Annotated in this window: 210 protein-coding genes, 1 other RNA gene and 2 pseudogenes (2 of these 213 running past the window's edge); 89 read left to right on the top strand and 124 right to left on the bottom strand. The window is 66.1% G+C overall.

The window, feature by feature from the left end; genetic code table 11:
- The 8 genes in view from AC07O3_RS24895 to AC07O3_RS24860 are tightly spaced (at most 44 nt apart) and all read right to left on the bottom strand, a layout consistent with a single transcriptional unit that may run on beyond the window.
- Window positions 1–251 carry the 5' portion of an N-acyl-D-amino-acid deacylase family protein gene (locus AC07O3_RS24895; protein ID WP_495340576.1) on the bottom strand. Its footprint begins 1,207 nt before the window's first position, so only the first 251 of its 1,458 coding nucleotides appear in the window; the start codon lies at window positions 249–251; the stop codon falls past the left edge of the window.
- Between the two features lie 22 nt (window positions 252–273).
- The gene (locus AC07O3_RS24890) at window positions 274–1,263 is read right to left on the bottom strand and encodes an ABC transporter ATP-binding protein (RefSeq protein ID WP_495340575.1); all 990 of its coding nucleotides are present in this window, start codon (window positions 1,261–1,263) and stop codon (window positions 274–276) included.
- Window positions 1,260–2,291: an ABC transporter ATP-binding protein gene (locus AC07O3_RS24885; protein ID WP_495340574.1), complete on the bottom strand. Its 1,032-nt coding sequence runs from the start codon at window positions 2,289–2,291 to the stop codon at window positions 1,260–1,262. The genes AC07O3_RS24890 and AC07O3_RS24885 overlap by 4 nt, the downstream gene beginning before the upstream one ends.
- A gap of 10 nt (window positions 2,292–2,301) precedes the next feature.
- Window positions 2,302–3,204: an ABC transporter permease gene (locus tag AC07O3_RS24880; RefSeq protein ID WP_093075394.1), complete on the bottom strand. Its 903-nt coding sequence runs from the start codon at window positions 3,202–3,204 to the stop codon at window positions 2,302–2,304.
- Between the two features lie 19 nt (window positions 3,205–3,223).
- Complete coding sequence (locus tag AC07O3_RS24875; RefSeq protein ID WP_093049926.1) at window positions 3,224–4,159, bottom strand: ABC transporter permease; 936 nt, start codon at window positions 4,157–4,159, stop codon at window positions 3,224–3,226.
- Between the two features lie 27 nt (window positions 4,160–4,186).
- On the bottom strand, window positions 4,187–5,758 hold the full coding sequence (locus AC07O3_RS24870) for an ABC transporter substrate-binding protein (RefSeq protein WP_495340573.1): 1,572 nt from the start codon (window positions 5,756–5,758) through the stop codon (window positions 4,187–4,189).
- A 43-nt stretch (window positions 5,759–5,801) separates the two neighbouring features.
- Entirely contained in the window at window positions 5,802–7,253 is a 1,452-nt protein-coding gene (locus tag AC07O3_RS24865; protein WP_495340572.1) for a M81 family metallopeptidase, read from the bottom strand.
- Window positions 7,254–7,297: 44 nt separating this feature from the next.
- Window positions 7,298–8,455 carry an NAD(P)/FAD-dependent oxidoreductase gene (locus tag AC07O3_RS24860; protein ID WP_495340571.1) on the bottom strand — a complete coding sequence of 386 codons (1,158 nt, stop codon included), beginning with the start codon at window positions 8,453–8,455 and terminating at the stop codon, window positions 7,298–7,300.
- Window positions 8,456–8,658: 203 nt separating this feature from the next.
- Between AC07O3_RS24860 and AC07O3_RS24855 the strand changes: the two genes are divergently transcribed.
- Complete coding sequence (locus tag AC07O3_RS24855) at window positions 8,659–9,393, top strand: helix-turn-helix domain-containing protein (RefSeq protein WP_097199719.1); 735 nt, start codon at window positions 8,659–8,661, stop codon at window positions 9,391–9,393.
- Window positions 9,394–9,397: 4 nt separating this feature from the next.
- On the opposite strand, the gene AC07O3_RS24850 is transcribed toward AC07O3_RS24855, so the two are convergent.
- Genes AC07O3_RS24850 through AC07O3_RS24830 form a run of 5 tightly spaced genes read right to left on the bottom strand, consistent with a single transcriptional unit; the run spans window position 9,398 to window position 14,476 of the window.
- Window positions 9,398–10,588, bottom strand: a complete 1,191-nt coding sequence (locus AC07O3_RS24850; protein ID WP_307615772.1) for a DUF5624 domain-containing protein — start codon at window positions 10,586–10,588, stop codon at window positions 9,398–9,400.
- A gap of 12 nt (window positions 10,589–10,600) precedes the next feature.
- Entirely contained in the window at window positions 10,601–11,677 is a 1,077-nt protein-coding gene (locus AC07O3_RS24845) for a hypothetical protein (protein WP_495340570.1), read from the bottom strand.
- 31 nt (window positions 11,678–11,708) lie between these two features.
- On the bottom strand, window positions 11,709–12,602 hold the full coding sequence (locus AC07O3_RS24840) for an amidohydrolase family protein (protein ID WP_426391897.1): 894 nt from the start codon (window positions 12,600–12,602) through the stop codon (window positions 11,709–11,711).
- 43 nt (window positions 12,603–12,645) lie between these two features.
- Window positions 12,646–13,647, bottom strand: coding sequence for a Bug family tripartite tricarboxylate transporter substrate binding protein (locus AC07O3_RS24835; RefSeq protein WP_495340569.1), 1,002 nt, complete (start codon window positions 13,645–13,647; stop codon window positions 12,646–12,648).
- Window positions 13,631–14,476: an HpcH/HpaI aldolase family protein gene (locus AC07O3_RS24830; RefSeq protein ID WP_093171971.1), complete on the bottom strand. Its 846-nt coding sequence runs from the start codon at window positions 14,474–14,476 to the stop codon at window positions 13,631–13,633. The genes AC07O3_RS24835 and AC07O3_RS24830 overlap by 17 nt, the downstream gene beginning before the upstream one ends.
- A 111-nt stretch (window positions 14,477–14,587) precedes the next feature.
- Here AC07O3_RS24830 and AC07O3_RS24825 point away from each other — a divergent pair, with 111 nt between their 5' ends.
- On the top strand, window positions 14,588–15,496 hold the full coding sequence (locus AC07O3_RS24825) for a LysR substrate-binding domain-containing protein (protein WP_093075366.1): 909 nt from the start codon (window positions 14,588–14,590) through the stop codon (window positions 15,494–15,496).
- A gap of 10 nt (window positions 15,497–15,506) precedes the next feature.
- On the opposite strand, the gene AC07O3_RS24820 is transcribed toward AC07O3_RS24825, so the two are convergent.
- Window positions 15,507–16,745 (bottom strand): MFS transporter, encoded by a 1,239-nt coding sequence (locus AC07O3_RS24820; RefSeq protein ID WP_495340568.1) that lies wholly within the window; start codon window positions 16,743–16,745, stop codon window positions 15,507–15,509.
- Window positions 16,746–16,979: 234 nt separating this feature from the next.
- On the opposite strand from AC07O3_RS24820, the gene AC07O3_RS24815 reads away from it, so the two are divergent.
- Window positions 16,980–18,248, top strand: a complete 1,269-nt coding sequence (locus tag AC07O3_RS24815) for a glutamate carboxypeptidase (RefSeq protein WP_495340567.1) — start codon at window positions 16,980–16,982, stop codon at window positions 18,246–18,248.
- Window positions 18,249–18,275: 27 nt separating this feature from the next.
- Here AC07O3_RS24815 and AC07O3_RS24810 read toward each other — a convergent pair whose 3' ends face one another.
- The 8 genes from AC07O3_RS24810 to AC07O3_RS24775 form a co-directional block, all read right to left on the bottom strand.
- Window positions 18,276–20,276 carry a DUF3300 domain-containing protein gene (locus AC07O3_RS24810; protein WP_495340566.1) on the bottom strand — a complete coding sequence of 667 codons (2,001 nt, stop codon included), beginning with the start codon at window positions 20,274–20,276 and terminating at the stop codon, window positions 18,276–18,278.
- A 180-nt stretch (window positions 20,277–20,456) separates the two neighbouring features.
- The gene (locus AC07O3_RS24805; protein WP_093049955.1) at window positions 20,457–21,095 is read right to left on the bottom strand and encodes a DUF3299 domain-containing protein; all 639 of its coding nucleotides are present in this window, start codon (window positions 21,093–21,095) and stop codon (window positions 20,457–20,459) included.
- A 3-nt stretch (window positions 21,096–21,098) separates the two neighbouring features.
- Complete coding sequence (locus AC07O3_RS24800; RefSeq protein WP_093049958.1) at window positions 21,099–22,361, bottom strand: ABC transporter permease; 1,263 nt, start codon at window positions 22,359–22,361, stop codon at window positions 21,099–21,101.
- Window positions 22,358–23,104, bottom strand: coding sequence for an ABC transporter ATP-binding protein (locus AC07O3_RS24795; RefSeq protein WP_426391902.1), 747 nt, complete (start codon window positions 23,102–23,104; stop codon window positions 22,358–22,360). The genes AC07O3_RS24800 and AC07O3_RS24795 overlap by 4 nt, the downstream gene beginning before the upstream one ends.
- Before the next feature lie 4 nt (window positions 23,105–23,108).
- Window positions 23,109–23,708 carry a DUF2796 domain-containing protein gene (locus tag AC07O3_RS24790; protein ID WP_093049964.1) on the bottom strand — a complete coding sequence of 200 codons (600 nt, stop codon included), beginning with the start codon at window positions 23,706–23,708 and terminating at the stop codon, window positions 23,109–23,111.
- Window positions 23,705–24,613 carry a sulfurtransferase gene (locus AC07O3_RS24785; RefSeq protein ID WP_440533771.1) on the bottom strand — a complete coding sequence of 303 codons (909 nt, stop codon included), beginning with the start codon at window positions 24,611–24,613 and terminating at the stop codon, window positions 23,705–23,707. Before AC07O3_RS24785 ends, AC07O3_RS24790 begins: the two co-directional genes overlap by 4 nt.
- A gap of 39 nt (window positions 24,614–24,652) precedes the next feature.
- Entirely contained in the window at window positions 24,653–25,585 is a 933-nt protein-coding gene (locus AC07O3_RS24780; RefSeq protein WP_256216693.1) for a DMT family transporter, read from the bottom strand.
- 58 nt (window positions 25,586–25,643) lie between these two features.
- Window positions 25,644–26,786, bottom strand: a complete 1,143-nt coding sequence (locus tag AC07O3_RS24775) for an aromatic ring-hydroxylating oxygenase subunit alpha (protein WP_093075350.1) — start codon at window positions 26,784–26,786, stop codon at window positions 25,644–25,646.
- A gap of 227 nt (window positions 26,787–27,013) precedes the next feature.
- Between AC07O3_RS24775 and xseB the strand changes: the two genes are divergently transcribed.
- From xseB to AC07O3_RS24755, 4 genes are all read left to right on the top strand, one after another.
- On the top strand, window positions 27,014–27,280 hold the full coding sequence (gene xseB, locus AC07O3_RS24770) for an exodeoxyribonuclease VII small subunit (protein WP_007829283.1): 267 nt from the start codon (window positions 27,014–27,016) through the stop codon (window positions 27,278–27,280).
- Window positions 27,277–28,197, top strand: coding sequence for a polyprenyl synthetase family protein (locus AC07O3_RS24765; protein ID WP_495340565.1), 921 nt, complete (start codon window positions 27,277–27,279; stop codon window positions 28,195–28,197). The genes xseB and AC07O3_RS24765 overlap by 4 nt, the downstream gene beginning before the upstream one ends.
- 181 nt (window positions 28,198–28,378) lie before the next feature.
- Window positions 28,379–30,235: a 1-deoxy-D-xylulose-5-phosphate synthase gene (gene dxs, locus AC07O3_RS24760; protein WP_093049976.1), complete on the top strand. Its 1,857-nt coding sequence runs from the start codon at window positions 28,379–28,381 to the stop codon at window positions 30,233–30,235.
- A 111-nt stretch (window positions 30,236–30,346) separates the two neighbouring features.
- A complete protein-coding gene (locus AC07O3_RS24755) occupies window positions 30,347–31,426 on the top strand; it encodes a TRAP transporter substrate-binding protein (RefSeq protein ID WP_093049979.1) in 1,080 nt (359 codons plus the stop codon).
- Window positions 31,427–31,482: 56 nt separating this feature from the next.
- Here AC07O3_RS24755 and AC07O3_RS24750 read toward each other — a convergent pair whose 3' ends face one another.
- The 3 genes from AC07O3_RS24750 to AC07O3_RS24740 all read right to left on the bottom strand — a co-directional run bounded on the left by AC07O3_RS24750 (window position 31,483) and on the right by AC07O3_RS24740 (window position 34,117).
- Window positions 31,483–31,971: a hypothetical protein gene (locus AC07O3_RS24750; RefSeq protein ID WP_354338480.1), complete on the bottom strand. Its 489-nt coding sequence runs from the start codon at window positions 31,969–31,971 to the stop codon at window positions 31,483–31,485.
- Complete coding sequence (locus AC07O3_RS24745; RefSeq protein WP_093049984.1) at window positions 31,968–33,509, bottom strand: TRAP transporter large permease; 1,542 nt, start codon at window positions 33,507–33,509, stop codon at window positions 31,968–31,970. Before AC07O3_RS24745 ends, AC07O3_RS24750 begins: the two co-directional genes overlap by 4 nt.
- A 68-nt stretch (window positions 33,510–33,577) precedes the next feature.
- Window positions 33,578–34,117, bottom strand: coding sequence for a TRAP transporter small permease subunit (locus AC07O3_RS24740; protein WP_093075336.1), 540 nt, complete (start codon window positions 34,115–34,117; stop codon window positions 33,578–33,580).
- Window positions 34,118–34,292: 175 nt separating this feature from the next.
- On the opposite strand from AC07O3_RS24740, the gene AC07O3_RS24735 reads away from it, so the two are divergent.
- Window positions 34,293–35,594: an SUMF1/EgtB/PvdO family nonheme iron enzyme gene (locus AC07O3_RS24735; protein ID WP_495340564.1), complete on the top strand. Its 1,302-nt coding sequence runs from the start codon at window positions 34,293–34,295 to the stop codon at window positions 35,592–35,594.
- A gap of 6 nt (window positions 35,595–35,600) precedes the next feature.
- On the opposite strand, the gene AC07O3_RS24730 is transcribed toward AC07O3_RS24735, so the two are convergent.
- The gene (locus AC07O3_RS24730) at window positions 35,601–37,043 is read right to left on the bottom strand and encodes an MFS transporter (RefSeq protein ID WP_495340563.1); all 1,443 of its coding nucleotides are present in this window, start codon (window positions 37,041–37,043) and stop codon (window positions 35,601–35,603) included.
- 77 nt (window positions 37,044–37,120) lie between these two features.
- Window positions 37,121–38,476: an omega-aminotransferase AptA gene (aptA, locus tag AC07O3_RS24725; protein WP_495340562.1), complete on the bottom strand. Its 1,356-nt coding sequence runs from the start codon at window positions 38,474–38,476 to the stop codon at window positions 37,121–37,123.
- Between the two features lie 106 nt (window positions 38,477–38,582).
- On the opposite strand from aptA, the gene AC07O3_RS24720 reads away from it, so the two are divergent.
- Window positions 38,583–39,542, top strand: coding sequence for a LysR family transcriptional regulator (locus AC07O3_RS24720; RefSeq protein WP_093050000.1), 960 nt, complete (start codon window positions 38,583–38,585; stop codon window positions 39,540–39,542).
- A gap of 6 nt (window positions 39,543–39,548) precedes the next feature.
- Here AC07O3_RS24720 and AC07O3_RS24715 read toward each other — a convergent pair whose 3' ends face one another.
- Window positions 39,549–40,313 carry a FadR/GntR family transcriptional regulator gene (locus tag AC07O3_RS24715; RefSeq protein WP_495340561.1) on the bottom strand — a complete coding sequence of 255 codons (765 nt, stop codon included), beginning with the start codon at window positions 40,311–40,313 and terminating at the stop codon, window positions 39,549–39,551.
- A 206-nt stretch (window positions 40,314–40,519) separates the two neighbouring features.
- Here AC07O3_RS24715 and AC07O3_RS24710 point away from each other — a divergent pair, with 206 nt between their 5' ends.
- The 9 genes from AC07O3_RS24710 (at window position 40,520) to AC07O3_RS24670 (ending at window position 49,415) form a co-directional block, all read left to right on the top strand.
- Window positions 40,520–41,725 carry an ABC transporter substrate-binding protein gene (locus AC07O3_RS24710; protein ID WP_093050006.1) on the top strand — a complete coding sequence of 402 codons (1,206 nt, stop codon included), beginning with the start codon at window positions 40,520–40,522 and terminating at the stop codon, window positions 41,723–41,725.
- A gap of 24 nt (window positions 41,726–41,749) precedes the next feature.
- Entirely contained in the window at window positions 41,750–42,610 is an 861-nt protein-coding gene (locus AC07O3_RS24705) for a branched-chain amino acid ABC transporter permease (RefSeq protein WP_495340560.1), read from the top strand.
- 8 nt (window positions 42,611–42,618) lie between these two features.
- Window positions 42,619–43,578, top strand: coding sequence for a branched-chain amino acid ABC transporter permease (locus AC07O3_RS24700; RefSeq protein WP_093076048.1), 960 nt, complete (start codon window positions 42,619–42,621; stop codon window positions 43,576–43,578).
- Window positions 43,575–44,342, top strand: coding sequence for an ABC transporter ATP-binding protein (locus AC07O3_RS24695; protein ID WP_093050013.1), 768 nt, complete (start codon window positions 43,575–43,577; stop codon window positions 44,340–44,342). Before AC07O3_RS24700 ends, AC07O3_RS24695 begins: the two co-directional genes overlap by 4 nt.
- A complete protein-coding gene (locus tag AC07O3_RS24690; RefSeq protein WP_093050016.1) occupies window positions 44,339–45,052 on the top strand; it encodes an ABC transporter ATP-binding protein in 714 nt (237 codons plus the stop codon). The genes AC07O3_RS24695 and AC07O3_RS24690 overlap by 4 nt, the downstream gene beginning before the upstream one ends.
- A 34-nt stretch (window positions 45,053–45,086) precedes the next feature.
- A complete protein-coding gene (locus tag AC07O3_RS24685) occupies window positions 45,087–46,340 on the top strand; it encodes a Zn-dependent hydrolase (protein WP_495340559.1) in 1,254 nt (417 codons plus the stop codon).
- Window positions 46,337–47,455: an ABC transporter substrate-binding protein gene (locus AC07O3_RS24680; protein WP_440533779.1), complete on the top strand. Its 1,119-nt coding sequence runs from the start codon at window positions 46,337–46,339 to the stop codon at window positions 47,453–47,455. Before AC07O3_RS24685 ends, AC07O3_RS24680 begins: the two co-directional genes overlap by 4 nt.
- Window positions 47,452–48,945, top strand: coding sequence for a M81 family metallopeptidase (locus AC07O3_RS24675; protein WP_495340558.1), 1,494 nt, complete (start codon window positions 47,452–47,454; stop codon window positions 48,943–48,945). The genes AC07O3_RS24680 and AC07O3_RS24675 overlap by 4 nt, the downstream gene beginning before the upstream one ends.
- A gap of 92 nt (window positions 48,946–49,037) precedes the next feature.
- On the top strand, window positions 49,038–49,415 hold the full coding sequence (locus tag AC07O3_RS24670; protein ID WP_440533781.1) for a nuclear transport factor 2 family protein: 378 nt from the start codon (window positions 49,038–49,040) through the stop codon (window positions 49,413–49,415).
- A 27-nt stretch (window positions 49,416–49,442) separates the two neighbouring features.
- Here AC07O3_RS24670 and AC07O3_RS24665 read toward each other — a convergent pair whose 3' ends face one another.
- Window positions 49,443–50,588, bottom strand: a complete 1,146-nt coding sequence (locus AC07O3_RS24665; RefSeq protein ID WP_093075305.1) for a helix-turn-helix domain-containing protein — start codon at window positions 50,586–50,588, stop codon at window positions 49,443–49,445.
- Window positions 50,589–50,766: 178 nt separating this feature from the next.
- Here AC07O3_RS24665 and AC07O3_RS24660 point away from each other — a divergent pair, with 178 nt between their 5' ends.
- The 7 genes from AC07O3_RS24660 to AC07O3_RS24630 all read left to right on the top strand — a co-directional run bounded on the left by AC07O3_RS24660 (window position 50,767) and on the right by AC07O3_RS24630 (window position 58,385).
- A complete protein-coding gene (locus tag AC07O3_RS24660) occupies window positions 50,767–51,264 on the top strand; it encodes a (2Fe-2S)-binding protein (protein WP_495340557.1) in 498 nt (165 codons plus the stop codon).
- Between the two features lie 13 nt (window positions 51,265–51,277).
- Window positions 51,278–53,662, top strand: a complete 2,385-nt coding sequence (locus tag AC07O3_RS24655; RefSeq protein WP_093050036.1) for a xanthine dehydrogenase family protein molybdopterin-binding subunit — start codon at window positions 51,278–51,280, stop codon at window positions 53,660–53,662.
- A gap of 20 nt (window positions 53,663–53,682) precedes the next feature.
- Entirely contained in the window at window positions 53,683–54,474 is a 792-nt protein-coding gene (locus tag AC07O3_RS24650) for an FAD binding domain-containing protein (protein WP_093050039.1), read from the top strand.
- 67 nt (window positions 54,475–54,541) lie between these two features.
- Window positions 54,542–55,432: an AAA family ATPase gene (locus AC07O3_RS24645; RefSeq protein ID WP_093050042.1), complete on the top strand. Its 891-nt coding sequence runs from the start codon at window positions 54,542–54,544 to the stop codon at window positions 55,430–55,432.
- Complete coding sequence (locus AC07O3_RS24640) at window positions 55,429–56,649, top strand: vWA domain-containing protein (RefSeq protein ID WP_495340556.1); 1,221 nt, start codon at window positions 55,429–55,431, stop codon at window positions 56,647–56,649. Before AC07O3_RS24645 ends, AC07O3_RS24640 begins: the two co-directional genes overlap by 4 nt.
- A gap of 33 nt (window positions 56,650–56,682) precedes the next feature.
- Window positions 56,683–57,348 carry an SRPBCC family protein gene (locus AC07O3_RS24635; protein WP_307615750.1) on the top strand — a complete coding sequence of 222 codons (666 nt, stop codon included), beginning with the start codon at window positions 56,683–56,685 and terminating at the stop codon, window positions 57,346–57,348.
- 14 nt (window positions 57,349–57,362) lie between these two features.
- On the top strand, window positions 57,363–58,385 hold the full coding sequence (locus tag AC07O3_RS24630) for an XdhC family protein (RefSeq protein ID WP_440533787.1): 1,023 nt from the start codon (window positions 57,363–57,365) through the stop codon (window positions 58,383–58,385).
- A 56-nt stretch (window positions 58,386–58,441) separates the two neighbouring features.
- Here the strand turns inward: AC07O3_RS24630 and mnhG are convergent, their stop codons facing one another.
- The 21 genes from mnhG to gyrA all read right to left on the bottom strand — a co-directional run bounded on the left by mnhG (window position 58,442) and on the right by gyrA (window position 80,784).
- Entirely contained in the window at window positions 58,442–58,798 is a 357-nt protein-coding gene (gene mnhG / locus AC07O3_RS24625) for a monovalent cation/H(+) antiporter subunit G (protein ID WP_093050066.1), read from the bottom strand.
- Window positions 58,795–59,073 (bottom strand): K+/H+ antiporter subunit F, encoded by a 279-nt coding sequence (locus AC07O3_RS24620; RefSeq protein WP_093050069.1) that lies wholly within the window; start codon window positions 59,071–59,073, stop codon window positions 58,795–58,797. Before AC07O3_RS24620 ends, mnhG begins: the two co-directional genes overlap by 4 nt.
- Complete coding sequence (locus tag AC07O3_RS24615) at window positions 59,070–59,561, bottom strand: Na+/H+ antiporter subunit E (RefSeq protein WP_093075295.1); 492 nt, start codon at window positions 59,559–59,561, stop codon at window positions 59,070–59,072. Before AC07O3_RS24615 ends, AC07O3_RS24620 begins: the two co-directional genes overlap by 4 nt.
- Entirely contained in the window at window positions 59,558–61,225 is a 1,668-nt protein-coding gene (locus tag AC07O3_RS24610) for a monovalent cation/H+ antiporter subunit D (RefSeq protein ID WP_495340630.1), read from the bottom strand. The genes AC07O3_RS24615 and AC07O3_RS24610 overlap by 4 nt, the downstream gene beginning before the upstream one ends.
- A gap of 41 nt (window positions 61,226–61,266) precedes the next feature.
- On the bottom strand, window positions 61,267–61,617 hold the full coding sequence (locus AC07O3_RS24605; protein ID WP_093050075.1) for a Na+/H+ antiporter subunit C: 351 nt from the start codon (window positions 61,615–61,617) through the stop codon (window positions 61,267–61,269).
- Window positions 61,617–64,565 carry a monovalent cation/H+ antiporter subunit A gene (locus AC07O3_RS24600; protein ID WP_495340555.1) on the bottom strand — a complete coding sequence of 983 codons (2,949 nt, stop codon included), beginning with the start codon at window positions 64,563–64,565 and terminating at the stop codon, window positions 61,617–61,619. The genes AC07O3_RS24605 and AC07O3_RS24600 overlap by 1 nt, the downstream gene beginning before the upstream one ends.
- A gap of 76 nt (window positions 64,566–64,641) precedes the next feature.
- A complete protein-coding gene (crcB, locus tag AC07O3_RS24595; protein ID WP_093075291.1) occupies window positions 64,642–65,019 on the bottom strand; it encodes a fluoride efflux transporter CrcB in 378 nt (125 codons plus the stop codon).
- Between the two features lie 41 nt (window positions 65,020–65,060).
- Window positions 65,061–66,374: a TRAP transporter large permease gene (locus AC07O3_RS24590; RefSeq protein ID WP_495340554.1), complete on the bottom strand. Its 1,314-nt coding sequence runs from the start codon at window positions 66,372–66,374 to the stop codon at window positions 65,061–65,063.
- Between the two features lie 5 nt (window positions 66,375–66,379).
- The gene (locus tag AC07O3_RS24585) at window positions 66,380–66,913 is read right to left on the bottom strand and encodes a TRAP transporter small permease (RefSeq protein ID WP_093075288.1); all 534 of its coding nucleotides are present in this window, start codon (window positions 66,911–66,913) and stop codon (window positions 66,380–66,382) included.
- Window positions 66,914–66,916: 3 nt separating this feature from the next.
- Window positions 66,917–67,885 carry a TRAP transporter substrate-binding protein gene (locus tag AC07O3_RS24580; protein ID WP_097199688.1) on the bottom strand — a complete coding sequence of 323 codons (969 nt, stop codon included), beginning with the start codon at window positions 67,883–67,885 and terminating at the stop codon, window positions 66,917–66,919.
- A gap of 143 nt (window positions 67,886–68,028) precedes the next feature.
- Window positions 68,029–68,349 carry a ComEA family DNA-binding protein gene (locus AC07O3_RS24575; RefSeq protein WP_093171943.1) on the bottom strand — a complete coding sequence of 107 codons (321 nt, stop codon included), beginning with the start codon at window positions 68,347–68,349 and terminating at the stop codon, window positions 68,029–68,031.
- A gap of 137 nt (window positions 68,350–68,486) precedes the next feature.
- Window positions 68,487–69,656 carry a lipopolysaccharide assembly protein LapB gene (gene lapB / locus AC07O3_RS24570; RefSeq protein ID WP_093050096.1) on the bottom strand — a complete coding sequence of 390 codons (1,170 nt, stop codon included), beginning with the start codon at window positions 69,654–69,656 and terminating at the stop codon, window positions 68,487–68,489.
- Window positions 69,646–69,981 carry a LapA family protein gene (locus AC07O3_RS24565; protein ID WP_093050099.1) on the bottom strand — a complete coding sequence of 112 codons (336 nt, stop codon included), beginning with the start codon at window positions 69,979–69,981 and terminating at the stop codon, window positions 69,646–69,648. The genes lapB and AC07O3_RS24565 overlap by 11 nt, the downstream gene beginning before the upstream one ends.
- 46 nt (window positions 69,982–70,027) lie before the next feature.
- Window positions 70,028–70,357: an integration host factor subunit beta gene (locus AC07O3_RS24560; protein WP_495340553.1), complete on the bottom strand. Its 330-nt coding sequence runs from the start codon at window positions 70,355–70,357 to the stop codon at window positions 70,028–70,030.
- Between the two features lie 78 nt (window positions 70,358–70,435).
- Window positions 70,436–72,124 (bottom strand): 30S ribosomal protein S1, encoded by a 1,689-nt coding sequence (rpsA, locus tag AC07O3_RS24555; RefSeq protein ID WP_007829366.1) that lies wholly within the window; start codon window positions 72,122–72,124, stop codon window positions 70,436–70,438.
- A 215-nt stretch (window positions 72,125–72,339) separates the two neighbouring features.
- Window positions 72,340–74,352, bottom strand: a complete 2,013-nt coding sequence (locus AC07O3_RS24550) for a bifunctional 3-phosphoshikimate 1-carboxyvinyltransferase/cytidylate kinase (RefSeq protein ID WP_495340552.1) — start codon at window positions 74,350–74,352, stop codon at window positions 72,340–72,342.
- 1 nt (window position 74,353) lies between these two features.
- Complete coding sequence (locus AC07O3_RS24545) at window positions 74,354–75,244, bottom strand: prephenate dehydrogenase (RefSeq protein WP_093050107.1); 891 nt, start codon at window positions 75,242–75,244, stop codon at window positions 74,354–74,356.
- 20 nt (window positions 75,245–75,264) lie between these two features.
- Window positions 75,265–76,389 carry a prephenate dehydratase gene (pheA, locus tag AC07O3_RS24540; RefSeq protein ID WP_093050110.1) on the bottom strand — a complete coding sequence of 375 codons (1,125 nt, stop codon included), beginning with the start codon at window positions 76,387–76,389 and terminating at the stop codon, window positions 75,265–75,267.
- Between the two features lie 24 nt (window positions 76,390–76,413).
- Window positions 76,414–77,481 (bottom strand): 3-phosphoserine/phosphohydroxythreonine transaminase, encoded by a 1,068-nt coding sequence (gene serC / locus AC07O3_RS24535; RefSeq protein WP_495340629.1) that lies wholly within the window; start codon window positions 77,479–77,481, stop codon window positions 76,414–76,416.
- A gap of 70 nt (window positions 77,482–77,551) precedes the next feature.
- A complete protein-coding gene (locus AC07O3_RS24530) occupies window positions 77,552–78,142 on the bottom strand; it encodes a DUF2059 domain-containing protein (RefSeq protein WP_093050116.1) in 591 nt (196 codons plus the stop codon).
- A complete protein-coding gene (gene gyrA, locus AC07O3_RS24525) occupies window positions 78,139–80,784 on the bottom strand; it encodes a DNA gyrase subunit A (RefSeq protein ID WP_093050119.1) in 2,646 nt (881 codons plus the stop codon). Before gyrA ends, AC07O3_RS24530 begins: the two co-directional genes overlap by 4 nt.
- 224 nt (window positions 80,785–81,008) lie before the next feature.
- Here gyrA and ompA point away from each other — a divergent pair, with 224 nt between their 5' ends.
- The 4 genes from ompA to ssrA all read left to right on the top strand — a co-directional run bounded on the left by ompA (window position 81,009) and on the right by ssrA (window position 83,584).
- Window positions 81,009–81,659 (top strand): outer membrane protein OmpA, encoded by a 651-nt coding sequence (gene ompA, locus AC07O3_RS24520; RefSeq protein WP_056510399.1) that lies wholly within the window; start codon window positions 81,009–81,011, stop codon window positions 81,657–81,659.
- Between the two features lie 128 nt (window positions 81,660–81,787).
- Complete coding sequence (ubiG, locus tag AC07O3_RS24515; protein ID WP_495340551.1) at window positions 81,788–82,522, top strand: bifunctional 2-polyprenyl-6-hydroxyphenol methylase/3-demethylubiquinol 3-O-methyltransferase UbiG; 735 nt, start codon at window positions 81,788–81,790, stop codon at window positions 82,520–82,522.
- Entirely contained in the window at window positions 82,519–83,187 is a 669-nt protein-coding gene (locus tag AC07O3_RS24510) for an HAD family hydrolase (RefSeq protein WP_179830464.1), read from the top strand. The genes ubiG and AC07O3_RS24510 overlap by 4 nt, the downstream gene beginning before the upstream one ends.
- Before the next feature lie 12 nt (window positions 83,188–83,199).
- Window positions 83,200–83,584: a transfer-messenger RNA gene (ssrA, locus tag AC07O3_RS24505) on the top strand.
- Between the two features lie 92 nt (window positions 83,585–83,676).
- On the opposite strand, the gene AC07O3_RS24500 is transcribed toward ssrA, so the two are convergent.
- Entirely contained in the window at window positions 83,677–84,834 is a 1,158-nt protein-coding gene (locus AC07O3_RS24500; protein WP_495340628.1) for a tyrosine-type recombinase/integrase, read from the bottom strand.
- 217 nt (window positions 84,835–85,051) lie between these two features.
- Here AC07O3_RS24500 and AC07O3_RS24495 point away from each other — a divergent pair, with 217 nt between their 5' ends.
- The gene (locus AC07O3_RS24495; RefSeq protein WP_495340550.1) at window positions 85,052–85,375 is read left to right on the top strand and encodes a hypothetical protein; all 324 of its coding nucleotides are present in this window, start codon (window positions 85,052–85,054) and stop codon (window positions 85,373–85,375) included.
- A gap of 55 nt (window positions 85,376–85,430) precedes the next feature.
- Here AC07O3_RS24495 and AC07O3_RS24490 read toward each other — a convergent pair whose 3' ends face one another.
- On the bottom strand, window positions 85,431–86,201 hold the full coding sequence (locus tag AC07O3_RS24490) for a hypothetical protein (protein WP_495340549.1): 771 nt from the start codon (window positions 86,199–86,201) through the stop codon (window positions 85,431–85,433).
- A gap of 635 nt (window positions 86,202–86,836) precedes the next feature.
- Between AC07O3_RS24490 and AC07O3_RS24485 the strand changes: the two genes are divergently transcribed.
- Window positions 86,837–88,738, top strand: coding sequence for an ATP-dependent nuclease (locus tag AC07O3_RS24485; protein ID WP_495340548.1), 1,902 nt, complete (start codon window positions 86,837–86,839; stop codon window positions 88,736–88,738).
- Window positions 88,739–88,801: 63 nt separating this feature from the next.
- On the opposite strand, the gene AC07O3_RS24480 is transcribed toward AC07O3_RS24485, so the two are convergent.
- A complete protein-coding gene (locus AC07O3_RS24480; RefSeq protein ID WP_495340547.1) occupies window positions 88,802–89,884 on the bottom strand; it encodes a hypothetical protein in 1,083 nt (360 codons plus the stop codon).
- 23 nt (window positions 89,885–89,907) lie between these two features.
- Here AC07O3_RS24480 and AC07O3_RS24475 point away from each other — a divergent pair, with 23 nt between their 5' ends.
- From AC07O3_RS24475 to AC07O3_RS24465, 3 genes are all read left to right on the top strand, one after another.
- On the top strand, window positions 89,908–90,126 hold the full coding sequence (locus AC07O3_RS24475) for a hypothetical protein (RefSeq protein ID WP_495340546.1): 219 nt from the start codon (window positions 89,908–89,910) through the stop codon (window positions 90,124–90,126).
- A 155-nt stretch (window positions 90,127–90,281) separates the two neighbouring features.
- Window positions 90,282–90,833: a hypothetical protein gene (locus tag AC07O3_RS24470; protein WP_495340545.1), complete on the top strand. Its 552-nt coding sequence runs from the start codon at window positions 90,282–90,284 to the stop codon at window positions 90,831–90,833.
- Between the two features lie 392 nt (window positions 90,834–91,225).
- Complete coding sequence (locus AC07O3_RS24465) at window positions 91,226–91,795, top strand: hypothetical protein (RefSeq protein WP_495340544.1); 570 nt, start codon at window positions 91,226–91,228, stop codon at window positions 91,793–91,795.
- A 945-nt stretch (window positions 91,796–92,740) separates the two neighbouring features.
- Here the strand turns inward: AC07O3_RS24465 and AC07O3_RS24460 are convergent.
- Both AC07O3_RS24460 and AC07O3_RS24455 read right to left on the bottom strand, forming a co-directional pair.
- On the bottom strand, window positions 92,741–92,944 hold the full coding sequence (locus tag AC07O3_RS24460) for a hypothetical protein (RefSeq protein WP_093050163.1): 204 nt from the start codon (window positions 92,942–92,944) through the stop codon (window positions 92,741–92,743).
- 9 nt (window positions 92,945–92,953) lie between these two features.
- Entirely contained in the window at window positions 92,954–93,235 is a 282-nt protein-coding gene (locus tag AC07O3_RS24455; protein WP_097199680.1) for a hypothetical protein, read from the bottom strand.
- Window positions 93,236–93,555: 320 nt separating this feature from the next.
- Between AC07O3_RS24455 and AC07O3_RS24450 the strand changes: the two genes are divergently transcribed.
- The 13 genes from AC07O3_RS24450 (at window position 93,556) to AC07O3_RS24390 (ending at window position 108,444) form a co-directional block, all read left to right on the top strand.
- Complete coding sequence (locus tag AC07O3_RS24450) at window positions 93,556–95,151, top strand: class I SAM-dependent methyltransferase (protein WP_495340543.1); 1,596 nt, start codon at window positions 93,556–93,558, stop codon at window positions 95,149–95,151.
- Between the two features lie 53 nt (window positions 95,152–95,204).
- Entirely contained in the window at window positions 95,205–96,941 is a 1,737-nt protein-coding gene (ggt, locus tag AC07O3_RS24445; RefSeq protein ID WP_495340542.1) for a gamma-glutamyltransferase, read from the top strand.
- 61 nt (window positions 96,942–97,002) lie between these two features.
- Window positions 97,003–97,752, top strand: coding sequence for a pseudouridine synthase (locus tag AC07O3_RS24440; RefSeq protein ID WP_093050175.1), 750 nt, complete (start codon window positions 97,003–97,005; stop codon window positions 97,750–97,752).
- A gap of 82 nt (window positions 97,753–97,834) precedes the next feature.
- Window positions 97,835–98,845, top strand: a complete 1,011-nt coding sequence (locus tag AC07O3_RS24435; protein WP_307615682.1) for a YncE family protein — start codon at window positions 97,835–97,837, stop codon at window positions 98,843–98,845.
- On the top strand, window positions 98,829–99,641 hold the full coding sequence (locus AC07O3_RS24430; RefSeq protein WP_440533800.1) for a polysaccharide deacetylase family protein: 813 nt from the start codon (window positions 98,829–98,831) through the stop codon (window positions 99,639–99,641). The genes AC07O3_RS24435 and AC07O3_RS24430 overlap by 17 nt, the downstream gene beginning before the upstream one ends.
- A 13-nt stretch (window positions 99,642–99,654) precedes the next feature.
- Window positions 99,655–100,629, top strand: a complete 975-nt coding sequence (locus tag AC07O3_RS24425) for a sterol desaturase family protein (RefSeq protein WP_093050184.1) — start codon at window positions 99,655–99,657, stop codon at window positions 100,627–100,629.
- A 50-nt stretch (window positions 100,630–100,679) separates the two neighbouring features.
- Window positions 100,680–101,570 (top strand): EI24 domain-containing protein, encoded by an 891-nt coding sequence (locus tag AC07O3_RS24420; protein ID WP_093050187.1) that lies wholly within the window; start codon window positions 100,680–100,682, stop codon window positions 101,568–101,570.
- Window positions 101,567–102,367 carry a competence/damage-inducible protein A gene (locus tag AC07O3_RS24415; protein ID WP_176928704.1) on the top strand — a complete coding sequence of 267 codons (801 nt, stop codon included), beginning with the start codon at window positions 101,567–101,569 and terminating at the stop codon, window positions 102,365–102,367. The genes AC07O3_RS24420 and AC07O3_RS24415 overlap by 4 nt, the downstream gene beginning before the upstream one ends.
- A gap of 146 nt (window positions 102,368–102,513) precedes the next feature.
- Entirely contained in the window at window positions 102,514–103,929 is a 1,416-nt protein-coding gene (gene glnA, locus AC07O3_RS24410; protein ID WP_093050193.1) for a type I glutamate--ammonia ligase, read from the top strand.
- Window positions 103,930–104,082: 153 nt separating this feature from the next.
- Window positions 104,083–104,592, top strand: a complete 510-nt coding sequence (locus AC07O3_RS24405; RefSeq protein WP_093050195.1) for a hypothetical protein — start codon at window positions 104,083–104,085, stop codon at window positions 104,590–104,592.
- A gap of 2 nt (window positions 104,593–104,594) precedes the next feature.
- Window positions 104,595–105,674, top strand: coding sequence for a nitrogen regulation protein NR(II) (gene glnL, locus AC07O3_RS24400; RefSeq protein ID WP_093050198.1), 1,080 nt, complete (start codon window positions 104,595–104,597; stop codon window positions 105,672–105,674).
- A gap of 27 nt (window positions 105,675–105,701) precedes the next feature.
- Window positions 105,702–107,234: a nitrogen regulation protein NR(I) gene (ntrC, locus tag AC07O3_RS24395; protein WP_495340541.1), complete on the top strand. Its 1,533-nt coding sequence runs from the start codon at window positions 105,702–105,704 to the stop codon at window positions 107,232–107,234.
- Between the two features lie 190 nt (window positions 107,235–107,424).
- Window positions 107,425–108,444, top strand: coding sequence for a patatin-like phospholipase family protein (locus tag AC07O3_RS24390; RefSeq protein ID WP_495340540.1), 1,020 nt, complete (start codon window positions 107,425–107,427; stop codon window positions 108,442–108,444).
- A gap of 27 nt (window positions 108,445–108,471) precedes the next feature.
- On the opposite strand, the gene AC07O3_RS24385 is transcribed toward AC07O3_RS24390, so the two are convergent.
- The 6 genes from AC07O3_RS24385 to AC07O3_RS24360 all read right to left on the bottom strand — a co-directional run bounded on the left by AC07O3_RS24385 (window position 108,472) and on the right by AC07O3_RS24360 (window position 113,269).
- Window positions 108,472–108,981 (bottom strand): hypothetical protein, encoded by a 510-nt coding sequence (locus AC07O3_RS24385; RefSeq protein WP_093050207.1) that lies wholly within the window; start codon window positions 108,979–108,981, stop codon window positions 108,472–108,474.
- Window positions 108,982–108,985: 4 nt separating this feature from the next.
- A complete protein-coding gene (xth, locus tag AC07O3_RS24380) occupies window positions 108,986–109,771 on the bottom strand; it encodes an exodeoxyribonuclease III (protein ID WP_495340539.1) in 786 nt (261 codons plus the stop codon).
- A 210-nt stretch (window positions 109,772–109,981) separates the two neighbouring features.
- On the bottom strand, window positions 109,982–110,200 hold the full coding sequence (locus tag AC07O3_RS24375) for a hypothetical protein (RefSeq protein WP_097199674.1): 219 nt from the start codon (window positions 110,198–110,200) through the stop codon (window positions 109,982–109,984).
- Between the two features lie 147 nt (window positions 110,201–110,347).
- Complete coding sequence (locus AC07O3_RS24370) at window positions 110,348–111,034, bottom strand: RraA family protein (protein ID WP_093180060.1); 687 nt, start codon at window positions 111,032–111,034, stop codon at window positions 110,348–110,350.
- Window positions 111,035–111,056: 22 nt separating this feature from the next.
- The gene (locus AC07O3_RS24365) at window positions 111,057–112,043 is read right to left on the bottom strand and encodes a Bug family tripartite tricarboxylate transporter substrate binding protein (protein ID WP_097199673.1); all 987 of its coding nucleotides are present in this window, start codon (window positions 112,041–112,043) and stop codon (window positions 111,057–111,059) included.
- Window positions 112,040–113,269, bottom strand: coding sequence for a pyridoxal phosphate-dependent aminotransferase (locus tag AC07O3_RS24360; protein ID WP_495340538.1), 1,230 nt, complete (start codon window positions 113,267–113,269; stop codon window positions 112,040–112,042). Before AC07O3_RS24360 ends, AC07O3_RS24365 begins: the two co-directional genes overlap by 4 nt.
- A gap of 102 nt (window positions 113,270–113,371) precedes the next feature.
- On the opposite strand from AC07O3_RS24360, the gene AC07O3_RS24355 reads away from it, so the two are divergent.
- Window positions 113,372–114,376, top strand: a complete 1,005-nt coding sequence (locus AC07O3_RS24355) for a LysR family transcriptional regulator (RefSeq protein WP_495340537.1) — start codon at window positions 113,372–113,374, stop codon at window positions 114,374–114,376.
- A gap of 24 nt (window positions 114,377–114,400) precedes the next feature.
- On the opposite strand, the gene AC07O3_RS24350 is transcribed toward AC07O3_RS24355, so the two are convergent.
- From AC07O3_RS24350 to phnD, 4 genes are all read right to left on the bottom strand, one after another.
- Window positions 114,401–116,467 (bottom strand): histidine phosphatase family protein, encoded by a 2,067-nt coding sequence (locus AC07O3_RS24350; protein ID WP_495340536.1) that lies wholly within the window; start codon window positions 116,465–116,467, stop codon window positions 114,401–114,403.
- Between the two features lie 244 nt (window positions 116,468–116,711).
- Entirely contained in the window at window positions 116,712–117,551 is an 840-nt protein-coding gene (gene phnE, locus AC07O3_RS24345; RefSeq protein ID WP_218149814.1) for a phosphonate ABC transporter, permease protein PhnE, read from the bottom strand.
- Window positions 117,548–118,354, bottom strand: coding sequence for a phosphonate ABC transporter ATP-binding protein (gene phnC / locus AC07O3_RS24340; protein ID WP_495340535.1), 807 nt, complete (start codon window positions 118,352–118,354; stop codon window positions 117,548–117,550). Before phnC ends, phnE begins: the two co-directional genes overlap by 4 nt.
- Window positions 118,351–119,220: a phosphonate ABC transporter substrate-binding protein gene (phnD, locus tag AC07O3_RS24335; protein WP_495340534.1), complete on the bottom strand. Its 870-nt coding sequence runs from the start codon at window positions 119,218–119,220 to the stop codon at window positions 118,351–118,353. The genes phnC and phnD overlap by 4 nt, the downstream gene beginning before the upstream one ends.
- Before the next feature lie 116 nt (window positions 119,221–119,336).
- On the opposite strand from phnD, the gene AC07O3_RS24330 reads away from it, so the two are divergent.
- A complete protein-coding gene (locus AC07O3_RS24330) occupies window positions 119,337–120,224 on the top strand; it encodes a LysR substrate-binding domain-containing protein (protein WP_093050233.1) in 888 nt (295 codons plus the stop codon).
- Here the strand turns inward: AC07O3_RS24330 and AC07O3_RS24325 are convergent.
- The 8 genes from AC07O3_RS24325 to psrA form a co-directional block, all read right to left on the bottom strand.
- Entirely contained in the window at window positions 120,217–121,128 is a 912-nt protein-coding gene (locus tag AC07O3_RS24325; RefSeq protein ID WP_093082742.1) for a LysR substrate-binding domain-containing protein, read from the bottom strand. The genes AC07O3_RS24330 and AC07O3_RS24325 overlap by 8 nt on opposite strands.
- 83 nt (window positions 121,129–121,211) lie before the next feature.
- Complete coding sequence (locus AC07O3_RS24320; RefSeq protein WP_495340533.1) at window positions 121,212–123,362, bottom strand: phosphocholine-specific phospholipase C; 2,151 nt, start codon at window positions 123,360–123,362, stop codon at window positions 121,212–121,214.
- Window positions 123,363–123,384: 22 nt separating this feature from the next.
- Window positions 123,385–123,627: a hypothetical protein gene (locus AC07O3_RS24315; RefSeq protein WP_440533815.1), complete on the bottom strand. Its 243-nt coding sequence runs from the start codon at window positions 123,625–123,627 to the stop codon at window positions 123,385–123,387.
- A 13-nt stretch (window positions 123,628–123,640) separates the two neighbouring features.
- Window positions 123,641–125,884, bottom strand: coding sequence for a hypothetical protein (locus AC07O3_RS24310; RefSeq protein WP_495340532.1), 2,244 nt, complete (start codon window positions 125,882–125,884; stop codon window positions 123,641–123,643).
- Window positions 125,885–126,117: 233 nt separating this feature from the next.
- Window positions 126,118–127,566, bottom strand: a complete 1,449-nt coding sequence (gene phnY, locus AC07O3_RS24305) for a phosphonoacetaldehyde dehydrogenase (protein ID WP_495340531.1) — start codon at window positions 127,564–127,566, stop codon at window positions 126,118–126,120.
- Between the two features lie 27 nt (window positions 127,567–127,593).
- Window positions 127,594–128,820, bottom strand: a complete 1,227-nt coding sequence (gene phnA / locus AC07O3_RS24300) for a phosphonoacetate hydrolase (protein ID WP_097199662.1) — start codon at window positions 128,818–128,820, stop codon at window positions 127,594–127,596.
- A gap of 39 nt (window positions 128,821–128,859) precedes the next feature.
- A complete protein-coding gene (locus AC07O3_RS24295; RefSeq protein ID WP_093058196.1) occupies window positions 128,860–130,170 on the bottom strand; it encodes an MFS transporter in 1,311 nt (436 codons plus the stop codon).
- Window positions 130,171–130,285: 115 nt separating this feature from the next.
- The gene (gene psrA, locus AC07O3_RS24290) at window positions 130,286–131,377 is read right to left on the bottom strand and encodes an iron-containing alcohol dehydrogenase PsrA (RefSeq protein WP_495340530.1); all 1,092 of its coding nucleotides are present in this window, start codon (window positions 131,375–131,377) and stop codon (window positions 130,286–130,288) included.
- Window positions 131,378–131,587: 210 nt separating this feature from the next.
- Between psrA and AC07O3_RS24285 the strand changes: the two genes are divergently transcribed.
- The 5 genes from AC07O3_RS24285 (at window position 131,588) to AC07O3_RS24265 (ending at window position 137,765) form a co-directional block, all read left to right on the top strand.
- Window positions 131,588–132,466 (top strand): LysR substrate-binding domain-containing protein, encoded by an 879-nt coding sequence (locus tag AC07O3_RS24285; protein ID WP_093058198.1) that lies wholly within the window; start codon window positions 131,588–131,590, stop codon window positions 132,464–132,466.
- 105 nt (window positions 132,467–132,571) lie between these two features.
- Complete coding sequence (locus AC07O3_RS24280) at window positions 132,572–134,383, top strand: FAD-dependent oxidoreductase (protein WP_495340529.1); 1,812 nt, start codon at window positions 132,572–132,574, stop codon at window positions 134,381–134,383.
- Window positions 134,380–136,227, top strand: coding sequence for a 2-oxoacid:acceptor oxidoreductase subunit alpha (locus AC07O3_RS24275; protein WP_093177974.1), 1,848 nt, complete (start codon window positions 134,380–134,382; stop codon window positions 136,225–136,227). The genes AC07O3_RS24280 and AC07O3_RS24275 overlap by 4 nt, the downstream gene beginning before the upstream one ends.
- Window positions 136,224–137,279 (top strand): 2-oxoacid:ferredoxin oxidoreductase subunit beta, encoded by a 1,056-nt coding sequence (locus AC07O3_RS24270; RefSeq protein WP_093058201.1) that lies wholly within the window; start codon window positions 136,224–136,226, stop codon window positions 137,277–137,279. Before AC07O3_RS24275 ends, AC07O3_RS24270 begins: the two co-directional genes overlap by 4 nt.
- Before the next feature lie 48 nt (window positions 137,280–137,327).
- Window positions 137,328–137,765 carry a CBS domain-containing protein gene (locus AC07O3_RS24265; RefSeq protein ID WP_093078898.1) on the top strand — a complete coding sequence of 146 codons (438 nt, stop codon included), beginning with the start codon at window positions 137,328–137,330 and terminating at the stop codon, window positions 137,763–137,765.
- 274 nt (window positions 137,766–138,039) lie between these two features.
- Here AC07O3_RS24265 and AC07O3_RS24260 read toward each other — a convergent pair whose 3' ends face one another.
- The 25 genes from AC07O3_RS24260 to AC07O3_RS24140 form a co-directional block, all read right to left on the bottom strand.
- Window positions 138,040–139,518: a hypothetical protein gene (locus AC07O3_RS24260; RefSeq protein WP_495340528.1), complete on the bottom strand. Its 1,479-nt coding sequence runs from the start codon at window positions 139,516–139,518 to the stop codon at window positions 138,040–138,042.
- Window positions 139,519–139,549: 31 nt separating this feature from the next.
- Entirely contained in the window at window positions 139,550–140,785 is a 1,236-nt protein-coding gene (gene tssA / locus AC07O3_RS24255) for a type VI secretion system protein TssA (RefSeq protein ID WP_495340527.1), read from the bottom strand.
- Window positions 140,770–144,852 carry a type VI secretion system protein gene (locus AC07O3_RS24250; RefSeq protein WP_495340526.1) on the bottom strand — a complete coding sequence of 1,361 codons (4,083 nt, stop codon included), beginning with the start codon at window positions 144,850–144,852 and terminating at the stop codon, window positions 140,770–140,772. The genes tssA and AC07O3_RS24250 overlap by 16 nt, the downstream gene beginning before the upstream one ends.
- A 40-nt stretch (window positions 144,853–144,892) precedes the next feature.
- Window positions 144,893–145,654, bottom strand: a complete 762-nt coding sequence (locus AC07O3_RS24245; protein WP_093058205.1) for a DotU family type IV/VI secretion system protein — start codon at window positions 145,652–145,654, stop codon at window positions 144,893–144,895.
- Between the two features lie 10 nt (window positions 145,655–145,664).
- Window positions 145,665–147,005 carry a type VI secretion system baseplate subunit TssK gene (tssK, locus tag AC07O3_RS24240; RefSeq protein WP_495340525.1) on the bottom strand — a complete coding sequence of 447 codons (1,341 nt, stop codon included), beginning with the start codon at window positions 147,003–147,005 and terminating at the stop codon, window positions 145,665–145,667.
- Window positions 147,006–147,070: 65 nt separating this feature from the next.
- Entirely contained in the window at window positions 147,071–147,547 is a 477-nt protein-coding gene (locus tag AC07O3_RS24235) for a hypothetical protein (protein ID WP_093058207.1), read from the bottom strand.
- On the bottom strand, window positions 147,544–149,025 hold the full coding sequence (locus AC07O3_RS24230) for a dicarboxylate/amino acid:cation symporter (protein ID WP_354337646.1): 1,482 nt from the start codon (window positions 149,023–149,025) through the stop codon (window positions 147,544–147,546). Before AC07O3_RS24230 ends, AC07O3_RS24235 begins: the two co-directional genes overlap by 4 nt.
- Window positions 148,998–149,732: a cysteate racemase gene (gene cuyB / locus AC07O3_RS24225; protein WP_093058208.1), complete on the bottom strand. Its 735-nt coding sequence runs from the start codon at window positions 149,730–149,732 to the stop codon at window positions 148,998–149,000. Before cuyB ends, AC07O3_RS24230 begins: the two co-directional genes overlap by 28 nt.
- A gap of 13 nt (window positions 149,733–149,745) precedes the next feature.
- Window positions 149,746–151,020 (bottom strand): dicarboxylate/amino acid:cation symporter, encoded by a 1,275-nt coding sequence (locus tag AC07O3_RS24220; RefSeq protein ID WP_093058209.1) that lies wholly within the window; start codon window positions 151,018–151,020, stop codon window positions 149,746–149,748.
- A gap of 23 nt (window positions 151,021–151,043) precedes the next feature.
- Window positions 151,044–152,078: an ABC transporter substrate-binding protein gene (locus tag AC07O3_RS24215; RefSeq protein ID WP_495340524.1), complete on the bottom strand. Its 1,035-nt coding sequence runs from the start codon at window positions 152,076–152,078 to the stop codon at window positions 151,044–151,046.
- On the bottom strand, window positions 152,075–152,281 hold the full coding sequence (locus tag AC07O3_RS24210; protein ID WP_495340523.1) for a hypothetical protein: 207 nt from the start codon (window positions 152,279–152,281) through the stop codon (window positions 152,075–152,077). Before AC07O3_RS24210 ends, AC07O3_RS24215 begins: the two co-directional genes overlap by 4 nt.
- 38 nt (window positions 152,282–152,319) lie before the next feature.
- Entirely contained in the window at window positions 152,320–152,709 is a 390-nt protein-coding gene (locus AC07O3_RS24205; RefSeq protein ID WP_495340522.1) for a DUF4280 domain-containing protein, read from the bottom strand.
- Between the two features lie 3 nt (window positions 152,710–152,712).
- On the bottom strand, window positions 152,713–153,438 hold the full coding sequence (locus AC07O3_RS24200) for a toxin-antitoxin system YwqK family antitoxin (RefSeq protein WP_495340521.1): 726 nt from the start codon (window positions 153,436–153,438) through the stop codon (window positions 152,713–152,715).
- A gap of 13 nt (window positions 153,439–153,451) precedes the next feature.
- Complete coding sequence (locus AC07O3_RS24195) at window positions 153,452–155,398, bottom strand: type VI secretion system Vgr family protein (protein ID WP_495340520.1); 1,947 nt, start codon at window positions 155,396–155,398, stop codon at window positions 153,452–153,454.
- Window positions 155,399–155,401: 3 nt separating this feature from the next.
- Window positions 155,402–158,134: a type VI secretion system ATPase TssH gene (tssH, locus tag AC07O3_RS24190; RefSeq protein WP_495340519.1), complete on the bottom strand. Its 2,733-nt coding sequence runs from the start codon at window positions 158,132–158,134 to the stop codon at window positions 155,402–155,404.
- 14 nt (window positions 158,135–158,148) lie between these two features.
- Window positions 158,149–159,153, bottom strand: coding sequence for a type VI secretion system baseplate subunit TssG (gene tssG / locus AC07O3_RS24185; protein ID WP_256329589.1), 1,005 nt, complete (start codon window positions 159,151–159,153; stop codon window positions 158,149–158,151).
- Entirely contained in the window at window positions 159,150–160,931 is a 1,782-nt protein-coding gene (gene tssF / locus AC07O3_RS24180; protein WP_495340518.1) for a type VI secretion system baseplate subunit TssF, read from the bottom strand. Before tssF ends, tssG begins: the two co-directional genes overlap by 4 nt.
- 1 nt (window position 160,932) lies before the next feature.
- Complete coding sequence (tssE, locus tag AC07O3_RS24175; RefSeq protein WP_093058216.1) at window positions 160,933–161,394, bottom strand: type VI secretion system baseplate subunit TssE; 462 nt, start codon at window positions 161,392–161,394, stop codon at window positions 160,933–160,935.
- A gap of 29 nt (window positions 161,395–161,423) precedes the next feature.
- On the bottom strand, window positions 161,424–161,906 hold the full coding sequence (locus AC07O3_RS24170) for an Hcp family type VI secretion system effector (RefSeq protein ID WP_093058217.1): 483 nt from the start codon (window positions 161,904–161,906) through the stop codon (window positions 161,424–161,426).
- 62 nt (window positions 161,907–161,968) lie between these two features.
- Window positions 161,969–163,468 carry a type VI secretion system contractile sheath large subunit gene (gene tssC, locus AC07O3_RS24165; protein WP_093058321.1) on the bottom strand — a complete coding sequence of 500 codons (1,500 nt, stop codon included), beginning with the start codon at window positions 163,466–163,468 and terminating at the stop codon, window positions 161,969–161,971.
- 60 nt (window positions 163,469–163,528) lie between these two features.
- Window positions 163,529–164,122 carry a type VI secretion system contractile sheath small subunit gene (tssB, locus tag AC07O3_RS24160; protein ID WP_495340517.1) on the bottom strand — a complete coding sequence of 198 codons (594 nt, stop codon included), beginning with the start codon at window positions 164,120–164,122 and terminating at the stop codon, window positions 163,529–163,531.
- A 480-nt stretch (window positions 164,123–164,602) separates the two neighbouring features.
- Window positions 164,603–164,842: a hypothetical protein gene (locus AC07O3_RS24155; protein ID WP_007829428.1), complete on the bottom strand. Its 240-nt coding sequence runs from the start codon at window positions 164,840–164,842 to the stop codon at window positions 164,603–164,605.
- A gap of 163 nt (window positions 164,843–165,005) precedes the next feature.
- The gene (locus AC07O3_RS24150) at window positions 165,006–166,148 is read right to left on the bottom strand and encodes a phosphatidate phosphatase App1 family protein (RefSeq protein ID WP_495340516.1); all 1,143 of its coding nucleotides are present in this window, start codon (window positions 166,146–166,148) and stop codon (window positions 165,006–165,008) included.
- A complete protein-coding gene (locus AC07O3_RS24145) occupies window positions 166,145–166,672 on the bottom strand; it encodes a dihydrofolate reductase (protein WP_307617202.1) in 528 nt (175 codons plus the stop codon). The genes AC07O3_RS24150 and AC07O3_RS24145 overlap by 4 nt, the downstream gene beginning before the upstream one ends.
- Window positions 166,673–166,677: 5 nt before the next feature.
- Entirely contained in the window at window positions 166,678–167,517 is an 840-nt protein-coding gene (locus AC07O3_RS24140) for a thymidylate synthase (protein ID WP_093058222.1), read from the bottom strand.
- Window positions 167,518–167,553: 36 nt separating this feature from the next.
- On the opposite strand from AC07O3_RS24140, the gene nthA reads away from it, so the two are divergent.
- The 4 genes from nthA to AC07O3_RS24120 all read left to right on the top strand — a co-directional run bounded on the left by nthA (window position 167,554) and on the right by AC07O3_RS24120 (window position 170,607).
- Window positions 167,554–168,183 carry a nitrile hydratase subunit alpha gene (gene nthA / locus AC07O3_RS24135; protein ID WP_495340515.1) on the top strand — a complete coding sequence of 210 codons (630 nt, stop codon included), beginning with the start codon at window positions 167,554–167,556 and terminating at the stop codon, window positions 168,181–168,183.
- Window positions 168,180–168,845 (top strand): nitrile hydratase subunit beta, encoded by a 666-nt coding sequence (gene nthB, locus AC07O3_RS24130; RefSeq protein ID WP_495340514.1) that lies wholly within the window; start codon window positions 168,180–168,182, stop codon window positions 168,843–168,845. Before nthA ends, nthB begins: the two co-directional genes overlap by 4 nt.
- Window positions 168,846–168,850: 5 nt before the next feature.
- Entirely contained in the window at window positions 168,851–169,204 is a 354-nt protein-coding gene (locus AC07O3_RS24125; protein WP_495340627.1) for a nitrile hydratase accessory protein, read from the top strand.
- Window positions 169,205–169,320: 116 nt separating this feature from the next.
- On the top strand, window positions 169,321–170,607 hold the full coding sequence (locus tag AC07O3_RS24120; RefSeq protein ID WP_093058225.1) for a M20/M25/M40 family metallo-hydrolase: 1,287 nt from the start codon (window positions 169,321–169,323) through the stop codon (window positions 170,605–170,607).
- A 16-nt stretch (window positions 170,608–170,623) separates the two neighbouring features.
- Here AC07O3_RS24120 and AC07O3_RS24115 read toward each other — a convergent pair whose 3' ends face one another.
- On the bottom strand, window positions 170,624–171,328 hold the full coding sequence (locus AC07O3_RS24115) for a glutathione S-transferase N-terminal domain-containing protein (RefSeq protein ID WP_258350443.1): 705 nt from the start codon (window positions 171,326–171,328) through the stop codon (window positions 170,624–170,626).
- Between the two features lie 96 nt (window positions 171,329–171,424).
- On the bottom strand, window positions 171,425–172,264 hold the full coding sequence (locus tag AC07O3_RS24110; RefSeq protein ID WP_495340513.1) for a phosphate/phosphite/phosphonate ABC transporter substrate-binding protein: 840 nt from the start codon (window positions 172,262–172,264) through the stop codon (window positions 171,425–171,427).
- Window positions 172,265–172,520: 256 nt separating this feature from the next.
- On the opposite strand from AC07O3_RS24110, the gene AC07O3_RS24105 reads away from it, so the two are divergent.
- From AC07O3_RS24105 to AC07O3_RS24095, 3 genes are all read left to right on the top strand, one after another.
- Window positions 172,521–173,825, top strand: a complete 1,305-nt coding sequence (locus AC07O3_RS24105) for an MFS transporter (protein ID WP_495340512.1) — start codon at window positions 172,521–172,523, stop codon at window positions 173,823–173,825.
- 30 nt (window positions 173,826–173,855) lie between these two features.
- On the top strand, window positions 173,856–175,271 hold the full coding sequence (locus AC07O3_RS24100) for an FAD-binding oxidoreductase (protein WP_495340511.1): 1,416 nt from the start codon (window positions 173,856–173,858) through the stop codon (window positions 175,269–175,271).
- 76 nt (window positions 175,272–175,347) lie between these two features.
- Entirely contained in the window at window positions 175,348–176,310 is a 963-nt protein-coding gene (locus AC07O3_RS24095; protein ID WP_093058230.1) for a LysR substrate-binding domain-containing protein, read from the top strand.
- A gap of 16 nt (window positions 176,311–176,326) precedes the next feature.
- On the opposite strand, the gene AC07O3_RS24090 is transcribed toward AC07O3_RS24095, so the two are convergent.
- Window positions 176,327–176,965, bottom strand: a complete 639-nt coding sequence (locus AC07O3_RS24090) for a TetR/AcrR family transcriptional regulator (protein ID WP_218137519.1) — start codon at window positions 176,963–176,965, stop codon at window positions 176,327–176,329.
- 242 nt (window positions 176,966–177,207) lie between these two features.
- Here AC07O3_RS24090 and AC07O3_RS24085 point away from each other — a divergent pair, with 242 nt between their 5' ends.
- From AC07O3_RS24085 to AC07O3_RS24070, 4 genes are all read left to right on the top strand, one after another.
- Window positions 177,208–178,011, top strand: a complete 804-nt coding sequence (locus AC07O3_RS24085; protein ID WP_495340510.1) for an SDR family NAD(P)-dependent oxidoreductase — start codon at window positions 177,208–177,210, stop codon at window positions 178,009–178,011.
- Window positions 178,012–178,033: 22 nt separating this feature from the next.
- The gene (locus AC07O3_RS24080; RefSeq protein WP_495340509.1) at window positions 178,034–179,170 is read left to right on the top strand and encodes a DUF5938 domain-containing protein; all 1,137 of its coding nucleotides are present in this window, start codon (window positions 178,034–178,036) and stop codon (window positions 179,168–179,170) included.
- 5 nt (window positions 179,171–179,175) lie between these two features.
- Window positions 179,176–180,729 carry an AMP-binding protein gene (locus AC07O3_RS24075; protein WP_495340508.1) on the top strand — a complete coding sequence of 518 codons (1,554 nt, stop codon included), beginning with the start codon at window positions 179,176–179,178 and terminating at the stop codon, window positions 180,727–180,729.
- 71 nt (window positions 180,730–180,800) lie between these two features.
- Window positions 180,801–181,463 carry a DUF1345 domain-containing protein gene (locus AC07O3_RS24070; protein WP_093058235.1) on the top strand — a complete coding sequence of 221 codons (663 nt, stop codon included), beginning with the start codon at window positions 180,801–180,803 and terminating at the stop codon, window positions 181,461–181,463.
- A gap of 19 nt (window positions 181,464–181,482) precedes the next feature.
- On the opposite strand, the gene AC07O3_RS24065 is transcribed toward AC07O3_RS24070, so the two are convergent.
- The 3 genes from AC07O3_RS24065 to AC07O3_RS24055 are packed head-to-tail and all read right to left on the bottom strand — an operon-like array spanning window position 181,483 to window position 184,574.
- Window positions 181,483–182,424, bottom strand: a complete 942-nt coding sequence (locus AC07O3_RS24065) for a DMT family transporter (RefSeq protein ID WP_093058236.1) — start codon at window positions 182,422–182,424, stop codon at window positions 181,483–181,485.
- A gap of 38 nt (window positions 182,425–182,462) precedes the next feature.
- Window positions 182,463–182,960 (bottom strand): methylated-DNA--[protein]-cysteine S-methyltransferase, encoded by a 498-nt coding sequence (locus AC07O3_RS24060; protein ID WP_093078854.1) that lies wholly within the window; start codon window positions 182,958–182,960, stop codon window positions 182,463–182,465.
- Window positions 182,961–182,966: 6 nt separating this feature from the next.
- On the bottom strand, window positions 182,967–184,574 hold the full coding sequence (locus tag AC07O3_RS24055) for a DNA-3-methyladenine glycosylase 2 family protein (protein WP_495340507.1): 1,608 nt from the start codon (window positions 184,572–184,574) through the stop codon (window positions 182,967–182,969).
- Window positions 184,575–184,685: 111 nt separating this feature from the next.
- Between AC07O3_RS24055 and AC07O3_RS24050 the strand changes: the two genes are divergently transcribed.
- Both AC07O3_RS24050 and AC07O3_RS24045 read left to right on the top strand, forming a co-directional pair.
- The gene (locus AC07O3_RS24050; RefSeq protein WP_495340506.1) at window positions 184,686–186,068 is read left to right on the top strand and encodes a phosphomannomutase/phosphoglucomutase; all 1,383 of its coding nucleotides are present in this window, start codon (window positions 184,686–184,688) and stop codon (window positions 186,066–186,068) included.
- A gap of 9 nt (window positions 186,069–186,077) precedes the next feature.
- A complete protein-coding gene (locus AC07O3_RS24045) occupies window positions 186,078–187,460 on the top strand; it encodes a 3-deoxy-D-manno-octulosonic acid transferase (protein WP_093058240.1) in 1,383 nt (460 codons plus the stop codon).
- 489 nt (window positions 187,461–187,949) lie between these two features.
- Here AC07O3_RS24045 and AC07O3_RS24040 read toward each other — a convergent pair.
- A pseudogene (locus tag AC07O3_RS24040) lies at window positions 187,950–188,045 on the bottom strand (IS4/Tn5 family transposase DNA-binding protein); the annotation flags it as partial.
- A gap of 366 nt (window positions 188,046–188,411) precedes the next feature.
- Here AC07O3_RS24040 and AC07O3_RS24035 point away from each other — a divergent pair.
- The 5 genes and pseudogenes from AC07O3_RS24035 to AC07O3_RS24015 all read left to right on the top strand — a co-directional run.
- Window positions 188,412–188,645, top strand: coding sequence for a hypothetical protein (locus tag AC07O3_RS24035; protein ID WP_495340505.1), 234 nt, complete (start codon window positions 188,412–188,414; stop codon window positions 188,643–188,645).
- A gap of 83 nt (window positions 188,646–188,728) precedes the next feature.
- On the top strand, window positions 188,729–189,169 hold the full coding sequence (locus AC07O3_RS24030) for a GNAT family N-acetyltransferase (RefSeq protein ID WP_495340504.1): 441 nt from the start codon (window positions 188,729–188,731) through the stop codon (window positions 189,167–189,169).
- 14 nt (window positions 189,170–189,183) lie between these two features.
- Complete coding sequence (locus AC07O3_RS24025; RefSeq protein WP_495340503.1) at window positions 189,184–190,617, top strand: DUF4135 domain-containing protein; 1,434 nt, start codon at window positions 189,184–189,186, stop codon at window positions 190,615–190,617.
- Window positions 190,618–190,712: 95 nt separating this feature from the next.
- Window positions 190,713–192,287, top strand: coding sequence for an ATP-binding cassette domain-containing protein (locus tag AC07O3_RS24020; protein WP_495340502.1), 1,575 nt, complete (start codon window positions 190,713–190,715; stop codon window positions 192,285–192,287).
- Between the two features lie 18 nt (window positions 192,288–192,305).
- Window positions 192,306–192,815 (top strand): annotated as a pseudogene (locus AC07O3_RS24015) (3-deoxy-D-manno-octulosonic acid transferase); the annotation flags it as partial.
- Between the two features lie 13 nt (window positions 192,816–192,828).
- Here the strand turns inward: AC07O3_RS24015 and AC07O3_RS24010 are convergent.
- From AC07O3_RS24010 to AC07O3_RS23995, 4 genes are read right to left on the bottom strand one after another with little or no spacing between them, the layout of a single operon-like run.
- On the bottom strand, window positions 192,829–194,382 hold the full coding sequence (locus AC07O3_RS24010; RefSeq protein WP_495340501.1) for a TolC family outer membrane protein: 1,554 nt from the start codon (window positions 194,380–194,382) through the stop codon (window positions 192,829–192,831).
- A gap of 21 nt (window positions 194,383–194,403) precedes the next feature.
- Complete coding sequence (locus AC07O3_RS24005; protein WP_495340500.1) at window positions 194,404–194,748, bottom strand: rhodanese-like domain-containing protein; 345 nt, start codon at window positions 194,746–194,748, stop codon at window positions 194,404–194,406.
- Window positions 194,749–194,764: 16 nt separating this feature from the next.
- Window positions 194,765–195,442, bottom strand: coding sequence for a protein-L-isoaspartate O-methyltransferase family protein (locus AC07O3_RS24000; RefSeq protein ID WP_093058243.1), 678 nt, complete (start codon window positions 195,440–195,442; stop codon window positions 194,765–194,767).
- 21 nt (window positions 195,443–195,463) lie between these two features.
- A complete protein-coding gene (locus AC07O3_RS23995) occupies window positions 195,464–196,186 on the bottom strand; it encodes a TetR/AcrR family transcriptional regulator (RefSeq protein ID WP_495340499.1) in 723 nt (240 codons plus the stop codon).
- A 102-nt stretch (window positions 196,187–196,288) separates the two neighbouring features.
- Between AC07O3_RS23995 and msrA the strand changes: the two genes are divergently transcribed.
- The 8 genes from msrA (at window position 196,289) to AC07O3_RS23955 (ending at window position 204,812) form a co-directional block, all read left to right on the top strand.
- Complete coding sequence (msrA, locus tag AC07O3_RS23990) at window positions 196,289–196,840, top strand: peptide-methionine (S)-S-oxide reductase MsrA (protein WP_093058245.1); 552 nt, start codon at window positions 196,289–196,291, stop codon at window positions 196,838–196,840.
- Between the two features lie 107 nt (window positions 196,841–196,947).
- On the top strand, window positions 196,948–197,250 hold the full coding sequence (locus tag AC07O3_RS23985; RefSeq protein WP_495340498.1) for a hypothetical protein: 303 nt from the start codon (window positions 196,948–196,950) through the stop codon (window positions 197,248–197,250).
- A gap of 80 nt (window positions 197,251–197,330) precedes the next feature.
- A complete protein-coding gene (locus AC07O3_RS23980; protein ID WP_354337630.1) occupies window positions 197,331–199,499 on the top strand; it encodes a TonB-dependent receptor in 2,169 nt (722 codons plus the stop codon).
- 17 nt (window positions 199,500–199,516) lie between these two features.
- Window positions 199,517–199,912, top strand: coding sequence for a hypothetical protein (locus AC07O3_RS23975; RefSeq protein ID WP_495340497.1), 396 nt, complete (start codon window positions 199,517–199,519; stop codon window positions 199,910–199,912).
- Between the two features lie 81 nt (window positions 199,913–199,993).
- Window positions 199,994–202,075: a TonB-dependent receptor gene (locus tag AC07O3_RS23970; protein ID WP_426392060.1), complete on the top strand. Its 2,082-nt coding sequence runs from the start codon at window positions 199,994–199,996 to the stop codon at window positions 202,073–202,075.
- Between the two features lie 60 nt (window positions 202,076–202,135).
- Window positions 202,136–203,089: an AEC family transporter gene (locus tag AC07O3_RS23965; protein WP_093058248.1), complete on the top strand. Its 954-nt coding sequence runs from the start codon at window positions 202,136–202,138 to the stop codon at window positions 203,087–203,089.
- Between the two features lie 170 nt (window positions 203,090–203,259).
- A complete protein-coding gene (locus tag AC07O3_RS23960; RefSeq protein ID WP_495340496.1) occupies window positions 203,260–203,607 on the top strand; it encodes a hypothetical protein in 348 nt (115 codons plus the stop codon).
- Window positions 203,601–204,812 carry an OmpA family protein gene (locus tag AC07O3_RS23955; protein WP_495340495.1) on the top strand — a complete coding sequence of 404 codons (1,212 nt, stop codon included), beginning with the start codon at window positions 203,601–203,603 and terminating at the stop codon, window positions 204,810–204,812. Before AC07O3_RS23960 ends, AC07O3_RS23955 begins: the two co-directional genes overlap by 7 nt.
- Window positions 204,813–204,821: 9 nt before the next feature.
- Here AC07O3_RS23955 and pdxH read toward each other — a convergent pair whose 3' ends face one another.
- A complete protein-coding gene (pdxH, locus tag AC07O3_RS23950) occupies window positions 204,822–205,475 on the bottom strand; it encodes a pyridoxamine 5'-phosphate oxidase (RefSeq protein WP_097200856.1) in 654 nt (217 codons plus the stop codon).
- Between the two features lie 29 nt (window positions 205,476–205,504).
- Here pdxH and AC07O3_RS23945 point away from each other — a divergent pair, with 29 nt between their 5' ends.
- Window positions 205,505–206,074 (top strand): nucleotidyltransferase family protein, encoded by a 570-nt coding sequence (locus AC07O3_RS23945; protein ID WP_495340494.1) that lies wholly within the window; start codon window positions 205,505–205,507, stop codon window positions 206,072–206,074.
- A 14-nt stretch (window positions 206,075–206,088) separates the two neighbouring features.
- On the opposite strand, the gene AC07O3_RS23940 is transcribed toward AC07O3_RS23945, so the two are convergent.
- Window positions 206,089–206,628, bottom strand: coding sequence for a superoxide dismutase family protein (locus AC07O3_RS23940; protein ID WP_093058251.1), 540 nt, complete (start codon window positions 206,626–206,628; stop codon window positions 206,089–206,091).
- Window positions 206,625–207,332, bottom strand: a complete 708-nt coding sequence (locus AC07O3_RS23935) for a gamma-glutamylcyclotransferase (RefSeq protein ID WP_489017197.1) — start codon at window positions 207,330–207,332, stop codon at window positions 206,625–206,627. The genes AC07O3_RS23940 and AC07O3_RS23935 overlap by 4 nt, the downstream gene beginning before the upstream one ends.
- A 135-nt stretch (window positions 207,333–207,467) precedes the next feature.
- On the opposite strand from AC07O3_RS23935, the gene AC07O3_RS23930 reads away from it, so the two are divergent.
- The 4 genes from AC07O3_RS23930 to AC07O3_RS23915 all read left to right on the top strand — a co-directional run bounded on the left by AC07O3_RS23930 (window position 207,468) and on the right by AC07O3_RS23915 (window position 211,433).
- Window positions 207,468–208,016: an OmpA family protein gene (locus AC07O3_RS23930; RefSeq protein ID WP_093058253.1), complete on the top strand. Its 549-nt coding sequence runs from the start codon at window positions 207,468–207,470 to the stop codon at window positions 208,014–208,016.
- Window positions 208,017–208,219: 203 nt separating this feature from the next.
- Complete coding sequence (edd, locus tag AC07O3_RS23925) at window positions 208,220–210,061, top strand: phosphogluconate dehydratase (protein ID WP_093058254.1); 1,842 nt, start codon at window positions 208,220–208,222, stop codon at window positions 210,059–210,061.
- A complete protein-coding gene (gene eda / locus AC07O3_RS23920; RefSeq protein WP_093058255.1) occupies window positions 210,052–210,693 on the top strand; it encodes a bifunctional 4-hydroxy-2-oxoglutarate aldolase/2-dehydro-3-deoxy-phosphogluconate aldolase in 642 nt (213 codons plus the stop codon). Before edd ends, eda begins: the two co-directional genes overlap by 10 nt.
- An 8-nt stretch (window positions 210,694–210,701) precedes the next feature.
- Window positions 210,702–211,433 (top strand): haloacid dehalogenase type II, encoded by a 732-nt coding sequence (locus tag AC07O3_RS23915; protein WP_093078830.1) that lies wholly within the window; start codon window positions 210,702–210,704, stop codon window positions 211,431–211,433.
- Here AC07O3_RS23915 and AC07O3_RS23910 read toward each other — a convergent pair whose 3' ends face one another.
- The 7 genes from AC07O3_RS23910 to AC07O3_RS23880 form a co-directional block, all read right to left on the bottom strand.
- Window positions 211,434–211,991 carry a DUF1697 domain-containing protein gene (locus tag AC07O3_RS23910; protein WP_097199623.1) on the bottom strand — a complete coding sequence of 186 codons (558 nt, stop codon included), beginning with the start codon at window positions 211,989–211,991 and terminating at the stop codon, window positions 211,434–211,436.
- A gap of 18 nt (window positions 211,992–212,009) precedes the next feature.
- Window positions 212,010–212,423: a lactoylglutathione lyase gene (gene gloA, locus AC07O3_RS23905; RefSeq protein ID WP_081268016.1), complete on the bottom strand. Its 414-nt coding sequence runs from the start codon at window positions 212,421–212,423 to the stop codon at window positions 212,010–212,012.
- 71 nt (window positions 212,424–212,494) lie between these two features.
- Window positions 212,495–213,178, bottom strand: a complete 684-nt coding sequence (locus AC07O3_RS23900; protein ID WP_093058259.1) for a glutathione S-transferase family protein — start codon at window positions 213,176–213,178, stop codon at window positions 212,495–212,497.
- A gap of 104 nt (window positions 213,179–213,282) precedes the next feature.
- Complete coding sequence (locus AC07O3_RS23895; RefSeq protein WP_495340493.1) at window positions 213,283–213,966, bottom strand: ABC transporter ATP-binding protein; 684 nt, start codon at window positions 213,964–213,966, stop codon at window positions 213,283–213,285.
- Window positions 213,963–215,642 (bottom strand): ABC transporter permease, encoded by a 1,680-nt coding sequence (locus AC07O3_RS23890; protein WP_495340492.1) that lies wholly within the window; start codon window positions 215,640–215,642, stop codon window positions 213,963–213,965. The genes AC07O3_RS23895 and AC07O3_RS23890 overlap by 4 nt, the downstream gene beginning before the upstream one ends.
- 34 nt (window positions 215,643–215,676) lie before the next feature.
- Entirely contained in the window at window positions 215,677–216,741 is a 1,065-nt protein-coding gene (locus tag AC07O3_RS23885) for a Fe(3+) ABC transporter substrate-binding protein (protein WP_495340491.1), read from the bottom strand.
- A 232-nt stretch (window positions 216,742–216,973) separates the two neighbouring features.
- On the bottom strand, window positions 216,974–217,522 hold the full coding sequence (locus AC07O3_RS23880; RefSeq protein WP_495340490.1) for a PaaI family thioesterase: 549 nt from the start codon (window positions 217,520–217,522) through the stop codon (window positions 216,974–216,976).
- Window positions 217,523–217,597: 75 nt separating this feature from the next.
- Between AC07O3_RS23880 and AC07O3_RS23875 the strand changes: the two genes are divergently transcribed.
- The 4 genes from AC07O3_RS23875 to AC07O3_RS23860 all read left to right on the top strand — a co-directional run bounded on the left by AC07O3_RS23875 (window position 217,598) and on the right by AC07O3_RS23860 (window position 221,660).
- Window positions 217,598–218,053 carry a MarR family winged helix-turn-helix transcriptional regulator gene (locus AC07O3_RS23875; RefSeq protein WP_093058264.1) on the top strand — a complete coding sequence of 152 codons (456 nt, stop codon included), beginning with the start codon at window positions 217,598–217,600 and terminating at the stop codon, window positions 218,051–218,053.
- Between the two features lie 102 nt (window positions 218,054–218,155).
- Window positions 218,156–219,472, top strand: a complete 1,317-nt coding sequence (locus AC07O3_RS23870) for an MFS transporter (protein WP_093058265.1) — start codon at window positions 218,156–218,158, stop codon at window positions 219,470–219,472.
- Window positions 219,473–219,491: 19 nt separating this feature from the next.
- On the top strand, window positions 219,492–220,913 hold the full coding sequence (locus AC07O3_RS23865) for an MATE family efflux transporter (RefSeq protein WP_307617171.1): 1,422 nt from the start codon (window positions 219,492–219,494) through the stop codon (window positions 220,911–220,913).
- 39 nt (window positions 220,914–220,952) lie between these two features.
- Window positions 220,953–221,660, top strand: coding sequence for an SDR family oxidoreductase (locus tag AC07O3_RS23860; RefSeq protein WP_495340489.1), 708 nt, complete (start codon window positions 220,953–220,955; stop codon window positions 221,658–221,660).
- Window positions 221,661–221,693: 33 nt separating this feature from the next.
- Here the strand turns inward: AC07O3_RS23860 and AC07O3_RS23855 are convergent, their stop codons facing one another.
- From AC07O3_RS23855 to AC07O3_RS23835, 5 genes are all read right to left on the bottom strand, one after another.
- Complete coding sequence (locus AC07O3_RS23855) at window positions 221,694–222,008, bottom strand: hypothetical protein (protein ID WP_093078816.1); 315 nt, start codon at window positions 222,006–222,008, stop codon at window positions 221,694–221,696.
- Window positions 222,009–222,204: 196 nt separating this feature from the next.
- Window positions 222,205–222,957, bottom strand: coding sequence for an aldolase (locus AC07O3_RS23850; protein WP_093058269.1), 753 nt, complete (start codon window positions 222,955–222,957; stop codon window positions 222,205–222,207).
- A 28-nt stretch (window positions 222,958–222,985) separates the two neighbouring features.
- Complete coding sequence (locus AC07O3_RS23845) at window positions 222,986–223,633, bottom strand: 2-dehydro-3-deoxy-6-phosphogalactonate aldolase (protein ID WP_093177894.1); 648 nt, start codon at window positions 223,631–223,633, stop codon at window positions 222,986–222,988.
- Window positions 223,630–224,538 (bottom strand): 2-dehydro-3-deoxygalactonokinase, encoded by a 909-nt coding sequence (locus tag AC07O3_RS23840; protein WP_093078813.1) that lies wholly within the window; start codon window positions 224,536–224,538, stop codon window positions 223,630–223,632. Before AC07O3_RS23840 ends, AC07O3_RS23845 begins: the two co-directional genes overlap by 4 nt.
- A 1-nt stretch (window position 224,539) precedes the next feature.
- Window positions 224,540–226,053, bottom strand: partial view of an IlvD/Edd family dehydratase gene (locus AC07O3_RS23835; protein WP_093058272.1) — the 3' portion only. 223 nt of this gene lie beyond the right edge of the window; 1,514 of the gene's 1,737 nt are visible here — the last part of the coding sequence; the start codon falls outside the window, past its right edge — the gene reads right to left on this strand; the stop codon is at window positions 224,540–224,542.

The following is a 226,053-nucleotide window of genomic DNA, read 5'->3' as shown; positions in this document are numbered from 1 at the left end:
ACCTTGAACGGCATCTGCGCCTGCGACAGCACGGCCTGGTCGTCGTGCGTGTGCGAGTCGATGAAGCCGGGCGCGACGATGCGGCCGGTGGCGTCGAGCGTCTGTTCGGCCGTGTGGCCCGCGAGCTTGCCGATGGCGGCGATGCGGCCGTTCACGATGCCGACGTCGGCATCGAAGCGCGGCGCCTTGGTGCCGTCGATTACGGTGCCGCCGCGGATCAGCAGGTCGTAGTGGGGAGGTTTTTCGGACACGGAAAGATCCTTTCTTTCTTCTTCAGCGGAAATGGCAGGCAACCCAGTGGCTGCCGTTCGCGGACGACGGCCGCTCGGTCAGCTCGGGCGTCTTCTCCTTGCACACGGCCTGCGCCATTGGGCAACGCGTGTGGAAGCGGCAGCCCGAAGGCGGGTTGGCGGGGCTCGGCGGATCGCCCTGCAGCAGCATGCGGCGTGCGGGCGTGCGTGGGTTGGGCACGGGCACGGCCGACAGAAGAATCTCGGTGTACGGATGCAGCGGCGAAGAGAACAGCGTGTCGCGGTCGGCAATCTCCACGATGTGCCCGAGGTACATCACTGCCACGCGATGGCTGATGTGGCGCACCACAGCAAGGTCGTGCGCCACGAAGAGATACGCGATACCGAACTCGGCCTGCAGGTCCATCAGCAGGTTGACCACCTGCGCCTGCACCGACACGTCGAGCGCCGACACCGGCTCGTCGCACACGATCAGCTTCGGGTTCAGTGCCAATGCACGCGCAATGCCCAGCCGTTGTCGCTGTCCGCCCGAGAACTCGTGCGGAAACTTCTTTGCCGCCTCGGGCCGCAGCCCAACGCGCGAGAACAGCCACTGCACGCGCTCGCGCCGTTCCGCTGCCATGCCCATGCCGAAGTTTCGCAGCGGCTCGGCCACGATGTCTCCGGCTGTGAGGCGCGGGTTCAGCGAGGCATACGGGTCCTGAAAAATAATCTGCAGCTGCCGCCGGCGCATGCGCATGTCCTCGGCGGACAGCGTCAGCAGCTCCTCGCCTTCGAGCTCCACCGAGCCCGAGGTCGGCTCGACCAGCCGCATGACCGACTTGGCCGTGGTCGTCTTGCCGCAGCCCGATTCGCCGACCAGCGACAGCGTTTCGCCGCGTGCAACAGAGAACGACACGCCATCGACCGCCTGGATCGAAGGCCTGGCCGGCCGCAGCCAGCGCTTGGGCGAGATGTAGTGCTTGCGCAGGTTGCGCACCTGCAGCAGTGGCGTTGCAGCGGTCGTCGTCATGCAGCCATCTCCTCGGTACCTGCCCAGTGTTCTTCGACTGCAAAGCACGCCACCACATGGTCGCCGCCCTGCTGCACGAGCTGCGGCGTCTCGATGCGGCAGCGTTCGCGCGCATGGCTGCAGCGCGCCGCAAAGGCGCAGCCGCGCCCCAGTTCGTGTGCGGCCGGCACCAGCCCCGGAATCTCGGTGAGCCGCGTACTCGCGGTGTTCATCGCGGGCATCGAGGCCATCAGTGCACGCGTGTAGGGGTGCAGCGGGCGGTCGAACAGATCGATCACGTCAGCCTCCTCGACCTTCTTGCCGGCATACATCACGACCACGCGGTCGCAGCTTTCGGCCACCACGCCCAGGTCGTGCGTGATCATCACCACGCCCATGCCCAGCTCCTTCTGCAGGCGCCTGATGAGGTCGAGGATCTGCGCCTGGATCGTCACGTCGAGCGCCGTCGTCGGCTCGTCGGCGATCAGCACTTCGGGGTTGCAGGCCAGGGCCAGCGCGATCATCACGCGCTGGCGCATGCCGCCCGAGAGCTGGTGCGGGTACTCGTTCACGCGTCGCTCGGGCTCGGGGATCTGCACCACGCGCAGCATTTCGACCGCGCGCTTCATCGCATCGGTGCGGCTGGCCTTCTGGTGCAGCTGCACCGTCTCTGCGATCTGCCGGCCCACGGTGAGCACCGGGTTCAGCGATGTCATCGGCTCCTGGAAGATCATCGAGATGCGGTTGCCGCGAATCTGCCGCATCTCGCGTTCGCTGAGCTGCATCAGGTCGGTGCCGCGCAGCCGCACCGCGCCCATGTGGCGTCCGGGCGGTGTAGGCACCAGCCGCAGGATCGACAGCGCCGTCACGCTCTTGCCGCAGCCCGATTCGCCGACCACGCCGAGCGTGCGGCCCGCGCGCACCGTGTACGAAACCCCGTCGACCGAGCGCACCACGCCCGCCAGCGTGTGGAAGTGCGTGCGCAGGTTGTCGACTTCGAGCAGAGGCTCGCCGGGGGCGAGAGCGGTGTGGGACATGGTGATCGTCATGACATGTCCTTCACAGCTGCCGTGCCAGGCGCGGGTCCAGCGCATCGCGCAGACCGTCGCCCAGCAGGTTGATCGCCAGCACCGTCGCCGCCAGCAGCAGCCCCGGGTACAGGATGATGTGGAACGCCACCGTCACGAAGTTGCGCCCCTCGGCCATCATGTTGCCCCAGCTCGGCGTCTGCGAAGGCACGCCCACGCCGAGGAATGAGAGCGCGGCCTCGGTCAGCACGGCGGCCGCCGCCACGAAGGTCGCCTGCACCACCAACGGCGCCACGATGTTCGGCAGCACGTGGCGCACCAGGATCACCGGCAGCCGCGTGCCTACCGCGTGTGCTGCCTCCACGAACAACTGCTCGCGCAGCGTGAGCGCAAGCGATCGCACCAGCCGCACCACGCGCGGAATCTCGGGCACCGTGATGGCGATGATCACCGTCGTCAGGCTGGCGCGCGTCACCGCCATGAGCGCGATGGCCAGCAGGATGCCGGGAATGGCCATGAGCCCGTCCATCACCCGCATGATCGGCCCGTCCGCCCAGCGCACGAAGCCCGACACCAGTCCGAGCGCGATGCCGAAGAAGGTGGCCAGCACCGCGACCGCGGCGCCCACGATCATCGACACGCGCCCGCCCCACACGGCGCGGCTGAACACGTCGCGGCCCAGCGCATCGGTGCCGAACCAGTGCTCGCCGGAGGGCGGCTGCATGCGCGCGAGCGGGTCGATGTCCTGCGGATCGTGCGTGGCGATCCACGGCGCGGCAATGGAGAGAATGGCCACCGCAATCAGCAGCAGCGCACCGATGATCAGCGTCGGGTGCTTGCGCACCCAGCGCCAGCGCGGCGGCACGAAAGGGGCTTCGTCGTCGGCCGCGGCGTCGGGTGTCTGGATGGTGTTCAAGGGAAGGACCGTGGACATTGCGTGGGGTTCTTCTTCATCAGTACTGGATGCGCGGGTCGAACAGGCGGTAGCTCAGGTCGATCAGCAGGTTGATCAGCACATACACCCCCGCCGAGAGCAGCAGCACGCTCTGGATCACCGGGTAGTCGTGCCGCTGCACCGAATCGATCACGAGCCGGCCCACGCCCGGAATGGCGAACACCGTTTCGGTGACGACCACGCCGCCGATCAGCAGCGCGATGCCCGCGCCGACGGTGGTTGCGATGGGAATGGCCGCGTTGCGCAGCGCATGCCCCAGCACCGGCAGCACGCCCAGGCCCTTGGCGCGCGCGGTGCGGATGTAGTCCTCGTGCAGCACTTCGAGCACGGTGGCGCGCGTCATGCGCGTCACCAGAGCGATGTACACCAGCGCCAGGTTCACGCAGGGCAGCACCAGCGACCGCAGCCACTCGCCCGGGCCCTCGGCAAAGTGCACATAGCCCTGCACCGGAAACCACGGCAGCTGGACCGCGAAGCTGTAGACCAGCAGGTAGCCGACGAGGAACACCGGCACCGAGAAGGCCAGCACCGCGAACAGCATCACCAGCCGGTCGATCCAGCTGCCAGCTCGATGCGCCGCGAGCGTGCCCAGCGGCACCGACACCACCAGCGTGATGAGCATGGTCAGCGCGGCGATCGACACCGTCGGCTCCAGCCGCTGCCCCAGCAGCTGCGCCACCGGCATCTGCGTGAAGATCGAGGTGCCGAGGTCGCCGGTGAAGAGCTTGCCGACCCACAGCGCGAACTGCTGCCACAGCGGCAGGTTCAGGCCGAGCGCGGCGCGCAGCTTCTCGATGTCCTCGGTGGTTGCAAGGTCGCCCGCGATGAGCGCGGCCGGGTCGCCGGGCGACAGGTGGATCAGCAGGAACACCACCACGGCCACCACCGCCATGACGGGGAGCGTCGAGAGAAAGCGTCGAACGATGTAGCCCATGGCGATGCCTTGTGCTGGCGCTTCGTCTTACTTGTCGAGTACCCAGACCGTCGGCAGGCCGGCCCAGAGTTTGTCCAGCCCCTTGAGGCTGGCGCGCGCGGCGAACGCGGCCGAGTACTGGCCCGCGTTGATGTACGGCACGGCTTCGTAGGCGCGGCGCTGGAAGGCGTCGAGCAGCTCCTTGCGCTTGGCCGGCACAGTCTCTTTCAGCCATGCGGTGCGCAGCTCGTCGAGCGGCTTGTCGCAGGGCCAGCCGGGCAGCGTGTTGCCGCACGCCGCGCCCAGGTAGGCATTGGCGATGGGCGAGTTGGCGTCGAACTCGCCGGCCACGGTGACGTACATGTTCCAGCCACCCGCGTCGGCCGCGTCGCGCTTGGCACGGCGCGCGCCGATGGAGGCCCAGTCCATGCTCTGCGCATCGACGTTCAGGCCGATGCTCTTCATGGTCTGCGCGGCCATCAGCGCCTCGGCGTTGAGGTAGGGCACGTCGCTGGGCACCATCAGCACCACCTTCTCGCCCTTGTAGCCGGAGGCTGCGAGCAGCTGCTTGGCCTTGGCCACGTCGGCCTTGCGGTAGGGGTCGGCGCCGGCGGCCGTGTCGTTGGGGCTGCCGCAGATGAAGTAGGTGGCGCAGTAGGCCATGCGCATGTCCAGCGGGAAGCCCATGGCCGCCACGAAGCGTTCCTGGCTCACGGCCTGCAGCAGTGCCTGGCGCACCTTCGGGTTGTCGAAGGGCGGATGCAGCTGGTTCATCACCAGGAAGCCCTGGTAGGTGCCGAAGGCGCCGATCTTCACACTGGTGTCGGTGCGCAGCGGCGCGATGTAGTCGGGAGGCAGTTGTTCGATGAGGTCGACCTCGCCGCGCTTCAGGGCGGCCACCGCGCTGTTGGCGTCGGGCAGGTAGAGCCATTCGACGCGATCGAAACTGCTCTTCTTGCTGCCCGACAGGCCGCTCGGCGGTTCGCTGCGCGCCACGTAGTTGGGGTTGCGCACGAACACCGTCTTGTTGCCCGGCACCCACTCGTCGCGCTTGAAGATGAAGGGGCCTGAACCAAGCACCTCGGTCAGCGGCGCGGTGGCCGGCATCCTGGCCAGCCGCTCGGGCAGGATCACCGGCGGAAAGCCCGAGGGCTTGGCCAGTGCCTCGAGCACCATGCCGAAAGGCTCGTTGAGCGTGAGCGTGAAGCTGCGCGCATCGGTTGCCTTCCACTCGGCGCCGCTCGCCACCATCGCGCGGCCCAGGCTGTCGCGTGCGGCCCAGCGCTGCAGCGAGGCGATGGCGTCGGCCGAAGTCACGGCGCTGCCGTCGGAGAACTTGAGGCCCGGGCGCAGCGTGAAGCTCCACTGCTTGCCGTCTTTCGAGGTCGTGTACTTGTCGACCATCTGCGGCTGGGGCTTGCCGCTCGAATCCTGCGCGAACAGCGTGTCGTAGACCATGTAGCCGAAGTTGCGCGAGATGTACGCCGTGGTGAAGGTCGGGTCGAGGATCTTCAGGTCGGCGTGCGCCACCACCTTCAGTGTCTTGGGAGGCGGCGTCTGGGCGAACGCCGGGAGAGAAAGCACCAGGGCAGCGAGGGCGGCAAGCGTTCGTCGTTTCATCGTCGGTTCTCCGGTCGGGGGCGAAGGAAAGAAAAAGAGGAGGTCAGGCGGCGACGCCGATCGGCCACTTGGGCAAGCGGGCCTTGCGGTACGGCAGCGTGTTCAGGTCGAGCGTCACGGCGCCCGGTGCGCCCGCGTAGATGACGTGCTTCGCCACCTTGGAGTACGACGCATAGAAGTGCTGAGACGACTTCACGACGATGATCTTCTTCGCGGCGAGGTCGCAGCCCAGCTGTGTGAACAGGTCAGTGCCCATCGCCTGGTTGCGCAGCGTGATCAGCACGATCTCGATGCCGTTCGCCTCGATCAGCGCGCTGTCGCCCATCAGTGTGGGCGTGCCGGCCAGGCCCGTCATCACCAGGTCGTGCTTCAGCGCCTTCACGGTGCAGTCGAGGTCCAGCGGATCGCCAGAGAGCGGGCTGATCTTGCCGCCGATGCGCATCTGCAGCCTGGCGCCCACGCCTGCGTCGAATGCGATGCGCACCGCGATCGGGTCCCACAGCGGGCCCAGCGCCGCGTTGGTGATGCCGCGCTCGACCATGCGGCGCAGGATGAAGGTGGAGTCGCTTGCCGCGCCGCCGCCGGGGTTGTCCGCACCGTCGGACAGCACCACCGGGCCGCCGTCGAAGGCCAGCGCTTCGTCGAGCGAGGCATCGATGCTCGGGTAGTTCACCGTGAGGCCGTCGCGCATGGCGATGACCTCGTCGGCGAGCTGGCGCGCAAGAGCGTCGGCCTGGGCCTGGTTGCCGTCTGTGTAGACCAGCACCTTGGTGCCCATCTCGGGCACGTCGCCCCACGAGAAGCCGTGCGTGAGCGAGACCGACAGCACGCCGTTCTTGCCCTCGAGCGACTGCATGCGCTCGACGAAGCCGCGCGCCGGCTGGCGCGAGGTATGGACGGTGACGATCATGTCGCAGTCGACCACCGCGGCCACCGGCTTGACCTTGCCTTCGACCATGGCGGCGCAGATGTCCACCAGCTCCAGCCCGCGTTCGAGCACGTCGGTGTGCGGGTACTCCTTGAACGAGATCATCAGGTCCGAGTTCTTCACCATCGCGGGCGTGAGGTGGTTGTGCGGGTCGAGCTCCGCGCCGATCACCACGCCGGGCCCGACGATCTGCCGCACGCGCGCCAGCAGGTCACCTTCGCAGTCGTCGTAGCCGTCGGCCACCATCGCGCCATGCAGGCCGAGCAGCACCATGTCGACCGGCAGCACCGCGCGCAGGTCGGCCAGCAATTCGTCGCGCAGCGTTTCGTAGGCGTGGCGCGTGGTGGTGCCACTGGGCTGTGCGCCGGCCACCATGCCTTCGAAGAGCGTCCAGCCCTTGTCGGCGCCGCGCATGCGTGCGGCCCACAGCGGGCCCGAGAACAGCGTCATCGCTTCGGGGTGCTTGCCGGCGGGGAAGTAGCCGCGGTCCTTGAAGGAGGCGAGGCCGGTTGGCATCGGGCCGAAGGTGTTGGTTTCGGTGGCGAGGGAGGCACTGAAGACGCGCATGGTGATGTCTCGTGGGTTGGATGTGTTTGTTATTGGGGGCGTGGTCAGGCGGTGGCCGTGCGCAGCCGCTGCGGGCCCAGCATCCCGGCCGTAAGCCCGAAGGAGGCGATGCGCTCCGGCAGCGGCAGTCCGCGTGCCAGCGCGGCGCAGGCCTCGCCCATGGCGGCCGAGGTCTGGATGCCGTAGCCGCCTTGCGCCGCCACCCAGAAGAAGCCGGGCACGCCGGGCTCGAAGCCGCCCACCAGGTCGCCGTCGGCCACGAAGGAGCGCAGGCCGGCCCAGGTGCGCGTGGGGCGGCGGATGGTGAGCGTGGTCGCCTCCTCGATGCGGTGCATGGCGATGGCGATGTCCATCTCTTCGGGCTGTATGTCCTGCGGCTCGACCGGGTCGGCATTGGCCGGCGAGCCGAGCAGCATGCCGGCGTCGGGCTTGATGTACCAGCCCTCGTCTGCGCCGAACACCATGGGCCAGTGCGCGACGCTCTGGCCCTCGGGCGGCGCGAAGATGAAGGCCGAGCGCCGGCGCGGCTCGATGCCCAGCGGCGGCACACCGGCCATGCGTGCGACGGTGTCGACCCATGCGCCCGCCGCGTTGAGCACCACGGGCGCCTCGTACACGGCGCCGCCGGCCTCCACGCGCCAGCGCTCGCCCACGCGTTCGATGGCCGTAACGCCGGCATCGCACACCAGCTTGCCGCCGGCGCGCCGCATGCCGCGCAGGTAGCCCTGGTGGATGGCGTGCACGTCCATGTCGGACGCGTCGGGTTCGTACACCGCGCCCATCACCTGCTCGGGGCGCAGCGCCGGCACCATCTCGCGGGCCTGCTCGCCGCTCAGGCGCGAGGCGCCGGTGTCCATGGCGCGCAGCACCTCCCAGTGGGCTTCGAGCTCGGCCATGTGCCCGGCGCCCGCGACCATCATCGCGCCGCGCGGCGTGAGCAGCGGGTGCTCGGAGAAGCCTTCGGGCGGATGTTCGAGGAAGGCGCGGCTCGCCATGGTGAGGGCGCGCACCTGCGGCGTGCCGTAGCTTTCCATGAAGAGGGCGGCGGAGCGGCCGGTGGAGTGATAGCCCGGCTGCGACTCGCGTTCGAGAAGGATCACGCTGGCATGCGGTGCGAGCCAATGGGCCACCGAAGCCCCGGCGATGCCGCCGCCGATCACGAGGAAATCTGCCACGACGGGCGTTGGGGTGCTGGAAGTCATCGGCAAAAAGTGTAGGTAGAAATTTGCGGATACGCAAATTGATTTGGTGGCACCAAGGGGAAACCATGGTGCACCGCTTCGGTGAAATTTGCGTCAACGCAATTTGCGTATACGCAACTTCCGCGCCCGAGTCACGCGGGTTGGCATGGATGGCGCACTGCCCGGCTGGCAGAATCCACTTGCATCACAAGAGAAAGCCAAGCGTGAATCCACACACAGGGACCAGGACGGCAACGAAGCCGAAGGACGAGCCGCCCACGCTGGACCGCACCACTTTCGGTCATCGCCTGCGCAGCGCGCGCAAGCGTTTCGGCTGGACGCTGGCACAGCTGGCCGAGCGCTCGGGCGTGTCGATCACCACCATCTCGCGCGCCGAGCGCGGGCAGCTCGCGTTGGGTTATGAAAACTTCACCGCGCTGGGCCGTGCGCTCGAGATGGACATGAACGCGATGTTCGCGGGCGCAGGCGTCAAGCCCGCGCAGCTCGACGGGCCGGTGGTCACGCGCGCAGGCAAGGGCGTGGTGTACCGGGGGCTGTCGATTGCCTACGAGTTCCTCGGCACCACGGCGGCGGGCAAGCAGATGAGCCCCATCGTCGGCACAGTGCATGCGCGGCGCATCCACGGGCCGGAAGACTTCGTGCGGCACGCGGGCGAAGAGTTCGCCTATGTGCTGTCGGGCGAGATCGAGGTGCACTTCGACAACGGCGAAGTGCTGCACATGGCGCGCGGCGATTCGCTGTACTTCGACAGCCGCCTCGGCCATGCGTACATCAGCGTGAGCCGGCAGCTCGCGCGGATCGTGGGCATGACCATCGGCGAGAGCCGGCACATGCAGTCCGCGCGCGAGGGCGAGGCGCGCAAGGCGCCGGCGCCGGCCAAGCCTGCGGCACCCAAGACCGTGAAGGCCAAGGCGCCAGCAAGCAGAAAGGGCGCCTAGCCCCTCAGGAGAAATACGCGGGGTAGTCCGTGCCGTCCAGGCCCGGCACTACCGCCTTCAGCGGATCGTTGCCATTGCCCTGCAGCTGGTCCGCCGCATAGTCGGTAACGCAACCCGCCAGCAGCTGCCGCGGGTCTTCGAGGATCACGCGCATGCGGGTGTTGAGCGCATGCCAGTCCTCCGGTCCGCCGATGGCGGGCATCTCGCTGACTTCGGTGGTGTCGGGCTGCAGCACCGGCCGGCCGCCGCGCCCGGGGGCGAAGCGCGGGTAGCCCTCGTACATCATCGGCCCCAGGTCGCTCATGGCCCGCGTGGCCCACCAGAGCTTGCGCATCGGCGCCTCGTGGGCAGACACGGCCGGCAGGTCGACGGGGTAGGTGAAGGTGGGCGCCGGTGCATGCGGTGCGATGTACACGCGCTCCAGCGGCAGCGCATGGTGCGACGAGGCGAGGATCATCGAGCACACGGCGTTGGTGCTCCAGGTAACGCCCGCGGTGGGGCGGCCCTGCCTGCCCACGATCAGCACCATTGCGTTCGCCCAGTCGATGCGGTGGCGCTCGAACCATGCGATCACGCGGTGCCCGGTGTCCAGGCCGACAAGGAAGAAGGTGGCGATCATCACCTTGTTCATCGGCACGCTCGCGCCGATGGCATCGCCCGTGGCTTCGAGGTAGTGCGTGCGCAGGTCGGCGGCAGTGAGGGTCTCGGGGTGGGCGAGGGCACGCGCGATGTAGCGCTCTGTGACTTCGCAGGCGTAGTGCACCATGTTCGCGATGGCCGTCTCGCGGCCCCGATAGGCGGGCACCGCAATGTCGTCGCGCCAGAGCGCCACACTATTCGCTTCGCGCGCGGCCACGGTGGCGGCGAGCAGGCGTTCGGTTTCGCTGCGCCACAGCGTGCCTTCGGGGTCGAGCTCGCGCAGTCGCACCAGCGAGGCCAGCGCGGGGCCAAGGTGCGACACCGCCGCCAGTTCCTTGAAGCCGCGCGTCGTGAGCCGGTAGCCCTCGACCTCGGGTGGCCTGCCCCTGCCGGGAAACAGGATGAAGTCGGCCGCCGTGGCAACGATCAGCGCCGCGTCGGGCGCGGCCTCGGCGGTGGCGTGCGTCATCTTCGCGCCGATGCTGTCGGCGCTCGCGGTGTAGGTCTCGAAGAGGCGCAGGAATTCGGGGCTCTGGAAATTCGGGTTTGCCGTCATGGTGGCTCCTGTCTATGCGCCGAGCCGGTACACCTTGCTCGGCGTGCGAAAGCGGATGTCGGCGCCGAGGCTGTTGGTCACCACCAGGTAGGCGTGGCCGTTGTCCTCGAAGGCGCAGGCGTCGGTGCCGCCGGAGGTCGGAAACTCGCGCTGCGGCACCAGCTTGCCGTCGGCGAAGCGGTAGCCAACCGAGGTCAGCGAGGTAACGGGCGCCTCGCGGCTGCCGAGCAGGAAGTTGATCTGCACCAGCTCGCCACCCTGCGCATCTTCGCGCCAGACAAACTCGCGCCCGCCGGGGCCGCTCAGCGTCTGGTGCGCGACGAAGCCGGTGCCGTTCCAGCGCAGCAGCACGGTGTCGTCGTGCAAGCAGGCGAAGGCCAGCCAGGCCTCGCCCTGTGCCTCGAAGAACTGGAAGGCGCGGCCGGTCTTGCCGTCGAGCAGCTGGAAGTCTTCGAAGCGCGTGCCGTTCCACAGCATGACGCGCGAGCGCGCCACGTGGTCGGCATAGGCCAGGAAGCGCTGCCCGCCAATCTCGAAGAACGCGAAGTTGTAGCCCCAGGTCGAGTCGATGACCTGGAACTCCGCGAAGCACTCGCCGTTCCATTCGTAGATGGCCGACTTCGACGGATTCCGGGCCTCGGTGCCTTCCATCGCCACGCCTTGTGCGAGCGCCAGAAAGTGGCGTTCGCCGATGGTGAAGTGCGTCCATTGCTTGGCCGCGAAAGTGGGCACGCGCTGGAACTCGATGAATGCGCCGTCCTTCAGTTCGAAGATGACCGAGTCGACGTTGAGCTCGTACGGACCGGCTCCCGACTTCAGGCTGGCGGTGGCCAGGAAGGCGCGGCCGCCGATCCCGAAGAACTCCGCGTCTTCTCCACCTGGCACGGGCAGTCGCGTGTGCGGCACGAAGGTTTCGTCCTGCCAGCGGTACACCAGCGCATCGATATCGCTGTTGCCCACGGTGATCATCGCGGGCTGCCCCGGCACGTCGACTGCGAGCTGCGGCACGACGAGGTAGCGCGTGCCGCCGTGAATGAAGGTCTCCGCTGCGCGCGCGCCGGAGGTGTCGAGGTCCTGGATGTTTTTCATCGCGGTCGTTCTTTCGTTCGGCATGCGCACCTTACTGCGGAATCGGCGCAAAGCCGAACAGCCGCGCCGGGTTGTCCACCAGGATGCGCTGGCGCGCCGGTGCGTCGGGCGCCCACGGCGCGAGCAGGTTCAGCAGTTCGCCGGTGTCGCGCGCGCCGTCGGGAATGTGCGGCCAGTCGCTGCCCCAGATGGTGCGTTCGGGCAGGGCGTCGACGATGGCGTGCGCCAGCGGGCGCAGCTTCTCGAAGTTGCCGTCCTTGGCCACGCGGTAGGGGCCGGAGAGCTTCATCCAGCCGCGCCCGTCGGCCAGCACCCGCAGCAGGCGGTCGAAGTCCTGCCGCGTGAGGCCGTCGCTCTCGAGCATGTAGCCCATGTGGTCGATGACGAAGTCGGCATCGATGTCGCCCAGGTACGGAATGAGGTCGCGCACCACCCAGCCCGGCGTGTAGAACTGCAGGTGCCAGCCCAGAGTCTTCGTCATGCGCACGCTGCGCTGGATGTACTGCACCAGCTCGGCGGTCGGCAGGCCCGAGCGCAGGAACAGGTCGAGTCGCAGCGCGCGCACGCCGCGGCGGTGCATGTCGTGCAGCGTCTCTTCGGTGACGCTGTCGGCCACCATGGCCACGCCGCGCGCGCGTTCGCCGGCGATGTCCAGGGCGTCGAGCATGCAACGGTTGTCGGTGCCGTAGAAGCTGGGCTGCACGATCACATAGCGCGCCAGGCCCAGCGACTCGCACATGGCGTCGAGCTTGGTGAGCGGGCCGTCGGGCAGCGTGTAGTGCGGCTGGTCGACGTGCGGATAGCGGTCTTCGCTTTCGAACACGTGCACGTGCGAGTCGCAGGCGCCGGCAGGCACGGTGAAGGCGGGGCGCGCCAGCGTTTCGGGCGCGCGCATGGGCGTGGAAGTGAGGATCTGGGAACTCATGATGTCGAAGGAAAAAAGATGAAAGGAAAAAATCGATGAAGGCTCATTCGAGCGAGATACCGCCGGCGGCAATCAGCCGGCGGTTGCGCTCGAGTTCGGCGGCGACGGTGCGGCGCATCGTCTCGGCGTCGGGCGTGACCGGCGCGAAGCCCTGCGCCTCGAGTGCCTTGAGCGTCTCGGGCCGGGCCAGCACCTCGCGCAGCGCCGCAGTGGCACGCTGCCGCGCAGCCGCCGGCACGCCTGCCGGCAGCACGATGCCGACCCACGAGCGGTAGGTGTAGTTGCGCAGCGCGTCGATGCCGGTCTCCGTAAAGCTCGGCACCGCGGGCAGCGCAGCCCAGCGGGTCGATGCCGTGGCGGCGAGCGCCCGCGCGCGGCCGTTTGCCACGAAGGGCACGATGGGCGAGGTGACGTAAGCCATCATGTCGACTTCGCCTGCGATCAGCGCATTCATCGCCTGCGCCTCGCCCTTGTAGGGCACGTGCCGCGCCGTGATGCCGAGCGTGTGCAGCAACTCCTCGGTCTGCAGGTGCAGGCTGGTGCCGACGCCGAAGGAGCCGTATGTCAGCGCGCCGGGGTGTGCTTTCGCATAGGCCACGAGCCCTGGCATGTCGGTCACGGGCAGGTCGGCGCGCACCGCCAGCACGCCGTCGTTGAAGGCGACGATGCCGAGCGGATCGAAGTCCTTGAGCGGGTCATAGCCCGCCGCCTTGTCGACCACCGGATTGACCGATGCGATGGAAGGCGAGACCGCAATCAGCGTGTGGCCGTCGCGTGCGGCCCGCAGAGCCGCCTGCACGCCGATCTTGCCGGCGGCCCCGCCCTTGTTCTCGACCACCACCGGTTCCCCCAGCACGGAAGACAGGCCCTGCGCCACGATGCGGGCGACGCGGTCGATGGGGCCACCCGGCGGCGTCGGCACGACGAGGGTCGTCGCTCCTTGTGCAACCTGGGCGAGCGCAGGGCCGGGCAAGGCCAGCGTTCCGAACAGCAGCGCGAGCACGGCGCCTGTGCGGCGCAGGGCTGCTTCAGCGCACGACCGCATCGCCGTTCTCCACACCGACCGAACTCAACGCCTTCGCGACGCGCTCGTGCGCGGCGGCCAGCAGCATGTCGGTGTCGATGCCGGTCATGAGGAAAGGTGCTGCACCACGGTGTACCAGCTCGGCCGAGTAGGCCGCGTCGGCGATGCCGCCGATGGCGAGCGGCTTTCCCACGCGCAGGCAGGCGGCCAGCGCAGTCTCGTGCGCGGCGCGTACCAGCGGGTGCTTGAAGTCACCGGCCACGCCCAGCTCGGCGCTCAAGTCGTTGGTGCCGATGCCCACGATGTCGATGCCCGGCACCGCGGCGATGCGCTCGATGTTCTCGATGCCCAGCGGGCTTTCGATCAGCACCTTCAGCGCGGTGGCCCGGTTCATGGCGACGTTGAAATCCGCCGCGGCCATCTTGCGATAGCCCACGTGCGGCAGCGTGCCGATGGCCGAGCGATGGCCCAGCGGCGGAAAGCGGCAGGCGGCCACGAGGTCTTCGGCCTGTGCCACGGTCTCGATGCGCGGCGCGATGATGCCGCCCGCGCCGCCGTCGAGCAGCCGGCCGATCACGCCGTACTCGCGCTCCGGCACACGCACGAAGGGCATGAGGCCGATGTCCATTGCGGCGGCACAGATCTGCACGGCCGCGTCGATGGCGATGCTGCTGTGCTCCAGGTCCACCCAGATCGCGTGGTGGCCGCTGGCCTTGGCGATGCGTGCGATGTCGGGCGTGCGCGAGGCGCGGATGCCCAGTGCCGCCACCGGCAGGCGCTGGCGCAGGCGGCTCACGACGAGGTTGGTCGATGCGGCGTCGGCGGACGCCGTTGCGCTGTCTTGCACCATGTGGGCTCTTCCTTTGTCTCTGTGGTTGTAAAGGTGTGAAGGGATGCTAGAGAATGGGTGTCATATCCGGAAATACCGGATTCGGATTGCATTCGATACGCTGGAGATATCGTGGAACTTCGACACCTGCGCTACTTCGTTGCCGTGGCGGAAGAACTCAACTTCACCCGCGCCGCGGAACGCCTCTACATGGCACAGCCGCCCCTGAGCACGCAGATTCGCGGGCTCGAAGAAGAGCTGGGGGTGCAGCTTTTCGAGCGCGACAAGCGCCGCGTGTATCTCACGCAGGCCGGGCGGCACTTTCTCGACCGGGCGCGCACCATCCTTGCCTCGGTGCAGAGCGCGAAAGACGAAGTGCAGAGCGCCGCAGCGGGCGAGGTCGGCAAGCTCAACGTGGGCTTCACCGCTTCGTCGATGCTCACGACGGCGCTGCCATCGGGCATTCGCCAGTACCGCGCGAGCTTTCCGGCGGTCGAGCTGCAGTTGCGGGAAATGGCGTCGATGCATCAGCTCGACGCCATCAATGCCCGCGAGCTCGACCTCGGCGTGCTGCGCAAGCCCAACGTGAGCATTCCGGTGGGCGTGACCATCGAGGAGTGGTACTCGGCGCCGCTGGTCGCGGCGATGCCGCAGCAGCACGTGCTCACGCGTGGCAAGGGCATCCACATCCGCGAACTGAAGGACGTGCCGCTGATCGTCTATCCGCGCGACGCGGGCATCGGCCTGTACTGGAAGGTGCAAGAGCTGTGCGCCAAGGCGGGCTTCCGCCCGGCGGTGATGCACGAGACGCGGGAGGCCTCGACCATGGTCGGGCTGGTGGCTGCGGGCTTCGGCGTGGCCATCGTGCCGGCCGACACGCAGTGCATCCAGCTCGAAGGGGTGCTGTACAGCCGCATCCTCGACAAGGACGCGGTGTCGAGCCTGTATCTGGGCTACCGCGATGCAGACGCCAATCCGCACCTCGACAGCCTGTTGCGGCTGTTGCGCGGCACGCAGGTCGCGTCGAGCCGCAAGCGCTGACGACGATCTGTCAGCCGCCCGGCTTGCGGTACGCGATCCAGCCCAGGGCCGCCGCAGCGATGAAGGCCGGGATCGCGGCGAGCAAGAACAGCTGCCCCCACGGCAACTTCGCACCCACCAGCAGCCCACCGACCAGCGGCCCCACGATGGAGCCGATGCGGCCGACGGACATCGACAGCCCCACGCCGGTTGCGCGCACGCTCGCCGGGTAGTAGTGCACGCACAGCGCGGGGATGTTCATCTGTCCGCCGATCACCAGCAGGCCGATGGCGAACACCAGGCAGAAGGCGGCGACCTCGCTGCCGACGATGTGGAAGCCAAAGAAGGGCACGAGCGCAGCGCCCAGCGCCAGGCACAGCGCCACCGGTCCGAAAGGGCTGCGCCGCGCCACCACGAAGGACATGGCGAAGGCCCCGGCCACGCCGCCCACGTTGAGCATCACGCCGGCGAGCGCGGAGCGCTGCGGGCTCATGCCGTTCATGGCGAGCACGCTGGGCGTCCAGCTCAGCAGGAAGTAGCTGACCAGCAGGATCATGAAGGCCGCGGTGGCGATGAGCACCGTGCCCGGGCCGCGCCCTTCGGCGACGAGCTCGGCCAGTGGGCGCCTGGCATGGGCGGGGCTTGCGTCCGCTGCCGTGGTGCTCGTGTGCCCCGACTCGGATATTGCGAACACCAGCGGCAGCAGCGCCAGCGCGAGCGTGCCGCCGCCGATGAAGATGCCGCGCCAGCCCACCGACTGCATCAGCGCTGCCGTGATGGCGCCACCGGCCACGGCCCCGATGGGAAAGCCCAGGAACATGCGCGAGACCGTCGCGCTGCGTTGGTCCGGATGCGCATGCTCGGCCGCCAGCGCCGAGATGGTGGGAATCGCGCCGCCGAGGCCGATGCCCGAGAGAAAGCGCCACAGCATCAGCTGCTCCGGGCTGGCCGATGTCGCGCTCAGCAGGATGAAGCCGCCTGCCACCAGGATCGAAGCAAGCAGCAGCCGGCGCCTGCCGAAGCGGTCGGCCGCCGCACCCACGGTGAGTGCGCCCACCACAGCGCCCGCGAAGCTCACGGCGAACACCTTGCCGAAGGCGCCAGGCGGCATTCCCCATTCCCTGGAGATGAGCGGTGCGACGAAGGACAGCATCAGCGTGTCGTAGCCGTCGATCAATGCGATCAGGAAGCAGACGACGATCGAGAAGCGGCTGGCGTAGGGGAGGGCGCGTGGCGGGCGGCTGGCCCCGGCGAGTGGAAGCGATGACATGTTTTTGTCTCCTGATGGATGCAGCTGCTCTTTGGCGCTGATGCGGCCGATGCTAGGAGCCGCCATGCATATCCACAAATACATTTTCCGGAATGCATTGCGGTAGCTTTTGCGTATGGAGCCCTGCGGCGGACCAGTCGGGCAAACCCTGTCGTTGCCGTGTCTCCGATTTGCTCGCCCGGCACGAGCGCGTGGCTATGCTGTGTGCCGTCATTCACTCCCGAGAAAAACACCATGACTTTGCGTTTGTCCTCCTTCCCGCTTCGCTCCATGGCCCTGGCCTGCGGCCTCGCGCTCGGCGCTGCCGCCGGCGCGCACGCCGCGCCCGATGCGAAGTTGCTCGCCGCCGCCGAGAAGGCGCAGCCCGCGGTGATCGACAACCTCAAGGAGATGGTGCTGATCGAATCGGGCAGCCTCAACGTCGACGGCCTGCTCAAGATGGCCGACGTGGTGGAAGGGCGCCTGAAGGCCGCCGGCTTCAAGACCGAGCGCCGCAAGGCCACGGCCGGCGCGGGCGCCGACCTCGTGATCGGCACGATCAAGGGCACGGGCAAGCGCAAGATCATGCTGCAGGGCCATATGGACACGGTGTATTCACCGGGCATCCTGAGCAGCCAGCCCTACAAGGTCGACGGCAACCGTATCTACGGCCCCGGCATAGCCGACGACAAGGGCGGCCTGGCCGTGATGATGGCCTCGCTCAAGATCCTGGCCGATGCCGGCTGGCGCGACTACGACACGCTCACTGTTGTGATGAACCCCGACGAGGAAGTGGGCTCGGTCGGTTCCGGCGAGCTGATCGCCACGATGGCCGACCAGCACGACACGGTGCTGTCGTTCGAGCCGACGGTGGCGAAGTCCGTGGTCAAGGGCGAGTCGCTGCTGCTGGGCGCGGCCGGTATCGCGCAGGCCACGATGGAAGTGAAAGGCCGCGCGGCACACGCCGGCGCCGCGCCCGAACTGGGCCGCAACGCGCTGTACGAGCTGTCGTACCAGATGCTGCAGACCAAGGATCTCGCCAAAGACATCCCGGGCGTGACGCTCAACTGGACCGTGGCGCGCGCCACGGGCCCGATCAACCAGATCACCGAGAAGGCGCAGGCGCTGGGCGATATCCGCATCACGCAGCCCGGCGCCGAGAAGAAGCTCAACGAGGCGCTGCAGGCGAAGATCGCGGCCGGCAAGCTGATTCCCGACACCGAGACCACGGTGAAGGTGGAAGTGGGCCGCCCGGCCTTCATCGCGGGCGACAAGGGCCGCGCGCTGGCCGAGAAGGCGCAGGCCATCTACAAGGAAATCGATCGCGACCTCGCGCTGACGCCGATGACCGGCGGCGGCACCGACGCGGGCTATGCGGGCCGCTCGGGCAAGGCCACGGTGGTCGAGAGCTTCGGCCTCGCGGGCTTCGGCTACCACGCGCGCGACGAGTACATCGAAGTCGACTCGATCGTGCCGCGCCTCTACCTCGTCACGCGGCTGCTGACCGAGATCGGCAAGAACTGATAGACGCCGCCCGGCGGCGCAGGCGCGCTACTGCTGTTGCTGTCCGGGCTCGCCGGGCCGTCCCGGTGGGCGCCGCGCCGCGACCGCAGCCGCTGCGGCCGCGCGCTGTTGCTGCTGCTGGGCCTGCTGTTGTTGGTGCTGCTGCTGCTGTTGCTGCTGGCGCTGGATCTGCTGTTGTTGCTGCTGCGCCTGTTGCTGGGCGCGGGCCTGCTGTTGCTGCATCTGCTGCTGACGTTGCTGCTGCTGTTGTTGCATCGCCTGTTGCTGTTGAGCGCGCGCGGCTTGTTGCTGAGCCTGCTGTTGCGCTTGCTGCTGGCGGTGTAGCTGCTCCTGCTGGGCTTGCTGCTGCTGCCGGGCCTGGTTCTGGGCCTGCTGCTGTTGCGCCTGTTGGCGCTGGACCTGCTGTTGCTGTTGTTGGGCCTGCTGCTGCGCACGGGCCTGTTGCTGCGCCTGCTGTTGCTGCTGCATCTGCTGGCGGCGCGACTGCTCTTGCTGGGCCTGTTGCTGGCGCTGTTGTTGCTGGCGTTGCTGTTCCTGCACCGCCTGTTGCTGTTGGCGCTGCTGTTGCTGCGCCTGCTGTTGGGCCAGCTGTTGTTGTTGCGCTGGTTGGGCTTGCTGGCGGCGCGCAGGGTCTTGCTGCTGCTGGAGCCGGGCCTGGCGTGCCTGCTGCTGTTGCTCGCGCGCTTGCTGTTGTTGCTGTTGTGCCTGCAACTGCTGGGTCTGCTGCTGCGAACGTTGCTGGGCTTGTTGCTGCGCCTGCTGTTGATGCATCAGGGCTTGCTGCTGGCGGACTTGTTGTTGCTGCTGTTGTTGCGCAAGCACCGCCTGCTGCTGTTGCTGCTGCTGGCGTTGTTGTTGCTGTTGCTGCGCGAATAGTGCCTGCTGCTGTTGCGCAGGGCCCGGGCCGGCCGCGAAGTTGGGTGGCGGTGCCCCCGGCGGCAGCGCGCCGCGCGGTCCGCCATTGTTGTTGTAGACATTGCGCACGTTGTTGTTGACCACCGTGGTCGAGCGCGAGATGTAGGTGCTGTTGTTGTAGACCACGGCCGGCCGGGCGAAGGCTGGCTGCACGGCGGGGCCACGATCGCGGTCACGCCCGCGCGGCGCGCCCCAGTTCATGTTCCATGAGTGCCAGCCCCAGTCGTGCCGCTCCAGCGCGGCGCCCACGATCACGCCGGCTCCGAACGCGAGCGCACCGGCAGCCGCCACCTGGCCGCCGCTGTAGCCCCGCGACACCACCTCGACCGGCGGTGCATAGGCATAGCCGGGATAGATCGGCTGCGGCTCGCCGTAGATGACCTGCGGGTCATAGGCCGGCACGTACACCACGTCAGGCTGCACGGGCTCGATGGTGATGTACTGCGGCGGCGGCTCGATCACCGCGGGGCCTGCGTACATGGGCTGCATGTCCGGCGAGGGCGCGTAGTTCTGCGGTGGCGCAGCGCTGGCCACGCGCAGCTTGTCGTTGTTCTTGAGGCGGCCCGCCTTCGATGCGCGCTGGCGCATGACCTGGATCGCGTTCATCACATCGGCCGGGTCGTTGTAGTAGGCCTGCCCGAGCGCCTCGGTCCACGGGATGTTGCCGGCCATCTGGTCGATGACGGGGCGGAATGCGGTGAGCGACTTCACGCTCGGGTCCCAAGGCTGCTGGTTGGCTGCATCGGACAGCGGACCGGCCTTGAGGTTGCGGTTCTGCGCAAGCCATTCGTGCGCGGCGGTGATCTGCTCGGGGTAGGTGGCACCGGCCAGGATCTGGGCCACCAGCTTGTCGGGGTAGAGCGCGATGGGCGCGACCATCTGGTAGAGCTGCTCGGCGGCGGGCGGCGTGTAGGCAGCCTGCACCGGGGCTGCGGCAGGGGCCGGTGTCTGCGGCACCGAGGGCGCGGGAATGGTGGTTGCCGGGTCGGTGGCGGCGGCAGTGGGTGCGGCAGCCGGCGTACTGGGGGTCTTGTCGCAGCCTGCGAGGACGAGGGCGCCGATGCACAGCGAGATCGTCAGCAGTCGCGGAGCGAGGGGGAGATTTTTTGTCATCTGGAGTTCCATGAGGACGCCGGCGTCGTGCCCGGAACTCTTTCAACGGTGCGCGGCAGCAGGCGATGACAAAGCCTGCGCCGTGGATGCAACGGTCTGTGTCGGTGGTGCGCCGTCAAACCTGTCGGCGCAGAACCACACGGCAGGGAGGCCGCTGCCTCCCGCGCTGCTGCGTTGCTGCTACTTGGCGCCGCCCGTGTACTTGGTGACGCTGGCGGCGCTCACGTGGTAGCCGCTCACGCCCATCATCGAGTCGTTGCGCAGGGTCTGCAGCTTGCCGGTGACCCACACAGTGTCCATGGCGCGGAACTTGGCGCCCTTCTGCGGCACCACGTGCAGGATCTGGTTGGCGGGCGGCGGCGGCGTGTGGATGCAGGCGCCGAAGTAGGGCACCAGCAGGAACTCGGTGACTTCGCCCTTGGCCTCTTCGAGCGGCACGATGAAGCCCGGAATCTTGACTTCGGTGCCGTTCATCGCGGGGTTGGTCGGCGCGTTGTTCGACACCTCCTGCATCTTCATGAGCAGCTCGTTGGCGCGCGGGTCGCCATCGTCGAGTGCGCTCAGGTCCATGCCTTTGAACTCCTTGGCCGGGTCCCAGTCCTTGGGCACCAGTTCTTCCCAGGTGATCTGGCGAGGCTGGCCCGGTGCGGCCTTGGCGGCGGCGGGTGCCGCGGCCTTGCCACCCAATGGGTTGGTGGCGGTGGTGTCCTTGGGCGCGGGCTCGGCGGCCCAGGCGGCGGCTGTGAGGCCGGCACCGGCGATCAGCATTGAAAGCCGGATGAAAGCTTTGCTCTTGGACGTCGTGTGTGCAATGGGCATGGTTCAAATCCTCGGTGAGAGGCCGTCGGCAAGGGAGAGTCGGTAGGCGCGGATGCCAGGCAAGAGGCTTGCCAGCCATCCAGCGACCAGCAGGCTTGCCATGAGCAACCATTCGTTCAGTGTAGGTTCTGAAAGGCTCAATGTCAGCCCGAACTGTGCCTGCAGCCATGGCGAGAGCAGGGCGATGCCGAGCACCGCCATCACCACGCCGAAGGCCACGCCCAGCACGGTGACCATCGCGCCTTCGAGTGCGAGCAGCGCCAGCACGTGGCGCAGGCCCGCGCCCACGGCGCGCAGCACGGCGAGTTCGCGGCGGCGTTCGTTGAGGCCGGCCATCACCACAGACACCAGCCCTGCGAGGCTCACCAGCGCGACCAGCGCCGACATCAGCAGCAGCGCGTTCTCGCCGATGCCGATCACGCTCCACAGTTCGTCGAGCGCCACGCCGGGCAGGATGGCCATCAGCGGCTCGCCGGTGTAGGTCGAGATCCAGCGCTGCACGCCGAACACGGCTGCGCGGTTCTTCAGGCCCACCAGCGCGGCTGTCACGTTCTTGGGCGTGAGGTCGAACTTGCGCACCTGCTCGGCCGGAATGTGCACGCCCGGCATCGGCGCGCCGCCCACCCATTCGAGGTGGATGGCTTCCATGGCCGCGAGGCCGATGTGCACCGTGCGGTCGACCGGCGTGCCGGTGCGCGCGAGCACGCCGACCACGGTGAAAGGCTTGTCCGCATGCTCGGCCACGTTGAGCTCGCCGCTGCCGTGCGCGAGCGTGATCTTCTGGCCCACGTGGTAGCCGAGCTTGTCGGCCACTTCGGCGCCAACTACAGCATCGAACAGTTCGCTGAAGGGCTTGCCCTCGCGCAGCTTCAGCGTCTGCTTGTCGCCGTAGCGGAAGTGCGTGAAGTAGTCGGTGGAAGTGGCCAGCACAGCGAAGCCGCGGTGCGAATCGCCGAGCGACAGCGGCACCACCCAGTCGACGCCCGGGTGCTCCGACAGCGCCTGCACGCTCTTCCACGAGATGTTGTTGGTGGCCGCGCCGATGCGGAACACCGAGTACAGCAGCAGCTGCGTGGAGCCGGTGCGCGCGCCCACGATCAGGTCGGTGCCCGAGACGGAGGATGCGAAGTTCTCGCGCAGCTCGGTGCGGATGCGTTCGACACCCAGAAGAAGAAAGGTCGACAGCGCGATCGAGAACACCGTCAGCGCGAGCGTGAAGCGCCGGTTCCAGGCGCTGCGCCAGGCAATCGAGAAAAGTGCTTTCATGCGTCCACCGCCATTGCGCTGGTGGCGGCGCGGTTGATCTCGGGCAGCAGCACGTGTCGCACAAAGCGCTGCGCGATGCGCTGGTCATGGCTCACGAACACGAGCGCGCTGTGGTTCTCGGCGCAGGCTGTCAGCAGCACGTCGAGAAAGGCTTCGCGCCGGTCTTCGTCGAGCGCCGAAGTGGGCTCGTCGGCAATCACTACTTCGGGCTGGCCAATGAGCGCTCGTGCAGCGGCCACGCGCTGCTGCTGGCCGACCGAGAGTTGCAGCGCCTGGCGTTTCCACAGGTTGCGGTCGAGGCCCATCTGGTGAAGCAGGTGCTCGGCCTCGTCGCGCGAACTGCCGTTGCGTGCGGCATTTGCTTCGCGCCGCTGCGAGAAGCGGCAGGGCAGCAGTACGTTGTCGATCACGCTCAGGTACGGCAGCAGGTTGAACTGCTGGAAGATGTAGCCCACGTGCGCCACGCGGCTGCGGTCGCGCGCTGCGCCCGAGAGCTTGGACCAGTCGTGCCCCAGCAGCGTGACGCGGCCTTCGTTTGCCACCAGCACGCCGGCCAGCAATGACAGCAGCGTGCTCTTGCCGCAGCCGCTCGGACCATGCAGGAACACCGATTCACCTGCGGTGATACGAAAGGCCTCGATGTCGATGCACGGTGTTTTCACGCCGGGCCATGCGAAGCGCAGCGCTTCGGCGGCGAGCACGACGCGCAAGGGCGACGACTCTGCCTCGGGATGGGTACTCACAGCGTTACTTGCCCCAGCTGAGCCGGGCGGGCTGGCTTGCCTGCGCGCCGGCCGGGCGCTTGAGCTGGCGCTTGAACTGGCCTTGCGCCGTGGCAATCTGCGAGTCGATCTGGCGCAGGCCCTTGAACACGCTGAACAGGTTCAGGTCGATGAACTTCGCGGCCGCCGCGTTGGTGCAATTGAAGGAGAAGGTGGCGTCGAGGTCGGCATGGCCGACGGGCTCGCTCGGATCGGGGTTGCCCAGGCCCAGCGCGCCGGAGCGCAGGTCGACCGGGCCGAGCTTGCAGTTGGCGGCCGGATCGACGATGAAGAGCTTGTCGGCCGCGCGCAGCTGCGCAACTGCTTCCTCGACGAGCTTCTTCTCGGCGTCGGTCTTGGGTGCGCGTTCGAAGCCGACGATGTTGTCGAGCGGTGACTCCATGTCGATCACCACCGTGGGGCCGTCGACGGCCACGTCGAGCTTGAGCTGGCCGTGCACGTGGGCGTGCTGCTGCTGGGCCTGTGCGGTGAGGAACGGGGCGGCCGCGAGGAGGGCGGCGGCGATGGCGAGGCCGGTGGTGCGGCCAAGGCTTCGGGAACGTCGATTCGTCGTCGTCAATGTCATGGTTCAGCGCCTTGCCGGGTCGGCAGCCCCGGCGTGTTGCTCCATTCGCTCCAGCTGCCGGCATAGAGCGCGGTCGTCCCGAATCCCGCGATCTGCATGGCGAGCAGATTCGGCACGGCGCTCACGCCGCTGCCGCACTGGTGGACGACTGTCGCCGCGTCGCGTCCCGCGAGCAGCGCTTCGAACTCGGCACGCAATTGCGATGCCGGCTTGAATTTGCCGTCGGGGCCGAGGTTGTCGGCGAAAGGCCGGTTGAAGGCCCCGGGGATGTGACCGGCAATCGGGTCCAGAGGTTCCACCTCGCCGCGGTAACGTGCACCGGCGCGTGCGTCGATCAGGTTCTGGTCAGGCTGGCCGAGCCGGCGCACCACGGTGTCGGTGGTGACGAGCTTCGCAATCGGCTCGCCCATGACAAAGTTCGACTGGAAGCGCGCGGGCTCCTCGCTGCTCGTGACTTCGCCGCCAGCGGCCTGCCAGGCCTGCAGGCCGCCGTCGAGCACGGCCACTGCGTCGTGGCCCATCCACTTGAGCATCCACCACAGGCGGCCGCAGTAATTGGCGCCGTTGCGGTCGTACACCACGGCCTGCATGCCGTTGGCGAAGCCGATGCTCGAGAGCCAGGCCGCGAACTTCTCGCGGCTGGGCAGCGGATGGCGTCCACCCGAGGCGGGCAGGCCGTCTTCCTGCGCCACGACCACCTCGCCGTGCGCGCCGGGGGCGCCGTGCTTCGCGCTGAGGTCGGTGTCGAGGTTGGCGTACAGCGCGCCCGGAATGTGCGCGGCCGCGTATTGCTGCGCGCCGCTCTCGGGCTTCATGAGGTCGAAGGTGCAGTCGAACACCATGAGAGGCGTGTCCGTCGATTGCAGCTTGCGGAGTTGTTCGACGCTGATGAGGGTGGTGTACATGGTGTGTGTCCTTCTCTGGTCAGGTCAATGCAGAAAGAGTCAATGTTCCTCGGCCGGCGCCTTGGGCACCGCCCGTTGTCGCAACACGGTTGCAGCAATGCCGCTGGCGATGATAAGGGCCATGCCGGCCCAGCCGGTGGCATCGATGCGGTCGTTGAACAGCACCACGCTGTAGAACGCCGCGAACACGATGCCCGAATACTGCAGGTTGGCCACCACCAGTGTGCCGGCCTGGGTCTTGGCGGTGGCGTAGGCGCGGGTCATGCAGAGTTGTCCGAGGGCGGCCAGCAATCCGATGGGCAGCAGCCACAGCGCATGCTGCCAGGTCCAGGCGCCACCGCCCGAAAACCCGGTGGCCGCCGTGGCGAAGGCTCCGGCCACGGCCGAGCCGACCGCGAAATAGAACACCGTGCGCAGCTCGGGTTCGCCGATGCGCGACAGCGCCATCACCTGCATATAGGCAAACGCGGCCGTCAGGCCCGACAGCAAACCCAGCATGCCCGCGAAGCCCTCGCTGCCGTTGACGCTGGGCTTGAGCATCAGCACCACGCCCACGAAGCCGGCGAGCACGGTCAGCACCAGCGTGCCCTGCAGCGGCGGGCGCTCCACGCGGCCGTCGCGCCCGGGCACCGGCACCCAGGCCAGCAGCGAGCCGCCGACCAGGAAGGCTGCGACCCACACGCTGCTCATGTAGTTGAGGGTGACGGCCGTGGCCAGCGGCAGGTGGGCGATGGCATAGAACCAGGCGCCCAGCGACAGCACGCCGATGGTGCTGCGCCACGCGTGCATGCCGGGGTATCGGGTGGCCAGCGAGACGCCGCGATTGCGGGCCAGCAGCCAGAGGAAGACGATGCCGATCAGGCCACGGCCCAGGACCATCTCACCGCTGTTGAACCACTCCGAGGCGACTTTCACGACCACGCTCATCGTGGCGAACAAAAAGGCCCCCAGCACCATCCACAGCGCTTGCATCGTTTCGACTCTAAGGTAAGAAAAAAGAGTGCCCCGGCGAGTGCGGGGCGGGCCGGTCTCAGGCTGGTTTCTGCATCGCGGCCTTGTACCACTCGTGGAACTGCTGCATGCCGTCTTCCATCGGACTCTGGTAGGGGCCGGTCTCGTTGTCGCCGCGCAGCATCAGCGCGCGGCGTCCGGCGTCCATGCGCTCGGCGATCTCGTCGTCTTCCACGCAGGTTTCCATGTAGGCAGCCTGCTGGGCTTCGACGAACTCGCGCTCGAAGGCGACGATTTCCTCGGGGTAGAAGAACTCGACCATGTTGAGCGTCTTCGTCGGGCTCACGGGGTGCAGGGTCGACACCGTGAGCACGTGCGGATACCACTCGACCATCACGTGCGGGTAGTAGGTGAGCCAGATGGCGCCGTACTTCGGCGGCTTGCCGTCGCGGTACTTGAGCAGTTGCTCCTGCCACTTCTGGTAGACCGGGCTGCCGGCGCGGCCCAGGCGGTTGGCCACGCCTACCGTCTGCACCGAGTAGCGGGGCTTGAACTCCCAGCGCAGGTCGTCGCAGGTGACGAAGCTGCCCAGGCCCGGGTGGAACGGGCCGACGTGGTAGTCCTCGAGGTAGACCTCGATGAAGGTCTTCCAGTTGTAGTTGCACTCGTGCAGCTCGACGCGGTCGAGCGCGTAGCCGCTGAAATCCAGGTCGGCCTGCGGGCCGAGGCCGGCCATGTCGGCCGCCACGTCGGGGCCGGAGCCGTCTGCGTTCTTCTCGAAAAGAAGGCCGTTCCACTCGGTGAGCGGGTAGTTGTGCAGGTTCAGGCAGGGGTCCTGCTCGAAATGCGGGGCGCCGATCAGCGTGCCGGTGGTGCGCGAATCGCTTGCGGCGTAGGTCCAGCGGTGCAGCGGGCACACGATGTTGCCGCCGGCCTGGTTGTCGAGCTGGCCCCGGCCTTGGAGGATCAGGGCCTGGCGGTGGCGGCAGACGTTGGAAATCAGCTCTACGCCCTTGGGCGTATGGACCAGCGCCCGGCCCTGATGCTCCTGCGGCAGGGTGTGGAAGTCGCCCATTTCGGGCACGGCCAAGCGATGGCCGACATAGCGGGGCCCTCGCGCGAAAAGGTTTTGCATTTCGCGGGCATAGAGCGCCTCGTCGAAATACGCGGAAACTGGAAGTTGGCTCGCGGCCTGCTGCAGTTGAAGACTTAAATCAGACATGGAGGACCTGACCAAGCTCCCCACAGGGAGAAAAAGAGAAAAGAACGGAAGGCGCCGCCAGGAAGGGTCGGCGGCCCGAAGAATGTGTTGACGTCGTCAACGAGAGAAGTTCGCATTGTACCCGGGGGGCATTTTTGTGCCCCCGGCTTTTCACCCGGTCCGGCGGCGGTCGCCAGTTGTTTCGATCCCAGTCCTAAAATGCCCGATTTCACCCACGTTTCGCTTGCATGCCCAAGGTGCCCCCCCCTTCCTCGTCCAGCCCGGCGGCAACGCCCGATACGGGCCCGCTGCCTGCCAGTTACGAAGCCGGGCTCCAGGAACTGGAGCAACTGGTGGCGGAACTCGAATCGGGCCAGTTGCCCCTCGACCAGCTGCTAGTCAGCTACCAGCGCGGCGCGGCGCTGCTCGCCTTCTGTCGCGACAAGTTGCAGGCGGTCGAAGACCAGATCAAGGTGCTCGATTCGGGCAGCCTGAAGGTCTGGACGCCTGAATGAGCGCCGCCGCGCTGAATTCCAGCCATTGGGACGCCCGCACGCTAGCCGGCTGGAGCGACCCCCATCTGGCGAATGTCGAAGCGGCGCTGTCGCGCTGGGTCGGCGTCGACGCCCCCGTGCTGCTGGGCGACGCCATGCGCTATGCCGTGCTCGACGGCGGCAAGCGGCTGCGACCCCTGCTGGTGCTGGCCGCCAGCGAGGCCGTCGGCGGCAACCGCGCCGCCGCCCTGCGCGCGGCCTGCGCCACCGAACTGATTCACGCCTATTCGCTGGTGCACGACGACCTGCCGTGCATGGACAACGACGTCCTGCGCCGCGGCAAGCCCACCGTGCACGTGAAGTTCGGCGAGGCCGACGCCTTGCTGGCCGGCGACGCGCTGCAGGCCCTGGCCTTCGAACTGCTCACGCCCGATGGCGACGAGATTCCCGCCTCCACCCAGGCCCTGCTGTGCCGCCTGCTCGCGCGCGCCGCGGGCAGCCAGGGCATGGCCGGCGGCCAGGCCATCGACCTGGCCAGCGTCGGCATTGCGCTCGACGAAACGCAGCTGCGCGAAATGCATCGCCTGAAGACCGGCGCGCTGCTGCAGGGCAGCGTCGAGATGGGCGCCGCCTGCGGTTCGGTCGCCCCATCGGCACTGGCCGCGCTGCGCGACTACGGCGCCGCCATCGGCCTCGCGTTCCAGGTGGTCGACGACATCCTCGACGTCACGGCCGACTCGCAGACCCTGGGCAAGACCGCCGGCAAGGACGCCGCGGCCGACAAGCCAACCTACGTGTCGCTGCTCGGCCTCGACGGCGCGCGCGCCCAGGCCCGCCAGCTGCTGGCCGATGCGCTCGCCGCCTTGGAGAAGAGCGGCCTGGCCGACACCGCAGCCCTGCGCGCGCTGGCCCACATGGTGGTCGACCGCGACCGCTAGGATGAAACTTACCCCCAGTCTTCGCGCACTTCGTGTCGCTTCGCCAACCCCCTTTCAGGGGGCGACACCAGCAGCCCGGCAAAGCCGGTTCCGCGGTGTCTCCCGACTGAATCGCGGCAGTTTCATGCGTTGCGGGCCCTACGAAGCGTGATGGAACACTGAGAAAAGAAAATACCTCCCCATGGCTCCGCTGCTTCCCACACTTCACGACCCCTCGCCGATCCGCAAATACGACCGGGCGCAACTGCGCCAGCTGTCCGATGAGGTGCGCGCCAGCGTGCTCGACAACGTCTCGCGCACCGGCGGCCACCTGAGTTCCAACCTCGGCACGGTCGAACTCACGGTCGCGCTGCATCACGTGTTCAACACGCCGCACGATCGACTGGTGTGGGACGTGGGTCACCAGACCTACCCGCACAAGATCCTCACGGGTCGGCGCGAGCGCATGCCCACGCTGCGGCAGATCGGCGGCATCTCGGGCTTTCCGCAGCGCAGCGAGAGCGAGTACGACACCTTCGGCACTGCCCACTCGTCGACCAGCATCTCGGCCGCGCTCGGCATGGCCATGGCCGCCAAGCAGAAGGGCGAAGACCGCCACACCGTGGCCATCATCGGCGACGGCGCGCTCACGGCCGGCATGGCCTTCGAGGCGCTGAACAACGCGGGCGTGTGCGACTGCAAGCTGCTCGTGATCCTGAACGACAACGACATGTCGATCAGCCCGCCGGTGGGTGCGCTCAACCGCTACCTCGCGCAACTGATGAGCGGCAACTTCTACGCCGCCGCCAAGAACGTCGGCAAGAGCATGCTGCGCAACGCACCGCCGCTGTTCGAGCTGGCCAAGCGCCTGGAGCAGCATGCCAAGGGCATGGTCGTGCCGGCCACGCTGTTCGAGCAGTTCGGCTTCAACTACGTGGGCCCGATCGACGGCCACGACATCGACTCGCTGGTGCCCACGCTCGAGAACCTCAAGCACCTCGAAGGCCCGCAGTTCCTGCACGTGGTCACGAAGAAGGGGCAGGGCTACAAGCTGGCCGAGGCCGATCCGGTGGCCTATCACGGCCCCGGCAAGTTTGATCCGCAGGTGGGGCTGGTCAAGTCCGCTGCGGTGGCCAAGCAGACCTTCACGCAGGTATTTGGCCAGTGGCTGTGCGACACGGCCGCACACGACGGCCGCCTCGTGGGCATCACGCCCGCGATGCGCGAAGGCTCGGGCCTCGTTGAATTCGAGAAGCGCTTTCCCGACCGCTACTACGACGTCGGCATTGCCGAGCAGCACGCCGTGACCTTCGCGGCCGGCCTGGCATGCGAGGGGCTGAAGCCAGTGGTCGCGATCTACTCGACCTTCCTGCAGCGCGCGTACGACCAGCTGATCCACGACGTGGCGATCCAGAACCTGCCGGTGGTGTTCGCGCTCGACCGCGCGGGCCTCGTGGGCGCCGACGGCGCCACGCATGCGGGCGCGTACGACATCCCGTTCCTGCGCTGCATTCCGAACATGAGCGTGGCCTGCCCGGCCGACGAGCGCGAGTGCCGGCAACTGCTGTCGAGTGCCTACGAGCAGAACCATCCGGTGGCCGTGCGCTATCCGCGCGGTTCCGGCGCAGGCGTCACGCCGCACCTCACGCTCGAATCACTGCCCTTCGGCAAGGGCGAGATTCGCCGCGAAGGCAAGCGCATTGCCATCCTCGCGTTCGGCACGCTGCTGTACCCCGCGCTCACCGCCGCCGAGTCGCTCGACGCCACGGTGGTCAACATGCGCTGGGCCAAGCCGCTCGACGTCGAGCTGCTGCTGAAGGTCGCAGGCACGCACGATGCCATCGTCACGCTGGAAGAGGGCGCCATCATGGGCGGCGCGGGCAGTGCGGTGCTCGAAGCACTGCAGGCTGCCAACGTGCAGAAGCCGGTGCTGCAACTCGGCTTGCCCGATCGCTTCATCGAACACGGCGATCCGGCCAAGCTGCTGGCGTCGATCGGACTGGATGCCATCGGCATCGAGGCATCGATCCGCGAGCGCTTCGTTTCGAGCGCAGGGTAAACCCCTGCCGGCGGCTGTAAGCGCGTTTTTACAATCGTCCGGACTTAGACAAAAGTCCCCAACGCGGTCACAAGCCGCGTTTTGTTTTTCCAAGAACTCGGAGAGCTATCAATGGATCGTCGTTCCCTCATCAAAAACGCCGGCATCGCGGGCGTTCTGGCTGCCGGCATCGCACCCGCGGTTCACGCCCAAGCCACCGTTCGCTGGCGCCTGGCGTCGAGTTTTCCCAAGTCGCTGGACACCATCTTCGGCACCGCCGAGGTGTTCTCGAAGAGCGTCAGCGACATGACGGGCGGCAAGTTCCAGATTTCCGTGCATGCCGGCGGCGAGCTGATGCCCGCATTCGGCGTGGTCGACGGCGTGCAGAACGCCTCGGTCGAAATGGCCCACACGGCGCCGTACTACTTCTACGGCAAGGACCCGACCTTCTGCCTGGGCTGCGCAGTGCCCTTCGGCATGAACACCCGCCAGCAGAACGCCTGGATGTACGAAGGCAACGGCCTGAAGCTGATGCGCGCGTTCTACGCCAAGTACAACATCATCAACCTGCCGGGCGGCAACACGGGCGCGCAGATGGGCGGCTGGTTCCGCAAGGAAATCAAGTCGGTCGCCGACCTGAAGGGCCTGAAGTTCCGCACCAACCCGTTCGCGGGCAAGGTGCTCGAGCCTTTCGGCGTGATCCCGCAATCGATTCCCGGTGCCGACCTGTACCCGGCGCTCGAAAAGGGCACGCTGGACGGCCTCGAATGGGTCGGCCCGTACGACGACCAGAAGCTGGGCTTCAACAAGATCGCGCCGTTCTACTACTACCCCGGCTGGTGGGAAGGCGGCCCCGAGCTCGACTTCTACATCAATACCAAGGCATGGGAAGGCCTGTCGGCCGAGTACAAGGCCATCGTCGAGGCGGCTGCCGCACACGCCAACATCACGATGACGGCCAAGTACGACTCCAAGAACCCGATCGCGCTGAAGCAGCTCGTGGGTTCGGGCACCAAGCTGCGTCCGTTCTCGCAGGACGTGATGAATGCGGCCTTCAAGTCGGCCCAGCAGATCTACTCGGACCTGAACAACACCAACCCCGAGTGGAAGAAGATCTACGGCGACTGGTCGAAATTCCTGGCCGACCAGAACGCCTGGTTCCGCTACACGGAAGGCACCTTCGACCGCTTCATGCAGCAGCAGAAGCTGTAAGCAGGCGCCTCGCGCGCTGCATGCAAAAAAGCCCCGCTGGAACCAGCGGGGCTTTTTTATTTCGTCGACCCGGTCTCGGGTTCGGGAGTATCCGGCTTCGGTGGAATGGAGCGCTTCGCCACCTGTTCGCCAAAGGCCACGAGCACGCTCGCATCGGCCGAGTGGAACCATGTCATGCCGCCGTAGCGCCGTCGCACCAGCAGCCGCGGCGCGATCACGCGTTCGAGCATGCGGATGTGCACGAGCTTGAGCTGCGCCACTTCCTGCGCGCTCACGCGCTTGTTCCAGAGCCAGGTCTGGATCAGCACGTCGCCTTCGAGCCGCGTGCGGCTGTAGACGATCCAGTAGCCGACCCACACCACGCACAGCGCTGCAATGCCGAACACCACGAGGGCGCTCGTGGACCACGCGGTGCTGCGCAGCGAGGGCAGGCTCCAGATCGCGAAGGCGAAGAGATCGACCACCAGCACCACCGCCAGCGTGCGCAGCAGCGCAGGGAAGGCGGGGCTTTCGAGCGGAGGGGTGCTGCCGCCGTCGTCGCTCACGGCTTGGTGGCTTCGCCGGAAGCCGGCGGCGCCGCCGGTGTTTCTTCCGGTGTCTTCTTCTCGTTGCCGAACGGGTCTTCCATGTTCACGCCATTGCTGTCGGGCGCGGGCGGTGGCTCGGCGTCGGCAGGCATGTCGAGGTTGACCTTGTCGATGTCGACGACCTTTTCCTTCTCGAGGAACACGGTGACCGTCTGCGGGAAGAAGATCACGATGGCCACCAGCAGCAGCTGCATCAGCACCCACGGCACGGCGCCGAGGTAGATGTCGCGCGACTCCACCTTCTTGGGTAGCGCCCCGTTCTTGAAGAGGGTGTCCGCAATGCCTCGCAAGTAGAACAGCGCGAAGCCGAAGGGCGGGTGCATGAACGAGGTCTGCATGTTCACGCACAGCAGCACGCCGAACCACACCATGTCGATGCCTAGCTTGTGGGCCACGGGGCCCAGCAGCGGCAGGATGATGAACGCGATCTCGAAGAAGTCGAGGAAGAACGCGAGGAAGAACACGAAGATGTTCACCGCGATCAGGAAGCCCACCTGGCCGCCCGGCAGGCCAGAGAGCATGTGCTCGATCCACTTGGCGCCGTCGACGCCCTGGAACACCAGCGAGAACACGCGCGAGCCGATGAGGATGAACACCACCATCGCAGTGAGGCGCATGGTGCCTTCCATCGCGTCCTTCATCAGCTGCCAGTTCAGGCGGCGATGGATCAGCGCGAGGATGAGCGAGCCCACCGCGCCCATTGCGCCGGCTTCGGTCGGCGTGGCGATGGCCTTGTCCATGAAGGGCAGGCCGCCCATCGAGCCGAGCACCGCGAAGATCAGGATGGCCGAGGGGATGATGCCGCGCAGGCACTTGCCCCACAGCGCCCAGCCGTTCAGCGTGCGCGCACTGGCCGGCAGGCCCGGCACGTAGTGCGGGCGCAGCCGCCCGACCATGAAGGTGTAGATCGCGAAGATGATGACCTGCAGGATCGACGGACCCCAGGCGCCCTTGTACATCTGGCCCACGTCGGTGCCGAGCTGGTCGGCCATGACGATCAGCACCAGCGAAGGCGGCACCAGCTGCGTGATGGTGCCCGACGCGGCGAGCACGCCGGTCGAATAGCGCATGTCGTAGCCGTAGCGCATCATGATCGGCAGCGAGATCATCGCCATTGCGATCACCTGGCCGGCCACCGTGCCGGTGATGGCGCCGAGGATGAAGCCCACGATGATCACCGAGTAGCCGAGGCCCCCGCGGATGGGGCCGAAGAGCTGGCCCATCGAGTCGAGCATGTCCTCCGCCAATCCGCATTTCTCCAGTACGGCTCCCATCAACGTGAAGAACGGGATCGCGAGCAGCGTCTCGTTCGACAGGATGCCGAACACGTTCAGCGGCAGGTTGGCCATGAAGCCGGCCGGGAACCAGCCCATCTCGATGGCGAAGAAGCCGCAGATCAGGCCGAGGGCGGAGAGCGAGAACGCGACCGGGAAGCCGATCAGCATGATCACCACGAGCCCCGCGAACATGATCGGGGCGAAATTTTCCATGTGCATTTCTACTTATCCTGCGGTGCGGGAAAGGGCTAGACCAGAAGGGGCGCGAGGGATGCGAAAAGCGCCCGTCACTGCACCGGCTTCTCGTAGTGCGTGTCCATCTCGATCAGGCCGCGCAGGTAGGCAATGCGCTTGATGATTTCCGAAACGCCCTGCAGGAACATCGCGGCGAAGCCCACGGGCATCAGCAGCGCGGCGGGCCAGCGGATCAGGCCGCCGATGTTGCCGGACATCTCGCCCGTGACCCACATGTTCCAGAACATGGGCCAGGTGACGTAGGTGAAGAGGGCCATCACCGGCAGCAGGAAGAAGATCAGGCCGAACAGGTCGACGTACACCGGCCCATAGCCCTTGAGCTTGCCGTAGATGATGTCCACGCGCACATGCTCGTTGAAGCGAAGCACCACGGGCGCGCCGAGCATCACGGTGGCGGCGAACAGGTACCACTGGATCTCGAGGAACGCGTTGTTGCTGAAGTCGAAGCCGTAGCGGACGAGGGCGTTGGCCGCCGAGATGAGCGAGGCCGCCAGGACGGCGTAGCCGGCGATCTTGCCGAGTTTTTCGCTGATCCAGTCCATGCCGGTCGCGAATTTGAGGAATGCAGACAAGGGGGTGTCTCCCGCGAAGCCCAAGGTGAAACGCCGGCCCCTGGTGGGAGCTGCGCAAAGCCCGAGATGTTACCCCGTTGAACCTTTGTATCTACTTGGCATGAGGGGCGGGGTTTACCCGGAATCCGGGTCTTGTCCGGGGCGTGGGAGGCGGCCCTGGTCGCCATAATCGTCCATGTCTTCGCGCCTTCCGCCTTCGACGCCTTCGGGCGCCATGGGCCTGCCCCATTCGATCGATTCGCCCGACATGTGCCGCGCGGGCCGCGAGCTGTTGTCCCTGGCGCTGATCGACGCGCGCAACCACACGCTGCACCTGCTTTCGCTCTACGAGGAGGCCCTGGGCGCCGAAGCGCTTGCCGTGCCGCCCGTGCCCGAGGAAGAGGGCGTGGTGCCGCCGGTCTGGCTGGCCGGCCACATCGGCTGGTTCGCCGAATGGTGGATCGGGCGCAACACCCAGCGCGCCTTCGGCGTCGACTGCCCGGTGCGGCCCACACGCCTGGCGCCCATCGACCCCGGCGCCGACGACTGGTGGAACCCGTCGCAGAGCACGCCGGGCCGCCGCTGGTCGCCCGACCTGCCCGACCTCGCCCAGACCAAGGCCTACCTGCTCGAAACGCTGGAGAGCACGCTCGAGCTGCTCGAGAACGCGGCCGAGACCGATGCCGGCCTGTACTTCTACCGCCTCGCGCTGTTCCATGAAGACCTGCGCGGCGAGCAGTTCGTGGTGATGGCGCAGACGCTGGGGCTGCCCCTGGGCGTCGAGCAGGCGCCCATCGCCGTCACGCGCGAGCCGCTGTTGCTGCCTGCCACGCGATGGGAGCTGGGCATGCCCGAGGGCGGTTTCGCCTTTGCGCAGGAGCGCAGCGCGCACCGGGTCGACGTGCCCGAGTTCGAGATCGACGCGCAGCCCGTCACCTGGAACCAGTACATCGAATTCGTCGACGACGGCGGCTACGACCGCGAGGAGCTGTGGCATGGCGAAGGCTGGCGCTGGCTCGGGGCGCAGATCGAGGGCCGGCGCGGGCCGCGCCATGTCGAGCAGATCGGCGCGGCGCGCAACGGCACGGGCGGTTCGGTGCTGCAGCAGCGCTTTGGTGTGACAGTGCGTGCGGCAGGCCACCACAGCGCCGTGCACCTGAGCTGGTGGGAGGCCGATGCCTGGGCGCGCTGGGCCGGGCGGCGCATCGCGACCGAAGTCGAATGGGAGATTGCTGCGCACACGGCCGGGCGGCGTGGCTTCCGGTGGGCCGACGTTCACGAGTGGACGTCGGGCACGCTGCAGCCGTGGCCGGGGTATCGGGCCGACCCGTGGAGCGCGGGGGGAGAGTTCGATCCTGCGGCTGCTTTCGGCCGGGCCCGCGTGCTGCGCGGGGCTTCGTTCGCAACGCGTGCGCGCCTGCGTTCTCCGCGCCGCCGTGGCTTTGCGCTGCCCGAGCGTGACGACGGCTTCTTCGGCTTCAGAACCTGCGCGCTGTAGAGACAGTCAGCGCTCGCCGCCGGCTTCCGAAGACAGCGGCGGTGCCACTTCCTCCAGCGGCTTGCGCTCAGCATCGGCCGCATAGCGCAAGGCCAGCAGCCCCGCGACGATGACCAGGGCCGCGCCGATGCCGTAGCCCACCATCACCGCGCCCCGGCTGCCGGTTTCGATCAGCAGGCCGAACAGCAGCGGCGCAGCGAAGCCGCCCGCGCCCATGCCGACCGCGTAGAAGATCGCGATGGCCATGGCACGCATCTCGAGCGGAAACACCTCGCTCACCGTGAGGTACGCCGAACTCGCCGCCGCCGACGCCAGGAAGAACACCGCCGACCAGCACAGCGCCTGACCGCGCGCATCGAGCCAGCCCATCATGAAGGCCCAGCCCGTGAGCGCGAGGCCGACGCCCGCGAGTACGTACGTCAGCGCGATCATCCGGCGCCGGCCCACGCTGTCGAACAGCGGGCCCAGCAGCAGCGGCCCGAGCACATTGCCCAGCGCGAACGGAAAGATGTAGAGCGCCACGCTGCCTTCAGGCACGCCGTAGAAGCGCGTGAGCACCAGCGCATAGGTGAAGAAGATCGCGTTGTAGAAGAAGGCCTGCGAGATCATCAGCGCCAGCGCGACCATGCTGCGCTGCGGGTAGCGCCTGAGCAGCACGCGCGCCACTTCGCGCATCGACGGGCTGTTGGCGCGCGCGGCCGTGTAGTTCACGACAGAGCCTTGCGGTGCGGGCAGCGGACCGTGCTGCGCCTCGATCTCCGCTTCGATCTGGTCGACGATGCGTTTGGCCTCGTCGGCGCGTCCGTGTGCAATGAGCCAGCGCGGGCTCTCGGGCACGTCGCGCCGCACCAGCAAGATAGCCACCGCCAGCACCGCGCCCAGCGCAAAGCCCGCGCGCCAGCCCCACACCGGGCCGATCACGCGCGCGTCGAGCAGCACCAGGCTGAGCGCCGCGCCCAGCGCCGCGCCAATCCAGAAGCTGCCGTTGATCGCGAGGTTGACGCGCCCGCGCACGCGCGCCGGGATCAGTTCGTCGATGGCCGAGTTGATGGCCGCGTACTCGCCGCCGATGCCAAGACCCGTGACGAAGCGGCACAGCGCGAAGAAAGCAAAGTTGGGAGAAAACGCAGTGGCCAGCGTGCCGACCGTGTAGACCACCAGCGTGATGAGAAAGAGCTTCTTGCGCCCGAGCCGGTCGGTGAGCCGGCCGAAGAGCAGCGCGCCGAGCACCGCGCCCGCCACGTACACCGAGCCCGACAGCCCGATCTCGCCGGCCGTGAGCCCCAGCGTGTCGGGCCGCTCCAGCACTGCGCCGATGGAACCCACCAGCGTGACTTCGAGCCCGTCGAGCACCCAGGCCACGCCCAGCGCGATCACTACGCGCCAGTGCCAGCGCGACCACGGCAGGCGGTCCAGGCGGGCGGGGATGTCGCTGCTCAGTACCGTCATGCCGCCGATTATTGGGAGGCGGCCGGCGCGCCGCCTGTAGGACCCGGCCTCCGATCAGGCCGGGAGCCGAAGCAGGCTCAGGCCGTCTCGGCCAGCGCGTCCGCCAGTGCGTTGACCATGCGGTCGATCTCGGCCTTCTCCGCGATGAAGGGCGGGGCGAGCTGGATGGTGTCGCCGCCGTAGCGCACGTAGAAGCCCTTCTTCCAGCAGTTCATCGCGATCTCGTACGGACGGCGTGCAGGCTCGCCCGGCAACGCGGCGATCGTGACGCCGGCGGCGAGGCCGTAGTTGCGGATGTCGGCCACGTGCTTGCTGCCCTTCAGGCTGTGCACGGCGTTCTCGAAATGCGGCGCCAGCGCCTGCACGCGGCCGATCATGTCTTCCTTCTGCAGCACGTCGAGCGCGGCGATGCCGGCGGCGCAGGCCACGGGGTGTGCGCCGTAGGTGTAGCCGTGCGGGAACTCGAGCATGTAGTCGGGGCCGCCTGCTGCCATGAAGGTGTCGTAGATCTCCTTGCTGGCGACTACTGCGCCCATCGGCTGCGCGCCGTTGGTCACCTGCTTGGCGATGTTCATGATGTCGGGCGTCACGCCGAAGGCTTCCGCGCCGGTGAGCGCGCCGCAACGGCCGAAACCGGTGATCACTTCGTCGAAGATCAGCAGGATGTTGTTGGCGGTGCAGATGTCGCGCAGGCGCTTCAGGTAGCCCTTGGGCGGAATCACCACGCCGGCCGAACCCGCGAAGGGTTCGACGATGACGGCCGCGATGTTCGATGCGTCGTGCAGCGCGATCAGGTCGAGCAGGCGGTCGGCCAGCTCGGCGCCGTTCTCGGCCATGCCGCGCGTGAAGGCATTCGACGCGAGCTGGGTGTGCGGCAGATGATCGGCTTCGACGCCCTGGCCGAAGAGCTTGCGGTTGGCCGCGATGCCGCCGACCGAGATGCCGCCGTAGTTGACGCCGTGGTAGCCCTTCTCGCGGCCGATCAGGCGCGTCTTGCTCGCCTGGCCCTTGGTGCGCCAGTAGGCGCGCGCCATCTTCAGCGAGGTGTCGGCGGCTTCGGAGCCCGAGCCGGTGAAGAACACGTAGTCGAGGCCCGCGGGCGTCATTTCCTTGATCTTGTTGGCCAGCTCGAAGGAGAGCGGGTGGCCGAACTGGAAGGCGGGCGAGTAGTCGAGCTTGGCGATCTGGCGGCTCACCGCCTCGGTGATTTCGGGGCGGCCATGGCCCAGGCCCGAGCACCACAGGCCCGAGAGGCCGTCGAAGATCTTGCGCCCGTCGATGTCGGTGAAGTAGGCGCCCTTGGCCTCCACGATGATCCGCGGATCGGCCTTGAAGTTGCGGTTGCCGGTGTAGGGCATCCAGTGCGCGTCGAGCCAGGCGGCGTCGGTGCGCGCGGTGGGCGTCGGTTCGATGGCGGGCGTTGCGAGGGTCATGGCGCTTCCCGCACGGGGCGGGCTCCGGGGGTGATGGGATGTGCCGATTGTTGGCAGAGCCTTCAGTGTGGAGAATGGCGCAATATCAATGTTCACTTGACACTTCATGCAAGTAAAGGCCAAAGCCCGAAGCGGTACCCAAAACAGTGCCCGCAACCGCGCCGTATTGGGGCAGCTCAGCGACATGGACCTGCGCCTGCTCAAGGTGTTCAAGAGCGTGGTCGACTGCGGCGGCATGGCGGCCGCCGAGCTGGAGCTGAACATCGGCACCTCCACCGTGAGCCGCCACGTGAAAGACCTGGAGACGCGGCTCGGCCTCGTGCTGTGCCGGCGCGGGCGGGCGGGTTTTGCGCTCACCGCCGAGGGGCAGCGCGTATACGACGAGACGCTGCGCCTGCTGGCCTCGGTCGACGCCTTCCGCGGCAGCATCGACGACATCCACAACCGCATGGGCGGGCAGCTGGACGTGGCGCTGTTCGACAAGACGGCGACCAACCCGAAGGCGCGCATAGGCGAGGCCATCGCGCGTTTCACCGAGATCGCACCCGAGGTGACTCTGGCGCTGCACGTGGGCTCGATCAACGCCATCGAGCAGGGCGTGCTGGAGGGCAATTTCCAGATCGGCATCATCCCGGCGCATCGCAGCTCCAAGAGCCTTGTGTACGCCGACCTGTTCGACGAGACGATGCTGCTGTATTGCGGCGCGAAACACCCGCTGTTCGGCGCCGATCACGCCAGGCTCACCTGGGCCAAGCTGCGCGAGCATCATTTCGCGGGGCTCGGCTACCACTCGCCGAACATGGAGTTGAGTCACCGCGCGAAGCTGTCGCGCAAGGCCACCGGCTTCGACCAGGAGGCGATTGCAACGCTGATTCTTTCGGGGCGCTTCCTGGGCTTTCTGCCCGACCACTACGCGCAGGTGTTCGAGCAGCGCGGGCTCATGAAGGCGGTGCTGCCGGCGCGCTTCAACTATGCGTGCCGGTTTGTCAGCCTGTTGCGGCGTTCGCCGAAGCCGTCACGTGCGGTGCTGGCGTTTCAGGAGTGCCTGGAGAAGGCCCACCGGTAAAGCAGGTCAGCGCTGCCCGCTCGGCAGCAGCAGATGCTTGGCGCCGATATGCGCCTCCATCTCGTGCATGTGCTGCTCGGCATCGATCATGTGCTCGGACATCAGCCGGCGCACTTCTTCGGCGTCTTCCTTGCGGTAGGCGGCCAGCAGCTGCGTGTGATAGTCGACGTTGGCTTCGCCGAAGTGGTGGTGGTCCAGCGCCTTCTTGTAGACCACGAGGTCGCGCAGCAGGTCGTTGAGAAAACGGCACATGAAGGAGAGCACCGGATTGGGGCAGCTCTCGGCCAGCATCGTGTGAAAGCCGAGTTCGGCCTCGCGTTGCGTGCGCAGCTCATCCTCGTTGGTCGGCTCGATCGTGCACAGCCGGACGTTTTCTTCCAGCTTTTCGAACTGCTCTGGTGTCAGTCGGCCCACCACGCTCACGGCCAGCTCGGGCTCCAGGGCCTTGCGCAACTGGTAGATGTGATGGCCGTCGAGATGGTGAAAGTGCAGGAAGTTGCGCAGCGGCTCCGATGCATGGTCCACCGACACCTGCTGCAGATACGCCCCGCCGCCGGGGCCGGTGCGAATGGAGACCAGGCCGCGCACCTCCAGCGCCTTCAAGGCCTCGCGCACCGTGCTCTTCGAATAGCCGAAAAGCTCGATCAGTTCTTTCTCGTTCGGCAGCCGGTCGCCGGGCTGCTTGCGCTCCGCCACGATCCAGCGCTTGACGTCTTCGACGATGACGTCCGAGAGCTTTTGCCGCTTCGGGCGGTTCTGCCCCACTCTCATTCACACGCTCCATGCCCATCGGGAGATGCGCGGGATGCGCAACAGCGGGCGATCTTAAACGGCGTCGTGCGACGGGGCGGTCTGGTTTTGGGCACAAGGATTGCTAGCGGGTTTTTACCAGCATATTAATCCGATTTATCCGCTTAAATTCGCCAGCGATCGCAGGCACCACCTTTCCCTTACTTCCCACCACGACCGGAGAACTCATGCAACGCAGACATCTTCTTCAGCTGGCCGCCCTGTCGGCTGCCCCCGCTTCGCTCCTGGGCGGCCGCGCCGCCTTTGCCCAGTCGGCGGACGCGATCCGCTTCGGCTGCCCGGTCCCGATGTCGGGTGCCTTCGCAGCCAATGGCAAGTTCGCCGACCTGGGCATGAAGCTGGCCATCGAGCAGTACGGCAGCGTGCTGAAGCGTCCGCTGGCCTACACGGTGCTCGACACCGAAGGCAAGCCGGCCACCGCGGTGCGCAAGGTGCAGGAAGCCTCGCAGCAGCAGGGCGCGAAGTTCTTCGCGGGCGGCATCCTCTCGTCGGAAGCGCTGGCCATGGGCAAGGAGGCCGAGAAGGCCGGCGGCCTGTTCATCACCACCGCCGGCGCCGATGAAATCACCGGCAAGGACTGCAACCCCGCCACCTTCCGCTGGTCGGTGCCCACCTTCGGCGCCATCGAGCAGACGGTGCGCCCGCTGATCGCCTCGATGCCGAAGGCCAAGCGCTGGTACACGATCACGCCGCAGTACGTGTTCGGCGACGGCCTGCTGAGCGCGGCCAAGAACATCTTCCAGGAGAAGGGCATCGAGCACGTGGGCAACAGCTACCACTCGCTCAACGAGAAGGAATTCAGCGGCTACCTCACCAACGCCATGGCCGCCAAGCCCGACGTGCTGCTGCTGCTGAACTTCGGTGCGCAGTCGTCCGCCGCGCTGCGCCAGGCGGTGAGCTTCGGCATGCACAAGAACATGACGATCCTCATGGCCTGGGCCTCGGGGCTGGAGCAGTTCGACGAGCTGGGCGCCGACCTGTGCGACGGCGTCTACTTCGGCGCGCAGTACTGGCACACGGCCGACACCACGCTCAACAAGGACCTGGTGAAGCGCACCGCCGACAAGCTCAAGATCGTGCCCAACTACAGCCTCGCCGGCTCGTACGTGTGCACCAAGATCCTGATCGATGGCATCGTGAAGGCCGGCACCGTGGACCAGAAGGCGGTGATTGCCGCGCTCGAAGGCATGAAGTTCGACGGACTCACCGGCACCGAGGAAATCCGCAAGGCCGACCACCAGGTCATCAAGGACTACTACCTGCTCAAGGGCAAGGCGAAGTCGAAGATGAAGGACGCTGCCGACTACGTCGATGTGGTGAGCTCGGGCAAGTCCTTCCTGCCCGTCGACAAGACCGGCTGCAAGCTGGCCTGAGCACGCAAGGACACCGACGCGCCCATGTCCGTCTACCTGCTCCAGACCATCAACGGAATCGGCATCGGCATGCTGTATTTCCTGCTGGCCGTTGGCTTGTCCATCGTGTTCGGCCTGCTGCGCTTCGTGAACTTCGCGCACGGGGCTTTCTATCTGCTGGGTGCCTACCTGTGCTACCAGGCCATGCAGTGGGGCCTGAACTTCTGGGTCGCACTGCTCGTGGTGCCGCTAGCCGTCGGCGCGCTGGGCTGGCTGGCCGAGAAGCTGCTGCTGCGCCGCGTGTATGCCAAGGCGCACGAATTCCACATCCTCGTGACGGTGGGCCTCGCGCTCGCGGTGCAGGAGATCGTGATCGTGTTCTGGGGCCCGCTGGGCAACAGCGTGGCCACGCCCGACCTGCTGCAGGGCGTGGTCATGTGGGGCGCCTTCGTCTATCCCAAGTACCGGCTGTTCGTGATCGGCTTCACCGCCGTGCTCGCGGTGCTGCTGTGGTGGGTGCTCGAAGGCACGCGCCTGGGCAGCGTGGTGCGCGCGGGCAGCGAATCGACCGAGATGGTGTCGCTGCTCGGCATCAACGTGTTCCGCGTGTTCAGCCTGGTGTTCGCGCTCGGTGCGGCCACTGCTGCGCTGGCCGGGGTGCTGGCAGCGCCGATTCGGGGTGCGGAGCCTTTCATGGGCGTCGAGGCGCTGAGCGTGGCCTTCGTGGTGGTGGTGATCGGCGGGCTCGGCAGCTTCGGCGGCGCGCTCGTGGGCGGGCTGGTGATCGGCATCGTTCAAAGCCTCATGAGCACCATCTGGCCGCCGGGGGCGAGTCTGATGATCTACATCGCGATGGCAGCCGTGCTGCTGCTGCGCCCGCATGGCCTGCTCGGCCGCAAAGGATGAACGACGCCATGCCGAGAAAAATCACATTCCTCCTGGCGCTGATCGCCGCGCTGGGCCTGCCGCTGGTGCTGAGCTCGGGCTCGCTCGCGAGCGAAGTGCTCATCTACGCGCTGGCAGCGCTGGGCTGCAACCTGCTGCTGGGCTACACGGGGCTGCTGTCCTTCGGGCAGGGCATCTTCTTCGGGCTGGGCAGCTACACCATCGCGATTCTGCTCACGCGCCTGCACCTGCCCATGCCGCTCGCATTGCTCGCGGCCATGGCCATGGGGGCGATCGGCGCGGCGGTGGTCGGCTGGGTTGCCATCCGCCAGCGCGGCACCTACTTCGTGATGCTCACGCTGGCCTTCGCGCAGATGTTCTATTTCATCGCCTACACCGCGACCGACCTCACGGGCGGCGACAACGGCCTGCTCGACGTGCCGCGCCCCGGCTTCATGGACACTCCGTGGAAGTACTACGCCTTCGTCGCGGTGATCTTCCTGATCGCCTTCGGCCTGCTGCTGCGCGTGACCGATTCGATCTTCGGCCGCACGCTGCTCGCCATCCGCGACAACGAGGACCGGGCCGCCGCCGTGGGCTACGACCTCAAGCGCTTCAAGCTGCTGGCCTTCATGATCTCGGGTGCCGTCACCGGCCTGGCGGGCGGGCTGCACGCCATGATGACCGGCATCGCGCCGCTGTCGAACGCCGAGTACCACACGAGCGAGATGATCCTGGTCATCACCGTGATCGGCGGCACCGGCAACCTGTTTGCCTCGGTGCTGGGCTCGGCCTTCTATGTGCTGCTGGCCGACTGGCTCTCCACGCTTTGGCCGCGCTGGCTGCTGCTGCTTGGGCTGCTGCTGATCGGCGTGAGCATCGGCATGCAGCGCGGGCTCTGGGGGCTGGGCGAGGGCATCTGGAAACGCATCTTCCGGCGGACGCCACCGGCTCCAAACGCGCCTGCCGCGCAAGGGGAGAAGGCATGAGCGACGTTCTCATCGAAGCCATTGGCGTCACCAAGCACTACGGCAAGTTCGCTGCGCTCGGCGGGGTCGACCTGAAGATCAGGCGCAACACCGTGCATTCGGTGATCGGCCCCAACGGCGCGGGCAAGACCACGCTGTTCCACATGCTCACGGGCACCGGCACGACCACTGGCGGACGCATCCTGTTCGATGGCCATGACGTCACGCGCGAGCCCGACCACCGGCGCGTGCAGCGCGGCATGGCGCGCTCGTTCCAGGTCACGGCGCTGTTCCTCAGCCTGTCGGTGCGCGAGAACCTGCGCGTGGCGGCGCAGGGCGTTTCGCCGCGCCAGGCCATGAACTGCTGGCGCGCGCCGGTTGGCGAACTGGCCTGCACGCAGACGGTGGACGAGGTGCTGCAGCGCGTCGGGCTCGAACGGCTGGCGAACACGCCGGCCAGCGAGCTTTCGCATGGCCAGCAGCGCCGCCTCGAAGTGGGCATGGCGCTGGCCGCCAGGCCGAAGGCCATCTTCCTCGACGAGCCGACATCGGGCATGGGCATCGACGATCTCGACGACATGAAGCAGCTCATTCGCAGCCTGCGCGACCGGCACACCGTGGTGCTGATCGAGCACAACATGAACATCGTGATGGACATTTCCGACACCGTGACCGTGATGCAACTGGGCCGCGTGCTCGCCGAGGGACTGCCGGGCGACATCCGTGCCGATGCGCGCGTGCGCACGGCCTATCTGGGCAACATGATCACCGGAGGCAAGGCATGAGCGGCCAGAACATCCTCGAAGTCGAAAAACTCCATGCGCACTACGGCAAGAGCCACGTGCTGCAGGGAATCTCGATGCGCGTGGGCGAGGCCGAGCTCGTCACGCTGCTGGGCCGCAACGGCGCGGGCAAGTCGACCACGCTCAAGAGCATTGCTGGTGCGGTCACCCCCACGAGCGGGCGTGTGCGCTTCCAGGGCGCCGATATCGCGGGCATGCCGCCGCACCGCATCGCCACGCGCGGCGTGTGCCTGGTGCCGGAGCACCGAGGCGTCTTCAAGCTGCTGACGGTAGAAGAAAACCTGCTGCTCGGCCTGCGGCGCGAATCGCCCTGGCAACTTGCCGACATCTACCGCATCTTTCCGCGCCTGAAGGAGCGGCGGCGCAACGGCGGCGGGCAGCTCTCGGGTGGCGAGCAGCAGATGCTGGCCATTGGCCGCGCGCTCATGAACCACCCGCGCCTGCTGATCCTCGACGAGCCGGTCGAGGGCCTGGCGCCGGTGATCGTCGAGGAGATCGTCGCGCAGCTGAAGACCATCAAGGCGGCCGGCGTGGCCATCCTGCTGGTCGAGCAGAACCTCGAAGTCTGCGTGCAGCTGGCCGACCGCCACTACATCGTGGAGCAGGGCGTGATCGTGCACGAGGCCGGCAACGCAGCCTTCATGGCCGACCATGAAGTGAAAGACCGCTATCTGGGCGTGGGCCTTGCTTGAGGCTTCCCGCAACACTCATCCTTATCGCAAAGCCATGAACTCACACACTGAACTCCGCATCGACGGCCAGCGGCTCTGGAACTCGCTGATGGAACTGGCGCAACTCGGCGCCACAGAGAAAGGCGGCGTCTGCCGCATCGCGCTGACCGACCTCGACCGCCAGGGCCGCGACCTGTTCGTGCGCTGGGTGCGCGAGGCGGGCTGCGAAGTCCGCGTGGACGCCATCGGCAACATCTTCGCGCGCCGCGCTGGCCGCAACAACGCGCTGCCGCCCGTCACCACCGGCAGCCACATCGACACGCAACCCACCGGTGGCAAGTTCGATGGCAACTACGGCGTGCTCGCGGGGCTGGAGGTGATCCGAAGCCTGAACGACGCGAAGATCGAAACCGAGGCGCCGCTCGAAGTGGCGGTGTGGACCAACGAGGAAGGCTCGCGCTTCGTGCCCGTGATGATGGGCTCCGGCGTGTTCGCCGGTGCGTTCACGCTCGAGCATGCACTGGCGCAGTGCGACAACGACGGCGTCAGCGTGTCCGACGCGCTTGCCTCCATTGGCTACGCGGGCAGCACGCCTGCATCGGCAACAACATCGCCGGTGGGCGCGTACTTCGAGGCGCACATCGAGCAGGGCCCGGTGCTCGAAGCCAACGAACGTGTGATCGGCGTGGTCGAAGGGGCGCTGGGCCAGCGCTGGTACGACGTGGTGGTGCAAGGCATGGAAGCCCATGCCGGCCCCACGCCGATGGAGCTGCGCAAGGACGCGCTGCTGGCCGCTTCCGAACTCGTGATCGAGGTCAACCGCATTGCGCTCGCCCACGCGCCGCATGGGCGCGGCACGGTCGGCTGGATCGACAACTACCCGAACTCGCGCAACGTGATCCCGGGCCGCGTGAAGCTCAGCGTCGACCTGCGCGCGGCCGACGACGTGGTGCTGTCGGCCATGGACGCCGCACTGAAAGAAGCCGTGCAGCGCATTGCCACGAAGGGCAAGGTCGAGATGTCGGTGGAGCAGGTCGTGTACTTCCAGCCGCAGCCCTTTACGCCGAAGCTGGTGTCCGCAGTGCGCGAAGCTGCGCAGGCGCAGGGCATGACCTGGATGAACGTGATCAGCGGCGCGGGCCACGACGCGGTGTACCTCGCACGCGTGTGCCCCACGGCCATGATCTTCGTGCCTTGTCTCGACGGCATCAGCCACAACGAGATCGAGGACGCACAGCCCGACCATCTCGAAGCCGGCTGCAACGTGCTGCTGCAAGCCATGCTGCAAAGCGCGGGAGTCGTGTCGTGAAGGCGTGGAGCCGCGCCCTGATGGCGCTTGCCCTCGCATGGTCCGTGGTGCCGGCAGGCGCTGCCGAACCCATCCTGGTGGGCCAGTCCGCGGTACTGACGGGGCCGCTGGCACCCAACAGCCTCGCGTTCATGGAAGGCCAGACGCTGTTGTTCGACCAGCTGAACAAGGCCGGTGGCATCGGCGGGCGGCCCGTCAAGATGATCACGTACGACGATGTCTATGCGGCCGACAAGGCCGCGGCCAACGCCGAGAAGCTGCTGGGCACCGACCGCGTGGTCTGCCTCTTCGGCACCATGGGCACCGGCATTGGTGCGGCCATGGCGCCCGTGGCGGCGAAATACGACAGCTTCATCTTCGGCGGGCTGACCGGTGCTGCGGTGCTGCGCGGGCCGAAGGTGCCGATCTATCACGTGCGCGAGTCGTACGCCGACGAAGTGCGCCGCGTGATGACCCACCTGGCAACGGTGGGCCTGACGCGCATCGCCATCGTCTCCAGCGACGACGCGTACGGCAAGGGCATCGAGAAGGACGCGATAGACGCGCTCCAGAAGAACGGGCTGTCCCAGGTGCTGGCGCTGCGCTTCGACCCGCAGGAAAAGGAACCGACGCGCGCCGCGCAGCAGGTCATTGCCAGCGGCGCGCAGGCCGTGTACGTCATTGCGGCCGGCATGCCGGCGATCAACATGATCCGGGCGCTGGTCGCTGCGCCGATTCATCCGCAGATCTACACGAACTCGGTGGCCAGTTCTTTCCTGCTCTACAAGGAGCTTGGCGAGAAGAGCCGCGGCATCGTGCTGTCGCAGGTGATGCCGCCGTTCTGGAAGACCCGCTTCCCGATCGTCGACGAGTACCAGCGCGCGCGCAAGAGTGCGGGCAGCGAGGGCGAGGGCTCCTACCTGGGCCTGGAGGGCTACATCACGGCCAAGGCGTTTGCGGAAGCGCTGCAGCGTGTCAAGGGGCCGATCACCACCGAATCGCTCAGGCGAACCATCGAGACCTCGCCGCCCATGAACCTGGGTGGCTACATGCTGACGTTCAAGGCCGACAACCGCAACGGTTCGAATTTCGGCGACATCACGATGCTGGCAAGCGGCGGGAAGTTTGCTCAATGAAAGTCTTGATAGCGCGCCTCAACCACGAGACCAACACCTTTTCGCCCGTGCCCACGCCGCTCGCGGCCTTCGGGCCCGACGGGCCGATCTTCGGCGAGCAGGCTTACCGCGACAACAAGGGCATGCGCACGGCGATGTCGGCCTTCATCGACCTGGCCGAAGCGGCCGGCGCCGAACTCGTCACGCCGGTGTCGGCTTCGGCCAACCCGAGCGGGCCGGTCGACGCGCAGGCCTACACGCTGCTGACGCAATGCATCGTCGATGCGGCTGCGGGCTGCGATGCCATCCTGCTCGACCTGCACGGCGCGATGGTGGCGCAGAACAGCGCCGACGGCGAAGGCGACCTGCTGGTGCGCCTGCGCGCGGCGGCACCGGGCGTGCCAATTGGCGTGGCGCTCGACCTGCATGCCAACGTCACGCCCGAGATGGTGGAAAACGCGGACGTGATCGTCGGCTTCAAGACCTATCCGCACATCGACATGTACGAAACCGGCGAGCACGCCGGCCGCCTGCTGCTCGACCTCCTGGCCGGGCGCAGCAAGCCGGCAATGCGCTGGCACCGGCTGCCGCTGATGGCGCACACGCTGCGCAGCGCGTCGTTCACCGGCGCGATGCAGCGCGCCATCGAGGCGGCGCGCGAGGCCGAGAAGTCGGAGTCGCTCGCGGTGTCGATCCTCGCGGGCTTCTCGCTGTCGGACATCGAGTCGCCGTGCATGAGTGTGATCGTCGTCGATGCGCAGTCGCCCGAGCGCGCACAGGCCACGGCCGACCGCATCGCCGCGCAGATGTGGAGCGAGCGCGAGGCCTTCATCTACCGCAGCGAACCGCTGGCGCAGTCGATCGGGCGCGCGAAGCTGATTGCCGAGGGCGCGACGCGCCCGGTGCTGCTGCTCGACCATGGCGACAACTGCATGTCCGGCGGCAGCTGCGACACCATGGACGTTCTGCAGGAGGCGCTGGCGCAGGGGCTGCACGGCATCGGCGTCGGGCCGCTGTGCGACCCCGAAGCGGTGGCGCAATTGGTCGCGGCGGGCGAGGGCGCGCAGGTGACGGTGGCGCTCGGCAACAAGGTCTCGCTCGAAGGCATCGGCCTCTCGAAGACGCCGGTGCGCCTGACGGGCACCGTGCGAACCATCAGCGACGGCGAGTACGTCATTACCGGTCCCACCTACACCGGCCAGCGCAGCAGCATGGGGCGCACGGTGCTGTTCGACATCGACACGGCGCGCATCGTGGTGACCGAGCGCACGCAGGAGCCTTGGGACATCGGCGTCTTCGAATGCGCGGGGCTCGATCCGCGCAAGGAGCGCTTTCTGCTGCTCAAGTCGCGCATGTATTGCCGGCCGGTGTTCGAGCCGCTGTCGGCCGCGCTGGTGGAGTGCGACAGCCCGGGCGTCACGAGCTCGGACTACAGCCTGTTCCCGTTCAGCAAGGTGCGTCGGCCGGTGTTTCCGCTGGATGCGAACGCCTCGATGGACGCTGCAGCATGACCTGAGACGTCATCGACGCGAATCGCGTGCGACGCGACCATTCCTTCACCCCGCGATGTTGCGGGTCGAAACCCTCGAAAGGAATCGTCATCATGAACACCGCCGCACACGATGCCACCGCGATCGCCCAACGCTACATCGCCGTCTGGAACGAAACCGACGCCGCGCGCCGCGCCGCGCTGATCGAAGCCGGGTGGACCGCCAACGCCCGCTACGTGGACCCTATGGCGCAGGCCAGCGGGCACGAGCAGATCAGTGCGCTGGTCGGCGTGGTGCACCAGCGCTACCCAGGCTTTCGCTTCAGCCTGCTGGGCAAGGCCGATGCGCATGGCGACCACCTGCGCTTCTCATGGACGCTGGGGCCGAGCGGGGCGGAGGACCTGATTCAGGGCACCGACTTCGTGCGGCTCGATGCAGGCAAGCTCAGTTCGGTGACGGGCTTTCTGGACAAGGTGCCGGTCGGCGCCTGAGCCTGAACGAAAGCTGAACGCCGGCGCTCAATCCGGCGCGCCGGCCGGCCGTCCACGCCACAGCTTGCGGTAGACGGTCGCCCGGCTGATGCCCAGGGCCCGCGCCGCTTCCGCCACATTGCCGCGCGCATCGGCCACTGCCTTGCGGATCAGCGCGGTTTCCACATCGCGCAGCCGCGGGCGGGTGTCGGAAGCAGGCGCGCCCGCCGTGCCGCTGGTGCTGCTGCGCTGGGGTCGCACCTGCACTCGAAGGCCCGACCAGAGCGGCACTTCGAGCACCGCGTCGGCGCGTCGGGCCGCGTCGAACATCATGTGCAGCGGCAGCGCGAACAGGTCGTTGAAGTGCAATGCATGCTCGCTGCGCGGCAGCGGCTGGTGCAGCATCTGCCGGGCCGCCGCGTTGGCGCCCGTGACGCTGCCGGTGGCGTCGATGCACAGCAGACCCTCGGTGGCCTCGCTGTTCGTGCTGCCGGGCCACGCCAGGTGCAGCAGCAGTTCGCAGGGCTCGCGCATCACCAGCATGTTCTCGATGCTGCGCGCCGACAGGGTGGCCAGGTGGCGCAGCTCGGGTCGTTCGACCACCTGCACGCCGGTCAGGTCGAGCATGCCGATGCAGTCGCCACGGGGGCCGAAGAGCGGGGCGCCGGCGCAGCTGTAGACGCCGGTGTCGTCGAAGAAATGCTCGCCACGGTGCAGCCACACCGATTCCTGCTCGGCCAGTGCGGTGCCGATGGCGCTGGTGCCGATGGCGCGCTCAGACAGGTCGACGCCGACGCGTCCGATGTCGCGTGCATACCGGCTGGCGGCGTCGGCGCCGTCAGGCAGGTTGCCCACGTCGATGACGATGCCGTCGGCATCGGTCAGTACGGCGAAATAACGGGTGTCGGCAATGGCGCGCGACAGCCGCTCTATCACCGGGCGGGCCGCCGAGACCAGCGCCCGGTTGCGCTCGGCGACGTCGCGGCTGGCCGAGCGGCTCACCGGGTCGAAGCTGACTCGCTGCTGGGGCCGGCGGCCGGCCTCGATGCAGCGCTGCCAGGAGCGGGTGATCCACGAATCGACGCAGGCGGCGCCGCGCGCCCGGGCGGCCGACTCGCCCTCGATCACTTCGCGGCGGGCTTGGGCAATGGCCAGGGAACGCTCAGGCGATGGCGAAACGATAGAGACGGGCATCGTGGTTTTTCGCGCGTGTGGGGCGGCTTTTCCTGGCTCGCCGGACGGCAAGCTGTTTCATTTTGAGAATTTCGCGCGGTCTGTGCAAGTGTCAAGGGTTTTGCCTAGGATAGTGCGAAAGGTCGGCATCCAAGATGCTTTTGCTGAAACAGCCATCACCTTTAACGGAGACAGCCAAATGCAGGTCGCTTTCAAGGTCAACGGCCGTCAGGTCACGGTCGACGCTCCTCCCAACACCTTCCTCGTCCATGCCATCCGGGAGCACCTCCATCTCACCGGTACCCACGTTGGCTGCGACACCGCCCAGTGCGGTGCCTGCACCGTCCACGTGAATGGCCGGGCCGTCAAATCTTGCAATGTGCTGGTAGCCCAGGCTGCCGGCGCGGACATCACCACCATCGAGGGCATTGCCGAGGCTGACGGCACCATGCACCCCATGCAGGCGGCCTTCAAGGAATGCCACGGCCTGCAGTGCGGTTTCTGCACCCCCGGCATGGTCATGAGCGCCATCGACCTGTGCACCCACCACCCCAAGTCGAGCGAGTCGGAAATCCGCGAACTGCTCGACGGCAACCTGTGCCGCTGCACGGGCTACCAGAACATCGTGAAGGCAGTGAAGATGGGCGGCGAGGCAATGGCCTCGGGCACTCCCGTCAAGACAACCGCAACGGCATGAAGGGAGCGACATCATGGGTGCTTCCGACTTCTCGAACCTGCCGCACATCGGCGAGGCGCTACGGCGCAAGGAAGACTACCGCTTCCTGACCGGCGCCGGCAACTACACCGACGACATCACGCTGGCCAACCAGAGCCATGCGGTCTTCGTGCGCTCGCCGCACGCCCACGCCGCCATCAAGTCGATCGACATTGCCGAGGCACTGAAGATGCCCGGTGTGATCGGTATCTTCAGCGGCAAGGACATCGAAGGAAAGATGGGCGGTCTGCCCTGCGGCTGGCTCATCAACAACCCCGACGGCACCCCCATGAAGGAGCCGATGCACCCGATCCTCGCGATCAAGAAGGTGCGCTACGTGGGCGACCATGTCGCGATGGTCGTGGCCGAGACGGTCGAGCAGGCCAAGAACGCGGCCGAGGCGGTGGTGGTCGACTACGACGTGCTGCCCGCGCTCGTGAGCGTGGCCGACGCGGCGAAGAAGGCCGGCGGCGCGGTGCTGCACGACGAGGCGCCCGACAACCAGTGCTACAAGTGGGCGCTGGGCGACAAGGCGGCGGTCGATGCGGTGTTCGCCAATGCCGCGCACGTCACCAAGCTCGACCTGGTCAACAACCGGCTGATTCCCAACCCCATCGAGCCGCGCGTGGCCATCGGCAGCTACAGCCGGGGCACCGACGACTACACGCTCTACGTGTCCAACCAGAACCCGCACGTCGAGCGCCTGCTGATGACGGCCTTCGTGCTGGGCCTGCCAGAGCACAAGGTGCGGGTGATAGCGCCCGACGTGGGCGGCGGCTTCGGCTCCAAGATCTTCCTGTATGCAGAAGACGTGTGCCTGACCTGGGCCGCCAAGCAGCTCAACCGCAACATCAAGTGGACGGCGGAACGCTCGGAGTGCTTCCTGTCTGACGCGCATGGCCGCGACCATGTGAGCCACGCCGAAATGGCGATGGACAAAGACGGCAAGTTCCTCGCGCTGCGCGTGCATACAGACGCCAACCTCGGCGCCTACCTGTCGACCTTCTCGACCGCGGTGCCCACCATCCTCTACGCCACGCTGCTGGCGGGCCAGTACACCACGCCGCAGATCTACGTCGAGGTCGACGCCTGGTTCACCAACACCGCGCCGGTCGATGCCTACCGCGGAGCGGGGCGGCCCGAGGCTACCTACCTGCTGGAGCGGCTGGTGTCGCGCTGCGCCTGGGAAATGAAGCTGGGGCAGGACGAGATCCGCAAACGCAACTTCATCAGCACCTTCCCGTACCAGACGCCGGTGGCGTTGCAGTACGACACGGGCGACTTCCACGCCTGCATGGACAAGGCCCGCGTGCTGGCCGAGGTCGATGGCTTCGCGGCGCGCAAGTCGGCCACCGAGGCCAAGGGCAAGCTGCGCGGCATCGGCTACTCGAGCTATATCGAGGCCTGCGGCATTGCGCCGTCGAACATTGCCGGCGCACTCGGTGCGCGGGCGGGCCTGTTCGAATGCGGCGAGATCCGCGTGCACCCGACCGGCAGCGTGACCGTGTTCACCGGCTCGCACAGCCACGGGCAGGGCCACGAAACCACCTTCGCACAGGTCGTCGCGGCGCGGCTGGGCATTCCGGTCGAGAATGTCGACGTGGTGCATGGCGACACCGGCCGCGTGCCCTTCGGCATGGGCACCTACGGTTCGCGCTCCATCTCGGTGGGGGGCGCGGCCATCATGAAGGCGCTCGACAAGATCGAGACCAAGGCCAAGAAAATCGCCGCGCACCTGATGGAGGCGAGCGACGCCGACATCGAGTTCGCCAACGGCGAGTTCACGGTCAAGGGCACCGACAAGAAGATCCCCTTCGGCCAGGTGGCGCTCACGGCCTACGTGCCGCACAACTACCCGCTCGACAAGCTGGAGCCGGGCCTGAACGAAACCGCCTTCTACGACCCGACCAACTTCACCTTTCCGGGCGGCACCTACATCTGCGAAGTCGAAGTCGACAAGCAGACCGGCGAAGTCAAGGTCGACCGTTTCACCGCGGTGGACGACTTCGGCACCATCATCAACCCGATGATCGTCGAGGGCCAGGTGCACGGCGGGCTGGTGCAGGGCATCGGCCAGGCGCTGCTCGAAAACTGCGTCTACGACAACGAGACAGGCCAGCTGCTCACCGGCAGCTTCATGGACTACGCCATGCCACGAGCGGGCGACTTTCCGCAATTCAAGCTCGACACCGTGTGCACCCCGTGCACACACAACCCGCTCGGCACCAAGGGCTGCGGCGAGGCGGGGGCCATCGGCTCGCCGCCGGCCGTGATCAATGCGGTGCTCGACGCGCTGGCGCCATTGGGCGTCAAGGATTTCGATATGCCTGCCTCTCCCAGCCGCGTCTGGGAAGCGATGCAGGCCGTGGCCCAACACTAGAACAAAGAAGGAATCACACCATGTATGCCTTCACACTCGAACGGCCCGCCACCGTGGCCGATGCGGCCAAACTCGTTGCCGCCGGCGCCAAGCCGCTGGCGGGCGGGCAGACCCTGTTGGCTTCGATGAAGCTGCGGCTCTCGGCGCCCGAACAGCTGGTGGACCTCAGCGGCATCAAGGAGCTCACCGGCATCACGAAAAACGGCAACGCCATCACCATCGGCGCCATGTCGCGCCATCTCGACGTGGCGAACAACGCCGACGTGAAGGCCGCCTACCCGGCGCTGGCCGACCTGGCTTCGCGCATCGGCGACCGGCAGGTGCGCGCGATGGGCACCATCGGCGGCTCGGTGGCCAACAACGACCCGGCGGCGTGCTACCCCAGCGCGGTGCTCGCCTCGGGCGCGACCGTGGTCACGTCGAAGCGCGAGATTGCCGCCGACGATTTCTTCCTGGGCCTGTTCACCACGGCGCTGGAAGAAGACGAGCTGATCACCGCGATCCGCTTTCCGATTCCGAAGCGCGCCGTCTACGAAAAGCTGCGCCAGAAGGCGTCGAACTTTCCGCTGGTCGGCGTGTTCCTTGCGCAATACGACAGCGGCGTGCGCGTGGCGATCACCGGCGCGGGCAACGGCGTGTTCCGCCATGCCGGGCTGGAAGACGCGTTGAACAAGAGCTTCACCGCGGCCGCCGCTGCAGCGGTGAAGATCGACGCGAGCGATCTCAACAGCGACCTGCATGCCTCGGCTGCGTACCGCGCGAACCTGATCAGCGTGCTGACCCAACGCGCCGTCACCAAGGCCCTGGGCTGAAGAGGCCGGGGCTGCCGATTGCCCACCGGAAGGCGCGATACCCTCGCGTCTTCCGCTACGCTTCGCCATGATCTTTCCGACCATCGATTCCCTCTCCGAAGCTTTGGTGCAGGCCGGCTACTTCGCCGACCGGCGGCTGGCGACGGCTGTGTTTCTTGCGCTCAAGCTGCAGCGCCCGCTGCTGCTCGAAGGCGAGCCCGGCGTCGGCAAGACCGAGCTGGCGAAAGCACTGTCGACCGCTCTTAACCGCGAGCTGCTGCGCCTGCAATGCTACGACGGTCTCGAGCAGCGCGAAGCCCTCTACGAATGGAACTATGCGGCGCAGCTGCTGCACATGCGCGCGGCCGAAGCCACGGGCGCGGCGCGCGACGTGGAAGCCGAGGTCTACCAGCCGCACTACCTGATCCGCCGCCCGCTGCTGCAGGCGCTGCAGACGCCGCTGCCCGGCGCCGTGCTGCTGATCGACGAGGTGGACCGCGCCGACGAGCCCTTCGAGGCCTTCCTGCTCGAATACCTGGGCGAGTACCAGGTGAGCATTCCCGAGCTGGGTACGGTACGCGCCGTGGTGCCGCCCGTCACCATCCTCACGAGCAACCGCACGCGCGAGCTCAACGATGCGGTCAAGCGCCGCTGTCTCTATCACTGGCTCGACTATCCCGAGCGAGAGCGCGAACTGGCCATCGTGCGCGCACAGGTGCCGCAGGCCGGCGAGAAGCTGTCGGCGCAGGTGTCGGCATTCGTCGCGCGGCTGCGCGAGGCGCCTTTCGTCAACGCCTTCCAGCGCGCGCCCGGCATCGCCGAGAGCGTCGAATGGGCGAGGGCGCTGATTGCGCTCGACACCGTCGAGCTCGACCCCGAGGTGGTGGTCGACACCGCCGGCATCCTGTTCAAGCAGCGCGACGACGTGGCCGCGCTGACGCGGGAGCTGGCGTCGGACCTGCTCAAGCCCGAGGCATGACGACCACCGGTATCCAGCAACTCGGCGACGTTCGCAGCGGCAAGCTCGCCGGCAACATCACCGCCTTCGGCCGTGCGCTGCGCCGTGCCGGCGTGCGCACCGACGCCATGCGCATCGCGCTGGCTGCCGAAGCGGCCACGCTGGTAGGCGTGGAAGACAGGCTCGACCTGAGCGCCGCGATGGAAGCCGTGATGGTGAGCCGCGAGCAGGACCGCATGGTGTTCCGCGAACTCTTCGACGCCTGGTTCCGCGATCCGGAGCTGGCCAACAAGCTGCTCGCGCAGATGCTGCCGAGCGCCGAAGGCAAGGCGGAGCCATCGAAGCGCCGGCCGCGCGTGCGCGAGGCGCTCACCGCGCCGCGCAACCTTGCCAAGCCGGCCGAGCTGGCCAAGCCCGACCGCGAGATCGAGTTCGACGCCGCCATGACATCGAGCGACCGCCAGCGCCTGCAGCATGCGGACTTCAACGCGCTCGGCGCTTCCGAATACCGCCTGGTCGAACGGCTGGCGCGCGACATCAGGCTGCCGATTCCCGAGCTGCCGTCGCGTCGCCTGCGCGTGGCTGGCGACGCGGACCGGCAGCACGCGCGCATGCACTGGCCGGGCGTGCTGCACGAGGCGGCGCGCACGGGCGGCGAGATCCTGCGGCTGCCCAAACTGGCCCGGCGCCGGCAGCCCTTGCCGCTGCTGGTGCTGGTCGATGTGTCGGGCTCGATGGAGCGCTATGCGCGCTTGCTGCTGGCTTTCCTGCATGCAGCCACCCGCCGGGCTGGCCGGCGCGACGTGTTTGCCTTCGGCACCCGCCTGACCGACCTGACCCCCGCCTTCCGGCTCGCCGACACCGACGCCATGCTCGGCGCCGCCAGCCTGGCCATCGACGACTTCGCGGGCGGCACGCGGCTCGGCAGCTCTTTGACCGAATTGCGTCGAGCCCACACTCGCCGCCTGACCGGCCGCCGCACCCTGGTGCTGGTGATCAGCGATGGCTTGGACACCGGCGAGCCGTCGCTGCTGGAGCAGGAGCTGCTGTGGCTCAAGCGCCATTCGCGCCGCCTGCTGTGGCTCAACCCCTTGCTGCGCTTCGAGGGCTACGCCCCTCTGGCGCGTGGGGCCAGTGTTCTGCACCGGCAAGCAGACGCGATGCTGGCGGTTCACAATCTCAGCGCGCTCGAACAGTTCGCAGCGAGCCTGGCCGCCCTGATGCGGTCCGGCCGCTAGCGTTGCCCGGGAAGGAAGACAAAGGAACCCACCATGGAAATGCTCGGAAACCGCCGCCTCGGCATCACCCAACAACAGGCCTGGGAAGCGCTCAACGACCCCGAGACGCTGAAGAAGTGCATTCCCGGTTGCGACAAGTTCGAGCTCACGGGTGACAACCAGTACAGCGTCGCGCTCGCCGTCAAGATCGGCCCGGTGTCGGCCAAGTTCAACGGCAAGGTGATGCTGTCGGACATCGTGGCGCCCGATGGCTACAAGCTGAGCTTCGAAGGGCAGGGCGGCGTGGCAGGGTTCGCCAAGGGCTCGTCGAGTGTCTCGCTCAAGCCGGTGACGGCCGAAGCTGCACCGGCCGAGGCTGCCGTCGCGCATGAAGCCGAGGCCGCATCGCCTCCTGCCGTTCCCGGCTGCGAGCTCGACTACACCGTGCAGGCCCAGGTCGGCGGCAAGATCGCCCAGCTCGGCCAGCGTCTGATCGACGGCGCCGCCAAGTCGACTGCTGACGATTTCTTCAAGCGCTTCGAGGCCGAGATGCAGAGCCGCTACGGCCCGCCGCCCGCGCCCGTCGTGGAAGCCACCGCCGACGCGCCTGCAGAGAAGGCCGGCATGATGTCCGGCCTCATGAAGAAGATCGGCCTCGGCAAGAAGGACGACAACAGCGACAACAAGGACGCGCCCGCACCGGGCGACGCCAGCAGCTAGGAATCGGCCGCGCCATGGAAAACCTCGACGTCATGGTGCTGCGCACGCTGCGTGATTGGCGGCGTGCCGGCAAGCGCGCGCTGCTGACGACAGTCGTGCGCACCTGGGGCTCGTCGCCCCGGCCCGTGGGTTCGATCATGGCCCTGGCCGAAGACGGCGCGGTGGTCGGCTCGGTCTCGGGCGGCTGCATCGAGGACGACCTGATCGCGCGCTACAGCCACGCGCATGGCAAGGGCGAAGACGTGCCGCTGGGTGCGCCACCCGCGCTCGTGAAGTACGGCATTACCGCCGACGAGGCGCATCGTTTCGGACTGCCCTGCGGCGGCACGCTGGAGCTGCTGCTCGAATACGCGCCCGATGCCAGCTCGCTCGACCTGCTGGTCGAGCAGCTGGAACAAGGCAAGCTCATGCAGCGCACGGTGACGCTCGCCACCGGCGCGGTGCGGCTCGCCGAGGCGAAAGCCCCCGACGAGCTCACCGTGAACGACACCGAGCTCACCAACACCTTCGGCCCCGAGTACCGCATGCTGCTGATCGGCGCCGGCCAGCTGGCCGAGTACCTCGCGACGATGGCCAAGTTCAGCGGCTTTGCCGTGACGCTGTGCGACCCGCGCGCCGAGTACCGCACCGCGTGGTCGCTGCCCGGCGTGCACATCACGACCGAGATGCCCGACGACGCGGTGTTGGCCTTCAAGCCCGACCGCCGCAGCTGCGTGGTCGCGCTCACGCACGATCCCAAGCTCGACGACCTCGCGCTGCTCGAAGCACTGCAGAGCGAAGCCTTCTACGTCGGCGCCATCGGCTCGCGTCGCAATGCCGACGCGCGGCGCGACCGCATGATCGAGCACTTCGACCAGACCGAAGAATCGCTCGCGCGTCTGCGCGGGCCCATCGGCATCTACATCGGCAGCAAGACACCGCCGGAGATCGCGGTCAGCGTGATGGCCGAGATACTGGCTGTGAAGAATGCGGTGACGTTGCCGCGTGAGGTCGAGGTGGCGCGGGCCAAGGAGATGCAGCAGTTGCTGCCCAGTTGATCTGCTTTTTTCGGGGTGCGTGCGAATGGCACAGGGTGCTCCCTTCCGCCAGTGAATCAGCCCGACTTCGCCTCGGGCGGCACGTCGCCACCCTTTTGCCGCTCGCGGAACAGCGCCGCACGCATAAGAAAAATGGTGGTGATAGGCGCCGTGAGCGCAATGAACAGCACGATCAGCACCGCATGCAGGAACAGGCTGAAGCCCTGCACCGAAAAATAGACGATGGTGGCGACCGTCATGCACCACACGCCCACCGTTGCGCCCAGCGTGGGCGCATGGATGCGGCGGAAGAAGGTGGGCAGCCGAACCAGGCCGAAAGAACCTATGGCCGCGAAGGCCGCGCCCAGTACCGCGAACACGGCGGTGATGATCTCGGCCCACAGCGGCAGCGGGCCCACGATGAAGTCCGTCATTCGATCACCTCCCCGCGCAGCAGGAACTTGGCCATGGCCGTGGAGCCGACGAAGCCGAACAGCGCGATCAGCAGCGCCGCCTCGAAGTAGACGTTGCTCGCGTAGATGATGCCGAGCACCAGCATCATCAGCATGCCGTTGATGTAGAGGCAGTCGAGCGCCATCACGCGGTCTTGTGCGCTCGGGCCGATCAGCAACCGCGAGAGCGCACACAGCATGGCCACGGCCAGCAAAAACAGCGCGAACTTCAGGGCCCAGAAGAGGATGGGTGTCATGACTCGAAGATCTCCATCAGGGGGCGCTCGTAGCGCTGCTTGATCAGTGCGACGAAGGCGGCCTCGTCGTCCACGTCGAACACGTGAATCAGCAGCGTGCTGCGGTCGAACGACACTTCGCCCCAGGCGGTGCCGGGCGTGAGGCACATCACCATGGCCAGCACTGCGAGCCCGTTGGGGTCGCGCATGTCGAGCGGAATCTGCACGAACTTCGAGGCGATGCGCGAGGTGCGCCGCGTGAGCAGCAGCCGGGCCACGTCGTACGCCGACTTCAGCATGTCGAAGGTCACGACGAAGGACAGCCGCAGCGCGACGCCAGGCCTGCGCATGCGCACCGCCGCCGGGCGCAGGCCCTCGGTGAGCAGCGGCACCGCGATGGCGAGGATCAGGGCCGCCAGCAGCGTGGCGGCGTCGAGCGACTGGTTGAGCAGCAGCCAGACGATGAACAGCGCGAACGACAGCGACGGAGAAGGAATCAGGCGCTTCATGGGGCCGTGCCTTCCTTTGCTTCTTCCTTTTTCGCCGGATTCGGTATCTGCCGCGCGCCCAGCACCGCGTTGCGATAGGGCGTGGGTGTCTTCAGTCCTTCAGCGGTGGCCCTGGCGTGCTGCATGACAGGCCCGGCCCACACAGTCAGCGCCACGCTGGCCGCGAGCAGTCCGGCCACCGGCAGCACTTCGAGCGCGGGCAGCGAGGGCATGGTGGGGTGGAGCTGCGTCCAGAAGTGGCGGATGCCGGTGCGGCTCAATGCAATCAGCGAGAGAAAGCCCGAGGCGATCAGCAGCGCAAGAAAGATCCAGCCGGCGGTGCCGATCGCCTTGGCGCCGAGCATGCCCGAGAGCATCGCGAACTTGCCGATGAAGCCCGACAGCGGCGGCAGGCCCGCGAGCAGCAGCGTGCAGCCCATGAAGCTCAGGCCCAGGAAGGCCACGCCGGCGGGAATCGCGCGGCCGTAGAGTGCCTGCGCCTCGTCGTCGAGGTTCACGTCGTTGAGTGCGCGCAGGTCTTCGGCAAGAAAGGGCGCGTTGCCGGCCGCCTCGTGCGGCGCCACGCTCATGCCCGCGTTGCGCCAGCGCTCGATCATGTCGGTCAGCAGGAAGAAGGCGCTGACCGCGAGCGTGGAACTCAGCAGGTAGTACAGCGCGCCGGCCCACACGGCCGGCTGGCCGAGCCCGACCGCCGCGAGCAGGGTGCCCGCAGACACCAGCACGCTGAAGCCCGCGAGGTTCGATAACCGCTGCGTGCCGACGATGCCGAGCGCACCGACGAAGAGCGTGGCAAGGCCCACGCCAACCAGCGCCGCTTGCCCGAAGGCGGCCGAGTCGCCGGTGTCGGGCGCGAACAGCACCGTCCACAGCCGCAGGATCGTGTAGACGCCGAGCTTGGTCAGCAGCGCAAACACCGCGCCAACGGGCGACACCGATGCGCTGTAGGCCGGCACCAGCCAGAAGTTGAGCGGCCACGCGCCGGCCTTGGCGAAGAAGGCGGTCGCGAGGATGGCGGCCGCCGCATGCACCAGGCCGCGGTCGCCCGGCGCGAGTTCGGCGATGCGCACGCCGAGATCGGCCATGTTGAGCGTGCCGGTCACGCCGTAGAGGATGGCCGCGCCGATCAGGAACAGCGACGACGCAGCGAGGTTGATCGCGATGTAGTGCAGCCCCGCCTGCACGCGCAGCCGGCCCGAGCCGTGCAGCAGCAGGCCGTAGGAGGCCGCGAGCATCACCTCGAAGAAGACGAACAGGTTGAACAGGTCGCCCGTGAGGAAGGCGCCGTTCAGGCCCATGAGCTGCAGTTGCAGCAGCGGATGGAAATGCACGCCCGCGCGGTCCCAGCGCGAGGTGGAATAGATCGACGCGGCAAAGGCGATCACGCCCGTGAGCGCGACCATCATGGTCGAGAGCCGGTCGGCCACCAGCACGATGCCGAAGGGTGCACGCCAGTTGCCCGGCAGGTAGACGCCGATGGAGCCGGGGCCGCCGCCGGTGTCGGCAGCGTTCACCCAGCGCAGCAGCGCGAGCGCGGCAAGCAGGCCGACGAGGCCTGAGACCACGCTCAGGGCCGACTTGGTGCGCCGCCGGTTCTCGCCCAGCAGCAGCATGAGCGCGGCCGTGAGCATGGGCACGAGGATCGGCACCGCCACCAGGTGCGGCATGCTGAACTCGAGCAGTTCGTCGAGCAGGTGGAAGATCTCTTTCACTCTGCCTCCTGCCGCTCTTCACCGTCCACGTGGTCGGTGCCGGTGAGGCCGCGCGAGGCGAGCATCACAACGAGGAACAGCGCCGTCATCGCAAAGCCGATCACGATGGCAGTCAGCACGAGGGCTTGAGGCATCGGGTCGGCCGTATTGGCCAGCGTGGAGGTGAGGCCTTTGATGAGCACCGGCTCGCTGTCGACCTTGAGCCGGCCCATGCTGAAGATGAAGAGGTTGACCGCGTAAGAGATCAGCGTCAGGCCCATGATGACCTGGAAGGTGCGAGGGCGCAGCAGCATGTACACGCCGGAGCCGGTGAGCACGCCGATGGCGAGTGCGAGCACGATTTCCATCAGCTGGCTCCCCCTGCGGCGACGGCAGCCGCGGCGGCTTCGGCTTCTTTTTCGGCCTGCTCGTCGGCCCAGCGGTGGCTTCGTATCGACTGGTGGGCCAGCGCGGTGAGGATCAGCATGGTGGCGCCGAGCACCAGCGCGAACACGCCGATGTCGAAGAAGAGGGCGCTGGGCACGTGCACCTCGCCCAGCAGCGGCAGATGCAGGTGTGCGGTGTGCGTGGTCAGGAAGGGATAGCCGAAGAACACCGCGCCGCCGCCGGTGGCCAGCGCCAGCAGCAGGCCGATGGCGATCCAGCGGCGCGGGTAGATGCGCAGATGCTCTTCCACCCATTCGGTGCCCGAGACGATGAACTGCAGCACCAGCGCGACCGACATCACCAGCCCCGCGACGAAGCCGCCGCCCGGCGCGTTGTGGCCGCGCATGAAGAAGTAGACCGACACCAGCGCCGCCAGCGGCAGCACCAGCCGCACCAGCACGGCCGGCACCATGAGGTAGCCCACAGCGGTGTCCTTGGCGCGGCGCGGGTTCAGCAGGTCGCTGCTGCCGTCGTCGACCTGCAGGCGCTGCTGGACCGGCAGGGCCATCGATTCGATCGCGGGGCGGAAGCGCCGCAGCAGCGCATACACCGTGAGCGCGACCACGCCGAGCACGGTGATCTCGCCGAAGGTGTCGAAGCCGCGGAAGTCGACCAGCATCACGTTGACCACGTTGGTGCCGCCACCCTCGGTGAGCGCGTGTTCGAGGAAGAAGGGCGAGATGCTCTGCGGGAAGTTGCGCGTCATCATGGCCCACGCCAGCGCCGCCATGCCGCCGCCGGCGACGGTGGCCACCAGCAGGTCGCGCCCGCGCCGGCCCCACGGTCGCAGCCGCGCGCGTGCAGGTTGAATGACGTCCTTGCTGCGCATCGGCAGCCAGCGCAGGCCGAGCAGGATCAGCACCGTGGTCACGGCCTCGACCACCAGCTGGGTCAACGCGAGGTCGGGTGCCGAGAACCAGATGTAGGTCACGCAAGAGACCAGCCCGGCGCCCGAGGCCAGCATCAGCGCCGCCAGCCGGTGGAACTTGGCCTGCCATGCGGCGGCCAGCGCGCAGGTGCCGCCGATGATCCAGGTCATGGCGAACATCGGTGAGAAGGGCAGCAGTTCGCGCGTGCCGGGTGCGGCGGGCGTGGCCCACAGGGAAGCCGCGGCGCCCGCCACGGCCGCGACTACCAGCAGCAGCAACTGCCACTGCAGCCGGCGCGTGCCGAACAGGCGACGGCTACGCCGGCCCGCTTCGCTGAGCAGCGCGAGCAGGTGCTCGAAGATGACCTGGCCGTCGAAGCGATGCAGCAGCGGCGTGTGCTCGAGGCCGCCGCTCGCGCGACGACGGCGCTGCAGCAGGTACAGCGCGGCGCCGCCCACCAGCGCGACGAAGCTCATCAGCAGCGGCAGGTTGAAGCCATGCCACACCGCCAGGCTGTACTCGGGCAGCGCGCCGCCGACGACCGGCGTGGCGGCCGCCGCCAGCATCGGGCCGACCGACCACGCCGGCATTACGCCCACCACCAGGCACAGAAGCACCAGCAGTTCGACCGGCACGCGCATCCAGTGCGGCGGCTCGTGCGGGTGCTTGGGCACCTCGTCGCCGCAGGGCGGGCCGAAGAACACGTCGAACACGAAGCGCGCCGAATACGCCACGCTGAAGATACCCGCGATGGTGGCGATGACCGGCAGGCTGAAGTCGACCCACGGCGTCGACTGGATGAACACCGTCTCGGCGAAGAACATTTCCTTCGAGAGAAAGCCGTTGAGCAGCGGCACGCCGGCCATCGAGGCGCTGGCGATGATGGCCAGCGTGCCCGTGATGGGCATGAGCCGCATCAGCCCGCTGAGCTTGCGGATGTCGCGCGTGCCGGTCTCGTGGTCGATGATGCCGGCCGCCATGAAGAGCGACGCCTTGAAGGTCGCGTGGTTCATCACATGGAACACCGCCGCCACGGCCGCGAGCGGGCTGTTCAGGCCCAGCAGCAGCGTGATGAGCCCGAGGTGCGAGATGGTCGAGTAGGCCAGCAGCGCCTTCAGGTCGCGCTGGAACATGGCGATGAAGCCGCCGAGCAGCAGCGTGACGGCGCCCGCGCCGCCCACCATCCAGAACCACTGCTCGGTGCCCGAGAGCACGGGCCACAGCCGCGCCATCAGGAACACGCCGAGCTTCACCATCGTGGCCGAGTGCAGGTAGGCCGACACCGGCGTGGGCGCGGCCATGGCGCGCGGCAGCCAGAAGTGGAACGGGAACTGCGCGCTCTTGGTGAAGGCGCCGAGCAGCACCAGCACCAGTGCAATCGGGTACAGCGCGTGCGCTCTGATGAGGTCGCCCGAGGCCAGCACCACGTCGAGCTCGTAGCTGCCGACGATGCGGCCGAGCACCAGCACGCCGGCCAGCAGGCACAGCCCGCCAGCGCCGGTGACGGTGAGCGCCATGCGCGCACCGCGCCGCGCGTCGCGGCGGTGGTGCCAGTAGCCGATGAGCAGGAAGGAGAAGAGGCTGGTGAGCTCCCAGAACAGCACCATCTGAATGAGGTTGCCCGAGAGCACCACGCCCATCATCGCGCCCATGAACGCGAGGAAGAACGAGAAGAAGCGCGGCACCGGATCGGAGGCCGACATGTAGTAGCGCGCATAGAGCACCACCAGCGCGCCAATGCCCAGCACCAGCATGCAGAACAGCCATGCGAAGCCATCCAGGCGGAACACGAGGTTCAGGCCAAGGGCCGGCAGCCATTCGATTTCTTGCCGCAGCACGTTGCCGTGCGCGATCTGCGGGAAGAACCATGTGACCTGGATGGCGCAGCCCAGCGCGACCAGCCCCGCCAGCGTCGACTCCCTGTTGCGTGCGTTGGAAGGCATCAACGCGGCCAGCACGCTGGCAATGAAGGGGAGGGCGATGAGAAAGACCAGGGGCATTGTGGGCAATTCTATCGACCGACCCTATGGAAGGCCCTATCTATAACCGCAAGACATAAGGCAGTTTTCGCTCGATTCAGGAGGAGAAAGCCTGCACCGTGCGCAACCCGAGCCAGGTCATGCACAGCGAGCCGCCAAGGTGCAACGCGATCGTGCCCATCGCGAGGCCGAGCCTGCCGCCCATGAGCATGCCGACCACTTCCGCGGAGAAGCTGGAGAAGGTGGTGAGGGTGCCGAGGAAGCCGGTGATGACCATGAGCCGCCACGCGGGGTTGATGTCCGGCAGGCCGCTGAACACACCGATGGCCACGCCGATCAGGTAGCCGCCGATGAGGTTCACCGCCAGCGTGCCCCAGGGCAGGATGCCGCCGGGGTTGAGCCACAGGGCGAAGCCCCAGCGCATGAGGGCGCCGACACACGCGGCGAGGCAGATGACGAGGACGTTCAGCAGCATGCCGGCGATTATCCGCAAGCTGCCGGACGGCCTTTCTCTTTCTACTTCTCCTTGCCCATCACCACATCGGGCAGGATCGTCACGATGCTCGGGAACAGCGTGATCAGCACGATGCACAGCACCAGGCAGAAGAAGAACGGAATGGCAGCCCTGGCGATCACGTTGCTGTCCTTGCCGGTCATGTTCTGCAGCACGAAGAGGTTGAAGCCCACCGGCGGCGTGACCTCGGCGATCTCGACCAGCAGCACGATGAAGATGCCGAACCAGATCAGGTCGAAGCCGGCCTTCTGGATCATCGGCAGCACCACCGCGCTGGTCAGCACGATCATCGAGATGCCGTCGAGCGCCGTGCCCAGCACCAGGTACACGACGACCAGCGCGCCGATCAGCGCATAGGGCGACAGGTGCATGCTGTCGACCCACTCGGCCAGCTCGCGCGGAATGCCGGTGAAGGCCATGGTCTTGGTGAGGAAGGCGGCACCAGCCAGGATGAACATGATCATGCAGCTGGTGCGGGTGGCGCCCATGATGCCGTCCTTGAAGTTCTTCCAGGTCAGGCTGCGGCCCCAGGCCGCGATGGCCAGCGAGCCCAGCACGCCGAAGGCCGCGCACTCGGTGGCCGTGGCCCAGCCCGCCACCAGCACCCAGACGATGAAGACGATCAGCAGCGCGCAGGGAATCAGGTTGCCCGAGAGCCGGATCTTCTCCATGAAGGTGGTCGGCGGATCGGCCGGCGGCACCTGGTCGGGATTGCGCAGGCTCCACCAGCCGATGTAGCCCGAGAACAGCAGCATCAGCAGAAAGCCCGGAAGAAAGCCTGCCAGGAAGATGCGGATGATCGACGCGTCGGCGGCCACGGCGTACACCACCATCGTGATCGACGGCGGAATCAGGATGCCCAGCGTGCCCGCGGTGGCGAGCGAACCGATGGCCAGCTTCTCGTTGTAGCCGCGGCGCTTGAGCTCGGGCAGCGCCACCTTGGCGATGGTCGCGCAGGTGGCCGCCGACGAGCCCGAGACCGATCCGAATACGCCGCAGCCGAGGATGGTGGTGTGCATCAACCGGCCGGGCACGCGGTTGAGCCAGGGGCGCAGGCCCTCGAACATCTCCTCGCTCAGCTTGGTTCTGAAAAGAATCTCGCCCATCCAGATGAACAGCGGCAGCGCCGCGAGCTCCCAGCTGGCGTTGCTTTCCCAGAAGGCCGAGAACAGGTTCTTGCCCGGCAGCGTGTTGGTGAAGAAGGCCTGGCCGACCCAGCCGACGATGGCCAGCGTCATCGCGATCCAGACGCCGCCCGCGAGCAGGAGCAGCATGATGGCGAGCAGCAGCGCGCCCATGAGCAGGGTTTCAAGCATGGGCGTCAGACGTCGGAGGAGAAATCGCCGGCAGCATGCCGCTCTTCGATGGCGCGCTGGTAGCTGGGCTTCTCGCCGCGCACCACGCCCACCAGCTCGTCGACCATGGCAATCAGCAGCAGCCAGCAGCCGATGACGAAGGTCGATTGCGGAATCCAGATCGGAATGACGACGAGGCCGGTCGCCATCTCGGCGAACTCGTAGCTCTCATAAGTGAAGCTGGTGGCCCAGTAGGTCAGGTAGGCCACCGACACCGACGCGATCAGCAGGCATGTCACGTCGAGGATGCGCCGCACTTTCGGCGGCACGGCTTCGAGCAGCAGCGTCACGCGCACGAAATCGCCGTGACGGAATGCATGCGCCATCGCGAAGAACGCGGCGGCGGCGCACAGCCAGGCCACCACGTCGTTGAGCCCGCTCACGTGCCAGTTCATCTGCCGGCCCACGCCGGCCAGGATCATCAGCACGAAGATCAGGAACACGCAGAACGCGCCGAGCGCGCCTGCACCGTCGTACAGGCGGTCGAGGAACCGGCGCATTGCTTACTTCTTCTTGTAGGTGTCGACGATGGCGGCGCCGTCGGCACCAGCTGCCTTGAGCCAGTCGGTCTGCATGATGCCGCCGACCTGGCGCATGTCGGCGTCGAGCTTGGGCGAGGGCTTGTGCACCTTCATGCCGCGCTCGGCGAGCAGGCGCTTGTATTCGTCGTTCTTCTCCTGCGCGACCTTCCAGCCGCGCACCTCGGCGTCGGCCGCGGCCTTGGTGACGGCGGCCTTGGTGGTGGCGTCGAGCGCGTCGAAGGCCTTGGCGTTCACGAGGATCGCGTTCTTCGGGATCCAGGCCTGCGTGTCGTAGAAGTTCTTGATGTGCTCGTAGGTCTTGGTGTCGTAGCCGGTGGAGCCCGAGCTCATGTAGCTCTCGATCACGCCCGTAGCCATGGCCGCGCTGAGCTCGGCCTGCTGGATCTGCACGGGCTGCGCGCCGATGAGTTCGGCGATCTTGGCGGTGGCCGGGCTGTAGGCGCGCCACTTGATGCCGCGCAGGTCGGCCACCGAGCCGATTTCCTTCTTTGTGTAGATGCCCTGCGGCGCCCACGGCACCATGAACAGCACCTTGATGCCCTGGGCCGCGAGCAACTTGTCCATGGCGGGCTTCGATGCGTCGTAGAGCTTCCTTGCCTCGGGGTAGGTGGTGGCGAGGAAGGGCACGCCGTCGAGCGCGTAGATCGGGTTCTCGTTCGCGTAGTTGGCCAGCAGGATCTCGCCGGCTTGCGCCTGGCCGCTCTGCACGGCGCGCTTGATCTCGGGTGCCTTGAACAGCGAGGCGTTGGCATGCACCGTGATCTTCACCTTGCCGCCCGTGGCGGCGTCGACGTCCTTCGCGAACTGCGTGATGTTTTCCGTGTGGTAGTTGGTGGCGGGGTAGGCCGTGGGGAGGTCCCACTTGGTCTGCGCGAAGGCTGCGGCGCCGAGGGTGAGGCCCGCGAGGGCAATGCCGAACTTGTGATTCATGTACGCGCTCCGGAATGGATTGAAAGCAAAACGAAAGGAAGCTTACGTGCAAATTCCGGACCACTTCCTGAGGCATTTCCCTGCCATGGCGCGCATGAAAAAGCCGCCCGAAGGCGGCTTTGCATATTTCTACCGGAGCCGAATCAGGGCTTGGCGGCCTTGGGAGCTTTCGCTTCCTTCGATGCGGATGGCGCCGCGCCACCGAAGCTCTTGCCATTGACCGTCAGGCCCTCGGCCGACAGCTTGGCCGCCTTCTTCTCCTTCACGCCCTTGACGCGCTGCATGAGGTCGGGCCAGTCCTTGAACTCGCCTTCCTTGCGTGCTTCGAGAATGCGCTTGGACATCGACGGGCCAACGCCCTTGACGCCGTCGAGGTCGGCCTCGGTGCCTTTGTTGACGTCGACGGCGGCGAACGAAACGGCCGCGAACAGCAAGGCCGTGGTGGCCAGGATCTTCTTGAACATGATGAAAAACTCCCTCTTTTTTGTTGATGAGTGACAGCCGACAGAAGCGTCGGCCCAGGCTCAACGAGGAGGGAAAGAAGGGCGTTGACGCGTAAAAGCCGTGCCGGCTTCTACGTGACCATTGTTCAGAAATGTGATCAGAGCTCTTCGACGCGGCGCGGCGGATAGCTGTCCCAGGCCTGGCAGCCAGGGCAGTGCCAGAAGTACTGGTGCGCCTCGAAACCGCAGGCTGCGCAGCGGTAGCGCATGAGCGGCCGGGTGGCCTGGTCGAGCGCGCGCTGCACCTGCGGATGAAACTGCTGGTGCTCGAAGTGTTCGCCCGCGAGCCAGCGCGAGGCCGCGACCAGCGAGGGCTGCTGTGCAAGATGCGCGATGTAGCCGTCGCGCGGCGTGGGGTTGGGTTCTTCTGCGGTGGCGGTCGGTGTGCCGCCGAGCGCCATCAGCGCCTCGAGCACGTCGATCGACGGCGACTCCACATAGCGGCGTTGAAGCAGTGCGAGCGCTTCGCCTTCGCGGTGCGCGGCCACGGCAGCCTGCTGCAGCGCGGCTGCGTAGAGCGGCAGCGCCAGCGGTGCGGTCTCGCTCAGGGCCACGAGCGTGTCGAAGGCCGCGGCCGCCTCGCCGTTGCGCAACTGCAGGTTGGCTGTGTCGATGGCGGGGCGCGGTGCCTGCGGCGCGAGTTCGACGGCCTGCGCGAGCAGCTTTGCGGCGCCGGGCAGGTCGCCCGCCGCAACGCGTTCGGTCGCCTGCTCGCAGAGGTGATGCGCGCGGCGCGTGCTGTAGCTGGCCTGGTCTGATTCGTCGAGCTTCTGCGCCACATCGGCGGCCTGTGCCCATTCGCGCGAGCGCTCGTAGATGGCCAGCAGCGACAGCCGCGCCTCGTTCTCGTAGCGCGTGCCTTCGAGCTTCTGCAGCGCGGCTTCGGCGCGATCGAGCAGGCCGGCGCGCAGGAAGTCTTGCGCTAGTGCGTGCTGTGCGCGTTCGCGGTCGCTGCGGCTCAGGTCGCCGCGGCCCAGCAGGTGCTCGTGCACGCGCACTGCGCGCTGGTACTCGCCGCGACGGCGGAAGAGATTGCCGAGTGCGAAATGAAGCTCTTGCGTGTCGGGGTCGTTCTGAACGGCTTCGATGAAGGCGTCGATTGCCTGGTCCTGTTGCTCGTTGAGCAGGAAGTTGAGGCCGCGAAAGTAGGCCTTGGGGGCTTGGCGGTTCTCGAGCTTGAGTTGCCGGATGTCGAAGCGCGATGCGAGCCAGCCCAGTACGAAGGCGACGGGCAAGCTGATCAGCAGCCAGCTGGGATCAAAGTCCATGTTGACGTACGGCGGGGAGGTCGGTGGCGGAGATGGTCGGTGCCGCTGCGGGCGCGGTCGTGGCGGTCGATGGCGCGGAAGCCTGGGTTTCGGCAGCGGCAGGCACTTGCGCCGCGGCGGTGCGGTGCTTCCACCAGCCCGGCAGCATGCCCAGCGCACCCACCACGAGCCCGCCGGCAAATGCCGCGAGCACGACGAGCACCAGCGGCGCACGCCAGTAGGTGCCGAAGAAGAAATAGACGGTCGCGTCGTGCTGGTTGTTCAGCGCGAAAGCGAAGAGCGTAAAAAAAATGGCTGCCTTGAGCAGCCACAGGAGGTATTTCATAGCCGTTCCCGTTGCCGGGAGCATTCTACGTTTGCATCCACGTGCGTCAGGTCTTGCGGCCCTTGGCTTCCTTGCCGCCGGCGTCGAGCTCCGCGGTGCGTGCATCGACGGCTTCGCGCAGCGCCTTGCCGGGCTTGAAGTGCGGCACCCGCTTCTCGGGAATCTGCACACTCTCGCCCGAACGCGGGTTGCGGCCGATGCGCGGCGGACGACGGTTGACCGAGAAGCTGCCGAAGCCACGGATCTCGATGCGGTGTCCGCGCACCAGCGCGTCGCTCATGGCATCGAGGATGGTCTTGACGGCGTATTCGGCATCGCGGTGCGTGAGCTGTGCAAAGCGCGCTGCGAGTTCTTCGACGAGGTCTGAGCGGGTCATAGGCCGAACATAAACGAAAAACGTGGACGAAAAAAAAGACAGAGCGGCCCCAGGGCCTGCTCTGTCTTCCGACTCAGCTTACTTGCTGTCGTTGTTGTCGAGCTTGGCGCGCAGCAGGGCGCCCAGGCTGGTCGTGCCCGCGTTTTCGCGTGCCGACTGCTGGCTCAGGCTGGCCATGGCGCCTTGTTCGTCGACCATGTCCTTCTGCTTGATCGACAGCTGGATGTTGCGGGTCTTGCGATCCACATTCACGACGATGGCGGTGACTTCGTCGCCTTCCTTCAGCACGTTGCGGGCATCTTCGACGCGGTCGCGCGAGATTTCCGAAGCACGGAGGTAGCCGATGATGTCTTCGCCGAGGTCGATTTCAGCGCCGCGGGCGTCCACGGTCTTGACCTTGCCGGTCACGATCTGGCCCTTGTCGTTCACGGTGGTGAACGTGGTGAACGGGTCGCTGTCGAGCTGCTTGATACCGAGGCTGATGCGCTCGCGGTCGACGTCCACAGCCAGCACGATCGCTTCGACTTCCTGGCCCTTCTTGTAGTTGCGAACGGCGGTTTCGCCGGCTTCGTTCCACGAGAGGTCCGAGAGGTGAACCAGGCCGTCGATGCCGGCAGCCAGACCCACGAACACGCCGAAGTCGGTAATCGACTTGATCGGGCCCTTGACGCGGTCGCCGCGCTTGGTGTTTTGCGCGAACTCTTGCCACGGGTTGGCCTTGCATTGCTTCATGCCCAGGCTGATGCGGCGCTTGTCTTCGTCGATTTCCAGGACCATGACTTCGACTTCGTCGCCCAGCGAGACGATCTTGTTCGGAGCGATGTTCTTGTTGGTCCAGTCCATTTCGGAGACGTGCACCAGGCCTTCGATGCCGGGTTCGAGTTCGACGAACGCGCCGTAGTCGGCAATGTTCGTGACCTTGCCGAACAGGCGGGTCGATTGCGGGTAGCGGCGCGAAACGCCCATCCACGGGTCGTCACCCATTTGCTTGAGACCCAGCGAGACACGGTTCTTCTCGGTGTCGAACTTGAGGATCTTGGCGGTGATTTCCTGGCCGGCCTGAACGACTTCGCTCGGGTGGCGAACACGGCGCCATGCCATGTCGGTGATGTGCAGCAGGCCGTCGATGCCGCCGAGGTCCACGAACGCACCGTATTCGGTGATGTTCTTGACCACGCCGCGCACGACTGCGCCTTCCTTCAGCGTTTCCATCAGCTTGGCGCGTTCTTCGCCCATGCTGGCTTCGACCACGGCACGGCGCGACAGCACGACGTTGTTGCGCTTGCGGTCGAGCTTGATGACCTTGAACTCGAGGGTCTTGTTCTCGTACGGGGTCAGGTCCTTGATCGGACGCGTGTCGATCAGCGAGCCCGGCAGGAATGCGCGGATGCCGTTGACTAGGACCGTGAGGCCGCCCTTGACCTTGCCGCTGGTGGTGCCGGTGACGAAGTCGCCCGATTCCAGTGCCTTCTCGAGGGCGAGCCACGAAGCCAGACGCTTGGCGGTGTCGCGCGAGAGGATGGTGTCGCCGTAGCCGTTTTCAACGCTGCCGATGGCAACGGAAACGAAATCGCCGGCCTGAACTTCGAGTTCGCCCTTGTCGTTCTTGAACTCTTCGATCGGCACATACGCTTCGGACTTCAGACCGGCGTTGACGACGACGTGGTTGTGTTCGACACGCACGACTTCGGCCGTGATGACCTCGCCGGTGCGCATTTCGGAACGCTTCAGGGACTCTTCGAATAGGTCGGCAAAAGATTCAGACATTTATGGTTCCTTCCGTCAGGCAGGGTTGGCAGGCGCTCTTGCGAAATTGCGTGCGGCTGCTGTGGGTCTGTAGACGGCGGTTTTGTGGGCTTTTTGGATATAAACCCGGGTTGGTTGAACAACCAGCAGGCCAGTGCGCTGTCGCGCGGAAGGAGCCTGCTGGAGCGGTATGCGCCTTATGAATATTTCGGGATATTCCGTCGGGCGCCAGCTTTTCAAGCGGGCTTGAAAGGCTGTACTTGTTGCCACCAGTCCAAGACCTGATCGATCGATTGCTCGATGGACAGCTGGGAGTTGTCGAGGTGGCGAGCGTCCTGCGCCGGCTTCAGAGGGGCGACGCTGCGGGATGAGTCCCGGGCGTCACGTGCTTCCAAGTCGGAGCGAAGACTGTCGAGTGTAGTCGAAATACCCTTTGAAATCAACTGCTTATGCCGCCGCTCGGCGCGCTGGGCGGCGCTGGCCGTGAGGAAGACCTTGAGCGTCGCGTCGGGGAAGATCACGGTGCCCATGTCGCGCCCGTCGGCCACCAGGCCGGGCAGCTGGCGAAAGCGCTGCTGCAGGGCCAGCAGCGCCTCGCGCACGGCTGGCAGCGTGGAGACGCGGGAGGCGTCCATGCCGGCGGCTTCGGTGCGGATGTCGTCGCTGACGTCTTCGCCGGCCAGCAGCACCTTTCCTTCGGTGAACTGCAGGGGCAGGGCGGCCGCGAGTGCAGCGATCTGCGTTTCGTGCTGGGCGTCAGCGCTCAGGCCTGCGCGGCGCATGGCCAGGCCGGTCACGCGGTAGAGGGAGCCCGAATCGAGGTAGTGGTAGCCGAGCAGGCGCGCTACTTCGGCCGCGAGCGTGCCCTTGCCGGAAGCGGTCGGGCCGTCGATGCAGATCACCGGCACCTCGGCGGCCTCGGCCACAGAGAACAGGGTCTCGAAGTAATCGGGAAAGGTCTTGGCGACGCAGTGCGGATCGAGAATGCGCACCGGCACCCCCGCCGGGTTGAATGCCGCGAGCGAGAAGCACATGGCCACGCGGTGGTCGTCGTAGGTGTGGATGCTCGCCGGGCGCCAGCCGGCCTGCGCCAGCGGGTGCACGCGGATGAAGTCGGGGCCGGCCTCGACGGCGGCGCCGAGCTTCTTCAGCTCGTTGGCCATGGCGTCGATGCGGTCGGTTTCCTTCACGCGCCAGCTCGCGATGTTGCGCAGCGTGCTCGGGCCGTCGGCGTACAGCGCCATCACGGCCAGCGTCATCGCGGCGTCGGGGATGTGGTTGGCGTCGAGGTCGATGGCCTTGAGCGGCCAGGCGCCGCGGCGCACTTCGAGCCAGTTCGGACCGCTGTCGACCAGCGCGCCCATCTGGCGGGCGGCGTCGATGAAGCGGATGTCGCCCTGGATCGAATCGGCGCCCACGCCTTCGATGCGGATGCCGTCCTTGCCAGAAACACCCGTCGCTATCGCGCCCAATGCTATGAAATAGCTAGCAGATGAGGCATCGGCCTCTACGTGAATGTCGCCGGGCGAGCTGTAGCTGCTGCCTGCCGGAATGGTGAAGCGCTCCCAGCCGTCGCGCCGCACCTGGATGCCGAAGCGCGCGAGCAGGTTCAGCGTGATCTCGATGTACGGCTTGGAGATCAGCTCGCCGACCACTTCGATCACGATGTCGCCGGCCGCCGCGAGCGGCAATGCCAGCAGCAGGGCGGTGAGGAACTGGCTCGACACGTCGCCGCGCACGCGGATCGGCGCGTCGAGCGCCAGGTCGCCGTGCGGCACCGGATGGATGCGCAGCGGTGGATAGCCGGGATTACCGAGGTAGTCGATGCGGCAGCCGAGCTGGGTCAGCGCGTCGACGAGATCGCCGATGGGGCGCTCGTGCATGCGCGGCACGCCGCTCAGCTCGAACTCGCCGCCCAGCAGCGACAGCGCCGCGGTGAGCGGGCGCATCGCGGTGCCGGCGTTGCCGAGGAACAGCGGCAGCAGCGTTTCGCTGGGCTTCAGCTGGCCGCCGAGGCCGGTGATGCGCAGCGTGTTTCCGTCCGGGTCGATGCCGCAGCCGAGCGCGCGCAGGGCGTCGAGCATCACGCGCGTGTCGTCGGAATCGAGCAGGTCGTGGATGGTGGTGGTGCCGCTCGCGAGCGCGGCGAGCAGCAGCACGCGGTTGGAGATGCTCTTGGAGCCCGGCAGCCGGACCGTACCGGCCGCGCCCGCGAGGGGCGGGAGATCGAGGAAGGTCGTCGAGAACATTTCAGTTGTCCTGCTGCTGCGACGAGGTGTCGGTGGCCGGTTTCCAGGCCGCGCGGGCCTTGCTGGCGGCGGCAATGGATTGCTCCAGCGCCTGCAGGTCGCCAGCGGCCATCAGCGCTTCGAGGTCGTCCAGCGCTTTGCGGAAGGCCTGCGACTGTTGCAGCACCTGTTCGCGGTTGGCCAGCAGCACGTCGCGCCACATGACCGGGTCGCTCGCGGCGATGCGCGAGAAATCGCGAAAGCCCGGTCCCCCAAGGCTCAGGAAGCGGTCGCCCTGCGGCTGGCTGGCGATGGCATTGGTGTACGCGAAGGCCAGCAGGTGCGGCAGGTGGCTCACGGCGGCGAAGGCTGCATCGTGCTCTTCGTGCGTCATGGTGACGACGTGCGCGCCGATGCCGCTCCACACCTGCGAGGCCCGCTGCACGTTCGAGCGCAGCGTGGTCTTCACGGGCGTCAGCACGACCTGCCGGCCGGTGAACAGCGAAGCCTCTGCGTGCTCGATACCCGAGAGCTCCTTGCCGGCGATCGGGTGTGCCGGCACGAAGTTCGCGAACTGGCGCTGCAGGCCGTTGCGCGCGGCTTCGATCACGTCGCCTTTGGTCGAGCCGACGTCCATCACCAGCGTCTCGTTCGAGATGCCGTGGCGGATGGCCTTGAATGTGGCTTCCGATGCGGCCACCGGCACCGCCAGCAGCACGATGTCGGAGCCTGACACCGCCAGCAGCGCCGAAGGCGCTACCACGTCGATCACACCGAGCTGGCGTGCCCGCTCGGTGGTGGAGGGCGACTTGCTGTAGCCGACCACGCGTTTCACCAGCTTCGCGCGCTTGAGTGCGAGCGCGAAAGAGCCGCCCATCAGGCCGCAGCCGATCAGTCCCAGTTGTTCGAACATGTTGTGGGGCTGCCTGCCGCTCAGGCCTTGACGGGGTAGGCGCCCAGCACCTTGTAGAACGCGCAGAGACCGCGCAGCTCGGCCAGCGCCGCGGCCACGTTGGGCTGCGAGGGATGGCCGTCGAGGTCGATGTAGAAGTAGTACTCCCACTGGCCGGTGCGAGCGGGGCGCGACTCGAAGCGGGTCATCGATACGTTGTTGGCCTTCAGCGGCACCAGCAGGTCGTGCACCGCGCCGGGCCGGTTCGGCACCGAGACGATCAGGCTCGTGCAGTCGCGGCCCGAGGCTGGCGGCATGGCCAGCGTCTGCGGCAGGCAGATCACCGAGAAACGGGTGCGGTTGTACGAGTCGTCCTGAATGGCGTGCGCCACGATGTGCAGGCCGAAGCGGGTGGCGGCGCGTTCGCCGGCCAATGCGGCCCAGGCCGGGTTGGTGGCCGCGAGGCGTGCGCCTTCGGCATTGCTCGATACGGCACGGCGCTCGGCGTTCGGCAGGTGCTTGGACAGCCAAGTCTGGCACTGTGCCAGCGCCTGCGGATGGGCCAGCACGGCCTCCACGCCTTCGAGCGAATTGCTGCTGCGCAGGAGGTGGTGGCGCACCAGCAGGCTGACTTCGCCGACGACATGGGTCGGCGAGTGCAGGAACAGGTCGAGCGAGCGCGTGACCACGCCTTCGGTCGAGTTTTCGACGCCGACCACGCCGTACTGGGCGCTGCCAGCGGCGGTGGCGTGGAACACCTCGTCGAAGCTGGCGCAATAGATCAGGTCGGCGGCGCCGCCGAAGTATTCGATGGCGGCTTGCTCGCAGAAGGTGCCTTCGGGGCCCAGCACGGCCACGCGTTGTGGCGACTCGAGCGCCAGGCAGGCCGACATGATCTCGCGCCAGATGGCAGCCACGTGGAGGTCCTTGAGCGGACCGCCATTGCTCTTCTGCATCTTGTCGATGACCTGCGCCACGCGGTCGGGGCGGAAGAACGGGGTGCCCTCGCGCTTCTTGACCTCGCCGACCAGCTCGGCCACATGGGCCCGCTCGTTGAGCAGGCTGAGCAGTCGCTGGTCGAGCGAGTCGATCTGCACGCGCAGATCGGCCAGGCTTTCGGAGTTGTCGGAGGGAGAAGAGGGCGGTGTGGGTGCGGAGGCGGTCATCGGTGCGAGCAGCTGGGCATGCGCCTAGGCATGCGATCGCTCGAATTCTCGCATGTAGGCCACAAGTGCCTGCACCCCTGCCAGCGGCATGGCGTTGTAAATGCTCGCGCGCATGCCGCCGACCGACTTGTGGCCCTTGAGCTGCAGCAGCCCGGCTTCGCGCGCGCCGGCCAGGAAAGCCTCGTTGCGGCCTTCGTCGGCCAGGAAGAACGGCACGTTCATGCGCGAGCGGCAGCCCGGGTCGATCCGGTTGGCGTAGAAGTCGGAGCCGTCGATGAAGTCGTACAGCAGCTTCGCCTTCGCGATGTTGCGCTGCTCCATGGCAGCCACGCCGGTGTGCGGGCCTTCGGTCTGCTGCAACAGCCATTGGAACGTGAGCCCCGCCATGTAGATGCCCCAGGTCGGCGGGGTGTTGTACATGGAGTGGTTGTCGGCCACGGTCTTGTAGTTGAACGCGCTCGGGCAGATCTCGAGCGCGTGGCCCAGCAGGTCGTCGCGCACGACCACGATGGTCAGGCCGGCAGGGCCGAGGTTCTTTTGTGCGCCGCCGAAGGCCAGGCCCACGCGGCTCCAGTCGACGCTGCGCGAGGCAACGTGCGAGGAGAAATCGATGACCAGCGGGGCGTTGCTGCCGAGCGCGGCCAGGTCGGGCAACTGCTGGAACTCGATGCCGTTGATGGTCTCGTTCGAGCACACGTGCACGTACGAGGCATCTTTGGAGAGCTGCCAGGTCGCAGGGTCGGGCAGCTTCGTGTGCTGGTCGTCGGCATTGCTCGCGACAACGCGCGCTGTGCAGTAGCGCTGCGCTTCCTTGTGCGACTTGATGCTCCAGCTGCCGGTGATGACGAAGTCGGCGGTTTTGCCGCGCGACAGGTTCAACGGCACGATGGCGTTCTCGCCCAGTCCACCGCCCTGCATGAACAGGACCTGGAAGTGCGAGGGAATGGCCAGCAGCGTGCGGATGTCGGCTTCGGCCTGGGTGCAGATCGCACCGAATTCCTTGCCGCGATGGCTCATTTCCATCACGCTCATGCCGCTGCCCTGCCAGTCGAGCATTTCGGCGGCGGCGCGTTGAAGCACCGCCTCCGGCATGGCAGCCGGACCGGCCGAGAAGTTGTAGGGGCGCTTGCCGGCCGGCGTCTGCTGCTGGGTCACGTTGCTTTTACTTCTTGGCTGGGGCCTTGGCAGGTGCCTTGGCGGGAGCGGAGCCTTGGGCAGCGCCATCGGTCGGTGCGCCGAGTGCCTTGGCGACTGCGGTGTCGAGCGCGCGCATCTTGGGTTCGACCGTGGTGCGCGTGTCGGCCACGAGCTTTTCCGTCAGTGCGGTCTGCATCTTCGGGTTCAGGTCCTGGTACTTTTTGCTCAGGGGCGAGTTGATCCAGGCCAGCAGCTGCTTGAGTTCGTCTTCGTTGAAGTTCTGCTCCATCAGCGGGGTGAGGGCGCCCGGGGCCAGTTGAACGGCCTTGTCGCGAACGATGGGGTAGGTCTCGTCGAAGTACTTCTTCAGCTCGGCGTCGGCAGCCTTGGCGGCAGCTTCGCGCTTGGCTTCAGGCACTTGCGTCTGCAGGTATTGCGAACCCGCTTGCGCGATCGGAGCGCTCGATTGCTCGACCAGGCCGCGTGCCAGCGATTCGATACCGGGGCGCTGGATGTCGATGAACTGCTTGATGAGCGTGGCCTTGTCCTGGGCCATGGCGGCCATCGAACTGCTTGCCAGGGCGACCGTCAGAAGTGCGAGTTTGATTTTTTTCACTGAGGATTCTCCGTTGAAGATGAGGAAGTATCGTCCGCGTCAGGCTCGCTTTCGCCGTTCGCGTCGTTTTCGACGATACGTTGTAGCCCGCTGAGTTTGGCGCCTTCGTCGAGTCCGATCAGCGTAACGCCTTGCGTCGCGCGACCAAGTTCACGAATTTCGGCAACCCGGGTGCGCACCAGCACGCCCTTGTCGGTGATGAGCATGATCTCATCATCCGCATGCACGAGAGTGGCAGCAACGACCTTGCCGTTGCGCTCACTCTGTTGAATGGCGATCATGCCTTTGGTTCCCCGGCCGTGGCGGGTGTATTCCGTAATGCTTGTTCGCTTTCCGTAACCATTTTCCGTGGCCGTGAGCACGCTTTGCTGCTCATCTTCGGCAACCAGCATGGCAATCACGCCCTGTCCGGGGTCGAGCGACATGCCGCGCACGCCGCGGGCATTGCGGCCAAGCGGGCGGACGTCTTCCTCGTCGAAGCGCACGGCCTTGCCGCCGTCGCTGAAGAGCATGACGTCGTGCTTGCCGTCGGTCAGTGCCGCGCCGATCAGGTAGTCGCCCTCATCGAGGTTCACGGCAATGATGCCGCCCTTGCGCGGGTTGTTGAACTCGTCGAGCGCCGTCTTCTTGACCGTGCCCATCGAGGTCGCCATGAACACGTACTGGTCGGCCGGGAAGTTGCGCTTTTCACCCGTCAGCGCGAGCGCGACGTTGATCTTTTCGCCTTCCTGCAGCGGGAACATGTTGACGATGGGGCGCCCGCGCGAGCCACGCGAACCCGCCGGCACTTCCCACACCTTGAGCCAGTACAGCCGGCCGCGGTTGGAGAAGCACAGGATGTAGTCGTGCGTGTTGGCGATGAAGAGCTGGTCGATCCAGTCGTCGTCCTTGGTGGCGGTGGCCTGCTTGCCGCGGCCGCCGCGTTTCTGCGCGCGGTATTCGCCCAGCGGCTGGCTCTTGATGTAGCCGCTGTGCGAGAGCGTCACCACCATGTCGGTCGGCGTGATCAGGTCTTCGGTCGAGAGGTCGTAGGCGCTGTGCTCCACCAGGCTGCGGCGCGCGCCGACCTTCGACTGGCCGAACTCCTGCTTGATGGTGCCGAGTTCGTCGCCAATGATGGTGGAGACGCGCTCGGGCTTGGCCAGGATGTCGAGCAGGTCGTCGATCTCGGCCATCACGTCCTTGTACTCGGCCACGATCTTGTCCTGCTCGAGGCCGGTCAGGCGCTGCAGGCGCATCTGCAGGATTTCCTGGGCTTGCGTTTCCGACAGGCGATAGAGGCCGTCGCCGCCCATGCCGAAATTGCGCTCGAGGCCTTCGGGGCGGTAGTCGTCGGCGTTGATCACACCGCCGTCGGCGCGCGTGCGCGTGAGCATTTCGCGCACCAGCTTGCTGTCCCAGCTGCGGGTCATCAGCTCGGCCTTGGCGACAGGCGGCGTCGGCGATTCGCGGATGATGCGGATGAACTCGTCGATGTTGGCCAGTGCCACCGCGAGGCCTTCGAGCACATGGCCGCGTTCGCGGGCCTTGCGCAGCGTGAAGACGGTGCGGCGCGTGACTACTTCGCGGCGGTGTTGCAGGAAGACCTGGATCAGGTCCTTCAGGTTGCACAGCTTGGGCTGGCCGTCGACCAGCGCCACCATGTTGATGCCGAAGGTGTCCTGCAGCTGCGTCTGCTTGTAGAGGTTGTTGAGCACCACCTCGGGCACTTCGCCGCGCTTGAGCTCGATCACCAGGCGCATGCCCGACTTGTCGGACTCGTCCTGGATGTGGCTGATGCCTTCGATCTTCTTCTCGTGCACCAGCTCGGCCATGCGCTCCTGCAGCGTCTTCTTGTTGACCTGGTAGGGGAGCTCGTCGACGATGATCGCCTGGCGCTGGCCGCGGTCGATGTCCTCGAAGTGGCACTTGGCGCGCATCACGACTTTGCCGCGGCCGGTGCGGTAGCCGTCCTTCACGCCGTTGATGCCGTAGATGATGCCGGCGGTGGGGAAGTCGGGCGCCGGCACGATTTCCATCAGCTCGTCGATGCTGGCTTCGGGGTTGCGCAGCAGGTGCAGGCAGGCGTCGACAACCTCATTCAGGTTGTGCGGCGGAATATTGGTGGCCATGCCCACCGCAATACCGCCGGAGCCATTGACCAGCAAATTCGGGAGCTGGCTTGGCAGCACTTTCGGCTCTTTTTCGGAGCCGTCGTAATTGTCCTGAAAGTCGACAGTTTCCTTGTCGATATCGGCCAGCATTTCGTGCGCAATTTTGGCCAGCCGGATTTCCGTATACCGCATTGCGGCCGCGTTGTCTCCATCGACCGACCCGAAGTTGCCCTGGCCGTCGACCAGCATGTGGCGCATCGAGAAGTCCTGGGCCAGGCGCACGATGGTGTCGTAGACCGACTGGTCTCCGTGCGGGTGGTACTTACCGATCACGTCGCCGACGATACGGGCCGATTTCTTGTATGGCCGGTTCCAGTCGTTGTTGAGCTCGTGCATCGCATACAACACGCGGCGGTGCACAGGCTTGAGGCCGTCGCGGGCATCGGGAAGCGCTCGGCCCACGATCACGCTCATGGCGTAGTCGAGATAGCTGCTGCGCATTTCCTCTTCGAGACTGATGGGCAGGGTTTCTTTTGCGAAGGAGGTCATGAGCGAGGGGCTGGCGGCAGGAAGGCGAAATTTTACGCTGTGAGGGGTGTCGCACCGCCGCAACACAAGGCGCCTATTCCGCCTCCGTCCTACGCTTCGGGGCCGTCCAGCGGCCTGTTTGCCAAAGACCCTATGGCACAATCGCCTCAACGTTTTGGGTGGTGGTCACTTAAAGCGTCCTTGATTCGCAGCGCGGCTGCGGCTTTTTCCCCAAGAGGAGAACCATGAAGAAACTGAATAAAGTGGCGATGATGTTTGCAGTCGCTGCGCTCGCCACTGCCGCCGGCGCGCAGACCCGTGTCACCGCTGCGGACGGCGGTCCTACGATCGACAACTGGCAAAACGGCACCGGCGAACTGGTCTGGAAGAACGGCACGAATGAACTGTGCTGGCGCGATGCCAACTGGACGCCGGCTACGGCTGCCGCTGGTTGCGACGGTGCTCTGGTTCCTGCTGCTCCGGCTGCTGCTGCTCCGACCCCCGCTGCTCCGGCTGCACCGGCTGCACCGCAAGTCGCCGCTAACAAGGTGACCTTCGCTGCCGACGCATTCTTCGACTTCGACAAGTCGGTTCTGAAGCCTGAAGGTCGCGCCAAGCTGACCGATCTGGTCGAGAAGATCCGTGGCGTCAACCTCGAAGTCATCATCGCTGTGGGCCACACCGACTCGATCGGTACGGACGCTTACAACCAGCGTCTGTCGGTGCGTCGCGCCGAAGCCGTCAAGGCCTTCCTGGTCTCGAAGGGCATCGAACGCAACCGCGTCTACACCGAAGGCAAGGGCGAGAAGCAGCCAGTGGCTGACAACCGCACCAAGGAAGGCCGCGCCAAGAACCGTCGCGTGGAAATCGAAGTGGTCGGCACCCGCGCCAACTAATCAATCGATTCCATCGATCATGAAAACCCCGCCTCGGCGGGGTTTTTTTATGGCTGTCGAATTCGTGATTGATCTTTGGCAAAGCCCGCGCGGTGTTTATTGGACATTGCTCGTTTCATAATCGCTGCATGACAGAAAACGTGAATGCGGATCCGGCCGAACTGGCCAAGTTTTCAGAGCTCGCGCATCGCTGGTGGGATTTGGAAAGCGAATTCCGCCCGCTGCATGAAATCAATCCATTGCGCCTGGAATGGATTGACGGTATTGCACCTATTTCGCATCGCCGCGTGCTCGATATCGGTTGCGGCGGCGGCATCCTGGCCGATTCGATGGCGCGCAAGGGGGCTGATGTGCTGGGTATCGACCTCGCGGGCAAGGCGCTCAAGGTCGCGCAGCTGCATGCGCTCGAGGCCGGCACCCGCGGCGTGAAGTACCGTGAGATCAGCGCGGAGGCGCTGGCAGCCGAGCAGCCGGGCAGCTTCGACGTCGTCACCTGCATGGAGATGCTCGAGCATGTGCCGCAGCCAGCCTCGGTGATCCAGGCCTGCGCTACGCTGGTCAAGCCGGGTGGCTGGGTGTTCTTCTCGACGATCAACCGCAGCTTGAAGTCCTTCATGCTGGCGATCGTGGGCGCCGAGTATGTTCTCGGCATGCTGCCGCGTGGGACTCATGAATATGCGAAGCTGATCCGGCCCAGCGAGTTGGCCGGCTACTGCCGCGCAGCGGGTCTGGACCTTCGGCACACCCGCGGCATGGAACACAATCCCTTGACCCGGCGCTATTGGCTCAGCGGCGACACCAGCGTCAACTATATGTTCGCCACGCAGAAGCCGGCCGAACTGAAGTCGGAATCGCAAGGATGATGGGCATCGAGACGAAAGCCGTGCTGTTCGACCTCGACGGCACGCTGATTGACAGCGCGCCCGATCTGGGCGCCGCAGCCGACAAGATGCGCACTGAGCGCGGCCTCGATTCGTACCCGCTGGAGCGTTACCGTCCCATGGCTGGTGCGGGCGCGCGCGGCATGCTCGGCGTGGCGTTCGGCATCACGCCAGAATCGCCGGAGTTTCCTGAGCTGCGCGAAGAGTTCTTCGTGACCTACGAGCGCCGCATGCTGCTCAACACGCAGGTGTTCGATGGCGTCCAAGCGCTCATCGAGGCGCTGCGCGAGCGCGGCCTCTTGTGGGGTGTCGTCACCAACAAGTCGATGCGCTTCACCGATCCGCTGACGCGCGCCATTCCGCTTTTCGCGAGTGCGGGCGCGGTTGTGAGCGGCGACACCACGCCGTTTGCCAAGCCGCATCCCGAGCCCTTGCATGAAGCCGCGCGCCGGCTTGGCGTGGCATCGCGGGCATGCATCTACGTCGGCGACGACGAGCGCGACATCATCGCGGGCCGCGCTGCAGGCATGCGCACGGTCGCAGCCACCTACGGCTACATGGGTACACAGGCCGATTCGGCACTCTGGCAGGCCGATGCTTCAATCTCTTCGCCCCTTGAGCTCTTGAAGTTACTCAATAGTGCCTAAAATGAGTTGCTTGGGGCTGCACTGGTTTCGACGTGGGTTCGGAGTCGCAGCGGGGCATGTCGAGCTGAATGCGCTCGTAAAACAGATTCAAACAAACTAACTGCAAACGACGAACGTTTCGCACTCGCTGCTTAATTGCCAGTGAGCCTTGCAACAGTTGGCCGATGGGCTGGGCAAGGGGGTCTGGAGCAATCCTGACCTCCCGGCTGCAAGGATAATTACATGGGCTGGCTCCGATCCGGGTACCTTGGGTCGGGGCGAGAAAATAGGGTGCTGGCGTCCGGTTTAGCGTGTGACTGCGCGACTCCGGAAGCGAGACTTAAATCAGATCACTAAACATGTAGAACTGCGCGATGAAGGCTTGCGGACGGGGGTTCAAATCCCCCCAGCTCCACCAAATTTCTAGAGCCAAGTCCAATTAAATCAAGGACTTACGAAAAGGCTCTCCGTCTCGGACCGTCACACAGCGTCCCGCGATTCACACACTTCTCACACGCGATTCGCACCTGAATCGCTCGCGTCGCCGACCTCCGGCAGACCAGGCAGATGCTCCCGACCGTACTTTACCTGCGGTCGGTCGAAGCCCAGAGTGGCGCCTTGCTCGACCCACCGGCCGTAGTTCCGGATCACCATCTCCGTCGTCTTGTGGCCGAGCAGCTTGGCGATGTACGCCGGGTTCTCGCCCTGGCTCAGCAGTTGGCTCGCGAACGTGTGCCGCATCTGGTACGGATTGCGATAGCTGGCCATGGCCTTCTTGCAGGTGCGCTGCCACAGCCGCAGCAGTGACTGGTCCGTCCATTCCTTGCCGTTGCGCGGGTTCATGAAGACCCGGCCACCAGCTTTCTCGGTGCGTTGCCGTTGATCCTCAAGCGCCTGGCGGGCGGCAAGAAGCAGCGGGATGGTGCGCACGCCGGCACGCGTCTTCGTGCCTTTCTCCTCGCCCTCGACGACTGCCCTGTGGACGCGCACAGTCCCGGCCTGCAGATCGATGTCGGCCCAGGTCAGCGCGATCAGCTCACTCGTTCTGACACCCGTGTATGCCCAGAACTGAAACGCCGCCCGTTCGGCGCCGGTCATGCTGACCAGCAGCGGCACTAGCTCTTCCACGCTGTACGGCTGGGGCTCGTAGTCCGTGTGGAGCGTGTCCCGCGGCAGGATCCGCGACAGCTTCAGTCGGTCGAGCGGGTTGAAGTCGATCACCTCGTCTGCCAGTGCTTCCGACAAGGCGTTGCGCAGCGGAAGAAGCAGGTTGCTCATGCGCTTGCGCGTGACCTTCTGCAGTGCGATCCACTCTCGCAATGTGCCCGTGCTCAAGGCCTGGACCTGCAGGTGCCCGAACTGCGGGATCAGGATGTTGTCGATAGCCATTCGGTAGCCACGCCAGGTGCTGGGCTGCAGCGATGCCTTCGAGCGTTCGCGGTATCCCTCCAGCAGTTGCTTGATGGTCGCGTCCTTGCCCTTCGCAGAGCCATGGCCGAACACCCGGCACTTCGCTGAAGAGGGGAAGTAGTCGTTGTACCGGAACGTCCCGTGCTCGATCTTGCGCAGGATCTCGCCGCGCAGTCGCTCGGCATAGCGCAGGTTCTCGCGTGTGCCGGGCAGGTCCAGCGTCTCGCGGCACTGCACCCCCTGGAAACTGAAGGCGATGCGGATACCAGCTGAAGGACTCCCATATCGTCTTCTTCTCGCACCATGGCTACATGGCGGCCTGGTTCGACGCTGAGTCCGCGGACCCGGATCCTGAGTGCTGGTTCATGACCGATGGATTGAGCGAGCCTCGGCTCACAGGGCGGTTCTTCGAGGCGCTGTTGAACGACATGAAGGGGCTCGCAGGCGCGCTATGACCCGCAGGTACATTTAGGCCATGGGACTAGACGCACAAGTAATCGGCATCGGGCCGTTCTCGCAGGATGTCGCTGAGTCGCTCGAGTACGGTGCCCAGCGTTACGCGGAAGTCGAACCTGGCGCGACAGTCGTCACCACGGTGTTTCTGGCGGCGACAAGCTCGGAGAGCTACGACCTTGCGGAGGCGTTCGGCGTTGGCGCGTTCGAAATGGGGAAGCACCATCTGGATGCGCAAAGGGTCAGCATCGAGAAGCTGCGAAGCTTGTGCGATGAGCGGGAGATCTCTGACTTCCTGAACCTCCGGGAGCACGGGTTCGAGTTCTACTACATGCCGAACGCGTAGCCCTTCGACGAGCACGCTGGCATCGCGCCAGGACCTGCCTAACCACTTGCGGTGCCTAGTCTGCTGGGGGCTGGACGACCGAAGTACCGCCCTTATGGGGAAATGGTACGTAGCCTTGCGCCGGGGCAGGAAGCTGCTCTACGCACTCGATGGAACACGCATTGACCAACAGCGGAAGAATGTCGGTGGCAACGTTGAGCGACAGCCATCGCTGATGAACCTCGCCGCGGCTCTCAAGGAGACGGTCGCAAACGCTGCATCGCGCAGGAATCAGAGCTTCCACCACTGGGTCTAGCTCAGGGAATGTTGGTCTGTACTTGTAGTTTCCATAGAGCGCTCGCGTACTGACAGTGCTTGATTTCAGGTGCCGGCATCGCGTTATCTCGTAGGGGAACCAGTGCAACCCATACGAGGTGTAAGGAACGAACTGTTCCAGGCTCTCCATCTCTCCGATCTCAGGTGGAATGCGGAGCAGGCTGCTGCGATACAGATTGAGCTTCTTGACGTGCTTCAGCTTGGCGATCGATGGTGGCAATGTGATGACCTGGCCCCACAGCTCAGCGCCGAGAATCTCTTTGGGAGAGAACGTTTCCCTGCGATCGCGAGCCGCGTCTTCGATCAATTCCAACAGTGCGAGCCACCCAGGCAATGAGGTGTCTTGGGGTTCGAGATGAAGATGTGTTTCTGGCCAGGGCGGTTGGCGTCCTTCCTCGATTGCATCGTAGATCGCATCCCATGCCTCATCGGACGGGTACATCTCGCATGAATAAATAGTCAACACGTCCTCCCAAGCCGCTTTGCGCGCTGCAATCGCATTCTCGTCCAATCGAGTGCGGCTCGTTGCTGTTCAGGCTTGCCTAGCCTCGCCAAAGATCTCCCCAAACCTCTGGAAGATCCAACGGCCCTTGATGTGCGCGTAAACCGCCGTGAACTCGTTGTTGACGCCGCGCGACCAGAAGTGCAGGCCGAGCCGCCCGCGATACAGGATGACCTGCGCCAGGTCGGCGTCGATCCCCCGAGTGCCCCGACCATTTCATCGACTTTCGGCAGCACGTCCTCAAGAACGGCACGACCTCGCGCTCAGTTCCTCTTGATCGACGGCATAAATCTGAGCCGTCAACCGATTGGTCATTTCACGGAATAGGTCGGCGTTGAGCTCCGGGCGGCCATCGGAATCGAGTCAGTCATTGGCTGATGGAACTCTGAACAACGAGGCTCAGTGCGGTAGTTCTTGTTTCGGAGGCAGCGCCACGGTAACGCTAAGGCACGCATGGTGCCCAGCCGAATAGTTAGTTTGTCTTGAAACTTACGTGTGGTCCAGGGCTACGTCTCTTGGTGTCTATCCCTATTAGTGGGTACTGGCAGCCTTATCACGTTGGTGCACAATTTGAAGCATTTGTAGTGATCAGTCATCTAAAGGTGGCAACGATCTTCGATTTGCATTCAAAGGGATGAGCGGCGATGAAACTGGCGCGTGCAAGGATTAGAAATTTTAGATCAATCGAAAATCTTTCTATCGATTTTGATCAGGGATGTGTTGTGCTTGTTGGAATAAATGAATCCGGCAAGTCGAATATTCTTCGGGCTCTTCATTTGTTGGACTCTTCGGTCCCCATTTCAAAGAAAGACTTACGTATAGAGCGCCAAAACGAGGACGCTGTGACAGAAGGGGCTGTGGAATTCCATTTTGAGTTGGAGACTGCAGAGAGTGAGACTGTCTTTCAAGAAGTGGCCGGCAATTTTTATAGAGAATGTTTGTCCGCTCCAATAGTTGCAAGCTCCAAGGGGGCGCTCACTCTAATGGAGTATTGCTTGGAGATGTCTGCCGCTTCTCATGAGGCTTGGCTCCACCAAGAACGCCGTCAAACTTTGACGTGGGCCTCGCCCAAAGGCTATTCGATAATTCCGGGATGGTTTAAAAATGGTCACGGCTTTCACCAAATTGAATTAAATGTGGGAATGCATAATGTCCCTCCATCGCTCATTGCATTTAGTCCAAAAAATGCAAAAAACAATAATCTTCCTCATCTTACGCTGGATCAGCTGTATGAAATTATCTCGCCTGTTATAATTAAATTCGTGGAGGAGAGAATCCCTAAATGTATCTTTTGGAGATACGGAGAGAGTTTCTTGCTTCCTTCGGAAGTGAATGTTGATGATTTTGCCAAAGATCCACGCTGCTGTGTGCCCTTGAAAAGTATGTTTGAACTCGCGGGCATGCGAGGAAAAGAAATCGGAGCAGCTATTGTCGAAACAAGATCTCAGTCGCACCACAGATACGCAAAATTGCTGAAACGAGTTTCTGATAGGGCGACTCAGCACATACGCGGTGTGTGGCATGACTACAAAAGTCTCAAGATCGATCTGATGCCTCACGGCGATCTAATTGTTCCGCTAGTGACAGATCATGAGGTGCAACTCGACATGGCAAGTCGCAGTGACGGCTTCAAGCGATTTGTGAGCTTTTTGCTGATGATCTCAGCTCGTGTTTTGACCGAAGAGATAAAAGGAGTTCTCATCCTAGTGGATGAGCCTGAAATTGCATTGCATCCTGGCGGAGCTAAGAGCCTTTCAAGGGAGTTGATTGGTATTGGTGGCCTAAATACAGTCGTTTACTCCACTCATTCAATATTCATGATTGACAAGGAAAATATTTCGCGTCATTTGATTGTTGAGAAGAAGAATGAAGTGACCACGGTGGTAAGGGCTGAAAAGTCCAAAATTCAAGATGAAGAGGTGCTTTATGCTGCAATTGGTTATTCTATCTTTGAGTCTTTGAGATTAAAGAATGTGATCTTCGAGGGGTGGCGAGACAAGGAGCTTTTTCGAGTACTTCGAGGGGCAATTGAGGCTTCGGATAAGGCTGCAGTTGAGCGTCTCGCCGGGTGGGGTGCTGTTTTTGCGGAAGGGGTTAAAGATATTAAGCACATTTCAAGAATGCTTGAGTTGGCCTCCCGTAAGTGCTTGATAATTAGCGACTCAGATAAGCCTGCTTTAGAAAAAAAGAAGGAGTACGAAAATGATCACTCTTGGGGAGTCTGGGTGACACTTCAAGATATTTTTGGCAAAGGATTCGAAACGGGAGAAGATTTTTTCACGGAAGAGGCGCTGGTTTTTAAAGGTAATGAATTTTCCGCTTCTGTGGGCGGGTTGACTTTATTGTCGGTTGGCGACTTTCCAAAAGGAGAGGCTAGATGGCCAATTTTGAGGAAATGGATTACAGCTTCTGGTCTCCAGGGGAAAAACGTTGATCAACAATTAAACCTTCTCAAGGGGGCGTTGTATAAGAATCTGTCTAGAGGAGATCTCCGCGACGAAGCGGAAAAGCTCGTTAAATTTATTGCCGAATACGAGTTCAATTGACATTCGTTGCCCCTAGAGGATCAAGACAGAAAAGCCCGTGTTCAAGCTTTCCGAGGAACCGCGCTAGAAAAGCGCATGCCTGAGCCTCGCGGTCGTCGCCACCCTCTGTTCCTCCGGCTGACCAAGCCGATCGGTCCTGTCTACCCTGATGCCGTGACGCCTGTCGCCTGGGACGACGATGAGCCGCTGGAGGAGGCGAAGGGTGTCTTTGCCGTCGATCGCCTTCTGAAGGTCCTTGAGTTGGCCTTCCAACAAGTACGCCGCGCCCCAAGTAGCTTCGGTGGTCGATTCTGGGGCGCGCACCCAGATCAGGGCATTTGCCTCGCTCATGAGTTGGTGCACCTCCTGCATCTCGCTCGTGTCATGCAGCGAAGTCTCATTGCTGCTTGGTGCTGCCGGCACAGGTTCGGACTCCTCGGCCAGCGTGCCATCAGCTCCCACCTCTCCGGCCTGAAATTCCGCCATCGGCAGGGTTCCGTAGCCCTCGAAATCGTCGAAGCAGTCTTCGCCAATGGCAGCGGACAGCACGGCGGCGAAGCCATCGAGCAGGGCGGGTTCTTTCAAGACGTCTTGCAGGTAGCCCTTGGCGAAGCGCTCCTGGTGCTTGCCTCCGCGATACCAGCGCTTGCCGGCCGTTTCGTCGCTGTCGCGGAAGCCGTAGCCTTCGCGCAGCATCATCACGGCGATGTCGCGGCCGCGCAGAAAGTCGGCTTCGGTGGTGTCTGCCTGCTGGGGCAGCAACTGGACCAAATGGGGCGTGTCCATGTCCGAATTCCCGGCATCGAGCAGGTCGTGCGCCTCGCGCAGGGTCGATTCAATAACTGCGCCACTTGCGAGGGAGATCGCGCCTTGAAGGGCGGCCAGTATGGGGAACATCCCTGTATAGGCATCGTCCAGCCTCTGCTGTGTCAGAGGCGAGATCGACAGTTGCGCCATGGTTCCCGGCAGCATGCTGTTGGTGATGAAGTTCAGCAGTACTTCCAACGGCGTGCCCAGGTCCGTCGCTGCGGCCGACTCGTGGGCCAAATGCAGCTTTGCAGCACCGAGTTGCAGGCGGGACTGAATGCCAGCGAGCCATTTTTGCTCTTGGCTCTCCTTGGTTTTGCGCTCAGCCTTGGCGCGGGGCTTGCTGATAACGGTGTTCATGCTCATGCTCCAAGGAAGATGGGTTGCAGGTTTCCCGAGGCCACGCGGTGTGCGTGCACGAGAGGTGCGTACAGGGCTTCGGCCGCTGCTTCGTCATCACCGAAATCCGCGACGACGATGCCGTCTACGCAAACCCAGAACGGGGCTCGCAGGGAGCGGCAGAGGCGGGTGATCGCAACCTCGCGCATGCGGGCCAGCGCCTGGGTGCCGATGGGCGCTTCGGGTCGAGGGTCTTGCGGTAAGTCGGGATCAGACGATTGCGTGGTGCGGCCTCGTTCTCGATGGGGCTTCGGGCCTTGTTGGTTGTAGAGGGGAGGGGGCAGCGCCAGTGCACCTTTGTGCAGGGCCTGGCCAATCGTCGAGCCGATGAGGCCCAGACCTGCAGCGGGGCTCGCTGATGTTGCCCGACCTCAAAAAACCGCTGCTCTGGGTTCTCGGCCTGGGCCTTGTGGCTGCGCTGGCCACGGCCGGCATTGAGCGCACGCGCGCTGCCAAGGCGCGGGCGGATCTGGCCTCGGAGAAGGCCGATCGCGCCAAAGAAGACACGGCGCGCGCACTGGCCGCGCTGGCCGATTTGCAGCGCATCGTGGCGCTGATGGCCAGTCACGCCCAGACCCAACAGGAGAACGTCAATGCTTTCGAAAACCGCCTCAAGACTTTGGATGATCGCCGGCGCACTGTTACTGCTGAGCGTGACCGGTTGCGCAAGCAATACGACGATTTCGCCGCCCGTGATCGGGACCAAGCCACAAGCGACCCCGCTGCCTGCCAGCGTGTTGCAGATCGATCCGCAGTCCTCGCAGCCATGGCTGCACGAAGTCGAGAGCTTCTTGAAGGAGGCCGACTCGTTGTTGAAGGGCGAGACAACGAAGTGCAGCTTCTGCTCGACACCGTGAGCAATGATCGCGCGCTGTTCGCGCCGCCAGCACTCCCTACTGCATCGCCATAGATCACTTACGACCGGAACACGGGGACTTCGCCACCACAATGCAACTCTTCCGAGTGCTTGAACGCGGCGAACTGAGCAAAATCACGAAGCCGGCTTCCCCGGTTTCAATCCGTCCGCGTCGTCTTCGCTCGGTGCGGGGGGAAATGCTTCGGTTGAGTAGGGCCAAGCGCTAAGGTCAATGGCGTAGCCGTACAGCTGACGCCGTTCATTTGAAGCCAATGGGTCTGCACGGATCAGCTCGTGCACAGTGAGTATGCGAATGGTCTGCGGTGGCATTCCTTCAGCATGCCTTGATACTTTGTGCAAATATTGGCGTCGGGGCAGGAGCTTGCTGACCATCACCTTCAGCGCTTCCTCGGTCGTATGAGGCCAAGAAGACGGGAGGCACAGGCATGCGGACGTTCGAACTCTTACTTTTGATAATCTGCGCCGCTGCAACAGGATGCGCTTCGGCGCCCACGCAGCCTAAGTCCGCAGTCGAGGCCTATCGGCGCTTCCTGCTGGACACAGAAACTCCATTTCCGGCGCGAGCTGAAAGGCATCTAGGCCTGAAGGCTGAAATCGACCCGGAGACGCTTGGAGAGCCACGTTTCGCGCGGCTGGGACCATCCCAGGGAAACAATGCCTTTCAGTACGCCTCGATCGGCCCTATCGGACGCTCATCCCAAGTCACTCCGCGCCGGTTTGTCGCACGGATGACTGCCAAGTTCGATTACTCAGTTGTCTGCGTCAGACGCGCTGATCTGGCAGTGCTGGGGTCGATCTATCCAGGCAACCCCATCGTCGTACATGGTTCGACTACCCCGTTTCTCAGGCTCGACCCAACGCCCGATTACGTCTATTTCTCTGCGCCGACCGGACCCTTCAACATTGAGCTCGCGACTTTTAGTGGAGACTGCCTAGTGACGATGGTGCATGACATCTCAATGGTGCTTCCAACGGCCAGGATTGGAACAGAGTAGAGGCGAGTAAAGGCCCCTGGCGCCCGAGCCTGCGAAGGGGAGGCCAAAGTGACAGCCCCCTTCAAAGGGGGGCGAGAACGACAGGAGTTTGCCGGCGGAACGACGGTCTTTCAGCCTTCGTTGCGGGACCGACGTTCGCTGCTAGCCCGCTCTTGCTGAAGCCCGGGAGGCTCTCCCCCAAACCACATCCACTGTGGATCTGTACCACCGTGGTTTAGTCCGAAAAGACGCCACTGCTGTCCTACAACGATGGCGACTGCCGCCAATGCGAGAACTATCAGCATGGCGCCCCCCGCATATGCGAGTACCTTGACAGTAGGAACGGTGGGATAGAGGTCGGCTCCCGCAACTGCGAAGAGTCCTGCAATCGCGATACACGCAATCGAAGCTTTGGCCACCAGTAATTTGGCGTTCATACGGCTCCCCTTGATGTCAGCTGAAATGATGCATCAACAATTTGCACGAGGCAATCCCTCGCGCTCGTGGGGTGGCTCCTCCGCATCGGGCGACAGCAAGGCGAGCAGATGCGCGTGCTCACCAAGTTACTAGCCGCGATGAGCCTCTCGACGAGAACTCAAAATCCCCCACCGAAATGTGTGCAGGTTCGATTCCGGCCCCCGGGGGCACTTCGTGGCAGGCATGAAAAAGCCCGCACGAGGCGGGCAAGGGTAGCCCTAAGGAGGGAGGAGGAAGAAAACAGCGGGCTACCGAAGTGAATTCTATTGTATTAATTCCGGGCCGGAGCCACATCCTTGGTGCCCTCGCCGCATTTTGGTGCGAAGCAGGTTTCACTCACTTCTCACACGAATCGAGGCCCTGAATCCGAAACCCGCATGGATAAAGGCCTGGCGGGCGATTCTTCGAGGGTTCAAATCCCCTCAGCTTCACCGAATTCTTCAAGGCGATCCCTGCTGAGACGTTCCCTGCGTTATCAGGCTCCGGGACTCAGTAGCACTGAAACAAAACACCCTGCTCCGCAGGCGCCTTGCCAAGCCAGCGCGGCGTCTTGCTTCGCGCGTCGCAATAGTCCGAGGCTTGAACGTAGGTCATGGCACGCAGCACGCCTTCGCGAACTTGCGTCACCTCGTTGGGTGGGGTCGAGCAGCCGGTGAGGACCAGGGCAAGCGGAAGCAGTGTGCGCCAATTCATCGGGGCATTCTAAGTAAGACCACCGGGATCGTTCGAGCTTCGCCCACGGTCGGGATAGAGATACTTGAAGTACTTACCGGACTGGCCGAACAATTGCCGCGCCAGTTGCACCGGATCTTCGCCCTTGTGCTTTTCGTAGAGCACGGGCCCCCAGATGATGAAGCCGTCGATGCTGAGGCTCCTCGGGGAAGGCTCGATGGCCTTCCATGCATGTGCGAACTTCGAGATCCAGGCCAGCGCTTCCTTGAGCGCATGATTGGGCGGCGTGGTTGTTTCCTCGGTAAGAGACATGGCGGCATCCTTTGTTAAAAGACTGTACAAATATACAGTAGACTATGCCCATGAAGACATCGTTTTTTCCACCCATCCGAATTTCTCCTTGACGGGTAAACCGTCCCCCGCTGGTCAACCTGTGCGGGGGCCTTGATGCATGCCAAGCAGATAGGCTTTCAAGCCCAGCCTCACAGCTGGGCTTTTTTTATGCGCGGTTCGCGAGGCCCTGTGCAAGCCCGCTTTTTTTCGCCGGAACGCGGGGCTATAGTCGGCCAGCACTGTCACATTGCAGTCACTGCAGTTTCCAGCTGCCTGCCCAGATCCCGATAAGGACGCCCGTGCCGGATTCCCTGACTTCCGAGTTGACCAGCTATTACGACACGGTGCCCTATGACTCGCATCCGTTCCCGCAGTCAGCGATGGAGCATCTGGAAGCCCTGGCATTTCTCTTCGGGCTCGATGCTCCGCCTCCCGCGAAGGCCCGTGTGCTGGAGCTCGGCTGCGCGGCCGGCGGCAACCTGATTCCCTTCGCGGCACGCCACCCCGAGGCGCGTGCAATCGGCATCGATCTGTCGCCGGTGCAGGTGGCGCAAGGTGCGGCCGCCATCGGGCGCGCCGGGCTGTCGAACATCGAGCTCAAGGCCTTCAACCTTGCGGACATCGACGCTTCGTTCGGCCAGTTCGACTACATCGTCTGCCACGGCGTCTACAGCTGGGTGCCAGGTCCGGTGCAGGACGCGATCCTGCGCATCTGCTCCGAAAATCTCGCACCCACCGGCGTGGCCTACGTGAGCTACAACGTGTACCCGGGCTGGAAGGCGCGCGAGATCGTGCGCGACGCGATGATCCTGCGCGGCGGTCCGCGCGACACGCCGGAAGAAAAACTGTCTTACGCACGCGGCATGCTCGACTTTCTCGAGCAGTCGGCTCGCGCCGACAGCGTGCTCAAGAAGACGCTCGAAGAGGCGATGCCGATCGTGCGCAACGCCAACAGCTCGTACCTGCTGCACGAGTTTCTCGAGCCCTGCAACGCGCCGTGCTACTTCAAGGAGTTCGTGGCGCGAGCGGATGCCCACGGCCTTGCCTACCTGTGCGACGCGGAGCCGTCCACGATGTTCGTGCAGAACTACGGCGACAAGGTGCGCGATCCGCTGCTGCGCGAATGCGGTGGCAGCCAGATCATGATGGAGCAGTACCTCGATTTCCTGGTCAACCGCACCTTCCGCCAGACCCTTCTGGTCAAGCAGACGCAAGCGGCGCACATCCGCTACAAGCTGGACCCCGCGCGCATCCGCTCGCTCGAATTCGCCGGCATCTTCAGGGCCGACGACGGTGGGGCGCTCACGCTCGATGCTCGCGAGCAGCCGTGCAGCGCCATGCGAGGCCTGAAGGTCACGCTGCGGTTGCCGGTGCACAAGGCGGTGGCGCAGCTGCTCGACACGCGTTATCCGGCATCGATCTCTGCGTCGGCCCTCATCGAGGCCGCCTCCGGGCTCACGGGTCAGCCGCAGGCCGCCATCGAATCTGCCGCGATGGCGATGCTCGAGGAGCTGTTGATCCTCGGCGCCCTGCGCATCCGACGCACGCCGGTGTTCGCGGCCGACGTGGTCTCCGGTTTGCCGCAAGCGCTGTCCGCGGTGCGAGGCGCTTCGGGTCTTGCGTCGGGCGTCGGCGCCACCGCCAACACCTGCAACCAGTGGCACGAGCCCGTGGTGCTGACGCTGCTCGAACAAAGCCTGCTGCCGCTGCTCGACGGCACGCACTCGCACGACGCGCTGGCCGAGCATCTCGAAGCGGAGGTTCGAAGCGATCGCCTGCGTTTCGTCAAGGACGACAAGCCGCTGACTGACCCGTCGGCAGTCGGGGAATTCGCCCGCCAGCAAGTCTCGCTGGCGCTCGACGGCCTGCGCCGCAAGGCGCTGCTCACGGGCTGACCCGTACGTACATCACCGTTTTTCTTCAACACACTCAAAGAGGAGATACCTGCATGCAACAAATTCACTGGACCCCGAAGCTGCGCGCTGCCGTGGTGGCGGTGCTCGCGCTGGCGGCCGCCGGCGCGTCGAATGCCGCATCGGTGGCGCCCGTCGCGGCCGAGCACGGCATGGTCGTGAGCGCGCAGCACCTGGCGAGCAAGGTCGGCGTCGACGTGCTCAAGCGCGGCGGCAATGCCGTCGACGCGGCCGTGGCCGTGGGCTACGCGCTGGCGGTGGTGTATCCCGCTGCGGGTAACCTCGGCGGCGGCGGTTTCATGACCGTGCAGCTGGCCGACGGTCGCAAGACCTTCCTCGACTTCCGCGAGAAGGCACCGCTGGCCGCCACGGCCAACATGTACCTCGACAAGGACGGCAACGTCATCAAGGGCCTGAGCACCAACGGCCACCTCGCCGTGGGCGTGCCCGGTTCCGTCTCGGGCATGGAATACGCGCGCGAGAAGTACGGCACCATGAAGCGCGCCGACCTCATCGCCCCCTCGATCCAGCTGGCCGACAAGGGCTTCGCGCTGGAGCAGGGTGACATCGACATGCTGTGGACCTCCACCGCCGATTTCCAGAAAGACCCGGTCTCCGGTGCGATCTTCCTGAACAAGGGCCAGCCCTTCCAGGTCGGCCAGAAGCTGGTGCAGAAAGACCTGGCGAAGACGCTGAGGGAAATCAGCGCGAAGGGCCCCGACGGCTTCTACAAGGGCTGGGTCGGCAGCGCCATCGTGGCGTCGAGCCAGGCCGGCAAGGGCATCATCACCCAGGCCGACCTCGACCAGTACAAGACGCGCGAACTCGCGCCCGTCGAGTGCGACTACCGCGGCTACCGCGTGGTGTCGGCGCCGCCTCCCAGCTCGGGCGGCGTGATCATCTGCGAGATGCTCAACATCCTCGAGGGCTATCCGCTCAAGGACCTGGGCTTCCGCTCGGCCCAGTCGGTGCACTACCAGATCGAAGCCATGCGCCACGCCTACGTGGACCGCAACAGCTACCTGGGCGACCCCGACTTCGTGAAGAACCCGCTCGACCGCCTGCTCGACAAGGGCTACGCCGAGAAGATCCGCGCCGTCATCGATCCGAAGAAGGCCGGCGTCTCCAAGGACATCAAGCCCGGTGTCGCGCCGCATGAAGGCAGCAACACCACCCACTATTCGATCACCGACCAGTGGGGCAATGCCGTCTCCGTGACCTACACGCTGAACGACTGGTTCGGCGCCAAGGTCACGGCCGCCAAGACGGGCGTGCTGCTGAACAACGAAATGGACGACTTCACCTCGAAGATCGGCGTGCCCAACATGTACGGCCTGGTGCAGGGCGAGGCCAACGCCATCGCCCCGGGCAAGCGTCCGCTGAGCTCGATGAGCCCGACCATCGTGTCGAAGGACGGCAAGCCGGTGTTCGTGGTCGGCACACCCGGCGGCAGCCGCATCATCACGGCGGTGCTGCACACGATCCTGAACGTGGTCGACTACGGCATGAACGTGCAGGAAGCGGTGGACGCTCCGCGCTTCCACCAGCAATGGCTGCCCGACGTCACCAACGTCGAGACCTTCGCGCTGAGCCCCGACACGCGCAAGATCCTGACCGACATGGGCCACAACCTGGGTGTGCCGCAGCCGGCCAACCACCTCGCGGCCATCATCGTCGGCGCGCCGTCGCTGGGCGGCAAGCCGGTCGGCAACAACCGCTTCTACGGTGCCAACGATCCGCGCCGCAACACGGGCCTGGCGGCAGGCTACTGATCCTGCGGCAAACTAGAAGGCGGTCGTGCCCTTGTCGGCGCGGCCGCTTTTTTCATTTTTCATGCACCTGCAAGACATCCTCTATACCCAGGGCTTCGGCACGCGGCGCGTGTGCGCGGGCCTCGTCCAGCAAGGCCACGTGACCATCGAGGGCCAGGCGGTGACCGACCCATTCGCCGATCTCGACCCCGAGGGCCTTCACTACACAGTCCAGGGCACCGCGTGGGCGTACCACGAGAAGGCCTACCTGATGCTGCACAAGCCGGCCGGCACCGAGTGCTCGCAGAAGCCCTCGACCTATCCGAGCATCTATACGCTGCTGCCGTCGCCCCTGCGCCTGCGCCCCAACAAGGGCGCGGTGCAAGGCGTGCAGGCCATCGGCCGGCTCGACCAGGACACCACCGGCCTGCTGCTGCTGACCGACGACGGCCAGTTCATCCACAAGATGGGCTCCCCCAAGCACCACGTGCCCAAGGTCTACGAGGTAACGGCCAAGCATCCGGTGGACGAGGCGCAGATCGCCAAGCTGCTGGCAGGCGTGGTGCTCGACGACGACCCGAAGCCCGTGCGCGCCGCCGCCTGCGAATCCGACAGCCCGCTGCATCTGCGGCTCACGCTCACCGAGGGCAAGTACCACCAGGTCAAGCGCATGCTGGCCGCGGTCGGAAACCGGGTCGAGGGGCTGCACCGCTCGCGCATCGGCGACCTGGCGCTGCCCGACGACCTTGCGCCGGGGCAGTGGCGCTGGCTGACCGCCGACCAGGTTGCCGCCCTGCGCGCGCCGGCCAAACCGGCCAAACCGCCGAAATAAGCGGAACAAAGCGCCCCCTGACGGTCAGCCAGTCCTAAGGCTCGACCGTTAATCTCGCCAAGCTCTCTCCCGGAACCTTCCCTTGCGACTCCCTGCTCGACCGAACGGCCGCATCGCGGCTTTCCTGTTTTCCTGTCTGACGGCCCTGGCGGCATTTCCCGCTGCCGCCGCCGCGCCGGCCGAACCTCCCCCGATCTTCGTGCTCAACTCGCTGGACGCCAGCGTGAGCGTGATCAATCCCGTCGACTGGACGGAAAAACAGCGCATTGCCACCGGCAAGGAGCCGCACCACATCTACATGACGCCGGACGAAAAGTCGGTCATCGTGGCCAATTCGGCGGGCGATTCGCTGACTTTCCTGAACCCCCGCACGGCGGAAGTGCAGCGCGTGGTCTACGGCATCATCGATCCGTACCAGCTGCAGTTCTCGCGCGACATGAAGTGGTTCGTCACGGCCGGCAACCGCCTGAACCACGTCGACATCTACCGCTGGGACGGCAAAGACCTGAAGCTGGCCAAGCGCATCGCCAGCGGCAAGACGCCCAGCCACATCTGGATCGACAACACCAGCACCATCGCCTACGTGACGATGCAGGACAGCGACGAGATGATCGCCGTCGACCTGCCCACGCAAACAGTCAAGTGGCGCGTTGCCACCGGCACCATGCCTGCCGACATCTTCGGCGTGCACAACGACAAGACCCTGCTGGTGGGCCTGACCGGCAGCGACGGCGTGCAGGTGTTCGACGTGGCCGGCGCCGAGCCCAAGCTGGTCGGCAAGATCCCCACCGGCAAGGGCGCCCACGCCTTCCGCTCGGCCGGCGACGGCAAGAGCGTGTTCGTGAGCAACCGCGTGGCCAACACCATCAGCCGCATCGACCTGGCGACGCTGAAGGTCATCGCGACCTATCCCGTGCCCGGCGGTCCCGACTGCATGGACCTGTCGGCCGACGGCAAGACCCTGTACGTGACCTCGCGCTGGATCAAGAAGCTCAGCGTGGTCGACCTGGCCAGCAACAAGGTCGTGCGGCAGGTGAATGTCGGCCGTTCGCCGCATGGCGTCTGGACGCTCGATCATGCCAAGCGCATCTAGCCGTATCGGCGCGGCCCTCGCGCTGTCGCTGGCCGGAGTCGTGGCTCCCGTCGCCTGGGGGGCGACACCGGGCGCCACCTGCGAAAAGCCCGTCTACCTGACCTTCGACACCGGCCACATGGGCATCGCCCCGCTGGTGGCCGACGTGCTCAAGCGGCAGGACGTGCGCGTCACCTTCTTCGCCGCCGCCGAGCGCACCCAGACCGACGGCGACAGCCTCGACGACCACTGGGCGTCCTGGTGGAAGGCGAGGGCGGCCGAAGGCAACGAGTTCGGATCGCACACCTACGACCATGCGTACTGGCGCGCCGACGTCAAGGGCACGCCGCCGAGCTTCCGCATCAAGCCCTCGGCAGGTCCGCAGGACGGCAAGGAATCGACCTGGAGCGCGGCCGAGTACTGCGCCAACATCCGCAAGTCGTCCGACCGGCTGGCCGCCATCACCGGCAAGAAGCCGCTGCCGCTGTACCGCGCGCCGGGCGGCAAGACCTCGCCCGCGCTGCTGGCCGCCGCCGAAGGCTGTGGCTACAAGTACGTCGGCTGGGCGCCCGCCGGCTTCCTCGGCGACGAGCTGCCGAGCGAGAAATTCAGCAACGCCAAGCTGCTGACTCAGGCGCTCGACACCATTCGCCCCGGCGACATCCTGCTCGCGCACCTGGGCATCTGGTCGCGCAAGGACCCATGGGCTCCGGCCAACCTCGAGCCGCTGATCGTCGGGCTCAAGGCCAAGGGCTTCTGCTTCCAGACACTGCGCCAGCACCCGGACTTCCGCGCCTGGATTGCATCTCACCCCTGAACGAGTTTTCGCCGTGATCGATTGGCTGACAGACGCTTTTTCCGCCATGCAGGGCTGGTTCTTCGAGGCCGCCGTGCAGCCGCTGGTCTACGCCGTCGGCCTCGGCGGCTGGACCGAGGATGCCTTCGACGCGACCGGCTGGCTGCTGGTCGGCGTCATCCAGATCCTGGTGCTGCTGGCGATCATCGGGCCGCTGCAGCGCTGGCGATCGGTGGAGCCGGTAGTCGACCGCCACGCGATCCGCATCGACATGCTCTACACGCTGATTCACCGGCTCGGCCTGTTCCGGCTGGCGATCTTCTTCACGCTGCAGCCCTTCTTCGACGATGCGATGGGCAGCCTGCGCACGGCGGGGTGGGGCACCTTCCACCTCGACGAAGTGTGGCCCGGCGTGACCGACGTGCCGGTGGTCGCCTTCGCCATTTACCTGGTGGTGCTCGACTTCGTCGGCTACTGGATCCACCGCGGCCAGCACCAGTTCAACTGGTGGTGGGGCCTGCACTCGCTGCACCACTCGCAGCGCCAGATGACGATGTGGAGCGACGACCGCAATCACCTGCTCGACGACATCGTCCACGACACGCTGATCGTCATCGTGGCGCAGCTGATCGGCGTCGCGCCGGGGCAGTTCATTGCCTTCGTCGCCTTCACGCAGCTCAGCGAAAGCCTGCAGCACGCCAACCTGCGGCTGAGCTTCGGCGCCATCGGCGAGCGGCTGTGGATCAGCCCGCGTTTCCACCGGCTGCACCACAGCATCGGGCTGGGGCACGAATCGAACGGCAGGAGCACGCTCGGCGGCCACAACTTCGGCGTGCTGCTGCCTTGGTGGGACATGCTGTTTCGCACCGCCAACTTCGAGAACCGCTACGACCCGACCGGCATCCGCGACCAGGTCGAACCCAGCGCCGACGGCCGCGTGCGCGAATACGGGCGCGGTTTCTGGGCCCAGCAGTGGCTCGGCCTGAAGCGAATGGTCGGTCGCGGTTGAGGGGCTCCGGCCCCTGAACGGCTCGTCCGAGGCGTTATCCTCGCTGCTCAATGCGCCTGCTCCTCGACTCCTTCTGGCGCGCGGTCGCCTACTGCATGCTGCCGCGCGTGATCGTGCTGTCGCTGCTTCCTTTGGGGTTGATGGTGGTGCTGGCCGCGGGGCTCGGTTATTTCTACTGGGACTCCGCCGTGACCTGGACACGCGGCGCGCTCGACGCCTGGCCGCTGCTGTCGAGCTTCTGGGCCTGGATCGGCCGTCTTTTCTCGGGTGACGTCACTTTCGCGCTGGCGTCCCTGGTCGTGGTGTTCGCTGCCACGCCGCTGATCGTGGTGGTCTGCCTGCTGATCGTGGCCGGCTTCATGGCGCCTGCGCTGACCAAGCTCGTGGGCGAGCGGCGTTTTCCCTCGCTCGAGCAGAAAAAGGGCGCTTCGTTCTTCGGCAGCGTCGCGCGTTCGCTCGGCGTCACCATCCTGGCGCTGATCGCTCTTGTGGTGTCGATGCCGCTGTGGCTCATTCCGCCGCTGGTGCTGATCCTGCCGCCGCTGATCTGGGGCTGGCTCACCTATCGAGTGATGAGCTTCGATGCGTTGGCCGAGCACGCCAGTCCCGAGGAGCGCGCCGCGCTGCTGCGCGCGCACCGGCTGCCGCTGCTGTGCATCGGCGTGCTGTGCGGCTACCTGGGCGCGGCGCCCAGCATCGTCTGGGCATCGGGCCTGCTGTTCGCCGCCGCCTTCTTCGTGCTGGTGCCGATCGCCATCTGGATCTACACACTGGTCTTCGCCTTTTCGGCGCTCTGGTTCGCTCACTACTGCCTTGACGCGCTCGCGCGGCTGCGTGCCCAGCGCGCTGTGGCCGAGGCATCGGCCGCCAACGGCACAACACCGGCCCTCGAAGCCGAAGAGGCCAGCAAGGCCGCTCTTTCCCAATGGGGTTCACCATGACACGCGCATTCGGTCTCATCGTCGTCGGCGACGAGATCCTTTCCGGCAAGCGGGCCGACAAGCACATGGCCAAGGTCATCGAGTTGCTCGCCGCGCGCGGCCTGCAGCTGAGCTGGGCCGAATACGTGGGCGACGAGCCCGCGCGCATCACGGCCGCGCTGGCGCGCGCCTTCGCCTCGGGCGACATCGTCTTCTCGACCGGTGGCATTGGCGCCACGCCCGACGACCACACCCGCCAGTGCGCCGCCAAGGCGCTGGGCGTGCCGCTGGCGCTGCACCCCGAGGCCGAACTGCTGATCCGCGAGCGCATGCAGGACACCGCGCGTGAGCAGGGCGTGCCCTACGAGCCCGACCGGTCCGACAACGTGCACCGGCTCAACATGGGCGTGTTTCCGCAGGGCGCCGCGCTCATCTACAACCCGTACAACAAGATCCCCGGCTTCAGCGTCGGCGACGTGCACTTCGTGCCGGGCTTTCCCGTCATGGCCTGGCCGATGATCGAGTCCGTGCTCGACGGCCGTTACGCCGAACTGTTTACCCGCAATGCCGTCGCCGAGAAGTCGGTGATCGTTTTCGGTGCCATGGAAGCCACGCTGACGCCGCTCATGCAGGCCATCGAGGCCACCCACGCCGGCATCAAGGTGTTCAGCCTGCCGAGCGTCGATCACCCCGAATACGGCCGCCACATCGAGCTGGGCGTCAAGGGTGACCCCGGCCGGCTCGATGCCGCCTATGTCCAGCTGATCGAAGGGTTGCACACCTTTGATGCCAAGCTTGGTCCAGAATTGGTGCGTTAATGCTGAGCGCACCATTTTGGTGAAATTCCGCCTTCATTTGGGGTTTGCGGCGGCCACTAAAGCCTCATCGAGTGAGGTGACAATGGCACAGAAACTGCATCCCTCGTCCCTGTATTCCTAACCACCATCCAACTCAGGAGAAACTGATGGCAAAGACCGTCGCCGATGTACTCAAGCTCGTCAAGGAAAACGAGGTCAAGTTCGTCGACTTCCGCTTCACCGACACCCGTGGCAAAGAGCAGCACGTGACCGTGCCGGTCTCGGCTTTCGATGAAGACAAATTCACCTCGGGCCACGCATTCGACGGCTCGTCCATCGCTGGCTGGAAGGGGATCGAAGCTTCGGACATGCAGCTCATGCCCGACCCGAACACCGCCAACATCGACCCCTTCTTCGAAGAAACGACGCTGATCCTGACCTGCGACGTGATCGACCCCGCCGACGGCAAGGCCTACGAGCGCGATCCGCGTTCGCTCGCCAAGCGCGCCGAGGCGTACATGAAGGCTTCGGGCCTGGGTGACACCGCCTTCTTCGGTCCGGAACCCGAATTCTTCGTGTTCGACGGCGTCCGCTGGAAGAACGACATGTCGGGCTGCTTCGTGAAGATCGACTCCGAAGAAGCCTCGTGGAACACCGACAAGGAATACGAGCACGGCAACACCGGCCATCGTCCGGCAGTCAAGGGCGGCTATTTCCCGGTTCCCCCGGTCGACAGCTTCCAGGACATGCGCTCGGAAATGTGCCTGGTGCTCGAATCGCTCGGCATCCCGGTCGAAGTGCATCACCATGAAGTGGCCAACGCCGGCCAGATGGAACTCGGCACCAAGTTCAGCACGCTGGTCCAGCGCGCCGACTGGGTCCAGCTGCAGAAGTACGTGATCCACAACGTGGCCCACGCCTACGGCAAGACCGCCACCTTCATGCCCAAGCCCATCGTCGGCGACAACGGCTCCGGCATGCACGTGCACCAGTCGGTCTGGAAGGACGGCAAGAACCTGTTCGCCGGCGACGGCTATGCAGGTCTCTCGGACTTCGCGCTGCACTACATCGGCGGCATCATCAAGCACGCCCGTGCCCTGAATGCCATCACGAACCCCGGCACCAACAGCTACAAGCGCCTGGTGCCCGGCTTCGAAGCCCCGGTGAAGCTGGCCTACTCGGCCAAGAACCGCTCGGCCTCGATCCGCATCCCGTTCGTGGCCAACCCGAAGGGCCGCCGCGTCGAAGCGCGCTTCCCCGATCCGCTGATGAACCCGTACCTCGGCTTCGCTGCGCTGCTGATGGCCGGTCTCGACGGCGTGGAAAACAAGATCCATCCGGGCGAAGCCGCCAGCAAGGACCTGTACCACCTGCCGCCGGAAGAAGACGCGCTGATCCCGACCGTCTGCCACAGCCTCGACCAAGCCCTGGAATACCTGGACAAGGACCGTGCGTTCCTGACCAAGGGCGGCGTGTTCACCGATGCGTACATCGATGCGTACATCGATCTGAAGATGCAGGAAGTCACGCGCTTCCGCATGGCGACCCATCCGGTCGAGTTCGACATGTACTACTCGCTGTAATCGAGCGAAGTACAACCTCACCAATCCATTGGCGGGGATGTAATGAAAAAGGACGGCCACGGCCGTCCTTTTTCAATGGAGTGGAACATCTTGTCACTGGTGGCATCGAATTGCACGAAAATGCACCTTTGTCGCCGCCCTCCACCGATACACATGAAGACTGCTTCTCTCATTTTCCTGGCCGGTTCATTGATCGCGCTGCCGGCGCTCGCGCAGGAACGCGTCTGGCGTTGCGGCAACGAGTACACCAACAACGCCACCATCGCCCAGCAGAAGGGCTGCAAGGTCATGGAAGGCGGCAACGTCACGGTCGTGCAAGGCACCAAGTCTTCGGGCGGTGGCTCTGCGTCGTCCGGTGGCTCTTCCGCGGCGCGTGCGCCGGCGGGCAGCCCGCGTGTCGAAGGCGTCGACCAGCGTGCCCGTGACGGCGAGGCTCGCTCGGTGCTCGAGTCTGAGCTCAAGAAGGCCGAGGCACGCCAGGCCGAGCTGCAGAAGGAATACAACAACGGCGAGCCCGAGAAGCAGGGCAGCGAAGGCCGCAACTACCAGAAGTACCTGGACCGCGTCGCCGAAATGAAGGCTGAGCTGGCGCGCAACGAGAGTGACATCGCCGGCATCCGCCGCGAAATCGGCCGCCTGCCGAACAAGCAGCAGCCGCAGTAGTCATGGTGTTCGGGAAGAAGGCGACCGGCGCCAATCCGCGCTTCCAGTCCTTCGACCTGCTGTCCACGCTGATCGCGGTGGTCAACAGCAACGGCTCCGTGCTGTTCGCCAACGCAGGCCTCGAAGACGCACTGGGCACCTCGCGCCGCACGCTCGAAGGCTCGCAGTTCGGCGCGTGTTTTCATGAGCCGCAGGTGCTGCGTACGGCCATCGACGGTGCGAGCAGCAACGACTTTGCAACGCTGCGCTATGAGGCCTTCCTGCGCCGCGTCAACCACGAGCTGATGCCCGTGCAGGTCACGCTTGCGCAGGGCGACAAGAAGGGCGAGCTCATCATCGAGATGTCGCCGCTCGAGCAGCAGGTGCGGCAAGACCGCGAAGAGCGCCTCATCGACCAGGCGCAGGCCAACAAGGAACTCATCCGCAATCTCGCGCACGAGATCAAGAACCCGCTCGGCGGCATCCGAGGCGCGGCGCAGCTGCTGCAGATGGAGGTCGAGTCGCGCGACCTCATCGAATACACCCAGGTCATCATCCACGAGGCCGACCGGCTGCAGACGCTGGTCGACCGGCTATTGGCGCCGCACCGCCGTCCGCACGTGGTGGGCGACGTCAACATCCACGAGGTGTGCGAGCGCGTGCGCTCGGTCATCCTCGCGGAGTTTCCGCGCGACCTGCACATCGAGCGCGATTTCGACGTGTCCATTCCCGAGTTCCGCGGCGACCGCGAGCAGCTCATCCAGGCCACGCTCAACATCACGCACAACGCGGCGCAGGCGCTGACCGAGCGCCGCGCGGCAGGCGACGCGCAGATCACTTTCAAGACGCGCATAGCCCGTCAGGTGATCTTCAACAAGCAGTGGTATCGACTGGCACTGGAATTGCATGTAATCGACAATGGACCGGGTGTGCCGGACACGATCAAGGACCGCATCTTCTATCCGCTGGTATCGGGCAGGGAAGGCGGGACAGGGCTGGGATTGACGCTCGCGCAAACTTTTGTGCAACAGCATCACGGCGTGATCGAGTGCGACAGCGTCCCGGGCCGAACCGATTTCAAGATATTGATACCGCTGCCCTAGCGCAGCCACCGGCAACAGAGGAGATGCATGAAGCCGATCTGGATAGTTGATGACGACCAATCGATTCGCTTCGTGCTCGAGAAGGCTCTATTGCGCGAAGACCTGCCCACGCGCAGTTTCACGAACACGCGCGAGGTGCTGGCAGCACTCGAACAGGCCGCCGACGACGATCAGCAAGGTCCCCAGGTTCTGGTGAGCGACATCCGCATGCCCGGCGGTTCCGGGCTCGACCTGCTCGACAAGATCAAGGCCAAGCACCCCGGCCTGCCCGTCATCATCATGACGGCCTTCTCCGACCTCGACAGCGCCGTTTCGGCCTTCCAGGGCGGCGCTTTCGAATACCTGCCCAAGCCCTTCGACCTGCCGCGGGCGGTCGAACTCATCCGCCGTGCCGTCGATGAAAGCCAGCGCGAGGAAGTCGCCGAAGAACGCATGGTCGCGGCGCCCGAAATGCTCGGCCAGGCTCCTGCGATGCAGGACGTGTTCCGCGCCATCGGCCGGCTTTCGCAAAGCAACGTCACGGTGCTCATCACCGGCGAATCGGGCTCGGGCAAGGAACTGGTGGCGCGTGCGCTGCACAAGCACTCGCCGCGCGCCAACGGCCCCTTCGTTGCGATCAACACTGCGGCCATTCCCAAGGACCTGCTGGAGAGCGAACTCTTCGGCCACGAGCGCGGCGCCTTCACCGGTGCGCAAACCATGCGCCGCGGCCGCTTCGAGCAGGCCGAGGGCGGCACGCTGTTCCTCGACGAAATCGGTGACATGCCCTTCGACCTGCAGACGCGCCTGCTGCGCGTGCTGAGCGACGGCCATTTCTACCGCGTGGGCGGCCACAACTCGGTCAAGGCCAACGTGCGCGTCATCGCAGCCACCCACCAGGACCTGGAGCAGCGCGTCAAGCTCGGCGGCTTCCGCGAAGACTTGTTCCACCGCCTCAACGTGATTCGCCTGCGCCTGCCGGCACTGCGCGAACGCGGTGAAGACGTGCCCGCGCTCACGCGCCACTTCCTGCAGGTGAGCGCGCGTCAGCTGGGCGTCGAGCCCAAGCGCATTTCGGATGCAGCGCTGGCCAAGCTCGCGGCCTTCGGCTTCCCGGGCAACGTGCGCCAGCTCGAGAACATCTGCCACTGGCTGACCGTGATGGCGCCGGCCCAGCTGATCGAAGCGAAGGACCTGCCGCCCGAGGTGATGGCCGTCGGTGCAGGCGCTGAGACTCTCCACGCGTCCGAAGCCGCGACCGTCGCGCCGACCGCAGCGGCCCAGCCCGTGGCGTCGCTGCCAGTTGCAGGCAGCGAATCGGCGCCCGCGCACGCCGTCTCCGAGCCCGCCGAAGCCCACGCGGGCGTGAGCAGCTGGGAAAGCGGCCTGGAGCACGAAGCCCAGGCCTTGCTCGCGGCCGGCCGCACCGATGTGTGGGATGTGCTCTCGCGCCGCTTCGAGTCGAGGCTGATCCTTACAGCCCTGGCCAACACGCGCGGCCGCCGCATCGAGGCCGCGCAGAAACTGGGCATCGGGCGCAACACCATCACCCGGAAGATCCAGGAACTCGGCATCGAATAAAAAAGGCCCCTTGGGGCCTTTTTTATTATCGGCTGGACTTATCCAGCCAGCCGTACCGGTGCAGAAGATCGCCCATCCCTCGTTCAAGTGATGCGCTGCTCCACCAATTGACTCACATTCCGGCCTGAGACCAAGGAGCATCCGGGCCCGCGCGCCGCGGGTACCGTCCACTCAAGCAAGGAGCGTAGCCATGTCTTTCAAGATTCTCTGCTGCGACGGCGGCGGTATCCGCGGCGTCATCACGGCGATGCTGATCCAGGACCTGGACAAGAGTTTCGGCATCGTCGCAAGTGCGAATGGTTTCGCCGGCACGTCAACCGGCGGCCTGATCTCGCTGGGCCTGGTGAACAACGTGAGCATCGACAAGATCGTCAGCGTCTACCAGAACGATGGCTCCACCATCTTCAAGCCCAACGGCTGGCTGCTGGACGCGCAAGCCAAGCAGCAGGACCGGGCACCGGCGCAGTCGACAGAAGACCTGCTGGGCAGCGGTCCGGGCATCTTCAAGTGCCAGTACGTCAACACCGGCTTGCAATCAGTCGCCCAGCAGCTGGTGGGTAGCGGCGGTGCGCTGTCCTCGGCGAGCCGCTTCGTGGCCGTCAACTCCGCGCGGCTGTGGGATGCGAACCAGAACAGCTGGGCGCCGTGCACCATCTCCAACGGCCAGAGCAACGCCTACCGCGGCATCAGCATGGTGGACGCCGCGCTGGCCACCTCGGCCGCGCCAACGTACTTCCCGCCGTACCAGATGGGCGACTTCGGCTACTTCGCCGACGGCGGCACCTTCGCCAACAACCCCTCGATGACGGCGATCGTGGAAGCGATCTACCAGGGCTACGCCACCGCCCCGTCGGACATCGTGATGCTGTCGCTGGGCACCGGCGTCAATCCGGTGGGTGTGCCGCCCAGTTCCGTTTCCAATCCGCTGGACTGGGGCGTCACGCATTGGCTGTGGCCGTTCAGCGACGGCGTGGTGCCGGCTACTGCGCTGCTCAACCTCACCATGGATGCCACCGCGGAGTTGGCGGCGACCCAGGCCGGCCAGCTGCTCGGCAGCAACTACATGCGCGGCAACGTGCCGCTGGCCCAGCCGTTCGGCCTGGACGACTACAAGAACGTGGGCGAGCTGGTGAGCGCGACGCAGAAATACATCGAGACCTCGCCCGAGTGGGCGGCGGTGCGCAGCTGGGTCCAGCAGAACTGGACTTGAGCGAGGCGAGCGACGCTGGCGGCGTGACTATCGGCTTCGCTGGCCCAGGGTCAGCGAATCGATCTGGAAATTTCCGCTCTTGTCCCAGAGCCAGGTATCCACGTACGTATGGGCGCCGAGCTTGCCGGGGTTCGGCAAGGGCGACGTGGCCTTGATCAGCTCCGCAATCATCGGCGGCACTTCGGGCGCATGGCTCGGCGTGCGGCTGAAATCGACCCTGATCACCTTGCCCGTCGCGTCGATGTCGGTCTCGACGACCACCACCGCATACACCAGCGGCGGGATCTTGCCCTTGTAGATGCGGCTCGCGTACTTGTTGTAGATGTGGCGCGCGCCGATCTTGCGGTAGGTCCGCACGGCCGGCGTCTGCGCGGTGATCAGCCGCACCGTCGGCACGTCGCGTCCGGACGCGGTCTCGTCCGCAGGCGAGGTTGCAGCGCTCTTGCCGCCTTCTTCCGCCTTGTCGCCGGGCTTCAGCAGCGAGCAGGCCGTGAGCGTCAGCGCGACGGCCGCGATTGCGAGGTTGCGTATGGTCATGGGCTCAGGCACCCAGGTCGAGATCGAGCACCACCGGCGCATGGTCGCTCGGCTTTTCCCATTTGCGCGGCACGCGGTCGATGATGCAGCCCTTCACGCGCGGCACCAGCGGCTGGCTCACCAGGATGTGGTCGATGCGCAGCCCGCGGTTCTTCTGGTAGCCCAGCATGCGGTAATCCCACCACGAATAGCTCTTCTCGGGCTGCTCGAACATGCGAAAGCTGTCCGTCAGGCCCAGGTCGAGCAGCGCCTTGAAGTGGTTGCGCTCTTCCGTCGTGTGATGGATCGTTTCCTTCAGGCCCACCGGGTCGAAGCTGTCGCGGTCTTCCGGCGTGATGTTGAAGTCGCCCAGCAGCACCAGGTTCGGGTTGGCCGCCAGCTCCTGGCGCAGCGAGTCGCGCAGTGCGTCGAGCCACTTCATCTTGTATGCGAACTTCTCGCTGCCCGGCTCCTGGCCGTTCACGAAGTAGCCGTTGACCACGCGCAGCGGACCCGAAGGCGTCTCGACCGTGGCCGCGATCACGCGCGACTGGTCATCGCTGAAGTCGGTGATGTTCTTCACCACGTCGCGCACCGGTGCAAGGCTGAGAATCGCCACGCCGTTGTAGGTCTTCTGGCCGAACACCGCGGCCTCGTAGCCGGCCGACTTCAGCACCTCGAGCGGGAACTTGTCGTCGGTCATCTTGAGCTCCTGCAGGCACAGCACGTCGACCGGGTTGGCAATGAGCCAGTCGAGCACGTGCTGCAGGCGCGCAGTGAGGGAATTGACGTTCCAGGTGGCGATTTTCATGGGTTTGCTGACTTGTTGATTGCCAATGATCTTTGCGTCGCGCGCGGCGCAGCGCTGCATTTGGCCGGTCAGCTTAGCAAAAGCACTCGACCTCTCCGAGTGCAAGGCAGGTAAGTGGGCGCAACAGTAGTTCGGGGCAGGCGGGCGGGCACTCCGGGGAATACTCCGGTTTCTTCGGCCATAGGCGCCCGGACGGCGAATGCGATGCGGCTACTCCGGCGCAGCAGCGGGTGCCTGGGATTCCTGCGCCTGCTGCAGGCTTTGTTGCTGCGGTGCGTCGACCGGAGCGGCCGGCCCGCATGCACTGCGGTTCCTGATCGCGATGCCTTTGACGAGGTGGCGGGGCACGTGGTGTGTCCTTATCAACTGCGCCAGCGCCTCGCTGCGCGCTGGTTCGCATACCGGTAGAAACATGTGCAATGAGCTCATGGTGTCGTCCAGTGAACGCCAGAAAAGAAAGCTCGGATCTGAAAGAGGGGAAGGCGGCCTCTGGCGTGGCCGGCGGACATTATGAGCGCCTGAATTCCGCTGTGCGCAATCGCCCTCCCGGCGCAGATGCCATCGATCGAATGACGCCTACAGCGTCTCGTTTTCCTTGAGCACGCCCGCCTTGCGCAGGGCGGAGTCCAGCCACTTGGCCGCCGTGTCGCCTTTCCTGATGGCCTCGATGCGTGCGGCTTCGTCCTCGACCTTCTGCTTTGCGGCCTGAAGAAGCGTCTCGACTCTTTCCCGCTCGACCACCACCACGCCGTCGGCATCGGCCACGACCAGGTCGCCTGCACGCACGGCCACGCCGCCCACGGACACCGGATGCCCGATGCGACCCGAGGCCAGCTTCGTCGGGCCGTTGGGATTGGTGCCGACCGAGAAGACGGGAAAATCCATCTCGTCGATCTCGACGCTGTCGCGCACCGCGCCGTCGATCACCACGCCGGCGATGCCGACCTGCCGGCAGGCGTTCATCATGATCGTGCCCATCAGGGCGGCGCTCTGGTCGCCCTTGCCGTCGATCACCAGCACGTCGCCGGGCTTTGCCAGCGCAATGGCGGCGTGGATCATCAGGTTGTCGCCCGGCCGCACTTCGACCGTGAGCGCACTGCCGACGAGCGTCATCCGGTGGCGCAAGGCCTGGATGCGGCCGTGCAGGGCGCCCCGGCGGCCTGCCACGTCGGCAAGGATGGCCGGCTGGAACGCCGAGGCCTGCCGGACCAGATCGGAGGGAACGCGCTCGAAGTCGCGAATGATGTCGGGTAGCTGGTTCATCGTCTGTCTCTCGTTCTCTTTCTTACTCGGCCTTGACGTCGGCGTCCTTCACCACGCGGCCCCACTTGCGCTTGTCGGCAGCCAGGAAGGCGCGGAACTGCTCGGGGGTGCTCCCTACGGGCTCCAGGCCGTCGGCTGCGAGCCGCTTGGAGATCTCGGGCATCGCCAGCACCTTGGCAACCTCGCGCTGGATGCGCTCGACGACGGCCGGCGGCGTGTTCTTCGCCGCGCAGATGCCTGCCCAGGTCACGGGGTCGAAGTCGGGAACGCCGGCTTCCGTCACGGTCGGAATGTCCGGAAAGGCCGCCAGCCGGCGCGGGCTGGCCACAGCCAGCGCGCGGAGCTTGCCGGCGCGTGCGTACTGCATCGAGCTGACGGGCTGGTCGAAGATCATCGAGACCTGGCCTGCAATGAGGTCCGTCATGGCCTGGCCAGTGCCTTTGTAGGCCACGTGAACGATGTCGATGCCTGCGCGGCTCTTCAGCATCTCGCCCGCAAGATGCCCGCCGGTGCCCGTGCCCGAGGAAGCGAAGTTGATCTCGCCGGGCTTCTGCTTGGCGTATGCAACGAGCTCCTTGACGCTCTTCACCGGCAGGGTCGAATTAACCAGCAGCATGTAGGGCGCGTTGACGACTTGCGTGACCGGTGCGATGTCCTTCTCTGGATCGAAGGGCATGCTCTTCAGGATGTACGGCTGGATCGACAGGGTTCCCGTGGTGCACATCAGCAGCGTGTGCCCGTCCGCAGGCGCGCCGAGCATCGCCGATGCCGCGATGTTGCCGCCGGCGCCGGGACGGTTCTCGACCAGCACCTGCTGCCCGAGCCCTTCCGCCAGCTTCGGCGCGATCAGGCGCGCCACGACGTCGTTGGAACCGCCGGGCGAAAAGCCGACGAGGATCTTCACCGGTTTCGACGGAAAGGCATCTGCAGCCCACGCATGGGTGGCGCCAAGCCAGACGGTGCCCGCGGCAAGGGCCGGCAGCAGCTTCAGAAGAGGTTGGAGTTTCATTGCAGTTCCTGGTTGATGGCTTGGCCCGAGAGTTCGTCGCGCGCCCGCGCAATGCGGCGGCACCCTTCCAGCAGCTGCTCCGTGCTGGCGGCAAACGAAATGCGGAAATGTGTCGGCACGCCGTAGGCACTGCCTTGCAGCGCCGCCAGGTCCTGCGAATCGAGCAGGTGCATCACCCAGTCGTCGCTGCTCTCGATTGCGGCGCCCGTGCGTGTGCGAAGACCGAACAGCGCGCTGCATGACGCGAAGATGTAGAACGCACCGTCGGGCGCTGCGCAATGGATGCCGTCGATGGCATTGAGCGAGGCAACCACCATGTCGCGCCGCTTCTCGTATTCGCGCCGGTTCGAGGCAATGGTGTCCTGCGGCCCCGTGAGCGCGGCGACTGCCGCAGCCTGTGCGATCGAGTTCGGCCCGGAGGTGCTCTGCGACTGGAGCTTGACCATCGCCTTGATCAGCGCCGAAGGCCCGGCGCCGTAGCCGATGCGCCAGCCCGTCATCGCGTAGGCCTTGGAAACGCCGTTCACTGTCAGCGTGCGGTCCTTGAGGTCGGGCGCCACCTGGGCCATGGTGGCGAACTCGATGTCGCCATAGATCAGGTGCTCGTAGATGTCGTCGGTCAGCACCCAGACGTGGGGGTGGCGCCGCAGCACCTCGGCCAGTGCCTGGAGCTCGGCACGCGTGTAGGTCGCCCCACTCGGGTTGTTCGGCGAGTTCAGCATCAGCCAGCGTGTCTTGCGGGTGATGGCGCGTTCTAGGTCGGCAGGCTGCAGCTTGAAGCCCGATGCCGCCGGGCAGTCGACGAAGACCGGAACGCCGCCGGCCAGCAGGGCGATGTCCGGGTAAGACACCCAGTAGGGCGCCGGCACGATCACCTCGTCACCCGCCGCGACCGTGCACATGAGCGCGTTGAAGATCACCTGCTTGGCGCCGGTGCCCACGATGATCTCGTTCGGTGTGTAGGCGAGCCCGTTCTCGTTGAGAAGCTTGCCGGCAATGGCTTCCTTCAGCACCGGCGTGCCGCCCACGTCCGTGTAGCGGGTCTGGCCGTCGGTCATGGCTCGGATTGCCGCTTCCTTGATGTGCCCGGGTGTCTCGAAGTCGGGCTCGCCCGCGGTCAGGCCGAGGATGTCCCGGCCCATCGCGCGCAGCTCGCGCGCCCTCTGGCCGGCCATGGAACTGGGGGATGGTTTGATTCGATTCAGGCGTGGTGCGATGTGAAGCATGCACGCAGTATCAAAGTCCGGCTGCCGCAGGACAAACGAGAAATCGGAGGAGCGCGGTATTCCTTTTTTTCCTGCAGAGCCATGGGCGTACATTCCGCTGGCATGAACTTCACTTTCAAGCAGCTGGAGGCCTTCCTCTTCAGCGCCAAGCTCCAGAGCTTCAGTGCCGCGGCGGTGAAGCTGCATACCACGCAGTCGGCCATCTCCAAGCGCCTGGCGGAACTGGAGGAATCACTCGGCGGCCCCTTGCTTCATCGCACCTCCCACGGCCTGGAGCTGGCCCAGGCTGGCCGGGAGCTGCTGCCGCTCGCGGAAGAAGCGCAACGGCTCTGGCAGCGCATCGAGCACGACATCAGCCTCGACAAGACGCTGCGCGGCACCTTCCGTGTGGGCGTGACGGAGCTGATTGCGATGACCTGGCTCACGCGCCTGATCCAGCTGCTGCAGAAGCTGCACCCCCAGGTAACGCTGGAGCCGGTGGTGGATGCGGGGCTCACGCTCTTCGAGCGCCTCGAAGCCAACAAGCTCGACCTGACCATCATGCCCGGCATCTTCTGGGGCCAGGCCTTCGAATCGATCAAGGTGGGGCAGGTCGACCAGGCTTGGATCGCGAGCCCGCGGCTCGACATTCCCGCGCGGGCATTGAAGCCGCACGAGTTTGCCGACTACCCCGTGATCGAGCAGCCTGCAGGCGCCTCGAAGAACAGGTTCTACGAAGCCTGGCGCGCGGAGCACGGCTTCCGCTTTGGCAAGGTCATGCTGACGAACAGCACGACCGTCTTGCGCGAACTGACGATCAGCGGCTTCGGCATCAGCCAGCAGGCGCTCGACTATGTGCGCCCGGACATCAAGAGTGGCCTGCTGCGTGTGGTGAAGAGCGACCCCATGCCGCCGCCGCTGGTCTACAGCGCGGTCTACCGGCGCGACAACTCCAGCCCCGCGCTGGCGCGCATCGTCGAGCTGGCCGTGAAGACATGCGATTTCACCTTGCGGGCGAGCCAGCACGACGTGGCCCCGGCGCGCCCACCGCAGGGCTCGGGCGCGACGCTGAGGCAGCGCTCGCTGCGCCAGGGCGTGAAGACGCCTGCCAGGAAGACCAGGAAATAGATGCGGGTTACTGGGCCTACTGGGCTACTGGGCCACATGCCCGTAGCAGGCCTTCAGGCCCGTGTAGTCGTAGTAGTGCGCCGTGCCCGCAGCCTTGGCGCCATCGCAGGCCGCCTTGAAGTCGGTTTCCTTCTCGTTGTAGAGCATGCGCACGAGCAGTCTTCCGCCGCCGTCGGCGAACACGTCCCACTGCATGTTGGCCGCCATCGGCGAGACGTAGTCGCCGCGCCATGTGTTGCTGTCGTAGCTGAAGCTGGAGGCCTTGGGCACGCTCTGGTCCTCGCCCTTCAGGCCCATGCGCACCGCGAAGGGCATCATGATTTCCGCGTGCGTGAAGCGCAGCTTGGCCGCGTGCGAGCGGTCGCCCCTGGCGATTGCATCGACCTCGTTGAACATGTCGTCGACCAGGATCTGCGACATGCGCGAGGTGATGTCGCCTTTCTCCGTCATGCCGGGGCCCTTGTCGTAGAAATCGGAGCCGTCGTTGAGCGCGGCGAAGAACTTCGCCTGCGCTGCGGGCATGTAGGCCGTGAAATCGACGCCGGCCTCGCTGCGCATCGCGGGTGCGATCACATACAGCTCGTACAGCAGCGCGCCTGCGTCGCCGGGCGACTTGATCGATGTCTTGCCGTCGCCGCTCAGGCTGGGCGCGAACTTGCCGTCGTCGCTCGTGTAGCTGAAGCTGCCGCTGTTGGAAAAGCTGTACGTGCCGTTGGCGATCTTGTCGACGAAGCTCCTGGCGAACAGGCGCTCCAGCAGCAAGCGGCCGGCAGCCGCGGCCTCCGGCGCGACCGTCAGGCCGCTCTGCTTGGCGAGCAGGTCGGCATCGTTGCTCTTGTAGTTCTGGTAGGCCAGGCTGGCCTGGTAGGTCGTGTAGAGCGGATCGGTGGTGTTCGTTACCAGGTCGGTCGCCTTCACGAGCTTGTGGAAGTACAGCAGGAAGCGGTTGGTGCCCACCGGCTGGCTCACGGCCGTGCCGTTGTCGGGGTAGGGCGCCGGTGCCGGCGGATAGGTCAGCAGCGGCGCCAGCGCAGGCTGCACCGCCTTGAGCGACTGCACGAAGAAGTTGCCGCTGTCGACTGCGCGGTCGACGCCGGAGGTCACCGTCACGATCTGGCGCGGGGCGGAGCCGGCGTTGTCGCCGATCTGCTTCCAGTAGGCCGGCAGGCGCTGGACCAGCCTTGCCGCAAGCTGCGTGTGCTCGTTGATGCCAACCTGCGTCTCGTTGCCGTAGCCGGGCGTGCTGATGCCGGCCACGCCATAGCCGAGCAGGAAGTTGGCCTTCATGATCTTCAGCACGTCGGGCCCGAGCTTCTCGCCCAGTGGCGTGAGGGCGCCGTCGTCCTGTGCCTTCTTCCACATGTTGTAGATCGCAAGGTCGTACTTGAGGCCCGAGAGCCCGCGCGAGCCGTGGCGCGCAACCACCTCGGTGTAGACCGGCGAGAAGCCCGTGGGCGCCGCCTCGTAGGTGCTGACATCCTGCTGCGGGCGGTACGGTGCCTTGGTCTGGTAGTAGCGGTCGGTCAGGGCGGCGGCCGTTACCACCGCCTTGACGTCGTCAGTGTTAGCGGCCGATGCGAGCGCATCGCGGATGCGCTGCAGGCCTTCGTCGGAAGCGGCCTTGAGCGCGGCCTTGGCAACGGGGTCGCTCTCGGTGTTGATGTCGCCGAGCAGCTTCGACACGACCACGCCGACAGAGATCGCCACCTTGCCCGCAGCGGTCTTGAAGTCGAGCCCGTTGGCTTCCATCTCCGCGACCACCGCGGTCGATTGAAAGTCGACGACGCCCGGTGCTTCCTTCGGCGCACGCAGCACGAGCGCTGCAGTCACCGGCTTGGATGAGGGGATGGACGGATCGAGCTCCGTGGCATCGGTGCCGATCTCGGCCACGATGCCCGCGCCCGAGCCGGCAAGCGTGAAGCCGCCCTGCTTGTCCGATCGGGTGGACGGTTCGCCCGCATCGCAGCGGCCGTTGGAGTTGAGGTCCAGGCAGACCTTGGCGTTGACGAAGTAGCTGCCGACCACGACCCCGCTGGTGCTGGTGGTCGTTGTGCTGCCCGGCGTTGTGGAAACCCCGGCGGCCGGAGGCAAGACGAAAGAAGAACCGCTGTCTCCCCCTCCGCATGCAACCAGCAGGAGCGCCGAGAGACTGAGACAAGAAACCGGCACGAGGGCCAGGGCGCGGCGAAGCGGAGAAGTAGGCTGCATGAGAGTCACGGACGAGCGAAAGGGGTGGAGCTTTCAGCGCGTGCGTGACATGGCGGTGACTGACAGAGCGCAGCAGAAGGTGGTCAGGTCCTGGTCAGCTGGCCAGGCTGGCACTGACTACGCGCGATCAGTGCCGTCCGCTGCGCTGGATGCGGTGGCGCAGTTGACTGGAAAGCGTGTCCGCAACAATCACCATCACGGTGATGACGATGATGCAGGTGGCCGTCTCCGGATAGCGAAAGAGCTTGAGGCTGCTCACCAGCTCGAAGCCGAGCCCGCCGGCGCCGACCATGCCCAGCACCGTCGCCGAACGCAGGTTCACCTCGAAGCGATAGAGCACCACGGCGATCCACGCAGTGACGACTTGCGGCAGCACGCCGAACACGATGACCTGCAACGGCCGCGCGCCGGTCGCGCGCAAGGCTTCGAGCGGGCCCTGGTCGATTTCCTCGATGGCATCCGCGAAGAACTTGCCCAGCATGCCCGCGCCATGGAGCGCCAGCGCCAGCACACCGGGAAACGGCCCCAGGCCAACAGCCGAGACGAACACCAGTGCCAGGATGAGCTCGTTGATGCTGCGCACCACGTTCAATGCCTGCCGCGTGCTCTGGTAGATCCACCGGTTGCTCTGCAGGTTGCGCGCGGCCAGGAACGAAAGGGGAATGGCGGGTAGCACGGCCAGCAGCGTTCCCCACACCGCGATCTGCACGGTCTCGAGCGCGGGTGCGACGAGGCGGCTGAGGATGTTCAGGTCGGGCGGCAGGGTGCGGCCGAGAAAGTCCAGGATCTGCGGCAGGCCCGCTGCGAGTTCCGTCCAGCTGAGCTGGGCTCCGGCGGCGCTCCATTGCAGCGCCCAGGCCACGATGCAGAGTCCGATGAGCAGGTTGAACCAGCCGCGGCGCCCTTCGGGGAGCGGGCCGGTCCAGGCGTATCTGGTCGATGCGGTCTTCATGTTCGTCATGTTCATCCTTGCGTGCCGGCCATCGAGGGCATGGCCAGTGCAGTCGGAGTGCTGGCTGCGTCCTTCCGGTCGATGGCCGGTTGCGGCATGTTGTAGATGCGATCGATGTCGTCCTGCCCCATGGCCTGCGGCACGCCGTCGAACACGACGCGGCCTTGCGCGAGCCCGACGATGCGGTCGGCAAACTCGCGCGCGTAGTCGACCTGATGCAGGTTGCACAGCACGGTGATCCCCAGGTCGCGCGAGGCATCGTGCAGGTACTGCAGCACCTTGCGCGAGGTCTGCGGGTCGAGGCTGGCAACCGGTTCGTCCGCGAGGATCAGCCTCGGCCGCTGCGCGAGTGCACGGGCGATGCCCACACGCTGCATCTGGCCGCCCGACAGCGAATCGGTGCGGTCATGCGCCTTGTGCGCAAGGCCCACGCGGCCGAGGCACTCGTGTGCCAGCGCGATGTCTTCGCGGCTGAAGAAGTGCACCACCGAAGCGAGCGTCGACACTGCACCCAGGCGGCCGGTCAGCACGTTCTTCAACGCGCTCAGCCGCGGCACCACGTTGTGGTGCTGGAAGATCATTGCGACACGCTGGCGTAGCGCGCGCGTGTCCGCGCACTGCACGGCATCCATGCCGTCGACCTTCAGTTCGCCGCCGTCCGCCACGGCCAGGCGGTTCACGCATCGCAGCAGGGTCGATTTGCCGGCACCCGACTCGCCGAGCACCACCACGAACTCTCCCGCAGCCGCGTCCAGGTCAACGCCGCGCAGCACGGCGTTGTCGCCGTACTGCTTGGTGAGCCGCCGGATGCGGATCACTTCATGCTCCGCAGATCGAGCTTGAGCACCTTGGCGGTGTCGCGCACGACGTTGTAGGCCGCGTCGTTCGTGGGCTGGAAGCCGTTGAGCACGCCCTGGTCGCCCCACGGCAGGTCCTTGACGTTGGCCAGGGCCTTCGCGATCTTCGCCTTCAGCGCCGGATCGAGGTCCTTGCGCCAGACCATCGGCGATTCGGGAATCGGGTTAGACGACCAGACGATCTCGAGCTCGTCCGCTTTCACCTGGCCCTTGGCGATGGCGCTCGCGAGGATGCGGTCCGCCACGGCTGCGGCATCGACCTTCTTGTTGGCCACGGCGAGGATGCTGGCGTCGTGCGAGCCCGAGAAGATGACGCGGCTGAAGAAGGTCTCTGGGTCGTAGCCGGCCTGCAGCAGGCCCGCCTTGGGGAACAGGTGGCCGGACGCGGAGGTCGGGTCTACGAAGGCGAAGGTGCGGCCCTTCAGGTCGGCGGTCTTGGCGAGGCCGCTTTCCTTGCGCGCAATGATCACGCTCTTGTAGGAGCTCTGGCCGGTCTTCTTCGTGACGGCCACCGCGAAGGCTTCCACATCGGCGATCTGATTGGCCAGCACGTACGAGAACGGGCCGAGGTAGGCCACATCGAGCTTCTTCGAACGCAGGGCTTCGATGACGCCGTTGTAGTCGGTGGCCACGAAGGGCTTGACCGGCATGCCCAGTTGCTGCTGCAGGCTGTCGAGCACCTGGCGGCTGCTCTCGATCATGGCCTGCGAGTCCTCGGCCGGAATCAGGCCGATGGTGAGCGGTGGCGCGGCCAACGCCGGCATGGCGGTGACGGTGGAAAGGGCGAGGGCGATCAGGCTTCGGCGCAGGCGAAAGACGGGGCTCATGGGTGGTGCTCGGTGGGGTGAAGGTTGGGAATTAGCGCAAGACTAAGAACGCCATGTGACAACGAAATATCAAATCGATCACGTATTTGTCACGTATCTATTGAGACAATCTATGGATGTCAGCAGCCAGACTCCGTGCTTTTCTCGCCGTGGCCCAGCACGGCAGCTTCAGCGGTGCCGCGCGTGCCGTGGGCCTGAGCCAGCCGACGCTCACCACCCAGGTCCAGGCCCTTGAGCGCCAGCACAACGTCGTGCTCTTCCATCGCCAGGGTCACCGCATCGAACTCACCAGCGTCGGCGAGCGCCTTCTACCCATCGCGCGGCAGATCGCTTCGCTGGAGCAGGACTCGTACAACCTCCTTCACGACAGCGGCGACCTCCAGTCCGGCGAACTCAAGCTCGGGGCGGTTGGCCCCTTCCACGTCATCGAGATGGTCGATGCCTACCGCAAGCGCTACCCGCGCCTCGACGTCTCTATCCGCATGGGCAATTCGTCCTCGGTGTTCAAGGACCTGGAGGAATACGCCGTCGACATCGGCGTGCTGGCGCGCTTCCACGAGGCGCCCGGCTTCAGTGCCACGCCGTATGCGCGGCACGCACTCATCCTGTTCGTGCATCGCGACCACCCCTTCGCGAGCCGCGGCCAGATCCGGCTGGACGAGTTGCACGGACAGCCGATGCTCCAGCGCGAAAGCGGCTCGAGCACGCGGCGCGCGCTCGACGAGGCTTTCCAGCGCGCGGGCGTCCGTCCGAAGCTCGCCATGGAAATCGGAAGCCGCGAGGCCATCCGTGAAGCGGCCGCGCGCGGCATCGGCATCGGTGCCGTCTCGGAGGCGGAGTTCATTCCGGACGAGCGCCTGCGCACCGTTCGCATAGAGGGCGACCCCGCCGTGACGCACACCTACCTCTATTGCCTCCAGATCAGGCGCGAGAGCCGCGTGCTCGCATCTTTCTTCGACGTGGCGCTGAAGCTGCGCAAGGGGCTGCAGCCTGCGGCTACCTGAGCGCTGAGGAGGCAAGCGACGGCATCGATCCTCCGCGAGCCTGCAGGCGGGCGTCGATCGCATCGAAGAACGACGAGATCAGCCGACTCTCCCGACGCTCGCGCAGGCAGCACACGTGAATGTGCGTGGAGACGACATCGCCTTCGATGCGCACCGGCCTCAGGCGCGGATCGGGCACGTATTCGGACTGCGAGACGGTGCCGATGCCAAGCCCCCTGGCCACGGCTTCGCGCAGCGCCTCGCGGCTTCCGATTTCCATCGCGACCTGCACGGTCACGCCCTGCGCGATCAACGCGTCCTCCAGCGCCTTGCGGGTCGTGGAGGCGGGTTCGCGCATCAGCAGCGGTTGTCCCGACAACTCCTTCAGCGCGATCGACTTGCGCTTGGCGAACGGATGATCGACGTGCACGAACACGATCACCGGGTACTGCGCGTAGAGCTGCGTGTAGTAGCGCTCGTCGGGAAACCGGCTTGCCAGCACGCCCACGTCGCTCACGTATTTGTCGAGCGCGTCGAGGATCACTTCGGAATTGCCCAGCGTGATGGAGATCTTGATGCGAGGGTGGACCGCGTGGTACGCCTCGATCATCTCGGTGACATGAAAGGGCCCGACCGCGCCGACCTTCAGCGATCCGTACCGCAGCTTGCCGCTGTCGTCCAGCAGCGAACTCATGTCGCCTTCGAGCGCGATCATGCGCCGGGCCAGCGGCAGCATCTCCAGCCCCAGCGCCGATAGTTCCACGCGCCGGCCGCGGCGGTGGAACAGCTCGGCACCGTATTCGCGCTCCATCATCTGGATCTGCGAATTGAGTGTGCTGTGGCTCATGCCCAGCGTGCGCGCGGCGGCTGTGAAGCCGCCCTCTTGCGCGACGGCGATGAATGCGCGAATCTGGTTGAGCGTCACTGCAGGGTCTCCCGGGCCACTGGGTCGTCTGAAAGGGCGCCATGATGCCGGGCGATCATGATGGCCGCGTGTAAGCCACCGGGCTACGTGGCCGCGACCCCCATGGCCGGATCGCTCACTCCGTCCTTGCCGGTCTCCAGCCGGCCCGCGAAGCGCCGCTCGAAACTGGTGCCCATGGTCAGCGTGAAGTCGTACCAGCTGTTGGTTCCTGCGAGCGACCATGACGGCTCCACCTGCATGCCGGGCGCCACGGTGTAGGTCCAGGGGCCGTCTGTGCGGTACGCGTTGGCGCCGACCGTCACGGTCGCTGGGGCGTTGCCCATGTTCATGATCGTCAGGTACACCGAGTTGCCGCTGCTGTCGTAGCACACGCGCACTTCCGGGTTCGGCCCGCTCGCCAGCGCGCCGAGGTCGCCCTTGAAGCGCCGGTGATAGCCGTTGGGCCCGAGCACCCACAGGCTGTATTTGCCCGCGTTGTCGGCCACCGCCGCCCAGGCGTCGGAAATCATCTTGCCGGGCTCCACGGTGAAGCGCCTGGGGTAGCGCGACAGGTTCAGCTCGTCGTACACGTGGAACACGGCGCCTTGCGTGCCCGTGTTGCTGAACGTGAGCCACACCTGGCCGTTGGGCAGGTCGACGTTGGCGCTGGTGTGCAGGTGATACGGCAGCGCACGCGAGGGCCGCAGGGCGAGCGCCTGCGAAGGCAGCGGCACTGAACCCGCCGCGGGCACCGGCACGCCGGGCGCGGCCACCTGCTGCGACAGCGTGGCATCGGCCTGCGCCTTGGTCGGCGCCGTCACCAGCGTGGGCTTGGCCGCGTTCGGGTTGCGGAAGTCGAAGCACGACATCAGGTCGCCGAACACCGTGCGGCGCCACGGGCTGATGTTGGTCTCGCGCACGCCGAAGCGCTGCTCCAGGAAGCGCAGCGTCGAGGTGTGGTCGAACACCTGCGAGTTGACCCAGCCGCCGATGCTCCACGGAGAAATCACCAGCATCGGCAGCCGCACGCCGGCGCCGAAGGGCTTGCCGTCGGGCGTGCGCTTGCTCGAGTCGCCGGGCGGCGGCGGCATCGTGTAGTACTCGTTGGTGATGTCCGCCGTCGACTTGCCGGCATAGGTTCCGTCCGCGTTGCGCCACGGCGGGGCCGGCGGCGGCATGTGGTCGAAGAAGCAGTCGTTCTCGTCGAAGTTGATGATGAGCACGGTCTTGCTCCACACCTCCGGATTGGCGGTGAGCATGTCGAGCAGCGTCTGGATGTACCACGCGCCCTGCTGCGGAACCGACATGCTCGGGTGCTCGCTGTAGGGCCCCGGCGCGACGATCCAGCTCACCTGCGGCAGCGTGCCCGCGGCGATGTCGTCGGCCACCGCCTGCAGGTAGCCGCCGTCGGGCATGGTGTTGCCGAAGCCCTTGTACAGCGGCGACTGCGCTTCGATCGCAGGCGAGTACGCCACATTCGGCGAGCCTTGCGACCGCAGTTGCTCGTCGACGGCGCGATAGGAAGCGAACGCCACCAGCTGGTTGTTGTTGCTGTTGTTGCCCGGCCTGTTGTAGACCTTCCAGCGCACGCCGGCGGCCTGCAGTCGCTCGGGGTAAGTGGTCCAGGTCAGGCCATCGGTGGAGGGCCCCAGGCCGCCCCAGTTGGCGTTGGTCACGCAGGCCTGGCCGGCCACGTTCGCACCGTTCGTGCCGCTCCACAGGAACATGCGGTTGGTGAAAGTGCCCGTGTGGATCGACGTGTGATACGCGTCGCAGATGGTGAAGGCATTGGCCAGCGCCCAGTGGAACGGCAGGTCGGACTGCTGCAGGTAGCCCATCGAGATCTTGGTGTTCTTGGCCTTCGGCCATGCCGCCATGCGCCCGCCGTCCCATGCGGATTGCTGGTCGCCCCAGTCGTGCGCGCCACCGACGCGCAGCGCGTTGCCCTTGGTCGCATCGAGATAGAACGGCTGCACTGAGTCGGCGGTGCCCTGCTGCAGCCACACGGGGTTGCCCGAAGCCATCGGAATGGTGAAGCGGTCGCTGAAGCCGCGTACGCCGGGCATGGTGCCGTAGTAGTGGTCGAAGGAGCGGTTCTCCTGCATCAGGATGATGACGTGCTCCACGTCGTTGATGGTGCCCGTCGCGTTGTTCGCCGGGATGGCAAGCGCGCGCTGGATGGCGGGTGGAAACGGGCCGAGTGCGGCGCCGGCCGCGGCGGCGCGCAGGAAGGAGCGGCGGTTGAATGGAGTCATGGTTGTTGCGATCGACGTGCCCTCAGGGCGCGCAGTTGAGCTTCGAGTTCGGGAGCGTTGGCGGCAGGTCGGTGCCGGCGGCCGCGCAGCTTGCGCATGGCGCCGCCACGATCGGAATCTCGGCAGGCGCCGCGCCGTCGCCGGTTGCCGCAGCAGCGATGGGCAACTGCAGGCTGGCCCCGCCGCTGTTGCCGCCGCCACCGCACCCGGCGATGAACAGGCACGCAATACCTGCTGCAAGGAAGAGGCAGAAGCTGGATTTCATGATGGGTGCCTCCTCAGTTGACCTGCAGCGTCGACAACGGCTTGTTCGACAGGAAGATCGATTGCAGCTCGGCATCGGTCAGCACGCGGTTCCACATCGCCAGGTCGCCGAAGTGGTGCTGGTACGTGGGCGCGGTTGCGCACTTGCCGGCGAAGTACGGTGGCGTGACGGAGCCGTTGCACTTGTTCATCAGGAAGGTGCCGGTGCCGTCGTCGCCGATGCCCCACTGCGGAAACGGCGAGAGCTTGGAGAGATCGACCGACCCCGTCGACTTGCCCACGGCCACGCGGTTGGTGGTGCTCGTCACCGGATCGAACACGTACATGTTCATGATCTTGGCCACGCCGTCGACCGAGAAGGCGATGTACACCCAGCGGTTGACGGTGATCTGCGTGTAGGGGCTGGTCGGCCCGTCCGCACGCACGCCCCCGCCGGAGCCGATGTTGAATGCCACGCCGCACTGGTTGCCCGAGCTGGCGAACAGGCCGATGGCAACGCCGGCATTGCCACCGCTCACATAGCTCTTGTTGGAGACGATGGTCACGTTGTTGGTGGCAACGCACGATGGCGTCTTGAACCAGAGCCCGATGGTGAATTGCGGTGCCGTGCCCTTCGAGATGTCGAAGCCATCGGCCGGCGTGAGACGGTAGCCCTCGACGCCGTTGGTGTTGACGAAGTTCGTGTCCACCAGCAGGCCGTTGGTGCCTGCGAACGGACCCGGCACCACGAGGCCGGCTGCGGGCGGAAGGTCGCTCGCGGCGGGCCCCATCGTGCTGTGCGCCATCGCATCGACCGGCGGCAGCGTGGTGCTGAACGGGTAGTAGGAGACCAGTCCGTTCTTCAGCGTCGGCGCCAGCGGAACCGGCGGAACGTAGGACACGAGTGGTGAGAGCACTGCCCTCGACGCGGCGTCCGCGCCGTCGCCGGCCTGCACCGTGTAGCTGAGCTGGTACGTGCCCTTGGCGCTCAGCACTTGCGAGAGCTGGCTGTCGGTGTACGTGGCGGTGCCCGCAGGCAGGTTCGAAGCGATGACCTGCCCGTCGCGCATGACCGTGATCGCACCCTTGGCCGGAGCCGTCCAGTTCAGCACCACGCTCGCGCTGGAGGAGTTGTTGTCGGCCACCGATGCAGTCAGCTGCGACACGGCCTGCGCTCCGGTCAGCGGGCTGCCGTCCAGCGCGTAGGTCTTCGCGTCCGGTAGCGCGCCAAGGTAGCCGAGCACGGTCGGCGCAACGTCGGCGATGCCGGCGTTCGCATACAGGTCGGTCAGCTTCTGCGGCAGTGCAGCGCCGACGCCTTGCGTTCCCATGTTCGCGGGCTGGTTCAGGCCGATGAAGGTGCTCGACTCGGGCACCAGCGGCAGGCCGTCGTCCTGGCTGTTGGCGCTGAGCCCGTGGTTGCCGGTCACCACGACGAGCCATCGGGTGTTCGGGCGCTTCGACGTGGCGTCGACGAGTGTGCCGACCGCCTTGTCGAGCTTGGCCAGCGTGCCTGCGTATTGCGTGGAGCCGAGTCCGAAGTCGAGCGCGGCATCCTTCATCGCGCGGTACTGCGCGAGCACCGTGGCGTAGTCGCCGCCGATCAGTTGCGTGGCTTGCGTGGTCACGCAGTCGGTGGCGGTCGCATTGCCGGAGCAATCGGTGAGCGAGTCGAGGTAGCCGCTGTCGTGGTCGGAAGACAGCAATTGGGCCAGCCCCGACGAAGCGACGGCCGCACCGTTCGGCCCCGTGTTCCTGCCCTTGGTCAACTGGAACACGGTGGCGCCGCGCACCACCTGCTTCGGTGCTTCCGACATCACCTGGTGGCGGCTGGCCCAGGTGCCGGTGAGCAGCGTCGCCCAGCCGGGCGTGTCCAGCGTGGGCTGCTGGCTGGGCGTGCCGGCCATGCCGCCGCTGTAGGCCAGCCTCACTTCGAGCTTGGCGAGGTTCGGCAGCGTGCCGTCGGCGATGCCGCTCTGCACTGCGGCGTAGGTGGCGCCGTCGAGGTCGATGACCAGCGTGCGGTTGGCGAGCGGCGTCGATGGTGCTTCGGGCGACGTGGGGGCGGGTGATGACGGGGCCGGCAATGCAAGCGCCGCGCCGCCTGAACCGCTGCCGCCGCCGCAGCCGCTCAGTGCGGCAACGAGCGCGGTCGTGAGCGCGAAGGTGCGCGCCCATCCGGCAGCGCGCTGCCGCGCGCCGGTCGGGTCTGGTGCCTTGCGCGCCCGCATGGCGGTGCCTGGGGGAATGGCTTGGGGAATGAAGTGCTCGACTGACATTTTTTTCGGCTGCCTCTGGTGGGGGGAGTGGTCGAATTACAGAAGAGCGGGGTGACGTGCCAGCGACGAAAGCCCATGGGTATTTCGATAGTCCTGTCGGCTTTTTCGTCAGATCGGGGCGTATCCACGCGCGCGACTTCGGCGTCCCGGCAAGGGACGCAAGACGATGGAGAGTGCGATGCGGTGGGCGGCCAGGGCCTGGCTCCCGGTGTATCCGGGAGCAGGCCTCGAGCTCACCACGGCAACGAATAAGTCTTGGTGTTGGTAAAGCTCTTCATGGCCTCGAGCACGCCTTCCTTGTATCCCAGGCCCGAGTCCTTGATGCCGCCGAAGGGCGTGAGCTCCAGGCGGTAGCCCGGCACCTGGCGCACGTTGACGCTGCCCACGTTCAGCTCGCGGATGAAGCGCGTGATGTAGTCCATGCGGTTCGTGCACACCGCAGACGACAGCCCGTAGGCCGTGCCGTTGGAGATGCGGATCGCCTCCTCGATCGTCCTGAAGCGGATCACCGGCGAGACCGGCCCGAAGGTCTCGTGCCTGGCCACCGTCATCCCGGGATCGACGTGATCGAGCACCGTCGGCGAATACAGCGCACCGCTGCGCTCATTGCCGTACAGCAGCTTCGCACCCGCCTTGATCGCCTCGTTGACCACCGCCTCGAACTGGATCGCCGCCGCCTCGTCGATCACCGTGCCCATGTCCGTGGCCGGGTCCATCGGGTCGCCGTACTTCAGCGCCTTTGTCTTGGCCAGCAGCAGCTCCACGAACCGGTCCGCCACCGCCTCGTGCACCAGCATGCGCTTGATCGCCGTGCAGCGCTGGCCCGAGTTCTTGTACGAGCCGCTGGCCGCCAGCGTCGCCGCCTCCTCGACGTCCGCATCCTCCATCACGATGATCGGGTCATTGCCCCCCAGCTCCAGGATCTGGCGCTTGTACACCGCCTTGCCCGCGATGTACTTGCCGATGGCCACGCCCCCCGTGAAGGTGACCAGGTCCACGTCGGCGCTGGTGAGCATCTCGTCGGCAATCTCGCGCGGGTCGCCCGTGATCACCGACAGCATCGGCGGCGGCAGGCCCGCCTCGTACAGGATGTCGGCCAGGATGAAGGCCGTCAGCGGCGTCTTCTCGCTGGGCTTGAGCACCATGCGGTTGTTGGTGGCAATGGAGGGCGCCACCTTGTGGATCACCTGGTTCAGCGGATGGTTGAACGGCGTGATGGCCGTGATCGCCCCCTGCAGCGGCTCGCGCAGCGTGTAGACCTTGCGGCTCTTGCCGTGGTGCGTGAGGTCGCAGGAGAACACCTGGCCGTCGTCCACCAGCGCCTGGTTGGCCGCGAACAGCAGCACGTCGGAGGCGCGGCCCACCTCGTACAGCGAGTCCTTGCGGCACAGGCCCGACTCCATCGTGATCACGCGCGAGATCTCGTCCAGGCGCGAGGCGATGATCTCGCCCGCGCGCATCAGGATCTTGTAGCGCTCGTAGCGCGTGAGGGTGGGCTTGTAGTCGCGTGCGATCTTGTAGGCAACCCGAACATCTTCGAGCGTGGCCTTGGGCACGGTGGCGATCACTTCGCCGGTGTAGGGGTAGGTGACGTCGATCGTGCGGTCGCGGTGAATCCGCTCGCCGGCAATGCGCAGGGCTTCGCGGTGAATGGTGCCTGGCTTCAGGGTGGCTTGGCTCATGGGGGAGTGCTCCGGAAGTCGTTGTCGTTACTGGGCGTGGTTCAGCGCGAGGTCCAGCGCATCGAAGTTGCGCAGCCGGCGGCTGGCGGCAATGCCGGTGACCGGCCGGTTGCAGATCAGCGGCACGCGCTGCTCCGACACCCCGCCGTGCGAGCGCAGCGGCACTTCCAGCGCCGACAGGTCATGCCGGCTGGCCGAGGTGCCGATGACCGTGCTCTGCTCGCTGACCACCACGATGTCGCCGATGCGGTCGGGCGGCAGCTCGAAGCGCGCGGCCGCGTCCTTGCGCGAGAGCACCAGCTCCATGCCCGGCAGGCGCTGGATGCGCTCGATCCAGCCCGGCACGCGGGCCTCGTCGGGGGCGTACACGGTGGCAAACGAGCCCAGCGCACCGTGGTGCACCACGTACGGGTCGGTGATCGGCAGGATCACGCGGGCCTGGTCCTTGCCATACCAGTCGTCGAGCACGTCCTGCAGGTAGATGACCTTGGGTGCGCCGTCGGCGTCGTGCTTGTCGTTCATGCCGTGGTCGGCCGTGAGCACGATGGTGGCGCCCAGCGCATCGAGCTGCGCGAGGTAGCCGTCCATCATGGCGTAGAAGGCGTTGGCCGCGGGGCTGCCGGGGGCGGCCTTGTGCTGCACGTAGTCGGTGGTCGACAGGTACATCAGGTCGGGGCGGCGCGATTCCATGAGCTTCACGCCTGCGGCGAAGACGAACTCCGACAGCTCCGCGCTGTACACCGAGGGCACGGGCATGCCGACCATCTCGACCACGCCGTCGATGCCGTTCTCCTCGATGGTGGCCTGGTCGGCCTTCTCGGACGAGAAGCAGATGCCCTTCATGCGGTGGCCCAGCAGCTTGCGCAGCTTGTCCTTGGCGGTGACCACGGCAAGCGAGGCGCCCGCATCGGCGAAGGCTGCGAGCACGGTGCCTGCGCGCAGGTACTTGGGGTCGTTCATCATGACTTCCTGGCCGAGTTCGCGGTCGAAGAAGTAGTTGCCGCAGATGCCGTGCACGGCCGGTGGGGCGCCGGTGACGATGGACAGGTTGTTCGGGTTGGTGAAGGAGGGCACCACGCAGTCGGCCAGCAGGTCGGCTCCGGTCTTGCGCATGCGCTCGATGTACGGGGCTACGCCGGCTGCGATGGCGGCGTCCAGGTACGCAGGCTCGCAGCCATCGACGCACACCACCACGACGGGGCGGCTCATCCAGCGGTAGCTGCGGGCATTGACTTCCAGCGAGTCGGGTTTCATGAGAAGGGATTCCTTGGAGGTGAAGAGAAAAGGGCTCTTTCAGCGACGGATGAAGACCGCGATGAAAGCGCTGATGAGGCAGCTGGCGGCCACGATCGGAAAGACCATCGAGGTGTTGCCCGAGTGATCCAGCAGGCGGCCGATCAGCGGTTCGCCGAGGCCCGCCAGCAGGTACGAGAAGAAGTTCATGACGCCGGTGGCGGTGCCCGAGCGCTTGGCTCCCACGAGGTCGGGGCACAGCGCCCAGAACGACGAGGCGGGGCCGTAGACGAAGAAGCCTGCGAGGAACAGAAGCGCCAGCCCGCCGATGCTCGTGGGCAGCAGGTACATGCCGACGGAGGCCGCCGCACCCAGCAGCATGTACAGCACGATGGCCTTGTAGCGCTTCGAGCCGAAGACGCGGTCGGAGATCCAGCCGTTGGTGAGAGCACCGAAGGCCATGCCCACCGGCAGTGCGACCGAGATCCATGCGGGATCGATCATGCCGTCGGCCATCTTGCTCCAGTCCTTGCCGAGAAAGTGCACCGGCACCCAGACGATCAGCCCGTAGCGCGCGGCATTCTGGAAGCCGATGGCGAGTGCCGCGATGAGCAGCTTCGGGTTGCAGAGCACGGCCTTGTAGCGCGTCCACGAGCTTTCGTCGGGCGTGGTGTGCTGCAGGGACGCGGCCTTTGCGTCTTCCGCGTTGGCTATGCCGGTGTCGGGCGACTTGAAGCCGAGGTCTTCGGGGCGCTCCCGGGCGATCAGGTAGAACGCGATGCCGCCCACCAGCATCAGCAGCACGGGCAGCCTGAAGATCCAGCGCCAGTCCAGGTGCAGCACGTTGACCACCACGATGGACGTGACGAACGACAGGACCGACGCGCATCCGGCAGCGAAGGTGTAGAAGCCGAAGACCTTGCCGCGCTCCCCGGTGCCCCACCAGTTCGACAGCAGGCGGCTGCCCGGCGCCCAGCCGAGCGCCTGGAAGTAGCCGTTGACGCCCCATGGAATCGCGAGCGTCTTGAACCCGACGGCGAAGCTCACGACCCAGTTGGCCGCGCAGGACAGGATGGCGCCCGCGGTCATCACGCGCCGGCCGCCGAACTTGTCGGCGAGGTTGCCGTTGATCGCCTGGCCGATGGCGTAGCACCACAGCAGGCTGGCCGAGGCCCAACCCAAGACCTCCTTCGACAATCCGAATTCCTTCTGCAGCCCTGGGATGGCGAAGCCGAAGGTCTGCCGGCCGGTATAGAAGAAGAGGTAACAGAACATCGCGGCCAGCAGCATTCGCCACTGCGCGCGCCGGAATGAATGTTCGAGAGGCGGCGCGTACGCCCCGGCCTGCAGGCCTTGATTTGCCAATTGCATGTCTTTGTCTCCTGTTCTTGACGGACGTGGGTCCGTGGGACCGGCTCGAATGCCGGCATTTTTTTCGACGTTCTACAGATTCAACCGACTAACCGACTAACTGACTAGCTGACTGCTAGGCGGACACCGCCCCTATGAAGTTCTTGCCGCGCGCGCCATCCAGGGCGCGCGCGATCATGGCCGCGGCTTCGCTGTCCGCCACGCCGTAGTCCGCGAACTCGGTCTTCACGCCGAGTCCCTGGAGAAAGTCTCGCAAGCGCCGGGCACCGGCGGCCAGGTCCGGCCCGAACAGGCGCTGCAGCGTGCGGTCCCGATCGGGAGAGCGGGCCCATGCCTTTTCAAGAACGATCGGCAGCGTGAACGAGCAGGCGATTCCATGTGCCAGGCCGTAGCGCAGGGTCATCTCGTACGAGATCGAATGGGCCAGGGCCGTCTTCGTGTTGGAGAACGCAAGGCCGGCCTTGAGCGCGGCCAGCGCCATGCGCTCGCGCAGTTCGATGTTGCCGAGATCGGCCCGCAGCGCCGGCAGGCACTCGAAGATATCCTGCACGGCGGAGATGGCGAAGGTGTCGGAGATGGGATTCGCGTTCACGTTCCACACCGACTCCAGCGCGTGGGAAAGCGCATCGAGCCCCGTCGACACGGTGGTGCCCGCCGGCACCGAAAGCATCAGCTCGGGATCGACGATGGCGGCCTCGGGCCAGGTGGCATCCAGGTGCAGCGAGTACTTCTTCTGCCGGGCGGCATCCCAGATCGTGGCCCAGGGCGTCACTTCGCTGCCGGTGCCCGCGGTCGTCGGCACCGCGATCAGCGGCTTGACGCTGGTGGGCGCAAAGGGCTTGCCAGTCGCGAGCAGGCCGACGAGTTCGTCGAACTGGCCGCTTGCCGTGCCCACCATCAGCGCCTTGGCCGTGTCGATGGCGCTGCCGCCGCCCACGGCGACGATGGCATCGCATGCCTCGGGCGATTGCCAGAAGCGGTTGTAGAGGTCGCTCAAGTGCGCCACGTCGGGATTGGGGCGCACGTCGTCGATCACCCCGAGCAGCGAGTCTTTCAGGAGCTCGCGGAGGCGGGAGACCAGTCCGAGCTCGCGGGCTTCGGGAAAGGTGACGACGACGACGCGGCGGCCGGCGAGGATCGTGGGCAGCCGCTCCAGACTGCCTCGGCCGCAGTGGATGGAAACGGGGTTGTGGTACGCGTGGGGCATCGGGTCTTTCGCTTCGGTTGTCTCGTATGGCGGCCAGTGTCGAAGCGGCCCGCCATCGCGTCCAATCGCATTTCCGGTGTCCGCATGGTCGAAAATCGATGGATCGCCCGTGCGGGCATCGCGACCGGGAAAGCGCTCATTCGCGCCCGGGCGTGCTTGTGAGAGGCTTTCTTCCTGAAGGAGCCGCCGGCTTCGCCGGGGCCCGAATGCATGTTCCACCAATACTACAAATCGATCAGATGCTTCCATGCCGTGGCGAAGACGGGCGGCTTCACCTCGGCGGCGCAGTACCTGCACATCGGGCAGCCGACGGTGACCGACCAGGTCAAGGCCCTGGAGGCCCGCTTCAACGTGGAACTGTTCCTGCGCAGCGGGCGCGGCGTGCGGCTCACCGCGGCCGGCGAGCGGCTCTATGCCATCACACAGGGCCTGTTCGGGCAGGAGGAAGAGGCGATGCTCTTCCTGGAGAGCGCGCGCAAGCTCAAGGTGGGGCTGGTGCGCGTCGGCGCGGTGTCGCCGCCCATTGCGCTGGAGCTGGCGCGCAACTTCAAGGAGGCGCATCCGTCGCTGGACCTGACGGTGTCGATCGGGTCGGAGGAGTCCACCCTCCGGGGGCTGCAGGACTTCTCCATCGACGTGGGCATCGTCGCCGAACCCGCGGCGGCAGAAGGCCTGCACATCGCGCCCTACCGCGCTGAGCGCATCGTCGCGGTGGTGCCCGAGGGCCATGCGTGGACGAAGCGCGCATCGATCACCACCCGCGACATCGAACACGAAACGGTCATCCTGCGCGAGCCCGGCTCCAAGACCCGGCATCGCGTCGAGCGCGCCTGCCTGCAGCAGAAAGTCAACCTGCACTGCGCCATGGAAATCAACAGCCGCGAGGCCATCCTGCACGCGGTGGCCAACGGAATGGGCGTCGGCTTCGTCACGCAGGTGGAGTTCATTCCGCTGCCGGGCCTGGCGGCCGTGGCAATCGACGATGAGCAGCTGTCGATCAGCTATTCGCTGTGCTGCCTTTCCATCCGCAGGGAGCGGCCGCTGATCGATGCCCTCTTTGCCGTTGCCCTGGAGGGGCAGGCCGGCTAGCTGCGGGATTTCACCAAGGTTGCGCTCCCGCATGTGCGGCGCATACTGCGCCAGAGCCGCGCGTCGGCCCCTCCGGGGTCCCTGGCGGCTGGCAGGAGACACGCATTGCAGCGAACGAACATTGCCAACCCGGCCTATTTCCACAAGGTCGTCGATTGCCAGTACGCCTGCCCGGCGCACACCCCCGTCCCCGAATACATCCGCATGATCGCGCAGCGCCGCTACAGCGACGCCTACATGATCAACTGGGTGTCCAACGTCTTCCCCGGCATCCTGGGGCGCACCTGCGACCGGCCCTGCGAGCCGGCCTGCAGGCGAGGACGGGTGGAAGAGGGCAACACGGGGGAGCCCGAGCCGGTGGCCATCTGCAGGCTCAAGCGCGTGGCAGCCGACATGAAGGACGACGTGCGCGCGCGCATGCCGAAGCTGGAGCCGAAGAACGGCAAGCGTGTGGCCTGCGTCGGTGCGGGGCCGGCCTCGCTCACCGTCGCGCGCGACCTGGCGCCTTTGGGCTACGAAGTGACGGTGTTCGACGGCGAAGCCAAGGCCGGCGGTTTCATCCGCACGCAGATACCGCGCTTTCGCCTGCCGGAATCGGTCATCGACGAGGAGACTGGCTACATCCTCGATCTGGGCGTCGAGTTCCGCAGCGGCGAGCGCATCGACTCGATGACGGCTCTGATGGCGCAGGAGTGGGACGCGATCTTCGTCGGCTGCGGCGCACCCCGCGGGCGCGACCTGGATGTGCCTGGCCGACAGGAAGCGGCGGCCAGCATCCACATCGGCATCGACTGGCTCAACTCGGTTTCCTTCGGCCACGTCAGCAGCATCGGCAAGCGCGTGATCGTGCTGGGCGGTGGCAACACGGCAATGGACTGCTGCCGCTCGGCCCGCCGCCTGGGCGGCACCGACGTGAAGGTCATCGTGCGCAGCGGCTTCGCTGAAATGAAGGCCTCGCCCTGGGAGAAGGAAGACGCCCAGCACGAAGGCATTCCGATCATCGACTTCCACGTGCCCAAGGCCTTCGTCCACGAAGAAGGCAAGCTCTTGGGCATGCGCTTCGAGATCGTCCGCGCCGAGTACGACGACAAGGGCCGCCGCGCGCTGGTGCCCACCGGCGAGCCGGACGCGTATTTCGAATGCGACGAAGTGCTGGTCGCGGTGGGCCAGGAAAACGCATTCCCGTGGATCGAGCGCGACTGCGGCATCGCCTTCGACAAGTCGGGCCTGCCGAAGCTGGACGAGAACACCTTCCAGTCGACGGTGCCCAACGTGTTCTTCGGCGGCGATGCGGCCTTCGGCCCCAAGAACATCATCACGGCCGTGGCCCATGGCCACGAGGCTGCGGTGTCGATCGACAAGCTGCTGCGTGCCGAGCCGGTCTACGTTCGCCCGGCGCCGATGACCAACCTGGTCTCGCAGAAGATGGGCATCCACGAGTGGAGCTACGACAACGACACCTCCAATGACCTGCGCTACAAGGTGCCGTGGGCCAAGGCAGAGACCGCACTGGCCAGCATCCGCGTGGAGGTGGAACTGGGCTTCGACGCCGCCACTGCCTTCAAGGAGGCCGAGCGCTGCCTGAACTGCGACGTGCAGACCGTCTTCACCGAGGCCGCCTGCATCGAATGCGATGCCTGCGTGGACATCTGCCCGATGGACTGCATCAACTTCATCGACAACGGCGAGGAAGTCGAGTTGCGATCGCGGCTCAAGGCGCCGGCGCTGAACCTGGCGCAAGACCTGTATGTATCCGGCGGGCTCAAGACGGGCCGCGTGATGGTCAAGGACGAAGACGTCTGCCTGCACTGCGGCCTGTGCGCCGAGCGCTGCCCCACGGGCGCGTGGGACATGCAGAAGTTCTTGTTGAAGATGACACCTGCCGGGCAAGGGCATGCGCAGGAGGTGGCCGCATGAAACAGATAGAGGCGGTCAACGACTTCGTCATCAAGTTCGCCAACGTCAACGGCTCGGGTTCGGCCTCTGCCAACGAACTGTTCGCCAAGGCCATCCTGCGCATGGGCGTGCCGGTGAGTCCGCGCAACATCTTTCCCAGCAACATCCAGGGCCTGCCGACCTGGTATGAGGTGCGCGTGACCGAGCAGGGCCATCTCGGACGGCGCGGCGGCACCGACATGATGGTGGCGATGAATCCGCAGACCTGGGAGGCCGACCTGGCCGAGCTGGAGCCCGGCGGCTATCTCTTCTACGACAGCACGCGGCCGCTGCCGCCATCGAAGTTCCGCAGCGACGTTCGCGTGATCGGCATGCCGCTCACTGAGATCTGCAACGCCGTTTATCAGGACCCGCGGCAGCGCCAGCTGTTCAAGAACATCGTCTATGTGGGCGCCCTGGCCATCCTGCTCGGCATAGAGCCGGAGGTGGTCGAGAAGCTGTTCGGCGAACAGTACAAGGGCAAGGAGAAGCTGCTGGCCTCCAATGTGCAGGCGCTGCACCTGGGCTGCGATTTCGCGCGGGAGAACCTGCACGAGCCATTGGGGCTGCGGGTGCGGCGTGCCGACGGGGTTGGCAACCGGATCTTCGTCGATGGCAACAGCGCCGCCGCGCTGGGCTGCGTGTATGGCGGTGCCACGGTCGCGGCCTGGTATCCGATCACGCCGTCGTCCTCGGTGGCCGAGGCCTTCCAGAAGTACTGCACCAAGTTCCGCGTGGACCCGGCCACCGGCCAGCACCGCTTTGCCATCGTGCAGGCGGAAGACGAACTCGCATCGATTGGCGTGGTGGTCGGCGCCGGCTGGAACGGCGCACGGGCCTTCACCGCGACCTCGGGGCCGGGCATTTCGCTGATGAGCGAGTTCATCGGGCTGGCCTACTTTGCGGAGATCCCCGTCACGCTCATCAACGTGCAGCGCGGCGGCCCTTCCACCGGCATGCCGACGCGCACGCAGCAGGCCGACATCCTCTCGTGCGCGTATGCCTCGCACGGCGACACCAAGCACGTGTTGCTGTTCCCCGAGGATCCGCACGAGTGCTTCGAGCATGCGGCGGCGGCGCTGGACCTGGCCGACCGGCTGCAGACGCCGGTGTTCGTGATGACGGACCTGGACATCGGCATGAACCAGCGCCTGTGCGAGCCCTTTGCCTGGGACGACAGCAAGGCCTACGACCGCGGCAAGGTCATGAGCGCCGAAGAGCTCGAGGCGGGCCGCGACTTCGGCCGCTACAAGGATGTGGATGGCGACGGCATTCCCTGGCGCACGCTGCCGGGCACGCACCCGACCAAGGGCAGCTACTTCACGCGCGGCACGACACGCGACGCCTACGCCCGCTACTCGGAGCGCGGGCCGGACTACATCTACAACATGGAGCGGCTGCTGAAGAAGTTCGCGACAGCAGCCACGCTGGTGCCGCAGCCGGTGCTGAGGCCTGCTGCCGAAAAGACCAAACTGGGCGTGATCTATTTCGGTTCGACCAGCCCATCGATGCACGAGGCGTTGCAGGCGCTGGAAGAGCGCGGCATCCATCTCGATGCACTGCGGCTGCGCGCCTTTCCCTTTCCGGACAGTGTGGTGCAGTTCCTGGCGCAGCATGAAAAGGTGTTCGTGGTCGAGCAGAACCGCGACGCACAGATGCGCAGCCTGCTGGTGAATGAGCTGGACGCCGATCCGGCGCGGTTGATACGGGTGCTGCATTTCGACGGCACGCCCATCACCGCGCGCTTCATCGTCCAGTCGATCAGCGCGCATGTGCAACAACAGACGCAAGCCTCCGGCAGCACCGATAAGAAAGAGCCTGCATGACCTACCTTGCCAAGCCCCGGTTGCGTCACCCGACGCTGGCCACCAACAAGGTCGGCTACACGCGACGCGACTACGAGGGAAAGATCTCCACGCTGTGCGCCGGCTGCGGCCACGACTCCATCTCCGCCGCCATCATCGAGGCCTGCTGGGAGCTGGACATCGAGCCGCATCGCGTGGCCAAGCTCTCGGGCATTGGCTGCAGCTCCAAGACGCCGGATTACTTTCTGGGCGCATCGCACGGCTTCAACACCGTGCACGGCCGCATGCCCAGCGTGCTGACCGGCGCCAACCTCGCCAACCGCGACCTGCTGTACCTGGGCGTTTCGGGCGACGGCGATTCGGCTTCCATCGGCCTGGGCCAGTTTGCCCACGCCATGCGGCGCGGCGTGCGCATGGCCTACATCGTGGAGAACAACGGCGTCTACGGCCTCACCAAGGGCCAGTTCTCCGCCACCGCCGACCAGGGCTCGAAAAGCAAGAAGGGCGTCGTCAACACAGACAGCCCGGTGGACCTCGTGGCCATGGCGCTGCAGTTGGGCGCCAGCTACGTAGGGCGGGGTTTTTCGGGTAACAAGGCGCAACTTGTGCCACTGATAAAAGGGGCGATCAGCCATGGTGGCTCCGCCTTCATCGACGTCATCAGCCCCTGCGTTGCCTTCAACAACCACCCCGGCAGCACCAAGAGCTACGACTACGTGCGAGAGCACAACGAGGCGGTGAGCCGCATCGACTTCATCAGCGGGCGGGACGAAATCGTCGCCGACATCGAGCCCGGAGAAGTGATGGACGTGCGCCAGCACGACGGCACGCTGCTGCGCCTGCGCAGCCTGCACCCCGACTACAACCCTGGCGACCGTTATGCCGCCATGGCCTACATGCAGCGGCATCACGAGATGGGCGAGGTGGTGACCGGCCTGCTCTATGTCGACCCGCTGGCCACCGACCTGCACACGGCGCTCAACACCAGCGACCAGTCGCTCAACGCGATGGGGCCTGACCAGCTTTGCCCCGGCGCCACGGCGCTGGAGCGGCTCAACGCCTCCTTGCGCTGAGCCGCTGTCGGCGGCACCATCCACGACGCCACTTCCGGAGGGTGCATCATGACCGAGCGCACTGTTTTCCAGTCCATCTCGCGCAAGCACGTGATCAGCCTGGGTCCGCAGGCGAACGTGCGCGACGCCGCATGCGTGATGACGCGTGCCAACTGCGGCAGCGTGCTCATCATGGACCTGCCCGACACGCTGCTCGGCATCCTGACCGAGCGCGACCTGATGACCCGGGTGCTGGCCAAGGGGCTGGACCCTGATCGCACGGCGGTGCGCGACGTGATGACGCCCAACCCCATCTGCGTGCCGCCCGAAACGCTGGTGTCCGACGCCGTCGCGCTCATGCTCGAACGGGGCTTTCGCCACCTGCCGCTGGCGGCGGGGGCGAAGATCCTGGGCGTGTTCTCGGTGCGCGATGCGTTGCCGCGAGAGATTGGGGCCGCCGTGAGCCTGAGCGAGTTCCGCGAGCAGGTGAACGACGTGCTGGGTTGAGGCACGGCGTTCGGTCCCGCTGCGACCGTTGCCGCCTAGAGCGCAACCGCGTCCGGAATCTCCTTGTTCGCCTTGAAGCAGGGCAGCGCCTCCATCTGCTTCCACGCCTGGAGCTGCGTGAAGTTCGTCTTGGGTCAGGCCTTGGTCCTGGTATTGAACTCGGCGCCGGGCAGCTCGGCCCGGACGACTTCGTACTTGTGCGTGAACTTGGCGCTCGCGGGCGCATTGAACAGCAAGCGCCGGAGCGGAGAACTCCTGAGAGACGGGGGTCTGGCTAATGCATGTAATCCAGGGTCCCGATCCGGGTCTGGAGCCGGGCGGCGATGCGGGTCAAGCCTGTGGTCGTTGCCACATCGGCGGGAACCTGGCGCTGCAGAACCTGCATCGCCGGCACGAGCGTGGCGCCGTGCGGCGGCGGGTCCTGCACGCTCCAATGGGTGCCGATCTCCGGAAATTGCATCAGCCACTGCAGCAGCACGTCGATCTCTTTCTGATGGATGAAGTCGAAAGGCTCGGTTGCAGCAAACCTGTTCTGCGACCAGAGCGGACGCCCGCCTATTCGACCGCCGTCAGTGGGGCTTGCCGGAATCAGTCCGCCGACGAGATGCAGCTTCAGCGTGCTTGTGATGGGCACGATCGCGCGCTCCGCGCGTGCCTGTGCCGTCTTTTCCTGCAGCGTCGGCTGCGGCCCGACGAAGGGCACCAGGGGAGCATGCGGCCCCCGGGGGCCGCTCAGGGGCACGGCGAGAACATGGCCGGCGCCCGTAGTGGCCGATTGCGGAATTGCAAGCGGATGCCACAGGATCGCGTCCCACGTGAAGCGTGCGGTGGTGGACTCCGCGAGGTCCAGGATCATCAGGTTGATCGGCCATGCACGCGGGTTTCTCGCAGGCTCCGCGTGAAAGATCGCCATCGTCATGACGGGCAGCAGCAACTGCTTGCGCGCGTAGTCCTTGTCGTATCCAGCCGGGCCGGCGGCCAACGACGGGGACTCGCCCTTCATCAGGGAGCGGACCGCCTTGGCGATCACGGGGGAATGGCGTATCTCGCTCCAGGGGGCAGGCCGTGTGCCGCCATAGACGCTGTCGGTGCTCTTTGCATAGATGAGGCCCGGGTCGGCCACCCTCTGCGCGAGTACCTGGTACTGCGGGTCGTTGATTGCGTTCTTGGTGGCCCACTCCTGGAGGAGTTCTCTGTCCTTCGCATCGATGTAATCGTTGGGGTCGTTCGATGAAGCGCCTGGGGTTCTTGCCATCGCAATGAGGTGAGTGCTCAGGATGGATGCCGTCCAGGTTGGCGGAGGAGTGCCCGTCTGCTCGATTCGCAATGCTTTCCACGTCGCGTTGTCGACGTTGAGTGCAGCCCTGATTACTGTTATTGAGGTGACGGCATAGCCAAAGTGGAGATTGAGCTTTGGCAGCCTGCCGTATTTGGACCGGAATGCCTTGAGCGAACTCTCCAGGATGCTTGTGGATTGAAGGTATGCAGGCCCGACGTCGCCGACATACACCTTGTGGTTCTTGCTGATGAGCCTGCCCGCCATCTTGTAATAGACCATGCCCTCGCGCGTCGACGCGCGCCAGCGTGCGACCCAGTCACCGGCATTGGCCATGGTGTAGGGGGCCGCAGGTGTTCCGGCGCCTCCGGGCGCGCCGGCCAGCACCGCTTCCTTCATCAATCGCTCGCAGATGCCGAGCAGATGCAAGCCATCGACATACAGATGCTGGCCGGTGCGCTTGAGGTGGCGTGGCATGTTGAAAGCTCCATCGAAGAGATCAATCTGTCTAGGCGTCGGGCCTGACGCCAATGATCGAGAAGTACCGATTCAGGTCGCCGTCCTCGCGCAGCACTTCCTGCATCAGTTGCGGCAATGGCATGCGCCCCCACGCCACCGCGCGGTTGACGAGGTAGGGCGTTGGGCTGTGCGGCTCTTCGCGCAGCAGGTAGGCGGCGGCCAACTCCAGCAACTGGTAGGCCTCGGCGCGGCTGCCGATGCGCCCGCTTGCCGCGGCCTGCGGCAGCGGCGCGGAAGGAGAAAGAGAAGGAGGAGGAGAAGGGGCTTCGCTCATGTCGTTGTCGTCCATCGAGGTCGCGGAAAGCGTTGATGTGTCCGCCGCCCAACTTGCGGGCGGCTCCATTGGCATGGCCGGTGGTTCTTCATCGCGCGGGTCGCGCTCCTGCAGCAGGCTGCGCAGCGCCTGCCGCGTGCGAAGCAGCATCTCCGTCACCTTCGACAGGCTCGGCGCGTCCGCGCCCAGGCGCTCGTCGAGCAGTGCGCCCAGGTCGCGCCATGCATCGGCGGCCAGCGCCACGCGGTCGTCGAGCGCGGCAAGCGCATGCAGGTCGCGTGCGGCCTGATCGAGGATGTCCTGGCGCGACACCGTCTGCGCGCTCGGCTCTGCCGCCACTTCCTTCGCCTTCGACTTGGTATTGCCCGCACCGGCGCCGAACTCGGTGGTCAGCGCGCGCTGCCAGTCGCCCAGGTTGATGAAGGGCGGGGAGAAATCCGGCCATGCGAGCAGCGGCACGCGCATCAGCAGGGTCTGCGCGAGGGTGTCGTTGAGCCACACGAAAGTGGCCGTGCGCATGTCGGCGTCGCCGTCCTCGCCGATGCATGGATGCACGTCTTGCCAGAAGTCGCGCGCCAGCCCTTCGAGCAGCCGTGTGCCGGCGATCAGCCCGTCGATCGCATGGCGATGCACCCACGCTTCGGTGAGCCACGCGGCCACCTGCAGGTCCTTGCTGCGCCGTTGCAGCACCTCGGCGCAAAGCATCTCGGTGGCGCGCCAGTCGGCCTTCTTGAGCGGACGGGTCCATTCGCCCATCGGCAGGCTGGCGTCTTCCTCCATGCGCGCATCGCGGATGCGGGAGTACACCGGGTCGTAGCGCAGCGGCGGCCCGGCGGGGCCTTCGCCTTCGATTTCCAGCGGCGCGAGGAAGGCCGCGAGGTCGGGGGCGAAGCCGTTGGCGGCCTCGGTGTTCAGGGGAGCGAGCACGGCGGCCATCAGGGCGTGTTCCATTCAGGGGCGCGCATCGGGAACGCGGCGGGCCAGATCAGGGCGGTCTTCTTGCCGGCGGGGCTTGCGGCAACGCGCAGGAACACGCGCGCGCGTCCTCCCGCAGGCGACTGGGCGGTGTCGCCAGCCGACTGGGCCACCAGCGGAAACTCGAACTTCAGCAACTGCGAGCGGCCGTCCGGCCGTTGCACCGTGTCGGCTTCACGCTGGCGCTGCGCCAGCGTGAACAGCGCCCACGGGTCGGCGAAGCGGAAGCTCACGGTCTGGCCGTCGGTCAGCAGCGCGTGCTGTTGCGGGTCGGCGCGCGCCACCAGTGGCGAGTCTTTCGCGATGCGCAGCACCAGCGCCACCGGCATGCCGTATTCCCAGCGCAGCGTGCGCGGCGGGTCGCGCTGCTTGAGCACCTGGTCGCCGACTTCGAAGGACCAGTCGATGATCTTGTTGCCCTCGATCTCGGCGCCGGTGTTCACGCGGAAGTCCACGCTCAGGTCGTAGCCCGGCGCGGCGCCTTCCTCGGTCGGGAACAGCGGCAGCATGAAGTCGCGTGCGCGGCCGAACTGCTCGGCGAAGCGGCGCGCGGCCGATCCCGGCATGGCCGAGGTGCGCACGGCGCCGTCGGTGCGGTTGTCCTTCAGCGCGCGCGACAGCGGGTCGAAGGCCCGTGCGAGGTCGTTCACGTCCGCCGGGTCGGCCAGGTCGAAGGCGCGGCCCGTCGCCGCGCCGAACGGATGCCGGCCCGCCAGCGAGCGGTTGAAGCGCGTGGAGAACTGCGTCCACAGCTCCTGCTGGTCGCCGAACTGCAGCTCGTAGCAGCGCGCGAGCAGGGCGCTGTAGATCTGCTGGTGGCGGTCGGCAAAGTAGTCGCCGATGCGCGCCGCCGGCGCCTTGCCGGCCAGCTTGGCGGCGCAGGTCTCGCGGTCGATCTCGGCGCCGGTCGTGCCAAGGAACTGTTCGAGCAGCAGCAGGCTGCTGTTCGGGTTCTTCAGCCGGTAGCGCTCCAGGTCGCGGTTGATGGCCTGCCAGCGCTGCGCGAGCACCGAGCCCGCACCCGCGCCGTCGAGCGCCGCGATGTAGCTGTCGGCCAGCTTGCCCAGCGTTTCGGTGCGGTTGAACTGCTGCCCCAGGTAGGCCGCGAGCGAGCCCGTGTCCGGCACGCCGAAGGCCACCAGCATCGGCCCGCGCTCGCCGCGCCAGCCCTGGAAGTCGCGCCCGCGCATGGCGTACAGCTCCGACTGGTTGAAGGCTTCGTCCACGCCTTCCAGGCGTTGCAGCGCGTCGCGCGACATCATTGCGCGCAGGTCTTCGGCGCGCGGACCGGAGCCCATCTCGTACAGCAGCGCCTGTATCTTGGCCAGGCGCTGGCGCGAGGCTTCATAAGCCGCGGCCTGCGTGTCGGTGGCCATCAGTGCGCCTGACGTGGGGCGCATGCCGTCGTTGGCACCGGTCGCAGCCTCGGCCACCTGGTCGACCACGAGCTGCGCGAAGTGCGCATTCAGCGCGCTCTCGATGCCCGGGCGAACCGTCGCCGGAAAGGCCGTCATGCCGTCGGTCATGTAGCGCTTGCGGATGTCGCCGACAGCCAGTGCCTGGTCGAGCCGCATGAGGTCCCATGTGGCCGTCGAGCGCAGGCCTGCGCCCGGCAGCTCGCGGTCGCGCGCGGCGGCCATGAAGGGCTGTGCCAGCAGCGCGGTGAGTGCGTCGCGCAGCGCGATGCGTTCGGGCGCCAGCGCGAAGCGGCCTTCCTTGTCCTGCCACACGAGGCCGGGCTGCGCGCCGCCGAAGCGCAGGTTGAACTCGGCGCGGAATTTCTGGAAGGCATCTTGCGCGCGGCCGCGTACCGCATCGGCCGGCTCCTGCCCCAGCAGGCGGTTCTGCTCGATGCGCGCGATCGTGCGGTCGTACGAGGCGCCCAGCACCAGCACCGGCTGGCGCATCCAGCCGCCCTTGCCCGAGGCGACCAGGTCTTCCTGGTCCTTGATGGCGGCGATCACTTCGCGATAACTGGCCGTGGTGCGCGCGAAGGTGCCCGCACTGGCGAGCGATGGCAGCAGCCGCCCCAGCGACTGCTCGGACACCAGCAGTTCGTTGTTGACGAACAGCCGCGTGTCGAGCTGCGCAGTGCCCTTGTCGAGCGCGCAGCGCAGCGCCGACTGCACCGGCGCCAGCGGAATCGCCAGTGCATTGCCCTCGGCCGCCTGGCGAAAGTAGCGCAGGTTGCGGCTCAGGTCGGCGGGCAGCTCGGCGCCCAGCGCGTAGCGCACGGCCACGCGCAGGTCTTCCGCATTGCCGGTGGAAGGCTGGCGCAGGCGCTCCACCGCCTGCAGGGCGGTGTCGAGCTGCTCGGCTGAACCCAGGTAGCGTTGCAGGGCGCCGAACTCGGGCTGGTCTTCCACCAGCAGGCCGTTCTTGCGCGGCGCATCGCCGATGGTCTTGAAGCTCGGCGGCAGGCTGCAGTTGGCACCGACGATGAATTCGCCGGTAGCCTCGTCCTGCTCCACGCCGCTCAGCTGGCTCACGCGGGCCATCAGCTCGCGGCGCAGCGTGCTCACGGCGATGTCGCCGAACTCGCGCTCGATGCGCTCTATCACGCGTTCGTTCAGGTCGTCGAAGGGGCGCCACGAGCCGGGCATGAAGAAGGAGTACGTGCCGTCGGTGCGCAGCCGCTCGTTCATGGCCAGCAGCGACAGCGCCTTGTTGCGGTACCACGCGGTCGGAATGGTCTCGCCGCGCTGCAGTGCGCGCATGCGGTATTGCGCATCGTGCTGCAGTTGCGAGAGCGCCGATACCAGCGTGCTGTTGTGCCGGTGCAGCTGCCATGTGGCCACAACCAGGCCAATGCCCCAGCCGCTGAGGAACAAGATGGCCGTCCAGCGCAGCGCGCGATGCAGCACCGGGCGCGCCAGCGTCTGCGTGCGCGACGGCCGTGTGAGGCCGTATTCGAGAAAGATCTTCTTCTCGAACAGGTCACGCAGGAATGCCGGCTGGCGCATCAGCTGCGCGATCAGGTCGCCGCCGATGGGCTCGAGGTCCTTCTGGCCGTAGCTGTCGTGCTCGGCGTCGATGGCGGCAACAGCCTGCGCCGATTCGCCGCTGTCACCCGTCAGGTAGATGCCGCGGAAGAAGAAGGGCTCGTGGTACGCGCTCGGGCGCATCAGCTCATCGACATACAGCTGCAGCTGGCCGCGCAGCGCCTCGATGCGCGAAGGCAGCAGCAGTTGCGGGCCGGCGCCCTGCGGCGCGGTATCGGTGGCGAAGAGCTCGGCCGACACGTCGGACACCGAACGCACCACGGTGCCCACCGCCTCGTCGACCCAGCCCGGCTGGTAGGTGGTCGACAGGTCATAAGGCGACGACCAGCCCAGCATGCTCGCGCGCAGCGGCTCGGGCAGGGCGCTCGCGAAGGCGCTGAAGCCTTCGAGGTGTTCCGCGCCGGTGACCAGCACATACACGGCGAAGCGCATCGCAAAGCGGTTCTGTGCGAGCCACAGGCGGCGGTGCGCGAGCTTGGCGCGCTTGGAGAGTTCGAGCCGGCCGTCGGTGCTGTCGTCGAGCAGCAGCGCCGCCGGAATGGTGATGACCACCGAGTCGAACGGGCGCTGCGGCCGGTAGGCCCGGCACATGCCCAGGAACTCGTCCCATGGCTTCTCGGAGGCGTCGTCGTCATCGGGCGAGCCGAGGTAGGCGCCCTGGATGTCGATGACCACGCCGCGGTCGAAGAAGTGCCACGAGATGCCCTGCGTGGTCGCGGCCGAGGCCGACTCGGTGCTCAGTGCGCTCGCCACGCCCGACTGCTCGATGGGCAGCTGGCGATGGTCGTCGCCCTCGTTGAGCAGCATGATCCACGGAATGCCGTAGCGGTCGGCGCGCGAGGCGATGTTGCCTTCGATCAGCTCCACGGCCTGGCGGAACGAACTGCGCAGCGAATCGAAGCGGATGCGCGCGACCTTCGGGTCGCTCGACGGCTTGGCGTGCGAACGCCGTGCCGCAAAGTACAGCACCATGCCGAGCACGAGCAGCACCACCAGCGTGAGCACCGCGATGGAAATGAGGAAGAGCTGGTCTGTCAGCATGGCAACGACCTCCTGGGGCTCTTTGAATGGCGCATGTCGTTCATCGCTGGTATGCCCCCGATGCATCGACCGCACCCGGCTGCAGCACCTGCCGCACCGGCCACGACTGCCATAGCCACAACAGCTCCGACACCGCCAGCAGCGAGGCGGTACACAGCAGGAACAGCACCGTCCAGCGGCTCAGCGTGGGCAGCTTGCGCGGAGCGATGTGCGAGAGCGTGCTCGCATAGGCGCGCTCCGACACCACGCGGTCGCGACCCGAGAAGTCGGCCTGCCGCTGGTAGACGAACTGGAACAGCTCTTCGCGGTAGCCCAGCAGGCGCGCTTCTTCGCCGCCGCCGCGGTACTTGCCCTGGAAGCCCAGTGCCAGTGCAAAGAGATACAGCCGCGCGATGTCGCGGCGCGAAGGCTCGCGGCCCGACAGCAGTTCTTCGATGCGGCTGAACACCAGGTCGCCCGCGATGTTGGTGCGGAACAGCGAAGACTCCAGCAGGTGAGCGGTCCAGCGCTCGCGGCCGATCCACGGCGTGTGCAGCAGGATCTCGTCGGCCAGCGCGGCCTTGAGGTAGCGCGCGTCGGCCACGTTCTCCAGCTCGAAGCGCGTGCTCTCGCGACGCGATTCGAGCGACTGCAGCTCGAGCAGGTTCTCCAGGTGGCGGGCCAGCGCCTGCGCCACCATGTCGATGTCGGTCTCGCGCGATTCGGCGGTGCGGTCGCGTGCTTTCACGATCTCGTCGTAGAACGCGCGGAACTGCTTGGTAATGTGGTCGTCGACCGCAAGGTCGGGAAGGGTGCGTGCCATGGGGGGTCGATCAGTCTTTGATGAACAGCACGATTTCCTGCGGAGGCTGCGCGGTGGCGCCTTCGTTCGCGTTGGCGATCACGAGCAGTTCGCCGGCTACTGTCAGCGCGGTGCTGGTCTGGATGGCGTAGAGCAGGTAGCCCGAGCCGGGACGCAGGCCAAGCTCGTCGGCCGACTCGATGGGGCGGCGCACCGCGCCCAGCACGCGGCGTTCGCGCAACGAGGGGTAGGCCGACTGCGCGCCGACGATGGCGCTGTCCATCCAGGCGAGCAGATCCTTGTCGGACTGGCCGCGCAGGCCGACCACGATGCGCGTGCCGGCCAGCCACTGCGGCTGCAGCGTGGTCTCGAATGCGCCCTGGCGAAACTCGAACTTGTGCTCGCGGTACTCCTGGCTCACTTCGGACACCGCGTCGCGCAGCGCCAGCAGCAGCGGCTGGAACACGCGCGAGGGGTTCGCATGGTCATAGTCCATCGGCACCGGCGGCAGGCCGCCGGGCCGCAGCAGGCTCAGCGATGCCAGCAGCGCGCACAGCGACCAGTACATCGGCAGCGGATGCAGGTGCGGCGTGCGCAGCACGGCCTCGGCATGCGGCAGGCCCGACAGCAGGCTGCGTAGCCGGTCCTTCAGTTCGAGGTGCGCGAGGCGGTCGTCCACGCGTGAAGAGGGCACAGCTGTCTGCTTCGCGACGAAGGCCGCCTTGCCGCGCAGCTGGCCCAGCAGGCCGGCGGCCGCAGTCCACAGCGGGTTGTCGCGCGCTACCTCGAGCAGCGGCGGTTGCGCGTCGCCGAGCTTCACGACTTCGTTGTCCTTGAACACCTGGCCCAGGCGCAGATGCACGTGCGTGCCGGGCGGCACCGCGCCTGCGCTGAGCGCCAGGCGCGGCAGCATGCGGGGGATGTTCGCGGGCTCGGCATCGGACACGGCGTCTTCCACCGGCGCGCCGGACACCGAGCGAAAGCGCACAGTCGCGCCGCGATGCCGCGCGGGGCCGGCGACCGGCAGCGTGAGGTAGATGTCGAGCGGCTCGACGGCAAGCTGGTCTTTATGCGGCGCGAGCGAGAGTTCGAGCGCACCGTGCGCGGCCTCGGCAGCCGAGTACTGCACGGCGGTGCCGTCCGGCAGGATGGCGTCGAGCGCCAGCACGCGCAGCAGGCCGGCGGGCAGCAGGCCCTGGTCGAACACCAGGCGGCGCACGCCCCAGCTGAAGGGCGCGGCGGCCAGCGTCTGCCAGGCCACGAGGGAATCGGTGCGCGCCGAGAGCTGCTGGAAGTGCTGCGGTGACAGCAGCATGCCTTCGTGCCACTCGATGCGGTCGGTGATGGGGGAGGCGCTGTGCACGTCAGACATGGCGGGCTCCTGCGCAGGAAGAAGAAAGATGGAATGCGGTGTTCACTGGCGAGGGTCCGGGTTGTTCAGCGTGTGGTCGACACGTCGAAGCTTTGAACGTCGAAGCGGGCGACAACGGCGCCCTTGAGGTCTTCCACCCGCACGCGATTGGCGCCGGGCGTGGTGTAGTTCGCGAAGACGAGCACGGCCGCCACGCGTTGCGAGCCGAAGGCGCTGGAGGGCACGCGAATCGTCTGGCCCGGCACCAGCTCCCACGAGAGGTAAGACAGGCTCTGCGGAAAGGTCTTCTGCAGGTCGGCGCGCGCGCCGAACCACTTGGCTGCGGTGAGCTCGGTGATGCGGGCGAGCATGGTGTCGTCGAGCACCATCACCACGTCGACCGCCACCGGGCTGTTCTGGTTGGCGTCGGGCGAGGCCGACAGCGTGAGCTCGCTCCAGTTCACGCGCGTGCCCTTGGGAAACAGGCTGCCGCATGCGGCCAGCTGCGAGAGCAGCAGCAGGGCGGCGATCCATCTGAAGAGAAGAGTCTTTGTGCGGTTCATCGCGATATTCCAGGGTTCGCCGCGGCTGAAGTCGCATACGCGGCGGAGGGCTGTGCCTGCCGCGCGCCCACGGCAATGCCCATCAGCAAAATCAGCAGGGAGGCCAGCACGCTGCAGCCCGCCAGCAGCATGACGTTGCCGCGCGTGAGCACGAAGCGCAGCGGCTTCGCGGGTACCGCGTCGGCGGCAGGCGCCGTCACGCGCTCCGACGGCAGGCCCGCCGACACGACGGAAATCAGCACGCAGGTGGCCAGCAGCGTCAGCAGGTTGCGCGGCCCCTCGCAGATCAGGTCGATGGCCAGGAACAGCGCCAGCGCAGCCTCGATGGGCAGCTGCAGCATCGCCAGCACGATGCCCGCGTAGCCCACGTTGGTCAGGCTGTTGTTGCCGGCCGAGGCGAAGGCCGCAACCGTCGCGCCCATGCCGATCATTCCGATGTCGGCCGCGCTGAGCGTGCGGTCGTAGAGGTTGGCCACGAACAGCGCCAGCAGCACGTAGTACAGCGCCGAGCCCGCGCGCAGGAACACCGAGGCGGTGGGCACCACCAGCTCGACGATGCCGCGGCTGAAGCCCAGGCGCGCGCTCATCGCCTCGATGGTGTGCGGAATGCTGGCCGTGGTGCTCGACGACATCAGGCTTACCAGCATCGGCGTCTTCAGGTGCTGCAGCACATCGGCTAGCGGCTGGTTGCCGCGCTGGTGGATCACCGCGATGGCGCCCGCGGCCAGCAGTGCCACCAGCGCCACGAAGTGCAGCAGGAAGCCGCTCATGGCGCGGATCGTCACCGCGTCGGTCTGCGCGAACACGTGCGCCGACATGCCGAAGGCCACCACAGGCAGCAGGATGTTGGCGCGCGCGATGATGAGTTCGAGCGTGCGGTAGATGCCCTCGAACATATGGTTGAGCGCGGCGTGCTGCGTGCGTGCCAGCGCGGCAAAGGCCAGGCCGAACAGCAGCGCGCACGACAGGATGCCCAGAGAGCGCCCCTCCACCAGCACGCGGAAGAAGTTGTCGGGCACCAGCGTGACGCGGGGGCGCTCGATGGCCGTTGCCTGCGTGCTGCTGTCGTGCAGGCGCATTTCGAGGTCGCCGCCGTCGCCGGCCTGCTGCACCAGTTCGCCCAGGTGCTCGCGCGATTCGGCGTCCAGGTGCGCGCCCGGTGCGTTCACCCAGCCCAGTGCCAGCCCGGTGCCCGCGCAGCTCATTACCAGCAGCAGTGCAAGGCCCGCGATCATCGCGATGCGCCGTCCTGGAAAGGGCAGCCCCATGGTCTGGCGCAGGCCGAAGAAGGTGGCGACCACCAGCAGCGGAATGGCTGCCATGCTCACGATGGCCAGGTAGACCTGCGCTGCCGTGTACCCCACGTCGCCCACCACGGGCGCATAGACGCCCACGACTCCGCCTGCCGCCATGCACAGAAGCAGGGCGAGCAGGCTGTGGGACATGCGCGTCAGGAAACCCATGTCGGCTTGTTCCATCCCTTGTCGAGTGCGAAGGCGACGGTGGCGCGGGCCAGCTCCAGCGAGCTGTCGATCAGCATCAGCGTGCTGTGCCCGGCGGCGTTCGCTGCCTTCGCGGCGATCGGCAATTCGGTGCAGCCCATGATCACCACGGTGGCGCCGGTGGCGGACAGCGCTTCCAGCGCAAGCTCGAAGGCTGCCGCGCCGGCCTGCACGTCACCGCCCTTCACGGCGCGGATGCAGGCGTCCACGTGGTCCTGACCGGTCGTGGCGTCGGGCACCAGAAAGTCGATGCCGCGTTCGCGCAGCGCCTGCTGGTAGAAGCCCGAGGCCAGCGCGCCTCGCGTGGCGAGCACCGCCACCCGTACCGGCCGTTCGCCCGGTGTCGTGGCTATGGCGGCCACGCATGACTGCGCGATGTGGATCACCGGCGCCCGGCTGTGCTCGACCATCTGCGCATACCAGTGGTGCGACGAGTTGCAGGGAATTGCGATCACGCCCACGCCGATGTCGTTGAGCACGTCGATGCCCGCGAGCAGCGCGCCCAGCGGGTCGGGCCCCGTGCCCAGGATGGCGCTGGAGCGGTCCGGCACGTGCGGCAGGTTCGCCACGATCACCGGCAGGTGCTCCTGGTCGCGCGTGGCGGGAGTGAGCTGGATGATCTTTTCCATGAAGTCCACCGTTGCCGATGGGCCCATGCCGCCGAGAACGCCGATGCGTGACATGAGTGCGTGCCCTCTAGATCTTCAGTGGCCGGGGGCACACGACAGCGACGGCCGCGGTGTTGCCGATGACCAGCACCAGCGTGCGCAGCATGTCGCACACCGGGTCCACCGCCAGGAACAGGATGAACGCCGCCTCGAAGGGCAGGCCCAGGTAGGTGCAGGTCATGCCGATCAGCGACACCGTCACCAGCCCCGTCATGCCCGCAGAGGCAAAGCCCGCGAGCACCGAAGAGGTGAGCACGATGCCGATTTCCACCGGCGACAGCGAGCGCCCGTAGATCTGCGCGATGAAGAGCGTGGCGCACACGTAGTACACGACCGGCCCGATGCGCAGCAGCGACACCGTGAGCGGCACCAGCAATTCAACCCGCGAGCGCGCGAAGCCCAGCCGCGTGACCAGGCTCTCGATCATGATCGGCATGCAGGTGGCGCTGCTGCGCGTGGCCAGCGCCAATGCGAAGGGGCCGCGCATGGCGTTGAGCGTCTGCCCCAGCGTGCCGTTGGAGCGCTTCCAGATGATGACGCACGCCACCGCCAGCAGCACCGTCGACACCACCAGGAAGGCCAGCACAAAGGCGCCCATCGCGCGCAGCGGCTCGATGCCCGTCTTGCCCAGTTGTGCCGCGCTCATGCAGAACAGCACCACCGGCAGCGGAAAGCTCAGCCAGCGCATCAGCGTCTGGCAGGCGTGATAGACGGTTTCGAGCGCCTGGGTCAGCCCGTCTGAAATGCGCGTGGGCACGTGCCCCACCGCCAGGCCGAACAGCAGCGCGAACACCAGCGTCTTCAGCGTGTCGCCGTTGGCCAGGGCCGTGAAGATGTTGGCGGGCACCAGGCTCACCAGCATGTCGGCGAAGCTGGCGGTTTTCTTCACTTCGTCGGTGCCGCGCAGGCTCATGGCCGTGTCGCTGGCGCTCAGGTCGCCGCCGACGATCTGGCCGAAGGTCTGCATGGTGCTGGCCGGCAGGTTCTCGCCGGGGCGAAGCAGCAGCAGCGTGGCCGCGCCGGCAATGGCCACGAAGGCCGAGAACGCGAGGAACACCAGCGCAACGCGGCCCAGCAGGCTGGCCGTGCCGCCGTCGCGAAACAGCCGCTGCAGGCTGAAGATCACGGCCGAGACCATGAAGGGCAGCGTGATCATCTTCAGCAGGTCGACGTAGATGTCGCCCACGAAGCTGAGGGTGGTCGCGAGCGGGGGTGCGAGCATGCCGAAGGCCACGCCGGCCCCGAGGCTGATGATCACGACCCAGGGGTTGAGGACGAAGGCGTAGAGCTTGGAGGAATTCATGATGGGTGCGTGTTCTTTGCGGCTCAGCGATCGAGTGCCTGCAGCACCTTCTGGATGTCCAGCTTCTCGGTGCGCTGGGCGAGGAACTGGTTGACGTAGGCCAGCAGCGTGGTGTCGGTCACGGCAACGCCGATGCCGAGGGTGTCTTCAAGGTCCTTCAGCGTCACGGTGCGCAGCACGAGCGATACGGTCGGGTCGGCCTTGAGCACGCGCTTGACCTCGAACTCGTCGCGGTAGGCGCTCACGATCTCGCCCTTGTGCAGGGCCACCAGCACCTCGTTCCAGGTCGGAAACTCCTGCACCTTGGCGTGCGGGAAGTTGGTGCGCGCGTAGTCCGCGAAAGAAGATTTGGCGATCACGCCGATGCTGCCGTTGAAGTTGCGGATGACCTCCGGCAGCGGGCGCCCGTGCGAGAGCTGCGCGAACTTCACGCGGTTCAGGATCAGCGAGTGGTTCAGCGTGAGGTAGGCGTCGCTGAACGCAATGGTCTGCGTGCGTGCCAGCGTGCGCGACAGCTTGCTGATGGCCAGGTCGGCCTGGCCGTTGGCCAGCAGGTCGACCACCGCGTTGAAGGTGCCGGCCTCGCGGTTGAAGCGCAGCTTGACGCCCAGTTCCTTGGCGAGCGACTGCGCCAGGCCGACCTCGAGCCCGGTCCACTGGCCGGCGTCGTCGAAGAAGAAGAACGGCGGCGTGTCGACCTTGAGCATGGCCACCACGAGCTCGCCGCGCGTCACGATGCGCGCGATGTCGGGCGCGAGCAGGCGGCCGTCGGGCACGCGCACGAGGCCGTTGGTGAGCACGGGTGCCGGTGGCGCGACAGGGGCTGCCGGCTCGACCGGGAATGCGGGCGCGGGCGCCACGGCGACAGGCGCAGCGAGTGCGACCGGCACGGCGATCACGCCCTGCGCCACGGGCCGTTCGCCTGCCGCGCCAGCGGGGCCACCCGCGCAGAGGCCGGCCAGCGCCAGCAATGTTGGAAGGGCGAGGCGACGCAGCGCGCTGTGCATGCCCATGAGGTGTCGTGTGTTGTTCGACATGCTTTGATCTACTTTGGTCATTGGGTGGAGGCGGCGGGAGCCGGCGCGGCTGTGGGGGCAGGTGCGGGAGAGGGCGACTGCAGCGGCGCAGGCGCCACGGCGGCGGGAGCCGAAGGGATGGGCGCAGGCGCCAGCAGCTTGCCGATCTCCACGCCCATCAGGAACAGGAGGACGCACAGCAGCAACAGGCAGGTCACCGTGATGGCGACCATGCGGGAGCTCATCGTGAAAACGTATTGCGACATGAGTTAGTAGGGATCGGTCAGGGAACCATTGAAGTGAACTGTCCCGGCACGACGATCTGGATCACGCCGCCCCAGTTGCAAGCGAGCTTCGAGCTGTCCTGCAGTGCGGGCATGCTGCCGACCAGCACCGTGGGCGAGCCGGGCGCCCAGGGCGCGGCCGTTACCGGAATGCAGGGCATCGGCGTGAAGGCGCCGAGCGCTGCGGCAGTGGCCGCGGCCACCATCGGGTTCGACATGCTGTTGCAGGTGCCGAAGGGCAGGATGTTGGCGATCGGCTTGTTGTCCATGATGGTGGCCGCCGGCACGCCGCTGGTGACCACCGCGTTCACGGGCAGCACCACGAGGTTGGAAGGCGCGGCGCCGAAGCTGCACTGCAGCGTGGCCCCCATGCAGACGTGCATGCCCATGGTTCAGCCTCCCCTCACGAGTTTTTCCAGGCTCTTCATGAAGCCCGGCGATGCGGCTGTCTCCACGACCTCGTGGCCGGCCTGGTCGAAGCGGCGCGGGTTGCCGTGCGGCTTGCCCTGGCGGTACGCGATTTCTTCCATCAGCTGCCCGTTGGGCCAGAAGCGCCGCAGCGGACCGTGCAGCACGCCGGCCACGTAGGTGGACGACTGCGCCACGCCGCCGCTTGCCAGGTAGTCGAGCACTTCGCCGTCGAGCAGGCCGGCGCGGTACTGCTCGCGCCGCACCATGCGGCCTTCGTTGTAGTAGGCGGCTTCGCCTTCGAGGCGGCCGGCCACGTAGCGCAGCCGCGCCGTGACATCGCCCGATTCGGCGTACGCCACGGCATCGCCATGCAGCGTGCCGCGCACGTGCTGGTGCGTCTGCATGAGCTTGCCGCTGGGGTAGTAGCTGCGTGTGGTGCCTTCGGCCACGCCGCCGAAGCGCTGCGTTTCCTGCAGCAGCTGGCCGCGTTCGTCGAACAGGCGCATGGCGCCGTGCGGCACGCCGGCCTGGTAGGAGGCCTCCATCGCCGGCTTGCCCGCGGTCGAGAACACCTGCATCGGCCCGTGCGGCACGTCGCCCAGGAAAGACGCGCGCACCACCGTCTGGCCTGCGCCGTCGAGGGCTTCGCGCACCACGGCCTCGGGCATCGAGGCCAGGTCTTTTGTTGGGAGAGAAGGAAGTGCCATGGCGTTCAATCGTTCAATTGATCTTCACCAGCCCGCCCTTGAGCGTGACCATGCCGCCGCCTTCGACGGCGTTCATGCCCGAGGCCTTGCTGCTGATCGAGGGCGCCTCGTTCGACAGCGAGGCGCCGCCCTTGGCCGACAGCGCCACGCCGGCCTCGGCCTTGAAGTTGACGCCGGCGTTGGCGCCCAGGTCGGTGCCGGCCTTCAGGTCCAGCGTCTGGGCCGACTTGATGAGCAGGGTGCCTGTCACGTCGATCACCAGGTTGCCCGTGACCTTGAGCTCGTAGTTGCCCGTGACCGTCTGCGTGAAGTTGGCCTTGTTGTCGTGCGTCTCGTTGCCCGTGACGTCCAGCGCGCGCGTGCCTTTCACCGAGTGGGTTTCGTTGCCCGTGTCGACTTTGACCGTGCGGTTGCCCTTCGTGACGGTGTGGAGCTCGTTGCCGGCCATCACCGTGGTAGTCAGGTCGTTCTCGATTTCCACGCGCATGTCTTTCTGGGCGTGCAGGTAGAACTCTTCGGAGCCCTTCTTGTCCTCGAAGCGCATCTCGTTGCCCGCGTCGCCGGTCTTGGTCGAGCGCGATCGGATCGTGCTTTGCGAGGACATGCCAGGCAGGGTGACCGGCGTGGGGTTCGTGCCGTTGTAGACGCTGCCCGAGACCAGCGGCCGGTCGGGATCGCCATCGACATAGCTCACGACCACCTCCTGTCCGATGCGCGGCAGGAAGAGAGCGCCCCAGCCCTTGCCGGCCCACATCTGCGAGACGCGGATCCAGCACGAACTCTTGTCGTTCTTCTTGCCCAGCTGGTCCCATGGAAACTGCACCTTGATGCGCCCGTGCTCGTCGGTCCAGATTTCTTCGCCGGCCGGGCCTACCACCTGCGCCGTATGGTTGCCGGCCACCACCGGTCGCGGCGTGAGGCGTTGCGGGCGAAAGGGCAGGTCGGGAGGCAGGGTCTCGAAGCTGTTGCTGTAGTGCTCGCGCTCGGCGTGGTGCCGCACGCCATGCACCACGTGCTTCACGTTGAGATCCTCGCGGGAATGCTCTTCCAGCGTGAAGGTGGTGCCCGGCGTCAGGTAGTGGCAATGGCTGTCGCCGCGGCCCGACTGGCTGCCGGCCTGGTGCATTTCCAGGCGGATGCGCGCGCGCGCCGCGCCGGCCGCCGCAGGCACGCGCGAGGGATATTCGTAGTCGAGGCCGCGCCCGATCTTTCCCTCGTGCTGTTCCCGCAGATCGGTGTCGGGCGTGAGGAAGTCGTAGTCGTCCACCGCCTGGTCCTTGGTCACCAGCCGGGCGTCCGACTCGAAGCGGGTGACGGCATGGGTGTGCGCGTAGCCTTCCTCGCTGCTGCGCATGACGAGCTTTTCCGCGTGGGGGCAGGGCATGCACGCCGAGTTGCTGTCGGCCAGCACCAGCGTGTGCGCGCCGTCCGCGAAGGTGAAGAAGTAGAAGATGCCTTCCTCTTCCATCAGGCGCGAGATGAAGTCGAAGGCTGTCTCGTCGTAGCGCACGCAGTATTCGCGAGGTGCGTAGGTGCCCTGCAGCTGCGTGCTGAAGGCCACGCCGAATTCGCCGAGCACCTTCTGCAGGATGTCGGGCGTGCTCATGCTCTGGTAGATCACGCGGTCGCGCCCCAGCGTGAGCAGCCACATGCGCGGCACGAGTTCGAGCGAGTAGGTCGCGAAGTCCCGGTTGCTGCCCAGGTAAGTGAAGCGCGAGACGATGCCGTTGAAGAAGCGGGTTTCCTTCTCGGGCCGCTGCAGCACAACCGTGGCCGAGGTGCCGATCAGGTCGTCGGCTTTCAGCGCGCTCGAAGGGGAACGCATGGTGAGCGAGCACGCGAACAGCTGCGACAACCCCTCGGCAGCCTGGAAGGCGTCGAGCAGCAGTTCGTCCGGCCCGAGCACGGTCTTCACCGTCAGGAAGGCGGCGTGCTGGGTGAAGCCTTCGCGCATGTTCATCTATCAGCTCAGCGTTGCCGGTTCGAAACTGAAGGCGAACGCACCGTCGCCGTCCATGCCCATGTGCACCGCGGTGAACGCGGCGGCCATCGAGATGCGCTCCAGCACCTGGCGCGAGAGCTCGGGCAGCACCGCATGAGCCAGGATGTGGTCGATGTTGCGCGCGCCGCTGTCCACCTCGGTGCAGCGCGCGGTAATGGCGTCTTCCACCTGCACGTCCCACGTGAAGGTCGCGTGGTGGTTCAGCGCGAAGCGCCGCGCCAGCTTGCCGAGCTTGAGGTTCACGATCGAGCGGATCTGCTCGTCACCCAGGTGGTGATAAGGCACCAGCGCCAGCCGGCCCAGGAAGGCGGGGCTGAACTGCTTGAGCAATTCGGGGCGCAGCCGCTCCACAAGCTCCTCGGGGTCGGGCCTGCGGCCGCCCTGCGAGGCCTGGGTGATCACGTCTTGCGCGGCGTTGGAGGTGAGCAGGATCAGCGTGTTCTTGAAGTCGATCTGCACGCCTTCGCCGTCTTCCATCGTGCCCTTGTCGAACACCTGGAAGAACAGCTCCAGCACGTCGGGGTGGGCCTTCTCCATTTCGTCGAGCAGCACCACGCTGTAGGGGCGGCGGCGCACGGCCTCGGTCAGCACGCCGCCGCGCCCGTAGCCCACGTAGCCGGGCGGCGCGCCCTTGAGGCTGGAGACGGTGTGGGCCTCCTGGAACTCCGACATGTTCACGGTGATGACGTTGCGCTCGCCGCCATACAGCAGGTCGGCCAGTGCGAAGGCCGTCTCGGTCTTGCCCACGCCGCTGGGGCCCACCAGCATGAACACGCCCACGGGCTTGCCGGGGTCGTCGAGGTCGGCGCGGAAGGTGCGCACGCGCCGCGCGATGGCGTCGAGTGCATCGTCTTGCCCGACCACGCGCTCGGCGAGTTTCTCCTTCAGGTTGAGCACCGTGTGCAGCTCGTCGGTCATCATCTTGCCGACCGGGATGCCCGTCCAGCCGGAGATGACTTCGGCCACCATCACGCCGTCGACGCACACGGGCACCATGGGTTCGTCGCTCTGCAGCGCCTCCAGGCCCTTCTCGAGGCGGCGCAACGCGGCGGTGAGCAGCGCGGGGTCGTTCTCCTCGTCGGGCGGCGGTGCGTTGTCGCGCAGGCTGTCAGAAATCTTGCGGCGCAGCGCGACGATTTCCATCACCGCGTGCTTCTCTTCGTCGACCTTGTCGGACAGGCGCTTGTGCTTCTGGCGCAGCACGTCGAGCCGCGAGGTGAGCGCGGCGATGGCGTCCTGGTGGTCGCCACCGGTGGCGGCCTCGTGGCGCAGCACGCGCAGCTCGCTCTCGCCCGTGGAGATGTCGCGCGCGGCCGATTCGAGCTCGGCAGGCAGCCCGTTCTGCCCGATGGCCACGCGCGCGCAGGCGGTGTCGAGCACGCTGATGGCCTTGTCGGGCAGCTGGCGGCCGGTGATGTAGCGGTGCGAGAGCTTGACGGCCTCGCGCACGGCGTCGTCGACGATCTCCACGCCGTGGTGCTTCTCCAGCGTCTCGACCATGCCGCGCAGCATGTCGATGGCGACTTCTTCGCTCGGCTCTTCGACCTTCACGACCTGGAAGCGCCGTGCCAGTGCAGGGTCGCGCTCGACGTATTTCTTGTACTCGGCCCAGGTGGTTGCCGCGATGGTGCGCAGCTCGCCGCGCGCGAGCGCAGGCTTGAGCAGGTTGGCCGCGTCGCCCTGGCCCTCGGCGCCGCCCGCGCCGATGAGCTGGTGCGCCTCGTCGATGAACAAAATCACCGGCGTGGGCGAGGCCTTGACTTCGGCAATGACCGACTTGAGCCGGTTCTCGAACTCGCCCTTCACGCCGGCGCCCGCCTGCAACAGTGCCAGGTCGAGCGAGCGCACCGACACCTGGCGCAGCGCGGGCGGCACGTCGCCCTGCACCACGCGTTGCGCGAAGCCTTCGACCACCGCCGTCTTGCCGACACCGGCCTCGCCGGTGAGGATGGGGTTGTTCTGGCGGCGGCGCAGCAGCACATCGATGATCTGGCGGATCTCGCCGTCGCGTCCGCGGATGGGGTCGATCGCGCCGTCGCGCGCGAGCTGCGTCATGTCGACCGTGTACTGGTCGAGCGAAGGTGTGGCCGAGTTGTTGCGGCGCGCGGTGGGCATCTGCAGCGGCGGCGCACCGGCGTCCGGCGCCGATGGCGCAGTCGACTGGTTCGCGGCAGGCGCCGAGGCTATCGGCGCGGTGGACAGTGCCGAAGCGGCCGCATCTTCAGGCGACGACTGCAGCAGGCCGGCGAGTTCGTCGCGCAGCGTGCCGCGCGGAATCTGCAGCAGCGCGGGTGCGGCATCGACCAGGCGGCCGCGCAGGCGGTCCACATCGAGCAGCGCCAGCATCAGCGTGCCCGAGCGGATGTGCTGCTGGCCCAGCAGCATCGAGCTCATGAGCCACGCTTCCTGGAACAGCGGCGCGAAGTCGGGCGTCAGGCTCGGCGTGCGGCCGTTGCCGCGCTTGAAGGTGTCGAGCGACTTCTGCAACTGCGCCTGCACGGTGTCGGGGCGCAGGCCGAAGCGGCCGAACACCAGCCGCAGGTCGGGTGCGTCGTTGTCCACCAACTTCAGCAGCAGGTGTTCGAGGTCGACGTTGTAGTGCGTCTGCTGCACGCACAGCTCGGCGGCCTGTTCCATGGCGCGCTTGCATTCCGGGTTGAGCCGGCCGAGCAGGGTGCGGATGTCGATGTCCATGAGTAGTGTTCGGGTCAGGCGCCGGGCGCGTCGCCGCCGTCGCTGGTCAGGGTGTGGTGAACGGGCGGCAGTGCGCCGCGGAAGGTCGGGCCCGCGACCCATGAGGTCCAGCCCAGTCGCATCGGGTTCGCGGCGCCGAGCACGCTGCTGCGCAATTCGGTGGGAGCGAGGCTCAGCTCCATCTCGACCTTCAGGTCTTGCGGGATGAAGCGGCGCACCAGCCATTTGGCGAGCGCATGGTCTGCGCCGCGCGGCAGCAGGGCGCGCAGGCGCTGCTGGCTCAGGTTGCTGAAGGTGAGGCGGATGCCGGCGCCCTGGTCCCACACGCGCTTGCCGAGCACGGCGCCGCCGCCCAGTGGCGTGCGCATGTCCAGCCGCGCCGAGGCATCGGGTTCCAGTGCGAGCCAGCGGCCGCGGAACTGCGTGCCGTGCACCTGCACGCCGAGCCGGTCGCGCAGCAGGGCCAGCAGCGCGGTCATGCCGCGCGGCGCGCCGCCGAGCAGACCGGCATGGCGCAGCCACAGGGCGGAGCCGTCGGGTGCGCGCACGCCGGCGCGCAGGCCCAGTGCGCTGGCTGCATCGAGCGTGGACGCCAGCGTGGAGCTCGAAGGCGACTGCGGGTTGAGCGCAACGTGGTGCTTGCGGCGGCTGCGGTACAGGAAGGCCAGGAAGCGGTGGTTGAAGATGTCGAGGAAGTCCCCCGTCGCGTGGTCGCGCTGCTGCCGGCGCTCCAGCAGCATCTCGGTGAAGGGCATCGGCAGCGGGCCGCCGCTGCCGCCCAGCGAAAGGGCGGGCGTGGTGAGCTCGAAGGGCTCGCCGGTCGATGCGTCAGTGCCGACTTCGCGCACGTCGCTGGCCTCGAACGCCAGCGTGACGAAGGCATGCAGCCGCACGGCCTCTCGTTCGCGCGGGCCTTGCGAACGGCCCACAGGCACCGCCTCGGGCGCGGCGCGCTCGAGCAGGCTGATGGCCTGGAACAGGTTGAAGTCCTGCGGGCGGGCGGTGAGTTGTTCGATCACAGAACCACCTGCCGGCCCGTCATCGGAGCCCACTGTTTTCTGACCTCTTCGCCGTTGCGCACCACGAGGCGAACGAAGGAGTTCACCGAGGTGTACATCGCGAAGAAGCGCGCGAGCACGGCCGACATCATCAGAGGCGAGCCGCCGACGAAGGCGTCGTCCTCGAATTCGAGCGTGACCTGCGTGCCGCGGCAGTAGCCGCGCCAGGCTTCGGTGCCCACGTGGGCGGTGACGCCCCGCGCCGAGAGCCCGGCGATGCCGCGGATCTGCGCATGGTCGCGCCGGCTGTCGGAAGCGAACAGCAGCAGCATCTCGCGCAGTTGCTCGCGGCCGGTGGAGCCGTCCACCAGCGACTGGTGGTTGAGCGTGAGCAGCGACACCAGCCGCCACAGCGTCTCGCTGCCAAGCGGCGGATCGCGCTGCGCGGTGGGCTCGTACAGGCAGCGCACTTGCGTGGGCTGCGACGGGCCTTCGGCCACCAGGCGCGCGCCCACAGGCACCTGCTCGGCCAGCCGCCGGTTGGTGCACAGCAGGTGCGCGTAGACCACCGGTTGCGCGGGCCGGCTGTGCGTCTTGCCCTGGTCGACGAAGGACAGGAACACGTCGGTGCCGGGAATGTTCTGGCGCAGGCAGGGCTCGCGCCGTGCGGCCCAGAACACCGCGCCGCCCTGCGCGCCCTGTGCGCCGTCCACATGGCCCAGTGCGGCGAAGCCCGGCACGTCGACGGGCTTGTCGGCGTCCGGGTCGGAGGCGATCACCGAGACAATCGAATGCACTTCGGTGGTGGCGTCGCGCTGGCGGTCGGGCACCAGCATGTATTCGTAGTGGCGCTGGTCCATCACCAGCGGCTCGCTCACGCGCGGGAACAGGTTGACGATGGGCGTGCAGCCGAGCTGGAAGTTGTCGGCGTCGATGTGCCGCAGCACCCTGGTGGTGCGATCGAGCTGGAACACCAGCTCGCAGCTGCGTCCGCGGCCCAGGCGCGAGCGCAGGTGATGCAGGTCGAAGAAATGGAACTTGCGCGGAAACGCGAAGTACTCCTGCAGCAGGCCGTAGGCGGGCTGTGCGTTGGCGGGCTGCGGCAGCACTTCTTCGCCTTCGGCAAAGCCGACCTCGCGCCATGCGTCGGCCGGCAGCATCTGCAGCGCGCCGCCTTCGGGGGTGATGCCTACCGACTTCACTCCCGACACCAGCGCGTCGTACAGCGGCATCGTGGTCATCCAGTCGCCTTGCAGGTGGATGCGCAGGCTGTCGATCTCCAGCTCGGAGAAGTCGGCTTCGGTATTGCATTCGAGCCTGAGCCGAAGCACGGCGTCGGCGTCGATGGCGGCGTGCGCGATGCGCAGTGGCCACAGCACGGTGTCCCATGCAGTGCGGAAGCGGCACTCCTGCGACTGAGTGGCTTGCGTCCTCGCATGCAGCATGGTGTGGCGCGGCACGCGAAAGCCCGCCGTGACCTTGCCCTGCGCCGGATCGAGCCCGAACTGCGCCACCGACATCGAGGGCAGCGGCTGCACCAGCGACGGGCAGAGGTTGTCGAGCAGCGCGTAGGCGACGTCGGGAAATTCCTGGTCGAGGTCGCGATGCACGCGCGCCGACAGGAAGGCCACCGACTCGATCAGTCGTTCGGTGTGCGGGTCGAGTGATTCGCCACCGTGCAGCGAGAGGCGCGAGGCGACCTTGGGATAGCGCTGGGCGAAGTCCGACCCCTGTCCTCGCAGGTAGGACAGCTCGCGCTTGTAGTACTGCAGCAGGTCGCTGTGCTGGATGTCGGACACGTCAGGCGATCTTCATCAGGCTGTCGGGCGTGCCGAGCAGCATTTCGAAATCCACGTGGCGCAGCGCGAGCCCGGCCCGCGCCTGCGCGCCGATGCGCACCAGCGCCACTTCATGCCGGTTGGGCGTGGCGCTCACTTGCACGCTCACGTCCGTCAGGCGCGGCTCGTAGCGCTGCACCGCCTGGCGCAGCGTGGCAGCCAGCTGCTGCAAGTCGGCGGCGTTCTGCGCGCTGAGCGCGGAGAAATCCGGAATGCCGTACTCCAGCACCGTGCCGCTGCCCTGCGCATAGTCGGCAGCCGACAGCGGCGAGCGCGTGTTGAACAGACGGCGCAGCTCACGACCGATGGAGTCCTGCAAGGACTCCATCGTTTCGAGATGAGCAGCGCCGCGGGCGTGCTCGGACGGCGCCGACGCCAGCCGGTCGAACAGGGGCGCGACGCCCCCTTTGATGAGTTCGGACACGGTAGGCGCCGGGTGTCAGCGTCGAGCCGTCATGCGACCGCGACGTTCTTCGAGAGATCCCAGCCGAACGGTGCGATGCCTTCCTGGCCGCCTTCTTCCTTCTGCTTCGTGTACTCGACCTTGATGGCCGCGTAGTTCAGGGAGACGCTTTCCTGCGGCAGGTCACCGCCGCTGGAAACGGAGAGGCCGCTGAGGATGACGTCGGTCAGGGTCACGACCATCAAGGGCAGCAGGCCGCTCTTGTCTTCGCGCGGGAAGGTGATGATGGTGTCGCCCGCGAACACCTCGCCACCGGCGAGCTTCTGCAGCAGCTGGGGCGTGGCCGAGTCGCTGGTGCGGGTCACGGTGATTTCGGAGAAGCTGGGCTTGCCCGCGGTGCGTTCCTGGTTGGAGGTGCCCGCCGTCACGGCGAGGCCGGCGCCGAACTGGAAGCTCTGGACTTCCAGTTCGTCCTTGTGGCCCTCGATCTGGGTTTGGCCAGTGACACCTGGGATCTTGAGATAGATAGGCATGTGAATGTTCTTTCAGTAAATCTGTTGGTTCGTCTGTCGATGCAGATGAATGAAGGGGGCGATCAGGCGGCGGCAGCCGGCAGGTCGGCCACCAGGCGGATCGAGGCCGAGAGTTCCTCGAGCTGGAAGTGCGGCTTCAGGAAGGCGATGGCGCGGTACGAGCCCGGCTTGCCCGGAACTTCGGTCACGTCCACGCGGGCCTGGCTCAGCGGGTACTTGGCCTTCATGGCCTGCGGCGCCGAGGGGCTCACCAGCACGTAGTTGGCAACCCAGTTGTTCAGGTGCTTCTGCATGTCGGCCTGCGTCTGGAAGCTGCCGATCTTGTCGCGCACGATCACCTTCAGGTAATGCGCGAAACGCGAGGCCGCCAGGATGTAGGGCAGGCGAGCCGAGACTGCCGCGTTGGCGTTGGCCGAATCCTTGTCGTACACCTTGGGCTTGTTCACGGTCTGGCCGCCGAAGAAGGCCGCGGTGTTCGAGCCCTTGGAGTTGACGATGGCGATGAAGCCGAGGTCGCTCAGTTCCTTTTCGCGGCGGTCGGTGATGGTCACTTCCGTCGGCGGCTTCAGGGCGATGTCGCCTTCGTCCGTCTTGTAGGCGTGAGCCACCATGCCGTCGACCTTGCCGCCGCCTTCGACGCCGCGGATGGCCGTGGTCCAGCCGTACAGCGAGTGAGCCTGCGTGATGCGAAGGCCCAGCTGGTAGGCCGCGTTGGCCCACAGGTACTTGCCGTGGTCGGTGCCGTCCACGTCTTCTTCGTAGTTGAAGTTCTCGACGGGAATGGTCTTGGCACCGTAGGGCAGGCGAGCCGCGTAGCTCGGCAGCACCAGCGAGACGTAGCGCGAGTCTTCCGATTCGCGGAAGCCGCGCCACGAGGCGAGCTCGGCGCTCTCGAAGGTCTTGGACAGGTCGCGCGGAATGCCGAGTTCGGTGAACGACTTGAAGTCGAACAGCGCGGGCGCGGCTGCTGCGATGAAAGGCGCGTGCGCGGCGGCGGCCACGCGGGAGATGCGCTCCAGCAGGGCGATGTCCTGCGGGTGGCGGCCGAAGTAGTAGTCGCCGATCAGCAGCGAATAGGGGTGGCCGCCGTAGGTGCCGTATTCCTCTTCGTAGATCTTCTTGAAGAGCACGCTGGTGTCGTGGTCGACGGCGGTCTCCAGGTCCTTCAGCAGGTCCTTCTTGCTCACGTTGAGCAGGCGCAGCTTCAGGTTGCTGCCGGTCTCGGTGCCGGTCACCAGGTCGTGCAGGCCGCGCCAGGAGGCTTCGAGGGCCTGGAACTCGGGGGCGTGCAGGATCGCGTTGAGCTGGTCGGTCAGCAGGCGGTCGATTTCGGCGACGCGCTCGTTGATCAGCGTGACCACGCCCTTGTCGGGGCTGGTCTTCATGCCTTCGTCGAGGATCTGCGAAGCCAGCTGACCGATCAGCTTCTTCGCGTAGGCGCCCTGCGAAGGCTCGGTCGTCATGTTGCCTTCGAGGACGATCTTGTCGAGCAGACCGAGGTCACTGGTCGTGACGGTGGTTGCTGCGCTGCCGGCTTCAGCGGCTTTGGATTTGTTGGCCATCTCTATCACCATTCAAAAGTTGCCGGGTCGCGCCCGAAGGGCTGCGGCCGGCGTGGTTGATCACGCTGCCGGTGCTTCGGCTTCGGGGGACGACTGGGTTTCCGCAGCCGCTTGCGGGGCTGCAGCTACGGCCGGGGCGGCTTGCGCTGGTGCGCTGCCGGCTTCGGCCCTGGCCTGGCTCTGGACCGTCTTCAGGTCTTCGGTGTTCAGCAGCACGCGCTCGAGCAGGTCGTCGAGTTCGTCGTTGCCGTCGAGCTTGGCGAGCAGGTCGCGCAGTTGCTGGCGGGCTTCGAGCAGCTTGGCCAGGCGGGGCACCTGGTCCACGATGGCTTCGGGGTGGAAGTCGCTGAACTCCTTGAAGTTCAGTTCGATCTTCAGGTTGCCTTCGCCCTTCATGGTGTCGGGCACCGAGAGGTCGAGGCGGGGGGTGATGTTGCCGAGAACTTCATCGAAGTTGTCGCGGTCGATCTCGACGAAGCGGCGCTCCTTGAGCTTCGGCAGCGGCTGTGCGGGCTGGCCCGACAGGTCGGCCAGCAGGCCCACGACCAGCGGCAGCTCTTTCTTTTCGACGGCGTCGCCGATCTCCACGTCATAGGTGATCTGGACGCGCGGCGGACGATTGCGTCCTACCCAGTTTTGCAGGCTATTCGACATTTTTCGCTCTCAGAAAAGGTTGAATTGACAAGAACACACGTTGAAATTTCTCGACGCTCGTCGCCTGGTTGGGGCGGTGCGCGGTCCGTTGCCGTTGCAGTCCCGGCATGCATCAAAGACGGACGGAAGATACAAATCGAGATATTTGCTAACAATCCCCAGAATTGGGGAGGGGTCCCACATGCGCTGGACAAACCTCAACAAAAACAAGTGACTGAGCTTTGTAAAGTTACATAAATGAGGGGTTTGTCACGCAAATAGGCAGCCGATTGCTAGGCAGACGCGCCCGCCGGCGCATCGGACCAAAGTTCAATGACAGGAAGGCGGGGGCGGTGCTATCGCGCGCGTGCTCCCGCGTGCGTGGGATGGCGCGATGTGTAACCGGAATGGAGGACCCGGGGAACCCGGGTGAGCGCAGCGCGGGGCCGCATCAATGGCGCGAACGTCGCGGGCTTCGTGCGAAGCCGCAAGGGCGCCTTGCTAGAGCTCGATGAATGCCGAAGTGGCTTTGTTGAGTGCCAGCTTGCCCTTGGCGGTGATCGATTCGACCTGGGCCAACTGGCGGATTGCGCGCGCATCGGGGGCGCGGTCCGAAGGCGGAATGAATGCAGTCACCAACTCTGCCGCACGCAGCACGCGCAGCCTGTCGATGTCAGCCGGCGTGTGAATAACGTATGGCAATTTCTGCTCGGCGATAACCCGTAGAAATTCCATGGACATGAGCCGTCTCCTTTTGGTTGAGGGCGTTTACGGCATTGTGCGCACAAACAATTAGCGTTGTCTAAACCCTGCGCCGCGCATGCCTTTCCTCGGGTGTACCGAAGTGTTCCTTTCGCGCTGCTGGAGCCACGAAGGCGCCAGTTTGTTTCCGGTAACTCGGCGGCTAGTTGAGCGCTTGCACGGGCCACGCCGTGGTGTCCGGCATCACGATGTGCCATCGCACCGGATCGATGCCCTCGAAGGTTGCGCGATAGCGATCGGAGGTGCGGCCTTCGCCCGTCACGTCGCGGATCACGATGCTGTCGATGCGCTGCGGATGCGAGTGAAACGTTTGCGCGTAGATCTCGGGGTCGGCTTCGCCAGAGTCACCCACCAGCACGAAGCGGCGCTGCGGAAATTCGGTGAGCAGCCGGTTGATCACGCCGAGCTTGTGTTCGCGCGAATCCTGCTCGCCGGGAATCAGCGTGCGCCACGTGGTGCTTTCGCGCAGATGCATGCTGCCCGCGGGAAAGTCGGCGTTGCGGATGAAATCCGAGAGCGCCGGGTAGAGCTGGATCGGGCTCGCCGAAAGGTAGTGGAAGCGCGTGTCGGGCGTCTTCGCCAGCGCGCGATACCAGGCCGCCATGCGTGGCGCGGCCTCGAAGCGGCGCGCGAAAGTGTTGAGCAGCATCTCGCGCCGGTCGCGCACCTGCGTGCGCTTGATGGTGTCGTCGATGTCCGAGATGACCGACACGCCCTGCGCGGGCACGACCAGCGCATGGCCCCTGAAGCGATGCAGCAGCTCACCCGGGCCGGTTACGCCATGGAACTGCACCCACTCCTGCGGTGATGGCGAGGTTGGCAGCAGTGGCGCGCGCGGTGCGTCGATCACGATGCGCAGGTTGCTGCGGCCGTTCTTGCCCGATGGCGGCATCGTCACGCGTGCGGGGCTGCCGTCGAAGTCGACGTCGATCACCTTGTCTTCTTCCGACTCCGCATGGAACAGCGCGGTGCGCTGGTTGAAGCGCAGGCGTGCGGCGGGCGAGAGCTTCTTCAGGCTCAGGCCGAGGTAGCGTGCGAGGGCAGTGTTGAGCCCCCAGCGATGCTCGCGCTCGAAGATCCACGCGTGGATATCGACTTCGAGCCTGCCGTCGACGGTGGGGCGCGCCGTGCCGGTCATGAAGAGCGCTTCTTCGTCGGGCTCCAGCGGCTCTGCTGCCTGCACCGCCTGCAGTGGCGCAAGGCCTGCGAGCAGCGCTGCGCCCGCCACCAGCGACCGGCGCCGCAAGTCCGGCACGGGCAGTCGGTGCGGGGCGCTGTCGCTCATTTCTTCGTGGGGGCGACGCGCTCGTAAGTCACGAAGCTGAAGCCCAGGCCTTCCTTGGCGGAGACATGCGATTCGCGTTGTGTCTCGCGCCACGCGGCGGCGTCGAGTTCAGGAGCGTAGGCATCGCCTTCGTAGTCGCGCGCAACCTCGGTCACCACTGCGCGTTGCGCAAGCGGCTCGGCCTCGGCGTAGATTTGCGCGCCGCCGATGACCCACACGGCCTCGGGCTTCGATGAAGTCGATTCGCAAAGCGACAGCGCCTCTTGCAGGCTGCTGGCGCGGAGTGCGCCTTCGGCCTGCCAATCGGCCTGCCGCGTCACCACGATGTTCTGCCGGCCCGGCAGCGGCCGGAAGCGTGGCGGCAGCGAGTCCCAGGTCTTGCGGCCCATGATCACCGGCGCGCCCGCAGTCTGCTGCTTGAAGTGCGCCATGTCCTCCGGGATGTGCCAGGGGATCGTGTTGTTCGCGCCGATCACGCCGTTGGCGGCGCGGGCGAAGATGATGTTGATGCGGGGCTTGTTCATCCCGCTCACACCGCCACGGGCGCCTTGATCGGATCGCCGTGCCGGTAGTCCAGCACTTCGAAGTCTTCGTACTGGTAGTCGAAGATCGACGCTGGCTTGCGCTTGATGTTCAGCGTCGGGTACGGGTACGGCGTGCGGCTCAGTTGCAGCGCGACCTGGTCGGCGTGGTTGCTGTAGATGTGGCAGTCGCCGCCGGTCCAGATGAAGTCGCCCACGTCGAGGTCGCACTGCTGCGCCACCATGTGCGTGAGCAGCGCGTAGCTTGCGATGTTGAAGGGCACGCCCAGGAAGATGTCGGCGCTGCGCTGGTAGAGCTGGCAGCTGAGCTTGCCGCGTTCGCCTTCGGCCTGCGGCGGTGCCACGTAGAACTGGAAGAAGGCATGGCAAGGCATCAGCGCCATCTTCGACAGCTCGGCCACGTTCCATGCGCTCACGATGATGCGGCGCGAATCAGGGTTGGTCTTGAGGGTCTTGATGACATCGGAAATCTGGTCGATGTGGCCGCCATCGGGCGTGGGCCAGCTGCGCCATTGCACGCCGTACACCGGGCCCAGGTCGCCGTCTTCGCGCGCCCATTCGTCCCAGATGGTGACGCCGCGCTCCTTGAGCCAGTTGTTGTTGCTCGAGCCGGTCAGGAACCACAGCAGTTCCTGGATGATGGACTTGAGGTGCACCTTCTTCGTGGTGACCAGCGGGAAGCCCTCGTTCAGGTCGAAGCGCATCTGGTGGCCGAACACGCTCTTGGTGCCGGTACCCGTGCGGTCGCTCTTGAATACACCGTGAGTGTCGACATGGCGCATGAAATCTTCGTACTGGGAGCGGACGGGGCGGGTGGGCGAGGTCATGTTGGGAATTTTACGGGGCGGCGCTAGCATTGGCCGATGACCGGCCATGACCACTCCCACGGACACAGCGAACTCGGCGAGATGGACCTGCGCGTCCGCGCCCTCGAAAGCGTGCTTACCCAGAAAGGCTACATCGACCCCGCCGCACTCGATGCGCTGATCGACACCTACCAGACCCGCGTCGGCCCGCGCAACGGCGCACGCGTGGTGGCACGGGCCTGGGTCGATCCGGCCTTTCGGCAGTGGCTGTTGGCCGACGCCACGGCGGCGATCGCCTCGCTGGGCTACACGGGCCGGCAGGGCGAGCACATGGTGGCGGTGGAGAACACAGACGAGCTGCACCACATGGTGGTCTGTACGCTGTGCAGCTGCTACCCGTGGCCAGTGCTGGGCCTGCCGCCCACCTGGTACAAGAGCGCGCCGTACCGCTCGCGCGTGGTGAAAGACCCGCGCGGCGTGCTTGCCGATTTCGGCACGACGCTGCCCGAGGCCACGCGCATCCGCGTGTGGGACTCGACCGCCGAGGTGCGCTACCTCGTGATTCCGCAGCGCCCCGCCGGAACCGAAAGCCTGGACGAAGACGAACTCGCCGCGCTGGTCTCGCGCGATTCGATGATTGGCACGCGGCTGGTAGAGGTGCCTGCCGAAGAGGGGAGCGCGGCATGAGCTACGTCACGAAAGCCGACCTCGGCGGCCAGCCGGGTTTCGGCAAGGTGGTGCCGGAGTCCGAGGGCGAACTCTTTGATGCGGCCTGGGAGCCACGCGCCTTGGCGCTCGTGCTGGCCATGGGCGCGACCGGTTCATGGAACATCGATGCGAGCCGCGCCGTGCGCGAGACGCTGCCGGACTATCGCGACCTGAGCTACTACCAGATCTGGCTCAGCGCGCTCGAACAACTGATGCTGCAGCGCGGGCAGATCTTTCCCGACGAGATCGCGAGCGGAGAGATGCGCCACGCGCCCGCGCCCGTGGCCCGCGTGCTGGAGGTGGGCAATGTGCCTGCCGTTCTTGCCAAGGGCTCGCCGACCGGGCGGCCTGCGTCGGCCCCGGCGCGCTTCGCCATGGGCCAGCCGGTGCGCATGCACTTCGGCAAGGTCGACCATCACACGCGGCTGCCGGGCTATGTGCAGGGCAAGCGCGGCACTATCACGCACGTACATGGCGCGCACGTGTTCGCCGACAGTCATGCGCAGGGGCTCGGCGAGCAGCCGCAGTGGCTCTACACGGTGGAGTTCGATGAAGCCGAGCTTTGGGGCGACGAAGCTCCGCGCCAGAACCTGTCGGTGTCGGTCGATGCGTGGGAAAGCTATCTGGAGGCCACGTCGTGAGCGACATGCCCCTGTCGCCCGGCATGCCGCGCGATGCCGATGGGCCCGTGTTCAATGCACCGTGGGAGGCGCAGGCCTTCGCGATGACGCTGGCGCTGCATGAACGCGGCCTGTTCACCTGGCCGGAATGGGCCGAGGCGCTGGCCGGGCAGATCGCCGCCGCACAGGCCGCGGGCGACCCCGACACCGGCGAGACCTACTACCGCCACTGGCTCGCCGCGCTCGAAGGCCTCGTGGCCCGCAAGGGCGCCAGCTCTGACGACGAACTGGCCCGCTACCGCCACGCCTGGGACCACGCGGCCGACCGCACACCGCACGGCCAGCCGATCGAGTTGCGCGGCGAGGATTTCCTCGGCTAGAGGTGCGTGCCGGTGCGGTGTGCCGCGGCCCGCATCGTGCTTGACCCGTTCTCGAAGCGGGTGATAGCCTGCCGCCGCTTCCCCCGTCCCTCCACAGAAAGCACAGAACGCACAACATGACGATTCATTCGCGCCATCTCTTCCCGGTTCCTTCGGCATCCACATCAACCCGCCGCTGGGCGCGCACCGCCTGCCACGGCGCCGTGCTTGCGTGCGCCATGCTGCTTGCCGGCAACGCCGCGGCCCAGAAGCCGCATCAGGGCGTGCTCGACGCAGCTACGCAAAGCAAGGACGAGGCGGTCAAGATGCTGGAGCGCATGGTCAACATCGACTCGGGCTCGGCCGACACCGCGGGCCTGGAAAAGGTCCGCGAGATAGCCGTGGACGAACTGCGCAAGCTCGGCGCGCGCATCGAGACCTTTCCGGCCGATCCGCACCCCGGCACCAACGTGGTTGCGACGCTGACCGGCCAGGGCAAGAAGAAGATCCTGATCCTCGCGCACATGGACACCGTCTTCAAGGAAGGCACGGCTGCAGCCAAACCTTTCTACATCAAGGACGGCCGCGCCTACGGCCCCGGCGTGATGGACGACAAGGGCGGCGTGGTGGCCGGCCTGTATGCGCTGAAGATCCTGAAGCAGATCGGCTTCAAGGACTATGGGCAGATCACCTTCCTGCTCGACACCAACGAAGAGGTCGGCTCCGTCGGCACCAGCGCGCTCATCGAGCGCATTGCCAAGCAACATGACGTGGCGCTGAACCTGGAGCCGGGCCGACCGGCCGACGGCCTCGTGGTCGAGCGCAAGGGCTCGGCCACCGCGCTCATCGAGGTGAAGGGCGTGGCCGCTCACGCGGGCGTGGCGCCCGAGGCGGGCCGCAACGCGGCGATGGAGGTGGCGCACCAGGTGCTGCAGCTGTCGAAGACGGCGGATGCGGCGAAGAAGACCACGGTCAACTTCACGGTGCTCACGGCCAACGGCCCGACCAACGTGATTCCCGCGACGGCCAGCGCCAAGGGCGACGTGCGCGTGGCCACGCCTGAAGAGTTCGATCGTGTCGAGAAAGACCTGATCCGCATCTCGCAGAACAAGCTCATTCCCGAGACCGAAGTGCGCGTGCGCCTGATTCGCGGCCTGCCGCCGATGCCGCGTTTGCCAGCATCAGACAAGCTGGTGCGCATGGCCGAAGGCATCTACGGCGAGATCGGCAAGAAGCTCACCATCGAGAGTAGCGGCGGCGCGGCCGACGCAAGCCTGGTGGCGGGCGTCGGCGTGCCGGTGCTCGACGGCTTCGGCATCGTGGGTGGCGGCATCCACACGCCGGAGGAATACGCGGAGGTCGAGAGCGTGGTGCCGCGGCTTTATCTGCTCTCGCGCATGCTGATGGACCTGTCCGCGAACTGATCGCGAACTGACCGGATCAGCCGCGCTTCGGAATGCCCAGCCCCGCCACCACGGCGGGGCGCGCCACGAAGGCTTCGAGCGCGCGCGCCACGTTCTTGAAATCCTTGAAGCCCACCAGATCCGCAGCCTCGTAGAAGCCGATCAGGTTGCGGATCCACGGGAAGGTGGCGATGTCGGCGATGGTGTAGCTGTCGCCCATGATCCATGCGCGGTCTGCCAGGTGCTTGTCGAGCACGCCGAGCAGGCGCTTCGATTCGCCCACGTAGCGGTCGCGCGGGCGCTTGTCTTCGTAGTCCTTGCCGGCGAACTTGTTGAAGAAGCCGAGCTGGCCGAACATCGGGCCGATGCCGCCCATCTGGAACATCACCCACTGCAGGGTTTCATAGCGGCCGGCGGCGTCCTGCGGAATGAACTTGCCGGTTTTCTCGGCGAGGTACATGAGGATGGCGCCTGACTCGAACAGCGCCAGCGGTTTGCCGCCGGGGCCGTTGGGGTCGATGATGGCCGGGATCTTGTTGTTCGGGTTGAGCGACAAGAACTCCGGCGACATCTGGTCGCTGGTCTCGAAGCTCACGAGGTGCGGCTCGTAGGGCAGGCCGGTCTCTTCCAGCATGATCGACACCTTCACGCCGTTGGGCGTGGGCAGCGAGTACAGCTGCAGCCGGTCAGGGTGCTGCGCGGGCCATTTCTTCGTGATGGGAAAGCTCGAGAGATCGGTCATGGAGGGAGTCCTTGAGAGGGAGGAAACTGCAAGCGCCGGATTCTGCCCGCGTCGGGCAGATGGCGTGCGCGTGCGGCTTTACCCTCTGCCTGGCCCTCAGATTCCCAGCCAGCTCATCAGCGAGGCCTCGACGTCGGCCGAAGGCGCGACGAAGCCGACGTAGCTCGATGCCGCGAGCGCGCGCTTGCCTGCGTCGGTCTGCCCCAGGCTCAGCAGGGCATCGCGCGCCGCGCTCACCGTGGCCGCGTCGAGCTTGCGCGACGCGAGCCATTGCTTGATTGGCACCGCGCGCGATTCCGCGCAGACCTTGCCGCCGCCGTCCTTCCAGGTCTCGACCACGCTGGAGGCCGCCGTCGCGCCATAGGCCGCGAAGCCGTTCTGCACGTAGAAGGGCACGGCCTCCTGGAAGCGCGTGTTGGTGACCTTGACCGCCGTCGGCCCCTGCAGGCCCTGCTCGCGCAGCATCGCGCGGGTGATCACCGCGGTGATCGAGTCGGCATCAGGCATGACCAGCTGCTTGCCCGCCACGCTTTTCCAGTCGGAGATCGGCTGCTGCTCCTTGCACAGGAACGACACCTTGTAGTCGGTGTAGCCGGTGGTCCAGGCGAAGGCGCTGTACTGCCCGCTCTTGATGGCGGCGAGCGCCACGTGCGACGGATGCACGAAGGCGAAGTCGACCTGCTGCTGCTTCAGCGCGTCGCGCGCGCCGTTGTACGAATTGAGCACCTTGACCGTCACCGGCTGCTTGAGCGCCTTGGACAGCACTTCGGCGATGGGCTCGAAGCGGGCGCTGACCTGCGCATCGGACACGTTGTAGCTCACGCCTTCGCTGACACCGATCACAAAGGCATGCGCCGAGGCGCCAACTGCCAGAAGCAACCCCGCTGTACCGCGAGCGACGGTGCGAAGCGAAGGACGAAGAGTGCGGTGATTCATGGAGGCCTTCTTCCGGTTGATGGGTGATGTTGTAACTAAATTATTACATTCATCGAGGCGGAGGAACAGGGCCTTGACCGCAGGGTTAGCCCTGATGAAACAACACTTTGGCGAACCGGCGGCGTGCGCATCTCGTTCGGAGATACGCGGATCTTCAATTCATATGAATCTTGCGTAGAAACCCGCACCGGCGCAGCGGGGTGCGAACGAGACTATTGGCTGCAACCGGGCCAGAACGAACGAAAGCGACGCACCCATGAGCACCAGCACCATCGCAACGCCGCCCTACAGCGGCCGCTTCGACAGCACCTCCGATGCCGTCTACCGCAAGGTCGGATGGCGGCTGATCCCGCTGCTATTCGTTTGCTACATCGTGGCGTACCTCGACCGCGTGAACGTCGGCTTCGCCAAGCTGCAGATGCAGGGCGACCTGCAGTTCAGCGACGCGGTCTACGGGCTGGGCGCGGGCATCTTCTTCATCGGCTACTTCCTGTTCGAGGTACCGAGCAACGTGGTGCTGCACCGCGTGGGGGCGCGCCGCTGGATCGCGCGGATCATGATCACCTGGGGCCTGCTCTCGGCGGCCACCATGTTCGTGAGTTCGCCGGTGTCGTTCTACGTGATCCGCTTCCTGCTCGGCGCGGCCGAGGCAGGCTTCTTCCCCGGCATCATCCTGTACCTCACCTACTGGTACCCGGCCGCGCGGCGCGGCAAGGCCACGTCGCTGTTTCTCGCGGCGATTCCGTTCGCGGGCATCCTTGGCGGGCCGATCTCGGGCTGGATCCTGCAGGGCATGAGCGGCGTCAACGGATGGGCCGGCTGGCAGTGGCTGTTCCTGCTGCAGGGGCTGCCGACCGTGGCGCTGGGCCTGGTCGTGTGGCGCTACCTCGATGACCGCGTGAAGGACGTGCAGTGGCTCACGCCTGCCGAGCGCGAACTGATCGCCCGTGACATCGCCGCCGAAGACGCCGGCAAGGCCGAGCCGCGCATCCTCAGCGTGCTGGGCAATGGTCGCGTGTGGCTGCTGGCGCTGGTGTACTTTGCGTACACCTCGGGGCTGTACGGCATCTCGTTCTGGCTGCCGAGCATCATCAAGGCGATCGGCGTGAAGGGCGCGCTCGACATCGGCCTGCTCAGCGCCATTCCGTGGACCTTCGGCGTGATGGCGATGTACTTCGTGGCCCGCAGCGCCGACCGCCGGCTCGAGTACCGCTGGCACAGCGCGCTGGCCGCCATCGTCGGCGCCATCGGCCTGGTGCTGAGCGTGGCCTTCCACGGCAATGCGACGCTCGCGATGGCCGGCCTCACGCTGGCCACGATGGGCATCATGTCGACCTTTCCGGTCTTCTGGGGCATGCCTACGGCCTTTCTCGGCGGTGCCGCGGCGGCCGCGGGCATTGCGCTCATCAACTCCTTCGGCAACCTCTCGGGCTTCAGCGCGCCATTTCTCATCGGGCTCATCAAGGATGCGACGCAGAGCACCGATGCCGGCCTGCACATGCTTGCGGGGCTGCTGGTGACTGGCGCGGTGCTGGTGCTGTTCGTCAAGCCGAAGCGCTGATCCGTTTATCTGCTTCCTTGAAGGAACCCCATGGACACGGTCGTGAGTTCGAACACGCGGCGTTCCCCGTCGCCTGAGCTGGTTGCGCTGCTGCAGCGCAAGTTTGCCGAGCGCTTTTCCACCAGCCCGGCCGTGCTGCTGCAGCACGGCACCGACGAGTCGACCTATCTGCCGCAGCCGCCCGATGCGGTGGTGTTCGTGCGCAGCACTGAAGAGACGGCGTTCGTGGTGCGGGCCTGCGCACGCGAGCGCGTGCCGGTCATCGGCTTCGGCGTGGGCTCGTCGGTGGAAGGGCACCTGCTGGCCGTCGAGGGGGGCGTGTGCATCGACTTCTCGCAGATGAACAAGGTGCTGGCAATTCGCCCCGGAGACCTCACGGCCACGGTCGAGGCCGGCGTGACGCGCGGGCAGCTGAACGCGGAGCTGATGGGCACCGGCTTTTTCTTCTCGGTCGACCCCGGTGCCAATGCGTCCATCGGCGGCATGATCGCCACGGCCGCTTCCGGCACCAACACCGTTCGCTACGGCACCATGCGCGACAACCTCGTGAGCCTGACGGTGGTCACGGCCAACGGAGACACGACGCACACCGCCTCGCGGGCACGCAAGAGCTCGGCGGGCTACAACCTCACGCAGCTGTACTGCGGCTCCGAAGGCACGCTGGGGCTGATCACCGAGGCCACCGTGCGGTTGCATCCGCACCCCGAGGCGTACGCGGCGGCGGTGGTGCACTTTCCGTCGGTGCGCGCGGCGGTCGACTGCGTGATCGAGTCGATCCAGATGGGCGTTCCCCTGGCGCGCGCCGAGATGCTGGACGCACTGACCATCCGCGCCGTGAATGCGTACAGCCACACCAGCCTGGGCGAGAACCCGACGCTGTTCCTGGAGTTCGGCGCGAGCCAGGCGCAGATCGACGAGCAGGCCGGCATCGTGCGGGAGATTGCGGGCAACCACGGCGGTGGCGCCTTTCAATGGGCCAACCGGCCCGAGGAGCGCTCGCGCCTGTGGACGCCGCGCCATCACGCCTACTTCGCCTGCCTGCAACTGAAGGCGGGCAGCCGTAGCCTGACCACCGACGCGTGCGTGCCGCTGTCCGCGCTCGCGCAGTGCATCGAGGAGACGCAGGCCGACATCGCCGAACACGGCCTGCTGGTGCCGGTGTTCGGCCACGTCGGCGACGGCAACTTCCATTGCCTGGTGCTGGTGGACCCGAACAGCGTGGCGGAGAACGAAGCCGCCGAGGCCTTCAGCCACCGGCTTGTGCAGCGCGCGCTGCGCCATGGCGGCACTTCGACCGGCGAGCACGGCGTGGGGATGCACAAGATGAAGTACCTGGTCGAGGAGCACGGAGAGCACACGGTGGCGCTGATGCGTGCCGTGAAGCAGGCGCTGGACCCGTACAACATCTTCAACCCGGGAAAGGTCGTTGCTCCGGCCGGGGCCTGAGTGCCCGAGCGGAGACGTGCGGCCTAGAATCCCCGGCCTCGCCTGCACCCCGCAGTGCGCGGCCGGAGGCCCTTCGATGGAGCTGCGTCAGTTCAAGTACTTCGTTGCCATCGTGGATTGCGGCAGCCTGTCGCGCGCCGCGCAGCAACTCTTCATTGCACAGTCGGCATTGAGCAAGCAGATGGCCGAGCTCGAAGCCGAGCTCGGCACCCAGCTGCTGCTTCGCAGCCGCAACGGCGTGGCGATGACCGAGGCAGGCAAGGTCTTCTACGAGTACGCGCAGGGCATCACCAAGCAGGTAAGCGACGCCAAGGCCGCTGTGCACGTCGCGGCCGATTCGGTGGCGGGCTCGGTGGTGGCGGCGCTGCCGCAAAGCGTGTCGCCCATGATCGCGCTGCCGCTGATGCGTGCAGCGGCCCGGCGCTACCCCGACGTGGTGCTGCATCTGAACGAGGAACTCACCGGCAACATGGCCGACCAGCTGCTGCGCGGCCGGGTCGACGTGGCGGTGTTCTCGCCCGCCATGCCGGCGGAGGACATCCGGTTCGTCCCGCTGGTGGAAGAAGACTTCGTGTTCCTCGAATCGCCGCAGAGCCCGCATGCGTTGCCGCCCGGCGACGTGAGCATTGCGCAGGCTACTGCGCGGCCGCTGGTGTGGCCCGCCAATGCGCACGGCCACTGCACGCGTTGGCTGGTCGATGCGGTGCTGGAGCGTGAGGGGCATTCCACGGCGCAGGTGGCCGCGGAGATCAATTCGGTCTACACGCTGAAGGCGGCGGTGGAGGCGGGGCTCGGGCCGACCATCATGCCGTTCGGACTCGCCCAGCGCGAGGTGCAGGAAGGCCGGCTTGTCGCGCATCGCATCGACTCGCCTTCGATGTTTCGCACGCTCGGGCTGTGCGTGTCGGTGCATCTGCCGACCACGAACGCGAAGCGCGCCGTGTGCACGCTGATCGGCGACGTGGTGCGCGATCTGTGCGAGAGCGGGCAGTGGGCGGGCGCGCGTGCTGTCGCGCCAGCGAAAGGGCCAAGGCCCTGACGCCCGGCCCTTCGTTTCAGGCGCGGCGCTTGCGGGCCGGCGCTGCGGCTTTGGCAGGGGCAGCGAACAGGCGCGAGATGGCCTGGCGCACATCGGCCTGCATGTTGTCGATGGCCTTCGCATCGCCCGACAGGTGCTTCAGCAGCGCCTGCTGGAACAGCCCGTCGAACAGCGCATAGGTGGCCGAGGGCGGCATGCCGGGCGCTTCGCCCGAGAGCTCGGCAAAGCGGCTCATGATGCGCCAGATCATGTCCTCGAGGCTCTTGTCGATCTGCACGACATCGGCGCGGAAGGCTTCTTCGAACAGCGCCTGCGAACGCAGGTCGTACCAGAGGCGATGCACGTGGCCTTCGTCGCGCAGCGTGTCGCCAAGGCTCTGCAGGAAGCCATCCATCAGCTCGTCGTAGGTGGTGGCGCTTTCCACCGCGTGGTCGTAGCGCGTGACGCAGCGCGCCTTGTACTGCTTGACGCTGCAGATGATCAGGTCGACCTTGTCGCTGAAGTAGTAGTGCAGAACGCCGTGCGAGAACTCCGAGTTCTGGGCGATCTCGCGCAGGCTGGTGCGTGCATAGCCCAGTGCTGCCAGCGTGGTCAGCGCGGCTTCGCCCAGTTCGGCGCGCCGTTCCGAGAATTTGTCGACCCGCGTCTTGGGCACTCGTTCAGCGTGTTTCTTTAGCCGTTGATGTGTCGTCATTGAAAGCCGGACCGCATGCATGCCGGCCCCTGTGTTTCTTCGTGATTCCAAACCATAGCACGCAAGCGGGAGAACCCGCATCCGGCGTGCCACGCATGTCATTTTACGAAGTTTTGACAACCGTCAAAGAAAAACTTGACACCCGTAAAGTCGATTTCTACGATGACCGCTCCATCTCACAACACATCTACAGGAGACAAGTGATGGCCAAGTTCGACTTGAAAGGGCGCAAGGCCCTGGTGACGGGCGGTGCGCGCGGCATTGGTGCGGGCATTGCCGAAGCGCTGGCGGTGGCCGGCGCCTCCGTGATGATTGGCGACGTGCTCGCCGACCTGGGGCGCGAAACCGCTTCAAGGTTGTCTGCGTCTGGAGCGAAGGTGGGCTTCGTGCCGCTCGACGTCACGAAAGACGCCGACTGGGCCTCGGCCACCGAGACCACCGTCAAGGAGCTCGGCGGCTTCGACATCCTCGTCAACAACGCCGGCATCGAGATCACCTCGCTGGTGATCGACGTCGACGGCGACGACCTGCGCCGCATGCTCGACGTGAACGTGGCCGGCACGCTGCTCGGCATGAAGCACGCGTTCCGTGCGATGCGTCCCGGTGGCGGCGCGGGCGGCGGCGGGGCGGTGGTCAACATCGCATCGGTCGCGGCGACCATCGCTTTCCCGGCCATTGCGGGCTACTCGGCGACCAAGTCCGCAGTCGATCGCGCCACGCGCGTCGCGGCCATGGAGTCCGGCAAGTTGGGCTACGGCGTGCGCGTGAACTGCATCTACCCGGGGCTGGTGCCCACCGACATGGGCATGAAGCTCGCCAGCGACATCGTCGCTGCGGGGCTCGCGCCCAGTGTCGAGGCGGCAGTGGGCGACGTGATCGGCCAGACGCCATTGGGCCGTCTCGGCGAAGTCGGCGACATGGCCGACGTGGTGGTCTTCCTCTGCTCCGACGCAGCCCGGTTCATCACCGGCGCCGGCATCGCGGTGGACGGTGGCATGGGCATGTGAGCGCACAAAAAGGAGACACAACATGAGCAACAGCAAGAAGAAGCCCGTCGTCGTCTACGGCGCCTCCGGCTACACCGGCCGACTGGTGTGCGAATACCTGCGCGAATACAACATCCCCTTCGTTGCCGCGGGTCGCAGCGCGCAGAAGGTCGAAGCGGCGATGAAATCCAACGTGCCCGGCATCGAGACTGCGAGCTACGAAGTGGTGGAGGTGGCGCATTCGGTGACGGCGCTCACCGAGCTCTTCACCGGTGCCTCGGTGGTGCTCAACACGGTGGGGCCTTTCGCCAAGTTCGGCCCCGAGGTGGTCGAGGCCTGCCTGGCCGCCGGATGCCACTACACCGACACCACCGGCGAGCAGGACTGGCTCATCACGCTCGAACAGAAGTACGGCGCCAAGTTCGCCGCCGCGGGGCTGCTGCTCTCGCCCGGCTTGGCGCAGATGTACACCACCGGCGAGATCGCGGCGCAGCTGTGCCTGGAGACGCCCGGGCTCGACACGCTGGACATTGCCGTGTTCTGGGGCGGCAGCCCGACCATCGCGTCCACCCAGACCATCCTGGTCAACGCAGCCACGTCCAAGGCCTATTACCTGGAGCAGAACGAGTACGTGGAGTGGCAACCCGACGCGGGCCTGTACCACCTGTCGATTCCCGGCCAGCACGAGGCGGCACTGGCGCTGCCCTGGGGCGGCACCTCGCACCCGGTATGGTTCAAGCGCGATCCGCGCGTGGCCAATGTGAAGGTGCTCGGCGGGGTCTTCAACAAGGCGCTGATGCAGGGCGTGCCGCACATCGTGGCAGCCGCGCTCAAGGCCACCGAGGGCATGAACGACGAGGATCGCTACGCCGCCCTGGCCCAGACGGCGGCAGGCGTGATGAACACCATGCCCCCGCGCGAGAACCCGCGCATCAACAAGTCCGTCGATTCGGTGCATGCCTCCGGTCCGCTGGGCCGCATGCACTGCGTGATCTTCGGGAATTGCAACTACAAGCAGACCGGCTTGTTGCAGGCCTATGCGGCGGCCTCGCTGCTGCAACAGGCACCGCGCCGCGCCGGCTTCGCCTCGGGTTGCCAGGCCTTCGGGCATCGCGAGCTGCTGGGCGCGCTGCGCAGCTTCGGACTGGTGCAGGAGCCCGTGCTCACCCGGCTGGGCTGACTCCCATGCGCCTGATTGACTACCTGGACAAGGGCGCTTCGCTGGGAGCCGCGGCGCCCTGCCTGCGCATGGGGGCCGTGCTGCTGTCGTACGGCGACGTGCAGCGCTTCAGCTACCGCGTGGCGCGGGCGCTGCAGCGCAGCGGCATCGCCCCGGGCAGCAAGGTGGCGGTGCTGTCGGGCAACGACCCGGTCGCCTTTGCATGCGTCTTCGGGCTGTCGCGCGCCGCGGCCGTGTGGTGTCCGATCAACCCGCGCAACGAGGCTGCCGAGAACCGCTACGTGCTCGACGCCTTCGACTGCAGCTGCTTGATCTTCCACGGCAACTACGCACCGCTGGTCGAGCAGATGCGGGCCGACCTGCCCAAGGTGACGACGCTGGTCTGCCTCGACAAGGCGCAGCCCTTCGCGCCATCGCTCGACCAATGGCTGGGGGATGCCGGCGATGCGCCCATCGATGTGCCGGTGGTCGACGACGTTGCGATGATCGCCGGCACCGGCGGCACCACCGGCCAGCCCAAGGGCGTGATGCTGTCGGGGCGCAACCTCGAGGCGATGTCGGCGCTGACGCTGATGGGCTACCCCTTCGAGGGCCGGCCCGTCTACCTTGCGCTTGCGCCGCTCACGCATGCGGCCGGCGTGCTGTGCCTGCCTGTGATGGCGCTCGGCGGGCAGGTCGTGATCATGTCCAAGCCCGACTTGGGCGAGTTCCTCGGCCTCATCGAAGAACACGGCGTCACCCACACCTTCCTGCCGCCCACGCTGATCTACATGCTGCTGCAGCACCCGCAGCTGGCAGATGCGAAGCTCGATTCGCTGCAATGCTTCTGGTACGGCGCGGCGCCCATGTCGGCTGCGCGGCTCGAAGAGGCGCTGCAGAAGATCGGCCCCGTCATGGCCCAGCTCTTCGGCCAGACAGAGGCGCCGATGATGATCTCGATGATGTCGCCGCGCGACCACTTCAACAATGACGGCACCATCGCACACCAGCGCCTGTCATCGGCCGGCCGGCCCGGGCCACTCGTGCAGGTGGGCGTGATGAACGGCGACGGCGTGCTGCTGCCCACGGGCGAGAGCGGCGAGATCGTGGTGCGCGGCTCGCTCGTGATGCTCGGCTACTACAAGGACGCGCGCGCCACCGAAGAGGCCTCGCGCCACGGCTGGCACCACACCGGCGACATCGGCTACCTCGACGCCGACGGCTTTCTCTACATCGTGGACCGCGCCAAGGACATGATCATCTCGGGCGGCTTCAACGTCTACTCTGCCGAGGTCGAGCAGGTGCTGATGCAGCACCCCGACGTGCAGGACAGCGCCGTCGTCGGCCTGCCCGACGAGAAGTGGGGCGAGCGCGTGGTGGCAGTGCTGCAACTGCATGCCGGGCGACAACTGGACGTGGAGGAGATCAAGGCCTTCGTCAAATCGCGCATCGGCAGCGTGAAGGCACCCAAGCAGATCGAGGTGTGGCTCGACCTGCCGCGCTCCAAGGTGGGCAAGGTGCTGAAGAAGGAAGTGCGCGCAGCGTTGCTGTCGGACGGAGAAGGGCAGAGACGGCGCTAGAAGCGAATGTCTCCGGGCATGACTCCCTTGAACACCGACGACGGGAGACTGCACGGCGCTACAGTGCCGCCATGCGCAAACACCTTTCCACCACCACCGGTCCCCAACGTCTTTTCTACGGCGCTGTCTCAGGCTGCGCCACCGCCGCGGCGTTGATGCCGGTGCCCATGAGCGGCATGGCGCGCGCGCTGGCCGGGTGGTGCGTGGCCGTGGTGGTCTACCAGGTGCTGTCGTGGTGGCTGGCCGACACCTTCGATGCGAAGCGCACGCGCGAACGGGCGCAGTCGCTGGACCAGCCCAACGTGGTGATCCTGGTCTCGATGCTGGTGGTGGTTGGCGCCAGCGTGGTGGCCATCGCCATGCTGCTGCAGCAGGTGAAGGCGCTGAGCGGCTGGGAGCGCGCGGCGCATGTGGCGCTCGGGCTGGTGGCGCTGGCGGGCTCGTGGCTGATGATGCACACGATCTACGCCTTTCACTACGCGCACCGCTACTACATCGACCAGAAGAGCGGCACGCCCGACGGCGGGCTCGACTTTCCGGGCAAGGACGACGCCCCTGACTACTTCGACTTTCTCTACTACTCGTACGTGATCGGCATGACCTCGCAGGTGTCCGATGTGCAGGCGACGTCGAAGGAGATGCGGCGCATCACGTTGCTGCACAGCGTACTGGCCTTCGCGTTCAACATGCTGGTGCTCGCACTCTCGGTGAACGTCGTCGCGGGCGCCGTGTAGGCGCCCCGCCGAAGCGCGCTCAGGCCGAGGCCTTGCGGGGCGAGCCCAGCTTGACGATGCCCGTCGACAGCGCCACGCCGCAGACGATGACGGCCGCGCAGATCAGCATCCACTGCGTGATGTTCTCGCCGAGGAACACCGCGCCGTAGAACAGCGCGAACACCGGCACCAGGAAGGTCACCGTCAGCGCGCGCGCCGGGCCGGCGCGTTCGATCAGCCGGAAGAACAGGATGTAGGCGACGCCCGTGCAGGCGATGCCGAGCGCCAGCAGCGCGAGCCAAGCGCGCAGGCTGGGCATCTGCGCGGGCCAGAGCCAGAAGGCGGGCAGGGCGAGGAACAGCGTGGCGCCGATCTGGCTGCCGGTGGCGGTGGTCAGCGCGGGCACGCCGCCCAGATGGGCCCGCGTGGCGCTGGCCGAGATGCCGTAGCAAAGGCACGCACCCAGGCAGGCCAGCACCGCGAAGAGCGCGGCATTGCCGCTGGCGCCCGCATGCAGGCCGGCGCTGCGGCTGGCGAGCATTGCCACGCCGGCAAAGCCGATCACCAGCCCGACGATGCGCGAACCCGCAGGCCGCTCACGGAACCAGGCCCAGGCCACGAGCGCGCCGAACATCGGTGTCGTGGCATTGAGCACGGCGGCCAGGCCGGTGTTGATGGTCAGCAGCGCGAAACAGAACAGCGCGAACGGCATGCCCGAGTTGAAGACGCCGACCGCGAAGCTGGCCTTCCAGTGCTTGGCGAGAGACGGTCCCTGGCCGCGCAGCAGCGCGATGGGCAGCAGGAACAGCGCGGCAATGGCCACCCGCACCGCGGCCGTCGGCAGCGCGCCGAACTCCGCCGCGCCGATGCGCATGAAGAGGAAAGACGCGCCCCAGAGCGCGCCCAGCAGCACCAGGTCGATGAGCCAGGCGGTTGGTGCGAGGGGCTTGGCGGCTGCGATGTTGTTGTTCGTTGTGGTCATGCGTCTTTCGCTCTCTGTCTCTTCTTCGTTGGATGTTCTTACAGCGCGCCTTCGAGCTCCAGAAGGGCGGTCTTGCGGTCGAGCCCGCCAGCGTAACCGGTCAGCGATCCGTCCGACCCCAGCACGCGGTGGCAAGGCACGATCACGCTGATCGGGTTGCGCCCCACGGCCGCGCCCACTGCGCGCACGGCGGCCGGGTTGCCCACGTTGACGCTGAGCGCGCCATAGCTCGTGGTGGCGCCCGCCGGAATGGCCAGCAGTTGCTGCCACACGCTCTGCTGGAACGCGGTGCCGTGCGACAGGTCGAGCTTCATGTCGAAGTTGTCGCGCTTGCCGGCGAAGTAGTCGTGCAGCTGCGCGGCCGCCTCGACCAGCGCGGGGTGGTCGTCCTTCGTGATCCAGCCGCTGGTGTCGGGCCAGTGGCGCTGCTGGTCGAACCAGACGCCGGCCAGGCCCTGGTCTGTGGCCGCCATCGTGATGCCGCCGAGCGGCGTGTCGATGTGCGAGGTGTAGATGACTTTGCTCTTGAATTTCATGACGTTTCAGGCGGCGAGGCCTGCCGTAGTGATAAGGGGGAGTTCCGCGGCCGCCGTTTCGGTGGCGGTTGCAGGAGTGGAAGAGGGCGCATGCCACGCCCGCAGCACTGCGTAGCTGCGCCATGGCCGCCAGGCTTGCGAGGCCTCGCTGGCAGCGCGCGCTGTGGTTACGCCCAGCGCCTTCTGCAGTGCCACGTCGCCGGCCGGAAATGCATCGGGCCAACGCAGCGCGCGCATCGCGATGTACTGCGCGGTCCAGGCGCCGATGCCGGGCAGCTCCTGCAGCGCCGCGATGGTCGAAGGCACGTCGGCTCCCGCATGCAGCGCCAGCTTGCCGGACGCGACTTCGCGCGCGATGGCGTGCAGGGCCGTCTGCCGCTGCCGCACGATGCCGAGCTGCCCCAGCGCATCGCCGCTCGCGGCGGCAATGGCCGCGGGCGTGGGAAACAGGCGGTTCAGCCCCTCGACGGGCGTAGCCAGTGGCTCGCCGAAGGCCTCGACCAGCCGCGAGCCCAGCGTGCGCGCCGCGGCCACCGTGATCTGCTGGCCCAGCACCGCGCGCACCGCCAGCTCGAAGCCGTCGACCGTGCCCGGCACGCGCAGCCCGTCGCCATGCGGAAAGGCCGCATGCAGCGCTGCATTGATGGCCATCGGCTCGGCGTCGAGGTCGAACAGGGCGCGTGCGCGGCTGATGACGATGGGCAGCACCGCGGCCAGTGAATCGCTGACCGACAGCAGCAGTTGCTCGCGTTCGAGGTCGAAGCGCAGTTGCAGCCAGCCCGCATGCGCCTGTCCGCCTTGCTGGACGCGCAGCGTGCGGGTCAGCTTTACATAGGTGGGCGTGCTGCCCTTGGCGGGCTCCTTGCCGTCCGCCGTGGATACGACTTCGACGCCGCGCAACGCACGGCGCGCGAAGAAGCCCAGCATCGCGTTGGCGTCGTAGGGCGGACGGAAGCCCAGCCGCACCTCGATGGCCTTGCCTTCGCCACCTTCGACGGTGGCGCCACCGGCGCGCCGCAGGGCGCTCGGGTTCAGGCCGTAGTGCTCCAGAAAGGCCGCATTGAATCGCCGCACGCTGGCGAAGCCGCTGGCCAGTGCCACCTGCGTCATCGGAAGGCGGGTGTCGGCGATGAGCTGCTTGGCGGCCAGCAGGCGGCGCGTCTGCAGATATTGAAGGGGCGAGACGCCGAACTGCACCTCGAAGATGCGCCGCAGGTGGCGGTCGCTCACGCCGAGCCGCGCCGCGATCTGCGCCGCGCCCGGGCCGTCTTCCGACCAGGCGTCGGGCTCGTCGATCAGCCGTGCCGCCTGCAGCGCGAGGATGCGCGAGGCGTCTTCGGTAGACCAGCTGGCTGCGCCTGAAGCACGAGGGGCCAGCTCGGGCCGGCAGCGCAGGCAGGGGCGAAAGCCCGCGGCCTCGGCCTGTGCCGCGTGGCGGAAGAACCGGCAGTTCTCGCGCCGAGGCAGCTTCACGCGGCAGACCGGGCGGCAATAGATGCCGGTGGAGGTCACGGCGGTGAAGAACGACCCGTCGAAGCGCGCATCATGCGTCTTCATCGCCAGGTAGCAGGCGTCGCTCTCGAGCGCTTCGGTGGGGGTGTGGCTGGTAGGCATGGGGAAATGATACGGTTTCGACTCGTTTCAACTGGCCGTTTTCGGACATGTGGGCATCTGGAGCCTTGCCTACAATGCCCCGTTTACAAAACCAACAGGGAAACGCCTTTCATGCAGCTCAGCGCGTCGATCTTCAAGGCCTATGACATTCGCGGCGTCGTGCCCGTCACTCTCGATACGGAGGTGGCGGAAGCGCTCGGCAGGGCCTTCGGCAGCGCAGCCCGCGCCGCCGGTGAGAAGTCGGTGGCCGTAGGTCGCGATGGCCGCCTGTCGGGCCCCGCGCTGGCAGAGGCGCTGATCAAGGGCCTGGTGGCCACCGGCGTCGAAGTGATCGACGTGGGCGCCGTCACCACCCCGATGCTGTACTTCGCGGCCCACACGCTGTGCAAGAGCGGCATCCAGGTCACCGGCAGCCACAACCCCAAGGACTACAACGGCTTCAAGATGGTGCTGGCCGGCCGCGCGATCTACGGCGACGAGATCCAGGGCCTGCGCAAGACCATGGAAGCTGGCACCGCTCAGCTCGCCCCAGGCGGTAGCGTGCGCAAGGTCGACGTGACCGAGGCCTACGTCAAGCGCATTGCCGGCGACATCAAGCTGGCGCGGCCGATGAAGATCGTGGTCGATTCGGGCAACGGCATCGCGGGTGCGTCGGCCCCTGCCATCTTCCGCGCCATCGGCTGCGAAGTGACCGAGCTGTTCAGCGAAGTCGACGGCGACTTCCCCAACCATCACCCGGACCCCAGCAAGCCCGAGAACCTCAAGGACCTGATGGCCGCGCTGGCCACCGGCGACGCCGAACTGGGCCTGGCCTTCGACGGCGACGGCGACCGCCTGGGCATCGTCACCAAGGACGGCCAGAACATCTTCCCCGACCGCCAGATGCAACTCTTTGCACAGGACGTGCTGTCGCGCGTGCCCGGCGGCACCATCATCTACGACGTGAAGTGCTCGCAGCGCCTGGCACCGGCCATCGAGGCAGCGGGCGGCGTGCCGATGATCTTCAAGACCGGCCATTCGCTCATCAAGGCGAAGATGAAGGAAATCGATTCGCCGCTGGGCGGCGAGATGAGCGGCCACATCTTCTTCAAGGAGCGGTGGTTCGGCTTCGACGACGGCACCTATGCGGGCTGCCGGCTGCTCGAGATCCTGAGCAAGAGCCCGAACGCGAGCGACGTGCTCAACGCGCTGCCCACCAGCTTCTCGACGCCCGAACTGAACGTGGCCTGCGCTGAAGGCGAGCCGCACGTGGTGGTCGACAAGCTCGTGAAGGGCGCGAGCTTCGCGGCCCCCGCCAAGGTTTCGACCATCGATGGCCTGCGCGTCGACTGGCCCGATGGCTTCGGGCTGATCCGCGCCTCGAACACCACCCCCGTGCTGGTGCTGCGCTTCGAAGGCCAGACCGATGCCGCATTGAAGCGCATCGAAGCCGAGATGCTGGCTCTGTTGAGAACCGTCAAGCCCGACGCCAGACTGGCTGAAGCCTCTCATTGAACTGAGCCCGTGCGTTCCCTGCTGCTTCGCCTCTACGGCGTCTTCACCACCGTCGTGCAACCGCTAGTGCGCCGCAAGCTGCGGCGCCGCGCCGAGGCCGAGCCGGGCTATGGCGTGGCCGTGGAAGAGCGCTTCGGCCACTATGACGAAGCCACCACCGGCCAGGCCCAGTGCTGGGTGCATGCGGTTTCGCTCGGCGAGACGCGCGCGGCCGCCATCCTGATCGCCGAGCTGCGGCGGCAGTACCCGGGCATTCCGATCCTGCTCACGCACGGCACAGCCACCGGCCGCGAAGAAGGCGCCAAGCTGCTCGAACCCGGCGACACGCAGGTCTGGCAGCCGTGGGACACGCCGGGTGCGGTGGCGCGTTTTCTTGACAAGTTCCAGCCCCGCATCGGCGTGCTGATGGAAACCGAGGTCTGGCCCGAGATGGCCGCTGCCTGCGCCGAGCGCCATATTCCGCTGGTGCTGGCCAACGCGCGGCTCAACGAGAAATCGCTGGCCTCGGCCGAACGGCTTGCATGGCTGGCGCGGCCCGCGTACTCGGCCCTGACGGCCGTGTGGGCGCAGACCGAGGCCGATGCGCACCGCCTGGTGTCGCTCGGCGCCAAGGTGGCCGGCATCTACGGCAACCTCAAATTCGACGCCACGCCCGATGCGCGCCAGCTGAACGCGGCCGTGTCGCTGCGCGAGCGCCTGCCCAAGCCGATGGTCGTGCTCGCAAGCTCGCGCGACGGCGAAGAGCGACTGCTGCTCGAAGTGCTCAAGCGCTTCGGCGCAACCTCGCCCGTGCCGCCCGAGCAGGGCGCGATCCGCTCGATTGCCAAGCGCGTGCACGACGTGCAATGGATGATCGTGCCGCGCCATCCACAACGCTTCGACGAAGTGGCGGCGCTGATCGAGGCCGAGGGCTTTGCCGTCGCGCGCCGGAGCGCGGCGGGCCAGCCGTCAGATGCAGAGATCTGGCTCGGCGATTCGCTGGGCGAAATGGCGCTGTACTACGGCCTCGCCGACGTGGCGCTGCTCGGCGGCAGCTTCGAGCCGCTGGGCGGGCAGAACCTGATCGAGCCGGCGGCCTGCGGTTGCCCGGTGATCATGGGCCCGTCAACCTTCAACTTCGCCGAGGCGGCGCAGTTGTCGCTGGCAGCCGGTGCGTCGCTGCGGGTCGAGGGCATGGAACAGGCCGTGACGGCCGCGCTGAAGCTGGTCGAGAACCCCGAGCGCCGCGCCACGATGGCGCAGGCCGCGCTGGCGTTCTCTTCATCGAACCGCGGGGCTGCCGAGCGCACCGCGGCCGCTGTGCTGGCGATTGCACAGGCGGCGGAACCGGTGACGGCGGCGGGGGAGCCGCTGGACGAAGAACCAACGCGGGCCGAGCCCACGCTGGACTGACTGCGGCGCGCGCTCAGAGCACCGGCGGGTTCAGGATCACCGGCGGCACGGGTGCTGTCGGCATCGTCGGCGCCGGCGAATTGGAATTCCGTGATGTCGGTGAGACACTTCTCGTTCGGGGCTGCAGCCTGGAAGTCGCGATTGATGAGGCTCTCTGGCGCAGCGCTGATTTCTCCCAAGTAGGAACCGTACCGACGCCGCTTGCCCGGTGTCAACTATTCTGAGCGGTGCATTGACTCGTCGGAATTGCTACCCGAGCTGACCTGTTGCCTCACGCAACTTGCTACCTGTCAAATGGTCCGGCGGTAGCCCAACTGGCGAATGGGCGCTGCGGTGCGTTTCCCAAGTTTGATGGAGAGCCTGATCGCTCGAATGCGGTCTTCGTATGAATACATGAACTACCTCCTGGTAGTCCAAGTTTTCTATCGTCCCCAACACCAGAAAGTAGTCCTTCAGGATCGCTTTCTCGTCGCCCCCGTCATTGGAGAAGAAGCGATAGGCAGCCTTCGTGTTGGCCCAGTCTTGGCACGCCAGAGGTACGGTGCCTCCAATGCTGCGGCCAAGTTGATGAAGCAGGCTGCCCACAATCTCTTGCCCAATCGTGCGTCACGGAACTCGCAACCAGCGACCTCGCCAGCTGTCCATGACCCTCTGTCCGATGACTTGCTGACTCCATCAATCCGCACAGACTTTGTCATTCATCCCCGTTGGCAGAGTCCTCTCGCTAGGAATAATGGGAATCTCGATCATTCCGTGGATCGACGAGGCGCCTGACTTGTCAGCAATTGAAATCTTCGCGTCGCACCTACTCAATGCATTCCAGGATGCAAGAAAACCCTCTCCCTTTCGTGAATTTTTGCCAGTTATGCGAATGACTTTCATTCGTATTGGAGTAGGCTTCGATCGGCCTCGATTTTGGGGTCGATGTAGTTAATTTTCCGTAAAGAAGATATGCAAACCCTCGTTCATCTTGGAGTAGATCAAATCCTCGGCTTCGCCGCGCAATTCGATGGTCAAAAGGAGAGAGGACCGCTTGTTGGAGATAAATCTGACGAACTGTTTGAAATTTTTCATGCCTATACCGAAGAAATGGAGCTGCGCCACACGATGTGGGGCGCAATGTTTGGGGGCACGACAAAGTGCTGCGCAAGCGGCACTTGTGAAATTCGCCGGAACTTCTGCTAAATGAATTGGCGGGCGCAGCGACAGATGTGGTTGCGCTCCGTCATTATTCAATTGCTGCAAATGTCGTCTAAAAAGAATTGAAAATGAGAAAAATCGTTATTATTCTCGGGAGTGAAGCAGCAGCGAATGAAGAGCTGGCCAAGCTACTGGAGAACTGCGGGTACGGTGCTGCGGCTGAATACTTGAGTATACCCAATTTCTCCTCTAGTTTTTTTTGCCCAGGAACAGTTTGCGCGATGGCCTTATTGCAAGGCGAAGGCAAAATTATTGGATTTGCGCGTGCTTTTACTGACGATATAACAACAACATATTTGGCGGAAATTTGTGTTCATCGTGATTTCTCTGGCAATGGACTTGAATCTCAGCTTGTCAAGGCTATTGTAAAGCGATGCAGTCACACGGCAATTTTCACCACTGCATTTGAAGGTGAGCTGAAATCGCTGGCAGAAAATTCAATAATTCCAAAAGATAAAATTATTGCCTGCAGTCGAAGGCCAGTTCTCGAAAGAGTTCCAAGGCACTAGCTGGCAGAGCTTAAATGATTGGCATCCAACGCATTTGTTTGGCTCAGTACGCCCTCTTGGAATTAATGCAAACCATCAAGGAGGAAGGAGTATATCTTCCGTTGTTCGGCGAGGAAAACCTTGAGTCTGAAATAAAACGTGATTTCGAGAAAATAGAGTTTCAGCTGGCACACGCGATAGAATCGCGACAAGATAAAAAAATAGACGCAACTCCGGAGTTTATTGACCTAATTCGTGGAATGCTGAAGCGACGAAGTGCTCGAATGCTTCGGTTTATCAATAAGCTGCATTCCTGCATAACGCAGTTTTTCGATGTTGCCGAAATCCAATGTTCAGCTGTGTCAATAAAATTCACAGAAGGGGAGTCTCACGGGGAATGCGAGCGAGCGGTCATTTTTACTGCCAACGGTCGGGAATATATTATTAAATTCCGTGATCCTCGTCCATATTTGGTAATAAAAGTAGTGGCAGAAAGGTTGCGTGAAGTTTCTGCCATCGATGTGGTTCCTCCGAGCCTGTGGTATAGCCAAAATTATACTTGGCACGTGATGCCATATCTTGAAGAAATGCCGGTGCACCGTAATGCTGAGGAAATAGCGCAATTCATGAAAGGGCTTGGCGCGCTTACGGCAGTTGCCTATTTTTTGGAGATGGCCGATTTGCACTTTGACAATGTGATTTCTTGGAATTGCAAGCCGGTCATCGTGGATGCTGAATGCATTTTTTATAGTTATCTTGAATACAGCCGTGATTCTGCAGAAGATCGGATGGCAAATACTGGGTTGGTTAGTGCTGCCCCCTTTTTGTCATCGATTTTGGGGGGTAAGAGTTCGGCACTCTCGTTCGGTGCTCAAAGAAGCGGTGGAAAAATTGTCTACCTGTCAGTAGAGGAGGGAGTAGAGAAAAATCGACTCCTTGATGAATTTGGAAAATCGATCAATCCGGCTAACTTCAGTCAAATCATTGCAGACGGTTTTTATGATGCCCTCTGTGCCTTGTGTTCCGTTAAGCAGGATCTGCTTCTTGATGTCAAAGCCGTTTCTCAAGGAATGAAAACTCGGCGTCTTTTAAGACTGACGATGCAGTATGCCGTGACCTTGGAAATGCTACGTAACCCTAAGCATGCCAGCACAGTCGAAAAAATTGGTCAAATAATATCTATTTTCTCGAGAGCCCAAAGTCTTTCGACCGTTTCCTGCGCCGAAACTCTTCGTTGTGAAATAGTCGACTTGCTGGATTCGGATGTTCCTTCTTTCTGGATGGAAGATTCTAATGGCATGCCACATTTAATGCATTGGACTGGATCTGTAAAAAAATTAAAAAGACAAGATTCCCTTGCTGCCAGAATCGAAAGAAGTTTGAATTCATGCCTTGAAGCAGATGCGATGAAGTTGAGAGAGTATTTGAAGGATTTTGTGAGCGGCCAAGAGCGATCTGTAGCGAAATAAGGAAGGCATTTCTGATGTGGTTCTTTTCATTTTTTAGTTCTCATATCCTTCGTTCTGTGTTTAAGGATTTTCGAAGTAGCTGTGATCGACAGTCGATGAGATTGCTGTTGATGGCATTGGCCGTTGTAATTGGGTCGGCGTTCTTCGTGGGTATCTCCCCGATATATATGGCGAAAGCCATAGACGCAATGAGCAAAGGCGGCAGTGAGGCTGCGGAAGGTGTTGTCGCATTTGCGATGGGCTATCTACTTCTGCGCTTTATCGGGGAAGCGCTTGTGGATCTGCGTTGGATCGTTATTAATCCGGTGTTGTATCGAATTTCCTATGCTTTTTGTTTTTTGATTGCCGGTCGAATTGCGAAAATTCCACGCCAAGAGGGGCGAACGGGAGAGAGCAGCGCGTGGGTTGCAGAGAAGGCGGCTGTGATCTCAAAGATGGAGATGGGCTCGATTAGTTTTCTGTATGGTCTGCTCGCCGTCATCATTCCCACTGCTATAGAGTTGGTCATTGCTTGTATTGCGATTGCGATTGCAATTGGCCCAATCTTGGTTGTATATATTTCGCTTGGAGGTATCGTCTTTATGGTTGGCGTTTCTTTCAAGCGCGATAAAGAACTGTCGGCGGCAAATATTGCAAATCAGTCGGACAATGTTTCGACGTCCTACTTTTCTGAGTACATTGCTAATCCAGCTTTAATTCATGAATTTGGTGCGCGCACTTTTCTCGAAGCGCGCCTCTCAAAGGCTATTGATGATGCGCTTAGTAAGCATCGTCAATTTTTCTTCGTTAAAACGGAGCGCAGTCTATATCTGACGGGGATTACCTGCGTAATTTATGCGGCAGTGCTGGCAAGTGCGGTTTTTCAGATTGGTTTGGTTTCGTCGACGGCTGGTAATTTCTTCTTGCTCGTTATATATCTAGATCGAATTTTAAATCCGTTGTCCAATGCTTCATCGGCTGTTAACAGCATGCAGAATGGGTTGATTTCTATTAAGGGGGGATATGATCTTTTGGCGGATCTGGAAAGATCGGCTGCGAATAGGCCATTTTCCGTCGCTCGGGCTGATGAGTGGGATGAGATTATTATTGATGAAGCTCCGGCCTATTTTATTGATGGGAGAGATCTCAATATTGGTCGAGGTTCTTGGGTTTGCATCAAAGGCCCTTCTGGTGCTGGAAAATCAACTCACCTCCGGAAAATTTATCAAAATATCCTTTCTCATGGAGGCATTGACGGTTCAAAAATTCACTACCTAAACCCTGCATCTGCAGTGGTTAGAGGATCTGTTTTTGAAAATATTTCACTTGGAGCTGAAGCTATCACCAGGGAAATGGTTGCCGCGTATTGGGATTTTTGGAATAAGGAGATTGGAAATCGAGCGGTTGATATCGACGCTGATGTGAGTTCTTTGTCAGCGGGGGAAACACAATTCCTTTCTGTTTGTCGAACCATTTTCCGAGCTCCGGAGTTCGTTTTTTTTGATGAGGCAACTAATTCAATGGATCGAAGCTCGGAATCTAAAATTTGGGCAATCATTCGAGAAAAATTGCAAGGCGCAACAGTATTCGTGATTTCACATCGAGATATGCATGATGTGAGATTTGATTTCGTTGATGACCTAAAGCGCGGGCAAAGAGAAGATGTTGGTGAGGATTTGCTGTTGGCATAGTTGGTGTTTGGTCTAGGTGAAGTGGCAGCGCTGATCGAGGCCGAGGGCTTTGCCGTCGCGCGCCGCAGCGCGGCGGGCCAGCCCTCCGACGCAGAGATCTGGCTCGGCGATTCGCTGGGCGAAATGGCGCTGTACTACGGCCTGGCCGACGTGGCGCTGCTGGGCGGCAGCTTCGAGCCGCTGGGCGGCCAGAACCTGATCGAGCCGGCGGCCTGCGGTTGCCCGGTGATCATGGGCCCGTCGACCTTCAACTTCGCCGAGGCGCCGCAGTTGTCGCTGGCAGCCGGGGCGTCGCTGCGTGTCGAGGGCATGGAGCAGGCCGTGACGGCCGCGCTGAAGCTGGTCGAGAGCCCCGAGCGCCGCGCCACGATGGCGCAGGCCGCGCTGGCGTTTTCTTCATCGAACCGTGGGGCTGCCGAGCGCACAGCGGCCGCGGTGCTGGCTATTGCGCAGGCGGCGGAGCCGGTGACGGCGGCAGGCGAGCCGCTGGACGAAGAGCCAACGCGGGCCGAGCCCACGCTGGACTGACTGCGGCGCGCGCTCAGCGCACCGGCGGGTTCAGGATCACCGGCGGCACGGGTGCTGTTGGCATCGTCGGCGCCGGCGGATTGAACGGCTGCACCGGCACCGGCGGGATCACCGGAATGCTCGGTGGCGTCACCGTTGTCGCAGGTGGCACCGTGGTGCTGCGATCGGGCCCGGTGGCCGAAGGCACGGCCGGCACGCTGCCATTGCTCGCCAGCGTCGCGTTGATCGCATTCATGTCGTCGGTCGTCAGCGTGCCGTTGGCCTGGCGCAGCTTCAGGTTGCCAAGCAGCACGTTGTAGCGCGCCTGCGCCAGGTCGCGTTTGGTCTGGTACAGCTGGCTTTGCGAGTTCAGCACGTCGATGTTGATGCGCACGCCCACCTGGTAGCCGAGCCGGTTGGCGTCGAGCGCGCTCTGGCTCGACGCCTCGGCCGCTTCCAGCGCCTTCACCTGTCCCGCGCCGGAGACGAGCCCGAGGTAGGCCGCGCGGGTGGCCTGCGCCACGCTGCGGCGGGTGCCGTCGAGCACGCTGCGCGACTGGTCTTCGAGCGCCAGCGTTTCCTTGATGCGGTTTTCGGTGGCGAAGCCGGCGAACAGCGGCAGGTTGAAGGTCACGCCGACCGTGGTCGCGTTGACGCGGGTGCCCACGGTGCTGGTGCTGGTGCCCGTCGGGTTGCGCGTGACGTTGTAGCCCAGGTTGGCGTCGAGCGTGGGCTTGTGGCCGGCCTTGGCCTTGTCCACTTCGAGCCCGGCCACGTCGAGGCCCAGGCGGGCCTGCTGGATCGAGGGATGCACCTCGTCAGCCTGCGCGACCCATGCGTTGATGTCCGCGGGCACGGCGGCGGGCAGCACCACCGGCACCCGCAGCGGCACCGGCACGCTGCCGGGGCGGCCGACCAGCTGGTCGAGCACGATCTTCTTCACCTGCAGGTCGTTCTCGGCCGCAATCTCCTGCGCGATCACGAGGTCGTAGCGGGCCTGCGCCTCGCGCGAGTCGGTGATGGTGGAGGTGCCGACCTCGAAGTTGCGCTTGGCCGACGCCAGCTGCTCGGCCACGGCGACCTTCTGCGCGCGCACGAGCGCCAGGCTGTCCTGGCTCGCGAGCACGTCGAAATACGCCTGGCTCACGCGCACGATCAGGTCTTGTTCGGCAATAGTGAGCACCGCCTGCGCGATGTCGGCCTGGCGCTTGCCCTGCTCGTACGTGGCCCAGTTGGCCGGTCGGTACAGCGGCTGCGTGGCGTTGATGCCGACGTTCTGCGTGTTGAAGTCGCGCGGCGTGGTGGTGCCGCGGCCGCTGCCCGTGAGGGTGTCGATCTCGAGGTCGCTGCGCGTCACGCCGGCCGTGAGCCCCACGGCGGGAAGGATGCCGGCCTTGGCCTGCGCGGCACGCGCGACGTTGGCCTCGTACTGGGCCCGTGCGCCCTGGTAGGTGGCGTCGTAGCCGCGGGCGGCGTCATAGAGTTCGTTCAGTGTCTGGGCCTGGGTCAGGGCCGGCGATGCGAGCAGGGCTGCGAAGATGCTTGCGAGCGCTGCGGAAAGAGGCGATAGCCGGGGCCTGGAAGGCATTGAACGTCCTTGAAGAAAGAATCAGTAGCGCGGGACCGAGGGGTCATGCGAAGACCAGGCGTCGATGCCGCCCGCCACGTTGGCGAGCTGGTCAAAGCCGTTCTGGTTCAAAAAGGCGGCCACGCGCTGGCTGCGCGCGCCGTGATGGCACAGGCATGCAATTCGAAGTTCGGGCTGGCCGCTATTCAGCTCGGCCAGCCGCCCGGGAATCTCGTTCATCGGAATCGCCACCAGGGTGAAGCCCTGGGGAGCGACGCTCGCCGTCTGCAGTTCCCAGGGCTCGCGCACGTCGAGCAGCACGGGGGTGGCGTCGGCGTTCTGGGCGAACCAGGCGGCAAGGTCGGCGGGGCGGACTTGGTCGATCATTCGGTCAACCGCCGGCTCAGAACGAGAAGCGCGAGGGCTCGGGGAAGTTCAGCAGGCGCGGGGCCACGATGTCCCAGGGCTGGATGGTGTCCCACTTGCTTTCGCTCGAGCGGGTGACGAAGTGGGCGCGCATCATCGGCTCTTCGCCCACGATGGCCGAGAGGCGGCCGCCGACCTTGAGCGAACCCAGCAGGTTCTGCGGAATGCGGGCGACCGAGCCGCTCAGCACGATCACGTCGAAGCTCGGGCCACTGGCCAGGGGCACGGCGCCGTCGGCATTGCGCACTTCGACGTTGGTCACGCCGTTGCGGCGCAGCGTCTCGGCGGCGCGGGCGGCCAGCACGGGGTTGATTTCAAGCGACAGCACCTGGGCGGCGCGGGCGCCCAGCAGGGCGGCCATGAAGCCGGAGCCGGTGCCGATCTCGAGCACCGATTCGTGCTTCTGGATGTGCAGGTCTTGCAGTGTGCGTGCCTCGACCTTGGGCGACAGCATGAATTCGCCGGGCACGGAGCCGTCGAGCAGCGGCAGTTCCATGTCGAAGAAAGACAGCGTGCGGTGTTCTTCCGGCACGTAGTCTTCGCGGTGGATTTCGGCCAGCAGTTCGAGGATGTCCGTTTCCAGCACATCCCAGGGGCGGATCTGCTGTTCGATCATGTTGAAGCGCAAGCGCTCGAGGGTGGGGGTGGGGTTCATGGCGTGGTTTTCCTAGTGGGCTCAGGACAAACCTTCAATTTTAGGTGCCGTCGGTGACACCGGCGGCACGCTCGGCCTTCCGGGGTGCGCGCTGAGCCCGTTGATCACCACGTCGGCCTGCACGGCGAGGTACTTTTCGGGGTCGAGAGCCGATGCGCCGTCGACGCAGACCATGGCCGAATGCTTCCAGAGCATGAGGAAGACCATGGGCGCCACCACCGAGTAGATCGCGTGGTCGATGTCCATCGACGCGAACTCGCCGCTGTCGATGCCGCGCTTGAAAATGCGCCGCAGCAGCTCGTGGCCGGGCCGGACCACCTCGCGGCGGTAGAACTCCGCCAGTTCGGGAAAGTTGGCGCCCTCGCTCATCATGAGCTTGGTCAGGCCCGAGGCCTGGGTCTTGCCGACGCGCTCCCACCACACGCTCATGCAGTAGCGCAGCATCTCGGCCGTGGTGCCTTCGAAGGCCTCGAACTCGGCATTCCACTCCGTGAAACGGCCGCCGAGGTTTTCCATGACCACGGCCTTGAACAGCTCTTCCTTGCTCGGAAAGTAGAGAAAGAGGGTGCCCTTGGAGACGCCGGCGCGCGCCGCCACTTCCTCGGAACGGGTGGCGGCAAAGCCCTTTTCGACGAACAGATCGAGCGCGGCGGCCAGCAGTTCGCCGGGACGCGCCTCTTTCCGGCGCTCGCGCTTGGCGTGCACCGGGCAGATCTTTTCGACGAAGGAGCGGGGCGTGGGCATGGTGTTAATGACTCGCGGGTTAGTAATGTAGTGACCGGCATCCGTCACGTCAAGCCGCGACAATATCGGGTTCGTCTTTTTCCAACCTGCCGGAGCAGCACCATGTCCACTTCACCGTCGCCGACCGAAACCATCGTGCTGGGCGGTGGCTGCTTCTGGTGCACCGAGGCGGTGTTCGACCGGGTTCAGGGCGTGCTGGACGTGGAATCGGGCTATTGCAACGGCCAGACCGTCAACCCGACCTATGAGCAGGTCTGCACCGGCCGCACCGGCCATGCCGAGGTGGTGAAGCTCGAATTTGACCCGGCGCAGATCAGCTTGCGCGAAATCCTCGAAATCTTCTTCGTCGTGCACGACCCGACCACGCTCAACCGCCAGGGCAACGACGTCGGCACCCAGTACCGCAGCGGCATCTACTACACCAGCGACGCCCAGAAAGAGGTGGCCGAAGGGGTCATCCGCGAGATCGAGGCCAGCAAGACCTATCACTCGCCCGTCGTCACCGAAGTGGCAAAGCTCGCCAACTACTCGACGGCCGAGGCCTACCACCAGGACTACTTCCTGAACAACCCGAACCAGGGCTACTGCGCATTCGTCGTGGGCCCGAAGGTCGAGAAGTTCCAGAAGACCTTCGCCTCGCGCCTGAAGGCCTGACCGCCTCCCACCCCGTGCGCATCGCCCGCCAGTCTCCCTCCCGTTCGTCGCGCGCGTTCATCGTCGCGCTGGCGTTCGCGTTGTGGATCGCGGGCACGCTGGGGGTCATGCACAGTTCGCTGCACGTGCCGGGCCTCTCGCACGCCGAGGCGGCGGTGCAGGTGCAGCAGGCATCGCGCAGCGGCGCGCACGACCACGCGGCCCACGGGCTGGGCAGCCTGTTCGGCGAGCACACCGACGCCGAATGCCGGCTGTACGACCAGCTGGAGCACGGTTCCGCCGTGCCCAGCGTGCCGCTGGTGGTGCTGCCGATGCTGCTGCCGTCGGCCACCTTCGCCTATCTGCAGGGCGAGGTCGTCGCCCGCTGGACCGCGCTCTTCGACGCGCGCGGTCCGCCTTCCTCTCGCTGAATCTCCCTGTGTTCCGGCTGCCGCCGCCCGCATCGCGCGGGCGGCGGCAGATCGTTCATCGATTCAACGAGTGTCCATTCATGATTCCCAATTTCCGTCGCAGTGCCGTTGGCATTGCCGTTCTTTCGCTGCTGTCCTGGTCGGCCTTCGCCCAGGACGCGACCACCACGACCACCACCGTCGCGCCCAGCGCCGAAGGCACGTTGTCCACCGTGGAGATCCAGTCCGAGCGCCTCAAGAAGGCGCGCATGGAACTCTCGCCCGAGGTCGGCGCGACCGTCTACCGCATCGACCGCGCGGCCATCGACGCGCTCGGCAAGGGCGACGCCACGCCGCTCGACGACGTGCTGCTGACACTGCCCGGCGTGGCCAAGGACTCGAAGGCTTCCGGCTCGCTGCATGTGCGCGACGACCACGGCAACGTGCAGTACCGCGTCAACGGCGTGCAGCTGCCCGAAGGTATTTCGGGCTTCGGCCAGTCGCTGGACACGCGCTACATCGACTCGGTCAACTTCCTGACCGGCGCCTTGCCCGCGCAATACGGCCTGCGCACTGCCGGGGTGGTCGACATCCAGACCAAGCAGGGCTTCGGCAAGCCCGGCGGTTCGCTCGGCTTCACCTTCGGCAGCCACAACACGCTGGAAGAAAGCGGCTCCGTCTACGGCACCACCGGCAACCTGAGCTACTACCTGTCGGGCAGCCTGGTGTCCAACACCAACGGCATCGAGAACCCGCAGCCCACGCTCAACGCGCAGAACGACCGCACACGGCAGGGCAAGACCTTCGGCAACCTCTCGTACTACCTCGACGCCGATACGCGCCTGGGTCTGATGTTCGGCACCTACAACGGCAAGTTCCAGATTCCGACCAACCCGAACCAGACGCCGTCCTTCTCGCTGGCTGGCTACAGCGACCTGGGCACGGGCTACAACGGGCTGCCGTCGTCCGATGTGCGCGAGCGCCAGACCGAAGCCACGCGCTTCGTCGCGCTGTCATACCAGAAGACGGTGGGCGCGCTGGACTTCCAGCTCTCGGCCTTCCACCAGTACTCGAGCCTGCACTACGTGCCCGACGCAGTGGGCGACCTGATCTACAACGGCGTGGCCTCCGACACCCTGCGCTCCAACTCGTCCAACGGCCTGCAGGCCGATGCGTCGTACAAGCTGAACGATGCCCACACGCTGCGCTTCGGCGGCGCCTACACGCGGCAGACCACGCGCAGCATCAATGCGGTGAACGTGTTCCCGGTCGACGACACCGGCGCGCAGGTAGGCAACACGCCGCTGCTGATCAACGACAACTCCAGCAAGGTCGGCCAGCTCGCCAGCCTCTACCTGCAGGACGAATGGCGCATCGACCCGAAGCTGACCTTCAACTACGGCTTGCGCTACGACAGCGTCGACGCTTTCACCAAGGAGCACCAGTGGAGCCCGCGGCTGAACCTTGCGTACAAGCTGTCGGACGACACGGCGCTGCACGCGGGCTACGCGCGCTACTTCACGCCGCCGCCGCAGGAGCTGGCCTCGCAGCAGAGCATCAATCTGTATGCGGGCACCACCAACCAGCCGGAGGTTGCCAACTCCGATGCGGTGAAGGCGGAGCGCACCCATTACTTCGACCTGGGCGTGGACCACAAGGTGAATGCCAACCTGTCGCTGTCGGCCGACGTGTACTACAAGGACATCACCAACCTGCTCGACGAAGGCCAGTTCGGCCAGGCGCTGATCCTGTCGCCGTTCAACTATGCCAAGGGCTTCGCGCGCGGGCTGGAGCTGTCGGCCCGCTACAGCGACGACCACTGGTCGGCCTATGCGAACTTCGCCTACCAGAAGGCGATGGGCAAGGACATCGTGTCGAGCCAGTCGCTATTCGGCGCCGATGAGCTGAGCTACATCGCCAACCACTACGTGTACCTGGACCACGACCAGACCTACACGCTGTCGGGTGGCGCCAGCTACCGCTTCGGCGACAACCAGGTCAGCGGCGACCTGATCTTCGGCAGCGGCCTGCGCCGCACCCCCGACGGCGGCGCGCCCAACAGCGCGGCGCTGCCGCACTACGCGGTGGTCAACGCCGCCTATTCGCACACCTGGAAGGAGGCTTCGGGCGGCGACATCGTCGGGCGCATCGCCATCCTGAACCTGTTCGACAAGAGCTACCTGCTGCGCGACGGCACGGGCGTGGGCGTGGGCGCGCCGCAGTACGGCACACGGCGCAGCCTGTACGTGAGCATGACCACGCACTTCTGATACAGCCCCGAAGCCAGATGACGCACACGAGGCTCTCGCGCACCGTCGCATTCATGCTGCTCGTCGCAGTGTGGGTGACGTCGACGCTCGGCCTCGTGCATGCCACGCTGCACGTGCCGGGCGATCGCGCCTGGGCCCTGTCCGCCGAGCGCGCGACCGCCGTGGCTGCCGCGTCCCCAGGGGCGCACGCTCTGGCGCAGCGCCACACCTGGCTGCATGCGCTGTTCGGCGACAAGACCGACGCCGAGTGCCGGCTGTACGACCGGCTGTCGCACGGCTTCAGCGCGCCCGGCGTGCCGCTGGTGGTGCTGCCGATGGTGCTGCCGTCGGCCACCTTCGCGTATCTGCAGGGCGAAGCCGTCGCCCGCTGGATCGTGCTGTTCGACGCACGCGGTCCGCCTTCCACTCGCTGAATTTCCGATGTGTTCCGACTGCCGCACCCGCTTGGCGTGGGTGGCGGCCGGTCGCCCCTTGATTTCAACGAGTGTCCATTCATGACTCCCAATTTCCCTCGCAACGCCATCGGCGTTGCCGTTCTTTCGCTTGCCTCCTTCGCAAGCCTGGCTCAGGCGCAGGCCCAACCCGCCGACGCCACCAGCCTGCGCGAAGTCACCGTCACCGGCAACCCGCTCGGCGCCAGCGACCTGATCGCGCCGACCACCACGCTGTCGGGCGACAAGCTGCTGCTGCGCTCCCAATCGACGCTCGGCGAAACGCTCGACAACGTGCCCGGCGTAAGCAGCAGCTACTTCGGCCCCAACGCCAGCCGCCCGATCATTCGCGGCCAGGACGGCGACCGCATCCGCATCCTGCAGAACGGCGGCGGCGCGCCCGACGCCTCGGCGCTGAGCTACGACCACGCCGTGCCGGTCGATGCACTGGTGACCGACCGCATCGAGGTGCTGCGCGGCCCCTCGGCGCTGCAGTACGGCGGCAGCGCCGTCGGCGGCGTGGTCAACGTGATCGACAACCGCATTCCGACGGAACCGATCAACGGCTTCGGCGGCCGCGCCGACCTGGGTTACTCCACCGGCAACAAGGAGAAGAACGGCGGCGTGGTGCTCGAAGGCGGCAATGACCGCCTGGCGATCCACGTCGACGCCTTCAACCGCGACTCGAAAGACGTGTCGGTGCCGATCACGCTCGAATGCAGCAAGCCCGGCTCGCCGTGGACTGCGCGCAAGATCTGCAACTCGGCCAACGAAGCGCACGGCGGCGCCGTCGGCGGCACGATGTTCTTCGACCAGGGCTACATCGGCGCCTCGGTCAGCACCTATCGCAGCAAGTACGGCACCGTGGCTGAAGACGACGTGACCATCGGCATGAAGTCCGACCGCTATGCGATCGAAGGCGAGTGGCGCCCGGGCGGCTTCATCAGCAGCATCCACGCGAAGTTGAGTCACACGGACTACCGCCACACCGAGTTCGAGGGCGGCGAAGCCGGCACCACGTTCTCGAACATGAGCAACGACCTGCGCATCGAGGCGCGCCACCAGAAGATCGGCAACTTCGAAGGCCTGGTCGGCTTCAGCAGCGAAACCAACCGCTTCGCCGCCGACGGCGAGGAGGCCTTTGCGCCGCACAGTCGCACGCGCTCCAACGCGCTGTTCATGTACGAGGAGTACGGCACTTCATGGGGCCGCCTGAGCTTCGGTGCGCGCACCGAGCAGGTCCGCATCCGCTCGCTGGGCTACCCGGACGATCCGACGGTCACGCGCTTTGCTGTTGGCGAGCGCACCTTCAATCCGCACAGTGCGGCCTTCGGTGCGCTGGTCAACCTCGCGCCGCAGTGGCAGCTGACTTCGAACCTCGCCTATACCGAGCGCGCGCCGAAAGACTACGAGCTGCTGGCCAACGGCCCCCACGTGGCAACGGCCGCATGGGAGGTGGGCGACCCGAACCTGAAGAAGGAAAAGTCCACCGGCCTCGACCTGGGCGCTCAATGGAAGTCGGGGCCCAACACGGCCCGCGTCAACGCGTATGTCACGCGCTTCAGCAACTACATCGGCCTGACGGCATCGGGGCGCAACCTCGATGAAGAGGGCAACGTGGCCGAGCCCGGCGCCACCGACACGCTGGCGGAGTACGTCTACAGCGGCGTGCGCGCGCGCTTCACCGGCATCGAGGCCAACGGCAACCTGCGCCTGCTGGGCACCGACGGCTTCGCGCGCATGGGCGACGCGGGCACGCTCGACCTCGAGTGGCGCGGCGACATCGTGCGCGCGAAGAACCTCGACACCGGCGAGCCGCTGCCGCGCATCGCGCCGCTGCGCCTGGGCGCAACGCTGGCCTACGCCAACGGCCCGTGGGGCGCGCGCTTCGGCTTCGACTACAACGCGGCGCAGCACCGCATTCCGTCGGTGGGTGCGCGCGAGACCGATGCATACACGCTGTGGAATGCGGCCATCACCTACCGCATGAAGGTGCAGCGCGCCAACCTTACCTGGTATGCGCGCATGGACAACATCACGAACAAGCTGGCCTACAGCGCGACCTCGATCCTGACGACGACGGTGTATCCGAACGCGCCGTTGCCGGGGCGGACGCTGAAGGTCGGCCTGCGTGTGACGTTCTAAGGGCGTTGGGGAAGGAGGGCGGCGGCGAGGACGAAAGAGTCCCTCGGCTATCCTCGCCGAGTGAATTCCATCGTCATCTCCTCGCTCCTCCCCGTCGTCCTGCTCATTGCTGTCGGCTATCTGGCAGGCAAGCGCCGCTGGATCGGCGGCAATGCGGTGAAAGACCTGTCACACCTCATCTTCCTGCTGCTCGCGCCTGCGCTGCTGTTCCGCGCCATGAGCACGGTGCACGTCGAGCAGTTGAGCCTCAAGCCCGTGGCGGCGTACTTCATCGCCTCGGGCCTGCTGTTCGCGGGCACGCTGGCGCTGCGCGGGTTCAACCGCACGGCGGCCGTGCTCGCGCTGGCCAACACCTACAGCAACACCGTGATGATCGGCATCGCGCTGATCGGCCTCGCATACGGCGAGGAGGGCATGGTGGTGCTGCTCACGTTGATCTCGCTGCATTCGCTGGTGCTGCTGACGAGCGCCACGGTGGTGCTGGAGCTGGCCGTCGCGCGCGAGCAGGCCGGCGCCGCTGGCGCGGACAAGCGTCCGTCGATGGCGCGCACCGTGATGCGCGCGCTGCGCAACGCCATCATTCACCCCGTGCCGATGCCGATCATCGCGGGCCTGCTGTTCGCGCAGACCGGGCTGGTCATGCCCGAGGTCATCGACAAGCCGATCCAGCTGCTGGGCCAGGCTTTTGGGCCGATCGCGCTGGTGATGGTGGGCATCACGCTCGCGCTCACGCCCATCGGCCGGCACTGGCGCGGCGCGCTGGTGCAGGCGCTGGTGAAGAACCTGCTGCATCCGCTGCTGGTGGCCGTCATCGGCTGGCTGCTGGGCGTGCGCGGCATTCCGCTCACGGTGATGGTGGTGGCTGCGGCGCTGCCCATTGGCGCCAACGTGTTCCTGTTCTCGCAGCGCTACCGCACGTCCGAAGACCTGGTGACGGCCAGCGTCGCGGTGTCGACGGTGCTGGGGCTCGTCACGCTCACGCTCGTGATGATGTGTGTGCAGTGGCTGCCCTGAGTCCTTCGGTCTCTTCTCCCTGGCGTTGAGCGGACTTTCGCCTTAGAACGCTTCGCCGCGCGCCTATGCCGTTTGGCAAGGTGGCCGTTTGGCGAGATGGCGCGGGGCCGCTGGCACCCTACATTTGCCGGCTGATGATTCACCCGGCGCGCTCTTCGCCCCTTCTTGCTATGGCGGTGGTCGCGACGGTGATCGCGCTGCACGGCCGTCCCGCGCAGGCCGCGGAGCCTGCTGGCGCGGCCAAGCCGTGCCGTACGCCGTGCCTGTCGGCGAACGTGCCGCGCGAGCCGGCCGAGCCGTCGCCCGCCGAGAAGTCTGAAAAGACGGACGAGGCGCAGTCGAAGCCGAAGCCGGTGATCAGGACGCGCGCACAGCAGCCGGCCGCACCGCCATCACCGCCGCCAGTGCAACGCGAAGCCGCCGCGCCATCGAAGCGCTGCAGCGAAATCAACATGCGCGCCGCCGTCGGCGAGCCGCTGTCGGACCAGGACATGAAGACATTGAGGAGCCAATGCTGATGACGACCACCACCCAACGAGTCCGCGTGGCACTGCGCGTGTTCGCGCTGTGCGCTGCCGCCGTGCTTGCCGCCGCCTGCGCGCACCGCCCCACGCCCGGCAACGCCATGCCTTTCGACCAGGCCGTGAACCAGGCAGTGGACGACCTGATGGTGCAGACGCAGAAGCTGCCGGCCTTCCTGGCCAAGGTGGAGTCGACGCTTACGCAGCGCCGCATCGTGATCGACCCGCTGCTCGAAGGCGCGAGCGGCCAGCAGACCGAGGTGACGCGCGTGGCCGAGCAGCGCATCGTCCAGCGCATGCAGGCGCAGTTCAAGCAGTTCACCGTCACGCCGTTCAACGCCAGCGAAATCGGCAACGCACAGTACGTGCTGAACGGCACGCTGGTGCGCGACAAGGACGCCTCTGGCGGGCCGTACCGGCTGAACCTTGCGCTGACCGAGATCAAGAGCGGCGTGGTGATCGCGCAGTCGGTCACGCGCATCAGCGATGCCACGCTCGACACGCGGCCCACCGCCTTCTTCCGCGACAGTCCAGTGAACGGCAAGGACCGCGGCGTGGAGGGCTACATCCGCACCGCCGAAACCCAACCCGGCCAGGCCGCCGACGCGCTGTACCTGGAGCGCCTGCCAACCTCGACCGTGCTGCAGGAAGCCACCGCTGCCTACGAGGCCGGCCGCATGAGCGAGGCGCTGAGCCGCTACGAGGCCGCGTCGAAACGGCCCGACGGCCAGCAGCTGCGCATCTACAGCGGGCTGTACCTCACGCAATCGCAGCTCGGCCGCACTGCCGATGCCGAGAAGACCTTCGGCACCATCGCGCGCCTGGGGCTCGAAACCAACAACCTGAGCGTGAAGTTCCTGTTCAAGCCGGGCTCGACCGATTTCCTCTCCGATCCGAAGATCAGCACCGCCTATCCGATGTGGCTGCGCCAGATCGCGCGGCAGGCGGCGCAGATCGATTCGTGCGTGGTGGTCACGGGCCACACGAGCCGCACGGGCTCGGAGGCGGTGAACGAGCGGCTGTCGCTGCAGCGCGCGGTGAGCGTGAAGGCCCGGCTGGTGGGCGAGGCGCCGCCGCTGTCGAAGAAGCTGCGCGAATCGGGCATGGGCTTTCGCGAGAACATCGTCGGAACGGGGGCCGACGATGCGAGCGACGCGCTGGACCGGCGCGTCGAATTCAAGGTGGTCGGCTGCGAGGCCTGACGACGCGGCTCAGGGGGCGAGGCGCTCGCGCACCCAGTCGCTGCCTTCGAGCCGGTAGCGCAGCCGGTCATGCAGCCGGCTCTTGCGGCCTTGCCAGAATTCCCAGCGGTCGGGCACCAGCCGATAGCCGCCCCAGTGCGGCGGGCGCGGCGGCGAGAGCAGGTGCTTGGCGGCGAACACGGCTGCGTTCTTCACCAGCACGTCGCGTCCGCTGATCACTTCGCTCTGCGGGCTGGCCCAGGCGCCGATGCGCGAGTCGAGCGGGCGGCTTGCGAAGTAGGCGTCGCTCTCTTCGGCGCCCGCCTTCTCGACGCGGCCCTCGATGCGCACCACGCGCTCCAGCTCGACCCAGTGGAACTGCAGCGACGCATACGGATTGCCCGACAGCTCGCGGCCCTTGCGGCTTTCGTAGTTGGTGTACCAGACGATGCCGCGCGCGTCGTAGCCCTTGATGAGAACGATGCGGCTCGACGGCCGCAGGTCGCTGCCCACGGTGCACAGCGTCATCGCGTTGGGCTCGGGCACCTGCGCGTCGATGGCTTCGGTGAGCCAGCGTTCGAACTGCTTCAGCGGATCGCCGGCGCTGTGGGCCTCGCCGAGTTCTGCGCGCTCGTAGCTCTTGCGCAGTGCCGCCAGTGCGTCATTGGAGAGAGGAGAAGTCATGCCGGGATTGTTGCGCACATACTCGGCCCATGACGACACAGAAGGCGAATTCCCCGGTAGTGATCGTGCTGGCCTCGGGCCGCGGCGAGCGCTTCATTGCGGCTGGCGGCACGGGATCGAAGCTGAAGGCGCTGCTCGCCGGCAAGCCGGTGCTGGAGCGCACGCTCGACGCGGTGCGCGCCAGCGGCCTGCCGTGGCATGTGGAAGACGCGGGGCACCCCGGCATGGGCGACTCGATCGCAGCTGCCGTGCGCGCCACGTCCGATGCGCAGGGCTGGCTGATCCTGCCGGGCGACCTGCCGCTGGTGCTGCCCGCGACGCTGCAGGCGGTTGCAGCCGCCCTTGGCGGCCGGGTGAATGCCGTGCAGCCGCAGTACCGGGGAGAGCGCGGGCATCCGGTGGGCTTTGGCGCCGGATGCGGCGTGCAGCTCGCTACCTTGGAGGGAGGCCTCGGCGCATCGTCCATCCTGCGGTCGATGCGCGCCATCGATTCGGTTGCCGACCTGGCGGTGGACGATGTCGGCGTGGTCACCGACATCGACACGCCCGAGGCGCTGGCGCAGGCCGAGGCGCTGTGGCTGGCGCGCGTGAACGCCTAGCCTTTTCTATTCGATCAGGGCTTTGCGATCACGGCGCAGGCGATGCGCGGGCCCGAGTTGCCTGCCGGCTGCGTTGTGAAATCGTCGGGGTCGCGGTGCACCACCAGCGCACGGCCGACTACGCTGTTGGCAGCGCCCGGGGTCAGCGAGATCGCGTGGTCTTCCACGCTGAAGCGTGCCATGCCGTTGGCGTCGGCGCGCAGGCTCGGCAGTTCGCCGGCATGGCTGCCTGGCGCGGCGAACTTGCCGTGCGTGCCGCCGGTCGGGTTGAAGTGGCCGCCCGAGGCATTGCCGTTGTCGCCGCAGTCGCCCTTTTCGTGGATGTGGAAGCCGTGCTCGCTGCCCGGCACCAGGCCGCGCACCTCGCCCGACACGCGCACGCCATGCTCGAGGGCGGTGAAGGTCACCGTGCCGCGCGTCGGGTTGGGCGTGATCGCGGCGGTCGGCACCAGTTCGACGGCCGTGCTCGGCTTGCCGCCCATGCTGCCGCAGGCGGCCAGGAGGGCCGAGGCGAGGAGGGCGGCGCCGGTGGCGATGAGACGACGTTGGTTCATGTGTTTTCCTTGGAAGGTCCGGAAGATTGGGATGATTCGGAATTGTCTGGAGACCCCGGAACATATACCGGAGCCTGCGGTGCATCGCAATCAGCAGCGTTCCCTGACTGGCGCTGCTCCTGTTCCTTCGCCGCGGCCAGCGCCACCAGCCGCGCCAGCGCCGCGTCGTGGATCGAATGCCGCTGCAGCTCCAGCAGCGTCTGCTGCGCGTAGTCGAGCGAGCTGCCGTAGCGGCCCACCGCGTGGGCGAAGATGTGGCGGTAGCGCTCGTCGCTGAGCTCGCCCGTGAAGTTGGGGCTGCGCCGCGAGAGCGTGAACGCCAGCGCGCGCACATGGCCTTCGGCCGTGCCGCATTGCAGCCACCTGGGGTCGTACACGCCGGTCGGCATCTCGCGCAGCCAGAGCCGGCGCAGGGTTTCGAGGCCCTCGGCCTTCGGCACGCGGAACACCATGCCGCGGCAGCTGCCGCCCGAGAGCAGTCCGAACACGAGGCCCGGTGTCTGCACGCTGCCGCGGTTCACGCGGCTCCACATCTTCAGCGCGCGGTGCCAGCCGTGCACCCAGGCCGGCCGGCGCTCGGTAAAACCGAACTCGGGCCGCCATATCAGCGAGCCGTAGCCGAAGAGCCAGAGGTCCTCATGCCCGCCCCAGTCGGCGATGGCGCGCTCGAGCATCGGCTGCGGGTCGCGCAGGGGCTTGGGCATGGGGTCGAGTCCCGGCGGACCGGGGTTCGGCGCAGGGTCCGACACGGGGGTGTCAGGGCCGACGCCTACAATTTCCTGATCATGGTTCACCGCACCATTATTTACCGACCTCTTTCCTACGGAGCAAGACCCGCAATGAGCGACGACGACAGCCAGCAGAATTTCATCATCGGATTCGTCATGGCGCTGATCGCCCTGGTGATCTTCTTCGTGGTGGGCATCGTGCTCTGGCACAAGGGGCACAACCCGGCGGCCGCCAAGCCCGCTGCGGCAGTGACAATCTCGGCGCCCGCACCCGGAGCGGCGCCCAAGGTGGCCGAGGTCACAGAGACGGTGACGGTCACGATCCCCGACGGCGCCAGCGTCCGCGTGGTCGACGGCGTGGTGAGCTTCTACTTCGCGACCGGCAGCGCCGATCTCGCACCGGGCGCCGCCGAAGCACTGGCCGCGGTCATCAAGGGCGTCGAAAGCGGCCGCAAGGCGGTGATCTCGGGCTTCCACGACACCACCGGCGACGCTGCCATCAACGAACAGCTGGCGAAGAAGCGCGCCGAGATGGTGCGCGACGTGCTCGTGGGCCTGGGCGTTCCGGCGGCCAAGGTCGACCTGCAGAAGCCCGCCGTGACGGCCGGCACTGGCAACAACGCCGAGGCTCGCCGTGTCGAGGTGAAGCTGGTCGACTGAGCGCCACGCGCTCCGATTGCCAGATCAGAGAAGAAGCCCGGTGACGCCGGGCTTTTTTGCGTGCGCCTCCCTGCAAGGCGCGAATGGGTAAATTCGTATTGCCTGGCGCCCGGATTTCATCGGGCTTTCGCGCCCGGCTTGTTACCATGGGCCTCCAGGCCCACAGTCGCCCTGGCGACATGCAGCAAGAGCCACGTACCCCCATGAGCAGCAGCACAAACCCCACCGTCCGCGACGTTACCGATCGCATCCGCGAGCGCAGCCAAGGGCTGCGCGGCGCCTACCTCACCCGCCTTGCCGAAATCCGCGCCCGCGACCGCGGCTCCGACCGCATGGGCTGCGCCAACGTGGCGCACGCCGTGGCCGGCATCCCGGCCAACGACAAGTTCCGCGTGGTGACCGAGCGCGCACCCAACATCGGCATCGTCACAGCCTACAACGACATGCTCTCGGCCCACGCGCCGTACCAGGGCTACCCGGACATCATCAAGCAGGAGGCCCGCCGCCTCGGCGCCACCGCGCAGGTGGCCGGCGGCGTACCCGCCATGTGCGACGGCGTCACGCAAGGCACGCCCGGCATGGAGCTGAGCCTGTTCAGCCGCGACCTGATCGCCATGAGCACAGCGGTCGCGCTCACGCACGACATGTTCGATGCGGCACTGCTGCTCGGCGTGTGCGACAAGATCGTGCCGGGCCTGCTCATCGGCGCGCTGCACTTCGGCCACTTGCCGACCGTGTTCGTGCCGGCCGGCCCGATGCCCTCGGGCCTGTCGAACGGCGCCAAGTCGAAGGTGCGCGAACAGGCGGCGCAGGGCCTTGTGGGCCGCCAGGGCCTGCTCGACGCCGAGATGGCCGCCTATCACACGGTGGGCACCTGCACCTTCTACGGCACCGCCAACAGCAACCAGATGCTGCTCGAAGCCATGGGCCTGCACGTGCCCGGCACGGCCTTCATCCAGCCCGGCGACGCGATGCGCGAAACGCTCACGCGCGAGGCCGTGCGCACGGTGCTGGGCAAGGCGGGCGAGGCAGCATTCAATTGCCCGCCCATCGGCGAGATGGTCGACGAGCGCTGCATCGTCAACGCCATGGTCGCCCTGCTCGCCACGGGCGGCTCCACCAACCACCTGATCCACTGGGTGGCCGTGGCGCGCGCCGCCGGCATCCTGATCGACTGGGACGACTTCTCCAAGCTCTCCGACGTGGTGCCGCTGCTGAGCCGCGTGTACCCCAACGGCAGCGCCGACGTGAACGAGTTCCAGGCCTCGGGCGGCCCCGGCTTCGTGATCGGCGAACTGGTCGATGCCGGCCTCATGCATGCCGACGTGCTGACGGTGCGCTCGGGCGGCATCCGTGAATTCGCGAACATTCCGGCGCTGGCAGGCGATGCGGGCGAGCACCGCCTGCAATGGACCCCCGCCGCGCCCCTGAAGAACGAAGCCGTCACGCGCACGGTCGCGAGCCCGTTCAGCGCCACTGGCGGCCTGAAGCTGCTGAGTGGCAACCTCGGGCGCAGCGTCATCAAGGTGTCCTCGGTGCCCGACGACCGCCACGTCATCGAAGCCCCGGCGCGCGTGTTCGACTCGCAGGCCGCGCTGCAGAAGGCATTCACGGCCGGGGAACTCGAGCGCGACGTGGTCTGCGTGGTGCGCTGGCAGGGCCCGCAGGCCAACGGCATGCCCGAGCTGCACAAGCTCACGCCGCCGCTGTCGGTGCTGCAGGGCAAGGGGTTCCGCGTGGCGCTGGTCACCGATGGCCGCATGAGCGGCGCGTCGGGCAAGATTCCGGCCGCGATCCACGTCTCGCCCGAAGCGGCAGCGGGCGGCCCGCTCGCCAAGGTGCGCGACGGCGACCTGATCCGCCTCGACTCCGTCGCGGGTACGCTCGCCGTGTTGCTGCCCGAAGACGAATGGGCAGCGCGCGAGACCGCAACGCAACCCGAAGCGCAGCGCATCGCCGACGGACACGGCCTCGGCCGTGAACTGTTCGCCGGCATGCGCCGCAATGCATTGACCGCAGAAGAAGGAGCCTGCTCATGGCTATGAACGAAAAACTCACCGCGCTGGATGTGATGCGCGACGCCCCGGTCATTCCGGTCATCGTGCTGAACGACGTGAAAGACGCCGTGCCTCTGGCGCGCGCGCTGGTGGCCGGCGGCATCCGCATGCTCGAAGTCACGCTGCGCACGCCGCAGGCGCTGCAGTGCATCGAGGCCATCGCCAAGGACGTGCCCGAAGCCGTGGCCGGTGCCGGCACCATCCGCAGTGCGGCCGATGCGCAAGCCTCGGCGCTGGCGGGTGCCAAGTTCGGCGTGAGCCCGGGCTACACGCGCGCGGTCGGCAAGGCCTGCCACGACCTCGGCCTGCCGCTGCTGCCCGGCGTGGCCACCGGCAGCGAAATCATGACCGCGCAGGAAGACGGCTACACGCAGCTGAAGTTCTTCCCCGCGCTGCAGGCTGGTGGCCTGCCCATGCTCAAGGCATGGCAGGGGCCGTTCGGCGACGTCACCTTCTGCCCGACGGGCGGCATCCATGCGGGCAACGCAGCCGAGTTTCTTGCGCTGTCGAACGTGGCCTGCGTGGGCGGTTCGTGGATTGTGCCGACCGACGCGATCCGCGATGGCGACTGGGCGCGCATCGAGCAACTGGCACGCGCCGCGAGCCAACTGCCGCGCTGAGCATCGCCATGAGCGGCGCTGATTTCGACGCGAGCGACCTCAAGGTCATCGCGTTCGACGTTTTCGGCACGGTGGTCGACTGGCACAGCGGCATTGCCGCCGAGGCCGAGAGCGCACTGCCGGGCGTGGACGGCGCAGCCTTTGCGCTGGCATGGCGTGCCGGCTACCAGCCCGCGATGAAGGCGGTGATGGAACGCATCGCCGCGGGCGAGGGCGGCTTCACGCTGCTCGACGAACTGCACCTGAGCATGCTCGAACAGGTGCTGCACGACTTCAGCCTGGCCGACCGCCTCGACACCGCCGCCAAGCGCGACCTGAGCCGCGCCTGGCATCGACTGCCAGCCTGGCCCGATTCGGTGGCCGGGCTCACGCGGCTCAAGAAGAAGTTCACCATCTGCACGCTGTCGAACGGCAACATCGGCCTGCTCACCGAAATGGCCAAGCGCGCCGGCCTGCCCTGGGACTGCGTGCTGTCGGCCGAAGTGTTCAAGGCCTACAAGCCCGACCCGCGAACCTACCTCGGCGTGGCGGGCGTGTTCGACGCAACGCCCGGGCAGGTGATGCTGGCCGCCGCGCACCACGACGACCTGGCCGCCGCGCGTACCTGCGGCCTGAAGACCGCGTACATCGAGCGCCCGCATGAATTCGGCCGCGCCAGGCCGAAGGATGTGTCGCCGCAGGTGGACAACAACCTGCATGCGCGCGACATCAACGAGTTGGCCGACCTGCTGGGCTGCTGATCAGTCGGTGAGCAGCTTCTCTACCGTGCGCAGGTTGCGCGTGGTTGTGCTCGACTTGTAGCGGGTCTTGGCGAGCAGCTTGGCCACCGGTGTATCGAGGCTCTCGCCGCGCGGGCATTGCCAATAGAGCACGCCCTTGCCGCGCTTCAGCTGTTCAACGTCAGCATCGACGGTGCCGGCCTTCTCCACGATTTCATCGAGCATCGCGGCGTCGGAGCCGAACACGATGTAGGGATGGCGCTCTTCGTCGATGCGCTCGAAGGGGTAGCCCGCCGCCATCTCGGCCACGGTCTTCTGCGTGAGCAGCACGATCCATGCGTCGTAGCCGAATCGCTTGCGCAAGGCCTGCTCGATGCGCGTGCGCAGCGCGGCGGAGTCGCTCTCGCTGGTGTCGAACAGCACGTTGCCGCTGGCGAGCACGGTGCGCACCGCGCCGAAGCCCAGTTCGACGAAGAGCGCCTTCAGATCGGCGCTCTTGATCGTGATGCCGTTGACGTTCACGCCGCGCAGCAGCGCGACATGGCGGGTTGTCGTGGCCTGCTTCTTCGTGCTTGCCATGGGCTGTCCCGCCGAGGTTCAGCGCAGGCCGCCGCCAGCGGCGCCTTCGTCGCGCTGGATCAGCTCGATCTTGTAGCCATCAGGGTCCGTGACGAACGCGATCACCGTGGTGCCACCCTTGACCGGCCCCGCCTCGCGCGTCACGTTGCCGCCCGCGGCCTTGATCTTCTCGCAGGCCGCGTATGCATCGGGCACGCCCAGCGCGATGTGGCCGTAGGCGGTGCCGAGTTCGTAGCTTTCGGTGCCCCAGTTGTAGGTGAGCTCGATCTCGGCCTGGTCGGGGTTGCCCTTGCCGTAGCCGATGAAGGCGAGGCTGTATTTGTACTCGGGGTTTTCGGACGTGCGCAGCAGGTTCATGCCGAGCACCTTGGTGTAGAAGTCGATGGAGCGCTGGAGGTTGCCAACGCGCAGCATGGTGTGAAGGAGTCGCATCTCGTGGTGCCGTGTAGTTATGGGAAAGATCGGAAAGGGAGGCCGCTATTGTCTGCCTCCCGGCGCGGCGATCAAGCTGCGAGGGTGAGCAGATGGGCCTGGTGGCGCTGCAGGAATTCCATCAGGTGCTGCGGATACTCAGGCACCACGGCGTTGCGCACGCTGGGACGGGCGGCCAGCGCCTTGCGCCAGGCATCGACCTTGGGCAGGGCATCGAAGACGTGCGAGTCGCTGATCGCATCGAACACCTCGAAGTAGCGGAACACCGGCGCGAAGACCGCATCGACGAGGCTGAAGCTGCGGCCTGCGAAGTAGGGGCCTTCGCCCAGCGCAGCCTCGACGCGCCCGAACTTGGCGATGAGCGCGAGGCGCTTCTGCTCGAACACGGCTGCGTCCTGCGTGGTCTCGTAGCCCCAGAGGTCGGCGAGGATGGCCGAGCCGAACTCCATCCAGGCGCGGTGCTCGGCGCGGGTGAGCGGGTCTTCGGGGTGCAGGCGCGCGCCGGGCTGCGTTTCTTCGAGGTACTCGCAGATCACGTTGCTTTCGAACAGCACGGCCTCGCTGCCATCGGGGCGCTGTACCTTCAGCAGCGGCACCTTGCCGAGCGGCGAGATGTCGAGGAACCACTGGGGCTTGTTGGCGAGGTCGATCACGACGCGCTCGAAGGGCACGTCTTTTTCATTCAGCGCAATCGCGGCGCGTTGCACGTACGGGCACAGCAGGTGGCTGACGAGGGTGAGGGCTTGTCGCGTCATGGGGCTTTCCGTTCTTTGGGAAGGATGTGTCTGGAACGCCGCGATTCTTGCGATCCCGAACAACCTTTTCCCGATAAGCCCATTCGAGAAAAGGCCCCTGTGTGCTAGGCCGCTGTGTCGAGCCAGTGCGTGATGCGCCCCCCGTGCATCACGCCGATGCGGTCGGCCATGGCGTGCGCCTCGGCCTCGTTGTGCGTAACGAGAATCGCGGTCTGGCCGGCCTGCTTCAGGATGCCGCGCACTTCTGCCGTCAGTCGCTCGCGCGTGCCGCCGTCGAGGTTGGAGAAGGGCTCGTCGAGCAGCAGCAGCGCGGGCGAGGGCGCGAGCGCGCGGGCCAGCGCAATGCGTTGCTGCTGGCCGCCGGAGAGTTCGTGAGGGTAGCGTTCGCCCGCGTCGGCCAGGCCGACCAGCGCAAGCATTTCCGCGACGCGCGATTGCTGCGCCGCACGGTCCAGGCGACGCAGCCCGAACGCCACGTTCTTCGCGGCCGACAGATGCGGAAACAGCGCGTATTCTTGGAACATCATGCCCACGCGCCGCTGCTCGGGCGGCAGGTGCTTCTGCGCGGACGACAACAGCACGTCGCCGAGCCGGACAGTGCCGGCGCGCACGGGCTCGAAGCCGGCGATGGCGCGCAGCACCGTCGTCTTGCCGCAGCCTGAGGGGCCGAACAGGCAGCCGATGTCGCCCGCGTTCAATGCCAGCGAGAAGCCATCGACGACCGTGTGCAGGCCGCGCGGCGTGTCGTAGGCGAGCGTGATCGCATCGATGTGCAGAGGGGAACTCATGTCTTGTCGGGGCCGGGTGTGAGCGAGGACGTGCCCAGCTGGTTGCGCGCAAGCAGCACGACGGGCAGCAGGCCGGCCAGCACGATCGCGAGCGCGGCAATTGCGCCTTCTTCATACGTGCCGCGCGCGGCCTCGGCATAGAGCCAGGTGGCGAGGGTGTCGAAGTTGGCGGGCCGCAGCAGCAGCGTGGCCGGCAGCTCCTTCATTGCATCGACGAACACCAGCAGCGCGGCTGCAGCCATGGCGGGGCGCAGCAACGGCAGGTGCACGCGGCGCAGCGTGCCGGCGGTGGTTTCGCCAAGCAGGCGCGAGGCCTGCTCGATGGCGGGGGGAATGCGCGCGAGGCCGGCCTCGATGCCGCCCACGGGCATCGCAAGAAATCGGATCGCGCAGGCCACGACCAGCACGACGCCGGCGCCCATCAGCGGCAGGCCCTGCCAGCCGAGCGCGGTGGCCAGAGCGGCATCGAAGGCCAGCGCAGGCGTGAGCAGCCCGATGGCCAGCACCGTGCCCGGCACCGCATAGCCCAGAGTTGCTACACGCGCCTGCCAGCGCGCACGGTTGAGGTTCGAGCCTTGGCTGCGCGAAGCCCAGGCGACGACCAGCCCCGCCGCCACCGCGACCACGGTGACGCCCGAAGCCAGCGCCAGCGTGTTGCCGAGGCTCGCGATCAGACCCCGGGAAACGCCACCGCCCTGTTGCAGCCGCTTGGCGCTTTCCCAGACGAGGTAGAGCGCAGGGGCCACGAAGCCGATCAGCACGGGCGTCGCTGCCGTCACAGTCGCAGCCCAGGCCGCGCCGCCATGCAGGCGCCGTGGCTGCACCGCGCGCATGCGCTGTGCCGAGCCGAAGCGCTGGTGCTGCCGGCCATTGCGTTCGAGCCAGACCAGCGCCACCACCACGAACAGCATCGCGCACGCAATCTGCGCTGCTCCGGCCAGGTCGGAGCGCGTGATCCACGTGGTGTAGACCGCCACCGTCAACGTGTTCACGCCCAGGAATTCAGAAGCGCCGATGTCGTTGAGCGTTTCGAGCAGCGCCAGGCTCAGCCCCACGGCCAGCGCCGGCCGCGCCAGCGGCAGCGCCACGCGAAAGAACGCGCCACGCCGGTTCTCGCCGAGCATGCGCGCCGCTTCCATCAGGTGCGCCGGCTGCGTCATGAACATCGCGCGTGCCGTCATGTAGACGTACGGGTAGAGCACGAAGCCCAGCACGAAGATCGCGCCGGGCATCGAGCGCAGGTCGGGCAGGCGGAACTGGCGCGGGCTGTCGAAGCCCAGCACCCAGCGGATCGCGCCCTGCACAGGGCCGATGGGGTGCAGCAGATCGAGGTACGCGAAGGCGACGATGTAGGTCGGCATGGCCAGTGGCAGCAGCAGCGCCCAGTGCAGCACGCCGCGCCCCGGAAAGTCGTGCGCCGTTACCAGCCACGCGCAGCCGGTGCCGATCACCAGCACCAGTGCGCCCACCCCCGTAAGCAGCAAGGCCGTGTTGAGCGCCGCCTGCGGTAGTACATGTGCGAACAGCGGACCCCAGTGGCTGACGCCTGAACCGAACGCGAGCCAAGCCAGCGTGAGCACCGGCGCGAGCACGCCGATGGCGATCAGGAACGACGCGCAGCGCCACGCCGGGCCCGCGGCGCGCAGGCCCGGCGGCTGGCGCCGCGCTGTCAGCATTCAGTCGCCGGCAAGGCGTGCCCGGCCATTCATGTCACTGGTCGAAGCCGACCTTGTCCACCAGGGCGCTGGCCTGCTTGCGGTACTTCGCGATCTCGGTCAGCGGCAGCGGATCGACCTTCAGCTCGCCGATTGTCTGGCCGATGATCGGGTCGAGTGCCACTCCCTTGCGCACCGGGTATTCATAGTTGGTCTGCGCGTACAGCGACTGCGCCGGTTCCGACACCAGGAACTCGAGCAGCTTGACCGCGTTGGCGCGCTGCGGCGCGTTCTTTGCCACGGCCGCGCCGCTGATGTTGACGTGTGTGCCGCCGCTTTTTGCATTGGCGAAGGTCGGGCGCACGACCTTGATGGCGTCGCCCCACTTGCGCGCGTCAGTGCCTTCCTTGGCGCTCTTCATCTGACCGACGTAGTACGAGTTGGCCAGGCCCACGTCGCAGATGCCACCGAGGATGTCGCGCGCCACGTCGCGGTCGCCGCCCGTGGCCTTGCGTGCCAGGTTGGCCTTGACGCCGCGCAGCCACTGCTCGGCCTTGGCTTCGCCGTCGTGCGCGATCAGCGAGGCGACCAGCGCGGTGTTGTAGGGGTGCTGGCCGGCGCGGATGCAGACCTTGCCCTTGTACTTCGGGTTGGCCAGGTCCTCGTAGCGGAAGCTCGTGAGGGGCAGGCTCTTGTCGGCATACAGCACACGCGCGCGCAGCGAGAGCGAGAACCACTGGCCGTCGGCGCCGCGCAGGTTGGCCGGAATGGCCGATTCGAGCGCGGCCGATTTCACCGGCTGCGTCACGCCGCTGTCGACCAGGTCCATGAGGTTGCCGATGTCCACCGTCATCAGCACGTCGGCCGGCGAGCGTGCGCCTTCGGCCTTGACGCGCTCCAGCAGGCCGTCTTTCACGAACACGGTGTTGACCTTGATGTTGCTCTGCGCACTGAAGGCCGAGATCAGCGGCTGGATCAGCGCGGGCTCGCGCGTCGTGTAGAGCGTGAGTTCGTCGGCTGCGGCAGCCTGCGCGGGCAGGGCGGCGACGGCAAGCCAGGCGGCGCTGGTGGCGAACAATGCGCGCGCGGCGCGGCCTTGGACGCTTGAGCGTTCGGTCATGAGGATCCTCCGGGGGCGGGTGTTCTGGAAAGCACCGAGGCCTGTTGCAGGTCTCGGATGAGAATAATTATCACTGGAGGCGTGAATTGCGACGCCTTTGGACTTACAGGTCGAAGGCCTACTGCCTCGTTGCAAAGTGCGGTGCCTGCGCTGCTCAGCAGCATGTGATGGCGTCCGCTTCCTCCTGCTGACGCCCTCCCGCCCAACCCGATGGCAATCCGGGCGCAGGGGCTCAGCGTGCTGGCAGCACCTCGAACACCAGGCAGGTAGTCGTGGCGTGCGCGAACAGCGTGCCGTCGGGCCCGTAGAGGCGAGCCTCGGCGGTGGCGAGCTGCTTGCCGCAATGGATCACCTTTCCTTCGGCGCGCACGCGCTGCACCTTGGGCGTGAGGCCCTTCACGTAGTTCACGCTCAGCTCGGCGGTGGTGTAGGCGCGCCCGGGCGGCATCATCGTGTGCACCGAGCAGCCCAGGGCCGAGTCGAGCATCGTCGCGACCCAGCCGCCGTGGATGGTGCCCAGCGGGTTCAGGTGCTGCGGCAGCGGCGTGCCCTGGAAGACGGCCACTCCCTGGCGCACTTCGAGGATCGTGAAGTCCAGCGTCTTGGCGATGGCTGCGTAGGGAATGTCGCCGTTCAGCATCGCCTGCATCACTTCGAGGCCGGTCTTGCCCGCGATCTGTTCGGGGCGGGCGAGGCCGGGGCCTGGGCCGGCATCAAGGCGCTCGGCGATACGGCGTTCTTCGGCGATCCAGGTTTCGAGCTGGTTGGGGTTTTGTGTCATGCCTGTGTTCCTTCTGGGGGCTTTGGCGTAGGGTGGTAGTTGCATATGCAATAGTTGCACATACAATAATATCCCATGGACACCCCCACCAAGCCACGCGGCTGCACCAGCTTCAAGGTGCGCCAGCTTTCGCGCCGCCTTTCGCAGTTCTACGACGCCGAGGTGTCGAAGAGCGGCTTGAAGACCACGCAGTACTCGCTGCTGTCGAATCTCGCGCGGCTCGGCCCTTCGCGGCCGGTCGACCTGGCGGGCGAACTCAAGATGACCGCCTCGACCCTGAGCCGCAACCTGCAGCCGCTGATCGTCGCAGGCCTGGTTGCGCAGACCGCCGGCGCCGATGCGCGCAGCCGGCTGGTGCATGTCACGCCCGAGGGCGAAGAAAAACGGCGCGAGGCGCTGGCCCACTGGAAGACCGCGCAGCAAAAACTCAATGCGCTGCTGGGTGTGGAGCGTGTGCTGGCGCTGCACCTGCTGATCGACGAGTCGATGGAACTGCTGGGCGCCGAAGACGTGCCCGACGGCGACGACTGACCCGCCCCTAACCGCTTTCCCAACACCCCGTCACGCGAGCAGTCACGCGCGGCTACCCGTTTTCCTTTTTTCTCCACATCTCATTCCAACAGCAGAGGTCCCATGTTCGCCACCCCCGTTTCCGCATGGCTCCAGCGCCGCGGCATCCACTACGGATGGATCGTCGCCGCCATCACCTTCCTGACCATGCTGACCATGTCGGCCGCGCTGGGCCTGCCGGGCGCCATGCTGCAGCCGCTGGGCAAGGAGTTCGGCTGGAGCACCGAGCAGATCTCCTCGGCGCTTGCGCTGCGCTTCGCGCTGTTCGGCCTCATGGGCCCATTCGCCGCGGTGCTGATGGAACGCTACGGCCTGCGCGCGGTGATCTGCACCGGCCTGGCGCTCGTCGGCATGGGCATGGCGCTGGTCACCATGGCCTCGCAGCTGTGGCAGCTGTTCGTGCTGTGGAGCCTGATGCTGGGCCTGGGCACCGGTATGACGGCACTGGTGCTCGGCGCGGTGGTGGCCAACCGGTGGTTCGTCGCGCGGCGCGGGCTGGTGATCGGCATGCTCACGGCCAGTTCTGCGACCGGGCAGCTGGCCTTCCTGCCGTTTGCGGCCTGGATGATCGAACACTGGGGCTGGCGCTCGGCCATCGTGCCGATCGTGATCGGCAGCATCCTCATCGGCGTGCTGGCGCTGTGCCTCATGCGCAACCGGCCTTCGGACATCGGCCTGCTGCCTTACGGTGAACTGCCCGGCACGCAGCCGGCAGCGCCGGCCGCCGCCGCGCCAGCGATGAACTTCGCCACGCCGTTCCGCGTGCTGAAGGAGGTGTCGACCAACCGCACCTTCTGGATCCTGGCCGGCACCTTCTTCATCTGCGGCCTGAGCACCAACGGACTCGTGCAGACGCACTTCATCTCGCTGTGCGGCGACAACGGCATGGGCGCGGTGCCCGCTGCCTCGGTGCTCGCGATGATGGGCGCCTTCGACTTCGTCGGCACCATCCTCTCGGGCTGGCTGTCGGACCGCTATGACAACCGCAAGCTGCTGTTCTGGTACTACGGCCTGCGCGGGCTGTCGCTGTTCTGGCTGCCGCATTCGGAATTCACCATCTACGGCCTGGGCATCTTCGCGATGTTCTACGGCCTCGACTGGATCGCTACCGTGCCGCCGACCGTCAAGCTCGCGGGCGCCGCCTTCGGCCCCGCCAAGGTGGGCCTGGTGTTCGGCTGGGTCTTTGCCGCGCACCAGCTGGGCGCCGCCACGGCTGCCTACGGCGCCGGCTTTGCTCGCACGCTGCTGCTGACCTACACACCGGCGCTCTACGCGGCTGGCGCGGCCTGCCTGGTGGCGGCGCTGATCGTGATGATGATCCGCCGCCCGGCGGCGAAGGCCGGCTCGCCGGTCACGCCTTCCGCCGCGGCCCGTGCCTGAACGCACCAAGGTTCCCGCCATGACCGCTCCAAACAGCGCCACTGAACTCGACCCGCGCACGCGCCGCCTGCTCGAAGCCCCCATCGTTCCCACGCTGCTGCGCCTTGCTGCACCCAACGTGCTGGTGATGGTGGCGCAGGCCTCTGTCGGCCTCATCGAAACCTACTTCGTCGGCAAGCTCGGCACCAATGCGCTCGCGGGCATGGCACTGGTGTTCCCCATCGTCATGCTGATGCAGATGACATCGAGCGGCGCGATGGGAGGCGGCATCGCTTCGTCGATCGCCCGTGCGCTCGGCGCACGCCGCCGCGCGGATGCCGACGCGCTGGTGTGGCACGCCATCGTCATCGCACTGGGCTTCGGCCTGTGCTTCACGCTGGCGCTGCTGCTGGGCGGGCGCTGGTTGTACGGAATCATGGGCGGCACCGGGCCCGCGCTCGACGCGGCGCTCACGTACTCGAACTGGGTGTTCGCGGGCGCGACGCTGGTGTGGCTCTTCAACTCGCTCTCGGCCATCATCCGCGGCACCGGCAACATGTCGGTGCCGGCCAACGTGACGGTGGTGGGCGTGGTGTTCCTCATTCCGGCGTCGCCGCTGCTGATCTTCGGCGTCGGGCCGCTGCCGGGCATGGGCATCGCGGGCGGCGCGATGGCGCTGCTGCTGTACTACCTGCTGGGTTCCATCGCGCTCATCATCTACCTGCGCTCGCCGCGCAGTTTGCTGCGGCCCACGCTGGCCGCGCTCAAGCTGCGCTGGCCGCTGTTCCGCGACATCCTGCGCATCGGGCTGGTGGGCGCGGTGTCGACGGTGGCGACCAACCTGTCGATCGGTATTGCCACCGCGCTGACGGGGCACTTCGGTTCGGGTGCGCTGGCCGGCTACGGCACGGCCTCGCGGCTCGAATACCTGCTGGTGCCCCTGGTGTTCGGGCTGGGCGCGCCGCTGGTGGCGATGGTCGGCACCTGCATGGGCGCCGGGCAGCGCGAGCGTGCGCTGCGTGCCACCTGGGCCGGCGCGGCGCTGGCCTTTGCGCTGACCGAGACCATCGGCATTGCGGCCGCGCTGTTCCCGCGCCCGTGGCTGCTGCTGTTCGGCAACGACCCGGCCATGCTCGAAACCGGCGCGCATTACCTGCGCGTGGTGGGGCCGCTGTATGGCTTCTTCGGTGTCGGGCTGGTGCTGTATTTCGCGTCGCAGGGCGCGGGGCGGCTGCTGTGGCCGGTGCTGGGCAACATCGCGCGCCTGGCGGTTGCCGGCACGGGCGGCTGGCTGGCGCTGCGCTGGGGCGGCGGGCTCACCGGCGTGTTCGCGGCGCAGGGCGTGGCACTCGTGGTGTACGGCATCGTGATCGCATCGGCCATCGCGGGCGGCGCCTGGTTCGGCCGCGTGGGCTGGCCGCGCACCACCAGCGGCCTGCTGCGGCGCGTGGCGCAGGCTTGAGAACAGTTTTCAACGATTTCCATCAACGAAAGACTCATCATGAAAATCAAGGACTCCGTGGTCTTCATCACTGGCGCCAATCGCGGCCTCGGTCTTGCCTTTGCGAAGGCAGCGCTGGCAGCAGGCGCACGCAAGGTCTATGGCGCGGCGCGCGACCCCAAGAGCATCACCTTGCCCGGCGTGATGCCGGTGGCACTCGATGTGACGCAGCCCGCGCAGATCGAAGTGGCCGTGCGTGAGTGCGGCGACGTCACGCTGCTCGTCAACAACGCGGGCATCTCGCGCGGCTCCAGCTTCCTCGGCTCGCCCGATGCGCTGGCTGCCGCACGCGCCGAATTCGAAACCAACTTCTTCGGCCCCTGGGCGCTGACGCAGGCCTTCGCGCCCGTGCTCGCGGCCAACGGCGGCGGAGGTGTGATCAACGTGCTGTCGGCCCTGAGCTGGACCACCTTCCCGAGCGTGGCAACCTACAGCGCAACCAAGTCGGCGGCCTGGTCGCTGAGCAACGGCCTGCGCAACGAACTGGCCGGGCAGGGCACGCAGGTCACGAGCCTGCACGTGGGCTACATGGACACCGACATGGCAGCGCATGTGCAAGGCGACAAGTCTTCGCCGGACGACGTGGCGCGCCAGGCGCTGGCGGGCATTGAGGCGAGGCAGCCCGAGGTGCTGGCGGACGAAGTCTCGCGGCAGCTCAAGCAGACCCTGTCGAGCGCGACGCCGCCCTATGCGGGTTCCGCAGCCTGAACGCAAAACCCGGGCAAGCGGCCCGGGTCTTCATCAATAGCGATAGGGGTTGTTGGGCCGGCGGTCGTAACGGTTGGGTACACCGTCACCGTCGTTGTCCCGGCGGCCGCCATGGTGGCGGCGGTCATCCCAGCGGCGGTCGTAGTAGCCGTCGCGGCGATAACCGGGGCCGTAATAGTGGCGCGGCGGAGGCGGCGGTGCGTAGTAGCGGCGCGGAGGCGGCGGTGCGGGCACGACATACACCTGCGCCTGGATGAAGTTTCCGCTCGCATGGGCCTGGGCCGGAACGGTGAGCGTGGCCAGCGACAGAAGGGCCGCGGCGCCGAATGCAAAAGAAAGCTGTTTCATGTGATCCCCCGGTTGTGGTTGGAAGCCCCATCCTCGCGGCCTTGTGTGAAGTTGGTGTAAGGCTGGAGCGAAATCGGATGAAGAGCTGTAAGCGCCTTGCGCGCAGGACGTAGCAAGGCCAAGACACAATTGTGAATGGAGTTTGCACCGCGGAACATGTCCCGCGGATAGGCCATTGGCCGTATCGGCCGGAAGTTCAGCCGCGCGGGGCGGGCAGCATGCGGCGCAGGGCTTCGAAGAACAGGTCCGATTGCTCGCGCTCGCCCTGGATCTGCGCCGCCACGTGCGCGGCCAGTTTCGCGTTGACCGGCACCAGCGGGCGCCCGGTCGACTGCGCGATCACCTGGTGCAGGCAGGCGCGCTCCAGGTAATAGAGGTCGTCGTAGGCGTGGGCGATGTTGCCGCCGGCCACGATCACGCCATGGTTCGCGAGAAAAGCCACGTCCTTGCCCGCCATGGCGCGGGCGATGCGTTCACCCTCCGCGTCGTCGAGCGCGAGGCCGTTGTATTCGGCGTCGACGGCGATGCGGTTCATGTAGCGCATGGCGTTCTGGCTCGCGGTCGGGTCGAGCGCGCGGTCGACCGTGATCGTGAGCGCCGTGGCGTACGGCATGTGGCAGTGCAGCACGACCGCATGACCGGTGATGCGATGCACCGCGCCGTGGATGAAGAGGGCTGTGGGCTCGACGCGATGGCGCCCGGCGAGCACCTCGCCATGCACGTCGATCAGCACGATGTCGTCGGGGCCGATCTCGCTCCAGTGCAGCCCGCGCGGGTTGATGAGGTAGCGGTCTTGCGCGCCCGGCAGCATCACGCTGAAGTGGTTGCAGACGCCTTCGGACAGCCCGTGATGGGCGGCGGCGCGCAGGGCCAGGGCGAGGTCTTCGCGCAGCTTGCGGACGGCAGGGCTGGCGTAGGTGGCATCGGCGGACATCGAGGGGCTCTCCATTTTTCTTGTTGCGGAGGAAGGGCGTAGATCAGGCGAGGGTTGTGCCCGTCCAGGCCGCGATGAATTTCTTCGCATCGTCGCGCACCGCCGCGGCTTGCTTGCCGGGCTTGTAGAGCGCTGAGCCGATGCCGAAACCGGCTGCGCCGGCCGCGCGCCATTCGGCCATGTTCGCGGGCGTGATGCCGCCCACGGGCATCACCGGCGTGCCGGCCGGCAGCACGGCCAATAGCGCCTTCACCACGGCGGGCGAAGCCAGCTCGGCCGGGAACAGCTTGAGCCCGGTGGCGCCGGCCGCGAGCGCGCCGAAGGCCTCGGTCGGCGTCATCACACCCGGCAGGCAGACCATGCCGAGCCGCACGGCTTCGGCGATGACCTCGGCGTTGAAGTTGGGCGAGACGATCAGCTCGCCGCCGGCCGCATGAACCTCGCGCACTTGCTGCGCGCCGAGCACTGTGCCGGCACCGACCAGCGCCTGCGGAAAGCGCTTGCGCATCAGCGCGATGCTTTCCAGCGGCTGAGGCGAATTGAGCGGCACTTCGAGCAGCCGGAAGCCGGGCTCGACGATGGCGTCGCCGACATCGGCTGCCTCGGCGGGCGTGAGGCCGCGCAGGATCGCCACCAGAGGCAGCTCGCGCATCGCGGCGCCGAATTTGTCGAGGGGTGTGGGGGTGCTCATGCGGGAATTCTGTCGGAATCGAGAAAGCCGGACAGCGCATGCAGCCCGGCCCAGGTGGCTTCGGCCCCCAGCGTGCGCGTGGCGACGCCGGTGGCGCGCAGGGCCAGCGTGTAGCGCTGGGTGAGGGCAGACGAACCGATCAGGATCACCTCGCCGGCCGCCTGCAGCGACTGCGTGCGCAACTCTTCGCCGATCAGCAGGCCCGAGAGGTAGCTCGCGAGTTCTTCCTTCGGCATGCGCTCGAACAGCGCGAGCGTGCGCGTGCCGAAGGCGTTGTGCAGCAGGCCGTGTCCGTTCTCGGAGCGGGTCACGCCCTCGAGGAACGAGGCTTCGTCGAGCGGCGCCGAGGCATCGAGCATGCGCGCCAGGATCGAGTGCTGGCTCAGCAGCGCATAGAACTCGCCCGTCATGTAGGTGCGAAAGCCCGCGACGCGGCCCTTTTTTACCGTGGCCCATTTGTTGTGGGTTCCGGGCAGCACGAAGACGCCTTCGCTCAGGCCGGTGAGCTCCATCGCGCCGAAGATCTGCACCTCTTCGCCGCGCATCACGTCGGGCACGCCGGCGTGCTCGTCGCTCAGGCCCGGCACGATCGCGATGCGGGCTCCGGGAATGGCATCGATGTCGATGATCTTGCGGCCCACTTCGACACGGCCCGCAGGGCAGGCGCAGTAGGGCGCTTCCACCCAGCCCTGCTTGCTGCCGGCCATGCCGGAGATCAGGCAGCGCGTGCCCTCAAGGCGCATCCAGTCGCCGAACAGCGTCTCGAAGACGGCGGGGAAACCGCCTTCGGGCACCGTGAGGATGCCGCGCGCATCGCTGCGTTCTTCCAGCACCTTGCCGCCGGCATCCAGCAGTGCGCCGCGCAGTGAACTCGTGCCCCAGTCGATTGCTACCAGTCTTGTCATCTCAGTGATTGTCGCGCGGCACGAATGCCCCGCGGCGACCACGCAGGAAGGCCAGGTCAGCCCCTTGGTCAGCCTGCAAAACTGTATCGACGTACAACTTCCAGTAACCGGAATCGAGCGGCGCCTTCGGTGCCACCCACTTCGCACGGCGCTCGGCCAGTTCTTCGTCGCTCACATGCAGATGCAATTTGCGGTTCGGCACGTCGAGCTCGACGATGTCGCCGTCCTGCACCAGCGCCAGCGGGCCGCCCGCGGCTGCTTCGGGCGCGGTGTGCAGAACCACTGTGCCGTAGGCCGTGCCGCTCATGCGTGCATCGCTGATGCGGACCATGTCGGTGATGCCCTTGCGCAGCACCTTCGGCGGCAGCGGCATGTTGCCCGCTTCGGCCATGCCGGGGTAGCCCTTGGGGCCGCAGTTCTTGAGCACCATGATGCAGTGCTCGTCGATGTCGAGGTTCTCGTCGTCGATGCGCTTGTGCAGGTCTTCGGCGCTTTCGAACACCACCGCGCGGCCCTTGTGCACCAGCAGCTCGGGCGTGGCCGCGCTGGGCTTGATGATGGCGCCGTTGGGTGCGAGGTTGCCGCGCAGCACGCAGATGCCGGCCTTCTCCTTGAAGGGCTCCGCCAGCGTGCGGATGACTTGCGGGCCGTAGTTCTCGGCGTCCTTCACGTTCTCCCACAGGCTCTGGCCGGTGACGGTGAGGATGTCCTTGTGCAGGTGCTCGGCGATCTCCTTGATGACTACCGGCAGGCCGCCTGCGTAGCAGAAGTCTTCCATCAGGTACTGGCCCGAGGGTTGCAGGTTCACGAGGCAGGGCAGATCGGAGGCGAGACGGTCGAAGTCGTCGAGCGAGAGGTCGACACCGATGCGGCCCGCAATGGCCAGCAGGTGGATCACGAGGTTGGTCGAGCCGCCGATGGCCGCGTTGACCTTGATCGCGTTCTCGATGGCCTGGCGCGTTAGGATCTTCGACATGTTCATGTCTTCATGAACCATGTCGACGATGCGCCTGCCCGCCTGCCGTGCCAGCACGTTGCGGCGGCCGTCCACGGCGGGGTAGGCCGCATTGCCCGGCAGGCCGATGCCCAGCGACTCGACCATGCTGGCCATGGTGCTCGCGGTGCCCATCGTCATGCAGTGGCCGTGGCTGCGATGCATGCAGCTCTCGGCCTCGAAGAATTCCTGCAGCTTGAGCGTGCCGGCGCGCACCTGCTCGCTCATCTGCCACACGCCGGTGCCCGAGCCCAGCTCTTGCCCGCGCCACTTGCCCGAGAGCATCGGGCCGCCCGACACGCCGATGGTCGGCAGGTCGACGCTGGCCGCGCCCATCATGAGCGCGGGCGTGGTCTTGTCGCAGCCCATGAGCAGCACCACGCCGTCGAGCGGATTGCCGCGAATGCTTTCTTCCACGTCCATGCTCGCGAGGTTGCGATACAGCATGGCGGTGGGGCGCAGCAGCGTTTCGCCGAGCGACATCACGGGAAACTCGAGCGGGAAGCCGCCCGCTTCGTACA

This window comes from Variovorax sp. GW821-FHT09D05 (assembly GCF_059416325.1).
This window is presented reverse-complemented; position numbering and strand designations above follow the sequence as displayed.

Coding starts and splice junctions, on each gene's coding strand:
- AC07O3_RS24890 (WP_495340575.1), bottom strand. CDS start 1,263: ATGACGACGACCGCTGCAACGCCACTGCTGCAGGTGCGCAACCTGCGC.
- AC07O3_RS24885 (WP_495340574.1), bottom strand. CDS start 2,291: ATGACGATCACCATGTCCCACACCGCTCTCGCCCCCGGCGAGCCTCTG.
- AC07O3_RS24880 (WP_093075394.1), bottom strand. CDS start 3,204: ATGTCCACGGTCCTTCCCTTGAACACCATCCAGACACCCGACGCCGCG.
- AC07O3_RS24875 (WP_093049926.1), bottom strand. CDS start 4,159: ATGGGCTACATCGTTCGACGCTTTCTCTCGACGCTCCCCGTCATGGCG.
- AC07O3_RS24870 (WP_495340573.1), bottom strand. CDS start 5,758: ATGAAACGACGAACGCTTGCCGCCCTCGCTGCCCTGGTGCTTTCTCTC.
- AC07O3_RS24865 (WP_495340572.1), bottom strand. CDS start 7,253: ATGCGCGTCTTCAGTGCCTCCCTCGCCACCGAAACCAACACCTTCGGC.
- AC07O3_RS24860 (WP_495340571.1), bottom strand. CDS start 8,455: ATGACTTCCAGCACCCCAACGCCCGTCGTGGCAGATTTCCTCGTGATC.
- AC07O3_RS24850 (WP_307615772.1), bottom strand. CDS start 10,588: ATGACGGCAAACCCGAATTTCCAGAGCCCCGAATTCCTGCGCCTCTTC.
- AC07O3_RS24845 (WP_495340570.1), bottom strand. CDS start 11,677: ATGAAAAACATCCAGGACCTCGACACCTCCGGCGCGCGCGCAGCGGAG.
- AC07O3_RS24840 (WP_426391897.1), bottom strand. CDS start 12,602: ATGAGTTCCCAGATCCTCACTTCCACGCCCATGCGCGCGCCCGAAACG.
- AC07O3_RS24835 (WP_495340569.1), bottom strand. CDS start 13,647: ATGCGGTCGTGCGCTGAAGCAGCCCTGCGCCGCACAGGCGCCGTGCTC.
- AC07O3_RS24830 (WP_093171971.1), bottom strand. CDS start 14,476: ATGGTGCAAGACAGCGCAACGGCGTCCGCCGACGCCGCATCGACCAAC.
- AC07O3_RS24820 (WP_495340568.1), bottom strand. CDS start 16,745: ATGTCATCGCTTCCACTCGCCGGGGCCAGCCGCCCGCCACGCGCCCTC.
- AC07O3_RS24815 (WP_495340567.1), top strand. CDS start 16,980: ATGACTTTGCGTTTGTCCTCCTTCCCGCTTCGCTCCATGGCCCTGGCC.
- AC07O3_RS24810 (WP_495340566.1), bottom strand. CDS start 20,276: ATGACAAAAAATCTCCCCCTCGCTCCGCGACTGCTGACGATCTCGCTG.
- AC07O3_RS24805 (WP_093049955.1), bottom strand. CDS start 21,095: ATGCCCATTGCACACACGACGTCCAAGAGCAAAGCTTTCATCCGGCTT.
- AC07O3_RS24800 (WP_093049958.1), bottom strand. CDS start 22,361: ATGAAAGCACTTTTCTCGATTGCCTGGCGCAGCGCCTGGAACCGGCGC.
- AC07O3_RS24790 (WP_093049964.1), bottom strand. CDS start 23,708: ATGACATTGACGACGACGAATCGACGTTCCCGAAGCCTTGGCCGCACC.
- AC07O3_RS24785 (WP_440533771.1), bottom strand. CDS start 24,613: ATGTACACCACCCTCATCAGCGTCGAACAACTCCGCAAGCTGCAATCG.
- AC07O3_RS24780 (WP_256216693.1), bottom strand. CDS start 25,585: ATGCAAGCGCTGTGGATGGTGCTGGGGGCCTTTTTGTTCGCCACGATG.
- AC07O3_RS24775 (WP_093075350.1), bottom strand. CDS start 26,786: ATGTCTGATTTAAGTCTTCAACTGCAGCAGGCCGCGAGCCAACTTCCA.
- xseB (WP_007829283.1), top strand. CDS start 27,014: ATGCCCAAGGTGCCCCCCCCTTCCTCGTCCAGCCCGGCGGCAACGCCC.
- AC07O3_RS24765 (WP_495340565.1), top strand. CDS start 27,277: ATGAGCGCCGCCGCGCTGAATTCCAGCCATTGGGACGCCCGCACGCTA.
- dxs (WP_093049976.1), top strand. CDS start 28,379: ATGGCTCCGCTGCTTCCCACACTTCACGACCCCTCGCCGATCCGCAAA.
- AC07O3_RS24755 (WP_093049979.1), top strand. CDS start 30,347: ATGGATCGTCGTTCCCTCATCAAAAACGCCGGCATCGCGGGCGTTCTG.
- AC07O3_RS24745 (WP_093049984.1), bottom strand. CDS start 33,509: ATGCACATGGAAAATTTCGCCCCGATCATGTTCGCGGGGCTCGTGGTG.
- AC07O3_RS24735 (WP_495340564.1), top strand. CDS start 34,293: ATGTCTTCGCGCCTTCCGCCTTCGACGCCTTCGGGCGCCATGGGCCTG.
- AC07O3_RS24730 (WP_495340563.1), bottom strand. CDS start 37,043: ATGACGGTACTGAGCAGCGACATCCCCGCCCGCCTGGACCGCCTGCCG.
- aptA (WP_495340562.1), bottom strand. CDS start 38,476: ATGACCCTCGCAACGCCCGCCATCGAACCGACGCCCACCGCGCGCACC.
- AC07O3_RS24720 (WP_093050000.1), top strand. CDS start 38,583: ATGCAAGTAAAGGCCAAAGCCCGAAGCGGTACCCAAAACAGTGCCCGC.
- AC07O3_RS24715 (WP_495340561.1), bottom strand. CDS start 40,313: ATGAGAGTGGGGCAGAACCGCCCGAAGCGGCAAAAGCTCTCGGACGTC.
- AC07O3_RS24710 (WP_093050006.1), top strand. CDS start 40,520: ATGCAACGCAGACATCTTCTTCAGCTGGCCGCCCTGTCGGCTGCCCCC.
- AC07O3_RS24705 (WP_495340560.1), top strand. CDS start 41,750: ATGTCCGTCTACCTGCTCCAGACCATCAACGGAATCGGCATCGGCATG.
- AC07O3_RS24700 (WP_093076048.1), top strand. CDS start 42,619: ATGCCGAGAAAAATCACATTCCTCCTGGCGCTGATCGCCGCGCTGGGC.
- AC07O3_RS24695 (WP_093050013.1), top strand. CDS start 43,575: ATGAGCGACGTTCTCATCGAAGCCATTGGCGTCACCAAGCACTACGGC.
- AC07O3_RS24690 (WP_093050016.1), top strand. CDS start 44,339: ATGAGCGGCCAGAACATCCTCGAAGTCGAAAAACTCCATGCGCACTAC.
- AC07O3_RS24685 (WP_495340559.1), top strand. CDS start 45,087: ATGAACTCACACACTGAACTCCGCATCGACGGCCAGCGGCTCTGGAAC.
- AC07O3_RS24675 (WP_495340558.1), top strand. CDS start 47,452: ATGAAAGTCTTGATAGCGCGCCTCAACCACGAGACCAACACCTTTTCG.
- AC07O3_RS24670 (WP_440533781.1), top strand. CDS start 49,038: ATGAACACCGCCGCACACGATGCCACCGCGATCGCCCAACGCTACATC.
- AC07O3_RS24665 (WP_093075305.1), bottom strand. CDS start 50,588: ATGCCCGTCTCTATCGTTTCGCCATCGCCTGAGCGTTCCCTGGCCATT.
- AC07O3_RS24660 (WP_495340557.1), top strand. CDS start 50,767: ATGCAGGTCGCTTTCAAGGTCAACGGCCGTCAGGTCACGGTCGACGCT.
- AC07O3_RS24655 (WP_093050036.1), top strand. CDS start 51,278: ATGGGTGCTTCCGACTTCTCGAACCTGCCGCACATCGGCGAGGCGCTA.
- AC07O3_RS24650 (WP_093050039.1), top strand. CDS start 53,683: ATGTATGCCTTCACACTCGAACGGCCCGCCACCGTGGCCGATGCGGCC.
- AC07O3_RS24645 (WP_093050042.1), top strand. CDS start 54,542: ATGATCTTTCCGACCATCGATTCCCTCTCCGAAGCTTTGGTGCAGGCC.
- AC07O3_RS24640 (WP_495340556.1), top strand. CDS start 55,429: ATGACGACCACCGGTATCCAGCAACTCGGCGACGTTCGCAGCGGCAAG.
- AC07O3_RS24635 (WP_307615750.1), top strand. CDS start 56,683: ATGGAAATGCTCGGAAACCGCCGCCTCGGCATCACCCAACAACAGGCC.
- AC07O3_RS24630 (WP_440533787.1), top strand. CDS start 57,363: ATGGAAAACCTCGACGTCATGGTGCTGCGCACGCTGCGTGATTGGCGG.
- mnhG (WP_093050066.1), bottom strand. CDS start 58,798: ATGACGGACTTCATCGTGGGCCCGCTGCCGCTGTGGGCCGAGATCATC.
- AC07O3_RS24620 (WP_093050069.1), bottom strand. CDS start 59,073: ATGACACCCATCCTCTTCTGGGCCCTGAAGTTCGCGCTGTTTTTGCTG.
- AC07O3_RS24615 (WP_093075295.1), bottom strand. CDS start 59,561: ATGAAGCGCCTGATTCCTTCTCCGTCGCTGTCGTTCGCGCTGTTCATC.
- AC07O3_RS24610 (WP_495340630.1), bottom strand. CDS start 61,225: ATGCCGCACCTGGTGGCGGTGCCGATCCTCGTGCCCATGCTCACGGCC.
- AC07O3_RS24605 (WP_093050075.1), bottom strand. CDS start 61,617: ATGGAAATCGTGCTCGCACTCGCCATCGGCGTGCTCACCGGCTCCGGC.
- AC07O3_RS24600 (WP_495340555.1), bottom strand. CDS start 64,565: ATGCCCCTGGTCTTTCTCATCGCCCTCCCCTTCATTGCCAGCGTGCTG.
- crcB (WP_093075291.1), bottom strand. CDS start 65,019: ATGCTGCTGAACGTCCTCGTCATCTGCCTCGCCGCGTGTGTCGGCGCC.
- AC07O3_RS24590 (WP_495340554.1), bottom strand. CDS start 66,374: ATGCTTGAAACCCTGCTCATGGGCGCGCTGCTGCTCGCCATCATGCTG.
- AC07O3_RS24585 (WP_093075288.1), bottom strand. CDS start 66,913: ATGCGCCGGTTCCTCGACCGCCTGTACGACGGTGCAGGCGCGCTCGGC.
- AC07O3_RS24580 (WP_097199688.1), bottom strand. CDS start 67,885: ATGAATCACAAGTTCGGCATTGCCCTCGCGGGCCTCACCCTCGGCGCC.
- AC07O3_RS24575 (WP_093171943.1), bottom strand. CDS start 68,349: ATGTTCAAGAAGATCCTGGCCACCACGGCCTTGCTGTTCGCGGCCGTT.
- lapB (WP_093050096.1), bottom strand. CDS start 69,656: ATGGACTTTGATCCCAGCTGGCTGCTGATCAGCTTGCCCGTCGCCTTC.
- AC07O3_RS24565 (WP_093050099.1), bottom strand. CDS start 69,981: ATGAAATACCTCCTGTGGCTGCTCAAGGCAGCCATTTTTTTTACGCTC.
- AC07O3_RS24560 (WP_495340553.1), bottom strand. CDS start 70,357: ATGACCCGCTCAGACCTCGTCGAAGAACTCGCAGCGCGCTTTGCACAG.
- rpsA (WP_007829366.1), bottom strand. CDS start 72,124: ATGTCTGAATCTTTTGCCGACCTATTCGAAGAGTCCCTGAAGCGTTCC.
- AC07O3_RS24550 (WP_495340552.1), bottom strand. CDS start 74,352: ATGTTCTCGACGACCTTCCTCGATCTCCCGCCCCTCGCGGGCGCGGCC.
- AC07O3_RS24545 (WP_093050107.1), bottom strand. CDS start 75,244: ATGTTCGAACAACTGGGACTGATCGGCTGCGGCCTGATGGGCGGCTCT.
- pheA (WP_093050110.1), bottom strand. CDS start 76,389: ATGACCGCCTCCGCACCCACACCGCCCTCTTCTCCCTCCGACAACTCC.
- serC (WP_495340629.1), bottom strand. CDS start 77,481: ATGCCGGAGGCGGTGCTTCAACGCGCCGCCGCCGAAATGCTCGACTGG.
- gyrA (WP_093050119.1), bottom strand. CDS start 80,784: ATGACCTCCTTCGCAAAAGAAACCCTGCCCATCAGTCTCGAAGAGGAA.
- ompA (WP_056510399.1), top strand. CDS start 81,009: ATGAAGAAACTGAATAAAGTGGCGATGATGTTTGCAGTCGCTGCGCTC.
- ubiG (WP_495340551.1), top strand. CDS start 81,788: ATGACAGAAAACGTGAATGCGGATCCGGCCGAACTGGCCAAGTTTTCA.
- AC07O3_RS24510 (WP_179830464.1), top strand. CDS start 82,519: ATGATGGGCATCGAGACGAAAGCCGTGCTGTTCGACCTCGACGGCACG.
- AC07O3_RS24495 (WP_495340550.1), top strand. CDS start 85,052: ATGGGACTAGACGCACAAGTAATCGGCATCGGGCCGTTCTCGCAGGAT.
- AC07O3_RS24485 (WP_495340548.1), top strand. CDS start 86,837: ATGAAACTGGCGCGTGCAAGGATTAGAAATTTTAGATCAATCGAAAAT.
- AC07O3_RS24480 (WP_495340547.1), bottom strand. CDS start 89,884: ATGAACACCGTTATCAGCAAGCCCCGCGCCAAGGCTGAGCGCAAAACC.
- AC07O3_RS24470 (WP_495340545.1), top strand. CDS start 90,282: ATGTTGCCCGACCTCAAAAAACCGCTGCTCTGGGTTCTCGGCCTGGGC.
- AC07O3_RS24465 (WP_495340544.1), top strand. CDS start 91,226: ATGCGGACGTTCGAACTCTTACTTTTGATAATCTGCGCCGCTGCAACA.
- AC07O3_RS24460 (WP_093050163.1), bottom strand. CDS start 92,944: ATGAATTGGCGCACACTGCTTCCGCTTGCCCTGGTCCTCACCGGCTGC.
- AC07O3_RS24455 (WP_097199680.1), bottom strand. CDS start 93,235: ATGTCTCTTACCGAGGAAACAACCACGCCGCCCAATCATGCGCTCAAG.
- ggt (WP_495340542.1), top strand. CDS start 95,205: ATGCAACAAATTCACTGGACCCCGAAGCTGCGCGCTGCCGTGGTGGCG.
- AC07O3_RS24440 (WP_093050175.1), top strand. CDS start 97,003: ATGCACCTGCAAGACATCCTCTATACCCAGGGCTTCGGCACGCGGCGC.
- AC07O3_RS24430 (WP_440533800.1), top strand. CDS start 98,829: ATGCCAAGCGCATCTAGCCGTATCGGCGCGGCCCTCGCGCTGTCGCTG.
- AC07O3_RS24420 (WP_093050187.1), top strand. CDS start 100,680: ATGCGCCTGCTCCTCGACTCCTTCTGGCGCGCGGTCGCCTACTGCATG.
- AC07O3_RS24415 (WP_176928704.1), top strand. CDS start 101,567: ATGACACGCGCATTCGGTCTCATCGTCGTCGGCGACGAGATCCTTTCC.
- glnA (WP_093050193.1), top strand. CDS start 102,514: ATGGCAAAGACCGTCGCCGATGTACTCAAGCTCGTCAAGGAAAACGAG.
- AC07O3_RS24405 (WP_093050195.1), top strand. CDS start 104,083: ATGAAGACTGCTTCTCTCATTTTCCTGGCCGGTTCATTGATCGCGCTG.
- glnL (WP_093050198.1), top strand. CDS start 104,595: ATGGTGTTCGGGAAGAAGGCGACCGGCGCCAATCCGCGCTTCCAGTCC.
- ntrC (WP_495340541.1), top strand. CDS start 105,702: ATGAAGCCGATCTGGATAGTTGATGACGACCAATCGATTCGCTTCGTG.
- AC07O3_RS24390 (WP_495340540.1), top strand. CDS start 107,425: ATGTCTTTCAAGATTCTCTGCTGCGACGGCGGCGGTATCCGCGGCGTC.
- AC07O3_RS24385 (WP_093050207.1), bottom strand. CDS start 108,981: ATGACCATACGCAACCTCGCAATCGCGGCCGTCGCGCTGACGCTCACG.
- xth (WP_495340539.1), bottom strand. CDS start 109,771: ATGAAAATCGCCACCTGGAACGTCAATTCCCTCACTGCGCGCCTGCAG.
- AC07O3_RS24375 (WP_097199674.1), bottom strand. CDS start 110,200: ATGAGCTCATTGCACATGTTTCTACCGGTATGCGAACCAGCGCGCAGC.
- AC07O3_RS24370 (WP_093180060.1), bottom strand. CDS start 111,034: ATGAACCAGCTACCCGACATCATTCGCGACTTCGAGCGCGTTCCCTCC.
- AC07O3_RS24365 (WP_097199673.1), bottom strand. CDS start 112,043: ATGAAACTCCAACCTCTTCTGAAGCTGCTGCCGGCCCTTGCCGCGGGC.
- AC07O3_RS24360 (WP_495340538.1), bottom strand. CDS start 113,269: ATGCTTCACATCGCACCACGCCTGAATCGAATCAAACCATCCCCCAGT.
- AC07O3_RS24355 (WP_495340537.1), top strand. CDS start 113,372: ATGAACTTCACTTTCAAGCAGCTGGAGGCCTTCCTCTTCAGCGCCAAG.
- phnE (WP_218149814.1), bottom strand. CDS start 117,551: ATGAACATGACGAACATGAAGACCGCATCGACCAGATACGCCTGGACC.
- phnD (WP_495340534.1), bottom strand. CDS start 119,220: ATGAGCCCCGTCTTTCGCCTGCGCCGAAGCCTGATCGCCCTCGCCCTT.
- AC07O3_RS24330 (WP_093050233.1), top strand. CDS start 119,337: ATGTCAGCAGCCAGACTCCGTGCTTTTCTCGCCGTGGCCCAGCACGGC.
- AC07O3_RS24320 (WP_495340533.1), bottom strand. CDS start 123,362: ATGACTCCATTCAACCGCCGCTCCTTCCTGCGCGCCGCCGCGGCCGGC.
- AC07O3_RS24315 (WP_440533815.1), bottom strand. CDS start 123,627: ATGAAATCCAGCTTCTGCCTCTTCCTTGCAGCAGGTATTGCGTGCCTG.
- AC07O3_RS24310 (WP_495340532.1), bottom strand. CDS start 125,884: ATGTCAGTCGAGCACTTCATTCCCCAAGCCATTCCCCCAGGCACCGCC.
- phnY (WP_495340531.1), bottom strand. CDS start 127,566: ATGAGCCAAGCCACCCTGAAGCCAGGCACCATTCACCGCGAAGCCCTG.
- phnA (WP_097199662.1), bottom strand. CDS start 128,820: ATGAAACCCGACTCGCTGGAAGTCAATGCCCGCAGCTACCGCTGGATG.
- AC07O3_RS24295 (WP_093058196.1), bottom strand. CDS start 130,170: ATGCAATTGGCAAATCAAGGCCTGCAGGCCGGGGCGTACGCGCCGCCT.
- psrA (WP_495340530.1), bottom strand. CDS start 131,377: ATGCCCCACGCGTACCACAACCCCGTTTCCATCCACTGCGGCCGAGGC.
- AC07O3_RS24285 (WP_093058198.1), top strand. CDS start 131,588: ATGTTCCACCAATACTACAAATCGATCAGATGCTTCCATGCCGTGGCG.
- AC07O3_RS24275 (WP_093177974.1), top strand. CDS start 134,380: ATGAAACAGATAGAGGCGGTCAACGACTTCGTCATCAAGTTCGCCAAC.
- AC07O3_RS24270 (WP_093058201.1), top strand. CDS start 136,224: ATGACCTACCTTGCCAAGCCCCGGTTGCGTCACCCGACGCTGGCCACC.
- AC07O3_RS24265 (WP_093078898.1), top strand. CDS start 137,328: ATGACCGAGCGCACTGTTTTCCAGTCCATCTCGCGCAAGCACGTGATC.
- AC07O3_RS24260 (WP_495340528.1), bottom strand. CDS start 139,518: ATGCCACGCCACCTCAAGCGCACCGGCCAGCATCTGTATGTCGATGGC.
- tssA (WP_495340527.1), bottom strand. CDS start 140,785: ATGGAACACGCCCTGATGGCCGCCGTGCTCGCTCCCCTGAACACCGAG.
- AC07O3_RS24250 (WP_495340526.1), bottom strand. CDS start 144,852: ATGCTGACAGACCAGCTCTTCCTCATTTCCATCGCGGTGCTCACGCTG.
- AC07O3_RS24245 (WP_093058205.1), bottom strand. CDS start 145,654: ATGGCACGCACCCTTCCCGACCTTGCGGTCGACGACCACATTACCAAG.
- tssK (WP_495340525.1), bottom strand. CDS start 147,005: ATGTCTGACGTGCACAGCGCCTCCCCCATCACCGACCGCATCGAGTGG.
- AC07O3_RS24235 (WP_093058207.1), bottom strand. CDS start 147,547: ATGAACCGCACAAAGACTCTTCTCTTCAGATGGATCGCCGCCCTGCTG.
- AC07O3_RS24230 (WP_354337646.1), bottom strand. CDS start 149,025: ATGGAACAAGCCGACATGGGTTTCCTGACGCGCATGTCCCACAGCCTG.
- cuyB (WP_093058208.1), bottom strand. CDS start 149,732: ATGTCACGCATCGGCGTTCTCGGCGGCATGGGCCCATCGGCAACGGTG.
- AC07O3_RS24220 (WP_093058209.1), bottom strand. CDS start 151,020: ATGAATTCCTCCAAGCTCTACGCCTTCGTCCTCAACCCCTGGGTCGTG.
- AC07O3_RS24215 (WP_495340524.1), bottom strand. CDS start 152,078: ATGACCAAAGTAGATCAAAGCATGTCGAACAACACACGACACCTCATG.
- AC07O3_RS24210 (WP_495340523.1), bottom strand. CDS start 152,281: ATGAGCTCCCGCATGGTCGCCATCACGGTGACCTGCCTGTTGCTGCTG.
- AC07O3_RS24205 (WP_495340522.1), bottom strand. CDS start 152,709: ATGGGCATGCACGTCTGCATGGGGGCCACGCTGCAGTGCAGCTTCGGC.
- AC07O3_RS24200 (WP_495340521.1), bottom strand. CDS start 153,438: ATGGCACTTCCTTCTCTCCCAACAAAAGACCTGGCCTCGATGCCCGAG.
- AC07O3_RS24195 (WP_495340520.1), bottom strand. CDS start 155,398: ATGAACATGCGCGAAGGCTTCACCCAGCACGCCGCCTTCCTGACGGTG.
- tssH (WP_495340519.1), bottom strand. CDS start 158,134: ATGGACATCGACATCCGCACCCTGCTCGGCCGGCTCAACCCGGAATGC.
- AC07O3_RS24170 (WP_093058217.1), bottom strand. CDS start 161,906: ATGCCTATCTATCTCAAGATCCCAGGTGTCACTGGCCAAACCCAGATC.
- tssC (WP_093058321.1), bottom strand. CDS start 163,468: ATGGCCAACAAATCCAAAGCCGCTGAAGCCGGCAGCGCAGCAACCACC.
- tssB (WP_495340517.1), bottom strand. CDS start 164,122: ATGTCGAATAGCCTGCAAAACTGGGTAGGACGCAATCGTCCGCCGCGC.
- AC07O3_RS24155 (WP_007829428.1), bottom strand. CDS start 164,842: ATGTCCATGGAATTTCTACGGGTTATCGCCGAGCAGAAATTGCCATAC.
- AC07O3_RS24150 (WP_495340516.1), bottom strand. CDS start 166,148: ATGAGCGACAGCGCCCCGCACCGACTGCCCGTGCCGGACTTGCGGCGC.
- AC07O3_RS24145 (WP_307617202.1), bottom strand. CDS start 166,672: ATGAACAAGCCCCGCATCAACATCATCTTCGCCCGCGCCGCCAACGGC.
- AC07O3_RS24140 (WP_093058222.1), bottom strand. CDS start 167,517: ATGACCTCGCCCACCCGCCCCGTCCGCTCCCAGTACGAAGATTTCATG.
- nthA (WP_495340515.1), top strand. CDS start 167,554: ATGACCGGCCATGACCACTCCCACGGACACAGCGAACTCGGCGAGATG.
- nthB (WP_495340514.1), top strand. CDS start 168,180: ATGAGCTACGTCACGAAAGCCGACCTCGGCGGCCAGCCGGGTTTCGGC.
- AC07O3_RS24125 (WP_495340627.1), top strand. CDS start 168,851: ATGCCCCTGTCGCCCGGCATGCCGCGCGATGCCGATGGGCCCGTGTTC.
- AC07O3_RS24120 (WP_093058225.1), top strand. CDS start 169,321: ATGACGATTCATTCGCGCCATCTCTTCCCGGTTCCTTCGGCATCCACA.
- AC07O3_RS24115 (WP_258350443.1), bottom strand. CDS start 171,328: ATGACCGATCTCTCGAGCTTTCCCATCACGAAGAAATGGCCCGCGCAG.
- AC07O3_RS24110 (WP_495340513.1), bottom strand. CDS start 172,264: ATGAATCACCGCACTCTTCGTCCTTCGCTTCGCACCGTCGCTCGCGGT.
- AC07O3_RS24105 (WP_495340512.1), top strand. CDS start 172,521: ATGAGCACCAGCACCATCGCAACGCCGCCCTACAGCGGCCGCTTCGAC.
- AC07O3_RS24100 (WP_495340511.1), top strand. CDS start 173,856: ATGGACACGGTCGTGAGTTCGAACACGCGGCGTTCCCCGTCGCCTGAG.
- AC07O3_RS24095 (WP_093058230.1), top strand. CDS start 175,348: ATGGAGCTGCGTCAGTTCAAGTACTTCGTTGCCATCGTGGATTGCGGC.
- AC07O3_RS24085 (WP_495340510.1), top strand. CDS start 177,208: ATGGCCAAGTTCGACTTGAAAGGGCGCAAGGCCCTGGTGACGGGCGGT.
- AC07O3_RS24080 (WP_495340509.1), top strand. CDS start 178,034: ATGAGCAACAGCAAGAAGAAGCCCGTCGTCGTCTACGGCGCCTCCGGC.
- AC07O3_RS24075 (WP_495340508.1), top strand. CDS start 179,176: ATGCGCCTGATTGACTACCTGGACAAGGGCGCTTCGCTGGGAGCCGCG.
- AC07O3_RS24070 (WP_093058235.1), top strand. CDS start 180,801: ATGCGCAAACACCTTTCCACCACCACCGGTCCCCAACGTCTTTTCTAC.
- AC07O3_RS24065 (WP_093058236.1), bottom strand. CDS start 182,424: ATGACCACAACGAACAACAACATCGCAGCCGCCAAGCCCCTCGCACCA.
- AC07O3_RS24060 (WP_093078854.1), bottom strand. CDS start 182,960: ATGAAATTCAAGAGCAAAGTCATCTACACCTCGCACATCGACACGCCG.
- AC07O3_RS24055 (WP_495340507.1), bottom strand. CDS start 184,574: ATGCCTACCAGCCACACCCCCACCGAAGCGCTCGAGAGCGACGCCTGC.
- AC07O3_RS24050 (WP_495340506.1), top strand. CDS start 184,686: ATGCAGCTCAGCGCGTCGATCTTCAAGGCCTATGACATTCGCGGCGTC.
- AC07O3_RS24035 (WP_495340505.1), top strand. CDS start 188,412: ATGCAAACCCTCGTTCATCTTGGAGTAGATCAAATCCTCGGCTTCGCC.
- AC07O3_RS24030 (WP_495340504.1), top strand. CDS start 188,729: ATGAGAAAAATCGTTATTATTCTCGGGAGTGAAGCAGCAGCGAATGAA.
- AC07O3_RS24025 (WP_495340503.1), top strand. CDS start 189,184: ATGATTGGCATCCAACGCATTTGTTTGGCTCAGTACGCCCTCTTGGAA.
- AC07O3_RS24020 (WP_495340502.1), top strand. CDS start 190,713: ATGAGATTGCTGTTGATGGCATTGGCCGTTGTAATTGGGTCGGCGTTC.
- AC07O3_RS24010 (WP_495340501.1), bottom strand. CDS start 194,382: ATGCCTTCCAGGCCCCGGCTATCGCCTCTTTCCGCAGCGCTCGCAAGC.
- AC07O3_RS24005 (WP_495340500.1), bottom strand. CDS start 194,748: ATGATCGACCAAGTCCGCCCCGCCGACCTTGCCGCCTGGTTCGCCCAG.
- AC07O3_RS24000 (WP_093058243.1), bottom strand. CDS start 195,442: ATGAACCCCACCCCCACCCTCGAGCGCTTGCGCTTCAACATGATCGAA.
- AC07O3_RS23995 (WP_495340499.1), bottom strand. CDS start 196,186: ATGCCCACGCCCCGCTCCTTCGTCGAAAAGATCTGCCCGGTGCACGCC.
- msrA (WP_093058245.1), top strand. CDS start 196,289: ATGTCCACTTCACCGTCGCCGACCGAAACCATCGTGCTGGGCGGTGGC.
- AC07O3_RS23985 (WP_495340498.1), top strand. CDS start 196,948: ATGCACAGTTCGCTGCACGTGCCGGGCCTCTCGCACGCCGAGGCGGCG.
- AC07O3_RS23980 (WP_354337630.1), top strand. CDS start 197,331: ATGATTCCCAATTTCCGTCGCAGTGCCGTTGGCATTGCCGTTCTTTCG.
- AC07O3_RS23975 (WP_495340497.1), top strand. CDS start 199,517: ATGACGCACACGAGGCTCTCGCGCACCGTCGCATTCATGCTGCTCGTC.
- AC07O3_RS23970 (WP_426392060.1), top strand. CDS start 199,994: ATGACTCCCAATTTCCCTCGCAACGCCATCGGCGTTGCCGTTCTTTCG.
- AC07O3_RS23960 (WP_495340496.1), top strand. CDS start 203,260: ATGGCGGTGGTCGCGACGGTGATCGCGCTGCACGGCCGTCCCGCGCAG.
- AC07O3_RS23955 (WP_495340495.1), top strand. CDS start 203,601: ATGCTGATGACGACCACCACCCAACGAGTCCGCGTGGCACTGCGCGTG.
- pdxH (WP_097200856.1), bottom strand. CDS start 205,475: ATGACTTCTCCTCTCTCCAATGACGCACTGGCGGCACTGCGCAAGAGC.
- AC07O3_RS23945 (WP_495340494.1), top strand. CDS start 205,505: ATGACGACACAGAAGGCGAATTCCCCGGTAGTGATCGTGCTGGCCTCG.
- AC07O3_RS23940 (WP_093058251.1), bottom strand. CDS start 206,628: ATGAACCAACGTCGTCTCATCGCCACCGGCGCCGCCCTCCTCGCCTCG.
- AC07O3_RS23935 (WP_489017197.1), bottom strand. CDS start 207,332: ATGCCCAAGCCCCTGCGCGACCCGCAGCCGATGCTCGAGCGCGCCATC.
- AC07O3_RS23930 (WP_093058253.1), top strand. CDS start 207,468: ATGAGCGACGACGACAGCCAGCAGAATTTCATCATCGGATTCGTCATG.
- edd (WP_093058254.1), top strand. CDS start 208,220: ATGAGCAGCAGCACAAACCCCACCGTCCGCGACGTTACCGATCGCATC.
- eda (WP_093058255.1), top strand. CDS start 210,052: ATGGCTATGAACGAAAAACTCACCGCGCTGGATGTGATGCGCGACGCC.
- AC07O3_RS23915 (WP_093078830.1), top strand. CDS start 210,702: ATGAGCGGCGCTGATTTCGACGCGAGCGACCTCAAGGTCATCGCGTTC.
- AC07O3_RS23910 (WP_097199623.1), bottom strand. CDS start 211,991: ATGGCAAGCACGAAGAAGCAGGCCACGACAACCCGCCATGTCGCGCTG.
- gloA (WP_081268016.1), bottom strand. CDS start 212,423: ATGCGACTCCTTCACACCATGCTGCGCGTTGGCAACCTCCAGCGCTCC.
- AC07O3_RS23900 (WP_093058259.1), bottom strand. CDS start 213,178: ATGACGCGACAAGCCCTCACCCTCGTCAGCCACCTGCTGTGCCCGTAC.
- AC07O3_RS23895 (WP_495340493.1), bottom strand. CDS start 213,966: ATGAGTTCCCCTCTGCACATCGATGCGATCACGCTCGCCTACGACACG.
- AC07O3_RS23890 (WP_495340492.1), bottom strand. CDS start 215,642: ATGCTGACAGCGCGGCGCCAGCCGCCGGGCCTGCGCGCCGCGGGCCCG.
- AC07O3_RS23885 (WP_495340491.1), bottom strand. CDS start 216,741: ATGACCGAACGCTCAAGCGTCCAAGGCCGCGCCGCGCGCGCATTGTTC.
- AC07O3_RS23880 (WP_495340490.1), bottom strand. CDS start 217,522: ATGACACAAAACCCCAACCAGCTCGAAACCTGGATCGCCGAAGAACGC.
- AC07O3_RS23875 (WP_093058264.1), top strand. CDS start 217,598: ATGGACACCCCCACCAAGCCACGCGGCTGCACCAGCTTCAAGGTGCGC.
- AC07O3_RS23870 (WP_093058265.1), top strand. CDS start 218,156: ATGTTCGCCACCCCCGTTTCCGCATGGCTCCAGCGCCGCGGCATCCAC.
- AC07O3_RS23865 (WP_307617171.1), top strand. CDS start 219,492: ATGACCGCTCCAAACAGCGCCACTGAACTCGACCCGCGCACGCGCCGC.
- AC07O3_RS23860 (WP_495340489.1), top strand. CDS start 220,953: ATGAAAATCAAGGACTCCGTGGTCTTCATCACTGGCGCCAATCGCGGC.
- AC07O3_RS23855 (WP_093078816.1), bottom strand. CDS start 222,008: ATGAAACAGCTTTCTTTTGCATTCGGCGCCGCGGCCCTTCTGTCGCTG.
- AC07O3_RS23850 (WP_093058269.1), bottom strand. CDS start 222,957: ATGGAGAGCCCCTCGATGTCCGCCGATGCCACCTACGCCAGCCCTGCC.
- AC07O3_RS23845 (WP_093177894.1), bottom strand. CDS start 223,633: ATGAGCACCCCCACACCCCTCGACAAATTCGGCGCCGCGATGCGCGAG.
- AC07O3_RS23840 (WP_093078813.1), bottom strand. CDS start 224,538: ATGACAAGACTGGTAGCAATCGACTGGGGCACGAGTTCACTGCGCGGC.